This is a genomic window from Ferrovibrio sp. GW821-FHT12F09 (genome assembly GCF_058806775.1).
In genome coordinates this window covers 635,142-854,611 of record NZ_JBXAPZ010000002.1, presented here as the reverse complement: position 1 = coordinate 854,611, position 219,470 = coordinate 635,142, and the positions used below count along the sequence as shown (strand labels likewise).

The window sequence follows — 219,470 nt, the reverse complement described above, 5'->3', positions numbered from 1 at the left end:
ATCACGATCCAGTTGCTGCCCAGGCCGCTGCCCAGGCGGTCGGCCAGACCGGGGGCGTCTTTTACGCGCGCGAGCAGATCGCTGCCTCCATCGAACAGGCCGTAGATGACGAACAGGCCGACGGCGAGGAAGGCGGCGAGCTTGACCAGAGATTCGAAGGCAATCGCCAGCATCATGCCGCGATGCTGTTCGGTCGCCTGCACGTGGCGCACGCCGAACAGGATCGTGAAGAGTCCCATGATGCCGGCGACGAACATGGCGGTATCGCGCCAGGGCGGCGGCAGGCTGGCATTGAGCAGCTGCGCCATGTCGCTGCCGACCAGCACTTCGAAGGTGACGCTGACCGCCTGCATCTGCAGCGAGATATAGGGCAGCACGCCGATCACCGCGATCAGCGTGACCAGCACGGCGACGGCGCGGCTCTTGCCGTAGCGCGAGCCGATGAAGTCGGCGATCGAGGTGACGTTCTGCTTCTTGGCGATGCCGATCATCTTGGACATCGCCGGATAGGCCAACGTGATGGCCAGGATCGGGCCGACATAGATCAGGATGAAATCGGGGCCGGACAGGGCGGCGCGACCGACCGAGCCGTAGAAGGTCCAGGAGGTGCAGTAGATCGCCAGGGACAGGGCGTAAATGGTGGCTCCGCTGCGGCCGGCATACCAGCGCGGGCCGAGTCTGTCGCCAAGATGGGCAATGGCGAACAGCAGCCCCAGATAGCCCAGCGACAGCAGCAGGATGGCACTGCCTTGCAGCATGAAACGTTTTCTCCCCGTTCCGGCCAGTTAAGCCCGCGCCGGGCTGACTGTCCACCCGATTGAATATCCCGCCCAGGGGTTGTCATCGCCCCAAATCCCACGGTCTGCTTGCCCCATGAGAGTCCTGATCCGCCTGCTGTTATTCCTGCTGCTGGCCCTGGCCGTGTTCTGGGGTGGCGGCCTGCTGCTCTATCGGTTCGTCGACCCGCCGGTCACGCCGCTGATGCTGATCCGCAGCGCCGAGCGCGGGGCATGGGTCCGCTACCGCCCGGTGCCGCTGTCGGCCGTGGCGCCGGCGCTGGCCCGGGCGGTGATCGGTGCCGAGGACAGCCGCTTCTGCCTGCATAACGGCATCGATCTGGGCGCCGTGCAGGATGCCCTGGAGGATTACGAGGAGACCGGCCGGCTGCGCGGTGCCAGCACCATCCCGATGCAGGTGGCCCGCAACCTGTTCCTCTGGCCCGGTGGCGGCTTTGTCCGCAAGGCTCTGGAGGCGCCATTGGCTCTGGCGCTGGACGCATTCTGGCCGAAGCGGCGGATCATCGAGGTTTACCTCAATATTGCCGAAATGGGGCCGGGGCTGTTCGGGGTCGGAGTCGCGGCGGAGGCCCATTTCGGCCAGGCTCCGGCCCGGCTGAGCGACCAGCAGGCGGCCCGGCTGGCCGCCATCCTGCCCAGTCCGAACCGCTGGAATGCCGCATCGCCCGGTGCCTATGTCCAGCGCCGGACCGGCATCCTGCAGGCGCGCATGGCACAGCTTGGCCCGGCCCAGCTGGCCTGCATCAATTGACGCAGGCCCGATCTGGGGCCTGTACCGGCCAGCGCCCTGTGGGATAATCAGCCATGGTTTTCCCTCTGGCTGCCCTGACCGCTGCCGAAGCCCCCGCCAGGACGCGGGCGGGTCGGCTTGCGCTGCAGTCGGTGCTGGCCATGGCGCTGGTCATGCTGACGGCTCTGGTCGCCTATCTGCTGCATCAGGCCATCAGCTTCTCGGCATCGATCCTGTTTGTGCCGGCCATCCTGGCAGCCGCCATTTTCGGCGGCATTGTTCCGTCCCTGGTCGCGGCCCTGGCCGCCCTGATCGCCAGCTCCTACCTGTTCTATGAACCCTTCACCATTCCCGTCACCGACCCGCAGGAATATGCCGACCTCGCTGTGTTTGCCGGCGTCGCCGTGGTTTCAAGCCAACTGGCTGATTTCGCCCGCCGTGCCGCCAGCGCCTCGCGTGAGCGGGAGGCAACCATCAAATACCTTCTCGCCTTCAATCGCCGCATCGGCGCCGTCGTCGACCCGACCGAGACGCCGCGTGTTCTGGCGGAGGAACTGAGCACCGGCATCGGCAGTGCGCTGTCACTCTATGCCGAACAGCAGGGTGGACTGGTGCGGATCGCCGAAGCAGGCGCCTTTGGCGATACCAGCCCGGATGCCGGGGTGCAGGAAATCTGGCGACGGGTTCATTCCGGCGCCGAGGATGACGATCTGCATTACACCCTGCGCAGCGGCGGCGTGCCGCTGGGTCTGGTGCGGCTGGCCGCGGCGCCGACAACCAATCTGGATCCCCTGACGATTGCGGCGATGATGGAGCAGGCCGGTTCGGCGCTGGCGCGCATGCGGCTGGCCCTGTCGGTGGAAGAAACCCGGGTGCTGGCGAAAGCGGAAGACCTGCGCGAAGCCGTTCTGGGCTCGATCAGCCACGATCTGCACACGCCGCTGGCTTCCATCCTCGGCTCGGTGACGACACTGGAGAAATTCGGCCCGCTCTGCGACGACGCCACCCGCGCCGAACTGCAATCCACCATTCGCGAGGAGGCCGAACGCCTGGAGCGTTATATTCGCCGCATGCTCGACCTCACCCGTATCCGGGCCGGTCGGCTGACCCCGCATGTAGAGGCGGTGGATGTTGCCGACATCGCCAATGCGGCGCTCCGCCAGGCGCAGAAAGCCCTGGTGCGGCACAGCGTCGAGTCCAGCGGCCTGCTGGAATTGCCGATGGTCGAGACCGATCCTGTCCTGATCGAGCAGGCGCTGGTGAATATCCTCGAGAATGCGGCGAAATATTCCCGACCCGGCTCGCCGATCCATGTGCGCGGCGCCCTGCAGGGTGACCGGGTGGTGCTGAGCGTGCAGGATGCCGGCATCGGCCTGCAGCATCACGAGATCGAGCGCGTTTTCGCGCCGTTCTATCGCACCGATGCCGCATCGGGCCATGTTGCCGGCAACGGACTGGGGCTGATGGTCAGCCGCGCTTTCGTGGAAGCGGCGGGCTGCGAAATCTGGGCGGAAAGCCGGGGCGCCGATGAAGGCGCCATCTTCCATATTGGCATGCCGCCTGCCAAAACTCTGACGCTTGCCGATGAAGGGGAAGCCGCATGACGGATCCGCGCAGAATTCTTATTGTCGATGACGAAACCCAGATCCGGCGTTTTTTGCGCACGGCGCTGGCGCTGCATGATTTCGATGTGATCGAGGCCGCCAGCGGCGCCGAGGCGCTGGAACTGCTGGCCAAGACGGATGTCAGCCTGGTGGTGCTGGACATGCAACTGGGCGACCAGGACGGTCTGGACGTGCTGCGCCGCCTGCGCGAATGGAGCTGGCTGCCGGTCATTGTGCTGACCGTGCGCAACCGCGAGATGGACAAGGTGCGCGCCTTCGAATGCGGCGCCGACGACTACCTGACCAAGCCGTTCAGCATCGCCGAATTCCTCGCTCGCCTGAATGCCGTGTTGCGCCGTGCCCCGGCCACGGCCGACGAGCCGGTTCTGGAGGTCGGCGGCCTGGCCGTCGATCTGGCGCGTCGCCGCGTGGTGGTGGAGGGCGCCGAGGTCAAGCTGACGCCGAAGCAGTATGGCCTGTTGCAGCATCTGGCCCGCCATCCCGGCAAGGTGGTCACGCATGAGCAGCTGCTGCGCGAGGTCTGGGGCGACGAGCATGCCGAGGATGTGCACTATCTTCGCATTTTCATGCGCAAGCTGCGCCAGCGTATCGAGCGCGATCCGGCCCATCCAACCTACATCCAGACCGAGCTGGGTGTCGGTTACCGGCTGCTGGCCCCCGATCAACTGGAGACGGCGGTTTCCTGACCCGGATTAAAACGTATTGAACAGGCTGGCAGCGACCGGCCGGGGCTTGCGCGGACCGGGGTGAGGGCGATTTAGTACGGATAATCGTCCCACAGGAAACGCGCAAAAAAAGCCATGTCCGAGAATCTGTACAGCCTGATTCGTGCCCGGGTGACCGACCCGGCCAAGACCTTTATGGAAACCGGCGAGGGCCGGATCTTCAGCTATGCCGATACCTTTGCGCTGGCCGCAAGGATCGCCAACACGCTGACCGCGCTGGGTCTGCAGCCGGGCGACCGCGTGGCCGTGCAGGTCGACAAGTCGGCCGAAGCGCTGATCCTGTATCTGGGCGTGGTGGCGGCCGGTGGCGTCTATCTGCCGCTCAATGTCGGCTACACGCTGACCGAGCTGGAATACTTCATCGGCGATGCCGAGCCGCGCATCGTCGTCTGTCGTCCGTCCGCCGAAAAGGAACTGGCACCGCTGGCCTCGAGGCTCGGGGTCGCCCATTGCCTGACCCTGGGCGGCAAGGGCGACGGCAGCCTGATGGACAAGGCCAATGCCGCGTCGGCCGACTTCACGCCGGTGCCGCGCAAGGCCGACGACCTGGCGGCCATCCTCTACACCTCGGGCACCACCGGCCGTTCGAAAGGCGCGATGCTCAGCCATCGCAACCTGTTCTCCAATGCCGCGACGCTGGTGGACTACTGGCGCTTCACGGCGAAGGATGTGCTGCTGCATGCTCTGCCGATCTTCCATACGCACGGACTTTTTGTCGCCAGCAATGTGATCCTGCTGTCCGGCGCCTCGATGATCTTCCTGTCGAAGTTCGATGGTGACGAGGTGATCCGCCAGCTGCCGCGCGCCACCAGCATGATGGGGGTGCCGACCTTCTATGTGCGCCTGCTGCAGAGCCCGGCGCTGACGAAAGATCTGGTCCGGCATATCCGCCTGTTCGTCTCGGGCTCGGCGCCGCTGCTGGCCGATACGCATCGCGAATGGGAGGCCCGCACCGGCCACCGCATCCTCGAGCGCTACGGCATGACCGAGACCAACATGAACACCTCCAACCCCTACGATGGCGAACGCATCGCCGGCACGGTGGGTTTCCCGCTGCCCGGCGTGGAGGCGCGCATCGCCGATCCGGAAACTGGCAAGCTGCTCGGCCGCGACGAGATCGGCATGATCGAGGTGAAGGGTCCGAATGTGTTCCAGGGCTACTGGCGCATGCCGGAAAAGACCGCGGCCGAGTTCAAGGCCGACGGCTTCTTCATCACCGGCGATCTCGGCAAGATCGACGCGCGCGGTTATGTGCATATCGTTGGCCGCGGCAAGGACCTGATCATTTCCGGCGGCTACAATGTTTATCCGAAGGAAGTCGAAACCGAACTGGATGCCATGCCGGGCGTGATCGAATCGGCCGTGATCGGCTTGCAGCATCCCGATTTCGGCGAAGGCGTCACAGCGGTGATCGTGGCAGAAAAAGGCCACAAGCTGGACGAAGCCGGCGTGCTGAAGGCACTGGATGGCCGGCTGGCCAAGTTCAAGCTGCCCAAGCGCGTGTTTTTCGTCGACGACCTGCCGCGCAACACCATGGGCAAGGTGCAGAAGAACCTGCTGCGCGACCAGTATAAGGGTCTCTACGGCGCCTAAGGTGGTATGCGTTCTGCGTTGATTTAGGGCGCAAACCGGACGAAAATCAATTCCGGTGGCGGTTGGCCGCCGGAAAGCGGGCCTGTCGCCGTGCAGTTTCGGAAATTGCTTGACGGTATAACGATCCGGGCGCAGGTCGCGCTGGCGACGGCAACGCTTGCCCTGCTGCTTGTGCTGGGTGCGACGATCAGCGCGGCCTGGCTTGGTCGCGGCCTGGTTTCCACGATGGTGCGCAGCGAACTCACCGAACTGGCGGTGGTGCTGGCCGGACGGCTCGATCTCGGCATGGCCGAGCGGTATCGCGAGATCGGCACCATCGCCGATCTCGATGTTCTGCGAAATGTCTGGGAGAACGATCCCGCTGCCCTGCAGAACATCCTCGACCGCCTGCAGCAGAGTTTTCCCGATTATGCCTGGATCGGCTTCGCCCGCACGGATGGCACCGTGGTGGCGGCCACCAAGGATATGCTGGTCGGGCAATCCGTGGCCCAGCGCCCCTGGTTCACCAGTGGTCTCGTCAAGCCTTTCGTCGGCGATGTGCATGAAGCGTTGCTGCTGGCGAAGCTGCTGGGCCCGCGTACCGATGCCGAACCCTTCCGCTTTGTCGATGTCGCCTATCCGGTGCGTAACGCCACCGGTGACGTCATCGGCGTGCTGGGCGCGCATTTAAGCTGGGACTGGGCAACGGATGTGCGCCGCTCGCTGCTGACGGCGGAAAGTCAATTTGCCGCGGCCGATGTCAGCATCCTGGATGAGAGGGGCAAGGTTCTGCTCGGCCGGCAGCTCAATACAATGACGCTGACCCCCGAGCAGCTTGCCATGATCCGCACCACGCCGTCGGGCTCGGGGCTGGCCTATGGTTCGGATGCCGATCAATGGCTGACCGGCTACGCTGTTGGTCGTGGGTATCGCGATTATCCCGGCCTTGGCTGGCTGGTGGTGGCGCGACTGCCAACCGATGTGGCCAATGCTCCTGTTCGTAGCCTGGTGAGCTCGATCCTTGTTACGGGCATCGTCCTGAGCATTATCGGCCTGTTCTTCGCCTGGTGGATGGCTGGCCGTCTGACCCGGCCGATTCATGAAATCACCCGGGAGGCCGACAGGATCGGCCGCGATGCAGGCGTCCATACCCTGCCGCGCGTCGGCGGGGCGCTTGAAGTGGTGCATCTGTCGCAGGCGCTGCGTTCGCTGCTGCGCCGCGTGGGGCAGGCCGAGCAGCAGCGTGCAGCGGCCGAACGCGATGCCGAAAGCCATGCGGCCGAGACGCGCGAGCTGTCGCTCGATATCGAGCGCCTGCGCCTGCTGGCCGAGACCGACCCGCTGACCGGCCTGCTGAATCGCCGCGCCTTCCTGTCGGCTGCCGAGCGCCAGGTGGCCTTCGTCCGCCGTTACGGGCGCAACCTCGCCATCGTCGTGGCCGACATCGACCATTTCAAGAAAGTCAACGATACCTACGGGCATGCGGCCGGCGACGCAGCGATCCGCGAAGTTGCCACCAAGCTGCAGGCGGCAGCCCGCGACACCGATCTGGTTGCACGCTTCGGTGGCGAGGAATTTGTCATTCTGCTGATGGAGAGCGATGTGGCCGCGGCTGCGGCCTATGCCGAGCGCGCCCGCAGCATGATCGAGAGCACGCAGGTGCAGGTCGATGGGAACCAGTCGCTGTCGCTGACCATCAGTCTCGGCTGCACGGTGCTGCGCGAAGAAGACCGCGATGTGCAGGATGCGATTGACCGGGCCGATGGCGCGCTCTATGCCGCCAAGTCATCGGGCCGCAACCGCGTGCGGGTGTCGCTGGCTGCCCTGCCGTCTGCGGCCACCGGAGACTGAGCGTGGTTCTGCTCCTGCGTCTGGCGACCGGCTTTGTGGCGATGGCATTTGCCACCGCTGCGTTTGCCCAGCCGGCGCCCAAGAACTTTGACGGCATCGCACCCGAAGCCGCCACCGGCCGCACGGAAAAGCCGGCGGTGCGTGCCAGCCAGTATATGACGGCCGCTGCCAATCCTCATGCTGCCGAAGCGGGTGCGGCTATCCTGGCCAGGGGCGGCTCGGCGGTCGACGCCGCGATTGCCACGGCGCTGGTGCTCAATCTGGTCGAGCCGCAATCGGCGGGCATCGGCGGCGGCGGTTTCATGGTGATCTGGGATGCTGCGCAGAAAAAACTGCGCAGCTTCGATGGCCGCGAGACGGCGCCGGCAGGAGTCGACCGGCGGCTGTTTTACGATGCGGCCGGCGATCGCAAACGCTTTATGGATGTCGTGGTTGGCGGCGCCTCGGTAGGCGTGCCGGGCATGCTGCGGCTGTTTGAGCAGGTGCACGGCGAATACGGAAAGCTGCCCTGGGCCGATCTGTTCCAGCCGGCCATCGCGCTGGCGGAAGCCGGTTTTCCGGTTTCGCCAAGGCTCTACGAGCTGCTGCGGCAGAATACCAGTTTCCAGAACTCTCTCCAGGCGCGCGACCTGTTCTATCGGCCGGACGGCAATCCGAAGCCGGTCGGCAGCCTGCTGGTCAACCCGCCGCTGGCCGAAACCTTCCGGCGCATCGCCCGCGAGGGCGCACAGACTTTCTATACCGGCGAGATCGCCGCCGATATTGTGGCGGCCGTACGGACTGCTCCGGGCAATCCCGGCGGCATGACACTGGAGGATCTGTCCGGCTACCGCGCCAAGGAGCGCGACCCGGTCTGCGCGCCCTATCGGGTCTACCGGGTCTGCACCATGCCGCCGCCATCCTCCAGTGTGAACATGCTGCAGGCGCTGGGCATCCTTGGGCATTTCGACCTGTCGCAGCTGGCGCCGTTGTCACCCGACGCCGTGCATCTGGTGGCGCAGGCCGAACGGCTCGCCTATGCCGACCGCGACCTCTATGTGGGCGACCCGGATTTCGTGCAGATGCCACTCAGCGGGATGACCGAGCGCGGCTACATTGCCGGCCGTGCCCGGCTGCTGGATCCGCAGCGGGGCAGTGTCGATCCTGCCGCAGCGGGCAATCCGCCGACACGCCATGGCCTGCTGTTCGGTCGTGACAATGCCATCGAACTGCCGTCCACAACCCATGTCTCTACAGTGGATGCCCAGCGCAATGCTGTGGCGATGACGGTGACGATCGAGAATGTCTTCGGTTCACGCCAGATGGTGCGTGGTTTCATCCTCAACAATCAGCTGACCGATTTCTCCGCTGATGCGGAAGAGAATGGCCGCCCGGTCGCCAACCGCATCGAGCCGGGCAAGCGACCGCGCAGTTCGATGGCGCCAACCATCGTGTTCAATGCTGATGGTTCGCTGCGACTGGTGGTCGGCTCGCCGGGTGGCAGCCGCATCCTCGGCTATGTCGCGCAAACCGTGATCGGTGTGCTGGACTGGAATCTGGATATCCAGCAGGCGATCAGCCTGCCGCATTACCTGGACCGTAATGTCGGCCTGGAACTGGAAAAGGATACGGCGGCAGCCGGCCTTGCCGATGCCATGCGCCAACGGGGCCACAAGGTGACGCTGGGCGAGTTGAACAGTGGCCTGCAGGGAATCGAAGTGCGGCCCGATGGCCTGATCGGTGGCGCCGACCCGCGCCGCGAAGGAATCGCAGTCGGTCGTTAGATCAGATCATCGTCCGGTAGGCGCGCGGCGCCACGCCGAAGCGGTCGCGGAAGCTGCGGCTGAAATGCGTGGACGAATTGAAGCCCCAGGCAAAGGCAATGTCGGTGATCGAGCGATGCCGCAGCGCGCCGTTGGACAGGTCCTGGCGCACGCGTTCCAGCCGGCTGTTCCAGATATAGCTGTTCAGGGTTTCGTCTTCGCGGGCAAAGAGCTTGTGCAGGTTGCGCTTGCTGCAGCCCACGGCCTCGGCGATGCGTTCGATCGACAGCATCGGGTCCTGCAGGTTGGCGGCGACAAAGGCTTTCACCCGGTCGCGGGTGGTTTCCTGCAGCGCTTCTTCAGTGGGCCGGCCTTGCCGGTCCAGCATGGTGAGCCGCACGAGGTTCGACATCGTGTCGGCGAATTCCCAGCCGTTATTCGGTCCGGTGAGGGTGGGCAGTTCGGCAAAGGCCGAGGACAGCAGGTCGAAGACCAGGCGGCTGACGCCGCTGCGGCCGGAAAAGCGCTGAACCGACATCTCATCAAGATTGACGCCCACGCGGGTCAGGCGGTCCCGTGGCAGCAGCAGGGCCAGCTGGTTGATCGGTTCGGGGTTCGACACGATATAGGTCTTGGTCGTGTCATACATGCTCCACTCGCCGGGCGTCAGCACCAGCTTGCGGCCATTCTGCTCAAAGCGGCCGGCGCCTTCGATCTGGGCGACAATCTTTACGTAGCCGCGGTCATCATGGCGGATCAGGTTCGGCGTACGGACCACGCGATGGCGGCCGGCGACGATGCGGCACAGCTTCATGCCGCCGATATCGCCGAGTTCCAGTCGCCCGTCGAACGTCTGATCGCCAAAAGTATCGGATTGCAGGTGGCCGATATGCCGCCCGACGAAATCGCCCCACAGCGCCAGCCTGTCGGCCGGCGCGACCTGCGATGTGGAAACCACCGCGATGGCGCTCACTGTCCTCCCCTTCGTTGGACTTCCAACTTTCTGCCAGTTTAACCCTGAAGGCCGTGCGGCGTTAAGACGGAAAGCACGCGGATCGCAATAATCGCATGATCCGTTGATTCATTTGGGTGATCGGCAGTTTGCTGCATCGCAGCACGGAGCGTGGGCACCAGAGGCGGTTCACTCTGGGATAAAATCAGGTTCCTTCTCAGGCAAGATATGCGCCGGGGCCGCGCGTAGTCTCGCGGCACGGTCGGCATGCTGGTGTTCAGCATGACGGCACGACAGGTGACCGGGTGTCTGCCGCTGGCGACGCCGGACATCGCTAGGGAGGAATAAATGACCAAAAACAAAATCCGCCTGCTGGCGGCGACGATGGCTGTTGGCCTGCTCGGCGCGGTTTTCCAGCCGGCGCTTGCGCAGGACAAGATCAAGATCGGTTATGCGATTTCCAAGACCGGCCCGAATGCCGGCGGTGCGAATATCACGCAGATTCCGAACTATCAGCTCTGGGTCAAGGAACTGAATGACAAGGGCGGCCTGATGGTCGGCGGCAAGCGCGTGCCGGTGGAAGTGATCGAATACGACGATCGCTCCAATTCCGAAGAAGCCGTGCGCGCAGTCGAACGCCTGATCACCCAGGACAAGGTGGATCTGCTGTTGCCGCCCTGGGGTACCGGCCTGAACCTGGCGGTCGGCCCAGTCTTCAACAAATACGGCTATCCGCAGTTGACCTTCAGCGCCGTCACCGATCGCGCCGTCGAACTGGCCAAGCGCTGGCCGAACAGCTTCTGGTTCCTCGGCACCAGCGTGCAGTATATCGACGCCCTGGTCGAACTGCTGGCCAAGCAGCAGAAGGATGGCAAAATCAACAGCAACATCGCCATGCTGAGCGTGGCCGATGGTTTCGGCATCGACCTGTCGAAGGCGGCTCGTGACGGCTTCACCAAGGCCGGCTTCAAACTGGTGGTCGACAAGAGCTATCCGGTCGGCACCCAGGACATGTCGCCGCTGATCAGCGAAGCCCAGCGCTCGGGGGCCGATACCTTCATCGCCTTCAGCTATCCGCCGGATACGGTGGCGCTGAACGACCAGGCCAAGGTCGCCAGCTATGCGCCGAAGGTGATGTTCACCGGCGTGGGTACGGCTTTCCCGCTGTTCCCGCAGCGCTTTGGCGCCAATGCCGAAGGCATCATGACGCTGGGTGGCTGGGATCCGAAGAACCAGGGCACCATGGAGTATCGCAAGAAGCATGTCGCCATGCATAACCGCGATCCGGACTACTGGGGCAGCCAGCTCGGCTATGTGTCGCTGCAGATGCTGGAGCAGGCAGTCGAACGCGTCGGCAAGATCGACCGTGAGGCGATCATCAAGGAACTGCAGACCGGCACCTTCGACACCGTGCTGGGCAAGTTCAAGCTGGTCGACAACATGCCGCCGAAGGGGACTTTTGCCTATATAGGCCAGTGGCAGAACGGCGTCTTCACCGGCGTGGCGCCGGCGGGCCCGGGCACCAGCCCGATGGTCATGCCGAAAGCACCCTGGAAGTGATCTGAGCGGGCGCGGCGGTTCATGCCGCCGCGCCTGATTTTCTGCGTTTAAAGGTTACAGTCCATGTTTGTTGAGGCCCTGCTGACGGGTATTACGCTCGGCGGCATGTATGCGCTGGTGGCCATGGGGCTGACGCTCCAGTACGGCGTCGCGCGCATCATGAATCTGTCTTACGGCGAAATCCTGGTCGCCGCATCCTTTGCCGTCTTCTGGCTGTTCACGGCGGCCGGCCTCAATCCTCTACTCGGCCTGTTCATCATTGTGCCGCTGGCGCTGGGCGTCAGTTGGCTGATCTACCGTATCCTGCTGGTGCCGCTGGTGCGTCGGGCCAAGACCCGCGATGCGCTGGAGGTCGACAGTATCCTCGCCACCTTCGGCCTGCTGTTCGTGGTGCAGGGCGTCATGCTCGTACTCTTCGGCGGTGCCTATTACAGCTATTCCTTCCTGGCCATTCCAGTGAATGTCTTCGGCGTCACCATTGCCGCCAACCGTCTGCTGGCACTCGGCTTTGCTGCCGTGATCGGCCTCGCGCTCTATCTGGCGATGACCCGCACCCGGGCCGGTACGGCCCTGCGGGCCGTGGCGGTCGATCCGGTGGCCGCCCAGCTGGTTGCCATCGATGTCCGCATGGCTGCTGCCATCGCCTTTGCTGTGGGCGGTGCCCTGGTGGCGGCTGGTGGTGTGCTGGTTTCGATGTTCCTGACCTTCAATGCCAATATCGGCGTGGTCTTCACCATGAAAGCGCTGATCATCGTCATCATGGGTGGAGTAGGGAATATGCTGGGCGCATTGGTCGCCGGCCTGATCCTTGGTCTCACTGAAACTTTCGTCGCCACCTGGATCGATCCGGGACTGACGCTCGCCGCCACCTACGCGATCTTCCTGCTCGTCCTGCTGGTGCGCCCGCAGGGCCTGTTCGGCCGGAGCAACCGGTGATGCAGTCGCTGTCCGTCCGCATCATCGGGGCGATTGCCGTCATCGCTCTGCTGGCCTGCGTGCCGCTGGTGGCCGATGGCTACCGGCTGTCCCTGGCCATCAGCATTCTGAACTACACGGTGCTGGCCACCGCCTGGGCGCTGTTCTCGGGCCCCACACGCTATGTCTCGCTGGCCACGGTCGCCTTCTTCGGCATCGGGGCCTATACCGTGGCGGTTCTGGGCGAAGTTCTGGCCTGGCCGCTGGTGCTGCTGATCGCCCTGGCCATTGGTGTCTTGCTGGCCCTGGCCGTTGGTTTCGCCACGCTGCGGCTGTCCGGTGTCTATTTTGTCATCTTCACCTTCGGCCTAGCCGAACTGGTGCGCCAGCTGGTGACCTGGTTCGAGGTCAACAAGACCCGCACGCTTGGCCGCTATGTCTTTGTCGACATCACCACCAACCAGATTTATTGGCAGCTTCTGGCCCTGGCGGGGCTGGTTTTCCTGGCTGGAATCCTGATCCGGCGGTCGCGGCTGGGGCTTGCCCTGCGCGTGATCGGTGACGACGAAATGGTCGCCCGTCATGTCGGCATCAACACCACGATGGCGAAAGTCTCGCTCTTCGTGCTCAGCGCCGCGTTCATGACGCTGGCGGGGGCGGTGATGGCGCCGCGCTGGACCTATATCGATCCGGCCATCGCCTTCAATCCGGTGACGTCTTTCCAAGTGCTGATCATGGCGCTGCTGGGTGGTGTGCACCGGCTGTATGGCCCGCTGTTGGGTGTCATTCCGCTCAGCCTGCTGTTCGAATTCCTGCTGGCCAACTTCCCGAATCATTTCAGCATCCTGATCGGTCTGGCCTTCATGCTGATCGTCTATGCGATCCCGAACGGCATTGCCGGCCTGCTGGAACAGGGGCGAGCCGGCATCCGCGGTTTCGGCAGGGGGAAGCGGCCATGACGCATCCCATTCCGCTGCTGGCCGTGCAGGGTCTGACCCGGCGCTTCGGCGGCCTGGTTGCCGTCGACAATGTCGATCTCACCGTCGGGCCGGGCGAGATTGTCGGCCTGCTGGGGCCGAATGGCTCTGGCAAGACCACCGTGCTGAATCTGATTTCCGGTGCCCTCAAGCCTGATGACGGCAGTGTTACGCTGCACGGCCATGCCATTCAGGGCTTGGCGCCATACAAGATTGCCCGACGAGGCGTGGCGCGCACCTTCCAGCTGGTCCGCGTGCTGGGTTCGATGACCTGCCGCGAGAATGTGCTGGCCGGGCTGGCCTTCGGCACGCGCAGCGCCTGGGGCACCGAGGCCGCGCGGAGCGCTGACAGCCTGCTGGAACGCGTGGGCCTGAACGGTCGTGGCAACACCATGGTTTCGGAACTGACCTATATCGACCAGAAGCGGCTGGAGCTGGCGCGCGCTCTGGCCTTACAGCCCAAACTGCTGTTGCTCGACGAGTGGCTCGCCGGCCTCAACCCCACGGAACTGCTGCAGGGCATAGAACTGGTTCGCGCGTTGCGTGGCGACGGTATCGCCATCCTGATGGTCGAACATGTCATGGATGCGATCCGCTCGCTCTGCGACCGTTGCGTGGTCATGAATACCGGCCGCAAGATCGCCGAAGGGACGGCGGCCGGCGTGCTGGCCGAGCCCGAAGTCATCCGTGCCTATCTGGGGGACAGCGATGCTTGAGGTCGCCGATCTGTCCGTCTCCTATGGCAAGCATCGTGCCGTCGACAATGTCGCGCTCAGCGTCGCGACCTCCGAGATCGTCGTTATCCTGGGCGCCAATGGCAGTGGCAAGACCTCGCTGCTGAAGGCGATCGCCGCGATCCAGCCCGCTGCGCCGGGCGCCCGCGTCATGCTATCGGGTCGCGACCTGACCAGATTACCGGCCCATGACATCGTCGAGGCCGGCCTGGCGCTGGTGCCCGAAGGCCGGGGCATTTTCGGCGATCTGACCGTGCGCGAGAATCTCATGCTGGGTGCCTATGCCCGGCGCGCCCGGGCGGGTGAGGCGGCCAATCTGGAGCGCGTGCTGATGCTGTTTCCGCGTCTGGCCGAGCGTATGACGCAGGCGGCGCGGACCATGAGCGGCGGCGAACAGCAGATGGTGGCGATTGGCCGGGCCCTGATGTCGGCGCCCGATATTCTGTTGCTGGACGAGCCTTCGCTCGGTCTTTCTCCGCTGATGTGCGGCGAGTTGTTCAGCGCGCTGACCCGCATCCAGCAGGCCGGAATCGGTGTGCTGCTGGTCGAGCAGAATGCCAAACGCAGTTTGGCCATCGCTGATCGCGGCTACCTGATCGAGAACGGCCGCATTGTCGGCCAGGGCAGTGCGACGGCACTGCAGAACGATCCCGCAGTGCAGAACGCCTATCTGGGGGCTGCGCGGGCGGTTCCCTGATTGTACGCTTTTACGAAACGGAGATTGCAGCATGTTCCAGATCGATCTGCTGATTGACGGCAAGACAGTTCCAGCCGCCAAGGGGCGCACCTTCGAACGGCATAATCCTCTGAACGGCAGTGTGGCCAGCCGGGCCGCCGCCGCCGATGTTGCGGATGCGATTGCGGCTGCCGATGCCGCAGCAAAAGCCTTTCCGGCCTGGTCCGCGCTGGGGCCGAATGCGCGGCGCAGCCTGCTGCTGAAGGCCGCCGATGCGCTGGTGGCGCGGACGCCCGACTTCATCGCCTGCATGGCGGCCGAAATCGGCGCCACCGGGGGCTGGGCCGGGTTCAACGTGCATCTGGCGGCCGGCATGCTGCGCGAGGCCGCCGCCATGACCACCCAGATTGGCGGCGAAGTCATTCCGTCTGACAAGCCGGGCTGCATCGCGATGGCGACGCGGCAGGCGGCCGGTGTTGTACTCGGCATCGCGCCGTGGAATGCACCGGTGATCCTCGGTACGCGCGCCCTGGCCCTGCCACTGGCCTGCGGCAATACCGTCGTGCTGAAAGCGTCAGAAATCTGCCCGGGCACGCATCGCCTGATCGCCGAATGCCTGGTCGATGCCGGATTCCCGGCCGGCGTGATCAATGTGGTGACCAATGCGCCGGCCGATGCCGGCGCGATTGTCGAGGCGCTGATCGCTCATCCGGCGGTGCGTCGCGTCAATTTCACCGGCTCGACCAAGGTGGGCCGTATCATCGCCCAGACGGCGGCGCGCTACCTCAAGCCGGTGCTGCTGGAGTTGGGCGGCAAGGCGCCGATGCTGGTGCTCGACGATGCCGATCTCGACGAGGCGGTGAAGGCAGCCGCCTTCGGGGCCTTTATGAACCAGGGCCAGATCTGCATGTCGACCGAACGCCTGGTGGTCGATGAGAAGATTGCCGATGATTTTGTGGCCAAGTTCGCTGCCAAAGCCGCCACCCTGGTCGCCGGCGATCCACATAAGGGCAATACGCCGCTCGGCGCTGTAGTAAGCGTCGAAGCGGTGAAGCGCGTACAGGACCTGATCGCCGATGCCACGGCGAAAGGCGCCCGTATGGTGGCCGGTGGCCGCGCCGAAGGCGCGATCATGGATGCTGCCGTGCTGGATCACGTGACGCCCGACATGAGCATCTATCACGAGGAATCCTTCGGCCCGGTGGTCTGTGTGGTGCGCACCAGGGGCGACGACGCGGCTATCCAGGTTGCCAATGATACCGAATACGGCCTTGCCGCGGCTGTCTTCAGCCGCGACGTTGCCCGGGCGATGGGCGTGGCCAGGCGCATTCAAAGCGGTATCTGCCATGTCAACGGCCCCACCGTGCATGACGAGGCGCAGATGCCGTTCGGCGGCATGAAGGCCTCCGGCTATGGTCGCTTTGGTGGCAAGGCCGGGGTGGAGGAATTCACCGATCTGCGCTGGATCACCATCGAGACCCAGCCCGGCCATTATCCGATCTGAGGCCGGCAGCCATGGGCATGATGGACGGCAAGATCTGTATCGTAACCGGTGCGGCCGGCAGCATTGGCCTGGCCAGTGCAAAGGATTTTCTACGTGAAGGCGCCCGCGTCATGCTGGTCGACCGCGAGGCGGCGGCGCTGGACAAGGCGGTGGCTGCTCTGGGCGCGCCGGCGGATCGTGTGGCGACCTGTGCGGCCGATGTGGCTGACAGCGCAGCGACGCAGGGGTATATCGGCGCGACCGTGCAGCGCTGGGGGAAAATCGACGTGCTGTTCAGCAATGCCGGAATCAGCGGCGTGATCAGGCCGGTGACGGATTATCCGGAAGATGTGTTCGATGCGGTAATGGCCGTGAACGTACGGGCCTCGTTTCTGGCCTGCAAATACGGCTTGCCGCAGATGAATGACGGCGGCAGTATCCTGATCACCGCCAGCGTGGTCGGCGTGACCAGCGATCCCGGCATCTGTGCCTATGCCACATCCAAACATGCGGTGATCGGCTTGATGCGCACGGTGGCCAAGGAGGCCGCACCGCGCCGCATCCGGTGCAACGTGATTGCGCCGGGGCCGATTGACAACGGCTTCCAGCTCGATATCGAGAAGGGCATCACCGCAGCGACTGGTCGCGACGGCACCAAGCTGCTGGACAGCATCATTCCGCTTGGCCGCCACGGGCAGGCTGAAGAGATTGCTCGCGCCGTGATGTTCCTCGCCTCCGACCAGAGCAGCTTCACCACCGGCAGCGTGCTGATGGCGGATGGCGGAATGCATATCTGAATTTCAACCCCGCAAGACAGGATTGCCCCATGCCCGAACTTGCCACTACCGAATTCTGGAAAGACCTCAAGCCGATCGCCAAGGTGTTTCAACCCGATGCGTTGCCCGAGGTCTATACAAAGAACGCCCCGACCGATGACGAGCGCCTCTATGTGCCCTTCACCGATACCGTGTCGTCCCGGCCGCTATGGATTTCGCCATCGCAGAACAAGTGGTGCGACATCCTGATGGCGAAAAGCGCCGGCCTGGTGAACCGGCATTACCACCCGCATGAGGTCTTTGCCTATACGATCTCGGGCAAATGGGGCTACCTGGAGCATGACTGGACGGCGACGGCGGGCGATTTTGTCTACGAGACGCCGGGCGAGGGCCATACGCTGGTGGCCTATGAACACAAGGATCCGATGAAGGTTTTCTTCACCGTGACCGGACCGCTGATCTGGCTGGACGAGAACGGCGGCTCTGTCGGCCATTTCGATGTGCACGACTATATCGCGCTCTGTCGTGACCACTACGAAAAGGTGGGGATCGGTGCGGCCTTCGTGGACACACTGTTCCGCTGAGCGTCGCGGCGAAGACTAACGCCGGGACTAGTCGTGCTGACCGGAAACGCTGCGCAGGATAGCGTCGGCCGGCTGAATTTTGACATTGGGGTTGTCGTCAATCTCGGCCAGTGTCTGCATCATGAAGCGGATGAGCTCGATAGCCGCAGGGGTCAGGCTGCGCCCGCGACGCTTCACGATGTAAAGTTCGCGCTCGATCTTGGGGCGGGTGAGGGGGCGGAATACCAGGGTCTTTGAGACGATCGGGCGGGCGACCAGTTCGGGGATTGTCGCGATTCCCATGCCGTTCTCGATCAGCGCGCCGAGCGCGAAGATGCTGCTGACCTCGCAGACCGGCGGTTCGAGCTGGGCTGAAACGCTCTTGTGCTGGTCCATGATCTCGCGCGAGGAGGCGCCCTGCGCCATGCTGACCAGCGGTTGCTTGCGCAGATCGGCCCAGGAGAGCGGACCGGCGATCTTCATCAGCGGGTGCTTTGCCGGGCAGACGACGCCGAAGCGGTCTTCCAGCAGGGCATGCGATTCCAGCGACTGCACCGGCTTCCAGACATGGGCGATGCCGAAGTCGATTTCTTCCTCCAGCACGCGACGGGCCAGATTTTCCGGGGTGTTGAGCAGCTTGATGTGGATGCCGGGATATTTCCGAGTCAGCGCCGCCACCGTCGGCGCCAGGATGCAGCACAGGAAGGAAGCCGACGCTGCCACCACCACAGTGCCCTTCTGCCGCTCGGCGATGGCGCTGAGATCCTGCAGGGCGCGCGACAGGTTATCCAGCAGCCGCTCTGCTGTCGGCAGGAAGGCGTTGGCGTGGGTGGTGAGCTGCACCGAGCGCGTCGAGCGGTCAAACAGCTTCAGCCGGATTTCCTGCTCCAGCTGCCGCACCGCGATGGTCAGCGCCGACTGCGACAGGCCCAGCTGGCTCGCCGCCCGGGTGAAGTTCTTCTCGCGGGCGACGGTGATAAAGGCGCGGAGCTGTTTGATCGTGATATTTTTCATAAATAAACCTCATCAATACATTACAATAATATAATTGTTATATTTCAATCTGTGTACTAGCGTTTTGCCGGACGCCCATTTTGCTTCGAGGGAAATGCAGGATCATGGCAGGCCGGGACCCGCAGCCGGACGCAGCGCCGCGCACCCTGTTCGACAAGATCTGGGCGAGGCATGTCATCCATGAGCAGGAGGGCGGGCCATCGCTGCTGTATGTCGATCGCCATATCGTCCATGACGGTTCGTTCCACGCCTTCGAGATGCTGCGGAACAAGCAGCTGAGCGTATTGCGGCCACGCCAGACCTTCGCCACCCCGGACCATTACGTCTCGACCCGGGGTGCCGCCTCACCGATCCAGCCAACGCCGGAAGTTGCCCGCATGCTCGGGATTTTCGAGCAGAACATGAAGGACAGCGGCGTCCGGACTTTCCCGCTGGGTGACCCGCGGCAGGGTATCGTGCATGTCGTGGGGCCGGAGCAGGGCATCACCCTGCCAGGCCTGCTGCTGGTCTGCGGCGACAGCCATACCTCCACCCATGGCGGCCTGGGGGCCTTTTCCTTCGGTATCGGCCAGTCGGAAAATGCCCATGTGCTGGCGACCCAGACGCTCTGGCAGCAGCGACCGCAGCGCATGCGCATCACCATAGACGGTGCGCTGGCGCCGTGGATTGCCTCCAAGGACCTGATCCTGGCCATCATCGGCAAGATCGGCACCGCCGGCGCCGTCGGCTATGTCGTCGAATATGCGGGCTCGGCCATCCGCGGCCTGTCGGTTGAGCAGCGGCTGACGGTCTGCAACATGTCGATCGAGGCGGGCGCACGCGCTGGCATGATCGCACCCGACGATACCGTCTATGACTACCTGCATGGCCGGCCCTACAGCCCATCCGAGGCCCTGTGGGATCATGCGGTCGATTACTGGCGCACGCTGCCGACCGATGATGGCGCGGTGTTCGACCGCGAGGTCACGCTGGATGCGGCCTCGATCGCGCCGATGGTGACCTGGGGCACCACGCCCGAAGACGTACTGCCGATCGATGGCATTGTTCCTGATCCTGCTGCCGAAACCGATACGGCCCGGCGCGACCATATCAGGACGAGCCTCGACTATATGGGCCTGACGCCAGGAGAGAGATTGACGGATATCCCGATCGATGTGGTTTTCATTGGTTCCTGTACCAATGGCCGCATCGAGGATCTGCGCAGCGCGGCTCACATCCTGAAGGGCAGCAATGTCACCGTGCCGATGATCGTGGTGCCCGGCTCGGGTCTGGTGAAGGCACAGGCCGAGGCGGAGGGGCTGGACCAGGTCTTTCGCAATGCCGGCGCCGAATGGCGCGAACCGGGCTGTTCCATGTGCGTGGGCATGAATGGCGATACCGTCGGCAAGGGCAAGCGCAGCGCTTCCACGTCCAATCGTAACTTCGCCGGCCGCCAGGGCGTGGGCGCGCGTACGCATCTGGTCAGCCCCGCCATGGCCGCCGCTGCCGCAATCACCGGCAAGCTGACCGATATCCGCCGGTTGGGGAAATAGGCATGGACCCGTTCACAAAGCTCACGGCTGTTGCCGTTCCCTATGACCAGGACAATGTCGACACCGATCAGATCATCCCGGCACGGTTCCTGAAATATCCGCGATCCGGAGGCTACGGCCAGTTCCTGTTCCATGACCTGCGTTTCAGCGAGTCGGGCGAACAGAAGCCCGATTTCGTACTGAATCAGCCCGCTTACGCAGCGGGCCGGATCATGATCGGGGGCAGCAATTTCGGCAGCGGCTCCTCGCGCGAGGGCGCGGTCTACGCCCTTTACGATTATGGCTTTCGCGCGGTGATTGCGCCCAGTTTTGGCCAGATCTTCCACAATAACTGCTTCAAGAACGGCGTTCTGCCGGTCCGCCTGCCGGTTCCGGTGGTGCGAGAGATCATGCAGCATGTGGAGCAGACGCCCGACGGCAGTCTGACGGTCGACCTTGAGCGGAATACCATCGCGCTGTCCGATAGCCGCGAGATCGCCTTCAAGGTCGACGCCTTCTGGCGTGAAGCGCTGCTGAAGGGTGTGGATGAAATCGGCCTGACCAAGAGCTATGCCGAGAAGATCGCGACTTTCGAAGCACAATACTTTTTGGATTTTTCGTGGATCAAGTAAACGGGATTCTATCTTCGCCGTGCCTGTGAAGATAGCTTATCCGACATTGGCCGCAGTTGCTGAAGCATTTGGAGAGACACATGGAAACATCGAACAAGACGGCGCGCGAACTCTTCGAAGCGGCCAAAGCCAATCCGACCCGCCGCCGTTTCGGTTTCGGTCGCAAGCCCGCATTGATCAATGTCGACCTGCAGAATGCCTATACCCGCGTTGGTGAATTCGCGACAGCCTACGAGACCGATCCGCGTCAGATCGAGCATGTGAACAGCCTGGCGCGTCTGTTTCGCGAGAAGGGTTGCCCCGTTGTCTGGACCTACGTGGCCTATATGGAATCGGGCGAAGACTGCGGCATCTGGGGCACCAGAACCAACACGCCGGATTCGCTGCAGAATATCAAGGTCGACTCGCGCCGCTCGCAATTCGACGAGCGCTGCGAGATCGATCATGTGCGCGACATCATCGTGAACAAGCGCATGGCCTCGGCTTTCTTCGAGACCAACCTGGGTTCGCTGTTCACCTTCCATAAGGTGGATACCGTGGTAGTGACCGGGGGGTCGACCTCGGGCTGTGTCCGCGCCACCGTCGTGGACAGCCTGTCGCGCAGCTTCCGCACCGTAGTGCCGGAGGAATGCGTATCCGACAAACATGAGAGTCCGCATTTCGCCAACCTGTATGACATGTCGATCAAGTATGCGGATGTCATTCCGGTCGCCGAGGCCCTCGCCTTCATGCAGCAGTACAAGCCCGACGAGAAATAAGGCGCACCGCCATGCTCCGCGATCCCGGTCTCTATGACTATCTGCCCTACAGCGAGACGCGCCCGAAAATACGCTGGCCCAATGGCGCCCGCGTGGCCTTCTGGGTGGCGCCGAATATCGAGTTCTATGAAATCGATCCGCCGGTGAATCCGTCGCGGTCCGCCTGGGGGCGGCCGAAACCGGATGTCTCCGGCTATTCCTATCGCGACTACGGCAACCGCAGCGGCTTCTGGCGCATGCTGGAGGCGATGACCAAGCACAATATCCGTGGCAGCGTTTCGCTGAACGTGGCGATGTGCCAGCACTGCCCCGAGATCATCGAGGAATGCTCGAAAGCCGGCTGGGAATTCTACAGCCACGGCACCTACAACACGCGCTACCTGATGAATATGAGCGAGGAGCAGGAGCGGGCGGTCATCCAGGACTCGATCGACACGATCCGCACCTACACGAACCAGAAACTCGATGGCTGGCTGGCGCCGGCGCTGACCTATACCGACCGCACGATGGAACTGGTGGCGGAAATGGGCCTCAGCTACGTCTGCGACCTGTTTCATGACGATCAGCCCTGCCCGCTGAAGGTCCGGAACGGCAAGCTGATCGCTCTGCCGTATTCGCTCGAGATGAACGATGTGATTGCCTACAACGTCAACCTGGTGAGTCCGCGTCACTATGGTGAAATCATCAAGGCCCAGTTCGACCGGCTGTATCAGGAGGGTGAGCAGTCGGGCACCGTGATGTGCATCCCGCTGCATCCTTACCTGGTCGGCTGGCCGTACCGGATCAAGGCTTTCGAGGAAGCGCTGGCCTATATCGCTGGCCATGACAAGGTGTGGTTCGCCACCGGCCGCGAGATCGCGCAGCATTTCATCGCAAACCACTACGACGACTTTGCCCGAGCTTCGCAGCCGGTGGGAGACGCGCCATGACCCTGCCGCCGGATTACCTCAAATACGAAAATCGCCGCTATGGCATGGACCACGACCGCTACGACTGGTCGATCCTGCCGCGACGCAAGCCGGTGGAATGGCCGGGCGGGGCCAGGGTGGCGCTGTTCATCCTGCCGGCGCTGGAATGGTTTCCGCTGAACATGTCGAACAAGCCCTTCGCGCCTCCTGGCGCGATGGCGACGGCTTATCCGGACCTGCGCCACTATACGCTGCGCGACTACGGCAACCGCGTCGGCATTTACCGGCTGATGCAGGTGCTGGACCAGCGCAAGCTGAAAGCCACCGCCGCGATCAACGCGGCTGTAGCCGTACGCTATCCCCCGCTGGTCAAGGATATTCTGAAGCGGGACTGGGAAATCATCGCTCATGGTGTGGATATGGACCATCTGCATCATGGCGGCCTAGACCCGGCTGTAGAGGCCGGTCATGTCGACGCGGCGCTGAAGGTGATCGGCGAGGCGACGGGCAAGGCATCGCGCGGCTGGCTGTCGCCGGCCAAGTCCGAATCCTTTGCTACCCCCGATCTGCTGAGCGCCCGCAAGGTCGAGTATGTCTGCGACTGGGACAATGATGACATGCCCTATGCCATGAAGACGGCGTCGGGGCCGCTTTACTGCATGCCGCATTCCCCGGACGTGGATGATTTCAGTATTCTGATCAAGAACCACCACACCGAACGGGAATTCACCGAGCAGGTGATCGACCAGTTCGACGTCCTCTACGAGGAGGCGGTAAAGCAGGGTGGGCGCATCATGTCGATCGCCCTGCGCCCCTGGGTGATCGGCCAGCCATATCGCATCGCCGCCCTCGAAGCGGCACTGGACCACATCCTGAAACATAAAGGCGTGTGGGCGGCGACCGGTTCGGAAATCCTCGACGTCTGGAAAGCGCAGCAGTGATGCACGACGGGATCTGAGCCATGGACTTTACTGTCCCCTAGGCTCAGACCCTGATCCTGGAGACGGTCGACCGCTTCATGGCACGGAATTTTCTGCCGTCTGACAAATCTGCGGGATGAGATGGCGGAGAGGGTGACCGTAGAACGGATTAGGTTAAGTACTTGATATTTATGCGGCTGCCTGCCGCTCCGCTGCGTTGATACCCCCAGCCGTACCCCCATTATTTTTTACTTCATGCGGCATCTTCCGCTTGGGGGTATCGGACCCGACGCGCGGCAGGCTGCGCATATAGGCCATCACCTCGGACAGCCACCAGCCTACGGCGTGCTCGCCCAGATTGACAGCCTGCGGGAAGGGCAGAGGGGCGCCGGGAGCCTGCAGGGCGGGGCGGGGATCGTTGGCCATCTTGCGGTAGATGCTGGACCGGCCGAAGCTGGTAATGCGCATCAACTCCGGCAGCCGAATGATGCGGTCCACCTCATCGTCCTGGTCGGCCACGGCGGCTTTGTCGGTCTGCTGCTGCACTTCTAAGTCCCCATCATAGTATGCCGGCCTTCCACCAGCTGGGGCAGCTTTCGGCCGCCTCTGGATGGCCTCGGCGCGGGTGACGGTGGGTTACCGCGCTCTGCCATCCATCTCATTGCCCGCCGCGCGCGTTACCAAACGACAGCCGGCGGCGAGCCGGGTATTCACGCCCTGGCCGGGGTGCGGCCTCTGCTAGCTGGGTATCTAATCCAGCCACCGCACCCCTGAACCTTCTAGGCGGGATTTCTGGGAGCCTCGCGAGCCGTACCAGCCATACCGCAGGGCCGGGCCGGCCCTCACACTCGAAACTGAAAAACGCCTATGTACACATCGTTGATTAGGTGACGCGCTCACTACGCGGACTTCAGCATGACGGCCTCCCCTGTTCGGTTGGAACATCAGCGCCGCCAGCCTGCAGCGACCGCCGGAGAAAGTCAACGGCACAATTCACCTGTTGACGGCCGATGAGCCGCTGGGCCATAGTCAGCCCCGCGGCATGCTTCCGGGCCTGTTGCATGCCCTTCTCGGGCGTTTCCTCCCTAACTAGGGGTTCGGTACAAATCGGTGCCGGACCCCTGTTTTTTTCAGCATCCATGCGCTATAAACGCGCTGCCACGGTGTTCTAGACGCCGCGGCCGGGCGGTGATCCTTCGGGCACTTCCCATTGGTCGCAGGGACCCCATCCCCAAGACCACGAAAGGCCGGGCCTCGCGCTCGGCCTTTTTTCTTTCATCAACAGGTGAGAAATACCGTTGACAGGTACTATGTACCGGAATATGGATTGACACACCGGCGCGATGGGGCGCAGGCGCGAAGATGGGGAAACGAGATGACGAAGCCAGATAAAGTGAAGCTGCTTACCAAGGCCATCTTGGAAGAATGCGCCAACCTGCATATCGAGGCCGATAAAGCCACTGCGAAAAGGTTGGCTGAAATCTGCGTTATGATTTGGTCGCGGAAGGCCTGAGATGGCCACCACTCCCCGTGTTCTCATCGGCTGCGAATATAGCGGCGTGGTGCGCGACGCCTTCTTGGCCCGCGGCTTTGACGCATGGTCCTGCGACCTGCTTCCCAGCGAAACCCGCAGCAACCGCCACATCACCGGCGACGTGCGAACCATCCTGAATGACGGTTGGGACCTGCTGGTGGTGATGCACCCACCGTGCACGCGGCTGTGCCGATCTGGTCGGCGGTGGCTTTCTGGCAAAGGAGATATGACCCCGCCAAAGCAGCTGCCGCGCGGCCGTACATGGCAGAGCATGAAGGATGAATTCTATGACGGGTTAGACCTGTTCACAGCTTGCTGGCGGGCGCCAGTCGATCTGGTGGCAGTCGAAAACCCTGAAATGCATGACATTGCGCGCAGGCGCATGCCGGCCGATCTGCCAAAGCCGCACCTGGTGCATCCGTTTTGGTTCGGCCACCCAGAATACAAGACGACGGGTTGGTACCTGCGCGGCCTTCCGCAGCTGGTTGAAACCAACCGACTGCCGGAGCCGGTGCGCGGTAGCGACGAATGGAAGGCCTGGAACAAGGTCTGGCGCATGTCTCCCGGCAGCGATCGTGGAAAAGAACGCAGCCGATTTTTCCCGGCGATGGCAGAGGCCATGGCGCAACAGTGGGGTGACTATGCGCTGACCGAGCGGCGGGTTGCAGCATGACCGTGCCCACGCGCGACGAAGTAAAATCCGCCATCGGCGTCACCATCGGTCATGGCGGCGCCCTGGTGCGCACGGGCAGCGGCGGGTGGCGGTGCGGTCACTGCGGCCTGCCTTTCGCTGACGCGGACGATGACTTGGTGGCCGCCATGCTGGCCACCGGTAGCGCGGTGGCGGTCGGCCGCCTCCCCAGCGGCAAGCCCCATCACATCGAAATCGTCCAGGGAGGCCGGGCCTGATGCGCGCAATCACGCTGGCTGATGTGGTGCTGAATGGCCCCACGCTGGAAGACTACCAAGCCTTCCTCACCTTTGAATACGGCAAGCACCTTGCCACGAACAATCCGCGGGCCGCTGCGGATGCCGGCCGGCGCCATGCAGCGATCATGGCGCAGCTGTTCGGCGGCCTCACCCACGAATATGCCGACGCGGCCGTGGCCGCTTGGCGACGCCACAGCGGGGCGGCGACCAGCCCGGCAACCACCTCTCTTTCCAAAGTTGCATAGGAGCATCAGACGTGAGCGAAGCACCCTCTATCACCCAGACCGAGGCCGAACCGGCCGCCATCATGCAGCCGGCCGACCCGGCGCCGGCAGAGGGCGGCTGGAAGGCCCCGGAGTTTCAGGCCTGGAAAGACCGCATGGGCATCAAGACCAATGCGGAAGCCGCAGCCACGCTGCACGCCAGCGAGGAAAGTACCAAAGCATGGTCGAACGTGAACCGGAACCGCACCGTTCCGCCCTACATCGTGCTGCTGTGCGAGATGTTGGAACAGCAGAAAGAACAGGCTTCCCGCCGTCACGAGCCGGAACAGCCGCCGCCGGCGCCGCGCGTGGTGGTGCAGCACCCCGCCACGCCGCTGCCAGAGCCTGGTGAGCCCGTTCCGGTGTGGCAGGCGGCCGAGGTGCTGGCGGAGCGCTACACCAACCTGGTGCGCGTCAGGCGGCCCATCAGCGGCATGATGCTGAATGTGCCGGATATCACCGACGATATCCGCACGGCCATGGCCCAGTCCGGCCTGGTGTTCTCTGTCGCAAAAGGAAAAGACCCGGCCGTTTAAGCCGGGTCTGTACTGGTCGCCGCGCGGTGCCCCCGCGCGGCTATGCCACCGTCAGCAAGGCAATTGCAGCGCCGCCGCGCACCGCGCCGCTGACCAACTCCCCCAAGGAAGTATAGCCATCCACCGGCCCGAATACCGGGCCATCGGGGCCAGGGCGACCGCCCCAGCCAGGCACACGGCTGCCCGCGTAGTAGACCAGCGCGATGACGGGGCCGGTGGCCAGGTACAGCCACGCGGCCGAGCCGGCGCCGGCGACCGCCAGCAGGATGGCCACCGGCACGGCCATGGCGGTATAGAGCATCGCCATGCCGCTGAAATCGTACCCGGTAGTGCCGATGCCGCGGGGCCAAGGGAGCAGCTGCAGCAGGTGCCGCATCCATTCATCATCCACCTTGGGGCCGTTGCCCATATCCTGGTAACAGCCATGGCCGGGCGTCCAGATGAGCGCTGCCGACATGGCGACGGCCAGACAGGCTGGCAGACCCATCAGCCAGCATGCGGCGCCGGCGAGCGCGAAACCCACCGCCACGGCCGACCAGCGCGGGACAGAAAGCCAGCCGCCAAGAACGCGGCGCCAGACGGCCCAGACGACGGCGGCGGAGAGGATCAGCAGAGCGGACAGCATTATTCCCCCACCACGGTCACAACCTCACGCAGAGCCGCCAGCTTGCCGGCCAGTTCATCTGCGTGCAGGTCCAGGGTCAGAACATACAGCGCCACATCGCGCTGCGTGGCGCCGTCACCGGGCGGCAGCGGCTTCGCCGGCGCGTCCAGCATGCTGGCCGGAACCGGTTGGCGCTCCACCGCGATCTGTGGCGGGGCGGTGTACATCTCCGCGCAGCCCGTCAAGAGCACGGCGGAGCACAGGGGCAACAGGGCCATCATCAACTTGCGGCGCATTCATCACCTCACTTTTTCGGGTTTCGGTCTTGGCGGCCCTTTGCAACTGCTTTGCGGTTTCGCGCCGCTCGGCCGAAAGGGCGCGGCCGATATCGGTCTTGTAATTTTCGTGGGTCAACACCGCCATACGCGCGGCCTTGGCCGCATCGTCGCGCTGGATGGTCAGGCTTTCCGCCTCGGCCTGTAGCGCGCGAATGTAGAGGTAGCCACCTCCAATCACGCCGGCGATGAGAAGGCCACCAATGATGATTGGCAGCGCGCCACCACCGGTGAACATGCCGACTGCAGCAGAGAAGAATTTACGCATTATTGACCCTCTCGCATGATGACAGCGAAACCTGCACAGCACAGAAACCCGGACAGCCATGGCACGCCGGAACCGGACAGGCCGGCCAGGACCCAGAGCGTTATTGCTGTCCAGAGCCTCGCGCTGCCGCTCATCAACTGGCTTCCATCTTCGCCCACCAACGGCGGATGCCGGGCGCATAGCCAAGCGTCTCACGCGCATGGTGGCCGGTGATCTGCGGCAGGCAGGACATGATGGCGGTGTATCCCGCCGGATCACCGCACGCGCGCTGCGCGGACAAGATGTGACCGATGCCGGCGTTGTAGCTGGCCATGGCAAGGTCGTGACGGTCGGCCTCGGGGCGAGGCGCGCTCCACTGCCGGCGCAAACTGGCCATATAAAATGCGCCGGCATGGATTGAAGCGGCAGCATCGGTACGGCTGGCGCCGCCGAGTTCCATGGCCTTTGATACCTGCGCCCAGGTGGCCGGCATGAATTGCGCAAGGCCCTCAGCACCAACCGGACTGCGTGCGAATGGGTCAAGGCGGCTTTCCTGGTACAGCTGCGCTTTCCACAGCTTCCACGGCACGCCCGGCAGGTAGCGCTTGGATGCACCCATGATCTGGGCATCATACTTCCCAGTGAAAACCTGTGCGGTAGCGCTGCTGGTCGGAACGATGATGACCAGGCATAGGCAGGCGAAGGCCATCACGGCGGCAAAGTAGAGGCACGTCCCAAGGAAGCGGAAACCATAGTAGCCGTGCATCTCGGGGCGGCTGGTATCAACACTGCGGAACGGCACGCCGCGCAGCAGGTCGAAGATGCGCAACGCAAGCATGATTGCCAGCCAGCCCACCAGGGCATAGATGAGTTTCAGCGACTGGCTGACCATAAGGGTGCCGGCCGCAGCACCCCACGCATCAATGAAGAATAGCAGCAGGTCCATGGGTTGCCTCTCAGGTTACAGGACGACTTCCACCGCGAGGTCGCGGGTGGAACCGGTTCGGTTTTTAAAGGTGGTTTTGGTGTCAGCGTTCGCGCCGGCACCGTCATCGTAGCGGACGGCAACCAGGTTGCTTTCGGCGCCGTTGATGGTATCCGAGCCGAGTAGGCAAGGTTCCTGACGGGCCACCTGTTCTTCATAAAAGATGACTTCGCAAATCCCCATGTAACCTGTGGGGTTATTGCCAAGGTGAACCGCATGATACTGATAAGCGGTAGTCTGGTTGATGCCGCTGGTGATGCTTTTAACGCCAAGCGTTTCAACGAAACTCTCGGTGTATAGATCAACCCAGGTGCTGCCATCGTTGCTGCCCTGGATTTTCATGTTGATGGTGTCGCCCACGGCGGCGTTGTTGTTGAAGCCGTAATTGTTCGTCGGGTACATATCGACGCGGGAAATCTTTTTGGTGACGCCGCCGCCCCAGTTCTTGCCAATGTAACTGTCTGTCGCCAGAGCGCCGCGGGCGCAGGCGGAGTCCGGCTGGTTGGTATTGCCATCGAAAGCAGCAGCCATACCACCAAGCGCGGTCATATTACCGACGATGGTTCCGGTGCCTTGCGGGATGATAACCTGACCCACCGAAACATAGGCATGCGGTTCGCGCTCGCGCGCGCCGGCATCAGTGAAGTGTTCCACGGTGGTGGTGGAACCAACTGCAAGGTCATCGGCATACTTGGTGAAAATCGTGTCACCAACCGGGACGAAATCAACGTTGGTGGCGTCTGCCGCATAGCCGACCAGGCGCGAAGCAATCTGAGTGCCGGTGGCCGGGATGGCGGGCGGCGTCTGGGTCAGTGCGCCAGCGGTTGCAGATGCCCAGATGGGCGCGCCAGCGGTGAGGCCGCCGAAGCCACCAACGCGACCGGAGCGCACTTGCGCCAGACCGGTGGCGGCGCTGGCGATGGCGGCGGCGGCAATGCCGAGGCGAGGGGAGATGCGAACCGGGCCGACCGCATCCGCGTCAACCTTGTACCACTTGGTTGCGCCACCGCCGCGCTGGTTGAAAATGTCCTGATAGATCAGGTCCCGAATGGCGATATCTTCGCCGGCGGTGATAATCTCTTGGCCGTTCTGCATATTCGCAGCGATCATGGCCGCGATGGCATCATACAGCTGTTCGTTATCTTCATCGTCCAGCGTGATGCCGGCTTCTTCGACAACGTGGGCGATTTCTTCCTGGATGGAATTCAGGAATTTCCCGGTGACCACCGTGGCCGGGGTGCCGGTACCGGGGTTGCCCTCGGTAAACCCATCCTTGCCTACGCCATTTTCGTTCTCAGCTGCGGTGGGGTGGTCAATGCGATGCATCTGGTGTTTCCATCATCGGGACGCGGCGCCATCCGGCGCTGCAAAGCGGTGAAATATTACGGCACAAGTGCCGTTATGGCAACTCAGGGAGGCGAAATATACTGGTAAATGACGTTGGTGTGGCTGGGTTTGTACCGGTCAATGATGCATTCCAGCAGGTCATCACCGAAGACGGCCAGCGGTTCGCCCGCCGCACCAAGCCCCGACCTGAATGGAATGACCATTCCGGCTTCCGCGCGAACGGTCCACCAGTAGGTCCAGGACGATGGGTCATAAGGATCACCACCACCATCATTGTTGATGGCGTCGCCAGCGCACTCGCGGCCGACACGGAAGGGGCGGTATTCCACAATCTCAATGCTGTAGCCGAAGCTGGCCGCTAGCGCGGCGTAATAGGAGCGTCGCTGTCCGCCGGTTGCCGCGAGTTTCGCCACCACGGCCGCGCGACGCGCAGCAATACTGGTGGCACCAGACGGCAAGCATACATCTGGCCCTACCGTCTTCTCCCAGTCCGGCAACATCTCCACGGTGCTGCCAGGGTTCATTTCCCGCGCGAGCGTGCACCCGCGATTGTGGACGGTTGAAAACTCATCACCGATGCCGGCCTGCAACTTATCAAGGTCTGACCCGGCCGGAGCATCCCATGCGGGACCGGGCGGGAACAGCGCCTTTACGCGCTGCTGATATTCCTCAGTGCTGATATCGCAGGTCATGCATACGTCACAGTGCCGCGCACCGGCAATTCATTGGGTCCAAAAGTGATGTGGTTGGTTGGCGTGGTGATGCGGTGGTGGCGTTCGCCGGCCGCCAGAGCAACGGCCTCCCAGATGCGGCTAACATAAATCGTGCCGCCGGGTTCACCGTCACGTCGGAACATATCATCCAGTTCGGCCAGGACGGCCGCTCGAATTTCCGGCGTATCCGGTGTAAGGCCGGCGATGGTGATATCCAGCGGCGCAGCCTCCGGCGCAACCACATACATTTCATAAACCGTCGTCGGACGCTGCGTGTCGATATGAGCCGCAACAGCATCCACATCGGCGGGCTGCGGAATGCCGTCGTCATAAGCGGCATCCATGGTAAACCGAAGCGTCATGCTGCCCGGACCCATTGCCTGCGGGTCTTCCCACGCGCGCGTGACGCCGGGCACTTCCTTGGCCCAACGAACATAATCACCATCTGCACCGCCGTGCGGCGGCGTCTGAATGCGTTCCATGAGCCGTTCCAGCAACTCGGTGTCCGCTTCGATATCGGCGCCACCAGTAATGTCGCCATCAGCAATCAACGCCTCAGACTGTACAAGGGGCAGAGGGCTAACCAGAGACACCGCCACAGCGGCCAGCGCGTTGCCGGCAAGGCCGGGAACCGCCGCTGTAACCGCCACATCGGCGGTGGTGCCCGTCATGGTCACACCAACGTCAGTTGTGTACACGATGCCATCACCACGCTGCACGGCGGTGCCCTGCGGGATCACAGCGCCGTTGACGCCGGAGAATGTGACATTGCCCGCGGCCTGAGATGCCGGCTTGCGCTGGATACCCCAAACCTGACACCAAGCGTCAAGGTACTCATCCTCGCTATAAAGCGGGATGGCGGTCTTGGCGATGAAGTTCTGGTGACCATAAAGGCCGTGCGTCATACCAGCCATGACGGTGGCGATAACATTCAATACACTGCGACGAAGCCGTGCATCTGCGCCGGGCAAATATGCGTTAATGGCGGCCTCGGAGCGCTGCTTCAGCGTAACCAGGTCTGGGATTGCGAAGTTGGTATCAGCCATTTGAAACACCCTTTTGAATAGCCTGCCACACGCCTTGGAAGCGCAGCGGCAACGCGGTGCCGTCCACCTGGTAAATGGTCACAAGCAGTTCAAGCCTGTCGATATCGCGGACGGCGGACACGTCGATACGGGACGCAACCTTTTCTTCCAGCATCCAGGCCAGCGCTTCCCTGGTGTAATCCACCGCGCGGTTGACCACTTCGTTTGTCAGCTTCTCGCGGCGCAGCAGCCACAGTTTGCTGCCGATCTTGTCGCCCGGATCATTCAGGAACGTATCACCCCACCAACCCATCTTACCGGTTTGGTAATCAGGCAACTGGTCATCGTCCGCCGCGCGGCGCCAAGAGAAAAGGCTGATGATGACCGACGTTGCCAGGTCATCGCCACGCTTCAGGTCGGAACCAGCCAACATGATATCGGCGGCGATAACCTCGCCATTCCAGCCCAACATGATATCTGCTGCAGTCGCCATCTTCACATCGCCGCGTCAGGGGTTCCGGTTATCGTCCCGGTTTCGGAATGGCGGTGCGCGTTATAGGTGGCGCGCATCTCGTCCATTCGCTTACCACTGGCACCGATAAGGTCTTTGATGGTGCCAGTTGCCTCGGTCTTTGGCGCGTCAATGCTGAAGCCTTCGGGCGCGATCACCGACACAGTTTCCTCGGCCGCAAGAACGATGTTTTTCCCGACAATCTGGACAGTGCGGTTGTCCAGCAGAACGATGCGCAGGCCTTCGCCTTCCGCATTCCGGTGGGTGTACACCGCCGCCTCGCCCGGCTGCAGGCTGTTTAAACGGTGCCGACGATCCTCCACCACAATGGCCAGGCCGTGGTCACGGCCACCGCCGACGAACAGCACCACGGCCTCTGCGCCGGCCAGCGGCACGGCCGTAAAACCATAGTTCTGGAAGTGCTCCACGCCATCTTTGGTTTCGTCGGCCATAAGCCCCAGCTTGACGGCCTGCAGTTTCGCAGCGTCGTTCACAGCCAGGATCACGCCGCGCGCGATCATGTTGCGAATGCGGCCAACAGTAGGCGCCATCAAGCGGTCGATTTGAGCGCGAACGTCCATCAGCGCTGCACCTGACCTTGGCCTTGCTGGCGGAGGTCACCCCATTTTGATGTGTAACCCTTTTTCTCTATATCGCGCAGCACATCGAATGCCTCTGGCGGGCACACCTTAAGCGTGGTGGTGCTGCCGGACTTCCCGATTTCATAGGTGCAGGATGCAATCAGCAGCGTGCCTTGGATATGGTTCACAGTGTCATCCACTGCAACCAAGGTGTTTGGCATCCACAGCGCGCCGCCCTCTGACACGGTCCAGCCCTGGACCTTGTATTCCATCATGGTGGACTTGCCGCGGCGGGTGCTCATCTCCCATGCTGCGCGCTCTGTCGCGGACGCGCCACCAACCTGCGTTTCAGCAATCACCACCAGCGGGCGGTAGCGATTAATTTCAGGGTCAGTTACTTCCCCCTGGACGCCAGCAGCTTTTTCCCCAAACCAATTATCCGTGCCTGCGGATTGGCCTTTAACAACGTACCGGCTGAAGCGCTCGCGCCAACTGAAATGGCCTTTGCTGGATAGGACGTTATTGCGGGCTTGCTCGCTTCGGTCTGATTTAAACCGGATTTGGCCCGCACTGCGCTCATTGCCAGCGCGGGTAATGATGAGATTTCCCCCCGCATCGTCGCAGACCAAAAGCGCCTGCATGGCGCACACCCTTTCGATTGCGGCAAAGACAGTCTCCCCCTGCTGCAACTGGAAATCGCTGATGATGCTGTTTTTGTCGGAACGCATGTCTACGCTAATGCCGAATGGCTGCACCAACGCGCGCACCACTTCGGATAACGGGCGGCCGGACCATTGGCCGCTTTTGTGAAGGGCGCTGCAGTCCACCAGGTCTTGCGTCCGGCTGCGGCCGAGAAACGCCACCTCGTGGTTGGTGGCGTCGTGTTCCGGTTCGGCATCATCCACATACCCTGTGATGACGGGCTGGCCATTCACGGTAACCACACAGGCATCACCAGGGCGGATATCCATGGCACTGGCTTGGCCTGGATACTTCTCTGAAACAGTCAGGCTGAAATCACTGACCGCGCGGTCAAGGGCGCGCGTCACCTTGGCTTCTTTCCAGCCACCATGGATGCTACCGTTAAGCCGCAGTTCAATCATTTCTGCAGCACTTCCAGCGGCACACCGCCCGGAACCGCGCCGGGATCACGGAGGCGGTTGCGCGCCACAATATCGGCATCCTTGGTGGCGTCCTCGTATAACTCATAGGACACGGCCAAGGCCGGCCGGTTGTTCGGCAGTTCCAACTGCCGCAGCTGCGGCAGCACAGCGCTGCGCGTCGTGGTGTACTCCACCACGTCGGCCTGCACCTGCACCATGCCCTGATACACCTCATCCGACATGCCGCCAGGCATATTGTGGCTGGCCTCCATGCGGTCGGCATAATTCTGAGAGGCGCTGACGGCACCCTGGTAACTGTCAAATTCCCGATCAGCGAAAGTCCGGCCTTCCTCGATCAGGCCCACGCGCGTGATGAGGCTGCCCAGCGCATCCAGCATGGTCACCTGCTGCAGGCGGTTGGAAGTAGTGCGCGGGACGTTGGCACTGCGCTGGGCCGTGCTGTACTGGCTGAATGACCTGGTGGCGCCGGCAGTGCGATCAGGCCGGCCGGCGAAATCCAGGCTGAAGGCGCGGGACAACGCCAGCACGCGCTGGCCAACCAGCATGCTGTCACGCAGACCCGAAGGGCCAAGAGACATGATACCCTGAGACGCACGGGTGGTGTTGAAACCACCGCTGAGGCCGCTGCCGAGGCCGGCCACGTCGCTCAGAACATCAAGCGCATCGGTGCTGACATAATCGGGCAGGCCTGCCACATTGAAGCGCTTCGCAAAGTCAAACACAGCCAGGTTTCCGGCGCGATCAGCAGACCTGTTGATGCTGTAACCGTAGTCTCGGACGGCGCCGGGATAGATGTTCTCTCCGGCTTCAGCGAACGTCAGCTGGAACCGGCACATACGGCCTTCAGCATCCGTCTCCGTCAGCTTGCATTCAGTGCAGACGACTTCCAGAGAACCCAGATATGCATGCATCAGTGTGCCAGGGCCGACCTGCTGACACGCTTTGATAAGTGCGTCTCGGCCTTCCATGTACTTGTCGCCAATGATGTAGGCGTTGACGGAATACTCACCCGCACGCAGGCCCAAATCCTCGAAATAGGGCTTGTCGCGGTAAGGGTATTCATGCTGGTGACCACGGCGACCGGTCACGAAATCATGCAACGCCATCTCAAATTTGACATTGCGGAAACTGGCCGGGCGGAGGTTCTGGCGCCACGTCATCGGCCGCCCCACGCCAACTGCTGGCCGGTTTCAACGCCGAGGTCCAAGCCCCCGCCGGACTGCTTGGTTTCCACCGTGGCGCCGGTCGGCAGGTTGGCGAAGTTCACATCAATGGTGGCCTTGCCATTCTGCTGACCGCTGCCGGCCGCCATGTTGTCCATGAGAGGGCTGCGCTGGCCAGCGTTGGCGAATATGCTCTGCCGGCCGGCGTTGGCCTCGCGGATGGGCGCGAACATATCGGACAAGCCGGCGCCTATTGCCTGCACAGGCGATTGCATCAGATTGGCCAGCGCTTTGATGGGGCCGCTGATGAGTCCAGCAAGCGCCTGGACACGCTCAGTGATCCAAGCCACCGCGGAACCGAAAGTTTCCTTGATGCCGTCCCAAAGGTCGCTGAAAAACTGCGCTACCGGTTCCCAGTTGTCATACATCAGGTACGCGGCGGCGGCGAGGGCGGCAAAACCAGCAATCAGCAGGCCGATGGGGTTGGCGGTCATGACGGCTGACAGCGCTGCGAATGCCTTGATGGCCAGCGGCAGAATGGATACAGCGAGGTTCATCACGGACATGCCGACATTCAGAACGGCTGCAATGAGGCTGCCATTCATCAGGACGGCCAGGGCGATCAGCGCATTTTCCCAGCCGCCCAGGAAGTTGACCAACGAGGCGATGCCATCAACGGTGCTCTGCAGGCCTGCCCAGAAACTATCCCAGTCGAAGCGGTCGATTGCCTCCACGATCCGCAGTACCGCACCCTCCACCTTTTGTGCGATCAGTTCCCGGTTGGCAGCAATCCACTCGGTCAGGCGACCAACCAGGGGGATGATGGCCGGTGCAATCCGGTTTGCCACAGCGAATGCGGCGCCCTCCGCCGTCATCCGCAAAGTGTCGAAACTGTCCCCTAGGTCATCAGCGGTCTTGATGGCATCGCCATTCATCACGATACCGAGCCGGATGGCCTCCGCTTCCAGCTTGGCCAGGCCGGCTGCGCCTTCCTGTAGCATCGGGATCAGCTTGGCACCGCTCTTGCCGAACACCTCCATGGCCACGCGCGTGCGCATGGTGGGGTCATCAATCCGTTGCATGGCGTCCGCCAACTCGGGCAGAACGTCAGCCATCTGCCGGATATTGCCCTTGCCGTCACGCAAGTTGATATTGAGGCGCCGGAACATTTCCTGCGCAGATTTATCCACGCCGGCGGCTGCCTCACCGATGGTCTTATTGCCCTTTGTGACAGAGGCGGCCCAGTCTTCCATTTCAACGCCGTTCAACTTGGCGCCGTACCCAAGGGCCTGGAATTTCTCAGGCAGCATGCCGACCTGCTTTGACAGGTCATTCACCTTGCTGCCGGCGGTCACAAAGTGCCGCATCATGGCGGCCATGCCGGCAGCTGCACCGCCGCCGGCGATCAGGCCCAGCGGCGCAACGGCAGCATTCAGCGCGGTGCCCAGTCCCGCCGCGGCGCGACCGACGCCGGCCACGCCGCTGCCAACCGGTTTCATGCTGGACACAATGCGACGCATCGGGCCGCTGAATTGGTCAACGGCCCTGATGATGGCGTCTACATTAAGTTTTGCCGTCATCCTTCGGCCTCAACTGGTGCGAAATCCTGGTGGCCTGCGCATACCACCACTTCATCTTGGAGAGAGGCATTCTCATGGCCTCACTGGGCGGCCACTTGTAGAAGTACGCCAGTTCGGCGTACCTGCCGCCTACGTCTCCGCGATGCCCCCGAAAAAACCGGAAATAACGCTGAAGCACGACATGAAATCGCTGGCCGAGAGTTTCGACACGCTGGACGGCGGAATGTTGCCGAGGCGTGAGATATAGGCGCCGATAACACGCGCATCCATCTGGACGCGGCTCTTGGCGGGCGGCACTTCCTCACCATCCTTGGGCGGTTTTCCAGTGGCATCGGACACCACAGAAAACGGCATGCCGCATTCCATGATATCGTCGCCGTCCGGTTCCCGGATTTCCAGCACGGAGGTTTCGTTGCCGTGGGCCTTGATGGCCTTGGACAGCTTTACGGTTGTGGTTTTCGGTGCTTCGCTCATCGTTCGCTCCTAGTGGTCGTTTCGTCTCAGCCTTCGTCCAGTTCCTCGGGAAACTCGAACCGGATTTGCATGGTGCCTTCAGCGGCATTCAGTTCCTGCGCGCCGGCGGTCCAACCGTTGCGGCCCGTGTAGACCTGACCGTTGGCCAACTCCGCTGTCACGGTGGCGTCGGTGATTTCGCGCACCGTTTTCAGTGACAGTTCCTTGGGTACGTGAAATTCGCCCTCGATAAACGGAACCTTGGGCGTCTCGGCATAACCGGTGACACCGGACAAGCCGGCCTTGCCCTCGCGCTCGAATGCGGCGGCACTGACCGTCAACTGACCACCGAGGGGGTACTGTTTGCCGTTCACCAGCAAGAATGCAGTGCCGGCAATGCGCTTGTTCGCCATGGGATAGTCTCCTTAGTTCACGGCCTCGGGGTACTGCAGGCGGAATTGCGCCAGCACGGCGAAAATGCGCAGCTGGTTGACCAGGTCCGGCGGGTACAGCACGTTGATGCGGTTCGGGTCGTTCGGGTCGCGCTCCACGATGAGCGCCGCCTTGAAGGCCTCGCGGTTCTCCACCAGGCCGAGGCTTTCCAGTTCGGCATAGGCGGCGATCAGTTCCGAGCGAATGGCGCGCGGCGTGGTGATGGCCTGACCCAGGCCAAACCGGGTGCCATCGTTCGCCAGCTTGACGCGGGCGAATTTCTGCGTGATCCGGTTGCGCAGGAAGGTCAGCACGTAGGCCAGCGTGGTCAGCGTCTCCACGTCCAGGTAAGACCGGTCGGTCTGGCCCCAGGCATTCTGGCGGTAAGTGGTAACGGCGCGCTCGATGCAGACCACGCCGTTGTTGGTCATCGTGGTGGCGATGCCATTGGAAAGCAGGGTCTGCTTTTCGGTCAGGTCGAAACGGGCCGTGAGAGTGGGCGCGAGCACGCCGATCAGCGGCAGGGTCTGCAGCGGGCGCGCGGGGTCGATTGACAGGGAGCGGCAGGACTGCGCACCGAACGCGGCGGCGATTTCCCACGGCGGGGTGGGGCTGCCATTGATGCCCAGGATGCTGGTGTGCTGGTCGTTACGGCTGGAACCCAGCGTCTGCAGCGTGCCGGCCGTGCCGCGCGCCGCGCTGAAGCAATGGCCATACAGCTGCTTGCTGTAGGACCAACGGCCCGTGATATCACCCAGGAAATCGCGGATGGCGTCCAGGCTGGTGCTGTCCGTGTAGGGCAGAATGATATAATCAAACCGCTCATCACCCAGAGCCGCCAAGGCGGTGGCCAAGGCCGGCGCGGTGGTGCCCCCGGACATGGCGGTGACGGTCGCGCCCACGCCAGCCGGCAGGGCTTCGCCGCCGGCCGCGCCGCGGTAATTCAGACGCACGTCAATATCGTTGCCGGTCAAGCCCTTCCAGCGGGACGTAAGGGTGACAGTGCCGCTGCCGGCTGCGGCGGTAACGGGGAGAGTGGTCAGCGCGTTGATGGCTGCGGCCACGGCGGCGCCGATGGCGGTGGCGGTATCGCCGCTCACCACGCCCACCTGAATGCGCTGGCCGCCAATGTAGAGTTCCACGGTACCCGACGCAGCCGCCGGGCCGGTGAAGGCAACCGAGCCGGTCGCAGCGGCGCCGGCGCCGTTCTCGGCCAGGGGCACGCACCACACTTCGCTGAATTGGTCATTCAGGCGGAAACTCTCATACATGCGCGCCAGCAGGCTGCCGACACCGAACAGGGACTTGGCCTGGTCGGTGCGGGTGGTCAGCACAGGGGCATTTACGGTCGCGGTCCCGGCGGTAAATTTCTCACCCAGCATCAGCGCGCGGTACGTCTGCTGATTGGTGAATGCGGCGCTGTTGTCCACCTCGCCATAGAACAGCGGGACAAGGATATTTGACGGGATCACATTCATGCTGACGGGCATTGATTACGCCTCCGCTTTCGGCGCCATCGCGGCGCGGATATGCTCGATTTCAGCCGCCAGCAGCTTTTCGCGCTTGGACGGCTTCAGATTGTTCCAGTCCTCGGGGGTGAGGCCGCTGCGCTGGTGCGCGGCGGTCACGATTGCGCCCAGCTTCACTTCGGTGCCGTCGATATCCACGATGGCCCCCAGCTTGCTGCTGCCTTCCAGCATGGGCGGTTGCTCCACCGGTTTGCCCGGCATCACGTCCTGGTCGGCCAGGCGGCGGTACCAGTAGGTGGTTTCCGCAACCTCGCGTCCGGCAACCGGAAGGAAGTCCAGGCGCTGCGGGTCATAGACCTTCAGCGCTTCGCCGTTCACTTTTTTGCTGGGATTGGGATGAACAAACATGCGTGTCTCCGTCACGGCTGCGGCGGTTCGATGTAGTCGGATGAGCGGATATCCAGGACGCCTTCATTGCGGCCATCGGGACCGGGGCCACCGCCTTCAGTGCGGTTCCGGTCGGCCGGGTCGATAGCGTCCAGGCGCAGAGCGATGCGGCCCACCGTGTCTTCAGTGGTCGGTTCAATCGACGCGGTGTACTGCAAATCAAGCGCGATGACGGCGCGGCAGTGAGCCTTTTCACCGCCATCCTTCACACCAATGCTGGTGTTGTAGGTGGGGATGGCCTCAAATTCTTTCACGAAATCGCCGTTGGCCAGCAGCAGGGTTTCCACCTGCTCTGCCAATGCATCGGCCACATCATCCCACTGCTTCGTCTCCGCAACCTCGCACTCCACAATGAGTGTGGTGACCATGCGGAAAACGGGATTGCCACCAGCCTCAGAAATCAGTGCGCCACGGTCGGTGGTGGTGTACACATTGATGGCGGGCAGCTTCCGCGCGTCATTGGGCGTAACGCGCGCCGGGTACACACGCGAGCCTGCAGCGGTGTTGCCCCGCAGAAGTGCAACGACTTGATTACGGATGCGCTGACGCTCAAGCATCGTCGTCATCCTCATCAGGCGCGGCGATCATCAGCACCATGCGGTATTCCGCCTCGCCGTCCGGGTGGACTTCCTTTACCTGGAATTCCTCGGAGCCGATCACGAACACCGCGTCTTCCTCGGGCATGCCCAGGCCGAGCGCGTCCAGGTCCGACTTGCGAAGCGAGATGACCGGCTTGGTGGTGCTTACGGGGACTTCGCCGCTGTCATCCACAATGGTGTGAGCGCGATCAAAGATGCCCGGAATGGTGTGGGTGTCTTGACTGCCAGCCGGCTTGTAGACCACGTCCTGACCGAACACCGCCGTGCAGGCAGCCATATTCATGTCAGCGGCTAAAGCAAAGATGGACACTCAGGACCCCCAGAAGAAAATGGCCGGCGACGGATGAGCAACGCCGCCGGCCTGGTGCAGCGTTTCCGCTGCTTGGCGCCGGGATTACGGGTCCCGGTACCACCCCCCTCAGTTGCTGCTGTGGCCGCGCACCAGAAGACCGGGGCGCAGGCAGATCGGCAGCGGGTTGGATTGCGTATGGATTTTCACCCAGCGCTGGAATTCAGCATCCACCGCCATCTTGGCGTAGGTGCGCTGACCCATCGTGTTGACGGTTTCCATGAAGTCCGCCGGCGCGTAGTAGTTGCGGAACGTCTGGAACGTGCCGAGCGGGAAGAACCGCGCGTCGCCGGCGGGGATGAACGGCCGCACCGTGCCATCGGCATCAGTGGCAGTGCCGATATATTCCTCGAACACGATGCCCTGGTACTCGAACCGCTTGCGCAAATCGTTGCGCAGCAGCGTGGTGCCGTTCTGGAATTGGTAAGCCTCGCGCACCCGCGGGTGCTTGAACAGCTTGTCCATGAAACCACTGCTGCACAGCGCGTGAACGCTGGTCATGGTATCGCCCAGCAGGTTCACTTCCATATGCCGGCTGACTTCGCGGCACTTGGCCTCCACATCGGTGGTGTCCGTGCCCAGCACGAAATCCACCACCTTTTCGGTCACGCCGAATTCGGTGAAGGAATTCAGGATGACTTCGCCCTTGTCATCCATCATCTGGCCGCGGAGAGCGCCGCAGCGCAGCCATTCTAGGGTGATATCGTGCTTGCCGCGCATGGTGGCCAGCTTGTCGTTGACCACGTCCATGACAGCCATGGTTTCCGTGGCGCTGCCGAATGCGCGAATGCCCTGCACTTCACCGGCGGTCACGAAGTCTTCGTGCGGGAAATGCGGGATTTCAAACGACTTCATCTGCCGCTTGCCGCTGGTGCCCTGACTGGCCGGGCCGCCGCGCTGCATCGGGGGCAGCAGGTTCAGCACACCGTTCTTGATTTCGACGGCCACCGAGGTGGTGGTAACGCCACGATCGTTGAACAGGCCGAGTTCATTCAGGCGGCCGTAACGGTTGGGCACCACGCTGATGGCGTCGGTGAGTTCAATCACGCTGAAGGCGGGATTGTCGTGGAAGATATCAAGCGACGGCATGGCCTTAAGCCCCCTTCTGCGACTTGATGCCCAGCGCATTCAGGTGCGCGAGTGCATCGGATTTCTGGGCGTCGGTGGCACCGACAGGCCAGACCAGGCCGCGTTCCGACACGATGGCCGGGCCGCGGGCGAGGATGAGAGTGTTGGGTACGTCGGCGGACGCGGCCTTGGCCGGCTGCAGCAACACGCCGGCAGCAATGTTGCTGCCATCGGTGGCGGCGAAGTTGATCCGCTTCCACTTGATGCTGGCTTCAGCCACGGTGACCGGGATCGTGAAGGCATCGCCCACCACGAAATCGGCGCCCACATCGTTCACGGTCAGCTTCAGGTGGTCGCCCACCTCTGCCGTGCCGACCACGATGTTGCTGGCGACCACGTCGCCCTGCGGGTCACGCAGTTCAAACGTGCCGCTGTTGGACGCAGCCGCGATGCAGATCAGCTTGTAGACGCCTTCCTTGACCAGCGGGCCAAAGGCGGGGTCTGCGATGGTGACCGTGCCGCCGCCGGAGTTGGCGCCGCCGCCGACTTTGGCACCGACCGCGGCGCCGACCGTCACAGCACCGGTGAGGCTCTTGGCCAGGACAGTGCCCAGCAGCAGGTCAGCGCCCAGGGCGATCACGCCCACATCGCGGCAGAAATGCTGCGACTGTTCGGACTTCAGAACGTCGCTGATGTAGTTGCCTTCTGAGTAGGTGGTCATGATGGATCAGGCCCCCACGTTGATGGGCGCAGCCGGCGTGATGCCGCGCTGCTTCAGACCGGCTTCCATGCGCGCGCGCAGGCCGCCGGCGACGAAGTCACCACCGCCACCGCCAGGCGTGTTGCCGGGCTGATGGCCGGAGATATCGCGCTGTTCATCGGCGGCGGCGCGGGACGTCAGAAGTTCCTTGCGGATTTCCGCGGCCGGCTTGCCGGAGGCGATGAAGGCCTGTGCATCCGCAAGCGAGCGCTTGCTGAGGGTGCAGAGGTCCATGATTTCCGCCGTGCGCGTGTTGGCGGCGGTGGTCGCATCCGTCGCGGCAGCCGCGCGGATTGCGGCTTCGTCCAGCTGGGTGTTACCCCCAGCAGGCGTGTTGGGGTCACCCGGCATGTCAGTTGCTCCGTGGTTGGCAGGTTCTTCGCGGTCGATGATGCAAGCGGAGGTGTGGCCGCCGCTGCGGAAGCCCGCGCCAGCGTCCGCCGGAACGGGCACACCCGAGATTTCAACGGGGGTCCAGCGGATGGCGCGCATTACGCGCATGCCGTCACGCATGAAGTCTTGGTAGCGCTGGACGGTGTAACCAACGCTCACGAAATTGAGGAAGCGGCCTTTGACTTGGCGCCACATCTCGGCGCCGAGTTCGCTGCCAACGTCAAAGCGGATGAGCGCCTTGCCAACGCCGTTCTCAATCCACGAACGGACAACGGCGCCGGCGATGTGCTTGGAAGAGGACTGCTGGTGAGTGTCCAGGAATGCCGCGCCGGCATTCAGCCGGGTGAGGTCAATCGCATCGTTGGAGACTTCCAGTTCTTCGATGTAGTCGCCGGGGCCGCCCATATAGGCGTCCATCCAATCGAAGCGGCGCACCTCAGCACCGGTGGTAAAGACCACCTCTGCAGTGTGCTCCGCTTCGTTGATGGACTGGGCCAGCACTTGGGCTGACCGCGTCACCATCGGATGTGCAACAGACCGTTGCGGCATCGGTACTTCCATCTAAGGGATGCGCCGCTATCCAGCGGTGCTGACAGGTGGATACTGCTACACAGTCATTCTTCAATCAACGGCACAAAACACGATATTGTACAGCAACAGGTAATATGTACCGCTAATGGTATATTTTATTTCAACACGCCCGCCGCGGCGCCGGCCGCAATCGCGCTGATGAGTTCCGCCTTGAACAGCCAGGCGAAGATGCCCCAGGCCACCGATACACCGACCAGAAGGCCGGTGATTATGTACACCCACTTGCGGACTTCTTCTTTCACGCGGGTGATGCGTTCGTGCAGTTCCTGGTGATGTTCCGCGTTGGCCTTGGCCTCGCTCGCACAAGCCAACCGCAGCCGTTCCATTTCCTGGAAGGCCCGCTGCACCTCAGCGCTATGCGCCGTTTGCTGGCCCTGCAGCTGCACAATTGCCGTGCCGAGGGCCGCCAACTTGTCCACCTGCGCTGCGATATGATCCAGCACGGTTTCCACGCGCGTCAGCCGCTGACCATCGTCCGGTGCTTTTCCCACCGCTCGCCCCTTCGCAGTCATTCGGTCACGTCTGCGCCTTCGCGCGCAGCTTCTTTCTTCTTGTCGGCCGCATCCTGTTCGTCAGGGGACAAGCCGCCGGGCGGGCCGTTGTCATTCCTGCCCACAATGCGGTCGCTGGCCGGCACGGCGTTGCTGATATCGTAGGTAAGGCGGCCCGCGGTCGCGCGCTGTGCATCCTCTGCGTTCTGGCGGTCGATATCGACAACATCGCGCCCGCGTTCGGCAGCTGCTGCCTGACGGCTATTGAGGCCGCCTTTAATTTCCTCTTTGACGGCAGCGATTTCCTGTTGAGGATTGACATACTGCCAACCCGGCGGCTGCCACTTGTGCTTGGTGAACCGCTTCGGTTGCAGCGTGTAGTTTGGCGCGCTGAGTTCACCGGCAATCACAGCCGTTTCAATGAAGCGGTTCCAGATCGGCCGGCACAGCTGATGGATAAGGTGCGCTTGTTCCATGCGGAATTTCCGCTGGGCTTCATTCAGGCCGGCGCGAATGCTGCTGAAATTGACCTGCGAAAGGTCATTGGTCAGCTGTTCGTAGGTGAGGCCGAACACAGCGGCGATACACCGTAGCACCATCTTAGTGAACGGATCGTATGTCGCGCCCGCGTCCGCCGGCGCGCTGAATTCGATTTCTTCACCAGGCAACAATTTAACCAGGCTGCCCGGTTCCAACTTGGCGACGGCCTCGCCCAAATCGGCGTCGTCGTCGTCTTCGTCTTCATTCAGAGTGTTGTTCTCTGGGGAGGTGATAAAGCCTGCCATCAGGGCCGCGGTCTGGGCCTTCGTCAAAGTGGCATCATCAAAGATGTGCCAGTCACGGATTTTCAGCAGGGCGGGCGCGGTCACCGGAATGCCGCGCATCTGACCGCCGCGGACCTGCTTGAAGTAGTGAAGCATTTCACTCGCCGGTACGCGCACCGTGTCGCCGGCGGACCCCATCAGCGCGGCATCGCCCGGATGCTCCCGGTAGACATGATACGCGACGCGACGCTTCAGGCGGTCAATCTCGATACCAGCGATGATGCGGTTGCCGTTGGGCAAGACTTCGTTCTTGTCCAGCGGAACCATCTCCGCTTCCAGCAACTCGATTTGGTAGGGAACATCAAAGCCGTCCTCCGGTCGCCGCGCACGGTGACGGATAAAGACTTCGCCGGCCTCGAAACGGCCGCGCACGGCAAGAGAAAGCAGACCCTGGAAATCAGAATTTCCGCTGGCATCACAATAGGTGCACCAGTCATTGAACAGTTCTGCAGCCGTGTCGCGGTACGCTTCACTTTCATGCAGCGACTTAACCGTGAAACCAGTGCCAACGATGTTGGCCACGATGGTGTCATACGCACCGGCGATCAGCGGGACCTTGCGCGAAATATCACGGCTTCGATTGCGCAGCACCGCGAGGTTACCCAGCACAACACTGTTGGGACCGGTCAGCCCAGTGCCCCAGCTGCGCGTGCGACGACTTGGTTGCGCGGCGTCGTATGCCGGTTCCGCATTGCTGACACCAAACATGCTGCGGACTTTGGAGAAGAAGCCTTGCGGCGCCGCAGGTGCGCGACGCGGAACAGAGGGAACGGAACCGCGGCGCGCCATCAGCCCACTCCCCGCGATGCCCACACCTTGACGATGCGACTCCGCCGACGATCACCCAGGCACGCGGCCAACTCGGCCTCGGCCTCGCGCAGAGCCTCTTTCACATCGTCAACAGAATTGAACCGCGTTCGTTTGTCGCCGTGCTGCACCTCGCCCACGCCGCTATAGAGGATGTTTCGCAGGTCGCGGATGCGCTTTCGCAGTGCGGCTACTTCGTCAGGGGTGCAGGCCATAATCCACCAGATACGGGTTTCGGCGGGATACTAACCGCTAGATATTGTGGGATAAACGCCGCCGGGCCGTTATTCATAAAAAACAGGTGACAAATCACCTTATAAAGGTACTATGTACCGTAATCAGTCCGGCTATGGGGGTCGGGCTGATAGATGGGGACTTCCAGATGAACGCTTCCGTTAAGCGGGCCGCCGCCAAACTGTTCTTGCACAAACTCCGCGCACTAGGTCTCCCCGAGGCTCACGCCGTCATGTGTGTGCGAGAAAGTCTCGGCCTTGTCGAGGTGGCGGCATATCGAGACTTAGGGCTGAAGCTATTCAGCCTACGGCGTGCTGAATACTGCGTGAAGCGCTATAGCGCGCGCTGGGGCTTTGCTGTTGACCGCCGCCTCACGCGCATTCCGGCGGTGGCGTGACATGACCCACCACAAACAGGCCGCTATGCCAACAGAATGGCGCTTCAAGAAAGGCGCGTTCGTCCAGACATGGTTCGATACTGGCGCGATGGGCGCGAGCATCCTTTACGGCAAAGTCATGCAGGCTGGCCCAAAGACCGCAACCATTGAATGGGTCAGCGGCCTGCGTAATCGCATCGAACAGTGCCGCATGGAAGTGAAGCCGGCCGACAATCCCGACGTAGCGGCCGAATGTTGGAACCGCACGCACGGAGAAAAATGACCATGGCAAAATACAGTATCGACATTGTGGTGGACGTGAATGAAACGCTGCGCACCGCCGGAGAAATCCAGAAGCTGGCCGTTGCCGTCGCGGACACCATCGGGCAGCACTTCGATCACATCACCGAGGTGCATAAGGTCGCCGTCACTCCGCGTGGCATAGTCGCCATGGACTTCAAGAGGGTGTCGTGAGCACACACCGAACGCCGGACTATTGCCCGCGCAAGGCGCCACCCATCACAATGAAACCCGCAATGTTGGACAGCTTCATGCGGTCTGGCTGGTGGGTCTGCGACTATGCCAATAACCGCCGCCATCACCGCCACCGCTGCCGCCTCTGCAACCGCATCATTGATATTGACGAACAGGTGGTGATGATGCGCCAGCGCCGCGGTACTTGGGCGCTTCACATCGAATGCGCGCGGATGCCCCACCACGAGGCAATGACATGGGGCGAGGTGTTCGCCTATTGGTTTGCCGATGCCCGTGACGTAAACCCGATGCAGGCGGTGGAGTGGGCACGCCGTGCACTGGCGGCGGAGTCCACGTCTTGACCCGTCATGCCTCTGACTGCGCCCGCGCGGTCGCCGCCATGATCGCTGCCGATCCGAAGTTGCAGGCCTATGCGGCCAAGTGTGAAGTGGACATGCGCGAGATGGCAAAGCGCGCCATCGTTCTGCAGGTGAAGGGCGGCCGGTTCTTCTGTGGCTTCAGCAAGTCCGGGCGGGTGCAAACGTCCTGGTGCATCGCCGGCGCGCGCACGTTTGTTGACAGTCAGCAAATGCACCAAGATTTCTCCAAGGCCGAAGCGCGGCTGCGGGAAGCCGGGTATCGGCCGGTGCGGCGCATGGTTGTGCTGCAGCCGATGGAAGGGTGAGCAATGGCGAAGCTGACACAGAGCATGCAGGCCATGCTGGACCGCGCACCAGTGGACTGGGGTAAGTGGCAATGCGCAGGCAACGGTGATCCCGGAGCGACGCTGACCGCCCTGGAAACACGAGGCCTGGTGCAGGTCAAGATTGTTGGTAGCAGCAAGACCAGCATGGGCAGCATCCACTGGCGCCGTGCGCCACAGCCGGCTGGTGAGCGGCCGGCGCCGGAGTTTTGACAATGGGAATATTCCTCAAAGACCTGCCGGTTGGCACTGAGTTCTCCTACACCGACCGGCACCGCGAAGCGGACGGAAGCGGGTTTGATGATATCAGTTATGGTTGCGTCATCGGCCACACCACCGAGAAATATACTGCTGTGAAATACTGGGGAAAGCACCGCCAGCGCTATTTGGCTGGCGGAGAGACTGGCCCGCTTCTTGATTGGCCCGGTTATCGCCATGGACTCTGGCACCACCTAACGACCGTTGACGTTGCGTAGCATGCAGCTGCGCAGTAAACTTTAACCAGATGGGGAGACTACAAAATGACAATCCGTAACTTTATTCCGGCCGCCGAATTGAACCGCCAATGGTCTCACCTTGAACGGTGCTCTGATAAATCGCCAGATGGCCTTTACAACCACGCCAAGGCCGTTGCCGAGATTGTTGGCGACATGGCCAACGACCTGATGAAGCGCATGCGTGAAGCCGGACTGAAGGTCGATAACAACGATAAGCTGCGCGAGGTGGAGGCTGTTCTGTACGGCTACATCAAGAACGCCAACCCCGATTTGTCGGAGTTGATCGCGGCGGAAGGATTTGGTGAGCACGTTGATGGGCCGGCCGGCGACCGCGTCATGTCGCAGGCACGGCGTGACCTTGAATTCATTCGGGCTCACCAGGGGCGCACGCCGCTTGATGAGGCGCGGCGCATTGTTGGCTTGGATGGCTGACCATGGCTTACGAGGTGGACGAAGAATACGTGCGCGAAATCCTTGCCGCCGTGCGAAAGGGATTGACCCGCGAACAGTTCCGGCAGGAATGCGTGCGCGATGTTAATGGCGGCTATCCTGAAGAAGTTGCCGAGGCCGAGCGCCGCTATTTCAAGGATGCGAAGTGATGGGAAGGCGCAGGCAGTCCGTCGCCTACCGCGCAGCGCTGCGGCGCAAGAGAACATGCCCACCATGGAGATACTTTAGGGATGGCGAAGATATCGTTGTCCGGGTCGAGGCAAGGAACAGCCCGCATGAGCGGTGGCGGCCGGTAAGAGGCGCCGATCAGCAATTCTCACCAGACGGCGCGCGGTTCTACAGGGGGAGCGTGATCGGCAATTTGACTGGCGGCATTGGAATGGCCGCGGCCTTTGATGGTGAGTCGGAGAGGGCGAAGTCATGACAATAGAGATATCGCCCAAGGTGTATCCCATCATGGTCGACCTGACGGATGATAGTACGCCATATCTAAGCGTTGATGCCCTTGGCCGCCGGGTGGACCATACAGGCAAGCCAATCCCAAATAGCGAAGCCGGTATTACATATTTACGGCAGCTTGAGGAAATGGAAAGCCGGCGAGTGATGTCGCGACGCGCCAGAGGCTTGACAGAATGATCGTCACTACACGATGCCGGCAAGGCTCGCTCGGTGTTGATTTATCTCACAAAACTTGACCGCGAGACACTGCGGCGCGCTTTCTTCTTCGCCCGCGGCGGCGCGGCCTGCTGCACCACCTGTGCCGCTGCAACCTGCGTGGCCGTCGCCTGCTGATACGGCGCGGCGCCGTTGGTCTGGGTCGCGTTGTCGCCGGGGCGCTCAATAGCCTGCGGCGCGGTGATGGTCACCTTGTCGGTGGTGATGCCCTGCCGCCGCGCCAGCGCCTTCAGCGAAAGACCCATCATGCGCAGGCCTTCCAGTGCGGCATAGGCATACACGCGCATATCCAGAGCCTCGTTGCGTTTCTTGCCCGGCTTCAGTTCCCAGCTGCGCGTCGGCTGGCCGCGCTCATAGGTCACTTTGGCTTCTTCGGCCGTCAGCTGGTCGAAGTGCTCGGCATCGTAAGTCATGTTGAAATGCGCGAAGCCGGGACCCGGTGCGGTTACGCGCAGCGAGCCATAAACATCTTCCTTAGCGTTGTCCACGCCAACGTTGAAGAATGACAGTTTTTCAATGCGCAACTTACCTGGCCGCACTGGGAAGATTGGTTTCTTCGCACCCGCCACACCACGCATAGCCCACCACCGGTGTGCCCAGCGCGGCCGGCAGAACGTCGCCACTTTCTGCGTGAGATAGTTGCAGTCGATACCCACGGCCATCAGCTTCATTGGGCCGCCGCCTTCGCGCGGTATCGGTTCTTTCAGCACTTCATCCAGCGCATCCCATACATCTTGGCCGGTCGGGTCGCCGTGCAGCACCCACTTGCCAAGGCCCCAGCTTTCGCCGCCGAGGCCCCATCCGATCTTCTCCACCTCGATACGGTCGCCCTGGATATCCACGCCGGCAGTGCAGGCCAGCACGCCGCGCGGCGCTACCATATAGTTTTCGCGGCGGGCGAATAGAATGCCATCATCCACGCGCTCGCCGGTGTTTTCCCAAACCTCACCCAGCACGGTGTTGATGAACACCTGCAGTTCTTTCGGATCGCGGTAGACTTCCAGCCACTCTTTCGCCAGCTTACCCCACGCCGCGTTCGGGAACAGCGAGTAGGCGGCCCAGATGTGGAAGCCGGCATGGCCACTGAATGGCGCCGTTGCAACCCAGCCGAAGCGCGCATCTCCGGCCGCGGCCCGGCGCTGCGCTTCCTCGATCATCCATGCCTTATCATTTTCCTCAATGATGCAGCCGGCGCCGCTATCGCAAAGGAAGTATGCTTTCTCCGGTTCACCCTTGGGCCATTTCAGATTGCCCCACACCAGGACCTGCGGCTTATCGCACTGGGGGCAGGGGACATGGTATAGGCGCTTGTCTGATTTCTCGAATTCGGAATGGATGCGCGACGCACCCTTAACACCGGGCGTGCTGCCGATGATAATTTTTCGGTTCCAGAAAGTCTCTGTGCGCTTAATGCCCAGCTTGATCTGGTCGCCCTCGGCACCCGCGCCCTTGACCGGGTAGCCGTCCACCTCATCAAACGAGATGATACGGATGGTGACACGACGGAAGCCGCGCGGGCTGTTGGCACCGACCAGGCGCAGCGAGGCGCCGCCGGCGAACATCTTGTGGCGGATATTGTTCTTGCCATCCTTGCTGCCGCCGGCCGAGGACAGGGCGGCCACGGATGGGCAATCGCGCATCATCGGCGCGATGCTGTCTTTGCTGAATTCCTCCGCGTCTTCCACCGCGGGCTGCACGATCATGCAGGGCGCCGGGTCCTGCGCGATGTGGTAGGCGTTCGCCGCAGTCAGGATGGTGGTGTAGCCCACGCGGGCCGACTTCATCACCGTGACCTGTTCCACCGCGGGGTCGGTGATGGCATCCATTATGCCGATCTGGAAGGCCATGGGCGTGAAGCGGCCCGGCTCGCTGCTATTCTCCGGCGACAGGTAGAAGTGTTCCTGCGACCACTGAGACAGGCTTAAGCGCGGCGGTGGCCGCAGCCCTCGCTTGCGGGCGCGCTGCATCGCCTCGGCCAGCAGCGCCTTTGACCGCACCAGCGCCCGCTGTTCCAGCATGGTGATGGTGGACACTGGCGTGTCATCAATGATGCTGGCCAGCAGACCGGGCGGCGGCGGAGCCGGCCCGCGAGGATATGGGCGAACGTCAGGCACCGCCGGTGCCTTCCTCCGGGTGATCCACCTCGCCCTTGTCCGGGGAATACACCAGGCCTTCCAGCGCCTCGCGCACGCCACTGTCCAGCATGGCCCGCACATCTTGGACGGTGCGGCAGGCCTTCAGCTTCGCCGCCAGCTTGGAAGGCATGGCCAGCATCTTGGCGCGCACAGTGGCGTACTCGCCCTCCACCATGGCCACCGCCTCGGCCACCAGGACCATGGCGCCACGCTTCTGCAGGTAATCGGCCTCGGCCGTGTTGGCGCGCGCGATGGCCAGCCGGCGTTCCGCCTCGGCCTGGCTTTCAACGCCGCCCACCACGCCGGTATCGCGCACGGCTTTCCGGTTGCCGGCACCAGGCACCCGGCCCGTCTCGGCCGCTTGGGTACAAAGCCACCGCACCACCGCGGCGGTGTTGAAGCGGTACTCAGTTCCTGTACCGCCCTGCTGTTCCACCGGCATGCCGTCGCGCATCCACGCATCCATGGTCACATGGGTGGTACCGATGATTTCCAATAGTTCGGATTTACTTACCGTTTGGCCCTTGGCCGCGCTCATTACTTGCACACCCCATCACCGTGCAGCCGCGCCAAATATAGGCGGGCCGAAAACTCCTAGTATTACTTTACTTTTAGTTGCGAATACTTAGACATATCCCGCGAGGCCGCGTTACCCGCAAGGGGTGCCGGGGGGTGGAAGGACCCGTAAGCTGTTGATATAGAAGGCGATCGCTCTAGATTTGCCTGTTTTCCGCCCTTTAGCGTGCTGTCATCGAATACTTGACGCTGATAAGGCAATACTTGCGTTTTACTTTGCATGCGCTCACCGCTTCCGATTGTGTTTGGCAATGGTCTTGTTCGTGTACCAAGCCAGATTGGCTTTCATCTCGCGTTCAAGACGGTCTTGGCCGAATGTCTGCAGAGCGGTTGCCACGGCCGCATCGGCCATGGTCTTGGGCACGCTAGGTCCCCATAGCTCTTTCACGGGGAGGCGCTTCTTGCCGACGCGCTTAAACACACCGCGATGGCCGGATTTCATCTTGGTGATGAATACGCCCTCAGCGTTCTGGCGCTTTCCCCATGCGGTGTGGTTGACGCCCTTGCGTGTCTGGCGGGCGTTGAATTCGATCAGGGCTATAGGGCGACCGGATGCCGAGACGACGGCCACCAGGTCTTTCAGAGAGGCCCTGGTGCGGCTGTAGGCGGCCTTGACGGGCTTCCGTCTGATGCCCATGGCTTTGGACACCTTCGTGACGGCGTAGCCTTCCAGGGCAGCTGCTGTGCGGTTGACTGATTGCCTGGTCGCATAGGGGAAGGCCTCGCGCTGTAATTCGGTCAGGGCGAGGCGGAGCGGGTCCAGGTTCAACTTAACGTCTATCATGAGCGGCGACGCTTCCCAGCGTTGCAGAGGGCGCAGAATAGGTGAAATGTGCCGTAACCGCAATAGCGGCTGTTTTCACCCTCTCGGGTCAGATTTTCGGATGATCTGAACGATTGAACGTTTTTCCATATTTTCTCTCTTACGCGCGCACGTAAGGGAAAAACTGTATTTTATAGTCAATCGTCCGATATTGGCGGAAAACCGCAATCCAATCATTCGGCGATCATTCGGCGTCTGAATGATCTGAATGATTATCGCGGTAATATTGTTGCTTTGCCCCTACCGGAGGGCCGCAATTCTGCCGCAAAACGCAATTTGACTGCGAACCGGCGCCGCGTAGGATGGCGCGAGACGATAGGGGGCGAGCATGCGCAAGGGGATCACCACCACCACGGCCGTCCTGATGGCGCTGGGGGCGTTCGGCGCACAGGCGGCGCCCGACCAGGCGCGGGCGGACGGATGCCGCCAGCAACTCACCAGGGCGCAGCAGGCCGGCATCCTGCGCGACATGGGGGTGAAGCCAACCGGGGTGCAGTTAATCGTGGACGGGCCGACATGGCGCGGCATCGACTTCCAGACGAAAACCGGTTTCGTGAAGGCCGCCGAATGCCTGGTGACGCAGGGCGATGAGACGAAGCGCGCCAAGGTGGAGGTGCGCGATCACCGCGACGACAAGGTGGTGGGCCGCTATGACGGCAGCAAGCTGGTGGTGCCGTGATGGCGCCGGCGATCAGCCCCGGTCCCACTGACCGAAGCCCCAGGTTGGCTTCCCGCCTTTAGGCTCTGCCAGCACTACCGGGTCCAGCCACCGCGGCGATGACCGGCACGATGGGCACTTCGCCAGCTTAAACACCTGTTCCGGCGAAGCGCTGCCACCAAGCAGTGCAATGGCATCCGATATCACCACGTCCCACCTGGTGGCGCAGTTCTGGCGCCGCGCGTCGCTGCACACGGCTTCCAGGCCGATGCGCATGGTGCGGTACTGGCCGAGCGTGCGGAGGGTGGTGTTGCGGCTTGGGCGGTCCATCGGCCGGACTCATATCCGGGACCGATCAGGGAACGCAATAGGAATATTATCGGTCTGGATTGAAGACGATGGCGACTTTGTCTCCGTCGCGGCGAACCGCGAATTTAGGCAGCACTCGCCGCTGATAGAGATGGTCCCAACGATCCCAAGCCCTAGTCAGCATCAGCGCCATGTAGACGGCGGAGAAGCCGCGCGCGGGGCCAGCAGGCGGGTGGCGACGCAGGTACATGGCGAAGTATCGCTGCCAGTGCCGCTTCATATGGTCCGGGTCATTCAGGCGACGCAGCTGGCCGGGCCGGTGCAGCATGCCGCTGGCGCGCTCGATCCGGTCAACGATGCCAAGGCCTGTGTCTATCGGGTCCGCGCCCATCAGAATGTTGGCCCCTTCAGGCCATGGCGCTGCTGCGCCTCCACCCACCCTAAAATCTGAGACACCTTATCGCGCCACAGGTCACGCGGGAATGCGCGCGCATAGAGGAAGGCGATCAACTCGCCCTGTTCAAAGCCGCCGCGGGCCTGCAGGCGGGCCAGCGACAGGTCAGCACCATAGAGGTGGCAATACACCTCGTATGCCTGGTTGGCGATGGTGAGCGGGATCGGCGGCCCGCCCTGGACGGCCACCACCCCGATATGCGTCACGTTATCCGTCATGCTGCTGTGCGGCACATTTGCCCTGCGTCGGTGATTACTGCCGTCAGCTATACAGCCGAAAGCCCGGCCAGCATCAGTTTGTCCATGCACGCCTGCGCGATCAGCAGGGCGTTGCGGTTCTCCACCTCGGCGCCCGCCACGCCGTCGCGCTCATAGGCGCGGCGGAAGCTGGCCGAACCGAAGCGCAGCAGTTCCCGACGATCCAACTGCGCGACCAGCTGGGCTGCGTCATCGGCACTGATGGGTGCCGCTACCGGTTTCTCGCGGCCGGCGTGAGGCCGCAAATGCACCACGGATGCGTCGCCGGCGGATGGCGGAACCTGGTCTGTCAAAATACTCACCCTTACCCCCTTTGCCTGCACTTACTCACGTCAGCTTGTAATTCTCCGGCAGCTTAATAATGTCCGTCACCGCAACCAGGCGGGCGTCATCCACCGGCACAGCGGTGCGCAGGTATTCCACCTGACCGTCAGCAGAACGGATGCGCTGCAGCGACGGTTCTCCACGCTTCACCAGCGGCGGCACGGTTTCATGGATGAAAGCGCCATAGGCCTTATCCTGCAGGTCCCGCACGTCCATGGTGACAACCGAGGGATCAACCACCTTCATATGGTCACCGCAGTGCGTCACCTTCACGCCGGCATCGGTAGCGGTCATGATGTGCACGTCAGAAAGCAGGTCGCAGGCGGCCAACTCGGTGATGAGGCGCAGGCCGCCATTGCGCAGGTTGTTCTGCAACGACAGCAGCCGGCGCGCGGACGGCTTCAGCAGGTCAAGGTCAAACTTGATATCCTCGGCCAGCCAGGTGGCGGGGGCGGCGAGGTCAGCCAGCAGGCCCGGCGCGCCGCGCTCGGCAAAGAACGCATCCAGCGTCATGGCGTCCTGGTAGTAAAATCGGGTTTCGCCGCGGAGGTGGGCGTACAGGGCGGAAGTGTCGCGGCCGATGCCCTTGGCGACGATTTCCACACTCAGCTGAAGGATATTGCACCGGCGGTGGACGGCGGCGCCGAGGCGGAGGCCCAGGGCCTTAGTTTGCTCGCGGTATGACGGGTCTTTGGTCGGTCGCATTGGTTTATCCCCCAAGGTCTTTGGGTATAAACCCAAGGGCACAACCTGTCAATATCAGCCCTCGGAGGTTGTAACGGCGGTATTCAGGGGATTTTCCCGCCGCGAGGGGCGAGATTGTACCCCTTTTGCGCATTTATTCGGCGCAACAGCACGCTTCGCGGGACGGATACGAGGGCCAAATTCTCCGGGACGGGTGACCCAGACCAGTATGCGTTGGGCACCTCGGATGCTTCTGTGAAGCCGTAACCACCCTCCGCGAGTGCCAGAGGCAGATGGTTCGCGCGGATCAATGCAAACCCGTGGTCTATGGTGTGAAGACGCAGCGCATGGGCCAGGATCAGTTTCACCGCCAGCGACATGACGCCTCGGCCGCGCCATTCATCATGCACCCAACCACCGCCGAGATAGGCGAGCCGGCCAGCAATGTTCGCGTGCGGCAATGCGGATATCACAGGCAGCGCGTGTTGCTTCGTGGCGAACAATGATTGGTTGCGCAGCAGCCGATGCACACCGCCGCGCCACCATGGCGCTGAGACGATGCGCGCAGCCTCTATGCCGACCGTGAAGCCGGCAGGCGTGGTGAATTTCAGCCAGAGGAAGTTGCCGCGCGCCATCTCGCTGAATGCGATGTTAAGCGGGGTGCTGAGGTTGTATTCAAGCAAGGTTCCGACATGGACCCGATAGGCTTCCGGGTCATTATCGAGGGTCACCACTAGGCCACCGCGCGTGAAAGCGTGCGCCAGCGCAGCGATGTGGCGGTGTAAAATTTCCGTATCCATCAGGCCCCCGCGGCGCGAGTCGCACCGGCATTTTTTGCATACGTGATTTGCGGCTTTTCGTCCACCTCTGATGCCACTGTGAGTGGCACTCTGCGCACGAATAGGCGGCACGCGGCGCAGTCCGCAAAGCATGTAACAATGCGGGTCTTTCCAGAGCGTCCACAGAAGCCGACGTGCGATTTTGCCTTAACGCGGCACCATGCATTGCAGTTGCCGCAGATATCAGCGTTGGGTGGTCGCTTCGGCATCAGCGCCGGCCTCTCGCCATGGCCCGCCGCTCGCGTCGATTGCGCGGCACGCCCTCATGGTTGCCTCGGAAGATGATGCGCGGCGGGGTCACCACCACGTCATCTTCTGGCTTATTGATCGTGTAAATAGGCGACGCACGATCAATATCGCGCGGCGGCTTATCCTCCAGTATGAGGCGCGGGTGCATTGCGAGCTGCCTTTCAAGCAGCTGTAGGCGGTGCTCGCCTTCAATAACGGACGGGTTAATGAACAAAACCATTTCATCTTCCATCACAGCCCCCATGGTGGTTTTGCGCACGGCCATGCGAGCGTGAGCGATCGTGCGAATTCTCCGATGGCCAGAACGGCCCTCGCCTGAAGGGACACAGCTGCAATTGCCAGCGCCGGGCTGGCAGCTGCCTGCTGGAAATAGAAGCGGTCACCACGGTTATGGAACAGCTGCGCGCGGGCCTCACCATTCGGTTCTTTGGTCAGCACCAAGGTGAGGCCTGCAGGAATGAGACGGGTGGCGATATCGCTATTGCGGGTGTATGGGTCAACCCAACACCCGAATTGCTGCAGGCGGCCAACTTCGTGCGTAACAGCGATATCAAGGTTGCGGCTGCCATTCAGCGTGGTGGTGAGTTCCGCAACAAGGTCGCGCGCCTTCATACCGGCATGTCTCCCTGGTAATAACGGCCGCTGTTGTCATAGAGGTTGAAGCCATCACGCAGGACAAAGCCGACCAACCGGATTTGGCCGTGGCCGTCCCGATCAGTCTTAAGACCGCGTTCGCGCAGTTTTGAGGAAAGGCGCTTTTTCGACATGGCGCCGTGCCCGTTGTCGCCAATCCACTTGGTGTAAGCAGAATACAGTTCGCTGAAGGGCATCGCGCTGCCGGGCCGTGCGGACAGCGCCTCACCGATGAAGCTGCCCAGCACGTCCATTTCCGCGCGGTATTCCATCGTGGCGACCTGGACGCTCTGCGGCGGTTCCAGGCCGTGCTTTGCCCACATCATTGCGCCGCGCACAGCCCACGCGAGGATACCGGGCAGTTCGCCGCGCAGCTTCGCTGGCAGAACCTTATCCTTGAACGGGCCATTTAATGGCGCTTCAGGGTCTATGCGGTCATAGTATTTCGCATCAAAAGGTATCAGCCGCAGACGCCGCCAAATGCCATGATCCGTGCCGCGGATTTCAGGCTTGTGGTTGGACCCCAGCCAGATTTTAAACTGCGGCCGGAATGTAAATGGCGCCTGGTGTAGGTTGCGCACCGTGATGAAGGCGTCACCGGTAACTTCCTTCACCAACCCTTCATCTAGCCGCAAGCCTTCATTGGTTTCCGATGCAGTCACGAAGCGCGCGCCGCGTAGCGCCGCCACAGCGGGGTTGGGTGCGCCGGGCGCTTGTCGGTCTTTCGCTGCGAACGTCTCGGCCTGTGTCTTTGCCCAGTAAGGGCCGATGACGGCCTGCAGGGTTTCCAAGAATGTGGACTTGCCGTTGCTGCCATAGCCGTGCGCGATCATCATGCACTGTTCGCTGATATCGCCGGTAAGGCTGTAGCCCACGCTTCTCTGCACGAAAGGAATGATATCCGGGTGTGGCGCGAAGATTTCGCGCAAGAACCGATCCCATGTTGGGCACTTGGCTTCCGGGTGGAATTCCACCGGCGCCTGCTTGGTGATGTAGTGGAGAGGATTGTGCGGCTGCAGGATGCCCGTCCGCAGGTCCACTACGCCATTCAGGCAGTTGAACAGCCATTGGTCAGCGTCCAACGCGGCGGTGCCGCGGCTGACATGCGGCGCAGACAGCTTGATGGCGTACATAATCTGCCCGCCCATCTGCGATTTCAGACACCATTTGATGCGGTCGCGGTTCTCCGGCGGCGTGAGGAATGGTGCCTCTTGCTTGATATCCAGCGCTGTCACCTGCGCCATTTTGAGCACGCGCATGTCAGCCAGGCCGGCATCCCAGACGCCGCGGCCATAGATGTGCCAGCCAATGCCGGGCACATACATGAGGATGCTGCCCCAGCGCTTTATGATGCGTTGGGCGTTGCCGGTATCGGTGGGTGGAAACTCGCTGCATTCCTGGAATTCAGGCGGCGGCATCTCCACGATGCCTTCATGCTCATTCGCAGGCGGTGGCGGTGCGGGCCGAGTATCTTCCGGCAAAGGTGGATCGTGCCGCGCGTCGCGCACCGGCATGGCCGCATTGACCATTGCCACCACGGCGTCATCGCCGGAGACTTCCAGCAGCTTGTTGGCATCCTTCACACCATCCGGCGGCCTGGTCATCATCAGCTGCACGCCGGCGTCCAGCCACGACAACACGATTTTGGCCACGGACTTGTCGGCATCGCTGCCGACTTCGTCGTTATCGCGCACAAAGATGGTCGGCCGGTCTTTGGGCAGCGGCAGGCTCGCCATGGCGTTGATGCCAAAGCCCACCATTACGTCCAGGCCGGTGCATTGGCGCAGGGTCAGGCCGTCTTCCGGTCCCTCGGCGGCCAGCATCGGCCCCACGCCGGGGTTGGTTCCGGGCAGATACCAACCTGTGCCCCGCACAAGGCCATAGCTGCGCTTTATGACTTTCTTGGTGGTGTCTTTCTTTCCATCGGGCGTGAGGTGGATGCACTGCAGGGCAGCGGGAGAACCATCAGGTGCATAGGCCACGCAGACCAGCGCGCCGTAACCCGGCCTCGCGCGCTTCTTCAACTTGCCGTCTTTGACGTAATCCTGTTCCGGCCACCACTTGATGGTGCCCGGTGGCGCTCCACGCAGTCCACGCGAAAGCAGATAGGCCTGCGCGGGCGTGTCACGAACGCCGGTGACTACCGCCATGACGGCCGCAGCCTTCTCCAACTTCTCCGCATCTGTGTCGGGCGCTGGCAGTTCGGCCGGTACATCGTGCACTGGCCTGGTCGCAGGCAAGCTGGTGCCGTCGCCGCCTTCCAGGCCGTAGCGGGTGGCCAGCGCGCGGGCGGCGTCAATACGCTCCACCTTGAACACCAGGGCATAAATGCCGATTGGATCACCGGCCATACCGGACGCGCTGCTGAAGTCGCCGCCCTTGCCGGTTCGCATGTTGAATTTGGTGGACTTGCCCTTGCGGCCGTTTAAATCGCCCACCACGTATTCGTCGCCCTCGAAGCGACCGCCGGGCACCCAATCCTGGATGAGGCCGCGCAGGTCAGCCAGCGTGGCTTTGTTGACGGCATCGAAATCAATACGCGACACTGATAACCCTCACTCGCCAACCGGTGCGTGCTTATTCTCTGTGGCCAGCATGCTGCCAGCCATTTGATGGATATCCTGAAGGGCGCGAGTGAGACGCTGGCGCGCTGCGTCCACCGTCAGGGCCTCGCGCAAATTCCAGATAGTTTGCTGCACGCGGCGGATATTGGTTTCAGGCGGCAGGCCCAGCGCCTTGCACAATTCCGCTCGCGCCTGGTTGAAATCTGACATCTGCGCTGCGGCAGCTGCCTCACCCCTTGCCTGCGCCTCGGCCGCAACGCGGTCAGCCTCTCGGCGCACATCGCGCAACTTCACCTCTGCAGCGGCCTGCTGTTCCTTCAGGCGGTCCAGGTGATAGTGGCCCATATCAATGTCACGGATGACGTGGGCCGCAGCTTTTCCGTAACGCTTCATGATGGTTTCGTTTCCGCGCAGCAGAGCGGTATACGTTTCATCACGGCGCTGTGCCGGTACCCCGCCAATCCGCGGCAGGCCATCAATCAGCAGCTTCATCCATGCATCGGCCGGCATGTTCTCGAACGGCCGCATACGTGGGGCTACCACGGTACGCCAACCGTCAGCACCGCGAAGCATCAGGCCGGCGCCGGCCGGCAGGTCTTTTTTCTCGATCACACCGACAGGCGCGGCGAAGATGACCGCCGTGGAGAACGCCAGATAGGAGTGCCATTTGCCGGCGCCCACATCTTTCAGGAAATCGCTGCGGCTGATTTTAACTTCATAGGATATCGGCTTTGGGCTGGCGAAGCTGGATGCGATGGTGAACACGTCGGGCCGCGGGCTGCCGCTTGGCCCCATCTGCATGTTCGTCCACACCATGCGGCCATTGCCACGCAGCCGATTGGCAAGGTCATTGGCCAAGTCATCATGTTTCCAGGGGGATACTTCCTTGCTCACGGCCGCACCCCAAACTCAGTGATACCGGCTGCCACCAAGGCCTGCATGACCTGGTCAACGGCCTGGTCAGGGTCGCGCACCAGCACATAGATGCCGCCATGGCGCTCCACCATGGCCTGGAATTTCTGCTGCTGTTCCCGCTGTTCGCCGTCCTCGTATTTGCACTCCACCGAAAGGAACCGGCCGGCCGGCCCAACAAGGCCGATAATGTCGCCGCTGCCGGGGAGGCCAAAGCGCACCGGGCGCGCGCCGCGCACCACCACGTCACCAGGCTTCGCAGTGAACGTCTGACCGGGAGTGAGGTGGATCACCTTACCCATCCATGCCTGCCCGGTGTTATGCCGCCACAGACGCAGGGGAAGCCGGCCCAGCGCCAACAGGGTTTTCTGGACAACGGTGGTTTCACTCATCGCTGGCCTGCGCAGCTGGCTGGCGTCGCTGTTCGCGGCAGAACCGCTTCAGGGCGGAGACGATATAGCTGCATTCCTCCGCGATGCCCTCGGCCGCGTGGAGGTCGCCGCGCTCATATGCATCATCGAAATCCGCCATGCGCGTCTTGGCCTCGGAAATCGCGCGTCGGGCATCCGCATCGTTGGTGATCTTGGCTGCAGTCACTGGGCAACCCTCCACAGGTCTTTTCCCGTGGCCGGGCGAATGCTCATCACGCACTGGTTCGCCTGCAGGCCGAATTCACCCTGCAGCAGGTAGGTGATGACCTGCTTGGTGGCGCGGCCGGTATAGGCCTTGGCGGCTGGGTCCCATTCCTGCAGGTCCAGCACGTCGCCCACGCGGTAATCGCGGTCATTCCACCGCACCTCAAACTGCTTGCGGCCATCGTCCACAGGGTCGAATTGCGGCGGCCAAATCTTCAGCTGGTGCAGCACCGGCCCGCGCGGCGCCGGTTCCGGGCGGAGATTGTCAACCATTGCCGGCCGCCATGCTGCAACCGTGCAGCAGCACTGCGATACCGAACGCGATGCCCGTGCCGAGCCAGCCGCGGTACATGGCGAAGCACATCACGATGGCGAGGATTAGCAGCGCGCAAATCTGCGGGGTCATGTTATCCCTCTCGCTTGCATGTAGACTTGGATGAACGCCGTCGCGGCTTCGGCATTGAGTGCATTGCCGTAACCGCGCAATCGTCCCACGCGGGCGGCAGCCCCATGAGCCAGCGGGAATGTGCCGGGTCCAACAGGCCGCCACCGTCCATCCCGGCAGAGAAGCCAATCAGCATTTCGCCAGTAGCCGTGAACCGCGCTGGTTGGTCCACGTTCTTGACCAACTCCTGGTTCCCCAATTCGTCCGACCTGTCTCCGCCACGCTTCCTGAAGCCGTCCACGGTCGGCGTCTGCCACCCCGCCAGCATCGCCGCCATGCCAGTGTCCTGAGGCGAGCCTTTCCACTCCATCTCCGACAGCACGCCCTGCATGGTCCTGATATTCTTCTCGCCGTCCGCTGTTCGCGGTGTTGGCCAGCCCGATGCCAGCGACCAATCCACCTTGCTGACTGCGTTCGGAAGCTCGCTGTCCTTGTGCGCCGCCGCTCCCGCTCGCCCACGGCTGTCTGCCGCTATCGGTGTCGGCCACCCAGTAAAGGCGGTCGCGCACGTTCGGCGCACCGATGCCCGCAGCCGGAAACGGGACCGCCCCGATGGCGTACTCCATCGCTTCCAGGTCAGATTGTACAAGGTCGATCCACACGTCTGCGTCTTTGCTTGCAACCTGTTCACCAAAGACGACGAAAGGGCGATGCTGTTGGATGAGGTGGAACCATGAGGGCCATAGGTGCCGCTCATCAGCAAACCCAGCGCCTTTGCCTGCCGCGCTGAAAGGTTGGCAAGGGCAGGAACCGGTCCAGGCAGCGCGATCATCTCGCCAACCTGCCCTTCGGAGTGCGTAGGACCAGACGCCGACGCCAGCGAAGAAGTGGCATTGTGTAAACCCGGTAAGGTCATCTGGTGTAACATCTCGAATGTCTCGGTCATCCACGCATCCCGGTGCTATTTCTCCGGCCTTGATAAGTTCTCGGAGCCAAAAAACGTTGAACGGGTCTATCTCGTTGTAGTAGGCCCAATTCTTGCGGGGGGGGGGGGGGGGTATGCATGCCCGGTCAAGCCAGCGTCACTTTCCGACCCAGAGCGGCGGACAATACGCCCTCATACCGCTCCACCTCGGCTTCCATCGCATCGGCGTTTGCCTTTTCGTATTCCTCACGGGTGAACACACCCTTTTCAATCAGCAGGGTGGCCAGAGCGGCAATGCCGACCTGCGCGGAGTTGACGCCAACACGGAGGTGCTTTGGCGAGCCATCGGCACTGCCCATGTTCTGCTGCATGGCAACACCGGACTGCATGGCGTGCATGGCGGCCATGTACCGCGCAATATGATCGGTCATAACAGGCTTCCTTCCTCGGGGAGTGGGTTCGGGACAATCGGGCCGGGTCGGCCGGCGAGCACGTAGCGTGCCCACGCCTCGGGGTTGGCGTTGCCGTTGCGGCGGCCAAGTTCCACGAGTTCTTCATAAGTCTTCGCCATGCCCTGTGCCCGGCGGCGGTCACGGGCAGCGGCGCGCTGCTGCACCTCTACCAACTCGCCGTCGCGCACCTCGATCAGGCGCGGGGCTGCAACCGGGCTGTGGCCGCAATCCGGGCAGGCGCCATGGACGGCCGAGTACACGGCATAGCATTCCATGCAGCTGCGCACGGACATGCCGCCATCCGATTTCTTGCCGCGCTTAGCTCGGCCGTCCAGTGACCAGGCCCTGTCCTCATCCGGCAGGCCGTGGCGGTCGCTGTTGCCGACGTGGTCAAGAATGAATGCGCAGTCTTTTCCATCATAGCTGCGCAGCGCGCGGCCGACCTGCTGCAGGTACATTGCCTCTGACTTCGTCGGCCGCAACAGGATGGCGCCGCCAACCCGCGGCACGTCGGTTCCCTCGCTGATAATGTCGCAGCTGGTGAGGATATCCAGGTTGCCGTCACCCAGCGCTTTGATGCGGGCGCGGCGCACACCACCATCCGTGTTGCCGTCCACACTGGCTGCGCGCCACCCAGCTGCCTGGAATTGGGAAGCGACGTGTTCCGCGTGCTCTACGCTGGCGCAGAACGCGATGGAAGGCACACCAGGGCAGATGCGGGCATAGTGGCCGATCACGTCACCGGTGATGCTGGGTTTGTCCAATCGCTGTGCTGCGTCTTCACGGCGGAAGTCCGCACCAGCCGACCGCAGGCCAGTCAGGTCCAGTTGGATAGGGGGCGCGAAAACGCGCGGCCGAGCCAGGTAGCCGTTGCTGATGAGTTCGGCCACCGATGGGCCAAGGATGAGACTGGTGAACGGGCCGCCGGCATGTACGCCGAGGCCGCGGCCATCCAGACGCTGTGGCGTCGCGGTGACACCAAGGATGAAAGCAGCGGGATGAACCGCCAGTATCTTTTCCCAGAGGCCCGCAACCGCGTGGTGCGCCTCATCAACCAACAGGAAGTGGTAGGGGATGAAACCGACACCGATGCGGCGCGCCAGGGTCTGCACGCTGGCAATACCGGTGGGGGCCTCTGCGTTGTAGAAACTGCGGCCCGTCTCAGCCAGCATGGCTTCCACTGCGGCGCGGATGACCTTGCTAGGGCCGACGATATGGAACCATACGCCCATCTTGGCCAGCGCAACTGAGGTCTGGACAATCAGTTCCTGCCTGTGCACCAGCACGCAGCAGCGGTTGCCTTTGCGCGCGACGCCATCGGCCACATAGCTGATGCCAACAGTTTTTCCAAAGCCAGTAGGGGCCTGACCGCAAGGCGATTTACTGCCTTGGCTGAAATGACTCCGAATGGCTTCAATCCAAACGCGCTGGTCGGGGCGCAGAACGATATTGCGGATTTGCACGCGCGCCTCAGATACCAGGAATGGCCAGTTGGCGAGTGGCGGCGATCTGCGATGCCGTGGCGCGTGTCTCGCGCGCGTCGTTCCGCGGGGCATCCGGCTTGGTCCAGCCTTTGACCCAGCCCATGCTGCGCGCAATTCTCCGCGTCCACTCTGGCGTCACGATTTTGTCGTTGACCTTCAGGTGGGTGTTTCCAGAGCGATAGACCGTCACGCGGTGATATCGCAGGAAGTCGATTGCGTTCTGTGTAAGCGCCGTCACCTCAGTGGTGCGCGGCGGCTGCTGGGGCGCTGGGATTTCCGTTTGCAGTTTCTTGCGGCGCCGCATGAGGATCACAGCGGACGGTGTGGGAAGCCGGCGGCGGCGCGCATCTGATAGCGTGCGACGATGGGGCTGGCAGAACCATCGGCCTTGCCTGCGGTCAGCAGCGCCACCACACCAGTGGTTGCCACATCGGCTGGCCGCCAGACATGGCCGCACCCTTGGCACTGATGGCTGCGATGCGGCGGGTTGTTCCAGCCTTGCGACGGGTTCGGTTCGTCAACATGCTGCACATCACAGGCGGGGCAGTAGAGCACCATCGGAATTGGCGCTGCATTCTCGCTGGTGCGATTGTCGGTTTGATCCATCTCAGGCCCCATCTGACGCCGGCATTACCGGTGAGAAGTGACCTTAATAACGGCACAAGTACCGTAATTCAATATAGGGGAAGGGTACAAAGCCCCTCTGAGTGGCCATAGAATACCCTTGGTACCCTTGATAAGTGCCGCTAGGAGTGGCAATGTACCGTTACAACTTCGGTACAAACTGCCGGACGGATAAGGAGCGAGAGGCGTTTTATGGCTAGACCACGGGTCCCGGTAAATACCAAAAAAATAAGTGCGCTGGGGCGGAATATCGAAGCCGCCATGAAGAAGCAGGGCATAGAATTTATAAAAGACCTAGAAGACAGCGCCGGGGTAAAGCGCGATACAGTGCGGCGCCTGCTGTCCGGCCGCACCCATGACCCGAGGTTAAATAAAATTGAACCTATTGCCCGCGCGCTCGGCATGACGGTTCATGAGTTGCTTAATGAAAAGCCAGCTGCGCAGAACGAATTGCCCGCAGCCTTCCACGGCAAAGACACTGGCTGGTACGTGCCGACCGATGACGCCATGTCTCCCACTCTGCCTGCCGGCGAACCGGTGCTGGTGGATTGGAGCGTCCATCACGCGACCGGCGCCGGCGTATATATTCTGAAGATGAGCGACGCCTCATTGGTGGTGCGCCGCCTGGTGAAGAAAGTAGACGGCGACAAGGTCCGCGTAGCTGTAGACAATCCGGCATATCCGCCTGATGGCGATATAGCGCCCAGCAAACTGAAAGTTGCCGGTCGCGTTCTGGGGCTGCTGAAGCGCCTGTAAGTTTCAACACAAATCGCCGTCATATGTGCGCCGCCCAGAGCGGCGCATATTTTTTTAAGGTAACGGTACAAATCACCTTCACAAGGTAAAAGGTGCCTCTTATGGTGGCCATCAACGGATCACACCGTTGATGGGGATTACCGATGAGCACCACCAAACAACCCGCTGCGGCGGCTGTATCTGCCGTCAAGAGCGCTGTGGAAGAACAGGCCACCATCCGCCGCCGCCACGATGCGCTGCAGTCTGCGCTGGCGCCCATCCTTGCCGATATGTCCGGCCTGGCCGGCATGGCGGACAATCAGGTGGTCAAGATCAATGTCACCGCCGGTCAGTTGCGCGCCATCATGGATGCGGCGGTGCTGCAGTGAAGCGGCCTGCGCTGACATACGACCGGCAGGACGGCGGCGGCCACGTCTTCATCCTGCGTGGACGTGAATGCTGGTTTATCAGCATCAGTGCCGCGCAGTCATTCGCCGTGCAGAACGGTGCCACCATGGTGGGGGCACCTGTCTGATGCCTTACGAAGCCTATATCAACACAACGTTCACGCCGGCTATCCAGCGGATAATTGACCAGGCGAACGAAATCATTTCCGAGTATGAGGCCGAGGGCCTGGTGCTTACGCTGCGCTCGCTGTTCTATCAGTTTGTGTCGCGCGATTTGCTGCCCAACAGGCAGAACGAATACAAGCGTCTCGGGGAAATCATCAATAAGGCGCGTCTCGCCGGTCAGATTGACTGGGAGATGATGGAAGATCGCACGCGCGAGTTGATCGCCCTTCCGCATTGGGAAAAGCCGTCAGATATTCTGGTGGCTTCGGCGGACCAGTTCCGCATTGATTTGTGGGAAGACCAGCCATATCGCGTTGAAGTATGGGTGGAGAAAGAGGCGCTGGTAGGTGTGATTGAGCGCATCTGCGAACAGTATGCAGTGCCCTATTTCGCCTGCCGTGGCAACACCAGTCAGTCAGAGGCGTGGCGGGCTGGAAAGCGCTTTGAACAGTACAGCGTTGGTGGGCAGCGCCCGCTTATCCTGCACCTCGGTGACCACGATCCCAGTGGCATTGACATGACGCGGGATAACAAAGACCGCATGGATATGTTTGTGCGGGAAGGCGACTACCAGGTGGAAGTGCTGCGCATCGCCCTGAATATGGACCAGGTGCGCAAATACAACCCTCCGCCCAATCCGGCAAAACAGACGGATAGCCGGTTTGCGTCTTATGCCCGGCAGTTTGGAAACCAGTCGTGGGAATTGGATGCTCTTGACCCGCGCGTCATCCAGCAGCTGATTGAAAAGCACATCAAGGGTGTCCTGCACGTCGCACGGTGGGATGATGCCGTGCGCAAGCAGAAAGAGGGCCGCGAAGCCCTCCGGTACGTGGTCGAGAATTTCGAGAAGCTGACCAAGCCGGGCAAGCGCAAATGAGCATCCACGTAGACACCTCCACCTATCGCCGTGTGCATGGTCGCTACCCTGACGGCAAACGCATCTGGACTTTCGATATCCGCGCCACCCAGAACCATCCGGCGGAAAGCGAGCGTTACGAGTTCTTCGGGGATTACTTCAGGGCATCGGCTGCGGCGCAGTGGCACGCCGCCAGCGTCATGCGCCTCACCGCGGCTGTGTGCAAGGTGCTCGCCTGATGACCGGCAGCGTTATGGTCCGCTTCATGTCCACCCCAAAAGAGGGTGGATACTATCTCTATACTGTAGAGGTGCCGCCCGATATGCCGGAACGTGAGGCCGTTCCGTACATCATTGATAGCCTTCGCCTCGCGCGCGCTAAGCAGCGCGAGCGGGCCGAGGCGCGGCGGTTGTCCGGCCCGCTGGGGCGGTTGCCATGACCACCGCAGACAGACTGAAAGCCATCGCGGCATGCGCGCTTCTCATTCTCTCCCTGGGGGTGGTGTGGTGACGCACGTTTGCGAGACACCGGAGTATGACGCGCTGATTTTCTCCCTGCTGGGCGGGACTGTCGGCAGCAGGAAGGACGATGCCAAAGTGTGGTGCGCCCTGCACGGCCACCGCTTCATCGCCTGGGATGCGGCCACCCAGCTGCTGGAATACACCAGGCCGGATGGCACCAGAGGGCAGCACATCACCACCGATCTGATGCGCTACACCAGCAGCGAGGCGGATGCGTTCGCCGCTGTGCCGGCCAACCTGATGGTCAGTGTCTGGCGCCGACCGAAAATCAGCCTGCAGCGTCACGAACGCGCAGCCGGCGCGCGGATACATTCCGGGACGCACTCCGGCGCGATCTACAGCGACAAGGGCGCCAATACGGTGCCGTTGGCCATCGTCGCAGCGCTTCTGTCTTACCACCGAGAACAGCACCGGCGGGGTAACCGCTGATGGCCAAGCCAACCGTCATCCGTTGCAGCGGCATGCCGCAGTATAGCGACTGCAGCCGGCGCAGCGTCGCGCGCGGGTGGCCCGCCATCGTGGAGGCCGCTGGCTACACACTGCGCAAGACCCTGCCCAGCATCGGCGCCATCATCGGTACAGCCTCTCACACCTTGCTGGCGCATGGCCTTAAGAACCGCATGGCCGGCATGGACCCGGCCGGCACGGATTTCCGCGGCCTGGCCGGTGACACCATTAGCGCCGAAATGGCCGCTAGCGAAGGCGCCGTGGTCTGGGATGACACCACCCGGAACAAGGATGCTGCCATCCTGCAGGCCTGCAAACAGGCGCTGGTGGTGCTGGACAAGATGCCTGACCTGCGGCCGGTCGCCATGGAAGAATTTGGCGTGGCCGACCTGGGCGACGGCTTCCAGTTGGCTGGCACGCTGGACCTGCGCAGCGATCTGCCGGAGGAAGAAGCCGCGCCGGGTGTGATCCTGCCGGCCGGCGCCAGCATTGATGACCTGAAGACTGGCACGATGCACCGCGCCAACCAGGCGCAGTACGGTGGGTACTCGCTCTTGAACCGTGCAGCTGGTCGCGTCACGCGCCGCCTGCGGGAAATCTTCGTGCAGCGCGTTGGCGTGACCAAGCCTCAGCCTGACCCGGTCCTGGTGGAATACCCGGTGGCACAGGCGGAAACCATCGCATGGCACACAGCGCAACATGCCAAGCGTGAAATCCTCGCGTTCCAGAAAACGGGCAATCCATGGATTTGGTTGCCCAACCCGAATTCCATGATGTGCGGCCCGGACTATTGCTCTGCATGGGGCACCGAGTTTTGCACCAGCCACAAGCAAGAGAAAGGCCACTGACATGACCGCCACCGATACCGCACATAACACCGCCTTGGCGGTGATGCCGCCCCAGACAATGGGCCGCGTGGCCCCGGCGGGCGTCTTTGACTCCGTGGAGAATTTCGAGTTGGCCCAGCGCATGGTGCGCCCGCTGACCGAAAGCAACATGGTGCCGGCTGCATACCAAGGCAACACCGGCAACGCGCTCATCGCGCTGGATATCAGTCGTCGCGCCAATGCCAATATCCTGATGGTGATGCAGAACCTGCACATTATCGAGGGTCGGCCGTCGTGGGCCTCTCAGTACATCATCGCGGCCCTGAATAGCTGTGGTCGGTTCTCGCCGCTCCGCTTCATCGTGGAAGACCTTGGCGAAACCGAAGTGGAGGTGGACAAGTGGGAAGGCCCGAAGGGTTCCCGCACGAAGACCACCGTTAAGATGAAAGTCCGCAACAAGCGGTATGTGGCCTGGTGTTATGACAAGGCCACTGGCGAGCGCCTGGAAGGCCCCGAGGTCACCATTGAAATGGCGGTCAAGGAAGGCTGGTACACGAAGCCCGGCAGCAAATGGCTGACCATGCGGGACCTGATGGGCCATTACCGCTCCGCTGCCTTCCTGGGCCGCCTGTACGCCCCCGATATCCTGATGGGCATGCACACCGCCGATGAGGTGGAAGACATGGTGGATATCACGCCGGCCGCCCCGGTGGTGCCCAGCCCGACCGCCGAGAATGTTGCTGCTGGCGATGCCGCGCGCAAAGTTGCGGGCGAAGTCTTGCCGCCGGCGGCCACCGATAAAGCGCCGCGCAAACCGCGCACCACGAAGCCGGCCGCAGATGTCGGCCAGCAGCCTGCCGCTGCCACGCAGCAGACGACGGCCGCGGCCGAGACGCCCGCGCAGACCGGCATCCCGTTCGATATGACCGCCGATGAAGGCGAGGGCAGCACGGGCGGTGACACCCCGCCGCCCGTGCTGCAGCAGCCGGCCGGCGCGGATGCTGATTACGGTTTCCCCGAGTAAACGCTTGTCAGGGTAGCGGCATAGAAGCCGCTACAACGTAAACCTACCGAAACAGCGAGGCCGCTATGTCCGAGACTACTGCGATGATGCCTACCGATGGCGTCACCGGCATCAAGCGTAACTGCCATTTCGCGGCGCCTTATGCAGCGATGCTGCAGCCGTTCGTGAGCACCGAAGACGCGCGGTTTTACCTCAATGGTGTGCTGGTCGATAAGCACCCCGATGGCGGCGTGATCCTGGTGGCCACCGATGGCCACCGTCTCGTTGCGATCTGGGACAAGGAAGGCAGCACGAACGGCCGCTGGATTTGCCCTCTGCCGCGGCGCCTGGTCGGCTTCATAAAGCATGACGCCGCCAGCCCCGGCGAAATGGAGACGCGGCCGAAGCGCCTGCATTTCATTGGCGACACCGTCTATCTCGCCACCGGCGCGCAGTTGCTGGACGAAACATCTGATGTGGAGCGCGACTATATCGCTTTCGCCCACAAGGCACCGATCGCTCTGGATTACCCCATCTGGCAGCGCGTGGTGCCGCGCGATCCGCCGGCGCCGTCTTACTTCCAGGTCCGTGCCCAGTACATGGCTGATTTTTCAAGCGTCGCTCAGTACGCCGCCGGCCTGTACCGCTGCGAAGATGGCGACCCTCAGCACCTCACGATTTGGCAGTCCGACCCCAAGGCCCCGATGGTGGTTCTCATCAAGCATCTGCCTGAGTTCTTCGGCGTACTGATGCCGATGCGGGTGGAGTCGGAAGAAGCTGTCTACCCCGATTTCATCAAGACCATTCTCGGCGGCCAGTCCGGCCAGCCGGTCAATACCGGAGAAGAAACCAATGACGCACCCTGAAATCAACCCCGGCGCCGGCATGCCAGTTCCCAATCAGCCGTCGTGGCTGCGTCGGACCTGGAACAGCTTCAAGGCCTGGTGGTCGGAAGCGTGGAGCCTGCGCGGCGCATTCGACAACGCGGCCCGCTCGGAAATGCCGTGCCTGTATCCGCACGATGACCTGCATGGCGCGCCGTGCCCGGTGCAGAGCCGGAAAGAAGAGGCGGAAGCGTTGGCGCAAAGCTTCGTCCAGCGCGGCGGCGCCGGGCGTCTTGAAGGGCCTGACGGCTACATGATGGACGCGATAGTGATTTTCCTTGGTGAAGCTGGCTTTAAGGTCAGGGCATGCCATCGCCGTGGCTCTATGTTCACCCTGACCCTCACCGGGCCGCGCGCCTGCGGTAAGACCCACACCATTGCGCGACTTACCGCATGGCTGGAAAAATGTGGCTACCGGGTCGGCACTCCGCAGTTCCGTGACGGCCCTGATGGCAACCAGATTGAAACGGTGAATATCACCGAGGTTGCGAAGCGACTGCCGACCATCGCGGATATGCGCGAAGCCGACAAGGGCGACGCCGAATTCATCCGTAAACACTTTGCTGGCACCAAGCGTAAGACCGCCGCGAAGAAGAAGGCCGCAAACGCCCCTCGGAAACCTGCCGCGAAGAAGAAGGCTGCAGCCAAACCGAAGGCCGCCAAGCGCAAGGCCGCCACGAAGGGCCGCCGCTAATGCGCGTCATCGTGGAAGGCTTCCAGGGTTGCGCGTCTGCCGATATCGCCGCCACGCCGGGTGCGCTGCTGGCGGGCCGCAATGGTCAGGGCAAATCATCTGCCCTGCGCGCCATCGCGGCGGTGCTGTCCGGCCACGTCATGCCGCTCGGCCTGAAGAAAGGCGAAAGCGGCATGCTGGTGCGCACCGGTGCCGCAAAGGCCTCGGCCATGGCGACGGGCGCGAACGGCCATATGGCCACGGCGATCTGGCCCAAGGCAGAGCGCACCTCCGCCGGCGACGCCCCGCCGGAAGCCAGCCTGTATGCGGTTGGGCTGCTGCACTGGGTGGACCTGAAGGAAGCCGACCGTATCGAAGCGCTGCGCAAGGTGCTGAAGGCCGACCCGACCGAAACCGATCTGCGTTACAGCCTCTTTGGCATGTTCATGCCCGGTTACAACTGGACTGGCGAGCCGAAAGATGAGCGCGAGGCAAAGCAGGTCGAATATGTGACCGCCAAAGCGGCGGCCATCTTCAAGGAAGTGTCGCGCGATGGCTGGGATGCCACGCTGACACGATACACCAACCAGATGCGCGACAGTAAGGCCAACTGGGGCCACGTCACCGGCGCCGGCGAATGGGGCAGCAAGAAGGCCGAAAGCTGGCTGCCCAATGGTTGGGAAGAAACACTGACGCAGGCCAGCAAGGATGGTTTGGGCGCCATCGTGACGGCCGCCAAGGCCGCGCTGGAAGACGCGGTGAGCCGGCAGGCAGTTGACAGCAGTAAGCTGGGTGACCTGCAGGCTGAGGCGGCCAAGGTGGCCGATCTGGAAGCCAAGGTGACGGTGGCAAAAACCACCAGCGAGAGTAAGGCCAAGACCGCGGCCGATGCGTTGGTGGCGTTCAATGCATCCACCCCGCCGGCCGGTACGGACAGCACCCACTGCCCGGCATGCAATATTCGCCTCGCCGTCCGCGTTGAAGGCGCCGGCAAGTACAAGCTGGATGCGCTGCCGTCGATTGACCAGGCCAAGGAAGCCATGGTGGCCAAGGTCTATGGCGATGCGCAGACGGCATACGCCAACGCGAAATCCGAGGCCGACCGCGCCGCCGGCGACCTGGCCATGCTGGAAGTCCAGCTGAAGATTGCGCGCACCGCCGCTGGTGATTTCACCGCCGCGCGCCAGTCCACCGGGACCGTTACGGCGGAGGAAGTCAATAAGGCGCGCGAGGCCGTGCGCCTGGCCGAAGAACGGCTGCATGCCTGGGAGAAGTGGACCGAGGCGAACCGCCTGCAAAAGGTCATCACCTCCACGGCCAACATCGTGGACGCACTGGACGCCAAGAAAGGCGTCCGCCGCACCGTGATGGAACGCAAGCTGCAGGGCTTCAACACTCTGCTGCTGACATACAGCGCCGCATCGGGATGGCCCACGGTCACCGTCACGCCGGAGATGACCGCCGAGTTGCACGGCCGCCCGTATGTCCTGCTGGCGGACAGCGAACAATTCATGGTGCGCACCAGCATACAGCTTGCCTTCGCTGAAATGGATGGCAGCGCGGCGGTGGTAATCGACGCCATGGAAGTCCTGGAAAACAAGCGTGTCAGCGGCCTGCTGAAGCTGCTGGTGAAGCGCGGGCAGCCGTTCTTCGCCGGCATCAAGGCAGAGGGACCCGACAAGGTCCCCAATCTCGCGCGCCTCGGCGTCGGCAATTCATTTTGGTTTGATAACGGCACTTGTGCCGCCATCGCACAGGAGTAACGGAATATGGACAACAAACGCGAAGTGGTCATGGTCTTTGATGAGGCCAACACGCCCGCCATCACCGCCGAAGACAGGCGCCAGCGCCACCTGGCCGCCGTCAGCGCGAACAAGCGCCGCGCGCGTCAGCAGCAGAAAGCCCAGCAGTCCGCCGCGGGCCGCGTCAGCCGTGCCACCCGTCGCAACCACGCTTTCAGTCGGCCCGCGGTCGGCAACTGCGGTCCCGGCAACGGCTTCCGCTTCATTCGGGTGAAAGCCTGATGCCACGGCCGAGCACATTTGTTCGGTACTGCGACTGGCTGCACAACGGAGAAGTTGGCAGCAGCAGCAAGGTGCTCGGCGCTCGCATGCTGGGTCTGAAGATCACTGACCCGCATTTCGCCAAGGCGCACCCGCGTGATCCTGCTGACCTGCGCCGCTGTGTGCTGCTGTTGGACCGCTTCCCAATGTGGCGTTCGCAGCTGTTCAAGATGCTGACGGTGAGCCGGGATTGGTCGGCCATCGTCCGCAACTGGGCCGATCTGGAAGCCACGCTGCGCCGTGAGTTGGGTCCGTCGTTCCGTGGTGCAGCACCAGAAACCTACAAGAAAATGCAGCGCATCCTGCTGGGGGTGAACCATGCCGGTTGACCGGATCAACAAAGCCGTTGGCGGTGTGATCCGCCGTGAACGCGAGGCCCTGGAATTGCCGCAGGGTCAGATGGGCGCTGTGGTGGCTGTGAAGCGGTCGCAGGTCCAGAAATACGAGAATGGCGTTTCGCCCGTTCCGGCGCACAGCCTGTTGGCGCTGGCGCGCTATTTCGGCATCCCGGTGGCGGCATTCTTTGCTGACGTTGACAAACACGCCAAGGCTGAAGCGGCGGCGGCGATGAAGGCGCGCCGCGTCAATCGGAAGGGTGGCCGCTGATGCCGCAAGTTTACGTTCTCGCGGCGGTTGATGCCGAGGTGAAGCGCCTAGCCGATATCGCCGGAGTTGATTTCAGTTCCGTTTCCAGGTTCCAGGAAACAATGGATCGTTGGCGCAGAATTGCACGCCATACACTCGCCGTTATGGAGCATAAGGCTGATGTGGAGGCGATTGCCAACGATGCGGTGAACCGAGCAGCCTTGGCCGAAGCGGAGGTGAAGCGCCTCACCGCGCTGCTGAATACCCCAGAGGTTCACAAGTTTGTCTATGGCGTCGCCATCGAAGCCGTGCACCAGCGCGAGCGTTGGGGCAGCCAGCACGATGCCGGGAAGACGGACGCGGACTGGTACTGGCTGGTTGCCCACCTGTCCGGCAAGGCGCTGCACAACCCGCCGAATGATATGCCGCCGCATGAAGCGCAGCTGCACCGGATCATCGCCGCCGCTGCCGCTCTGTGCAATTGGCACGCAGCGCGGACTGGTGAGCACACCGCGATGCGGCCCGGCATTCAGCCGCCGGAGGGCATCGCATGAATGGCCGGCGACGCAATCACGATGGGTGGGTTATCAGGTCACGCACGGGCGCCCTACTGGTTGGCACCGCAGCCTGGACGCGCAGCCAGTGCATCAAAGAATGCCTGACAAGGTACAGCCCAAAGTGGACATGGAAGCGCCTCTATCGGAGCGGATTGCGCTGCGTGCGCATCCGCGTGGTGGAGGTGTGACCACGCGGCACCAGGACGGCCGCGGCTGGGCCATCGTCGCCGTGGTGGCGGCGCTCGGTATTCCACTGGTTTGGCACATCATTGCAAGGATGAGTTAGATGCATCTCGAAACCGAAAGCCTGATTAAGCGCCTGCAGGCGGGATTTATCCAGGATGCCACTGATGCCATGGATGAATTGAATGGCCTTTCAAAGGAGGTCGCCAAGGCGGTCGGCGTGCCGTTCTTTTTTGTTGAAAGCGTTGATGCCGCCCTGCTGGCCTTTCCTCCAGGCTGGGCTGGCGCCTGCGATAGCGACGGCTTCGGCTGGGCCTGGAACAAGACCACAGGCCAGCGCCTGGACGCCCACGTTTCGATGAGGCCGGCGCGCGCGCTCTGCATCTGCCTCATCATGGCCCACGGTATCGAGAACGGCACGATTGAGCCGCACAACGGCACCGTCCGCTGGGACGTGCGCGCCTTCCAGGCAGCGTTCGCCACCGCGTGCCGGAAGCATGATGCCAAGGCGATGTTCCTTGCGCTCATCCCGGCACCTGGTGGCGAGGAAGACAAGTTTTCCATCGTGCTCGGTGGCGACCACCATGCGCGGCAATTCGTTGAACAGCGCTTGCGCGCAACGGGAGTGAAAATCTGATGGCGAAGATTTCGCGCGACGCAGAAATCATATTGGTGTGTCTGTTCGCGTTCGGCGGACCAACCAACCTGTTTTTCAGGCGCCCTCACATCATGCACGAACAAGGCGGCGCTGGATGAGTTGGCCGCAGCCGGATTGGTTGTTGTGGCGCCAGCCAACCAGCTGCCGCCCGGTGCCGCCGGATGGAACGGAAACGAAAACACATTGGCGGCTGTGAAGGGATGCAAGCGGCCGGCGAATGGCGAAAGCTGGCCTCTCACAACGGAGTGAATGCTATGGCAGAGAACCTGAAAATCTGGCGCAACGGCGCATGGCATGCCGCAGCTGGCCTGAAGGACGTTAAGGCCGGCGATATCCACCGCGTCTTTCCCGGCGGCCCGCTGCTGGTGGCGCGCGAAGATGCTAAGTACGGCCCTTCACGCAGCAGGCCAGACCGCATGGTGTGGTCGGTCAGTACGCGGCGCCCGGCGCCTGGTGAAGTGCCTGCCGGCGCGGTGGTGGACTGATGGCAGACGCTATGATGAACCCTGTGGAAGCAGCGGAACAGCGCGTAAAATGGCTGAGGAATTATTCACCCGACACACTACCTGTCTTCCATGCGATAGCTGAGGAAATAGAGGCGCTTCTCCGCTCCCAGCCGCAGCAGGCTCCCTTGGTGACGGATGAGCGGATTGAGGCTGCCGCCAAGCAAATGTCTGAATGCGCGGCCCGTGACGACATGGACGGTGTCGATACGTGGGATGGGTTGCCGGACGAAATCAAACTGGCTTGGCGTCGTGACGCGAAGGAAGTTCTTGAGGCTGCATTTGGCACCAAATTATGCGAAGGCTGTCCCCCAGTCGGATACCCGACCGATAAGACCCGGTGCGATCCTTGCCCACGTCGATCACAAGCCGCCCTCTCCCAGCGCGGCGTGGTGCCGGAAAGGTGGAGGCTGGTGCCGGTTGAGCCAACAAGTGATATGTGCGAAGCGATGGACCCAGAAGGAAACTTTAGATGGCAGCGCTTCAAGAAGCAGTATGCCGCCATGCTCGCAGTCGCCCCACACCCCACCACCAGCGAGTAGGCGACAATGCGCCTAGTATACCGAACACTCATCAAGCACCGCGAGGGCGATAATCTCGCCTATGCCAAGTATTCCATATCGTGGTGGGAATGGTTCCGGCCGATCATCCTCCGGCACAAGGCGGCCCGCACACTGCAGCGCCATCGTGAGCGCGGGTTTGTGGTGTTGCTGCCAAAGGTTCGGCCGCGCCATTTCCTTCTTCAACCAGGTTGGTGGAAGAGGAAGCCATTATGACCACCGCAGACATGCTGACCACACGCGCCGCCATCTTCAGCAAGTGCAGGCGCTGGCGGTACCGGCTTTCCATCATCTGGGATACACGACTGCCGGTCATCGTTTTCATCATGCTCAATCCGAGCACGGCCGATGAATTGGCCAATGACCCCACCGTAGAGCGGTGCCAGCGCCGCGCGGTGATGTTGGGATTTGGCGGCGTCATCATCCTGAATGCCTATGGGTGGAGGGACACCGAGCCGGAAAACCTATACGGCCAGCCCGATCCCATTGGGCCTGAGAACAATGAATGGATTTCCGGCACAGTTAAGCGCATCGCCCGTGAAGGCGGCCTGGTGGTTTGCGGTTGGGGAAATCACTGCGACCGCGTAAAGCCGGGTCGCTCCGCTGAGGTGTTGCAGCTGGTGCGTGACGCCGGCGCAATCCCGCACGCATTGAAATTGAACGGCGACGGTTCACCGCAGCACCCGCTGTATGTGGGCTACGGCGTTAAACCCATCACGATGGTGGCATGATGTACCTGGAACAGCGCGCACTGCCGGATGGCGGCCGGCAAATCATCATCACGATGGATGCCAAAGAGATGCGACGCGCCACCATGATGCGCGGCACGGCGCCTGAATTCTTCCACGTCAGCAACCGCTATAAGCCGTCTGAGGTGCTTTGGGCGCTGCTGAAATTCGCCATGCAGCGCGAGGCCCAGCACGAAGCGGCGGAGATGCCACGGTTTACGGGGAGCGTATAGCGATGACCGCTGATACCATGAATGAGCGTGATGCCCTAGTGAGGGAATTAGAGGCATATGCGAAAAGTTGGGCAGAGCGTGCAGGGAATGTTTCACCTGTACTGCGCGCAATAGAGTTTCTTAAATCCATTCCAGACAGAGCCGCGGAAGTTGAGTGTGAAGTGCAAGCTATATCGCAAAAGATATGCGCAACGATTGAAACGCGCGCGCCGTGGTCACCTGCTGATGCCAAAATATTAAAAGCCCACAATCAAGCTACACAAGCGGCGGCGATCACTGCCGGAAAGTTTGTGCGCGCACTTGCCGCCCGTAATTTCTCTGTGGTGGCCGCCAAGGCGACGGAACGAGAGCCTGAGGCTATTGCGTTGGTCACCAAGATGATGAGCATTTCAGAAGAAATGGGTGCCATACGAAACTTCATTCAGGACCGCAAGACTGTCTGGAAATTCGACATGGTTCTGACAGAGCGCAACGCTATCATGTGGGATGCGTGGTATCAGGCAGCTTTGCATTGGAACAGTGGCGGTGTTCTTGGTGCAACCTATGAGGACGCAATCGCCCCGCACCGATCCGCACTTACTAACGGTTCTAAGCTGATGGATGGCCGTGCGCTACCTCACCGACGATAAGCGCCACCTCATCTGCGACCCGTACAGCGTCGCCGGCCTGCACGCCATGGCGGCCGATCTGGGCATAGCGCGCCATTGGTTCCACGGTGGTGACATGCCGCATTACGATATCCCGAAGCGCATGCAGGCGGCTGTGGCGGCGCGCTGCACTGTCGTGAGGCCTCGGGATATCGTCGCCATCATCCGGGCCGCGCAGGCCGCCAGCAGATTGCTCTAGCGGCGCTTCGGTCCAGTCAGCAGCGACCAGGCCGGCGCGGCATCCTTCAGCAGCAGGTCGGCCCACAACTGCGCCAGTTCACGCCGGCGCTCGATGTGGGCGGCGCGGTTATAGGCCGCCTCCACCTTATCCTTGGGGACGTGCGCCAGCATCAGGTCAATCACCGCGCGGTCGGCCGCAAACCGTTCGTTCATGCAGGTGCTGAATGTGGCGCGCCAGCCGTGCGGTACATGCCTCTGGTGATATCCGGCCCGGTTCAACATATAGCCGATTGCATTCTCGCTCATCGGCCGCGCCGGGAACCTGTCGTTGGGCAGCACCAGCTGGCCGGCGCCGGAGGCCTTGCGCAGCGCGGCGATCACTTCCAGCGCCTGGGTGGACAGCGGCACCCAGTGCTCGCGGGCCTCATCGGCCTTGGCCTCTTTCTTCAGCTTCATGCGGTCGGCCGGGATGATCCATACGGCCTTGGCCGGGTCGATATCTGAAAACTCTGACCACGGGGTGCCCAGCAGCGAGCCGACACGCACCGCCGTGAGGGCCAGCAGCCGGTGCCCCAGCTTGGTGACCGGATGCCCTGGCTGGGCCTCTACGGCGGCCAGCATGGCCCTTGCCTGGTCAAGGTCGGTGACACTGGGCTGGCGGCCTCTGATGACCTGCTTAAGCGCCCCCTTCACCACCGCCGCCGGGTCGGCCTTGGCCGTGCCGCTGGCGATGGCAAAAACGAACACCGCACTGATGCGCTGGCACACCCGGTGCGCCGTCTCGACGGCGCCGCGGCGCTCAATCGGCCGCAGCACCTGCTGCAGGATCAGGGGCGGTTCTATACTGGCTATCGGCAGCGTCCCGATGATCGGGAACACATCGGCCACCAGGCTATCCCAAACATCATTCGCGTGGCGCTCACCCCAGCCGGGCCGCTGCACCTCCCACCATTCCTTCGCGGTATCCTGGAACAGCGTGCCCGTGGCTTCCACCACGGCCGCCACCTGCCTGCGCTTCTCCACGCTGGGGTCGCGGCCCTCAATCAGTTGGCGCTTGGCGTCGTCGCGTTTCTCGCGCGCCTCGGCCAGCCCGATGGTGGGGTATGGGCCGAGCGCCAGCAGCTTTTCCTTGGGCTTTCCATCAGGCCCTGGATACCGGTATTTGAGACGCCACAGCTTGCTGCCATTCGGGTTGACCAGCAGGTGCAGGCCACCGCTATCTGACAGCTTGAATGGCTTCTCTTTCGGCTTGGCGCGGCGCGCTGCAACGTCAGTCAGCATGGCAAAAACCCGATACCCCCAAATTTTCGAGGCCGTACCCCCAACGCTACCCCGCGACACGCTGGAACGAGTGGGACGTAGTGGGACAACCGACGCTACGAAAATGCAGCAAGCATGCGGCTGAGCGCAAGGTACGATGGACGTTATGGGACGTGTTGAAAGTGGAGGCTGGCGGAGAGGGTGGGATTCGAACCCACGGTACGCTTGCACGCACAACGGTTTTCGAGACCGTCCCGATCGACCACTCTGGCACCTCTCCGCGAGGACCGGCTGGATGGTGAAGACCACGGCCGGAGGTCGAAAACGGCGCGGACCATAACCGATGCCACCCCCGCCCGCAAGGCTCCGACCGGGTGGGGAAGATAATGATCCATCAATAGCTTAAGGCAGGCCGAACGGTTCGGCCTTGTCATCCTTGCGGGCTTGACCGAGACTGGTGCCGAGACAGTGTCCGGGCTGCGGATTCACCGTATCCAGAAGACGCTGCGACGGGAGGCCGCCATGGGTTCTGGCTTCAGCACCCGACCATACTGCCGTCCCGGATTTGCCGGGTTCCGCAGCCTGAAGCACCCTGTTGTCGACATTCTGCCCAAGGACATCTAACGCATCCGAGAAACGACTGCGCCACCAGGCGCCAAGCCAAGGAGGAAACCAGCATGACCGTTGCGCATATCCTCAAGGACAAGACCGGCAGCGTGGTTCACGCCAAGCCCGGGGATACGATCGAATCGGTTTGCCAGATGCTGGCAGACAAAGGCATCGGTGCCGTGCTGGTGCTGCGACCCGATGGCGGCATTGCCGGAATTCTGTCGGAGCGCGATATCGTGCGCGGCCTGGCGATGATCGGCATCGATCTGTTGCAGCAGAGCGCCGATACGATCATGACCAAGAATGTCATGGTCTGCTCCAGCCGCGACACCATCGAAGATGTCATGCATCTGATGACCAAGCGGCGCATACGCCATCTGCCGGTGGTGGATAACGGCCGCCTGACCGGCATGATCTCCATCGGCGATGTGGTGAAACGGCGCATCGCCGCCACCCAGATGGAAGCCGAAGCCTTGCGGCAGTACATCGCCACCGGCTGAACTCTGCCCTATATAGGGAGCCATGACTCGCCAGCTGACAGACTTCCTGGTCGCCCCGGACCCGCAGAACCCCGCCCTGACCGAGACGGTGCAGGGTATCGACCATGACGGCCGGCCCGTCGAGACCAAGGTGCCGGTCGAACGCCCCCTGACGCTGTTCCTGAACGGGCAGGAGATCGTCACCATGATGACGATCGGCGACTACCCCGATTATCTGGCACTGGGCTATCTGATCAATCAGCGCATGCTTTTGCCCGATGATGAGGTCACCGGTATCGATTTTGATCCCGAGATCGAGACCATCGTGGTCCGTACGGCCCGGCGCACCGATTACGAGGAGCGTCTGAAGAAGAAGACCCAGACTTCGGGTTGCGCCCAGGGCACGGTCTTCGGCAACATGATGGATGCGGTGGAAAGCGTGAGGCTGGATCCGCAGGCGGAATTGCGCACATCCTGGATCTATGCCCTGTCGAAAAAGATCAACCTGCAGCCGTCGCTGTATCTCGAGGCCGGCGCCATTCATGGCTGCGTGCTTTGCGAGGGCGACCGGCCGTTGATCTATATGGAGGATGTCGGTCGGCATAATGCGATCGACAAGATCGCCGGCTACATGCGCGTGCATGGCGTTTCGGCGGCAGGCAAAAGCATGTACACCACCGGCCGGCTGACCTCGGAAATGGTGATCAAGACCGCGCAGATGGGCATTCCGATCCTCATCAGCCGTTCGGGCTTCACCGCCTGGGGCGTGCAGCTGGCGCGCCAGATCGGCATGACCCTGATTGGCCGTGCCAAGGGCAAACGCTTTGTGGCGCTGGCCGGTGCTGAACGCCTGCGTTTCGATGCCGATCCTGCCGCCGTTGCGGAAGAGGGGGCGCGGTCGCAGCGCAAGGGCGGCCGCGACGACGAGGCGGCATAATGGCAACCGTTCTGGGCGTTGTGCTGGCCGGCGGTCTCGCCCGCCGGATGGGCGGCGGTGACAAAAGCCTGCAGTCGCTGGCGGGGCGTCCGATCCTGTCTCATATCCTTGATCGCTTTGTGCCACAGGTCGATGGGGTGGTGCTGAATGCGAATGGTGACCCGGCGCGGTTTGCCAGCTTTGGCTTGCCGGTTGCCGGCGATGCGGTCGATGGCTTTGTCGGGCCGCTGGCCGGGGTGCTCTCGGGCCTGGCCTGGGCCAAGGCAAACCGTCCGGATATCGCCGATATCGTTACTGTGCCGGGCGACGGACCGTTCCTGCCGCGCGATCTGGTGGCGCGCCTGCTGGCGGCACGCGAAGAAGCCGGCGCCGATCTGGCCTGCGCGGCCTCCGATGGCCAGGCCTATCCGGTGATCGGCCTTTGGCCGGTGCGGCTGTTCGATGATCTGCATCATGCCGTGACGGTGGAGGATATCCGCAAGGTCGACCGCTGGACGGGACGCCACAAGCTGGTGCAGGTTGATTTTGCGGTGGATCTGGTCGATCCCTTTTTCAACGCCAATACACCGGAAGACCTGGCCGAAGCCGAACGGCTGCTGACGATACTGGGAGAGCGGGCATGACTCCGGCTGACTGGCCGAATGTTCCACCGGGCTACACGCTGCGCCTTTGCGCGGCCGATGCCTTTGCCACGGCCTGCAAGGCGGCCGACGATGGCGCCGAGGACGGCCTGCTGCTCTGGATCAACCGCACGGATCGCTGCGAGGCGGCGCTGTTGCTGCGTCCGCTCGATCCCGTGCAGCCGGCGCTGACCCTCGCCTATGTCGGGCTGCTCGGCCTGCATGACGGCCTGGCCGGACTGGCGCCGGCTGAAACGCCGGCCAGCATCGCCTGGCCCGACCGTCTGCTGGTCAACGAGGCCTGTGTCGGCGGCGTGCGTATCGGCCATGGCCCACTGGTGGAAAAGGAAGGCATGGCCGATGTGCCCGACTGGCTGGTCATCGGCATCACGGTGCAGATGGTGCCGCCCCGCGAAGAGGACGATGCGCCGGGTGTGGAGCTTGAATATACCAACCTGCATGAGGAGGGCTGCGGCGAGATCACTGTGCCCAGATTGATCGAATCCTTTACGCGCCATACGCTGCACTGGCTGGATCGCTGGCAGGAGGAAGGCTTCGAGCCGGTCCGCCGCGCGGTACTGCACGACCTGAACGACAAGGCGTTGCAGGTGGAAGCCAATGGCGACGTCTGGCAGCAGGATGGCGCGGCGAAAGCCTGGCGGACTCTGCGCGACGCGTTGCGCCAGCCCAGCTGGGCGTTGCCCGAACACCTGGTGCGGCCGTCATGAAGCTGCTGCGTGCGATCCGGTTCGATGACTCGGATCAGCGGGTCTTCACAGCCGCAGCCGAGCCCGGCGAATGGGCCGTGCCGGGCACCTTCGCCTTTGCCGATGCCGATCCGGAGAGTCTCAGTCGGCAGGAGCGCCAGGCTTTTGCCAATGGCTTTCTGGGTCTGGGCAGCTTCGGCTGGTCCACCCTGGTCACGGTATCGACGATCACCGCCGAGGAGTATGCCGCCGTCATCGAAGCCCTTGCGCAGCACCTGGTCGAAGAATACGGCGCGCCGAGCCATGCTGAGGCTCGGGCGGCGGCAAAGGAAGAGATCGACTATACCGCTTCGCTCAGCGAGCATCCGGTCAATACCCTGCTCAGCCTCAGCCGCTTCATGGATGGCGATGCCATCCGTGAGCAGTTCCGCATTGTATCGCCGCCGGGCGACAAACCGCATACCAAGATCTGGGAGATCGCACCGGATGCCTGATTTCTGGATCAGCAGTGGTTATGACCTGCTTGACCGCAATCCTGACGGTCGCCTGAGTATTGGCGAAGATTTCATCCGGGCCTATCTCAGCCGCCCGGAGATGCTGCCGCCTGACGAGGCCTGCGATGCCGAGCGTGCTCTGCATGCCGGATTGCTGGCAGCACCGTTGCGCACGGTCACGGCGACGGATCTTGGAACGCTGGCTGATGCGGATGCCCGGCAGAATTACGAAATCTTCCTGCGCTTCCGCGACCATCTGGTCCGCAGCGGCAGCGTCGAGGCCGCCTATATGGGGCTGTTCCGCAAGGAAGCGCCGGCCGTGCCGGCCATGTTCATGGATCATCTCGCCGCGGCGATCCTGCGCGATCTGCTGGATGGCAAGGAGGATGCCTTTCGCGCCCGTGCGGCAGAGCTGTTTTTCCGGGTGCAGAAAGTGACGCTGCGCGATGGCGCCATCCTGCTGGCCGATGAAGAGACGGTGGAAATGCTGGCGGCCAAGGACAGCTATGGTTCGCTTGGCGCCCTGGTCAGCCAAGCGGGTACGGCGCTGCGCAGCGTGGATATGGATATCCTGACCCGCGAAAATGCCGGGCAGTACTGGGCGCGCAGCGACCGCCATGATTTCGTCCTGGACTTCAGCTTCACCCGTCCGGGCCACGACGCCCTGGCACGGGTGATCGAGTTGTGGGTTGAGCGGTTGACCGGCGCCGCCGTGCAGGTCACGCCGGTGCAGACTATTCGCGACGAACGCTGGGTCTGGCATATCGGGCTGGATACGACAGCCAGCACGATTATGAACGCCCTGTATGAAGGGCAATCGGTCGATGAAGACCATCTCCGCCAGATTCTGGCCCTGTTTCGCCTGGAATTCCGCGATCCGTCGCTGATGCTGCCGCGGGTCGCCGGGCGCCCGGTCTATCTGGGCGTTGCCGTCGATCATCACGGCACGCTGCGGCTGAAGCCGCACAATCTTGTGGTAAACTTGCCGCTCAACACGGGAAGCTGAAGCATGACCGGTACTGTCAGACCGCCGGAAACCGAAAGCCTCCGGATCGGCGTGATCCTGGAGCGCCGCACGCTGGACAACCCCTGGATCGATCACAGCTGGCGTCCGGTACAGGTACTGCCTGGCGTACCGGGCTCTGAGCCCTGGACCAGGCTGGCCGAGGGTGAGGGCTGGGTGCAGTACTATGCCGGCGAGGCCGAACTGGTGCTGTATCGGCATGAATCCGAAACCTACGCCTATAATATCGAAAGCGCGCAGCCGGCTGTGTGGGTCTTCCTGCGCAGCAGCGATTCCGCGCCTGGCATTGAGCTGCACGGCGCCTCTGTCGATCCGGGCGAGGCGCATGCCCATAACGATACCGGCGACGACATCGTCGATTTTGTCGCCATGCCTGACGCCATCCTGGACTGGGTGACGGATTACGTGCAGCGCCATCCGCCGACTAAGGAGCATTACAAGCGCAAGCGGGATCGTGCCGATCCGGAAGCGCTGGCGCGCCGCACGCGCCTGTATGAATCCGATCCGTTGCGTCAGGTGCCGGAAGATGAGTAAACCGGACAAGCCGTCGCTTGATACCGCAGAAGAGGGTGGCTTCCTCTCGCGTTGGTCGCGCCGCAAAGCCGAGGCGCGCGAGGCAACGGTCGAGCCGAAGCCTGTCGCAGAACCAGTGGTCGATGAAGAGGCTGTATTCGATCCGGCCTCGCTGCCGCCGATCGAAAGCCTGACGGAACAAAGCGATTTCAGTGTTTTCCTGAAAAAAGGCGTGCCGACGGCCTTGCGCGCCGCTGCCCTGCGCAAGCTCTGGCTGATCGAGCCCAGCGTGGTGAATTACCAGCCGCTGGTCGAATACAACTGGGATTTTACGGCGCCCGGGTATGGCGACCTTTTGCCGACCGACGATGTGGCCAAGCTGGCGAAACAGATTTTCGCGGGCTACAGCCAGCAGCCAAAGACAGAACCGGTGGCAGAAAGTGCTGAAGAGCAGCCGCCGCCGAATGATAGCGCGCCGGAGCAACTGCCGGCTCTCGATGAGACACCGCTCGCGTCATTTGTGCCTGACGAGAAACCGCAGGCACAGGAGCAGGAGAGCTCTGCGCCGCAGCGTCGCCGTCATGGCGGCGCCTTGCCGAGCTGAACTGGACCTAAGGCTTGTCCTGATCCTTGGCGCCAAGCTTGCGCAGCAGGTCCGGGCGTTCGCGCAGCCAGACTTCCAGCGGCTCCAGGGCGCGAAACAGCAGAGGGTTGAGCGTGATCGACAGGAAGGCGCCAGCGAGTAGCAGGTCGCGTCCTTCCGGCGGCAGCAGGCCGAACGAAACGCCCAGACCGGCCAGGATGAACGAGAACTCACCGATCTGCGCCAGGCTGGCCGACACCGTGAGGGCCGTGGTCAGCGGGTGGCGGAAAGCCAGCACGATCAGAAAAGCCGCCAGCGATTTGCCCAAAACGATAATCAGCACGGTTGCCAGCAGGGCCAGCGGGGCTTCGAACACGATGCTGGGATCGAACAGCATGCCGACGGCGACGAAAAACAGCACGGCAAAGGCATCCTGAAACGGCAGGGAGCGCTGGGCTGCGTCGTGGCTCAGTTCGGATTCGTTCATGATCACGCCGGCAAAGAAAGCGCCAAGCGCGAAAGACACGTCGAACAGCAGCGCGGCGCCGAAGGCGATACCCAAAGCGCAGGCCAGCACAGACAGCGTGAAAAGCTCGCGTGAACCCGTGGCGGCAACATGCTGCAGCAGCCAGGGGATGACGCGCTTGCCCACCACCAGCGCCAGCGCCGCGAATAATGCGACCTTCACCACTGTCATCAGCAGTGTGAAGGCAAGACTGTCGCTGCTGCTGCTTGGCCGGCCGCCAAGAATATCTGCCAGCGGCGGCAGCAGCAGCAGGGCGGCAATCATGAAGATGTCTTCCACCAGCAGCCAGCCGACGGCAATCCGGCCGTGGTCGCTGTCGACCTCGTTGCGCGCTTCAAGCGCCCGTAGCAGCACCACGGTGCTGGCCACCGAAAGCGCCAGACCGAAGACGATGCCGCCGCCCAGGCCCCAGCCGAATGCCTGTGCCGTCAGCAGGCCAAGCAGGGTGGCGACCAGGATCTGGGCCAGCGCGCCGGGAATGGCGACCCAGCGCACGCGCATCAGGTCCTTGGGCGAGAAATGCAGGCCGACGCCGAACATCAGCAGGATGACGCCGATCTCGGCCAGTTGCTGCGCCAGGACGGTGTCGGCCACATAGCCCGGCGTATACGGACCGACCGCGATGCCGGCGAGCAGGTAACCGACCAGCGGCGAGAGACGGAATTTCTGCGCAATCATGCCGAAGGCAAACGCGATCACGAAAGCCAGCGCCAGCATGGTGATCAGGGGGGTGTCATGCGGCATGAAAACGCTGTTCCCTTTGCAGTCGTGCCCGACTGGCGCGAATCCAGTCTTTGCAATTGCTTGCGCCACCCCTAACACAGCCACGCGGGCAATTTAAGGCTGCGGCATTATCAAGACTGATAATCATTCCTAATGCGATTGAGAGTCGCTTTCAAAATTTCGCAGTTGCAATAAAACTCCTGACTTTTCAGTGAGTTATTCCGATTTTTATTGGCGCTCTACAAAACATTTTGTAGGGTGCCGGCAGGGAAGAGGAATCGTGACCGCAGCATTGGAAAACGCTATCGCCATCGTCGGCGGCCAAACCCAGTTGGCACGGTTGCTGGGGGTCAAGCAGGCCAATGTCTGGCATTGGCTGAAGAAAGCTGACCGCGTGCCGGGCGAGTTTGTGCTCGCCATCGAGAAGGCCACCGGCGGCGAGGTCACGCGCCAGCAGCTTCGCCCCGATCTCTACCCCGATGCCAAGGCGATCGGTGCCGCACCCGTTATTCCTGAAGAGGACCTGTGGCGCGCGCAGATTTATGCCCTTCTGGGGCGCAGCCTCGCGCGGTGTCCCGATACGGCGCTGCTGACGGCGCTGGGCCAGCTGAAAGGCGACGACACCGCAATGGGCTTGGCCCTGGCGCAATTGGCCGAACGGGCGCGGACAACTTCGCTGGAGCGCGCGCAGGATGAATATGACGCGCTGTTTGTCGGTTTGCCGCGCGGCGAGCTGGTACCCTACGCTTCCTTCTACCGCACCGGTTTCCTCTACGAGCGCCCGCTGGCCAAGCTGCGGGGCGACATGGCAAGGCTCGGCTATGCCCGTGCCGATGATGTGGCCGAACCCGAAGACCATATGGGTGCGCTGTGCGAGCTGATGACGATGCTGATTCAGGGTGGCGAAGGTCGCGGCCCGGCTGAACTGAGCACCCAGGAGCGCCTGTTCCGGCAGCATCTGGCGCCTTGGGGCGAGCGTTTCTTCACCGATCTGGAGCAGGCGTCGGGCGCCAGGCTCTATCAGCCGCTCGGCACGGCCGGCCGGCTGTTCATGTCCATTGAAACCCAGGCTTTTGCCCTGGCCGCGTGAGCGGCGGGCCGATATCGCGAATTGGAGAACCAGCCATGAGCAAGACCGACAAGAAAGACCAGATCGACCGCCGCAGCTTCCTGCGTACGGCTGGCGCCGGCGCTGGTGTCGCTGCCGCCGCTGCGGTGGGTACCGTGATTGCGACCAAAGCCGAGGCTGCGCCCGAGAATGCCGAGACCCGCAAGAAGCAGCGCTACAAGGAAACCGAGCACGTAAAACGCTACTACGACAGCAATCGCCTCTGAGTTTGCCACGACGCGCCAGCACGCGTTAGACGGAGATGTCCCAATGTTGATCAAGAAAAGCTCCACCGCCGGCGTTGCCCCTAAAGGCAAGCTCACCGGCCTTCTCGCCGGCGCCACGCTGCAGACCATGGATCGCCGCGGCTTCCTCAAGGCATCCGGCCTTGCAGCAGGCGGCCTGGCGGCGGTTTCCGCGCTGTCGCCCGCGATGGTTAAGCAGGCCAAGGCCGCTCCCTCGGCCTCCGGGAATATCGTGCGCAAGAAAAACATCTGCACGCATTGTTCGGTCGGCTGCACGGTGACGGCGGAAGTCGAGAACGGCGTCTGGGTCGGCCAGGAGCCGAGCTGGGACAGCCCGATCAATCTCGGCACCCATTGCGCCAAGGGCGCGGCGATCCGTGAACTGACCCATGGCGACCGTCGCCTGAAATATCCGATGAAGCTGGTGGACGGGAAATGGACTCGCATCAGCTGGGATGTGGCGGTCAACGAGATCGGCGACAAGCTGATGGAAATCCGCCAGAAGTCCGGCCCGGAATCGGTCTACTGGCTCGGCTCTGCCAAGTTCTCCAACGAAGGCGGCTATCTCTTCCGCAAGTTTGCGGCCTTCTGGGGCACCAACAATATCGACCACCAGGCCCGTATCTGCCATTCGACCACTGTCGCCGGCGTCGCCAATACCTGGGGCTACGGCGCGATGACGAATTCGTACAACGACATCCATAATTCGAAGTCGATTGTCATCATGGGCGGCAATCCGGCCGAAGCGCATCCGGTGTCGCTGCAGCACGTGCTGCGCGGCAAGGAGCGTAACCGCGCCCCGCTGATCGTGATCGATCCGCGCTTCACCCGCACGGCGGCGCATGCCACCGAATACATGCGCATCCGTCCCGGCACCGATATCCCGGTGATCTATGGCCTGCTCTGGCACATCTTCCAGAATGGCTGGGAAGACAAGGAATATATCCGCCAGCGCGTTTACGGCATGGATGACATCCGCGCCGAAGTCGCCAAGTGGGCGCCGGACGAAGTCGAGAAGGTCACCGGCGTTCCCGGCGAACAGATGAAGCGCGTCGCCGAGACGATGGCGAAGAACAAGCCGGCCACCCTGATCTGGTGCATGGGCGTGACCCAGCACACGGTCGGCACGGCCAACGTGCGTGCGTTGTCGATCCTGCAGCTGGCGCTCGGCAATATCGGCGTGGAAGGCGGCGGCGCCAACATCTTCCGCGGCCATTGCAACGTGCAGGGTTGCACGGATCTGGGCCTCGACGTCACCACTCTGCCGGCCTATTACGGCCTGGTCGAGGGCGCCTGGAAGCATTGGGCCCGCGTCTGGGACGTCGATTACAACTATCTGCTCGGTCGTTTCCAGGACAAGAAGATGATGGAGACCAAGGGCATTCCGTCGACCCGCTGGTTCGACGCCGTCCTGGTCGACAAGAAGGACCTGGAGCAACAGGATAACGTCAAGGCGATGTTCTTCTGGGGCCATGGCGGCAACACCGTGCCGCGCATGCCCGAGATGCGCACCGGCATGGAGAAGGTCGAGCTGATGGTCGTGGTCGATCCGCATCCGACCACGGCTGCGGCGCTGCCCGATCGCAAGAACGGCACCTATCTCTTGCCGGCCTGCACCCAGCTTGAGACCCGCGGTTCCCGCACGGCGTCCAACCGCTCCCTGCAGTGGGGCGAACAGATCGTGCCGCCGGTCTTCGAGTCGAAGCCGGATCACTGGATCCTCTACAAGTTCGCCAAGAAGCTCGGTTTTGAGCAGGAGCTGTTCAAGAACATCAAGATCGACGCCGGCGACGAGCCGAATGTCGAAGACATCCTGCGCGAAATCAACAAGGGCACGATCTCGATCGGCTATTCGGGTCAGTCGCCGGAGCGTCTGAAGGAGCATATGGCCAACCAGGGCGATTTCGACGTGATCTCGCTCCGCGCCACCAAGGGCCCGCTCAAGGGCGAATTCTACGGCCTGCCCTGGCCCTGTTGGGGCACGCCCGAGATGAAGCATCCGGGCACGCATGTGCTGTACAACACCAGCCTGCCCGTGAAGGACGGCGGTGGTGCCTTCCGTGCCCGCTTCGGCGTCGAACGCAATGGCGTCTCGCTGCTGGCCGACGGTTCCTTCCCCAAGGATTCGGAGATCCAGGACGGTCACCCCGAGTTCACCTACGGCCTGCTCAAGAAGATGGGCTGGGACAAGGAACTGACCGATGCCGAGCGCGCCACGATCGAAAAGATCGGCGGCAACAACCCGGATGCAGTTGGCTGGGCCATCGATCTGAGCTGCGGCATCATCCGTGTCACCATGGCGCATGGCGTGCAGGCGATGGGCAATGCCAAGGCCCGCGCCAATGCCTTCGGTCTGCCGGATCCGATCCCGGTGCATCGTGAGCCGATCTACAGCTCGCGGCGTGACCTGGTCGCCAAGTATCCCGCCATGGCCGACCGGCGCGACTATCGTCTGCCGCATCTGGGCAAGAGCCTGCAGGACAAGGATGTCAGCAAGGACTTCCCGATGATCCTGACCTCCGGTCGCCTGGTCGAATACGAAGGCGGCGGCGAGGAAACCCGTTCGAACAAGTGGCTGGCCGAGTTGCAGCAGAACATGTTCGTCGAGATCAACCCGGATGATGCGACCCGCCTTGGCATCAAGGAAGGCCAGAATGTCTGGGTCTACGGCCCCGAGAACAACGCCAAGGCCAAGGTCAAGGCGATGGTTACGCCGCGCGTCGGCAAGGGTGTGGTCTTCCTGCCGTTCCACTTCTCCGGCTTCTGGCAGGGTGTGGACCAGCGCAAGAACTATCCGCCGGGCGCCGATCCGATCGTGCTTGGCGAGTCCGTCAATGGCGTGACCACCTACGGCTACGATCCTGTCACCCACATGCATGAGAACAAGGCCACGCTCTGCCGCATTGAAGCGGCCTGAGCGACGGTTAGGGAGAACACACCATGGCCCGCATGAAATTCCTCTGCGACTCCGAGCGCTGCATCGAGTGCAACGCTTGCGTCACCGCCTGCAAGAACGAGAACGAGGTGCCTTGGGGCATCAACCGTCGCCGCGTCGTCACGCTGAATGACGGCGCCAAGGGTGAACGCTCGATCTCGATGGCCTGCATGCATTGCGAAGACGCGCCCTGCATGGCGGTCTGCCCGGTCGACTGCTTCTACAAGACCGACGAAGGCGTGGTCCTGCATTCCAAGGATCTCTGCATCGGCTGCGGCTATTGCTTCTATGCCTGCCCGTTCGGCGCCCCGCAGTATCCGCAGGTCGGCAACTTCGGCAGTCGCGGCAAGATGGACAAGTGCACCTTCTGCGCTGGCGGCCCGGAAGCCGACAACACCAAGGAAGAGTATGTCAAATACGGCGCCAACCGCCTGTCGGAAGGCAAACTGCCGATGTGCGCCGAGATGTGCTCCACCAAGGCGCTGCTGGCCGGCGATGGCGATGTGATCGCCAGCATTTACAAGGAGCGCGTCACGCGTCGTGGCTACGGTTCTGGCGCCTGGGGCTGGTCGACGGCCTACAAGACCGGCACTTCGGCCTGATCGCGTCAGATAGGAGAAACAAGATGCGCATTTTGCATTCCAAGCGCACCCTCTGGGCGGCTCTGGTTTTCGGCCTCATGGTCGCGGTCGCCGTACCGGTTTCGGCGCAGCAGACTGCGGCGCCGGCCGACGACGCCCTGCTGATGCAGCAGTTGAAGGGCCCGGTAGCCGGCCGCGTGTCGATTCCGGATGCGAAGTCCGGCGTGCTGATCCAGCCTGAGGGTCGCGACTGGCGCCAGGCCTCGCAGGGCCCGGTGAAGTCGATCGGCGGCTGGGTTCTGGCGATCACCGTGATCGCCCTCGCGGCGTTTCTGGCGCTGCGGGGCCGGATCAAGGTCGAGCACGGCATGTCGGGCCGTACGGTCGAGCGCTTCTCGGCGGTCGAGCGGTTCTCGCACTGGCTGACGGCGATCTGCTTTATCATTCTTGGCCTGAGCGGCCTCAACCTGTCCTTCGGCCGCAGTCTGCTTCTGCCGATGATGGGGCCGGAAGCCTTCACCAGCCTCTCGGCATTCGGCAAGCTGTCGCATAACTTCCTCAGCTTCCCGTTCGTGCTTGGCGTCTTCCTGATGGCGGTGATGTGGATTCGCCACAACATCTTCAATGCCATCGACATGGAATGGTTCAGGCAGGGCGGCGGCATCCTCAAGAAGGGTGTGCATCCGCCGGCTGGCAAGTTCAATGGCGGCCAGAAGATCATCTTCTGGTCGGTGGTGCTGGGTTCGGCAGCGCTGGCCGTCAGCGGCTATATCCTGATGTTCCCGTTCTATGTGACGGACATTGCGGGCATGCAGATTGCCCAGCTGGTGCACGCCATTGCCGGTATCCTGATGGTCGCGGTCATTCTTGCCCATATCTACATCGGCACCATCGGTATGGAAGGCGCCTTCGATGCCATGGGTAGCGGTCAGGTTGACACCAACTGGGCCAAGGAACATCACAGCCTCTGGGCCAAGGATGTTGCGCAGCCCCGAGTGGGCGGCGACGACTGACCGCATTCTCTTGTGAATGTAAAAAGGGCGGTGGATTTCCACCGCCCTTTTTCTTTGTATGCGTTTTTGATCAGCCGAGATTCTTTTCGGCGAACTCCCAGTTCAGCAGTTTGTCGATGGCGGCATTCAGGTGATCGGGCCGGCGATTCTGCCAGTCGAGATAGTAGGCATGCTCCCAGACATCGAGGGTGAGCAGCGGCGTCACGCCTTGCATGGTCAGCGGATTTTCCGCATTGCCGGTTTTCTTGAACACCAGCTTGCCGCCTTCCAGGCAGAGCCAGGCCCAGCCCGAACCGAATTGCGTCACGCCGGTATTGGCGAACTCGCTCTTGAATGTCTCATAGTCGCCGAAACTGTCCTTGATCAGGTCGCCAATCCGGCCTGAAGGTTTGCCGCCGCCTTTGGGCGAGAGGCTGTCCCAGTAGAAATCATGATTCCAGACCTGGGCGGCATTGTTGAAGATTGTGGCCTTGTCGGCCTTGCCATGGGTTGCCTTGATGATCTCGACCAGGCTCTTATCCTTCAGCGGATCATCGGCGAGCAGTTTGTTGAGGGTGTTGAGATAGGTCGTGTGGTGCTTGCCATAGTGAAAGCCGATGGTTTCGGCTTTGATCACCGGCGCCAGGGCGTCGTCGGCATAGGGCAGGGGTTTCATGGTGAAGGGGGCGCCCATCGTTTGCTCCTTGATCGTGATTGCTGGTCCGGGGGTTACGCAGCACCATCTAGGGCGCTGGCACGGTATGCGGCAAGATCATGGCCCTGACGGGAGGCCGGCCGGTGACGACAGTCATCGAATTTGTGCAAACGCACAGGGCCGGTCCGTGCTTGCAATGAGGCCGCACAGCGTCAAGATAAACGCAGCAGCGCACACAAAGTTGCAGGAACCTGGAATGAACAGAAAACGATATGCAGTTTTTATGTCGGCTTTCCTGATTGCGGCAACGCCTGTTGCGGTCCGTGCCGATATGGAGGGCCACGGCGCCATGGTGAATGGCGTGGCGGTTTCGACGGACGGTAAAACGCTGCTCTCGGCCAGCTGGGATTACACCATGCGGCTCTGGGACGTTGCCCGACAGAAGGAACTCAAGGTCTTCGATGGCCACACCGCCAGCGTCAACGCTGTTGCCTTTCTGCCCGATGGCAAGGATGCATTGTCCGTCAGCTGGGACCATACGGTGATCCGATGGAATCTCGCCAGCGGCAAGGAGACCGGCCGTCTGACCGGCCATGTCAACAACATCGCCGGCATGAGTCTCAGCCGTGACGGACGTTGGCTGGCGACGGCCAGCTGGGATCGCAGCGTGAAACTGTGGAACCTGGCGACGATGAAGCTGGAGCGCAGTTTTGAAGGCCACGAGGCCAATGTCATGCAGGTGGCCTTTGCCATGGATGACAAGCAGCTGGTGTCTGTCGCGTATGACCGGACCGCACGCCTGTGGGATGTTGCAACCGGCAAGGAACTGGCGGTACTGACCGGCCATGAGAGCAGCGTGAATGCCGTGGCCGTTTCGCCGGACGGCAAGTCCGCGCTCACGGGCAGCACCGATGGCGCAATCAAGCGCTGGGATCTGGTCAATCGTCGCGAAACCGGCAGCCTTGCCGGTCATGGCATGTTCATCACGTCGATTGCGATCTCGAAGGATGGTCGTTATGCGCTGTCCGGCGGTGGCGACAAGCTGATGCGGTTATGGGATCTGAAAGAAGGACGTCAGCTCAAACAGTTTGCCGGCCATGAAAAACCGGTCTGGTCGGTCGCGTTTCTGCCCGATGGCAAGCGCGCCGTATCCGGCGGCTACGACACCGTGATCAAGCTGTGGTCGCTGGAAACTGGGCAGTTGATTCCGGCGCCGAAGTCCTGAAGCGAAGCTTCAGTTCTGGTGCGTCTCGTGGGTGACGCGCGCGCCATCGGTGCTGAAGGCGACATCGGCCGGCTTGTTGACCATCTGCAGAATGAAAGCTGAGCCGATGGCGATGACGAGGGCGGCGATGATGCCAGCGATAAAGGGCTTCATGGGGCGGTCTCCAGCTGAAACTATCTTCCTGAATTATAAGGGATTTTCAGGGCAAAAGGGAAGGGGGTGCGACTATTTGGCCGCTTCCTGTTTCAGCCAGGCGATCAGGTCGACCCGGTCCTGTGCAATGGCCAGTCCGCCATACATCTTGTTGCCCGGCATGAAGTCCTGGGTGGCGGCCAGATAGGCGTCCATCGTCTGCTCGGTCCACACCACATCCGATTTTTTCATCACCTCGGAATAGCGGTAATCCGCAACGCTGCCGGCCTTGCGTCCGAACACACCGGCAAGCCGGGGGCCGACCAGATTGCGCCCCCCTGCGGCGACCGTATGGCAGGCGCGGCATTTGCCCCAGAGCTCGGCACCCCGTTCCAGGCTCGGCGGCTCCAGGTCGCCAGCCTGCGCCATGACACGATCCGAAAGCGCGGAAAGGCTCAGAATCAGCAGCAAAACGACAATACGCAAGCGGGGGCTCCGGCTGGTTTTCCTGTCCTCTCAACACTATAGTTGAGATGGTTGGTTTGCCAAATAATCGGGTGGGAAAACAGACGATGCGGCTGGACGGCAAACGCGTCCTCGTGTGCAACTGCGAAGGGACGATGCCGCTGGATGGTGCGGCCTTGGCGAAGGCTTGTGGCGCGACGCCTGGTGGCGATTCCGACGTTGCCACGCATCTGTGCCGCACCCAGTTGAAACTGTTCCAGGACGCGCTCAAGGCCGGCGAGCCGCTGACCGTCGCCTGCACCCAGGAAAGCCCGCTGTTCGACGAGCAGCGCGCGGAAGTCGGCAGCGCCACGCCGGTCTCCTACGTCAATATTCGTGAAACCGCCGGCTGGTCGTCAGAAGCCGCCTTCGCCACGCCGAAGATTGCCGCCCTGATCGCGGCCGCCGCAGTGCCCGTGCCGGCGGTGCCGGCGATCACCATGAATTCCCAGGGTGTGGCGCTGATCTATGGCCGTGACGAGCGTGCCATTGCGGCGGCCCGCCAGATCAGCGACCGCCTCGATGTCACCATCATGCTGGAACGGCCCAGGGACATTCCCGGCCAGGCCATCATGGATTTGCCGATCGTGCAGGGGCGGATTGCTGGTGCGCGCGGCTACCTCGGCAAGTTCGAGCTGGTGATCGACGATTACGCGCTGCCGCTGCCGTCCTCCCGCCGCAGCCTGCAATTCGGCTCTCCCCGCAACGGCGCCAGCTCGACCTGCGATATCATCATCGACCTGACCGGCGGCACCCCGCTGTTCTCGGCCCATGAAAAGCGCGACGGGTATTTCCGCGCCGATCCGAACGATGCAGCGGCCGTGCAGCGCCTGCTGTTTGAAGCCAGCGACATGACGGGCAGCTTCGAGAAGCCGCTCTATGTCGATTTCCATGCCGAACTTTGCGCCCATTCCCGCTCGAAAAAGACCGGCTGCACGCGTTGCCTGGATGTCTGTCCGACCGGTGCGATCACACCGGCCGGCGATCATGTGGCGATCGATCCCTATATCTGTGGCGGTTGCGGCAATTGCGGCGCCGTCTGCCCCACTGGCGCTGCCGATTATCGCCTGCCGCCGGCTGCCAATCTGACGGAACAGCTGCGGGCCCTGCTGCTCGCCTATCGCGAGGCTGGCGGCCGCCAGGCGGTGGTCCTGCTGTATGACGCCAAGCATGGCGCCCCGCTGATCGATGCCCTGGCCCGTTATGGCGATGGCTTGCCGGCCCGGGTTCTGCCCTTCGCCGTGCATGCGGTCAGCGAATGTAGCGTGGCCTTCTTTGCCTCGGCCTTTGCCTATGGCGCTGCCGATATCCGCGTTCTGGCGCCGATGAAGCAGCGCGAGGACCTTGGCGGCCTGGCCGGGCAGATGGCGCTCAGCGAAAGCGTGCTGGTCGGCCTGGGTTATGAAGGCGGCCGCGTCGGCCTGATCGAGACCGACGATCCGGATCAGCTGGCGACGGCCCTGACGGCATTACCGCAGCGTGAGGGCACCAGCGGCGCCAGTTACCTGCCGATGGGGCGTAGCCGCGATCTTGCCCGCCTGGCTTTCCGCCATCTGCATAAGGTGGCGCCGCAGCCAGCGGATACCGTGGCGCTGCCGCCCGGTGCGCCGTTTGGCAATCTGCAAATCAATGCTGATGGCTGCACGCTCTGCCTGGCCTGCGTCTCGGCCTGTCCGACCGGCGCGCTGAGCGACGATCCGGAGCGGCCGCGCCTGAGCTTCACCGAGGATGCCTGCGTGCAGTGCGGTCTGTGCAAGATCACCTGCCCGGAAAAGGTAATCAGCCTCGATCCGCGCGTGAACTTTACGCCGGCCGCGATGCAGCAGCGGCTGATCAAGGAAGAAGAGCCCTTCCATTGCGTCCGGTGCGCCAAGCCGTTCGGTACCAAATCGACGATCGAGCGCATTGTCGCCCAGCTTGAGGGCAAGCACTGGATGTACAATGCCGATACGATCAATCGCGTGCGCATGTGCGGCGATTGCCGCATCATCGTGCAGAGCGAGGTCAAGATCGACCCGTATGCCGGGGCGCCGCGACCGGATGTGCGCATGACCGATGATTATCTGGCCGAACGCGCCGCTGCCGAGTTCAAGGCGAGCGGGAAGAAGCCGTCATGAAGGTTCTGGGTATTTCCGGCTGGAGCGGCGCCGGGAAGACGACGCTGCTGGCCGAGCTTATTCCCCTGCTTGTGGCGCGTGGCATCAAGGTGTCCACCATCAAGCATGCCCATCATGAATTCGATGTCGATCAGCCGGGCAAGGACTCGTATCGCCACCGCCAGGCCGGCGCCAGCGAGGTTCTGATCAGTTCGGCCAACCGCTTTGCCCTGATGCATGAATTGCGGGGCGCGCCCGAGCCGACGCTTGAGGACCTTCTGGCCAGACTCAGTCCGGTCGATCTGGTGCTGGTGGAAGGCTTCAAGCAGTCTTCCCATGCCAAGATCGAAGTCTGGCGCGCATCCGTCGGCAAGCCGATGCTGCAGTCCGAGGATCCTCATGTCATTGCTGTCGCCAGCGATGGCCCGGTGCCCGATCTGCGGGTGCCGCAGCTGGATGCCAATCAGCCACAGCAGATCGCCGATTTCATTATCGGTTGGCTGTCGGCCGCAGCCGGCGAGGCGCGCCGTGGCGCAGCTGAGTAATGACTGTTTCGCCCATGGCGATGCCCTGATCCGACTGGACGATGCGCTGGCTGATCTGGCGCAGCGCCTGTCGCCGGTGACGGCAATCGAGACCCTGCCGGTGGCGCAATGCCGCGGCCGGGCCCTGGCGGCGCCGGTCATGGCCAGGGTATCGGTTCCGCCGCGCGACAACTCTGCAGTCGATGGCTATGCCGTTTATCATGGCGATCTGGCAAAAGATGCGGAAACCCGTCTGCCGGTGATCGGCCGTGCGGCTGCCGGTCATCCATTCCCGGCATCGCAGCCCCGCGGTACGGCCGTGCGGGTCCTCACCGGCGCTGTGATGCCGGAAGGTGAGGCGGGCGGCCCCGATACGGTGATGATGCAGGAAGACTGCCGGCTGGATGGTGACGCCGTTGTCATCAGGCCGGGCATCAAGCGTGGCGCCAACCGCCGTGAAGCCGGTGAAGATCTGCGGCAGGGCGAGGGGCTCCTGCCGGCCGGGCGATTGTTGAGCGCACCCGACCTGGCCCTGGCGGCCGCCGGCGGCCACGCGGCGCTGCAGGTATACAAGCCGTTGCGCGTGGCGCTGTTGTCCACCGGCGACGAGGTGCATGAAGCGGGTAGTGCGCTGCCGCCGGGCGGCATCTACGATGCGAACCGACCGTTGCTGGCGGCACTGCTGTCGGCGGCGGGCTTCGTTGTCAGCGATCTGGGCATCCAGCCCGATCGCCGCGATCATCTGGCTGGCATATTCGCCGATGCGGCGGCCGGCTATGATGCCGTGATCAGTTCGGGCGGCGTTTCCACCGGCGACGAAGATCACGTCAAGGCGGCGATCGAAGCGCATGGCAGCCTGCATTTCTGGCGTCTGGCGATCAAGCCGGGCCGTCCCGTTGCGCTGGGCCAGATCGCTGGCGTGCCGTTCTTCGGCCTGCCGGGCAATCCGGTTGCGGCGCTGCTGACCTTCTGCTTTTTCGCCCGGCCGCTGCTGCAGCGGCTTGGAGGCGGGCAGCCTGAGCCGCTGCGCAGCTTCCCGGTTACTGCGGGCTTTTCCTACAAGAAGAAAGCCGACCGGCGCGAATGGGTGCGGGTCTCCCTGAGCGATGATGGCAAGGGTGGCTGGCGTGCAGAGAAATACGCGGTCGATGGTGCCGGTGTCATCACCTCGCTGACCCGTACCGACGGGCTTCTGGAGCTGCCTGAAGACCAGTTGCGGCTGGAGCCGGGCGAGGCTGTGCGCTTTTACCCTTACGGATCCCTCGGGCTTTAAGAGGCCGGCGCGGTGCCGGGCTGACGCTGGATATGGTCGGTCCTGATCCCGTCCAGAAAGCCCGGCGTTTCGATCATCCCGGCAACGGCTTCGCCCGAGAAATAAGTGAAGCCTGCCGCAATGCCGGTCGACAGGGCATCGTGACTGGCGATGTCGGTCAGAATGCATTCCAGCCGGTGCAACGCGGCACGCTTGGCAAAGCCGGACAGCACATGAAACGGCTTGGCCATGTCGGGTCCATCTTCCGGAATCCAGGTGGCAAAGCCGTGGCAACCGGTATCGGCATAGAGTTCGATCAGACGCGGATCGGGCAGTATGCGCAGCAGGCGTGTATGACAGAACGGCTGGATATAGGAGATCAGCTCGGCAACCCGGCTGGCCATCGTTCCGGGCGGGATATCGCGGATGGTGATACCCAGAAACTTGGTCACGCCGCTGGGCACTTCCTTGAGACGGGCGAAATAGATTTCGCGCAGTTTGGCAACCGCCAGCGTATCGAAGCCAACCGATATCATCACGATGCCCTGCTTGCCGCCGGTCAGCATACGATGTGCGCCAAGCAGGCCGGCTGTGAGGATGAAACGGTCGAGCTGAAAGGACAGGTCTTCCGGCGTATCCAGAAACGGATCGCTCAGAGTACCGGCCGGTTTGCCGCTGGGCTCATGCAGGATTGCAGTCTGGTAGGATGAAAAGTTGCGACGTCTGAGACTGAAGGCCGGATAGAAGCCGGCGCGACATTCCTTCAGGTAGGCGGCAATGGTTTTTTTCTGGAACAGGCCGGCCAGCGGCTGATCGAGATCAGCCATATCCGGGCCAGCCCCCACCACGGCGGGACGGGTCGACGGCAGCTTGCCATCGCCATGATCGTTGAACAGGGTGACATTGCCGGACTCGGCCATCGACGTGGACCGCACATGGTCCAGCAGATCTTTGAGCGAGCCGATCTTTTCCAGGACAAGACCGCGGTCGATATCCGCGGTGGCGGAATAGACCGTCACCTCGTGCCCGGGCAGCAGCTCGCCGAAGACCAGTTTCTGGATTTCCTCGGAAATTACCCTGGCCTTGAATTCGGCCTCGCGACGGGCGAGGCGGGTGAACAGGATCAGGTAATTCTCGGTATCGACCTTGTAGAAGGCATCGGTCAGCTCCAGCCGGCGTCGCAGGATGGCATCGATCTTGCGGTAGATCTGCTCGGCCTGCGCCGGCCAGGCCTCGCCCAGAGCCTGCTGGATGCTGGTCAGGCCAATCAGCTGCATGCTGCCGGCCGGCACTCTTGTCGGCAGGTTCGGTGCCAGCGCAGCCCGGCGCGCATTGCCGGCCTCTGCAGCTTCTGCCGCCTTGGCGTCGTCACCGAACAGGTAGCTTCCGATCTTGCCGATGATCGATTTCGGGGTCATCCGGGTCTGTGTCGTTGCCGGGCATGCGACGTGAGGATGCGCGGGTTTGGTTGTATTATAAACCAACACCATAAACGATAGGTTTGCTGTCGCAGAAGCACAATCATGCTTCTGCGATTGCTAGTTGTTTTGGGCCGATGCTTCGTCGCCGACAGGCTCGGCGACCAGACTACAGAATGGTCGGGTTGGGCGCGTCGCCGTAGACCGCCTTTGGGTCGAAGACCTTTTCCTGCTCCTCGAAGGTCAGCTCCACAGGCTTGTCGCCTGCAGCGCCGGTCGGCACCGAACGGTAGAAGCAGGAGCGATAGCCGACGTGACAGGAGGCATCGCCGGGAATCTCCACCCGCAGCCAGACCGCATCCTGGTCGTCATCGATGCGCATCTCGACCACCTTCTGCACCAGCCCCGAAGTGGCGCCCTTGTGCCACAGCACCTTGCGGCTGCGGCTGTAGTAATGCGCCTCGCCGGTCTGGATGGTCTTCTGCAGTGCTTCGGCGTTCATGTAGCCGAGCATCAGGACCTCGCCGCTTTCGGCGGCGGTGGTCACGCAGGCGATCAGGCCGTCGGCGTCGAACTTGGGGGCCAGATCCTTGCCTTCTTCGACCTGCTCAATGGAGATGCGCTTGGCGAACACTGGTTTTGCTCCTGCCGGCTGGGTGGCGGCGGAGGCCGCGTCGATGCCGGATTGCTCTTGAAAGATGGGCCGTTATATATCGTCGGGTGGGCGGGGCTTCAAGCCGACCCGCCGGAGGAGTACCCTACGCGCCATGCTGAATGCCCTCTACAACGAAAAAATCCTTAATTTTGCGGCACATATCGGCCAGACCGCGCGGCTGGACGCCCCCGATGCGACCGTCACCCATCACAGCCCCCTCTGTGGCAGCCGGATTACCGTGGACCTGAGCCTGGCCCCGGACGGCCGGGTGGCCGCCTATGGCCAGCAGGTGCGGGCCTGCGCCCTGGGGCAGGCGGCCGCCAGCATCCTGGGCCGGCATATCATCGGCCAGGACGCCGCCACCCTGCGCAGCCTGGCGGGCATCATGCGCACCATGCTGAAGGATAACGGCCAGCCGCCGGGCGCGGATTTCGCTGCCGGGGTGTTCAACGATCTTGAGGTTCTGGTCCCGGTGCGCGAGCACAAGGCGCGTCACAATGCCGTGCTGCTGCCCTTCGAGGCGGTGGTGAAGGCGCTGGATCAGATCGAAGCGGGCCGGAAGAGCGCTTAAGCCGCTTTCAGCTCGGCCTTCGCCACCGACTGGATCAGCGCGATCATGCCGTTCAGGCCGTTGATGCGGTTGGACGTGATGTTTTCCCAGACGCCGATCTTCTGCAGAAAATCGGGCGGGTTGTCGACGATTTCCTGCGGCGTGCGGCCGGAATAGACCTTGAGCAGCAATGCGATCAGGCCGGCAACGATTTCGGATTCACTGCTGGCCTGATAATACACGCGGCCGTCACGGGCCTCGCCATGCAGCCAGGCGCGATTGATGCAGCCCTTCACCCGCCAGTCATCGGTGCGCAGGGCGTCCGGATAGGGCGGCAGGGCGCGGCCGAGATCGATCAGAAAGCGATAACGATCCATCCAGTCATCGAAGAGACCGAAATCCTCGATGATCTGCTGCTGAACCTGCTCTACCGACTCACTCATCGCCTGGATCCTTTACGCGGCCTTACGACGCCACGCGCCATGTCGTCTGCCCGGCCTTGTCTTCCAGCAGAATGCCGCGGGCCGCAAGCGTGTCGCGGATGCGATCGGACTCTGCCCAGTCCTTGCGGGCACGGGCCTCCTTGCGGGCGGCGATCAGCCCTTCGATCTCGCTCACATCCACATCGGCAGCGACATCGCCTTTCAGCCAGGCGGCCGGATCCTGCTGCAGCAGGCCGAGCAGTTGCCCGGCACCAAGCAGCTCGCCCTTGAGGCGCATCCGTTCGGCCGGATCGGTGGCCTTGTTCGCCGCATTGGCGATCTGATGCAACTCGGCCAGCGCTTTTGGCGTGTTGATATCGTCGGCCAGCGCGGCCATGAATCCGGCCGATGCGCCGCCGTTACTGCCCTGCACGTCTTTCAGGCTGTCCAGCGTGCGATACAGGCGGTCAAGCTGGGCCCTCGCGTCACGCAGGCCGGCTTCAGTCCAGTCCAGCGGCTGGCGGTAATGCGCCGACAGCAGCGCCAGACGGATGGCTTCGCCGGGCGCCTGCTTCAGCAGCTCATGGACCAGGCGCACATTGCCGATCGACTTCGACATCTTCTCGGATTCGATATTGACGAAGCCGTTATGCAGCCAGAAGCGGGCAAACTGCGTGCCGCCATTGGCGCAGGTGCTCTGCGCGAGTTCGTTCTCGTGATGCGGAAAAGTCAGGTCGATGCCGCCGCCATGGATGTCGATGGTCTCGCGTCCCAGATTCTGCTCGATCATGGCCGAGCATTCGATATGCCAGCCGGGCCGGCCGCGGCCCCAGGGGCTGTCCCAGCCGGGCAGGTCTGGCGATGACGGCTTCCACAGCACGAAATCGGCAGGATCGCGCTTGTAGGGCGCCACATCGACACGGGCGCCGGCGATCATTTCGTCGCGATTGCGACCGGAGAGCCGGCCGTAATCGGCATAGGACGGCACATTGAACAGCACATGACCCTCGGCCAGATAGGCATGGCCGTTGGCGATCAGGCGCTCGGCCATCGCGATGATGGCCGGGATATGCTTTGTCACCTTCGGTTCGATCACCGGCGGCAGGGCGCCCAGTGCCGCCATGTCTTCGCTGTAAATCCGGTGATAGCGCTCGGTGATGGTGCCGATCGGCACGCCCTCGGCCTTGGCGGCAGCGTTGATCTTGTCGTCCACGTCGGTGATGTTGCGGACATAGACGACCTTGGGATAGGCCGTCTGCAGCAGGCGGTACAGCGTGTCGAACACCACGACCGGACGGGCATTGCCGATATGGGCGAAGCTGTAAACCGTGGGGCCGCAGACATACATGGTCACCCGCTGCGGATCGCGCGGTGCAAAGGCTTCTTTCTGCCGGGTGAGCGTGTTGTAAAGCTGGATATCCATGGCCCGGACTATAGGCAATGGCGATGGAATCGCAACTGGCGAACCAGCCCGCCAGGCGTCGTTCAGGACCGGAAAATGCGGAAAAAGCGCTTAGCGCAGGTACTGCACCAGCGATAGCTGCAGGCTGTCGCGGGTGATGACGTAGCTGGCTTCCAGCGAGGTCTGCAGGTTCTTGATGTTGACCGAGACTTCACCGAGGTCGATATTTTCGATGGAGCCGACGCGGACCTTCAGGACGTCGAGCGAGCGGTCGTGGCGCTCCATCACTTCCTGCATCTGCTGCTGCTTGTAGCCGTTGCGCGAGGCAATCGACTTCAGCTGCGTGATGGCGCCGTTGAGCTGGGTGCGCGCATCATCGACGCGCTGCTGGTACATGTCGGGATTGGTCGTCAGGTCGGCGGTGGCGTCGCGGAAGCGGATAATCGAGTCGATCAGACTCTGGAAACCGTCTTCGGCAGCGGAGACGCCGTAGCTGATCTGCTCGTTATCATCCGAATAAAGCGTGGTGCCGGTCGTGTCGAAGAAATCGTCATAGACCGTCGGCGCAACCGGAGTCGAGTTGATGTAGAAGGTGGTGATGGCGCCGTAGTCGCCCGAGGGATAGACCTCGGTCGCCGTCTTCTGGGTATAGGCAGCCGGCACTGCGCCGGCCGGATAGACCAGGCCGGTAGCGCCATCCTGCATGCCGGACAGCGCGCCGCTGAGCGGGTTCTGGGTGTAGTTGGTGCCGGCGAAGATATAGCGGTCGCCGTCGCGGGTCTGCAGCAGGCCGCCGATGCGATCGAGCAGGGATTCGGCCTGGGTGCGGGGTGCGGCCGTCGAGGCGAAGAACGCATCGCGGTTCTTGATCATCGTATTCTGCGCCTCGGTGGCGATATCGATGATTTCCTCGATGGTCAGCGCGTAAAGCTCGACGCGGTTCTGCGCGGTCTGCACAGCGCTTTTGTAATTGTTCACCGAGCCCAGCTCGGTCTTCAGCTGGCCGAGTTCCAGCGCGCGGTCCGACACGCCGACCAGACCGTCGGCATAGCGGCCAGACGCCAGCTGCTGGTTCTGTTTGCCCAGCTGCAGGTTCAACAGACGGATGCTGCGGGTGATGTCCAGCTGGGTCGCGTATTGCGTATTTCCGATCAGAGCGACCATGCTTACCTCCCGATATTGACCAGCTGGTCAAACATCTGCGTGACGGTGTTCATGACATTCGCCAGCGCGGCATAATTGTTCTGCAGAACCTGCAATTGTGCAAGCTCGTCGTCGATATTAACGCCCACCAGGTTGCGGACCTTCTGGTCCAGGGTGTGCTCTACGCGTTCAGCCGTGTCCCGGTTGGCTTCGTTCAGCGAGGCCGCGCGGGCGGTATAGGCCATGATACCGTTGGCCAGACCGAAAATATTAACGTTTGAGATGGTCAGGCCGTTCGGGTCGGCGGTGACGGCATAAGAGGCCGGCGGACCGACCACGGCGCCGGCGGCGGCCGTCGTGGTGCGCTGGACTTCGTTGGTATAGAGCGAGCGGTTGCGCATCGCCTGCTGGACCGTGCCGGCAACCGTGGCATCCAGGGTTGAGGGGCTGGCCGTCAGGGTGGGTTCGACCTGAATGAAGCCGGCTTCCAGGCCCGGAGTGGCCGGAGCGATGAAGCTGAAGAACTGATTGACGCCCGTGGAATCGTAGGCCTCGTTGACCACGTTGGCCAGGTTCACGGCGAATGAGTCGAGCTGGTTGAAGAATTTCTGCAGCGTCGCGACATTCGGATCCTGGTTGGCCAGGCCGACCGCCGTGGTGTCGAGATAATCGACAGAGGCGCGAACCGAACCGTTCAGGAAGCCGCCGGTCACGTCCAGCGTGCTGTTGGCCATATAAATGCCGGGTGTGGCGGGCGCGACGGCGGTGGACTGGTACTGGAACTGCTGGGCCGTGGTGCCCACCAGCTGCACGCCGCCATCGGTATAGACGAAGACTTCGCCGCGGTCGTTCAGCAGGGTGCGGATGCCGACCTTGTCGGCCAGCTTGGCCACTTCCGCATCGCGCAGATCTTCCAGATCGCCGATCGGCGCACCGGATGCCTTCTGGGAGGCGATCTTGTTGTTCAGCTTGGCAATCTCGATGGTCGAGAGATTGATGGCGTTGACGTCTTCGCGCAGATCCTGCTGCGCGCGGGTCATCAGCTGCGACTGCAGGCCGTTCAGGCGACGGATTTCCGTCGTCATCTCGCTGGCGCGCAGCACAACCTGGCTCTTCAGATCGTTGTTTTCAGGCGTTGCTTCCAGCTGCTTCCAGGCATCTTCGAAGCGGGTCATCATCGCCAGCAGCGTGGGCTGGGCGCCGGTCGTGTTGGTGGCATCCAGCGTTTCGGCCAGTTCCTTGGCATACTGCAGCTGCTGGTCCAGGCGACCGAAATCGGCGGTTGCCTTCAGCACATCCTGGCGCAGCTCGGGAGCGGCGACGCGAGTGATGCTGGACACCAGCGAGGCGCCGGGGATGCCGCCGGCCGCGAAGGTGGTCAGTGCGGCGACCTTGCGGCTGTAGTCGGGATTCTGCGCGTTCGAGACGTTGCCCGACACCAGGCGCGTCTGGCTCTGCAGGGTCTGCAGGCCGATCACGGCAGTGTTGAGGGCGGCGCTCAGTGACATGACAGAAAATCCTTTGTGACTTTGCGGAGATGATGACCGCCGGGCGGAGGGCCCGTCCGGCGGTCAGGTCAGTTAGCGGCGGATATTGATGGTTTCCTGCAGCAGTTCGTCGGAGGCGGTGATCAGCCGGGCATTGGCCGAGTAAGTGCGCTGGGCGACGATCAGCTTGGAGAACTCTTCCGCGATATCCACGTTCGAGCCTTCGATGGCAGCCGAGATGAAGTCGCCGGCGCCGCTGGAGCCCGATTGCGACAGCACGGCCGCACCGGAACTCGGGGTTTCGACGAAGGCGTTACCGGCCACGCGGTCCAGTTCGGTCGGGTCGCGGAACTTCGCCACCGGGATCTGGTAGAACTGTTTCACGTTACCGTTGTCGAAGGTGACCGAGACGAAGCCGTCGTTATCGATGGCCAGGTTCTTGAAGTTGCCCTGCGGCACGCCGTTCTGCTGGAAATTGTTCAGCGTCAGGGTGTCGCCGGCATAGGAGGTCGTGCCGACCGAGTTGCCGTAGGAGCCGAGATCCAGGCGGATGGTCTGGTTGCCGGCGCCGTAGTTCACAACGAAGTCATAGGCGGCGTTGTCATTGACGTTGGCGACGGCCGTGGAGGTCAGGCCACCGGCGCTTTCCAGCGCCGAGATGGTGCCCGGATCGACCAGGGCACCGCCAGCGGCCGAACCCAGCGACCGGCCGAAGACGACCGTGGCGGGGCCGAAGGAAACCGTGGCGCCGGCGGCGGTATCCGCGCCCGGCGAGCCGACTTCCAGGGTCCAGATGCCGGTGCCGATACGGGTCCATTCCAGGTTCAGCGTGCGGGCGTTGCCCAGCGCGTCGAACACCTGGATCGAACTGATCGGCAGCGTCGCCGGCAGGGTGTCGGAGGTATTGAGAGCATTCGAGGGCAGGTTGGCGGCGTATTCCACCGTGCTGGTCGCGACAGGCGCGTCGAGCAGGTTGGACACGCGCACTTCCTCGGTGGCCGAACTGTCGACCACGCCGGTGACCGGATCGATCGGCCAGCCGCGCAGGAAGAAGCCCGAGGAGTTGACGAGGTAGCCGTCGTCGTTCTGGTTGAAGTCGCCGACGCGGGTGTAATAGCTGGTGGTTTCGAAGCTCGGCAGACCCGTGGTGGAGTCTTCGCCGTTTTTCTTCGAGACCGGCATGAAGCCGCCGCCAACCAGGGCGATCGAGGTGGTGGATGACACCTGCTGGATCGCGCCCTGTGCGTTGTTGGCGAAGAAGGGCTGGTTGATCACGCCGCCGGGCGAATGCGTATTCGCCTGGGCGCTGGACTGGGTTACCAGGGTCTGGAACCGCGATTCCACCTTCTTGTAACCGATGGTGCTCGCATTCGCGACGTTGTCCGAAATGAAGCTGATGGCAGTCGACTGACCGTTCAGGCCGGTAATCGCCGTCTGCAAGGAACCGCTAATGGACATAACACTGCCTCCTGGCTTGGAACCGATTTGCCATAGCATCAGCAAGCGGCGTGCCAGTTTCCCGGTTGGGACCTAAGGCATTATTATTTCAGGAAGTTTTACAATGTTGCCGGGTAAGGTAAACACGGCAGCTTCTGCCGTGTCACATCATTGCAGGGGGCGGGCCGGCAGAATTTGCCGGGCCGGAATGGCCGGTTCAGCCGCGATTGAGGCCCGGGACCCAGAGCACGTCGGTGGTGCCATCCTCATTCGCATGGCGGGCGGCGACGAACAGGTGATCGGACAGCCGGTTGATATAGCTGAGCGCGGCGGGGTTGATCCGCTCGGCATCCTGCAGGGCCGTCACCAGCCGCTCGGCGCGCCGGGCAATGGTGCGTGCCAGATGCAGATGGGCGGCGGCGGGGCTGCCGCCGGGCAGGATGAACGAGGTCAGCGGGCTGATATTGGCGTTCATGGCGTCGATCTCGGCCTCCAGGCGGTCGACCTGCACCTGGTCGACCCGCAGGGCCGGCCGGCGGCGGGGGTCTTGTTCCTCGTCCTCCGGGGTCGCCAGGTCGGCACCCAGATCGAACAGGTCGTTCTGGATGCGCGACAGCATGGCGTCCAGGTCCGAACCGCCGGTATGCAGCCGGGCCAGGCCGATGGCCGCGTTGGCCTCGTCGACGGCGCCATAGGCCTCGACCCGCAGATCGTGCTTGGGCACCCGTTCGCCGTTGCCCAGCGAGGTCATGCCCTTGTCGCCACCCCGGGTATAGATGCGGTCGAGCTTCACCATGGCGACAGAATCCCGGTCAGTTGCGGAAGGCGAAGCTGGCCACGCCGATCAGGATGATGGCGATGAACTGCAGCAGGATGCGCCAGCGCATCAGCAGGTTGGAATAGGAGCGGTTGAACCGTCCGCCGCGGAACAGCGCGAAAATGCCGACGCAGAGCACCAGGAAGGTGGCGACCGCAAAGGCGGGGATCAGCATATGGACAAAATTCTGCATGCCATGAGGATATAGCGCCGGCCCCGGCAATCCAACGGCTCCGGGTCATTCCGGGCGCGACGCAAGGCCGCAGGCCGGGCGGCTCCCGGGATGCTTTGCCGGCAGGGCGCTGCTATCCTGCCCCGGACTGGAGGCGTACCGGTGGCCGTCATACCGAAAAACAGGGTCCATTACTGGCAGGCGCGGCATATGCCAGGCCTGAGCCTGCTGCATGCCGATTTCACCCGGCATGACTATGCCCCGCACAGCCACGATGCCCTGGTGGTGGCGGTGACCGAAGCGGGCGGGGCCGAATTCACCAGCCGCGGCCATACCGAAGAGGCGCGCGAAGGGGTGCTGCTGGTTTTCAACCCCGACGAGCCCCATTCCGGCCGTATGGCGCGCAGCCGGCGCTGGCGCTACCGCTCCTTATATATGGAGCGGGAGGCGATCGCCGAGGCGGCCCGGCTCGCCGGCCTCGCCGGCCCGGCCTATTTCACCGCCAACCTGTTCCGCGACCCGGAGCTGATCGCCACCTTCTGCGCCCTGCACTGCGCCCTGGAACAGGCCGATGATGGCCTGCGCCAGCAGGAGCTGCTGGCGCAGGGCTTTGCCGCCCTGACCCACCGCTATGGCAGCGGCGCCCGGACGGAGGATGAACCGGCCGATGCCAGCCTGCTGCGCCGGATCACGCCGGTCATGGAGGAACGGCATACCGAGCGCCTCAGCCTCGATGACCTCAGCCTGCCGCTCAACCTCAGCCCCTTCCAGCTGATCCGCCTGTTCCGGCGGGCGACCGGACTGACGCCGCATGCCTATCTGACGCAGGTGCGCCTGCGGGCGGCGTTGCGGCATCTGCGCGCCGGCCTTTCGATTGCAGAAACCGCCGTTGCCGCCGGTTTCTTCGACCAGAGCGCGCTCAACCGGCATTTCCGCCGGGTCTATGGCATCACCCCGCGGCAGTTCGTCGCCGCGCAGATTCAATAGAAGACCGGCCGCGCAATTTTCGCCAAGAAGCCGGCCGCCCGGTTTCCCTATCGTCAGCACAACGACGATTGAGGACCCGATGTCGCGATACTTCTGTCATGTGAATCCCGAAACCTTCGTCCTGCGCAGCCCGGTGCTGGAAAGCCGGCCCGGTCTGGTGCGGCTGGCCGAGATGCCCTTCTACCCCGGCGGCGGCGGGCAATTGCCCGATCAGGGCCTGCTGCGCTGGAGCGGCGGCGAGGTGGCGGTCGAGGGCTTCGAGAGCATCGGCGGCAGGCTGTGGGTCAAGCTGCAGCAGCCGGTCGAGCTGTCGGGTGAGGTGGAAGCGGAAGTCGATGCCGCCTTCCGCCAGACCCAGCGCGAGCTGCATACCGATCTGCATATCGTGAATGCCCTGGTGTTTCAGGCTTTCGATGGCGCGCTGGTCACCGGCGTGCAGATGAATGCCGATGGCACGGCGCGGATCGATTTCGATCTGCCCGATGCCGACAACGATCGCCTGCGGGCGCTGGAGCCGGCGATCAACGATGTGATCCGGCAGGACCTGCCGGTACGGGAAAGCTATATCGCGCTTGATGATGCCTATGACGAAAAGGGATTGCTGCGATCCCGCTCGGTGACGCCGCCGCCAACCGAAGACGGCATGGTGCGCATCGTTGAAATCGCAGGACTCGACCGCCAGGCCTGCGGCGGGACCCATCTGGCGTCGACCGGCGCCTCGCGGCCGATCCAGATTCTGAAGATCGAGAACAAGGGGCGACATAACCGACGCATGCGCATCGGCCTCGGACCGGCCTGAGCCATGACCCGATGGCTGCAATCGGTCTGGCGGCATCCGACGATGCTGCTCTGGCTGCCGCCGGCCTTCTGGGCCGGCAATCTGGTGCTCGGCCGCGGTCTGGCCGAGACCATGCCGCCGGTAACCCTGGCGGTCGGGCGCTGGCTGGTGGCGCTGCTTCTGCTGCTACCTTTTGTCGCCGGCCGGATGTGGCGACAGCGTGATCTGCTGTGGCGGCAGCGCTGGCTGGTGCTGCTCTGCGGCGGCTTCGGCATCGCCGGCTATAACGCGCTGGCCTATGTGGCGCTGCGCAGCGTGCCGGCGGCCAATGTCGCCTTCCTCAACTCGACCCTGCCGCTGATGATCCCGCTGGCGGCTTTCATCCTCGGGCGCGAGACCGTGCCCCCGCGCACCCTGCTGGGCATTGTCGTGTCCTTTATCGGCATCTGCTGGATCCTGGCGCGTGGCGACCTGCAGAGCCTGCTGCGGTTGCGGTTCGAGCCGGCCGATCTGCTGGTGCTGCTGGCGATCCTGAATTACGCGCTCTATTCCGTGCTGCTGCGCCGTCGCGCGGTCACACTTGATCCACTGGTCTTTCTGGGCGCCACCATGATGACAGGCCTGCTGGTGCTGGCGCCGTTCTGGATCTGGGAACTGGCCTCCGGGGCCGTTATCCCCTTCGATCCGGCGTCCATCGCTGCCGTGCTCTATATCGGGCTTTTCGCTTCGCTGCTGGCTTTCATCCTGTGGAACCGCTGCGTCGCGGTGCTGGGGGCTGCCGTGACGGGCGTGTCCTTCCATCTGGTGGCGGTGTTCACGGCGCTGCTCGCTTTTCTGCTGCTGGGCGAGCCGGTGCGGATATTCCACCTGATCGGTATCGCCCTGATCCTGGCCGGTTTCGGACTGGCCATGCTGCCAGCTCCGATCCTGCGGAAGCTGTGATGGCGCGGCAGCGAAAGCCCGATGCTGTCGCCGCCGTGCGCAGCTTCAACCGGTTCTACACCCGCCGGATCGGCGTGCTGGAAGATGGCCTGCTGCGCAGCAGCTTCTCGCTGACCGAGGTGCGGGTGCTGTTCGAGCTGGCGCACGGGCCAGCGATGACGGCGGCGGCGCTCGGCCAGCATCTTGGCCTCGATCCCGGCTATCTCAGCCGCATCCTGCAGCGCTTCCGCGCACGAGGCCTGCTGCAGCGCGAGGCCAGCATGACCGACCGGCGCGAATATCATCTGCGCCTGACGGCGGCCGGTCGGGCGGCCTTCGCGCCGCTGGACCGTGCCGCCAGTCGCGACATCGCGCGCATGCTGCAGACCCTGGACGAACAGACCCGGGACCGCCTGCTGGGCGCCATGCAGACGATCATGACGCTGCTGGAAGATACGGGCGGCGATGGCGGCAGCGGCCGGCCTTGAGTATAAATCTGGCAGTATTCCCGAGGGCCAGACATGACTGCCGTTGCCATTGACCGCTCGACCATCGCTGAAACTGCCCGGCTGGTTGCACCCTATGTAAGGCGCACGCCGGTGATCGGGGTGGCCGGCGCCGATTTCGGCCTCGCGCTGCCGCAGGTGAAACTGAAGCTCGAACTGCTGCAGCATTCCGGCTCGTTCAAGGCGCGTGGCGCCTTTGCCAATCTGCTGCGCCGCGCGGTGCCGGCGGCCGGCGTGGTGGCGGCATCGGGTGGCAATCACGGTGCGGCGGTGGCCTATGCCGCCATGGTGCTGCAGAAGCCGGCCAAGATTTTCGTGCCCAGTATCGCAGCTCCGATGAAGATCGCCCGCATCCGCAGCTATGGCGCCGACCTGGTGGTGGGCGGCGACCGCTATGCCGATGCGCTGGCGGCATCGGAACAGTGGCTGGCCCAGAGCGGTGCGCTGGCCGTGCATGCCTATGACCAGCCGGAGACGCTGCTGGGGCAGGGCGGGGTCGGGCTGGAGCTGGAAGACCAGGAACCGGAAATCGATACGCTGCTGGTCGCCGTCGGCGGCGGCGGCCTGATCGGCGGGATTTCCGCCTGGTATGGCGGCAAGGTGAAGGTGGTGGCGGTCGAGCCGGAACTGGCGCCGACCCTGAACATGGCGCTCAAGGCCGGCCGGCCGGTGGACGCGCCGGCTGGCGGCATCGCGGCGGACTCACTGGCCCCGAAACAGATCGGCGGCCTGATGTTTCCGATCGCGCAGAAGAACGTGGCCGAATCCGTGCTGGTGCCCGACGAGGCGATCCGCGCGGCGCAGGTGGCGCTGTGGGACAAGCTGCGGCTGGTGGCCGAGCCGGGCGGTGCGGCGGCCTTCGCTGCGCTGCTGAGCGGTGCCTACAAACCGCAGCAGAGCGAGCGTGTTGCCGTGCTGGTCTGCGGCGCCAACCCGACGACGACGGATTTCATTTAGCCGTTGCGCTGTTCCAGCAGGCGGCGGGCGATCACCTGCGCCTGGATCTCGGCGGCGCCCTCGAAGATGTTGAGGATACGGGCGTCGCAGAGCACGCGGCTGATCGGATATTCCTCGGCATAGCCGTTGCCGCCATGCACCTGCAGGGCGTTGTCGGCATTGGCCCAGGCGATGCGCGCGGCCAGCAGCTTGGCCATGCCAGCCTCCAGGTCGCAACGGCGGCCCTGATCCTTTTCGCGCGCGGCGAAATAGCAGAGCTGGCGCGCCAGCATGGTTTCCACCGCCATCCAGGCGATCTTGCCATGCACACGCGGGAAACTGTAGATCGGTTTGCCGAACTGGATGCGGTCGTTGGCGTATTTCAGGCCCAGCTCCATGGCGCATTGCGCCACGCCGAGCGCACGCGCGCCGGTCTGGATGCGGGCGGACTCAAAGGTCTCCATCAACTGCTTGAAGCCCTGGCCCTCGCGCTGGCCCAGCAGGTTCTCGGCTTTCACCTCGAAGCCATCGAAGCCGATCTCGTATTCCTTCATGCCGCGATAGCCCAGCACCTCGATCTCGCCGCCGGTCATGCCTTCGGCGGGGAAGGGGTTGGCGTCGTCGCCGCGTGGCTTCTCGGCCAGGAACATCGAGAGGCCCTTGTAGCTTTTCTCGTTCGGATCGGTGCGCACCAGCAGGGTCATCAGATCGGTGCGGGCCGCATGGGTGATCCAGGTCTTGTTGCCGGTCACCTTGTAGACGTCGCCATCTTTCACGGCGCGGGTGCGCAAGGACCCGAGATCGGAACCGGTGTTCGGTTCGGTGAAGACGGCGGTGGGCAGCGTCTCGCCGGACGCCAGCTTGGGCAGCCACTGCTTCTTCTGCTCTTCGGTGCCGCCACGCAGGATCAGTTCGGCGGCGATCTCGGCGCGGGTGCCTAGGCTGCCGACGCCGATATAGCAGCGGCTGAGTTCTTCCGAGACCACGCACATGGCGGTCTTGCCCATGCCATGGCCGCCGTATTCCTCCGGGATGGTGAGGCCGAAGACGCCGAGCTCGGCCATCTCGTCGACCACGCTCATCGGAATGAACTCGTCCTTGCGGTGCCAGTCATGGGCGAAGGGAATGACCTTGTCCTCGCCGAAGCGGCGGAACTGCTCGCGCACCATGGCCATGGTCTCGTCCAGGCCCAGCTCGCCGAAATCGCCGGTGTCGAGACCGTCCTTGATCAGCTCGGCGATGCGGCTGCGCACCGCCGTGGTGTTGCCGCGTGCGACCAGCGTCGCGACGACATCTTTGGTGGCAAAGGCCTGCAGGGCCTCGGTGGTGACGCCGAGATTGGCCGGGCGGCAGATTTCCACCTGGCTCATGCTGATGCCGCCCTGCATCTGTGCCAGATATTCGCCAAAGCCGGCCTGTACGATCAGCTGCTCCAGCTCACGGAATTTGCCCTCGGCCTGCAGGCGCTGGGCCCAGTGCAGGGTCTCTTTCAGGGTCGCGGCATAGGTGGCAAACCAGGCGAGGCCATGGGCGGCGAACTGTTCGTCCTCCAGCCGCGCGGCATCGATATGGCCGTCGGCGCCGCGCACCAGCTGCGCCACCGCCGCCGTGGCATGGGCCACCAGCTGCTCGGCGGCTTGCAAGGCGTTGCCACAGACCTGCAGCAGCGAGTCGATCAGCAGGGCTTCGGCGGCAGGCAGTTTGGGGGCAGCAGACATGGTGCACTCGCAGTCAGTATGAATTGGTGCGGCTGGCGGAATCGCTTCCGCCAGCCGTGTCAGCATCGAGAGGGATTATGAATTCCCCGCTTCGATTGCATCCTCGAGGGTCCGCAGGCCCGGGACCTTGGCGCTGACCAGCACCGCCATGTTGCCGGGCTTGTGCTGGTTCTTCCACATCTTGGTATGGGCGCGCGGGATATCGGCCCAGCTGAAGACTTCCGACATGCAGGGATCGAGGCGGCGTTCGATCACCAGCTGGTTGGCCTGGCTGGCCTGCAGCAGGTTGGCGAAATGGCTGCCCTGGATGCGCTTCTGCCGCATCCACACGAAGCGTGCGTCGAAGGTAATGTTGAAACCGGTCGTGCCGGCGCAGAACACCACCATGCCGCCGCGCTTCACCACGAAGCAGGAGACCGGGAAGGTCTGCTCGCCCGGATGCTCGAACACGAAGTCGACGTCATTGCCCTTGCCGGTGATGTCCCAGATCGCCTTGCCGAAGGCACGGCACTTCTTCATGTATTCGGCGTATTTCTCGGTATCCATCACCGGGGGCAACTGGCCCCAGCAGTCGAAGTCGTTACGGTTGACCACACCCTTGGCGCCGAGGCTCATGACGAAGTCGCGCTTCGAGTCATCGGAGATCACGCCGATGGCGTTGGCGCCCGAGATGGCGATGAGCTGGATCGCCATCGAGCCGAGGCCGCCGGCGGCGCCCCAGACCAGCACGTTCTGGCCGGGCCGCAGGATATGCGGGCGATGGCCGAACAGCATGCGATAGGCGGTGGCGAGCGTCAGCGTGTAGCAGGCGCTTTCCTCCCAGGTCAGATGCTTGGGCCGCGGCATCAGCTGGCGCGACTGCACGCGGGCGAACTGCGCGAAGCTGCCATCCGGCGTCTCGTAGCCCCAGATGCGCTGAGTCGGCGAATTCATCGGGTCGCCGCCGTTGCACTCCTCGTCGTCGCCATCATCCTGGTTGCAGTGGACGATGACCTCGTCGCCAACCTTCCAGCGCTTCACGCGGCGGCCGACGGCATAGACGATGCCTGAGGCATCCGAGCCGGCGATGTGGAAGGGCGCCTTGTGCACGTCGAAGGGCGAGATCGGCACGCCGAGGCCGGCCCAGACGCCGTTGTAGTTGACGCCGGCCGCCATCACGAGGATCAGCACCTCGTCGGCATCAATCTCGGGCGTCGGCAGCACTTCCAGCTGCATCGACTGCTCCGGCGGTCCATGGCGCTCGCGCCGGATCGCCCAGCCATACATCTGCTTCGGCACATGGCCGACAGGCGGAATCTCGCCAACCTCGTAGAGGTCTTTCAGGACACCCTTGGCCGCCGTGGCCTGGGCTTGGGCTGGAGCGCCGTTGCTGGTCGCCAGCGCGACCACCGATCCACCCGCATTGGACATGGTGAAACTCCCTCGTTGTTTCCCTGTTACGCTTAACGCGTGATTTCTGGTCTTGTTGGGCCACAGCGGCCGGGATTAGCCTTGCTGCGGCGCCGCGAGACGGTACCTGACAAGACGATTGCTATCTTTTTGCAGTGGCGAAAAAATGGCAAGATCGTTTTGCAATGCAGCAGAGGTTATGATATTTCCCTGTTCTGACGCAACGAGAAACTAAATAACCTAACGTCAACTTGACACGGAATAAAATTATGTCCGCGACTCGTCCGACCGATGCCGGCAAGCCGGCCGCCCTTCGCAGCCGCGAAAAGGATAACCGGGAAAAGCCCTGGTTGTTCCGCACTTACTCGGGTCACAGCTCGGCGACGGCCTCCAACGCGTTGTACCGGACCAATCTGGGGCGCGGCCAGACCGGCCTGTCGGTGGCCTTCGACCTGCCGACCCAGACCGGCTACGACAGCGACCATATCCTGGCGCGCGGCGAGGTCGGCAAGGTCGGCGTGCCGGTCAGCCATCTGGGCGACATGCGGGTGCTGTTCGACCAGATCCCGCTGGCGCAGATGAACACTTCGATGACTATCAATGCCCCGGCCGCCTGGCTGCTGGCGCTCTATATCGCCGTCGCCGAGGAACAGGGCGCCAGCCGCGCCGACCTGAACGGCACGGTGCAGAACGACATCATCAAGGAATACCTGTCGCGCGGCACCTATATCTATCCGCCGGCGGCCTCGATGCGGCTGATCACCGATGTGATCGCCTTCACCTATCGCGAGCTGCCGAAGTGGAATCCCACCAATGTCTGCAGCTATCACCTGCAGGAGGCCGGCGCCACGCCGGTGCAGGAGCTGGCCTATGCGCTGGCCACGGCGATCGCCGTGCTCGATGCCGTGCGCGACAGCGGCCAGGTGCCGGAGGCGGATTTCGCCCAGGCCTTCGGCCGCATCAGCTTCTTCGTCAATGCCGGTATCCGGTTTGTGACCGAAATCTGCAAGATGCGGGCTTTCGTCGATCTCTGGGAGGAGATCGGCCGCGAGCGGTATGGCGTCACCGATCCCAAGGCGCTGATGTTCCGTTATGGCGTGCAGGTCAATTCGCTGGGCCTGACCGAGCCGCAGCCGGAAAACAACGTCTACCGTATCCTGCTCGAGATGCTGGCCGTGGTGCTGTCCAAGAAAGCGCGCGCCCGGGCCGTGCAGCTGCCGGCCTGGAACGAGGCGCTCGGCCTGCCGCGGCCGTGGGACCAGCAATGGTCGCTGCGCCTGCAGCAGATTGTCGCCTATGAAACCGACCTGCTGGAATACGGCGACCTGTTCGACGGCAATCCGGCCATCGAGGCCAAGGTCAACGAACTGAAGGATGCTGCGCGGGCCGAGCTGAAGCGCATCGGCGATATGGGCGGCGCGATCATGGCGGTGGAGAGCGGCTATCTGAAGCAGGCGCTGGTGGAAAGCAACACCGGCCGCGTGCGCGGCATCGAGACCGGCGAGATCACCGTGGTCGGCGTCAACAAATTCACCGAGAGCGCGCCGTCGCCGCTGGTCGGCACCGAGGGCGGCGCCATCATGGCGGCCGATCCGGAGGCCGAGTCCGACCAGATCGCGCGGCTGAAAGCGTGGCGCGACGCGCGCGACACGGCTGCCGTGGAGGCCGCGCTGGTCGAACTTGAAAAAGCTGCGCGTGATGGCCGCAACATCATGGAACCCAGCATCGCGGCGGCCAAGGCCGGCGTCACCACCGGCGAATGGGCGGCGACCCTGCGCAAGGTGTTTGGCGAATACCGCGCGCCGACCGGCGTCTCGGCGGCGAGCGGCGCGCTCAGCAACGACGGCATGGACGACCTGCGCGCCGAAGTGGCGGCGGTGGCCAAGCGTCTCGGTCGACCGCTGAAGCTGCTGGTCGGCAAGCCGGGCCTGGACGGTCATTCCAACGGCGCCGAGCAGATCGCGGTGAAGGCGCGCGACTGCGGCATGGAAGTGGTCTACGAGGGCATCCGCCTGACGCCGGAGCAGATCGTCGCCGCAGCGCTGGAAGAGGGCGTGCATCTGGTCGGGCTCTCCATTCTCTCGGGCAGCCATGTCGAACTCGCCACCGATGTGATGCAGCGCATGCGCGCGGAGGGTATCGGCGATGTGCCCGTCGTTGTCGGCGGCATCATTCCGCCCGAGGATGCGGCGCGGCTGACGGCGGCCGGCATCGCCGGCGTGTTCACGCCCAAGGATTACGACCTGACCGCTATCATGCGCGCCATCGTCGCGCTGGTTGACCGCACCTGGTCGAAGGCTGCATAACGCAGGCATGTCATCATCCCGCATGTTCTGGCTGCTCACCGTGCTGTGGGCCCTCGGCCTCGTCCTCAGCGGGCTTAATCCCTATGACCGCGTCACCTGGGCGATGGAAGTGGCGCCGGCGGTGATCGCCTGGCCGATCCTGTTTGCCACGCGGCAGAGCTTCCGCCTGACCGACCTGACGATGGCGCTGATCGCGCTGCATGGCCTGATCCTTATGCTGGGTGGCGCCTATACCTATGCCCGCACGCCGCTCGGTTTCTGGCTGCAGGAGTGGTTCAGCCTCGACCGCAACCCCTATGACAAGATCGGCCATTTCGCCCAAGGCTTCGTGCCTGCCATCATCGCGCGCGAGCTGCTGATCCGGGTCTTCCGTATCGACCGGCCGAAACTGACCATCTTCCTCGTCGTCTGCATCTGCCTGGCAATCAGCGCCACCTACGAACTGATCGAATGGCTGGCGGCGCTGGTGATGGGCGGCGGCGCGGAGGAATTCCTCGGCACCCAGGGCGACGAATGGGACACCCAGTCCGACATGGCGCTGGCATTGCTGGGCGCGCTGGCGGCGACCCTGGTCTTCTCCTGGCAAGATCGGCAGATTTCCGCCATTTCAAAGCCGAAAACACCTGCAAACCCTGACAACTCGCGCCAGATCTAGCCATCTGGAACCATTTGGAGCCATCTGGAGCCAGCGCGGCGCCAACATGAGCCAAACCTTGCCATCTTGAGCCATCCTGAGCCGTGTCTGTTGGCGCATCCTGTGTTTCCCCTAACCTCCTTCGTTGCTCGACTTCGGGGCCAGATTGGAACAATATAGGAACATAGAGCGGGACTTCAAGGTGGCATCTGCGGCCCGGCCCTGCTATCGAAACCCGGTCGTTTTCCCGGAGTCCGCTTTGCTGTCGCGTCTGTCTTCCCTGATCCGCCCCCGCACCCTGGCCGGCCGCCTGGCTGTCAGTCTGGGCGCCGGCTTCGGCCTGCCGGTTCTGCTGTTCGCCGTGCTGCTGCTGCGCACCAACGGCTACGAGCCGATGGGCCTGTGCAAGCCGGTGCCGGCGGCGCAGGGCCATATCCCCATCGACATGAGCCGCGGCAGCGGCACGCCAACCACCTGCGGCATCGACTGGGCCTTTGCCGCCAGCGACATCCTGCTGCCGGCGCTGGGCTTCAGCCTGCTGGCCTGGCTGCTGATGGCACTGCTGGCCCGCATCGAGCGTTGATCCAGGCGGACGCCTGACCGTCCGCGCAGCGATGCGAGGACGATGTGGCGGCCAGCCATAAAACCAAGACAGCGAAGACAAAACCCCCGCAGAAACTACTGCAGGGCGATAACGGCCGTGCGCCCGCGCATGTGGCCCTGCCGCATCACGGCGCCGCCGACCTGCCGGCCGTACGGGTCGACAGCTACAACCTGGAACTCCGCGATGCCGAAGGGTTTGTCGGCGACAAGGCCAGCGGCCGGGCCTTCCGCGCGCTGATCGACGCGCTGCGCAAGGAGGGCCGCGACCTGACCGAGCATGAGCTGCGCGACACCCGCGCCCGCGACATGTCGAAAACCGAATTCGATGCCATCCTGACCGGCGACGACCTCGGCGCCGCCGCCATCGTCCAGGGCGCCATCGAGGAATTCGCGCAGAACCTCTCCGCCGTGGTGCAGCGGTTCCTGAAACAGAAATCCTGGCAGGATGTCGAGCGCATCGTGGTCGGCGGCGGCCTGCGCCGCAGCCGCGTGGGCGAGATCGCCATCCTGCGCGCCGCCATGCTGCTGCGCGAGGCGGAGATCGCGGTCGATCTGCTGCCGCTCAGCCATCATCCGGACGAGGCCGGCCTGCTCGGCGGGCTGCAGTTGCTGGCGCCGGAGACCATGGCCGAGCATGACGGCTTTATCGCCATCGATATCGGCGGCACGAATCTCCGCTGCGGCATCGTCACCCTGAAGAAGACCGACCGGTTCGGCGACAGCGCCAGCGTGGTGCAGCTGCTGCACTGGCGGCACCGCGACCATCGGCCGGGACGCGAGGAGGCGCTGGATCATCTGGGCGGCATGCTGCGCGAACTGACGCACAAGGCCGGGCGGAAAAAGTGGCGGCTGGCGCCGGTGATCGCGGTGGGCTGTCCCGGCCTGATCGCGAAAGACGGCTGGATCAAGCGCGGCGCCCAGAACCTGCCCGGCAACTGGGAGGCCGAAGACTTCAACCTGACCGATGCCCTGCGCGAACGTCTGCCGCGCATCGACGGGCAGAGTATCGAGGTGGCGCTGCATAACGACGCCGTGGTGCAGGGTCTGAGCGAGGTCTGGCGCATGCGCGACGTGAAGCACTGGGCGGCGCTGACCATCGGCACTGGCCTGGGCAATGCCAGCTATACGACGGTGAAGGCGGAGAGGTAAGGACAGCGCCATATAACACGCCGTCACCCTCAGGCCGAAACCGAGACGCCGCTCTGCCGGGCGGGCGGGAGCGCCAGCCCGTTGAAGGCGCTGTTGATCCCTGTCATGGGGAAAAGGCGGCAGACCGCCAAGCGTTCACTTCCGGCCGGCGAAAACCTGACAGGTTTTGACAGGCAGGAGGATTTAAGCTCGGATAATGGCTGTCCTTTGTTCGAATCGTCGGAGTATGTCGTGTCCAAGACCACCATTCGTCCCTTCCTGATGTTCCAGGACGGCCAGGCCGAAGCGGCGATGACCTTCTACGTCTCGCTGTTTCCCGATGCGGCGGTCACGGCCATCCAGCGCTATGGTGCGGAAGGGCCGGGTCCCGAAGGCTCGGTGCTGCGCGCCGACTTCACGGTGGCCGGCCAGCCGGTGATCTGCATCGACAGTTATGTGAAGCATGCCTTCGGTTTCACGCCAGCGGTGTCGCTGTTCGTCGACTGCAAGGATGAGGCCGAACTACGCCGGCTGCATGCGGCGCTGTCCGCGGGCGGAGCGGAGCTGATGCCGCCGGACAATTACGGCTTCAGCAAACTGTTCGCCTGGGTCAATGACCGGTTCGGCGTGTCGTGGCAACTGAACCTGACCTGACGCCGGCGCCCGAGCCGGCATCTGAAGGCATGACTCCACGCATCCGCAAGATCATCCATGTCGACATGGATGCCTTCTATGCCTCGGTGGAACAGCGTGACAATCCAGATCTGCGCGGCAGGCCGGTGGCGGTGGGCGGCTCGCGCGAACGCGGCGTGGTGGCTGCGGCCTCTTACGAGGCGCGCAAGTTCGGCGTGCGCTCGGCCATGGCATCGGTCACGGCAAAACGAAAATGCCCGGAACTGATCTTCGTGCCGCACCGCTTCAGCGTCTATCGCGCCGTGTCGCAGCAGATCCGCGAGATCTTTGCCGAATACACGCCACTGATCGAGCCGCTGTCGCTGGACGAGGCCTATCTGGATGTCACAGAGAACCTGAAGGGTATCGACTCCGCCACCCAGATCGCCGAAGAGATCCGCGCCAGGATCAAAGCCGTGACGCAGCTCACAGCTTCAGCGGGCGTGTCCTATAACAAATTCCTGGCCAAGCTGGCGTCTGACCAGAACAAGCCCGATGGCCTGTTTGTGATCACGCCGAAGATGGGGCCGGGCTTTGTCGAGACGCTGCCGGTCGGCCGCTTCCACGGCATCGGGCCGGCCACCTCGGACAAGATGAACCGGCTCGGCATCCAGACCGGTCTGGACCTGCGCGCGCAGACGATGGAATTCCTGCAGCAGCAGTTCGGCAAGTCGGGGCGGTATTACTACTGGATTTCGCGCGGCATCGATGAACGCCAGGTGCGGCCCGACCGCATCCGCAAGTCGGTGGGCGCCGAGAACACGTTTTCGGACGACCTGTTCACCAGCGGCGAGGCCGAGATCGAGTTGCAGCCGATCATCGCCAAGGTCTGGCGCTATTGCGAGAAGGCCGACATCCGCGGCCGCACGGTGACGCTGAAAGTCAAATACGCCGACTTCCAGCAGATCACCCGCAGCCGCACCCTGCCGGCGCCGGTGTCGTCAGAGGCCGAGATCGCGCAGATCGTCGAGACGCTGATGCAGCCGCTGTTCCCGGTGCCCAAGGGCATCCGCCTGCTCGGCGTGACGCTGTCGACACTGGGAGAAGACGAGAGGGCGGAAGAGGGGACCGGGGCCTCGCCCCAGCTCAGCCTGACTCTGTAAGGCCTATTCGCCTTCGATGACGCCGTAGCTTTTCGACTTGGTCGTGCGATTGGCGAGGTCGAAGCCTTCAGATGCCAGGCCACGGCGCAGCAGTTCGCGCACGGCGGCGGCGCGGCTGGGCATCTGAATCTTGAAACGCCAGTCGTCCAAGGCCTTCAGTTCATCGGGGGTCAGCATGATTTGCAGGCGTTCGCCGCGGGCTTGGGAGTCGTTCATAGCCTTTCACCGGCAAGCAGGCCGGTGCTCATTTGATGTAGAATGAGTAAGAAACGACAAAGCCTCAAAAGGGGTTCCTTGAGTATATTAAGTCATTAATATAAATGGATATTTTGAAAAGCACGGTCTAGGGTCATTCCTGTTCCTGGTGGGGGAATCGGAGAGACGCTATGACCCTGCCTTCATCCCTGACCCGTCATCTTGACGCCCACAATCCTGACGCCACTGCCCCGCCCGGACTGAATGCGGCGGCCGGTCTGTCGGATATTCTGCGCAAGGAGGCCGATCACCGCATCGGCAACAGTCTGCAACTGGTCGGCAGCCTGCTCACCCTGACGCTGACGCGGATGAGCGATCCCGAAGCCCGACTGGAACTGGCGCGCGCCGCCCGCCGGCTGCAACTGATCGCCCGGCTGCACCAGCGCCTGTCGCAGGCCGGCGCGGACGAACTGGTGTCGCTGACCGATTACCTCGGCGGTCTGCGTGACGAGATTTTCGCAGCCCTGGTGGAGGATCATGGCCACGAGCTGCTGGTCAATGTCGATCCGATCCTGGTGCCGGCCCAGATCGCCAGTACGGCCGGAATGATCATCAACGAATTTGTCTTCAACACGCTCAAGCATGGCTATCCCAGCCAGGCCCGCGGCACCATCGAGATCGCCTGCGGCCGCGGCCTGGACGGTATGCTGCATCTGATCGTGCGCGACGACGGCATCGGCCTGCCGCCGGGTTTCGACCCGCAGGCGGCGACCGGCCTGGGCATGCGACTGACCTGCAGTCTGGTGTCGCAGCTTGGCGGCAGCTTCAGGATTCGCCAGGGCCAGCCCGGCACCTGCTACGAGATCATGCTGCCGCTGCCCGAAATGCCGGTGCAATCCCATGAGGCGCAGTCGTTTGCCGAGCGCATCGGTCGGATCGGATAAGCGCATCGTTCCAGCATAAGAAAACGCCCGGCCATTTCTGACCGGGCGTTTTTTACTTCGCCTCTGTCGCGGCCTTACTCCGCCGCTGCCTTGTCGGCCGGCGCGCCGTTGCTGCCCGGCTTCCAGCGCAGGACCGGACTCCGCGCGGCGCGGGTCTCGTCCAGACGCCGGCGCGGGGTGAGTTGCGGCGCCGCCTGGAACATCGCGACATTGTCGCCGCCGGCCTTGGCCTTCTCGGCCAGGCCGCGCAAGGTGTTCACGAAGGCATCGACGCTGTCCTTGCTCTCGCTTTCGGTCGGCTCGATCAGCATGGCGCCATGCACGACCAGCGGGAAGTAGACCGTCATCGGATGGTAGCCCTCGTCGATCATCGCCTTGGCGAAGTCCAGCGTGGTGACGCCGGTATCCTTTAAGAAGCGGTCGTCGAACAGCGCCTCATGCATGCAGGGGCCGTCGAAACTCGGGCTCATTACATCTTTCAGGCTGGCCATCACATAGTTGGCCGAGAGCACGCTGTCTTCCGCCACCCGCTTCAGGCCGTCGGCGCCATGGCTCATCATGTAGGCGAGCGCCCGGATGAACATGCCCATCTGGCCGTGGAAGGCTTTCATGCGGCCGAAGCTTTTCGCATCGCCGCTTTCGACCAGGGTCAGGCCATCCTTGCCATGCAGCACATAGGGCAGCGGCACGAAATCCTTCAGCGCATCCGACAAGACGACCGGTCCCGAGCCGGGGCCGCCGCCGCCATGGGGCGTGGAGAAGGTCTTGTGCAGGTTGATATGCATGGCGTCGATGCCGAGATCGCCCGGCCGCACCTTGCCGACGATGGCGTTGAAGTTGGCGCCGTCGCAATAGAAGAAGGCGCCCGCCTTGTGCACCATGTCGGCGACCTTGCGGATGTCGCGCTCGAACAGACCGCAGGTATTCGGATTGGTCAGCATGATCGCCGCTACATCCGGACCCAGCTTGGCCTGCAGGGCGTCGAGGTCGACGCGACCGTCGGCTGTCGCCGGGATCGGGTCGACGGTATAGCCGCAGAGCGCCGCCGTCGCCGGGTTGGTGCCATGCGCGGATTCCGGCGCGAGGATGCGCTTGCGCACATCGCCGCGCGCCTTCAGCGCCGCACGGATCGCCATCAGGCCGCAGAGCTCGCCATGGGCGCCGGCCGCCGGCGACATCGCCACCGCCGGCATGCCGGTCAGGGTCCTGAGCCAGCCGGCGAGTGTATCGATGACCTGCAGGGCGCCCTGAACAGTGGAGACCGGCTGCAGCGGATGCACGTCGCCCAGGCCCGGCAGGCGCGCCATCTTTTCATTGAGGCGCGGATTGTGCTTCATCGTGCAGGAGCCGAGCGGATAGAGCCCGGCATCGATGGAATAGTTCTTTTGCGACAGCCGCACGAAATGGCGGATCACCTGTGGCTCGGAGAGGCCCGGCAGGCCGATCTTGCCGGTGCGCTTCAGGCCGCCGAGGCGGGCTTTCACATTCGGGGCAGGCGGCAGATCGACGCCGGTGCGGCCGTCCTCACCCATTTCGAAGATCAGCGCTTCTTCCTGCTGCAGACCGCGATTGCCGGTGATGGTGCCGGTCGCGGCGCTGTTGGCAGCCGCATGCGGCGTGGTCGGACGTCCCTGACGGTTCAGCATCACAGCACCTCCTTCAGGGCAGCGACAAGTTTGTCCATGTCGCCGTCGGTATTGGTTTCGGTGGCGGTGAGCAGCAGGACATTGGCGAGCGACTTCTCGCCCGGGAAGAGCCGCGAGGCCGGCACGCCGCCAAGGATCTTTTTCTCGACGAGTTTCTCGACAACATCGGCTGCCGGCTTGGGCAGGGTGATGGCGAATTCGTTGTAGAAGGCCTGCGGAACGATGGCGACGCCCTTCAGTTCGCTGAGCCGTTCGGCCAGCTGCACGGCCTTGCCGTGGTTGATCGCCGCCAGCTGGGTGAAGCCGGCTTCGCCGAGCAGGCTCATATGGATGGTGAAGGCCAGCGCGCAGAGGCCGGAATTGGTGCAGATATTCGAGGTCGCCTTCTCGCGGCGGATATGCTGCTCGCGCGCCGACAATGTGAGCACGAAGCCGCGGCGGCCGTCCTGGTCGACGGTCTCGCCGCAGAGCCGGCCCGGCATCTGGCGCACATATTTCTCGCGCGTGGCGAACAGACCCACGTAAGGCCCGCCGAAGCTCAAGGGCACGCCGATGCTCTGGCCTTCCGCAACAACAATGTCGGCGCCCATGGCGCCCGGCGGGGTGACGAGGCCGAGCGAGGTGATCTCGGTGACGGCGACGATCAGCAGCGCGCCCTTGGCCTGGCAGGCCTTGGCCAGGTCGCTGAGATCGCGCAGATGGCCGAAGACGCTCGGGTTCTGCACGACGACGCAGGCGGTCTGGTCGTCGATCAGCTTGCCCAGGTCTTCGGTGCCGGCGAGATCGACCGGGGCGGCCACATGCGGCTGGTCGGTCTGATCCATCAGCGTCGCCACGGTGTCGCGGTAATGCGGATGCAGGCCGCCTGACAGCACGGCCTTCGACTTCTTGGTGATGCGCTGGGCCATCAGCACGGCTTCGGCCGCCGAGGTGGCGCCGTCATACATCGAGGCATTGGCCACTTCCATGCCGGTGATCATGCTCACCTGAGTCTGGAATTCGAACAGATACTGCAGCGTGCCCTGGCTGATCTCGGGCTGGTAGGGCGTGTAGGAGGTGAGGAATTCCGAGCGCTGGATCAGGTGATCCACGGCGGCTGGAATATGATGGCGATAGGCGCCGGCGCCGAGGAAGAAGGGCACGTCCATCGGCGAGACGCTCTTCTTCGCCATGGCGGCGAAGGCGCGTTCCACTTCCAGCTCGCCCTGATGCGGCGGCAGGTCGAGAGCGGGATTGAGCGCGCCGGCGGGCACATCCTTGAACAGGGCATCGATGCCGCCGACACCGATGGTGTCCAGCATGGCGCCGCGATCGGCTTCGGTCAGACCGAGATAGCGCATGGGGAGGCGCTCCTTCTTACAGAGTCTTGAGGAATGCGTCGTAGGCGGCCTGATCCATCAGGGCGTCGAGCTCGGCCTTATTGGCGAGCTTGAGCTTGACGAACCAGCCGTCGGTCTGGGCGGCGCGGTTGACCAGTGACGGATCGTCGACGATGGCCTGGTTGGCATCCACCACCTCGCCGCCGGCCGGCGCGTAGACTTCCGACGCGGCCTTCACCGATTCAACGACGGCGACTTCGGCACCGGCATCGACCTTTTTGCCCTTGGCCGGCAGGTCGACGAAGACGACGTCGCCGAGCTGGCTCTGGGCGTAGTCGGAAATGCCGACGGTGGCGACATCGCCATCAAGACGGATCCATTCATGGTCCTTGGTATAGCGGGCAGTCATGGATCGTCTCCTTACTTCGCGTAGCGTTTGGTGATGAAGGGAAGGGTGCAGGTTTTTGCAGGCAGCGCCTTGCCGCGCACCATCAGGCTGAGCGGCGTGCCGGGCTTGGCATACTGGGTCGCGACATAGCCCATGGCGACCGGGGCATCGACGCTGGGGCCGAAGCCGCCAGACGTAATGACGCCGATCTTCTCGCCTGTATCGCTGTTGAGGATTTCGGTGCCTTCGCGGGCCGGCGCGCGGCCCTCGGGCTGGACGCCGACGCGCTTGCGGCTGACGCCGTCTTTCAGTTGCTGCTGCACGACCTCCGCGCCCGGGAAGCCGCCCTCTTCGCGGCGGCGCTTGGAGATTGTCCAGTTCAGCCCGGCCTCGATGGGCGAGGTGGTGGTGTCGATGTCATGGCCGTAGAGGCAAAGGCCGGCCTCAAGGCGGAGGCTGTCGCGCGCGCCGAGGCCGATGGGTTTCACCTCGGACTGGCTCAGCAGCCAGCGGGCGAAGTCTTCCGCCTGGTCGGCGGGCAGCGAGATTTCAAAGCCGTCCTCGCCGGTGTAGCCGGAACGGGTGACGAAGGCCTCGTATTTGCCGAGCGCCAGTGTCGCGCCCATGCCGAAGCTCATCGCCGGCACCACGCTGTTCAGCCGCGCCAGCACCGCGACGGCGGCCGGGCCCTGCAGCGCCAGCAGGGCGCGGTCTTCCAGATATTCGACCTCGACGCCCTTCAGGCTGGCGCGCATATGCGCGATGTCCTGTTCCTTGCAGGCCGCGTTGACGATGACAAAGAGGTCGCGGTCGCGCCGGTTGACCATCAGGTCATCGAGGATGCCGGCGGCATCATTGGTGAAAACCGTGTAGCGCATCCGGCCGACCTCCAGCGCCACCAGATCGCCGGGGACCAGGGCTTCGAGCGCCTTGGCCGGATCGGCGCCGGTGAGGCGCACCTGGCCCATATGGGAGACGTCGAACAGGCCGGCCTGGCTGCGGGTATGCTTGTGTTCGGTGAGGATGCCAGCCGGATACTGCACCGGCATTTCATAGCCGGCGAAGGGGACCATGCGTCCGCCCAGCTCTTTATGCAGCGCGTTCAGCGGCGTGAAACGGAGATTTTCGGTATCGCCCAAGCGAGGTTCCCTTGTGGACAGAATCAGAGTCGAACCGGCGGATGGTTTCGCCGTTCGCCCCCTCTGTCCGGGAACCTGAGAGATTCGGAGGGGTTGGAAAACCACTCCTTACTCCTTCGGTGGGACCGGGGTTGGACTCCCGATCCGCTTTCCAGAGTGTCGCCAGTCCGGTCGGTCCGTTGGCCTGAGAGTTTCCGGGGCGGTTGCTCCTTCGGCGCGTCCTGCCCGTATGAAACCCGGGCCGGCCGGCTCTCCCGCCAGACTGCTTGCGACGCCGCGAGAATAGGCGGAGGCCTGTATGAGTTCAACGATATTCCCCGTGACCTTACGGAAGCTCGAAAACGCCACGATTGACAATGCTTTAGGGGTGTTTAGGGTTATCCACAGCAGAGGAGTTTTCCGGGCCGCGGCTGCGACTCGGAGGCTCGATAAAAAATGGAGGAAACCGCCATGAACCCGTTCTTCGTCGAACAGATGGCGATGTATTCGGCTTACCACCGCGACATGCGCAACCGCGCCACGCATTTCATCGGCATTCCGGCCATCGTGTTCGCCATCTTCATCCCCTTGAGTTGGGTGAAGCTGTTCACGCTCTGGGGCGGCGAGACCACGATCACGGCGGCCACCGTGCTGTGGTTCGCCACCGGCATCTTCTACATCTGGCTCGATCGCCGCATCGGCAGCGTGATGGCGCTATTCTCCTTCGTGCTGCTGCAACTGGCCGAGCAGGTGGCCATGCAGGGCAGCATGATCGGCTGGATCGCCTTCGTCGGCTTCTTCGTCGGCGGCTGGGTGTTCCAGCTGGTCGGCCACGGCTTCGAAGGCCGTCGTCCGGCGCTGGCCGACAATGCACTGCAGGCACTGATCGGCCCGGTCTTCCTGGTGGCGGAAGCCTTCTTCGCCCTGCACCAGTGCCAGGACCTGCATGAAGCGGTGGAAGCACGCTGGCCGCATTACTCGGTCGGTGCGATGCGGGAACGCGCTGCCGCCTGAGGCGATTGAAAACACGCGGGCAAGAGTAGTGTCATGGCCGGACTTGTTCCGGCCATCCACGTTTAAAAGGGTCTCTCCAAAATGACAGCACGCTGGAAGAACCGGCCCGACGGGTCGAACTGGGGCGAGTTCGGCGCCGATGACCGTATCGGCCGCGTCAACTGGATCACCGCCGAAAAAGTGAAGCAGGGCATCGCCGAGGTGCGGGAGGGCAAGACCTTCTGCCTGTCGCTGCCGCTGGAATATCCGGGCGGCAACCTGCTCAATCCGCGCCGCTTCCCGCCGCAGCTGTTTGCCGTCAACCGCGAGGGCCGGGCCAACATGGCGCTGCCGCTGTCGCTGTTCGATCCGAAGCTGACCGACGTTTCCAGCGACGATGCGGCGCTGTTGTACCTGCAGTATTCCACGCAATGGGACAGCTTTGCCCATATCGGATCGATGTTCGATGCCGATGGCGACGGCACGCCCGAACGCGTGTTCTACAACGGCTGGCGCGGCGGCAGCGATGTGCCCGATGTGGAAGATCGCAATGTGGGCGAGCCGCGGCTGGAACGCTTCCCCTCCAAGGGCACCGAGCCACTCGGTATCCACAATTTCGCCAGGCATGGCATGCAGGGCCGTGGTGTGCTGGTCAACCTGCATGACGAATGCGGCGATGCGCGCACCTGGGTCGGCTACGACCTGCTGATGACGGCCATGGAGAAGCAGAAGGTGAGTGTGGAGCAGGGCGACATGCTGTGCTTCTACACCGGCTTCGGCGACGTGCTGCTGTCGATGGGCCGCAAGCCCGACCATCACCGGCTGGAGAATTCCTGCGCCGTGATCGATGGCCGCGACGCCAAGCTGCGCAACTGGATCACCGACTCCAAGGTCAGCTGCCTGATCGCCGACAATTATGCGGTAGAAGGCCTGCCGGCGAAAGCCGTGGAAGGCAGCCATGCCATGCTGCCGCTGCATGAACACTGCCTGTTCAAGCTGGGCGTGCCGCTGGGCGAGCTGTGGTATCTCTCCGAACTTGCCGCGTATCTGAAGACCAGCAACCGCAGCCGCTTCCTGCTGACCGCACCGCCGCTGCGCCTCACCGGTGCGGTCGGTTCGCCATCCTCGCCCCTCGCCACCGTCTGAGCCTTTATTCCAGGAGTCCGCCATGAATGGCGCCGAAAGCCTCGTCCGCACCCTTGTCGCGTCCGGCGTCGATACCTGTTTCGCCAATCCCGGTACTTCCGAGATGCATTTCGTCGCGGCGCTGGATCGCGTGCCCGGCGTGCGCTGCGTGCTGGGCCTGTTCGAAGGTGTGGTGACCGGCGCGGCCGATGGCTACTGGCGCCTGTCGAGCCGCCCGTCGGCAACGCTGCTGCATCTGGGGCCCGGCCTCGCCAACGGCGTGGCCAACCTGCATAACGCGCGCAAGGCCAGTTCCGGCATCGTCAACGTGATCGGCGAACATGCGACGCATCATCTGCAGTATGACGCACCGCTGAAGGCCGATATCGAAGGCATCGCGCGGCCGGTATCGCACTGGATCGGGCGCGGCCATACGGCGGGTGACGTCGCCGGACTGGGCGCGGAAGCGGTGGCGGCGGCGAAAAGCCGTAACGGCCAGATCGCCAGCCTGATCCTGCCGGCCGACACCGCCTGGAACGACGCGCCGCAGGGCGAGGCCAAGCCCGTTGCCGTGCCGCCACGGGTGAAGGCCGATGACGCGCAGATCAAAGCTGCCGCGGCCGCGCTCAAAAAGGCCGGACCGAACGGCATGCTGATCCTGGGCGGCATCGCGTTGCAGCGGCAGGGCCTGCTGCTGGCCGCACGCATTGCCGCCGCCACCGGCTGCCGGCTGTCGAATAACGGTTTCAGCGCCCGCATCGAGCGCGGTGGCGGACTGCCCAGCGTGGGACGCATTCCCTTTGTGGTCGACCTGGCGCTGAAGTATCTCGCCGATGTGCGCGAGGCCGTGCTGGTCGGCACCAAGCAGCCGATTGCCTTTTTCGCCTATCCGGGCAAGCCCAGTGTGCTGACGTCCGATAGCTGCACCATCACGGCGGTGGCCGAGGTGGAAGACGACCTGATCGATGCGCTGGAGCGCCTGGCCGATGCCGTCGGCGCGCCGAAAACAGTCGAGGCCCAGCGCCAGCCGGAGAAACCCGGCCTGCCCGAGGGCGCGCCAAGCCTGGAGAAGATCGCCGCCGCCATTGCCGCGCTGCTGCCCGACAACGCCGTGGTGGTGGATGAGTCCGTCACCTCGGGCCGCGGTATCTTCGCCGCCGCCGAAGCCTCCGGCCCGCATGACTGGCTGAACAACATGGGCGGTTCGATCGGCTACAGTCTTCCTGTTGCCATAGGCGCTGCATTGGCATGCCCCGACCGCAAGATCGTCACGCTGACCGGCGATGGCAGCGCCTTCTACACGTTGCAGGCGCTGTGGACGATGGCGCGCGAGCAGCTCAACGTCACCATGGTGATCTTCGCCAACCGCTCCTACGCCATCCTGCGCAACGAGCTGGCCAATGTCGGCGCCGCCAATCCGGGACCGCGGGCCATCGACATGCTGACGCTGGACCGTCCCGATCCGGACTGGGTGGCGCTGGCCAAGGGCCATGGCGTGCCGGCCGTGCGGGTGGAGGAAATGCATGCCTTCAGCCGGGCTTTCGCCGCCGCACTGGAACATCACGGGCCACAACTCATAGAGCTGGTGCTGTAAGCGACCTACCACTCATTGTTGGCCCCGCCGGTGCGGCAGACCTAATTTCTTAGTCACCTGAACGGGTTAAGCGGCGAATTCCTTTGCAGGAAACCGCGAAGTTTGCCAATTTACGCCGCGTGGATGCCCTGAAGCTGCGCCCCGTGTCAGGTTCGCTGCCGGATGGATAACGAAGGGTATCTGCAGTCCCCCACCGGGCCTGCGTCGTCCTTGATACCGGGGCGGCGTCATGGCCGGCATAATGACCGAGTTCAGCGACCGTAGAAGTTCAGCCACAGCAGAAAGTGTGAGCGCCATGTCCACGCCCGCGACCGTTTCGACTTCCTCCGTTCCTGCCACTGCCGATGCCGCCAAGGGTGGCGCGCTGCAGGCCATGGAGCTGCGCGGCAGCCAGGAAGTGCTCACCTTCACCATCGGCGACCAGAATTACGGCCTCGATCTGCTCAGCGTGCGCGAAATCCGCGCCTGGACCGATGTGACGCCGCTGCCCAACACGCCGCCCTTCGTGCGCGGCGTCATCAACCTGCGCGGCGCCGTGGTGCCGATCTTCGACCTGCGCGTCCGCCTCGGCGGCGGCACCACCACGCCGACCAGCGCCAATGTCGTGATCGTTGTCGAAGTCGGCAGCGAGTCCGTCGGCCTGCTGGTCGATACGGTGTCGGATATTCTGGCCCTCGACTCTTCCGCGCTGCAGCCGGTGCCGGCCACCGCAGCCGATGTCGAGCAGACCTTCCTCAGCGCGCTGGCCACCCATGAAGACCGCATGGTGGCCCTGATCGATGTGAACCGCCTGTTTAACCGCGGTGTGCCGCAGATCGACGCCGCCGCGGCCTGAACCGCGGCGCCCAACCGTTTTCGCAAATCCAACAGCGGCCTGCCTAAAATCTGGGCAGGCCGTTTGTTTGCGCGAGTCCGGCACGGAAACCCCATGACAAAGGGAAACAGACCTTTTAGATAAACTTTGGGTGGTACCTACAGGGGGGCTTGTTCTGGCATTCATTCGGATGACAGACCGCCAAGTTTATTGAGCAGCAATCCGTCCATCCTGCGCATGCAGGCCTCCACCGTTCAATGGAATGCCAATCCGCGCGTCCTGACCGCGCAGTTCGCATTGCTCGCCGTCATCTGCGCCCTCGCGATCGGCGTCATCGCCTATCTCTACAACCGGGAACGCGCCACCCTGGTCCATGACGGCCTGTTGAACGCACGGCAGCAGGCCACCCAGCTCAATCAGCAGATGGTGCGGCATTTCGAGCCGCTGCTGCTGGCCGGCACCATGCTGCGCGACATCGTGCGGCAGATTCATGGCCGGGACGATCCGGTGTCCCTGTTCATTCCGATTGCCGGCGCGCTGCTGGAGCGCACGCCGATGCTCAGCCGAATCTACATCGGCTTTCCCAATGGCGCTTTTTACGCCGTGGAAAAAGTGCCCGCCCCGAATGCCGCAGGCGGCGCCGCGCCGACCATCCGGATTATCGATCGCGGTCCGGCCGGGCATATCGTGGACGCGCCTGCCGACGATCCGCGCCGGCAGCACTGGTTCCAGCGTGCCATGGAGCGCAACCAGCCGGTCTGGCTGCCGCCGCATCTGGGCGATGCGCAGGCGGACCCCCGTATCACCTATGCGGTGCCGCTGCATGACTATCTCGGCTGGATCGATGCCGTCGTTGGCTTCGATATTCCCTTCAGCACCGTAAGCGGCCTGATCCAGGTCGAGGCGGATCGCCTGCGCGGCAAGATCTTCATCGCCAACCGCGAGAGCGAGGTGCTGTGGCATCCGGCCCTGGTGGCGCGGGCGCGATCGGGCGCAGCCACGGGCACCCCGGATTACATCAGGGTCGCCGACCTGAATGACGGCGACGCGGCGGCCATGTATGGCGTGCTCACCGACAGCGCGCCGTCAGGCCGGGTCGAGCGCCAGCGCGGCGGCCCGCTGATCGCGGCGATGAGTCCGATCGCCGGGCAGAGCTGGCCGTTCAATACCTATGTCGGCCTGCCGGAGGCCACCGTGCTGGCGCCAGCCAATGAACAGCTGCAGCGCAATCTCGGCATCGCCTTTATGGTCACCCTCGTGCTGATCGTCGGCGTGATCTATACGGCGCGACTGCGCAGCGAAGTGGCGGCGCGGCGCGAGACCGAGGTGGAACTGCGTGTCGCCCGCGACCAGGCGGAGGCCGCCACCGAGGCCAAATCGACCTTCCTCGCCACCATGAGCCACGAGATCCGCACGCCGATGAACGGCGTGATGTCGATGGCCGAGATGCTGGAACTCACGCCGCTGGATGCCGACCAGCACCGCATGGCGAAGGTGATCCGCGATTCTACGGAATCGCTTCTGACCGTCATCAACGACATTCTCGATTTCTCCAAGATCGAGGCCGGGAAACTCGATATCGAACGCATTCCGTTCGGCCTGACGGATCTGATCGGCGGGGTCGGCGAGTTGCTGGCGCCCAAGGCCGATAATGGCGGCCTGGAATTCGTGCTCGACATCGATCCGTCGATCCCCGACCAGCGCATCGGCGATCCGACCCGCATCCGGCAGGTGCTGCTGAACCTCGGCTCGAATGCCGTCAAGTTCACCGAAGTCGGCCAGGTCACCATTCGCCTGCGCATGGGCGATGGGGGCAGGGATGCCCTGCGGTTCGAGATCGAGGATACCGGCATCGGCCTGACCCAGGCGCAAGTGGACAAGCTGTTCCAGCCCTTCGTCCAGGCGGATTCCTCCACGGCCCGCAAGTTCGGCGGCACCGGTCTCGGCCTGTCGATCTGCCACCGGCTCTGCGAGATCATGGAAGGCCGCATCGGCGCCTCCAGCACGCCCGGCAAGGGCACCGTCTTCTGGTTCGAGTTGCCGCTGCCGCCGGCCGAGACCGTGCCCGTCCGGCCGCAGCCGCAGGAACCCATTGCGCGAACGCGCGTGCTGCTGCTCGGCCTGCCGCCGGTGCAGGCCACGGTCGCGCGCCGTTACCTTGAGGCCGGCGACATCACCGACATTGCCATTGCCGAAAGCTACCAGGACGCCGCCGGGCTGGGCCGCAAGGATTTCGACCTGGTTCTGGTCGATCCGCGCTGCGCCGACCTGCCCAGCCTGCGGCTGGCGAACCAGTTCGGCCAGACGGCCTGCTATGCGGTGATCGCGCCGCGCAACCTGATCTCGACGCTGGATGCCGCGCAGCGCACGCATTTCCGCATCGCGCTGACCTATCCGATCCTGGGTCCGATCCTGTGGCGCGCCGCTGCCGTTGCGCTCGGCCTGGTACCGGCCACGCAGTTCCAGATTCAGAATATCGAACGGGACGATATGGCCTTCGCGCCGCCGCCGCTGGAAGAAGCCCGCGAGGCCGGCGCGCTCATCCTCGTTGCGGAGGACAACAAAACCAACCAGACCGTGATTGCCCAGATGCTCAGCCGCCTGGGGCTGGCCTGCGAGATCGCGGAGAACGGCACGGCGGCGCTGGAGCTTTACAAAAACTCGCCCTACGGCCTGCTGCTGACGGATTTCCACATGCCGGAAATGGACGGGTTCGAGCTGACCCATCATGTGCGTCAGATGGAGGCGTCGACCGGCGCCAAACGCATCCCGATCGTCGCGCTGACCGCCGACGCGCTGCCCGGCATCCGCCAGCGCTGCATCGACGCCGGCATGGACGAGTATCTGACCAAGCCGATCAATTCCCGTCACCTGGGAGAGACCCTGGCACGTTTCCTGCCCGAGGCGCTGCCCCTGCGCCGGCCGGCGGCCGGGGCGCGCCATGCAGCGCAGGCGGCCGCGCAGCCCGCCATCGGCTGGGATGTCGATATTTTCGATCCCCAGACCCTGCGCAGCAGCTTTGGCAGCTTCGATGCCAAGGTGAAGGATCTGCTGCAGGAGTTTGTCGCCGAAACGGCGGACAAGATCACGGCTATCGACCAGGCGGCGGCGACGGGGGATTATGCCGATATCCGCCGTGTCGCCCATGCCCTGAAGGGCGCGGCCTATTCCGTCGGCGCGCAGCGCCTGGGCCAGGTCGCGGCTGACCTGCAGGATGCCTGCGATGCCCAGGATGTGGCGATGGCGAAGGTTATGGCGCGGTTGCTGGCGCCGAGTTACGAAGAGCTGCACGGCTTGATGCCGGAAATTCTAGCATTATAGGGAACAGAATGCAGAGTGCGGTGGACAAGAAAACGGTTTACGCCAAGTCGCGGATTCTGGTCGTCGAGGACGAGAAGCATACGCGGCTGACCATCTGCGGCATGCTGCGCCAGCTCGGCTTCGACCGTGTCGACGAAGCGGAGAATGGCGAGGACGGTTTCAACGAGGTCCTGCGCACGCGCCCCACCGTGGTGGTGTGCGACATCCATATGGAGCCGATGGGCGGACTCGACTTCCTGGCCAAGCTGCGCGCGCTGGCCAACCCGTCGCTCTCGCAGACGCCGGTGATTTTCCTGACCGCCGACATCCAGCAGGAAACCGTGCTGGCGGCCAAGAAGACCGGTGCAGACGGTTATCTGGCCAAACCGGTCTCGCCCGTCCTGCTTCAGCAGCGCGTGGACAGTGTTCTGAAAAAAATCGGCGCGCTGTAGCGCGGGCTGGCTGACGCCGGCTGCACGATGGAGACCCTGTTCGGCCGGTTCCGGGCAGGGCCGATTTAAACTTATGCGAGCATACAGCGGTTGTACAAAGTGGTATGTATAATGAATATCGCAGGCGTGAGCCTGGGTGTGTGAAAATTAACCCCGCCAGATCAAAACCTTGTGGTACGCCAGAGCGTCACACAATCGGAATATTCGGTGGGGAAACTGCCATGTCGCTCGCATCCAATCTCAAAATCGGTCCGCGTGTACTCGCTGTCGTTGCGTTGCTGGCCATCGCAGCCGCTGCCGTGGGGACTATGGGGGTTGTTTCGCTCGATCGGTTCGAGCAGCAGACCAATGTGATGGAGAACATTGCCAAGCAGACCCAGTATGGCGAGCGGCTCAATGCGCTGGTCTATGCCGTGGTGATGGACTCGCGCGGCGTCTACATGTCGGATGCGGCGGCGGCGCGGCCCTATTCCGCCGGCATCGTGAAATTCACCGGCGAGATCGAGGCCCTGGTCAAGGACTGGACCGCGCTGATTGGCCCGCAGGCCGCCAGCAGCGACGAAGCCAAGCAGTTCCTGGCCGTGGTCGGCCAGTTCGTGCAGTTCCGCCGCGAGCTGGCGCGGCTCGGCATCGAAGGCGCCCCGGGCCAGGCGCGCGAATTCGGCGACAACGATGCCAACCGTGCCAACCGCCAGGCGCTCAACCGTGCCGTCGAGGCGATCACGCAGCGCAATGCCCAGCGCGTGATCGAGGTCAACAATAACCTAACGCAATTCTACAACACGCAGCGGCCGCTGCTGATTACCATCACGGTCGCCGCCATCGCGGTTTCCGTGCTGCTGGCGCTGTATATCGTCATCGCCACGCTGACCCGGCCGATCAGCCGCATCACCGGCGTGATGAACACCCTGGCTGAGGGCAACACCGGCGTCGCCGTCACCGGCAGCGAGCGCAAGGACGAGATCGGCGAAATGGCCAAGGCCGTGCAGGTGTTCAAGGACAACATGATCGCCCGCGAACAGGCCGAGGCCGATATCGCCGAGCAGCGCCGCATCGCCGAGGAGCAGCGCAGCCAGCGCGAGGCCCGCGAAAAGGCCGCCGGCGAGGAAATCGCCATCCTGGTGAACAAGGTGGCGGAAGGCGATCTGAACGGCCGCATCAGCGAAGCCGGCAAGGACGGCTTCTTCCTTTCCACCAGCCAGGAGCTGAACCGCCTGGCCGCGACGCTGCAGACCATGGCCGGCGAGATGGCCGATGTGATGGGCGCCATGTCCGGCGGCGACCTGACCAAATCGGTGAAGGGCGAATATCGCGGCGTTTTCGGCCAGCTGAAGGAAAGCGCCAATACCATGGCGTCGCGCCTGCGCGAGTTCGCCATGAACCTCTCGAAGACGGCGCAGTCGGTGAAGGGCGCCGCCAACGAGATTTCCAGCGGCAGCCAGGATCTGGCCAGCCGCACGGAAAGCCAGGCGGCCAGCATCGAAGAGACCGCCGCCTCGATGCACGAGATCACCACCACCGTGCGGCAGAACGCCGATAATGCCCAGGCCGCCAACCAGCTTGGCACCGCGGCGCGCGACACGGCAGAGCGTGGCGGCACCGTGGTGTCGAATGCGGTGACCGCGGTGACGCAGATCGAGGCGAGTGCGCAGAAGATCAGCGACATCATCGGCCTGATCGACGAGATCGCCTTCCAGACCAACCTGCTGGCGCTCAATGCCTCGGTGGAAGCCGCGCGTGCCGGCGAGGCCGGCAAGGGTTTTGCCGTGGTGGCGCAGGAAGTGCGTGCGCTGGCGCAACGCTCGGCCAATGCCAGCAAGGACATCAAGGGTCTGATCTCGGAATCGAACGCGCAGGTGAAGACCGGCGCCACTCTGGTGAACCAGACCGGCGGCTCGCTGACCGAGATCGTCGGCGCCATCAAGAAGGTGTCGGATATCGTGGCCGAGATTGCCGCCGCCAGCCGCGAGCAGGCCACCGGCCTCGACCAGATCAACACCGCCGTGGGCCAGATGGACGAGATCACCCAGCGCAACGCCGCCCTGGTGGAAGAGACCACCGCGGCGGCCCAGGCCCTGAACAACCTGGCGCATCAGCTGGCCGAACTGGTCAGCTTCTTCAAGACCGGCAGCGAGGCCCCGATCGTGGCCAGCCGGCCGGTGGTGGTGGCATCGGCCCCCGCCACGAAGCCGGCGGCAAAGCCTGTATCCAAGCCCGCGGCGAGTCCGGCCAGGCCGGCGCCGCAGGTCGTGGCCGCAGCGCCGGCGGCCAAGGCCGCCACGGACGAGGACTGGCAGGAATTCTAAGGGGTTAAGGGCCGGATTTTCCGGCGGGGTTTCCGGTTGACAGGTGGGGGACCCCCCGGTATGGTCCGGCCCACTTTTCCGCCGGGCGGGCAAAGCGCTGCGCCTGGTTTTTTGTTGGTTTTGAGGGTGTCATGAAAGTCGTCAATTCGCTCAAGTCGGCCAAGACTCGCCATCGCGATTGCCGCGTCATCCGCCGCAAGGGCCGGGTCTATGTGATCAACAAGACCAACCCGCGGTTTAAGGCGCGCCAGGGCTAAGCCCCTCGCATTGCTGATGTTTTAAAAGGCCCGGCTGGAAACAGCCGGGCCTTTTGCTTTGCGCCTGCCCCGTTCTTTGGACTTGACGGGGGCGGCGGTTCTGACAAGTTGTCAGCTTGTCAGACAAATTTGCGCCCCGAGTCCCCATGGCCTTGTCCAGCGATCCCGCCGTCTCCGACCTGCCCCGCAGCACCGGCCTCAGTGCCATGCTGGCCGGACGGCTGTCTGAGTCTATCCGTGCGGGGGATTTCCGGCCCGGCGACCGCCTGCCGACCGAGAAACAACTGGTCGAGCGCTTTGCCGTCAGCCGCGCCGTGGTGCGCGAGGCGATCGCCCGGCTGAAGACGGATGGCTTTGTCGAGACGCGTCAGGGCGCTGGTGCCTTTGTGGCGCTCAATCCGGGTCTGGCCAATTTTCGCATTGCGCCACCGGGCCTGCTGACGGCGCAGGACTTGCTGCATGTCTTCGAGCTGCGCAGCGTGATCGAGGCCGGCATGGCGGAATTTGCCGCCAGCCGCCGCAGCAGCCAGGACATCGCCGCCCTGCGCGCCGCCTATGCCGGCATGGAAGCGGCGCTGCAGGCCAACGACGAGTCCGGCGCCGCCAGCGATGACAGCTTCCATGCCGCCGTGGCGGCGGCGGCGCAAAATCCCTATCTGGCGCAGTTCGCCACCTTCCTGGCCCAGCATTTCTCGGCCACCCGCGCACTCACCTGGCGGCCGGCGGCCCGCACGGCCGGTGCGGCAGCGGCATCCCAGGCCGAACATCGCCGGCTGCTGGATGCCATCGTCGCTGGCGATGCGACGGCGGCGGGCGATGCCGCCCGCAGTCATATCGCCGCTGCGGCTGCGCGCTATGCGGCTGCCCGACCGACATCCTGACCGGAGGCGCCCCATGCTGATGCCGACACCGGAAACCGATATTCTCGCCCAGCGCCTGGCGCTGATCGCCGACCTGCGCCGCATCGTGCCGGGCGAGGGCGTGATCGTGGATGAAACATCGCTCCGCGCCTTCGAATGCGATGGCCTCACCGCCTATCGCCAGCTGCCGATGGTGGCCGTGTTGCCCAGCAACACGCAGCAGGTGGCCGAGGTGCTGAAGGTGTGCAATGCGCGCAATGTGAAGGTGGTGCCGCGCGGTGCCGGCACGTCGCTGTCGGGCGGCGCGCTGCCGCTGGCCGATGGTGTGCTGCTCGGCCTGGGCAAGTTCAACAAGGTGCTCGATATCGACTGGGACAACCGCTGTGCCGTCGTGCAGCCCGGCGTCACCAATCTGGGCATCACCCGTGCGGTCGAGCATCGCGGTTTCTATTATGCACCGGATCCCAGCAGCCAGATCGCCTGCACCATCGGCGGCAATGTGGCCGAGAATTCCGGCGGCGTGCATTGCCTGAAATACGGCCTGACCACCAACAACATCCTCGGCCTCGAGATGGTGCTGATGAACGGCGACATCATTCGCCTCGGCGGCAAGCATCTCGATTCCGAAGGCTATGATCTGATGGGCATCATCTGCGGTTCGGAAGGGCTGCTTGGCGTCATCACCGAAGTCATCGTGCGGATCCTGCCCAAGCCGACCACCCAGCGCGCCGTGCTGGCCGGTTTCCCGACATCGGAGTCCGCCGGCGACTGCGTGGCGAAGATCATCGCCAACGGCATCATCCCCGGCGGCATGGAGATGATGGACCGCCCGGCGATTCATGCGGCGGAGGATTTCGTGCATGCGGGCTATCCCCGGGACGTCGAGGCCCTGCTGATCATCGAGCTGGATGGTCCGCCCGCCGAGGTGGACGATCTTCTGGCCCGCGTGCGCGCGATTGCCGAAGCCTGCGGCTCGGTGAGCTGCCGCGTCTCGCAGAGCGAAGACGAGCGCGTCGCCTTCTGGGCCGGGCGCAAGGCGGCATTTCCTGCCGTCGGCCGCATCTCGCCGGATTACCTCTGCATGGACGGCACCATCCCGCGCAAGAAGCTGCCCGAGGTGCTGACCCGCATGGGCCTGTTGTCGGAGAAATATGGCCTGCGGGTGGCCAATGTGTTTCATGCCGGGGATGGCAACCTGCATCCGCTGATCCTCTACGATGCCAACAATCCCGGCGAGCTGCAGCGCGCCGAGGATTTCGGCGCCGATATCCTGCGGCTCTGCGTCGAGGTCGGCGGCGTGCTGACCGGCGAGCATGGCGTGGGTGTGGAAAAGCGCGACCTGATGCCGGCGATGTTCACCGAGGACGACCTGGCGCAGCAGATGCGGGTCAAATGCGCCTTCGATCCCAATCACCGCCTCAATCCGGGCAAGGTCTTCCCTGTGCTGCACCGCTGCGCCGAACTCGGCCGCATGCATGTGCATAAGGGCCAGCTTGCTTTCCCCGATCTGCCGAGATTCTAAGCCGATGCCTGAGACCTTCATTCCTGCCAGTACCACCGATGTGGTGGATGTGATCCGCTGGGCCGTTGCCGAGAGCAAGCCGCTGGAGCTGCAGGGCCATCGCAGCAAGCACGGCCTCGGTCGTCCGGCGCAGAGCGCCTATGCGCTCGACTTGAGCCGCCTGAGCGGCATCCTGGATTACGAACCGGCGGAGCTGGTGCTGACGCTCCGGCCCGGCACGCTGGTCAGCGATGTGGAAAAGCTGCTCGGCGCGCGCAACCAGATGCTCGCCTTCGAGCCGCCGGATCTCGGCCCGCTCTGGGGCGGCCCGGCCGGACGGGGCACCATCGGCGGCATGATCGGCTGCAATCTTGCCGGTCCGCGCCGCTTCAAGGCCGGTGCGGTGCGCGACCATCTGCTCGGTTTCGCGGCCGTTTCCGGTCGCGGCGAAATCTTCAAGGCCGGCGCCAAGGTGGTGAAGAACGTCACCGGCTACGACCTGCCGAAACTGGTCTGCGGCGCTTATGGCACCCTGGCGGCGCTCACGGAGGTGACCCTGAAGGTGCTGCCGGCGCCGGAGAAGACCCGCACCGTGCTGGTGCTGGGCCTGGACGACGCCAAAGCCGCACAGGTGATGGCGACGGCGGCGGCTTCGCCCCATGAAGTCTCCGGTCTGGCCCATCTGCCGGCCGGCATCGCCGCGCGGTCGGGCGTGGGCTATGTGGCGCAGGCCGGCCGGAGCGTGACGGCGATCCGCGTCGAAGGCACGGATATTTCGGTGACGGCGCGCTGCGCCGCCCTGCGCGAGCTGCTGCAGCCCTTCGGCGGCCTGGAAGAACTGCATTCGATGAACTCGGCCTGGCTGTGGCGCGAGCTTCGCGATGTGGCCTGCTTTGTGCTGCCGCAGGAACGCGTGCTGTGGCGGCTGTCGGTGGCGCCGCTGGACGGTGCAAGGGTAACGGCCGAGATCGCGGCGGCCGAACCGGCGGCGCAGTTCTTCTTCGACTGGGCCGGCGGCCTGGTCTGGCTCACCCTGCCGCCGGCAACGGATGCCCATGCGGCGCTGGTGCGCCGGATCGTCGCCCAGCATGGCGGCCATGCCACGCTGATCCGCGCCGAAGCCGGCGTGCGGGCGGCGCAGGACGTGTTCCAGCCGCAGGCCGAAGCGCTGGCCGCGCTCAATCGCCGGGTGAAGGACAGCTTCGACCCGAAAAACATTCTCAATCCCGGCCGCATGGTCGCGGGGGCCTGACGATGCAAACCTCCTTCTCCATCGCCCAGCTTGCCGATCCGGGCATTGCCGCGTCCAACGACATCCTGCGCAAATGCGTGCATTGCGGCTTCTGCACCGCCACCTGTCCCACCTATGTGCTGCTCGGCGACGAACGCGACAGCCCGCGCGGCCGCATCTATCTGATCAAACAAATGTTAGAGGGCGGGCAGGCGGCCACGGAAGAGACCGTGCGTCATGTCGACCGGTGCTTGAGCTGTCTGTCCTGCATGACCACCTGCCCGAGCAGCGTGCATTACATGCATCTGGTCGATCATGCCCGCGCCCATATCGAGCAGACCTACAAGCGGCCGTTCGTGGACCGGGTCCTGCGCGGCGTGCTGGCGCGCGTGCTGCCCAATCCGACCCTGTTCCGCCTGTCGCTGCGTCTGGCGCAGGTCGGGAAACTGTTCCGCTTCCTGCTGCCGGCCCGGCTGAAGGCGATGGTGGCGCTGGCGCCGAAGACGCTGCCGGTGCCGTCGGAGCGCGACAAGCCGCAGGTGTTCCAGGCGGAAGGCGAGCGCCGCATGCGGGTGGCGCTGCTGACCGGCTGTGCCCAGCGCGTGCTCGATCCCGCGATCAACGACGCCACCATCCGCCTGCTGACGCGGCATGGCTGCGAGGTGGTGGTCGCGGCCGGCGCAGGCTGCTGCGGCTCGCTGCCGCATCATATGGGCCGCGAGCATGATGCCCATGCCATGGCCAAGGCGAATATTGCCGCCTGGCACGACGAGGCCGAGGCGAATGGCCTGGATGCCATCGTGATCAATGCGTCCGGCTGCGGCACGACGATCAAGGATTACGGCTTCATGCTGCGCAGCGATGCGGTCTGGGCGGAGAAGGCTGCAAAGGTTGCGACGCTGGTCCAGGATGTGACCGAGGTGCTGACCACCCTGGGCATCAAGCCTGACGGCAGCGCGACGGCCCTGACCATCGCCTATCACAGCGCCTGTTCGCTGCAGCACGGGCAGAAGATCACCGGCCTGCCGAAACAGCTGCTGAGCCAGGCCGGTTTCACCGTGCGCGATGTGCCGGAAGCGCATCTGTGCTGCGGCTCGGCCGGCACCTACAACCTGCTGCAGCCCGAGATTGCGGGGCAGCTGCGGGATCGCAAGGTGAAGAATATCCGCAGCGTGTCGCCCGATGCGGTGGCGGCGGGGAATATCGGCTGTCTGGTACAGATATCGAGCGGCATCGATGTGCCGGTGCTGCACACGGTGCAACTGCTCGACTGGGCCACGGGCGGGCCCAGACCGGACGCCATAAAAGGCTGAGGTTTACTTCCGGGGCTGCGCCGCTTCGGCGCGGGCGCGGCACTGTTCCTCGGCGACCATGCGCTGCTGGTCGGTCAGTTTTTGACCGGCCTTGAGGCTGGCGCGAAGCTCGCGCATGCAGGCCTCCTGCGCCACGGCGACGGGATTGCTCTGTGCGAACACCGGAAGAACCGGCGTGGCGGCAAGCAGAAGAGCAAGACTCAAGACAACACGCATGGCGGCATTCCCTGGTATTCGATTGTAACGCCGGAGATATAAGGCAAAAGCCTGCAACTGAGAATGTTACTTTTCGATCATCAGCTTGCGGTGTTTCTTCCGGTATCGATCCGGGTGCGGATTTCCGCCAGTAACGCCGTGGTGACTGCCTCGCACATGCGCCATACCGTCTCGAAACCGTCGGGGCCGCCGTAATAGGGATCGGGCACGATGCGACCGAATTGCGGCGCATAGGAGAGGTAGAGTTTCACCTTGTCCCTGTATGGCGGCGGGCAGAGCCGGTGCAACTGGCTGTGGTGACCTTCATCCATAGCCAGGATCAGATCGAAGCCGGCGAAGTCATCGGCCGTCACCTGGCGGGCGCGCAGCAGGCTCAGGTCGATGCCATAGCCGCGCGCCGTGGCGGTGCTGCGCGGATCGGGCGGGTCGCCGATGTGGTAGTCATGGGTGCCGGCGCTGTCGACCAGCACGCGGTCGCCCAGGCCGGCATCGCGCAGCCGGTGGCGCAGCAGGCCGTCGGCGGTGGGCGAGCGGCAGATGTTGCCGGTACAGACCATCAGGATGGAAAAATCATGCGCCATGGCGGTTCCGGCTCGGGCGTTCAGGGGTGACGTCGGCGGGCAGGGAAGCATTCGGCAAGCCAGGCTGCAAGATACTGGCCGCAAGGGACACTACCGTCCGGGGGCGGCTCATTCTAAACTGGGTGGCAATGAGCAAGCCGCCCGATGACGAAACCGCGCTGCTGGAGGCCAATGCCGCCTTCTACCGCGCCTTTGCCAACCGCGACAACGACGCCATGGCCGGCCTGTGGGCCAAGGCGGCGCCGATCTGCTGCATCCATCCGGGCTGGCCGCCGCTGACCGGCCGCGACGCCGTGCTGGAAGGCTGGCGCCGCATCCTGGCCAATCCGTCGCAGCCGGCGCTGCAGATGATGGCGCCGCGCGTCACGCTGTGGGGCGATGTGGCGTTGGTGCTGTGCTTCGAGCGGGTGGAGGACCAGTATCTGATCGCCTCCAACATCTTCGTGCGCGAGGGCAAGGGCTGGAAGCTGAGTCATCACCAGGCCGGGCCGGTGGCGACGCCGCCGCCGGGTGGCGCCAGCAACGACGATCCCGATCCCGATGACGATATCGGCGACGAGGATGACGATCTGGACGAGGATGATGAGGACGACGACGATGATGATCCGTCGTCGGGGACCATCCACTAGTCCAGGGACTGCTAGTCGCCCTTCACCAGCGTCTGGATGCGGGCACCGCCGCCGGTTTCGCGGATCAGGCGGCTTTTCAGGAAATCCAGCATCGGCTGCAGGGTCTGCGCCAGTTGCCAGGGCGGATTGACGATGATGAGGCCGCTGCCGCTCATCTGGGCGGCGTCCTTGGCCGGGCGCACGGTCAGTTCGACGCAGACGGTTTCGCTTTTCAGCTCTTTGGCCAGGTCGGTCTTCCAGCGCTCGATGCTGCGCTGCTCCTTGATCGGATACCAGACGGCAAGCTGACCGGTGGTCCAGCGCTGATGCGTGTTCAGCACGGCCTTGGTCAGGATCTCGAATTCGTCCTTGCCCTCGAAGGCCGGATCGATCAGCGCCAGACCGCGGCGCGGCGTCGGCGGCGTCAGCGCCTTCAGCCCGGCGAAGCCGTCGCGATGCTGGATCTGGATGCGGCGGTCATGACCGAATTCATCGGCTATGGCGGCCTTCAGGATTTCGGCATCCTGCGGATGCAGTTCGCACAGCGTCAGCCGGTCGTCGTCGCGCAGGCTCTGCGCCAGCAGCCAGGGCGAACCGGGATAGATCCGCAGGCCGCTGCCGCCCGACTGCAGCTCGGGATTGAGGCGCTTCAGCGCGGCGCTGTAGCGCGGCAGCAGCTTGCCGGCGGCGGGATCGGACAGCACGGCGCCAATGCCGAAGCGATATTCGCCGCTGCGCTGGGCTTCCGAGGCGGCGAGGTCGTACAGGCCGATGCCGGCATGGCTGTCGAGCAGATGCACCGGGCTGGCCTTGCGGTGGAAGGCATCGAGCAGTTCCAGCAGCACGACATGCTTGAGCACGTCCCCGAAATTGCCGGCATGAAAGGCGTGGCGGTAGTTCATGGCGGCAGCTTTACGGCATATCTGCCGGTAAAAGAACCGTCAGACTTTCGCTTTCTGCAGCGCGGCTTCGATGGCCTTGGTCACCTTGGGGTCGGTCGGCTTGACCGGGGTGGGGAAGACTTCGGCCAGGCTGCCATCGGCGGCGATCAGGTATTTGTGGAAATTCCATTTCGGCAGGGCACCTTCGCCCAGTTCCTTGCCGATCCACTGATACAGCGGATGCGCGCCGGGGCCGATCACCGCCTGCTTGTCGGTCATCGGGAAATCGATGTCGAAATTCACCTCGCAGAAATCCTTGATCTGCGCCGCCGTGCCGGGCTCCTGGCCGCCGAAATCGTTCGACGGCACCCCCAGCACCACCAGGCCCCTGTCACGATAGGTTTTGTACAGCGTTTCGAGTTCGGCATATTGCGGGGTGAAGCCGCATTGCGAGGCGGTGTTGACCAGCAGCACCACCTTGCCCTTGAACTGCGTCATCGGCAGCGGCTTGCCGTCGATGCCGGTGAAAGTGAAATCATAGGCGCTCATGCCGGTGCTCCCTCGGGTTTTGCTTTGCGCCAGGACGCCGGGATCGGGCCACAGCAGGGTCAGGCCGGCGGCGATCCAGGGCAGCGACAGCAGGCCGCCGATCAGGCGGCGGCGCAGGGGCAGGCGGGCCGCCTGTCGTGCGGCAAGACCTTGATTCCCTTCGTCCCGGTCGGGGGCAGCCATGGATTCATCCTCCATTAACGCAACTCAGGCCTAACTATAGCGTTGATATATCGGCGGGCCAGAGCCAATTCGGCCCGTTCCGCTTTGCCCTCCGAGGCCCGAAGACATGTCGCTGACCGGACTGCTCACCTTCGCCGCGCTGTCGCTGACCGCCCTGGTTGGCGGCGTGTCGCTGACGCGTCTGGTGCCCGGCCTGAGCGGCGAGCATCCGGCCCTGGTGGCGCTGACGCTGCTGATGGGTTTCTGGGCGCTGCGCGAGATGTGGATGCGCCGCCGTATTCAGCAGCGCCTGATTGCCGAGATCGATGCCCTGTCGGAAGAGGTTGTGCGTCTGACCGATGCCGGCCTGCATCCGGCGGAAGCCATGCCGGCCGTTTCTCCCTCCCTCTCGGCTGCGCCGCCTGCCACGCCGATCAGTGTCGTTGTGCCGGCGGCGCCGGTGCTGCGGCCTGTCGCCAATGAAGGCGGCCGCGCCGAGCCGCGACTGACGATTGCGCCGCTGAGTATCCCCGAGCCGGCCGATGACGGCACGCTGCTGGATGCGGTGCGCGATGCCCTGAACAACAACCGCGTCGAACTGCATGTGCAGCCGATCGTCAGCCTGCCGCAGCGACGCATCCGCTTCTTCGAACTGCTGGCGCGCCCGCGCGATGCCGACGGCAAGGCCTATCAGGCCGCCGATTGCATTCCGGCGCTGGAAGCCGCCGGCCTGCGCGCCGAATTCGATGCCCTGATGCTGCTGCGCGGCGTGCAGATGGTGCGCAAGCTGGAACAGCGCGCCAAGGATGTCGGCTTTTTCCTCAACCTGTCGCCGGCGATGCTGGCGCAGATCGAGACCTTCAATCCGCTGTTCGAATTCCTGCAGCGCGAACGCGAACACGCCGCCAATATCGTGCTGGAATTCGCCTATGAGGGCGTCCGGGCGCTGGATCGCACCGGGCTTTACCGGCTGGGCCAGATTGCCGGGCTGGGCTTTGCGCTGTCGGTCGACGGCATCGACCGCTTCGACGTCGATTTCGCCCAGCTGGCGCGCCATGGCGTGCGCTTTCTGAAGTTCAATGCCGCCGTGTTCAGCGATATCGGCGCGATCTCGAAGTCGCCAGTCGATCTCGCCGACCTGCGCGAAATCTGCGAGCGCAGCAATATGCTGCCGGTGCTGTCGAAGGTGGAATCGGAAGCCGATCTGCTGAAGCTCAGCGACCTGGAATTCCCGCTCGGTCAGGGCCTGCTGTTCGGCGCGCCGAAACTGGCCAAGGCCGCCTAGGCGCCTTTCGCCGCGATCAGGGCGTCGGCCAGTTCGACAAAGCCGCTACCGCCTTCACCCTCCGTGACGAAAGCCGGCTTCGCCGCAATCCGGTCCAGAAACGGCCGCACATTGGCCACGCCGACGCTGTAGGGAAAATAGCCGAACATCGGCGCATCGTTCGGGCTGTCGCCGGCGAACACGATCTGGTCACGCACGGCGTCCAGCTGCAGGCCATAAGCTTCTTCGAACAGCACGCGCGTCATGGTGAGCTTGTCCCAATGACCGAACCAGCCGTTGACATGAATCGAACTGACCTTCGCGGTGGCGCCGGCCGTCTCGAACAGCGCAACGATACGGTCGACCTCGGCCATCGGCAGCGGGGCCACGTCCTCGCAGAAATCGATGGCGAGGTCGCATTCGCGATACTGCTGGTCGGAGGCCAGCGCCGTGCCCGGCACCTCGCGCAGAATCGTTTCGGCCAGCGCATCCAGCTTCAGCCGTGCCGCCCGGCGTTCGGTATCGGTCTGGAAGAAGCGGCGGTGCATCAGCTTCTTCGTCCGGTCGTAGCGCATGGTCAGCGCGCCGTTTTCGCCGACGATGGCATCCACCGGCCAGAAACGCGCGATCAGGTCGCACCAGCCGGCCGGCCGGCCGGTGATCGGAATAACCAGAAAGCCCGCCTCGCTCAGCCGCTCCAGCGCCGTATACGCTGCCGCCGTCAGCCGGCCATGGCTGGTCAGGGTGTCGTCGATATCGGTCAGCACATATTTGATGCCGCTGCGTTGGGCTGCGGAAAACGTGGTCAGCGGACGGATATCTACCATTGGTCTGATATACAAATGTCTATGCTGCAGGTGCGAACGGGCGGGTTGCCCGGCCTGCGAAGGGGCGGTTATAGTCGCCGCCACAAAAAAGTCCGTCAACCGCCCGCTCACGCGCCGATATTGGCGCCCATAAAGGACCCGCCATGACCTATCAGGCCTTGCACGGCTATTACCTAGAAGACCTGCAGGTCGGCATGACGGCAGAATTCACCAAGACGGTGAGCGAGGCCGACATCGTCGCTTTCGCCGATGTCTCGGGCGACACCAACCCGGTGCATATGGATGAGGTCTTCGCCGCCGCCACGCCGTTCAAGGGGCGGATTGCCCATGGCATGCTGGGCGCCAGCCTGATCAGCACGGTGCTGGGCACCAAGCTGCCAGGTCCGGGCTGCATCTATGTTTCGCAGGATCTGCGCTTCAAGGCGCCGGTGCGCATCGACGACACCGTGGTGGCCCGGGTGACGGTCAGCGAAATCATTCCTGAGAAGCGCCGTGTGACCTTTGCCTGCGAATGCCGGGTAGGCGATACTGTGGTGATCGACGGCGCCGCCACCATGATGGTCTCCCGCAAGGCCAGGTAACGGCGCCGGGACTTTCCCCGGGATTCACGGCCAGCATGCGTCTTCTTCGTTCCAGCGCCAGTTTCCCGCCCGCGCTTCATGGCGCCGTGGCGGCCATCGGCAATTTCGACGGCGTGCATCTGGGCCACCGTGCGCTGATTGCTGCGGCGAAGGCCGAGGCCGAGCGCACGCAAAAGCCGCTGGCGGTGATGACCTTCGAGCCGCATCCGCGCCGCTTCTTCGTGCCATCCTCGCCGCCCTTCCGGCTCGACGCCCTGGAGACCAAGGCGCGGATACTCAATGACCTCGGCGTCAAGGCGACGCTGGCGCTGCCGTTCACGGCCGAACTGGCCGGCCAGTCGCCGCAGGATTTCGTCGACCATATCCTGGCGCGCGATCTGCGCCTCAGCCATGTGGTGGTCGGCTACGATTTCACCTTCGGCAAGGCACGGGCCGGCAATACCGACATGCTGCGCGAACTCGGCGCCACGCATCATATCGGCGTCACGGTGGTATCCGCGCAGGGCGATGGCGAGACCTATTCTTCCACCCGCGTGCGTCGCCTGCTGGAAGCTGGCGATGTGGCTGGCGCCAACCGCATTCTCGGCCGGCCATGGGAAATCATCGGCACCGTGGAGCATGGCGACAAGCGGGGCCGCGAACTCGGCTATCCCACCGCCAATGTGGCCATGACCGATTTCCAGGTGCCGAAATTCGGCATCTATGCCGTGCGTGCGGTTGTTGCTGGCGAGACCCATAATGGCGTCGCCAGTCTCGGCATCCGTCCCACTTTCGATCAGACCGATGTGAAGCTGGAAGTCTATCTGTTCGATTTCAGTGGCGACCTTTACGGCCAGTCCATGCGGGTCGAATTCCACGACTTCCTGCGGCCCGAGATGAAATATGAAGGCCCGGAACCGCTGAAGCGCCAGATCGCCGCCGATGTGGCAGCGGCGAGGGCAATGTTGCGCTGACCATGCTGGATCATGTTTCGATCACGGTGCCAGATATCGCCGCCGTGGCCGGCTTCTACGATGCCGTGATGCAGGCGTTGGATTATCCGCTGGTCTACGCCCGGGCCGATGCACGCGGCTATGGCCTGCGTGCTGACGGGATGGTGCCCGAGCGCAGTTACATTTCGATTTATGAGTCTGCCGAGATGCGACCTGATCCGCGTCGGCACTGGTGTTTCAAGGCTGTGGACCGCGCCGCGGTCGAGGCGTTCCATGTGGCGGCCCTGCGGCATGGCGGCAGCGATGACGGTGCGCCCGGCCTGCGTCACCATTACCATCCAAGCTATTTTGCCGCCTTCGTGCGCGACCCTGCGGGCAACCGGATCGAGGCGGTGGTTCACCGCTGACCATCGGGCCGGCGTCGGGCGGCCATCTCGACAGTCCCCGGCCCAAATGCTAAACCATCGCCATGCTTGGGCAATTTGCCATATCCCGCGCGCTGCGGCGGCCGCGAATTAGCGGCCCGGTCCTTATCTAAGGCCCGGGATTCTCTCGACTTTTTCCTTAAAATTCGCGCCGGCCACCGCGCCCGCGGCGCGTTACCCGAGTTGAGCCATGACCACCGACTATCGCCCGACCGTATTCCTGCCCACCACCGATTTTCCGATGAAGGCCGGTCTGCCGGCCAAGGAACCGGAAATCCTCGCCCGCTGGGAAAAGCTCGGCCTCTACGAGCAGCTCCGCAAGGACTCGAAAGGCCGCGAGCAGTTCGTGCTGCATGACGGCCCGCCCTATGCCAACGGCAACCTGCATATCGGCCACGCGCTGAACAAGATCCTGAAAGACGTCATCAACCGCTCGCGGCAGATGATGGGCTTCGACGCCAATTACGTACCGGGCTGGGACTGCCACGGCCTGCCGATCGAATGGAAGATCGAGGAAAAGTACCGCAACGCCGGCAAGAACAAGGACGACGTGCCGATCGACGAGTTCCGCAAGGAATGCCGCGATTTCGCCGAACACTGGATCGGCATCCAGCGCGAGGAATTCAAGCGGCTGGGCGTGATCGGCGACTGGAAGAATCCCTACACGACCATGAGCTTCGCAGCCGAAGCCCAGATCGTGCGCGAGATCCAGAAATTCCTGATGAACGGCGGCCTGTTCAAGGGTTCGAAGCCGGTGATGTGGTCGATCGTCGAGCGCACGGCGCTGGCCGAGGCGGAAGTCGAGTATCACGAGCACACCTCGTCCACCATCTTCGTCAAGTTCCCGGTGGTGAAGGCTTCGACCAAGGCGGTCGAGGGCGCATCCATCGTGATCTGGACCACCACGCCCTGGACCATGCCCGGCAACCGCGCCATCGCCATGAGCAAGGACGCGGCCTATGTGCGGCTGCGCATCGATGCGATTGCAGAGAAGTCGCTGGCCAAGGTGGGCGACGAGGTGATCGTCGCAAAAGACCTGGTCGAAGGCATCGCCAAGGCCTGCGCCATTGAAGCGTTCACTGAACTGACCAGCCTGACCGGCGCCGACCTGCTCGGCACGATCTGCGCCCATCCGCTACGCGGCCAGGGCTATGAATTCAATGTGCCTGTCCTGCATGGCGATTTCGTCACCATGGATGCCGGCACCGGCTTTGTGCATATCGCGCCGGGTCATGGCGCCGACGACTACAATCTCGGCACCGCCAACGGCATTGAAGTGCCGCATACGGTGGATGCCGATGGCCGTTACTTCCATCACGTGCCGGTCTTCGGCGGCGATCATCCGGCCCGCGTGCTGGACGATACCGGCAAGGATGGCGACGCCAATGGCCGCGTCATCGCGGTGATGATCGAAGCCGGCGCGCTGCTGGGCAAGGGCCGTCTGCGCCACCAGTATCCGCATTCCTGGCGCTCGAAGGCGCCGCTGATCTTCCGCAACACGCCGCAGTGGTTCATCTCGATGACCACCAACGACCTGCGCAAGAAGGCGCTGGCCGCCATCGACGCGACCCAATTCTATCCGGCCGGCGGACGCAACCGTCTTTATGCCATGATCGAGCAGCGCCCGGACTGGGTGATCAGCCGTCAGCGCGCCTGGGGCGTGCCAATTGCCGTGTTCGAGAACCGGGAAACCGGCGAGCTGCTGAAGGACCCAGAGGTCAACGAGCGCATCGTGGAAGCCTGCCTGAAGGGCGGCGCCGATGCCTGGTTCACCGCCAAGCCGGCCGACTTCCTGGGCAACCAGTACAATCCGTCCGACTGGAAGATGGTGACCGACATTCTCGATGTCTGGTTCGATTCCGGCTCGACGCACAGCTTCGTGCTGGAACAGCGCCCCGACCTGAAATGGCCGGCCTCGCTGTATCTGGAAGGTTCGGACCAGCATCGCGGCTGGTTCCATTCCTCCCTGCTGGAAAGCTGCGGTACCCGTGGCCGCGCGCCCTACGATGCGGTTCTTACGCACGGCTTCACGCTGGACGAGAAGGGCCGCAAGATGTCCAAGTCGCTCGGCAACACGACCGAGCCGCAGGACGTCATCAAGCAGTCGGGCGCCGACATCCTGCGCCTGTGGGTGGTGTCGTCGGATTACTCCGACGATCTGAGCGTCGGCAAGACCATCATCCAGGCCCAGTCGGATGCCTATCGCCGCCTGCGCAACACGCTGCGCTATCTGCTCGGCAACCTGGCCGGTTTCGATGAATCCGAGCGGCTGCCGCATGCCCAGATGCCGGACCTGGAGCGCTGGGTGCTGCATCGCCTGGCCGAGCTGGACACGGTGGTGCGCGAAAGCTGCGAAGCTTACGATTTCCACCGCATGTATGTGGCGCTGTATAATTTCTGCGCAGTCGACCTGTCGGGCTTCTATTTCGACATCCGCAAGGATGCACTCTACTGCGACGCGACGACCAGCATCCGCCGTCGTGCCGCCCGCACCGTGCTGGACAGCATGTTCGACTGCCTGGTGAAATGGCTGGCGCCCTTCATCAGCTTCACCGCCGAAGAGGCCTGGCTGACGCGCTATCCGTCGGAAGACGGCAGCGTGCATCGCGAACTCTTCCCTGCGGTGCCGGCCGAATGGCTGAATGCCGATTTGGGCGCGAAGTGGGAGCGCGTGCGTCGGGTGCGCCGCGCTGTTACCGGCGCCATCGAGATCGAGCGTGCGGAAAAGCGTATCGGCGCCAGCCTACAGGCCCATCCGGTGGTCTATGCGACGGCCGAGGATATCGCGGCCCTCGATGGCCTCGACTTCGCCGAGATCTGTATCACCTCGGGCATCACATTGCGTGAGGGCGACGGTCCGGCCGAAGCCTTCCGCAGCGAGGATGTGAAGGGCGTTGCCGTGGTGCCGCAGCAGGCCTCGGGCCTGAAATGCGAGCGCTGCTGGCAGGTGCTGCCGGAAGTCGGTCATGTGCCGGGCCATGACGATCTGTGCAAGCGCTGCAGCGAGGCCCTGTCGTGATGAGCCGCCCGATGGCCGTGCGGCTTGGCCTGATCGCGGCTGTGCTGGTGCTGGTTTCCGACCAGCTCAGCAAGGTCTATTTCCTCGATCTGATGCAGCAGAATCCGGCCGGGATCAGGATGACGCCGTTCTTCAACCTGGTCATGGTCTGGAATACCGGCGTCAGCTTCGGCCTGTTTCGCGAAGACAGCGCCCTGCGCAGCTGGACCCTGATCGCCGTTGCGGTTGCCGTTCTGGTCTGGCTGGCGATCTGGCTGTGGCGGGCCGAGTACCGGCTGACGGCACTGGCACTCGGCGGCATCATCGGCGGCGCCATCGGCAACATTATCGACCGCATACGGTTCGGCGCGGTTTTCGATTTCCTCGATTTCCATGCCTTCGGCTGGCATTGGCCCGCCTTTAATGTCGCCGATTGCGCCATTGTGGTGGGCGTGGGGCTGCTGCTGCTCGATACGGTCCTGCCGCGGTCCGAAAGACCTCACGGCGAATAAGTCGCAGAACCGAAAACACTACCTTCAATATATGTTCCGGCGATTCGTTGCGCCGGTCAAAGAATGGTGGCAGCATTCACCCTTGGGGGCGAGTTCCACGAGAGGCAGGATGCTTCGGGCGCGGCGAGTATCCGAACGGAATAACCGGTTGGAAAAGCGGAACGACAGAGCGCGCCGTCTGGTTCAGCGACGTGCCGGCCGGCCGGCAGGCGCAGCATGACCTCATCCTCCCGGCGGCTGTCCGCTGTCCGTCATCAGCTTTCCGCCAAGCAGGTCAAGGCGACGGTGATCGCCACCCTGCTGCTTGGTTTCCTGTCCAGCCTGTTCCAGCTGGTGCTCGATATTCGCAACGAAGTCGAGCAGCGTGAGGCGACCGTCACCCAGGTGATGGACATGCTGAACGATGCCGCGTCCCAGGCCGCCTATGCGCTGGACGAGCAGCTGGCGGCCCGTGTGGTCAGCGGCCTGCTGCTCTACAAGCCGATCTGGCGGGCCGAAATCTACGACAACTACGGCCGCCGCATGGCGATGCAGGAGCGCGCTCACAGCGTCACCCCGCCCAGCGGCCTGGCCACCATGCTGCCCAGCACCGATGAAGTGGTGGTCCGCCCGCTGTACGGCCCGCGCGACCAGGACCTGGTGGGCGAGATGCGGGTGGCGGTCGATGGCACCCTGCTGGCGCGCAGCGTGCTGGAAAGAACCTGGGTGGTCGTGCTCACCGGTTTCGTACGCAACTTCGTGCTGGCGCTGATCCTGGCCGTGCTGTTCTATTTCACGCTGACGCGGCCGCTGCTCAATCTGGTGGCCCAGCTGGGCAAGGCCGATCCGCGCCGGCCCGACGAAACCCGCATCACCGTGCCGAAGAATCATGCGGATGACGAATTCGGCCTGCTGGCCGAGCGGGTGAACGAAATCCTGCGCGCCGGCGGCGAATACCTGGCCGAGGTGGAGCGCAGCCGCGAACTGTTGCGCACCGTGCTGGATGCCACGCCGGCGCCGATCAGCGTCAAGGATATCGATGGTCGGTATTTGCTGGTCAACCGCCAGGTCGCGGAGACCTTCGACCTGGAACCGGACGAGATCATCGGCAAGCGTATCGACGATCTGCCGCTGGGCGGCATTGCGGCGGAGGATCGCGAGGACTTCGTGAGCTTCGGCCGGGCGATGGAAGAGGCGGTGCTGTCCAGCGGACTCCCCGTGCTGAATCGCGAACGCAGCCTGCGGCTGGCCGATGGCCGGATCCTGACCATGCTGGAAAACAAGGTGCCGCTGCACAAGAGCAATGGCGAGCCCAGCGGCATTCTCTCCATCACGCTGGATATCAGCGAGCGCAAGCAGGCGGAAAAGGCCCTGGACGAGGCCAATGGCCGGCTGCGGGCCCAGGCCGAGGATCTGGAGCGGCTGGCGGCGTCCTATGCGCGCGAGCGCGAACATGCCATTGCCGCCAATCGCGCCAAGTCGGAATTCCTCGCCAATATGAGCCATGAGCTGCGCACGCCGCTCAATGCCATCATCGGCTTTGCGGAAGTCATCACGCTGCGCATGTGGGGCGCCAATTCGGACCGCTATTTCGACTATGCCGAAGACATCGTGATGAGCGCCCGGCATCTGCTGCATGTCATCAACGACATCCTGGATATGTCGAAGATCGAGGCCGGGCGCTACGAGCTGTCGCTGGAGACCAGCGCGCTGCCCAATGTGATCGGCGACTGCCTGACCATCGTGAAGGGGCGGGCCCAGGAGGCGGAGATCGATCTGCTCGATGTCTTCCCCGACGAGATGCCGGCGGTGCGGATCGACGCGCGCGCCATCAAGCAGGTGATGCTGAACCTGCTGTCGAATGCGATCAAGTTCACCCCCGCCGGCGGTCAGGTCGAGGTCGGCGGCGGACGGCTGCCCGATGGCGGCGTGGAGATCACCGTACGCGATACCGGCGTGGGTATCCGCGCCGAAGACCTGTCGCGGATTTTCGAGCCGTTCTGGCAGGGCGACCCCAATATCCGCCGCCGCAGCGAGGGCACCGGCCTGGGGCTGGCGATCAGCCGCAAATTCGTCGAACTGCATGGCGGCACCCTGCGGATCAACAGCCGCGAGGAAGCCGGTACGGTGGCCACGATTCGTCTGCCGCCGGATATGGTCATCGGCGGCTGACGCCCCGGTGTTTTTGCCGGTTTGCCAAGCTCCGGCCGCCCTTGTGCGGAGGGCTTGGGCAAGGGTAAAATCCCCCGCTCCGTTACTGAGAAGGATCGTTCCGCCATGCGTCGACCGAACAAGGCCGGCTGCCGCCCGTCGATGGGCCGCCCCGCGATGGGCCGTCCGTCGCTCGCCTGGGCCGTGCTGGCGCTCCCCTTCATCCTGGGGGGCTGCAGCGGTGCCCGCGATGCGCTGGGTCTGAACAAGAAAACCCCGGACGAATTTGTCGTGGTCACCAAGGCGCCTCTGGTCCTGCCGCCCGAATTCGGCCTGCGGCCGCCCGAGCCGGGCGCCCCGCGGCCCCAGGAAGTGCCGGCCCGCGATCGGGCTGCCGCCGCCCTGTCGGGCACCAGCACCGATGCTGCCGGTCAGTTGACGCCGATGAACCGCGTCGCCGTGGCGCAGCAGCCGCGCTCGGCCGGTGAGTCCGCCCTGCTGCAGCAGGCCAAGGCCAGCAATGCCGATCCCGATATCCGCCGCAAGGTGAATGACGAATTCACCCAGCTGGCCGAACGCGACCGCCGCTTGGTCGACCGCCTGATCTTCTGGCAGTCGGCCGAACAGCCGGGCACACCGCTGGATCCGGCCAAGGAAACCCAGCGCCTGCGCGAGAATGCCGCGACGGGCAAGCCGACCACAGCCGGTGACGTGCCGCTGATCAAGCGCCGTGAGCGCGGCCCGCTCGAGGGTATTTTCTGATACGGAGACCGCGTTGCTGCATCGCCTGATTGTTGCCCTGTCCGCCGCACTGATTGCAGGCGCAGCAGGATGGGGCGGCGACAGCCGAGCCCAGGTCTTTCGCCCCAGCCAGCTGGTGCTGGAAAATGGCATGCAGGTGATTCTGATCGAGGATCACCGCGCGCCCATCGTGCATCACATGGTCTGGTACAAGGTTGGCGCCGCCGACGAGCAGCCCGGCGTTTCCGGCGTGGCGCATTATCTCGAACACCTGATGTTCAAGGGCACGCCGAGCGTACCGCCGGCGGAGTTCTCCAAGATCGTGGCGCGCGAGGGCGGCCGCGACAACGCCTTCACCTCGTCGGACTATACCGGCTATTTCCAGACCATCGCCAAGGACCGCCTGGAACTGGTGATGCGCATGGAATCCGAGCGCATGAACCAGTTGCAGCCGCGCGCGGCCGACGCGAAACCTGAATTGCAGGTCGTGATGGAAGAGCGCCTGAGCCGCACCGACAACAATCCCGGCGCGCTGTTCGGCGAGCAGCTGGATGCCGCCCAGTATCTCAGCCATCCCTATGGCCGCCCGGTGATTGGCTGGCCGCAGGAAATCCAGCGCCTGACGCTGGAGGATGCGATGAGTTTCTATCGCACCTGGTATGCCCCCAATAACGCCATCCTGATCGTGGCCGGCGATGTGACGCTGCCGGAGCTGAAGCGCCTGGCCGAGAAATATTACGGCCTGATCCCGATGCGGCCGATCCCGGCGCGGTTCCGGCCGCAGGAGCCGCAGCAGCTGGCGGCGCGCCGCCTGAGCATGAGCGACGCACGCGTGTCGCAGCCATCCATGCGCCGCACCTATCTGGCGCCGACGCGCAGTGCCGGCGAAAAGCAGCATGCCCTGCCGCTGTCGGTGCTGTCGGAAATCCTGAATGCGGCGACCGGCCGGCTTTACAAGGCGATGGTGCAGGGCGAAGGGCCGGCGGTTTCGGCCGGCGCCTGGTATTCCTCGCTCTCGCTCGATCCCGCCACCTTCGGTTTCAGCGCCTCGCCCAAGCCGGGCCGCAAGCTGGAAGAGGTTGAGACCGCGCTGGATGAGGTAATTGCCGCCGTGCTGGCCCGGGGCGTCACGGCCGAAGAACTGCAGCTCGCCAAGACCGTGATGCAGGCGGAAACCGTTTTCGCCCGCGACAGCCTGTCGGGCGCGGCGCGCACCTTCGGCGCGGCGCTGACCAGCGGATTGACGGTAGAGGATGTCGAAGCCTGGCCGCGTCTGGTCGATGCGGTCACCGCCGAGCAGGTGCTGGCGGCTGCGCGCTATGTCTTCGATCTGCGCCGGTCGGTGACCGGCCATCTGCTACCCAAGCAAGGTTAGGAACCCGGAATGGCGATGCTGTCTTCCTTCCGTGGCTTCGCGCTCGGGCTTGCACTGGTCTGCGCCGCGACCGCCGCCTGGGCCGGCCCGAAGATCGAGCAGATCAAAACACCGCTGGGCATCTCGGTCTGGCTGGTACAGGAACCGGCAATCCCGATGCTGGGTCTGCAGGCGGCCTGGCGCGGCGGTTCGTCCAGCGATCCGGCCGGGCAGGAAGGGCTGGCCAGCCTTGCCACCGGCCTGCTCACCGAGGGCGCCGGCAATCTGGACACCGATGCGTTTCAGGAGGCCTTGCAGGAAAAGGCGATCAGCATCGATTTCAGTGCCGACCGCGACTACACCAGCGTCAGCCTGCGCACGCTCATCCAGCATCGCGAGCGTGCTTTTGAGCTGCTGAAGCTCAGCATGACCGCGCCGCGTTTCGACGACGAGCCGCTCAGCCGCAGCAAGGCCCAGGCGCGCGTCGCCTACGAACGCAGCCGGCAGAGCCCGAACGCGCTGGCCGGCGAGCGGTTTTCCCAGCTTGCTTATGGCGACCATCCCTATGGCCGCCGCTCATCGCCCTCCACCGAAAGCCTGACGCGGATCAACCGGCCGGAGCTGGCCGGCTTCGCCCGTAGCCTGCTGGCCCGCAGCAATCTGGTGATCGGCGCGGTCGGCGATATCACGCCGCAGGAGCTGGCGCGCCTGGTGGACCAGACCTTTGGCAGCCTGCCGGCGGAACCGCAGGTGGTGCTGCCGGCCACGGTGGTGCCGCAGACCGCGGCAACGCCCGTCGTGATTCCGTTCCCCAATCCGCAGAGCATTGTGCTGCTGGGTGCGCCCGGCATCGCGCGCGAAGATGCCGACTGGTACGCCGCCACCGTGCTGAATCAGGTGATCGGCGGCGGCGGCATGACGTCGCGGCTGTTCGAGGAGGTGCGCGAGAAGCGCGGCCTGGTCTATTCGGTCGGCACCCAGCTCACGCCCTACAAGGCCTCGGCGTTGCTGTCGGGGTCGCTGGCCACCAGCAATGCCCAGGTTGGCGATGCGCTCAGGCTGGTGCGCGCCGAACTGGCCAAGGTGGCCAAAGACGGCGTCAGCGATGCCGAACTGGCTTCGGCCAAATCCTTCATGACCGGATCTTTCCCGCTGCGGCTCAGCTCCAATGCCGCTATCGCCGGCATGCTGGTGGCGATGCAGAATACCGGCCTCGGCCCCGATTACATTGATGCCTATCCCAACCTGATCAAAGCCATCACCCAGGATGACGTCCGTCGCGTGGCGCAGCGCCTGTTCGCCCGCAATGAGTATCTGATCGTGGTGGTGGGACAGCCGGCTGGCCTGGAAACGCCAAAGCAGGGTGGCTGATATGGCCGTTCCCAATGGCATCCGGCGTCTGCCGGAAACCCTGGTCAACCGCATCGCCGCCGGCGAAGTGGTCGAGCGGCCGGCCAGTGCGGTCAAGGAACTGGTGGAAAATGCCATCGACGCCGGTGCGAAGCGCATCGATATCGCGATCGCCAATGGTGGCCGCAGTCTGATCAGCATCAGCGATGACGGCCGTGGCATGGCGCGCGACGATCTGCCGGTGGCGGTGGAGCGTCACGCCACCTCCAAGCTGCCGGGCGACGACCTGCTGGATATCCAGTGGCTGGGCTTCCGCGGCGAGGCGCTGCCGTCCATCGGCGCGGTCAGTCGCATGAGCATCGTCTCGCGGCAGCCAGCCAGCGACTCTGCCTGGGCGCTGGAGGTCGATGCCGGCAAGGTTGGCAGCGTTAAACCGGCCGCTGCCGGTCCCGGCACCCGCATCGAGGTGCGCGACCTGTTCTATGCCGTGCCGGCGCGCCTGAAATTCCTCAAGACCGACCGCGCCGAAGACCTGGCCGTGCAGGAGATCGTCAAGCGGTTGGCCATGGCGCATGCCGGCATCGCGTTTACATTACAACAGGACGGTCGCACCAGCTTCCGTGCCGATGCTGTGCAGGGCGAACTCTTTGCCCGCCGGCTCGGGCGCCTGGAACAGATTCTCGGCCGCGACTTTGCCGACAATGCCGTGCAGATCGAAGCCGAGCGCGAAGGCATCAAACTGACCGGCCATGCCGGGCTTCCCACATACAATCGCGGCAATGCCCAGCACCAGTATCTGTTCGTCAACGGTCGTCCGGTGCGCGACAAGCTGTTCGTCGGCGCCGTGAAGGGCGCCTATGCGGATTTCCTCAGCCATGACCGGCATCCGGTGGTGGCGCTGTTCCTCGAAGTGCCGGCCGAGCAGGTCGACGTCAACGTGCATCCGGCCAAGGCGGAAGTGCGCTTCCGCGATCCCGGCCTGGTGCGCGGCCTGATCGTGGGCGCGCTGCGCCATGCCTTGGCCGAGGCCGGCCATCGCGCCAGCAGCACGGTGGCGCAGGCCGCTTTGGGCGCGCTGCGTCCGCAGGGTGCGCCGAGCCTGGCGCTGCCATTTGGCAACGGCTCGCGCTGGCGCGGCTATGACAACCTGCGGCCCAGTTCGGTCCCCGGCCTGGCCGAGGCGGCCGCGCTGTATAACGCGCCGCAGGGCGATTTCTCCCGGGACGAGGCCGGGTTGCCTGATGATGACGGCCTGCTTCCTGGTGCACGTGCTGAGGAACAGGGTGTCTCGCCGGTGCAGTTGCAGGCCTATCCGCTGGGCGCGGCGCGCGCCCAGGTGCATGAGACCTATATCGTGGCGCAGACGGCGGACGGCATCGTGGTGGTTGACCAGCATGCCGCCCATGAGCGCCTGGTCTACGAGCGCATGAAGGTCAATCTGGAAGCCGGCAAGGTGCCGCGCCAGGCGTTGCTGCTGCCCGAGGTGGTGGAGCTGAACGAGGCGGAAGCCTCGCGGCTGACAGCGCGGGCCGCCGAGCTGGCTGAACTCGGCCTGGTGCTGGAAAGCTTTGGCGATGGCGCCGTGGTGGTGCGCGAGGTGCCGGCGCTGCTTGGCGATGTGGCCGTGCAGAATCTGGTGCGCGACCTCGCCGATGCGATTGCCGAATACGACAATGTGCTGCCGCTGAAAGAGAAACTGGAAGAGGTCTGCGGCACCATGGCCTGCCATGGCAGCGTGCGCGCCGGCCGCCGCCTGACGCTGGACGAGATGAACGCGCTGCTGCGCCAGATGGAAGCCACGCCGCATTCGGGCCAGTGCAATCACGGCCGGCCGACCTATGTGGAACTCAAGCTCGCCGATATCGAGAAGCTGTTCGGGCGGCGTTAACCCGGCAATGAATTATAGTGCCGGCATCCGCCGCGCAAAATGTCATCGAAAATCGTCGACCCTCATGGCGAAGATCGGTGGCGCTTTCTGAAAGCCCGTGGCAGAAAACGGCATCCGTCATCCCTCTCGCCACAGGATGCCTGCCATGACCATCATCAAAACCGTCGAAGAGCTGGAAACGCTCTACGGCCAGCCGGGGGAAACCTCGCTGGCCAAGGAAATCGACTATATTGCGCCGGCCTATCGCCGTTATATCGAAGCCTCGCCCTTCGTCTCGCTGGCCACCGCCGGACCGGAAGGGCTCGACTGTTCGCCGCGCGGAGATCTGGCCGGCTTCGTGCGCATCCATGACGAGAAGACGCTGATGATGCCCGACCGGCGCGGCAACAACCGCGTCGACAGTTTGCGCAACATCGTGCGCGATCCGCGCGTCGGCCTGCTGTTCGTCATTCCGGGTTCGGGCAATACGCTGCGCGTCAACGGGCGGGCGCATCTCGATACCGATCCTGCTTTGCTCGACAGTTTCAAAATGGAAGGCAAGGCACCGCGTTCGGTGATCGTGATCGCGGTCGACAGCATCTATTTCCAGTGTGCCCGTGCCATCGTGCGGGCCGATCTGTGGAATCCGGCGCTGCATGTCGATCCGAAATCGCTGCCGACCGCCGGCCAGATCCTGGCCGAACTCAGCAAGGGCCGCGTCGGCGGCGAGGTCTACGACCGCGAATGGCCGGAGCGCGCCAAAGCCTCGATGTGGTGAGCGGCAGCCTTAATCCTTAGTGCCGCTCCAGCAGCTGGCCCATGGCATCGGGCCGCAGACTGGCCAGCGATTCCTGGGTCACCGCCAGCTGGCGGGCCAGGGCGCTGGTTTCGGTCAGCACAACCTGCGTCGCCAGGTCGGCCTGGACCAGCGAGGCGAGGCTGCGGATGCCGTCGATATCGGCCGCGGAGGGCCGTATCACCAGGACTGAGGTTGCCGGGTTACGGTCGAGATCAAGCATTGCAGTCCTCCTTCCGGGTCTGTCCGCAGCGACCGCAGGTTGGGCGAATCGCTCACTGATTAGTTGAAAATACTATATTGGCAGTCGTAAAAGTTGTCTTAGCCAAAAAGCCGGTTTTTATTGGATGCGAACGCAGAGCGCAGGCAGCCGCTTGATTTTTCATCCATACGTTCCTATAATGTTCCTATATGACGTGCCGCAATCCGGGTATGATCGTGATCTCTGCTGATGGACATCGTGAATGGGTGCGGTTTTTGATTCTATAATAGAATCAATACTATAATTGGAATTTACGGGCCTCAACCGGCTTTGAGCGGGACAGAATTGGTTTGCAATCGGCCTGAATTCGCTCTGCGCTGGACCGAATAGGTCCTTAATCGGCCTTCACTTGGCTCTGAACGGGCCGCAATTGGCCCCGGTCTTAGCCCTGCCGGAGCAGGAAGGTCAGCCGCGCCGGACCCTGCTGGCGTTCCTCCAGCAGGCTGAAGCCGGGCGGAATGGCGAAGCTGCCTTTCGCGTCGGTTTCCACCATCACCAGGGCATCGGGCTTGAGCCAGCCCTCACGGTCCAGGGCGGTGAGCGCCTGGGTGCCGCTGCCGGAGCGGTAGGGCGGGTCCATCAGTACCAGGTCGGCGGGGGCGGGCGCCGGGCCGGGATGGGTGCAGTCGGCGCCCCGCAGCGTGATGCGGTCGGTGAAGCCCAGCTCACGGCCATTCTGCAGGATCACCCGGCGGGCCGCCGGATCGATCTCGAACAGGTAGGCATGATGGGCGCCGCGCGACAGCGCTTCGAAACTCAGGGCGCCGGAGCCGGCGAAGGGATCGAGCACGATACCGCCCTCCAGCCGGGATTTGCCGGCATCGGTCATCAGGCTGGGCGAATGCAGCAGCATGTTGAACAGCGATTCGCGCACGCGGTCAGTGGTCGGCCGCGTGGTGCGGTCGGGCGGCGCGGCAATCGCCCGGCCGCGATGGCTGCCACCGACAATGCGCATGTCAGGCTTTCTTGGCCGCCGCCTTTTTCGCGGGCGACTGCTGCGACTTGCCGATGCCGAGCTGCTCGTTCAGTACCTTGCCCGGCACTTCCTTCACCTTGCCGGGTTCGATGGTGCCAAGCTGGAAGGGGCCATAGGCGGTGCGGATCAGGCGGCTGACCTGGTGGCCCAGATGCTCCATCACGCGGCGCACCTCGCGGTTCTTGCCTTCGCGCAGGCCGACGACCAGCCAAGAGTTGTCGCCCTGGCTGCGCTCCACCGTGGCGGTGATCGGCCCATAGGCCACGCCCTCGATGGTGATCCCTTCGGCCAGTTCGGCCAGATGCTGCTTGTGCGGCAGGCCGTTGACGCGCACACGATACCGCCGCAGCCAGCCGGTGGCCGGCAGTTCCAGCCGCCGCGCCAGTTCGCCGTCATTGGTCAGCAGCAGCAGGCCTTCGGAATTGAAATCCAGCCGGCCCACCGAGATGACGCGCGGCAGGCCCGGCGGCAGGTTGTCGAAGACCGTCGGCCGGCCTTGCGGGTCCTTGTGCGTGGTCATCAGGCCGCGCGGCTTGTGATAGAGCCAAAGCTGGGTCTTGGCCGGCCCGGCCAGCGGCTTGCCGTCGACGCGGATGTCGTCGCCGTCCTTCACCAGGAAGGCCGGCGTATCCAGCTTCTTGCCGTTGACGATGACGCGGCCTTCGGCGATCCAGCGTTCGGCGTCGCGGCGCGAGCAGATGCCGGCGCGCGCCAGCCGTTTGGCGATGCGTTCGCCCTTTTCGGTCTCGTCGCTCATGTGGCGCAGGCTTCGATGAAGGCGCGGAACAGCTTGCGGTCGCCCTCGCTGATGAAGAATTCCGGATGCCACTGCACGCCGAGGCAGAAGCGATAGCCCGGATGCTCGATGCCCTCGATCACGCCGTCGGGCGCCACGGCATCGCAGACCGCGCCGGGTGCGACGGTTTCGACGGCCTGGTGATGGGCTGAATTGACCGGCAGTTCATCGGCACCGACGATCCGGCGCAGCAGGGTATCGGCGCTCACCTTCACCGGATGGCCGGCCTGGTCGCGCGGATTGGGCTGCTCGTGCGGCAGCGGCTCTTTCACGCTGTCGGGGATGTGCTGGATCAGCGTGCCGCCGAGCACGACATTCAGCAGCTGCTGGCCGCCGCAGATGCCGAAGACCGGCTTGTCGCGTTTCAGCATGCCCTGGGTGATCGCCCATTCGAACTGGGTACGGGCGCCTTTCAGCTTCACGGTTTCATGGCGCGTGGCGGCGCCGAACAGGGCCGGGTCGACGTCGAAATTGCCGCCGGTGACGATCAGGCCGTCCAAGAGGTCGAGATAGCGGTCCACCGCCGCCGGTTCATGCGGCAGCACCAACGGCACGCCGCCACTTTCGGTCACCGCCGAGCAGTAATTCTGCCGCAGGGCATACCAGGGGAATTTCGAATAGCCGCCGGGCTCTTCGGAATCGAGGGTGATGCCGATCAGGGGGCTGCGGGGTGATTTGGGCGTGGCCATAGGGTCTTATAGGCCGGCCCGGCTGGCTTGACGAGAGGGCCGGCTTGCTTGACGGCGGAAGACGGCTCCCGCAGGCTCGCCCCGATGACCCAGACACCCATGGATATCGCCCTCAACGAAGCCCGCGCCGCGCAAGACCGCGGCGAGGTGCCGATCGGCGCCGTGATCGTGGATGGGGTGACCGGCCAGGTGGTCGCCCGGGCCGGCAACGAGACGCGGGCGCTGAACGACCCCACCGCCCATGCCGAGGTGCTGGCGATCCGCCGTGCCGCCACCACCCTGGGGGCGGAGCGGTTAAGCGGTTGCGACCTCTACGTCACCCTGGAGCCCTGCACCATGTGCGCTGCAGCGATCAGCTTCGCGCGGTTACGCCGGCTTTATTACGGCGCTGAAGACCCCAAGGGCGGTGGCGTGGCGCATGGTGCGCGTGTCTTCGCACAGCCGACATGCCATCACCGGCCCGAGGTCTATGGCGGCATCGCCGAGACCAGTTCTGCTGCATTGTTGCGCGACTTTTTCGCGGCCAGGCGCTGAACCCCAAGATCATTTTGGGGCGCTGATCCACTGCCGATATTGGTCCAGTCCCTAGCCGAAGCCGGCGCGCGGGCCTAAACTCCCCCGCGTATCCGCTATCGGTTAACTAGAAACAGGGAAGAAACACATGGACTTCGAATTCTCCGACCGCGTCAGGGACCTGCAAGAAAAAGTCTCGCGCTTCATGGACGATCATGTCTATCCGAACGAGCATCGCTTCCACGAGGAAGTGGCCAAGGGCGATCGCTGGCAGCCGACGGCTGTCGTCGAGGAGCTGAAGGAAAAAGCCAAGGCGCAGGGACTGTGGAACCTGTTCCTGCCGGAAAGCCATCGCGGCGCCGGCCTCAAGAATCATGAATATGCCACGCTCTGCGAGATCATGGGCCGCGTGCACTGGGCACCGGAAGTGTTCAACTGCTCGGCGCCCGATACCGGCAACATGGAAGTGCTGGAGCGGTATGGCACCGACGAGCACAAGAAGGAGTGGCTGGAGCCGCTGCTGGCCGGCAAGATCCGTTCGGCCTTCGCCATGACCGAACCGGCGGTGGCTTCGTCAGACGCCACCAATATCGAGTCCTCCATCCGCAAGGACGGCGACTCCTATGTGATCAACGGTCGCAAATGGTGGACCTCGGGTATCGGCGATCCGCGCTGCAAGATTCTCATCTTCATGGGCAAGTCGGACGCCAACAATCCCAACAAATACCAGCAGCAGTCGATGATCCTGGTGCCGCGCGATGCCAAGGGCGTCAACGTCCTGCGCATGCTGCCGGTGTTCGGCTATGACGATGCGCCGCATGGCCATGGCGAGGTGGTGTTCGACAATGTGCGGGTGCCGGCCTCCAACATGCTGCTGGGAGAGGGCCGCGGTTTCGAGATCGCCCAGGGGCGCCTCGGTCCGGGCCGCATCCATCACTGCATGCGCCTGATCGGCCAGGCCGAGCGTGCGCTGGAAAAGATGTGCAAGCGCGCCAAGAGCCGCGTCGCCTTCGGCAAGCCGGTGGCGGAGCAGACCGTGACGCTGGAGCGCATCGCCGATGCCCGCATCATGATCGACCAGGCCCGTTTCCTGACGCTGCATGCAGCCTGGAAGATGGACACGGTCGGCAACAAGGCGGCCCGCAAGGAAATCGCCATGATCAAGGTGGCGGCGCCGCTGATGGCCTGCCAGGTGATCGACTGGGCCATGCAGGTGCATGGCGCGGCTGGCGTTTCGGAAGACTTCGGCTTGGCGGCGGCTTATGCGCAGGCGCGCACGCTGCGCTTCGCCGACGGTCCCGATGAAGTGCATCGCAACCAGATTGGCCGCCTTGAACTGGACCGCTGGAATTAAAGTTCGACCACAAAAAAGCAGAGCCTCCCCATGACTGTTGAAACCTACTTTTCCGCCACCTATGCCGAGGCGCGCGACAAGTTCCGTGCTGCGGCAAAGGAGGCGGGCGCCACGCTTACCGTTTACGAGAATCCCAAAGCCAAGGGACCGAACGGCGAGACCCTGACCACCGATGTGGCCTGCCTGGGCCCGCAGGATGCCGAGAGCGTCTACATGACGACCTCGGGCACCCATGGCGCCGAAGGTTTCTGCGGCTCCGGCGCGCAGATCGGCCATTTCAGGGACAAGCTGTTCAGCGCCATGTCGCCGAAGACCAAAGCGGTGATGATCCATGCGATCAATCCGCATGGCTTCGCCCATGTGCGCCGGGTGACGGAAGACAACGTCGACCTGAACCGCAACTTCCAGGACTTCTCCAAGCCGCTGCCCAAGAACGCGGCCTATGAGGAAGTGCATGACCTGCTGCTGCCGGCCCATTGGGAAGGCCAGGGCCGTGCGGCCGCCGACCAGGCGATCCTGGACTACCAGACGAAGCACGGCGCCTTCGCCTTCCAGTCGGCGATGTCGGGCGGCCAGTATTCGCGTCCGGACGGCCTGTTCTTCGGCGGCCAGAAGCCGACCTGGTCGAACGAGACCTTCCGCCGCATCCTGAAGGAGCATGTACCGGCCAGCGCAAAGAAGCTGGTCAGCATCGACTTCCATACCGGCCTTGGTCCCATGGGCTATGGCGAGCCGATCTATGTCGGTCCGGAAGACCCGGCCTATTACACCCGGGCCAAGACCATGTTCGGTCCGGAAGTGACCAATCCGAACGACGGCAGTTCCACCTCGGCACGCGTCACCGGCACGGTGCCGGAGGCTTTCCTCGACCTGCCGAAGTCTGTCGAAGTGACGGCCATTGCGCTTGAATACGGCACCCAGCATTGGCAGCAGGTGACCGAGGCGCTGCGTGGCGACCACTGGCTGTTCGCGCGCGGCGGTGGCGATCTGTCCTCGCCTCTGGCCAAGCAGATCAAGCAGAAGATCCGCGATGCCTTCTATACCGATACGACGCCCTGGAAGGCGGCGATCTACGGCCGCGCCGCCGATTTCGCGCTGCGCGCCTTCCGCGGCCTCGAAGGCTGAAGACGACGCCATAAAAAAGCAAATGGCGGCAGGATCGCTCCTGCCGCCATTTTTATGTCGGGATGGACGGCTGCTTAGTGATGCAGTTCGGCCAGGCGCTGGGCCCGGGTGATGTCGGGCAGACGCGCGGCATATTCTTCCTCGCCCACCATCATACGCTCCAGCTCCTGGCGGGCGCGGGCCAGACGGCTGCGGATGGTGCCAATGGGGCAGTTGCAGACCTTGGCGGCTTCCTCGTAGGACATGCCATGGCCGACGACCAGCACCAGCGTTTCGCGCTGGGCCTTGTTCAGCTTGCCGATGGCGGTCATCAGCTCACCCAGCACCAGGCTGTCTTCCTGCGGGGCCTTCACGGCCATCAGGTTCTCGATGGCAGAGTTGTCGCCAAATGTCGTGGCTTCGCGGCGGCGGCGGCGAGCCTGATCGATATGCTGATGGCGCATGATGGTGAAAACCCAGGCCTTGAAATTGGTGCCGGGCTGGAACTGGTCGGACTTGGCCAGGACGCGCATGGCGGTCTCCTGAGTCAGGTCTTCAGCCCAGCTGCGGTCGCGGGTGAGCATGATGGAAAAGGCTTTGAGGGAGGGGAGGGTTTCCAGCAGCAGGCCGTGAATATTGTCGGTCATGGGAGACGTCCTCTTATGTGTTTTTGACGTAATGACTGGATGAACAGTGCGTCGTCAGTGACACAGAGGATGGGCTTCGGACCGGCTCGCAGCCAGCGATAAGGCTGGGACATGCCGTGACAATGCTGCGACCGGGAAAGCCGGAAAACCGCTAAAATCTATAGCGTTTTCAGTGCTTTGGCCTGGCTTTGGCGGTTGTGATATTGCTGGTTCCGAGATCGGACAGCTGTTCCTGCAGCAGCGGCAGGGCGCGGTCGAGCCAGTCGTTGAAATGCTGGCTTTGCAGGGTTTTCGCGGTGAATTGCTCTGCTGGCTGAGCGGAGTCGGCAGTGAAATCCTGCGCAGGCATTTCAGCGCCGGTCCCGCTCATTTCCAAAGATGCCTTCTCACGCTTCGACATATTTCCCCGCGCGGCCGACCCGGCCATCACGCCCCAGACTGGCCTCGCTAGAGGCTGATTGCCTGCCGACAGTCTGTGCCGGCACCTGAACACCTGCAATCCCGAATGACGGAGCGGTTACAAGGTTCCCGAAATATGTGCGATCAGGCGGTGACCGAAGGGGTAGCTGTGTCAAGTGCAGCAAAGACCGCGATGGATCGGAACCCTCCGTATGCGACCCCGTTAGGTTTGCATGGGAGCGAGGCAGCTCCCTTGATCTTTCAATAACGGAGGAAACTACCATGGCTGACCGCCTGATCTCGGCCGATAAGGTCGAAGGCACCACCGTCTACAATCCCAGCGGCGACAAGCTCGGGTCGATCAACAACGTCATGATCGACAAGACCACCGGCAAGGTCGCCTATGCCGACATGTCTTTCGGCGGTTTTCTGGGGATCGGCGACCGCCACCACCCGCTGCCCTGGAGCATGCTGAAATACGATGCGAAGCAGGGCGGCTATGTCGTCAACCTGGACAAGAAGAAGCTGGAAGGCGCGCCGAATTACGGCAACGACGACCGGCTGAACTGGGAAGACGAGAGCTGGGGCCGCAAGGTGCATGACTATTACGGCGTACCGCCGTTCTGGATGTAAGCCTTCACGACGCAGTGAGGAAAGGGCGCCCCGGCATATCTGTCCGGGGCGCTTTTTATTCCTCGTCGCCGTCGACCAGGGTCCAGGCCTGATTGGCCACGGAGCGTCCGAGCGCGGCATAAGCCTTGATGGCCGGCGTGGCGGCGCCATTGGCCTGGCCGCGCTTGATAATGCCCTGTGCCGTGACAGCGACGCGTAACAGGGCAAAGGCCAGATAGAAATTCCAGTGCGGAATGTTGTCGCGGGCGCTGCAGCGGCAATAGGCGGCGATGTAATCGGGTTCGCCGGGAATGCCGGTGTCGAGGAAGTCGATACCCTGCAGGCTGCCCATGCCGGGAATGGTGACGCGCCAGGGCATGCAGTGAATGGCCAGATCGGCCAGCGGATGGCCCAGCAGCGCCAGATCCCAGTCCTGGATCGCCACCACACGCGGCTCGGTGGGATGAAAGGTCAGGCTGTCGAGCCGGAAGTTGCCATGCATCAGGCTGGTGACATTGTCGTCGGGAATGTGATCGGGCAGCCAGGCGAGCAGGCGCTCCATGGCGCTGATCTCTTCGGTCTGGTTGCTGCGGTACTGCTCGATCAGCGCCGTCACCTGCCGGTTCAGGTAATCCAGGCCGCTGCCGTTGGCGGGGAGGCCGGTCTGGCCGGGCAGCAGGCCATGCACGCGGGCCAGCGTGTCGGCCATCGCCTCGTAATGGGCCTGCCGCTGTTTGGCGTCCATGCCGGGCAGGTTGGGGTCGCGGAAATGCCGTCCTGAAACATAATCCAGCAGATAGAAGGGCGTACCGATCACCGTGTCATCGGTGCAGACATGCAGCGGCGTCCCGATCGGCATGCCGGCCGCATGCAGGGCGCGCAGCAGGGTGAAGTCACGGTCGATGGATTCGGCCAGAGACATGCCCTTGCGTGGCTGCAGGCGCTTGCGCAGTACGGCATTGCGGCCGGGGCTGTGCAGCATGAAGGCGGGATTGGCCACCGAACCCTTGAACTGCTGCACGTTCAGCGGTGGCTTGAATTCGGGCAGATGCTTGGCGATATATGCCGTTAACCTGGCCTCGTCGAACCGGTGTTGCGGTTGTACGGGGGTCAGGTCGGCCGCTGCCATGCCTTATTTGCTCCCCGTCATCCTCTGCACCAGCGCCCAGGCCTGCTCGGCGATCGGCTTGGCACGTTTGCCGGATTCGATCGCATGCTGACTGGCGGCGGTGCCGTCCTTCACCCGTCCCATGATGCCCTGCAGGATGCCGGCGATCCGGAACATGTTATAGGCCATGTAGAAGTCGAGATGCGGAATGCCGTCGCGGCCGGTGCGCTTGCAGTAGGTCGCGAGATAGTCCTGCTCGGTGGGAATCCCCAAGGCAGCGAAGTCGACACCGGCGACGCCACGGAAGGTTTCGGGCGCCAGCCGCCAGGACATCAGGTGATAGCTGAAATCGCCGAGCGGGTGGCCCAGCGTTGAAAGCTCCCAGTCCAGCACCGCGATTACGCGTGGCTCGGTCGGATGGAAGATCATGTTGTCCATGCGGTAATCGCCATGGACGATGCTGGTTTCCTCGCCTGGCGGAATATTGGCCGGCAGCCATTCGATCAGATGGTCCATGGCCGGAATCGATTCCGTCTCCGAGGCCTTGTACTGCTTGCTCCAGCGGGCGATCTGGCGGGCGAAGTAATCGCCGGGCTTGCCGTAATCGCCCAGGCCAATAGCGGCGTAATCCACTTTGTGAAGGGCAGCGATGGTGCGGTTCATCGCATCGAAGATGCCGGCGCGCTCTTCGGGATTCATGCCAGGCAGACGCTGGTCCCACAGAATGCGGCCTTCGACGCAGTCCATCACATAGAAGGCGGTGCCGATGACGCTGTCGTCCTCGCACAGGCCATAGGTGCGGGCGACAGGCACATCGGTCTGGCCCAGCGCGGTGATAACACGGTATTCGCGATCGACCGCATGGGCCGATGGCAGCAGCTTGCCCGGCGGCTTGCGACGCAGCACGTATCTCTTTGCCGGCGTCACCAGCATGAAGGTGGGATTGGACTGGCCGCCCTTGAACTGGTGCACCGTCAGCGGGCCGCGATAGTCAGCCAAATTGGCCTTCAGCCAGGCCTCCAGCGCACCTTCATCGAACTTGTGACGCTCCTGCACCGGCATGGTGCCGACGAAGCGGTCCTGATCGCTCATACCCTGTTTCCTCTTGTCGTTGGAGCGCCAATACGCGCCGCTCAAGGCCTACGATAGACAAGCGGGACAGGGGGACGCAACCGCCCTCTGAAAGACGGGCGGATGCTGTTGTTATTGTTGGTCTGCGGTCAGGTTTTCCGCTCGCGCTCAATGGCGCGCCAGCCAATGTCGCGGCGGCAGAAGCCTTCCGGCCAGCGGATGCGGTCGACGGCGGCATAGGCGCGCGCCTGCGCATCGCCGATGGTCCTGCCCAGGCCACAGACACCCAGCACCCGCCCGCCATTGGCGAGGATGGCTCCATCGGCTCGCGCGGCGGTGCCGGCATGGAAGATAACCGTGTCCGCTTCGGTCGCAGCGGCATCAAGGCCTTCGATGACCGTACCCTTGCGCGGTTCACCGGGATATCCTTCGCCGGCCATCACCACGCAGAGCGCGGCTTCATCGCGCCAGCGCAGATCGAAATCCTTCAGCACGCCGTCGCGCGACGCGATCAGCGCCGGCAGCAGGTCGGATTTCAACCGCAGCATCAGGGTCTGGCATTCCGGATCGCCGAAGCGGGTATTGTATTCGATCAGCTGCGGCCCGGTCCTGGTGATCATCAGGCCGGCGAACAGCACGCCCTTGAAGGGCGCGCCTTCTTGGATCATGGCATCCACCGTGGGGAGGATGATGCGCTGCATCACCTCCTGCTGCAGGGCCGGCGTCAGCACCGGCGCGGGGGAATAGGCGCCCATGCCGCCGGTATTCGGCCCGGTATCGCCATCGCCGACGCGTTTGTGATCCTGCGCCGAAGCCAGCGCCAGGGCATACTTGCCGTCAACCAGGGCGAAGAAGCTGACTTCCTCGCCTTCCAGGAATTCCTCGATCACCACTTCAGCACCGGGGACGGCGAACAGCGCCGTATTGGCCTCCAGCGCCTCGTCCAGGGTCATCGCCACGGTCACGCCCTTGCCGGCGGCCAGGCCATCGGCCTTCACCACGATGGGCGCGCCCTGCTGGCGGATGAAGGCTTCCGACGACGCTGCATCCTTGAAGCGGCCATAGGCTGCCGTCGGGATGCCGTATTTGGCGCAGATGTCTTTCGTGAAGCCTTTCGAACCTTCCAGCCGGGCCGCGGCGGCGGTCGGGCCGAAACAGGCAAAGCCGTTGGCCTCCAGATGATCGACAAGGCCGATCACCAGCGGCGCTTCCGGGCCGACCACGACGAAATCGATATGCTCGTCGCGGCAGAGCTGCAGCACGGCATCGCGGTTCAGCGGATCGACCGCGGCCAGCTTGGCCACCTGGCCGATTCCGGGGTTGCCCGGCGCGCAGACCAGCTTGTTGACCAGCGGCGAGGCGGAAAGGGCCCAGCACAGGGCATGTTCGCGCCCGCCCGATCCGATGACGAGAAGGTTCATGTCTGTCCCCTGGGATGATTGGGCGACTGGAGGAATGGCGGCAATGTTTGTATCATGGCCGAAGCAGACGCAAGGCTTCCCCGATGAGCGATTTTGAGCAGGATGTGGGCGCGCCCGCGGCCCCCGGAAATGTCCCGGAATATACGGTTACCGAGCTCTCCCTGCGGCTGAAACGCAGCATCGAGGAGGGGTTCGGCTGGGTCCGGGTCCGGGGCGAGATTTCCGGCTTCAAGCGGGCTGCCTCCGGCCATCTCTACTTTTCGCTGAAGGATGCCGATTCGGTCCTCGACGGCGTGTGCTGGAAGGGCAGTGCCGCCCGCCTCGGGGTGAAGCCCGAGGACGGGATGGAGGTGATCTGCTCGGGCAAGCTGACCAGCTATCCCGGCCGCTCCAAGTATCAGATGGTGGTCGAGCGCATGGAGCTGGCCGGTCTGGGCGCGCTGATGGCCCTGCTGGAGCAGCGCAAGCAGAAGCTGGCCGCCGAAGGGCTGTTCGCGCCCGAGCGCAAACGTCCCCTGCCGTATCTGCCGCGTGTGATCGGCGTGGTGACCTCGCCGACCGGCGCCGTGATCCGCGACATCCTGCATCGCCTGGCCGACCGTTTCCCCACCCATGTGCTGGTCTGGCCGGTGCTGGTGCAGGGCGAGGGTGCGGCGGCGCAGGTGGCGAATGCCATCCGCGGTTTCAATGCCCTGCCTGAAGGCGGCGTTGTGCCGCGGCCCGACCTGCTGATCGTGGCGCGCGGCGGCGGCAGTCTGGAAGATCTGATGGCCTTCAACGAGGAGGTCGTGGTGCGCGCCGCCGCCGCCTCGGATATCCCGCTGATCTCGGCCGTGGGCCACGAGACCGACACCACGCTGATCGATTTCGCCTCCGACCGTCGCGCGCCGACGCCCACGGCCGCGGCGGAAATGGCTGTGCCGGTGCGGATGGAACTGGTCTCCACCGTCGCTGGCTATGACGAGCGCATGCGCCGCGGCATGGCGCGTATGGCGCGCGAAAAGCGCCAGCATCTGGATGCGCTGGGTCGCGGTTTGCGCGGCCCGCGCGAGCAGCTCGACATGGCGCGGCAGCGCTTCGACGATCTGTCCGACCGCCTGCGTCATGCGCTGCGCGTCGGCGTGGCGGCGCAGCGGTCACGCATGGAGACCATGATGGCCAAGCTGCGGCCTGCGCTGCTCCGGCGCGAGGCGGCGGATTATCGCCGTCGTCTGGCCGAGGCCGATGCCCGGCTGCTGCGCGCCATTCGCCAGCGTCAGGCCGATGCCCTGCAGCGCCTGACCCAGCCGGCCAAACTGCTGGAAAGCCTGTCCTACAGAAACGTGCTGTCACGCGGCTTTGCCGTCGTCTATGGCGCCGATGGTCGGGCGCTGAAGGATGCCGCCGCCATGGTGTCGGGGGCGGCCGTCACCATCGAGATGCAGGACGGCCGCCGCGATGCGCAGATCGTCGGCGGTGGCGGAACTGCACCCCGGCGCAATCCGGCGCCGGTGACGAAACCAACCAAGCAGGAAAGCCTGTTCTGATGCAGAGCCCGCCTCTACCGCGTGAAACCGAAGCCCGGGTGCATTACCGCGATGGCACCTTCGACATCGTCTTTCCGGGGTCTTATGTCATCTGCGCGGTGACCGGCCAGCGTATTCCGCTGGAGCGTCTGCGCTACTGGAGCGTCGACCGCCAGGAGGCCTATGCCGATGGCGTGGTGGCGACCCGCGGCATGGTGACCGATCCGGTGAAGCGCGCATGATCCGCTGGCTGGCCGCACTGCTTCTGCTGCTGAACGGGCCGGCCATTCTTCATGAAGCATGGGCCAATAGCGCGCCGGCGGGTCTGTCCTGGCAGGGCGATTTCAGCCAGGGCGGCCTAGTGATCGGTACGGCGCAGCCGGGCATCCAGCTCATGCTGGGCGAACGCCCGGTGCCGGTGGCGAAGGACGGCCGCTTTGTCTTCGGCTTCGGGCGCGACGAACCGGCGCAGGCGAACCTGACGATCCGCCACGCCGGCGGGCAGAGTGAGACGGTTTCGCTCGCCATCGCGCCACGGCAATACGACATCCAGCGTATCGACGGCCTGCCGCCGGCGCAGGTGACGCCGCCGCCCGGTTTGCTGGAGCGGATCAAACGCGAGAATGCCAAGATCGCGGCGGCGCGCCAGCGCAATATGCCGGTGCAGGACTTCATGCAGGGCTGGATCTGGCCCGCGCAGGGACCGGTTTCCGGTGTCTACGGCAGTCAGCGCATTCTGAACGGCGAGCCGCGGCAGCCGCATTTCGGCCTCGATATCGCGGCGCCGGCCGGCAGCCCGGTGGTGGCGACGACGGACGGCGAGGTGACGCTGGCCGAGAAGGATATCTATTATACCGGCGGTACCGTGATCATCGATCATGGTATGGGCATCAACGGCGCCTATTCGCATCTGCAGACGGTGACCGTGAAGGTTGGGCAGCGCGTGAAGCAGGGCGAGCAGATCGGCACGGTGGGGGCGACTGGTCGTGCCACCGGCCCGCATCTGGACTGGCGGGTGAACTGGTTCGATGTGCGGATCGATCCGCAGCGGCTGTTGCCGCCGAAACCGTAACGGTCAGCGCTTCCAGCGCTTGTGAACCCAGAACCACTGTTCGGGATGGGCGCGGATCCAGCTTTCGATCCTGCCGTTCAGCAGCAGCATGGCGTTGTAGACATCGCGCTCGCGATTGCCGGTATTCTCCAGCCGCAGCGGCGCTTCCACCGTGACGCGGAACCGGGCGCCATCCAGGCGCTGCACATAAGCCGGCACCACCGGGCAGTCGGCGCGCAGCGCCAACTCGGCAATCGCCGGCGCGGTCATCGCTTCCTCACCGAAAAACGGCACGGGAATGCCGGTGCTGAGCTTCTGGTCGATCAGCATGGCTAGGCTTTCATTCTGCTTCAGCGCCTTCAGCAGTTCGCGCGCGGCCTGCATGCCCTTGGGCACCAGGCGGCCGCCCACGGCCTGGCGCTGTTTCTGCAGCAATTCTTCGGTCAGCGGATTGTTGGCGGCGCGGTAAACTTGCACCAGCGGCAGGCCGTAATGGGTCGCGGCCAGCCCCAGCAGTTCCCAGTTGCCGTAATGCGCCGAGAACAGGATCGTCGGCTTGCCGGTCTGGCGGATGGCATCGATATGTTCCAGGCCGATGATCTCAACCCGGCCGGTCCGGGCTGCGATTTCAGCACCGATATCGTCCAGATGGGCATATTCGGCCATCACGCGGCCGAGATTGTCCCACATGCCGCGAAGAATCTCCTGGTGCTGCTCCGGCGAAAGGTCGGGCATGGCGCGTTGCAGGTTGCCCAGCGCGTGTTTGCGTATGCCGAAGCGGGGACCCAGCTTGCGGCCGATCCAGCCGCCGAAGGCCGATGCGGCATCGAGCGGCAGCGCACCGAAGATCGCGAGTGCCGTACGGGCGCCCCAGTAGGCGACATATTCATGCGGCTCGGCGCGATCAAACACGGCTGAGCTTGTCCGTCAGGAAGGCGTCAATCCGTTCGGGTGCCGAGAAGGTCAGGTTGACGCGCAGCACATCCACCATGGCCCGCGCGGCAGGCGGCAGGCGCACCTGGTCCTTGGCCGTCGTCACCGGAATGGCGTTCAGGCGATGCGCGGCTTCCACCAGTCGCATGATGGTATCTTCAGTGTAGGGGGCGTGATCGGGGAAGGTTTCCATCCGGACGATTGTGGCGCCCAGCTGTTGCAGGGATGTGAAAAACTTTTCCGGCCGGGCGATGCCGGCAAAGGCCAGCACCCGGCGCTCGCGCAGACGCACGGCATCGGCCGGATTGGCATCCAGCGTGGCGGTAAAAACCGGGCGGGACCCGAAACCGGGTAACGGCACCGTCGGCTTGCCGATCAGCACCACCGCATCACTGCGCGCAATGCCGACCTCGGCAGGTTCGCGCAGGGGGCCGGCCGGCAGCAGCTGGCCATTGCCCAGTCCATACCCGCCATCGATCACCAGCAGGCTCAGCCGGCGTCCCAGCGCATAGGTCTGATGGGCATCGTCGGCCAGAATGCAGCTGGCACCGGCGGCCACGGCGGCACGGGCGGCAGCGGGGCGATCACGGCCAATCCAGGTGGGGGCGGCCACGGCCAGCAGCAGAGGTTCGTCGCCCACTTCCGCGGCCGTATGGCGGGCCAGATCGACCTGCAGGGGTCCGGTCAGGGTGCCGCCATAGCCACGGCTGATGATATGAGGCTGCTGGCCCAGGGCTTTCAGGCGGGCAGCCAGAGCGATTGTGGTGGGGGTCTTGCCGGCCCCGCCGGCGACGAGGTTGCCGATGGAAATGACCGGGCGTGCAGTCTCCTGCACGCCGGCGATGCGCTGGTGCAAACGGTTGCCAGCACCGTAGAGGGCCGAGATCGGACGCAGCAGGGTCGGCCAGCGCGAGCTGGTGCCGGATTGCCAGAAGCCCGGTGTGCGCCTAGCCATTGGGATCGGGTGCCGGCGCAGCCGGTTCGATCGGGACATGGCCGCAATAGCGGTCGGCCTCGGCGCACAGCGCGTTCAATGCCGCCTCGAGCCGCAAGGCGGCCTGCTCCAGTGTTTCCGTCTCGTCGCTATGCACGTCGATGGGTTCGCCCCAGAGGTAGATGCCGCGGTTGAACGGCCATGGCAGGATGAAGCGGTCCCAGGAGTTTATCACGCGCCGGCGAACAACGGCATAGGTCACCGGCAGGATCGGTGCCTTGGCCAGACGGGCGGCGGCCACGACTCCGGCGCCAGCGCGCATGCGCGGACCGCGCGGGCCGTCAGGTGTAAAGCCGGCATACTCGTTCAGCTTCAGCTGGCGCACCATGATGCGCAGGGCGGCGCGCCCGCCCTTGTCCTTGCCGCCCTCCTTGGCGCTTGAGCCACGCACGGTGCCGATGCCGAACGGATCCATGGCGCGTGCGATCAGTTCGCCATCGCGATGCTGGGAGGTCAGCATGTGCATGATGCGATCGCGACGCCAGACCGGCGGAATCATCAGCAGCCGGCCATGCCAGAAAGCGAGAACAAAGGGCTTGTTCTGGGTCCAGTAACCGGCCGGATGGTCAGTGCCGCGGGTCTCCCAGCGCGTGGTCCGGTGCACCAGGCGGACATAGAAGGCGATGGCATCGGCGGCAAGTCGCACAGCCGGCTTGCTTCGCTGAATGCGCTTCCACAACCCGGCCATAGTCAGGCGGTCGCCTCGACAGCGAACTGCGTCGCATAGAGGCGGGCATAGATGCCGTTGCGCGCCAGCAGTTCGGTATGGCTGCCCTGTTCGATCAGGCGGCCATGATCCAGCACGAAGATGACGTCGGCGTCGATCACCGTCGACAGGCGATGGGCGATCACCAGGGTGGTCCGGCCCCGCATCAGTTCGCTCAGGGCCGTCTGGATCAGGCGTTCGGATTCGGTGTCCAGCGCGCTGGTGGCTTCGTCCAGCAGCAGGATCGGGGCGTCGCGCAGCATGGCGCGGGCAATGGCGACGCGCTGGCGCTGGCCGCCCGAGAGTTTCACGCCGTTCTCGCCGACGATGGTGTCGTAGCCCTGCGGCAGGCTCGTGATGAAGTCATGGGCGGCGGCATGGCGGGCGGCAGTCTCGATATCCGCCTGGCTGGCATCGGGCCGGCCATAGGCGATATTGGCGCGGATGCTGTCGTCGAACAGGGTCAATTCCTGGCTGACGAGGGCGATATTGCGGCGAAGCGATGCAACCGTTACATCGCGCACATCCTGACCGTCGATCAGCACACGGCCTTCGGTGGCGTCATAGAAGCGCGGCACCAGATTGAGCAGCGTGGATTTGCCGGCGCCGGATGCGCCGACAAGGGCGGCTTTCCGGCCCGGCGGCACCAGCAGCGAAATCGACTGCAGGGCCGCCTTGTCCTCGGCATAGCGGAAGCTGACATTGTCCAGGCGGATTTCACCGGCCGGGACCTGCAGCGCCTTGGCATCAGGGCGCTCGGCGATCTTCGGCTGGATGTCCAGAATACCGAAGATGCGTTCGGCGGCGGCCAAGCCTTCCTGCATGGAGGTCTGCATCGTGGCCAGCGACTTCAGCGGCTGATAGGCGGTCAGGGCGGCATAGATGAAAGCGGTGAGCGTGCCGAGCGTCAGGGTTTCGCTGTTGCCCCCGATATAAATCACCACGGCAACCGCGATGCCGCCCAGTGCCTCGGTGGTGGGACTGGCGGCGGCGCGGGCCCGCACCACCTTCATGAAATGGCTGAGGCGGGTATCGACCGAGGCGCGGGCCCGCTCGATCTCGCGCTGCTCCATGCCATAGGCCTTGACCATCCGTGCGCCCTCGAAGGTCTCGCTAAGGATCGAGGTCAGTTTGCCGGTTTCCTGCTGGCCGCGCGCCGAATTCTTGCGTGCCTTCTTGCCCAGACGCCGCGTGGACAGGCCGACAAAGGGGAAGATGACGCAGACGATCAGCGCAAACTGCCAGTTCATGCTGAACATGACGCCGGTGAGGAAGATCAGGCTGAGTGCATCCTTGACCATACCGGTCATGGCTTTGGTGACGGCTTCGCGCAGCAGGCCGGCATCGTAGAGGAAGCTGGCGATCAGCTTGCCGGAATGCATCTCGTGCAGCCAGGCGAGATCGGCGCGGATGAAATGGCTGTAGAGCCGAATCTGTGTATCGGCGATGACCCGCTCGCCGAAGCTGGTCATCAGCGTGCCTTCGAAATAACTCGCCACGCCCTTGACCACCACCACGACGATCACGGCCAGCGGGACCATCGTGGTCCAGTAGGGATCGCGCTGGGTGAAGACCTGGTCGATGGCCGGTTTGAGCAGCCAGGCCGTGGCGGCGGTCATGGCCGCCACCACAATCATGCTCAACAGCGCCAGCGCCAGCGAACCCATATGCGGACGCACCTGCTCGACGAACAGTCGCCGCAGCAGACTGCTGCTGCTGGCTGCGGCCGCCGGGCGGCTGTCGGAGGAGGTGGGCGAGGTCACCGGAAATCCGTCCCAATCAATGAGTTACGCTGGCTGCTATAGCATGCAGCCGGGTTCCCGGCCACCCTGACTCGGAGACGGGACCGGAAAACGGGTTCGGTGCGGCAGGCGCGCGGCGCGGCCCTTACAGGCGCTGCCTGGCCGCCGCCGCCACGGCTTCCGCCGTGATGCCGAAATGCTTGTAGAGCTGGTCGATCGGGCCCGAGGCACCGAAGCTGCTCATGCCGACGAAACCGCCCTTGATGCCGAGATACTTGTCCCAGCCCTGACGCACACCGGCTTCGACGGCGACGCGCACGGTATTGGGGCCCAGCACCTGCTCCTGGTACGTGACATCCTGAGCGTCGAACAGCTCGAAGCTGGGCATCGAGACCACGCGGGTCGGGATGCCGTCCTTCTGCAGCAGATCGCGGGCGGTCATTGCGATAGCGACTTCCGAGCCGGTGGCCAGCAAGGTCACCTTGGCCGCGCCATCGGCGGCAGCCAGTTCGTAGCCGCCCCTGGCGACCAGATTGTCGGCCGTATGAGTGTTGCGCACGGTGGGCAGATCCTGGCGGGTGAGCGCCAGCACGGCCGGACGATCCTTGCTCTGCAGGGCAACCTGCCAGGCTTCGGCGGTTTCCACCGCATCGGCCGGACGCAGCACCAGCAGATTCGGCATGGCGCGCAGCGAGGCGATATGTTCCACCGGCTGGTGCGTCGGGCCGTCTTCGCCCAGGCCGATCGAGTCATGGGTCATCACGTAGACGACGCGCTGGTGCATCAGGGCCGAGAGGCGGATCGAGGGGCGGCAATAGTCGGTGAAGACCAGGAAGGTGCCACCATACGGGATGAAGCCGCCATGCAGGGCGATGCCATTCATCGCCGCCGCCATGCCATGCTCGCGCACGCCGTAATAGATGTAGCGACCGCTGAAGTCGTCGGGCTTGATAGGGGCCAGGCTTGCGGTCTTGGTGTTGTTCGAGCCGGTGAGATCGGCCGAACCGCCAAGCGTTTCCGGCACCACCGGATTGATCACTTCCAGCGCCATCTGCGAGGATTTGCGCGTCGCCCATTTCGGCTTCTCGGCGCTCAGCTTGGCCTTGTAGTCGATGATGGTCTGGTTGAACGTGGCGGGCAGGTCGCCCTTGAAGCGGCGCTCCCATTCGGCGCGCTGTTCGGCCGGCAGGGCGGCGAACTGCTTGCTCCAGGCGGCGAATTTCGCGGCTCCGGCGGCGCCGACACTGCGCCAGGCCTTCAGGATCGCCTCGGGAATCTCAAACGGCGCATGGGGCCAGCCCAGCTTCTCGCGGGCACCCTTGATCTCGTCGCCACCTAGGGGCGAACCGTGGGTCGCCGCCGTGCCGGCCTTGGTCGGCGCGCCGTAACCGATCACGGTGCGGCAGGCGATCATGCTCGGCTTGTCGCTGTTCTGGGCGGCGGCAATCGCTGCGGCGACGGCATCGGCGTCATGGCCATCGACGGCGATGGTGTTCCAGCCGCTGGCCTGGAAGCGCTTGATCTGGTCGTCGGAGACCGAGAGGCTGGTCGGGCCGTCGATGGAAATCTGGTTGTCGTCCCACAGTACGATCAGCTTGTTCAGCTTCAGATGGCCGGCCAGCGAAATGGCCTCGTGGCTGATGCCTTCCATCAGGCAGCCGTCGCCGGCGATCACATAGGTATAGTGATTGCTCAATGTGTCGCTGAACTGAGCTGCAAGCGCGCGTTCGGCCAGCGCCATGCCCACGGCAGTCGCGATGCCCTGGCCCAGCGGGCCGGTGGTGGTCTCGATGCCGGCGGCATGGCCGAATTCCGGATGGCCGGCGGTACGTGCGCCGATCTGACGGAAGTTCTTCAGCTCGTCCAGCGTCATGTCGGCATAGCCGGTCAGATGCAGCAGCGAATAGATCAGCATCGAACCATGGCCGGCCGACAGCACGAAGCGGTCGCGATCGGCCCAGGTCGGATTCTGCGGGTCGAATTTCAGGAAACGGCTGAACAGAACGGTCGCGACATCGGCCATGCCCATCGGCATGCCCGGATGGCCCGAATTGGCCTTTTGCACGGCATCCATCGACAGGGCGCGGATGGCATTGGCCATGTCGGCATGGCTGGCGGAAGCCGTGTGACGGGGGAAGGCGGTGGCGGCCTGCAGCATGTCGTCAAAATCCCGCATTGGAAGCAGCAAAATCGGGCGCGACCATGCCGGGCAAAGCCGCCCCCGTCAACCCATGCTCGCCCGGGGCGGAAAGCTGCTGGAATCGTGCTGAAATTCCCCGTTGGCCGGCGTTTTCCGGAGACGATTCTCCGGCGGGGTCTGCGGCCTCGCCGGAGTCGCTGCCGATCAGCCCCGCAGCTTGAAGAAACCGACCAGCTGGGCCAGTTCGGCGGCCTGGTTGGCCAGCGCCTGGGCCGAGGCCGAGGTTTCTTCGACCAAGGCACCGTTGCGCTGGGTCATTTCATCCATATTGCCCACCGCGGTGTTGACCTGATCCAGGCCGGTGGCCTGTTCGCGGCTGGCGGCGGCGATCTCGGCCACGATGTCCGATACCTTCTTGATGGCCGCAACGATTTCGGTCAGCGATGCGCCGGTCTGGTTCACCAGGGTCGCGCCGGTCTTCACCTGGGCATTCGATTCCGCGATCAATGCCTTGATGTCTTTCGACGCATTGGCCGAGCGTTGCGCCAGCGCACGCACTTCCTGCGCCACCACGGCAAAGCCCTTGCCGGCCTCGCCCGCACGCGCCGCTTCCACCGAAGCATTCAGCGCCAGCAGGTTGGTCTGGAAGGCGATCTCGTCGATCAGGCCGACAATGTCGCTGATCTTCTGCGCGCTGCTCTCAATCTGCGTCACGGCAGTGACGGCATTGGCCACCACGCTGCCGCCCTTTTCGGCGGTATCGCGCGCTGCTGTCGCCAGCTGGTTGGCGGCCTGAGCGTTGTCGGCATTCTGCTTCACCGTCGCGGTGATCTCGTGCATGGAGGCCGCCGTTTCTTCGATGCTGGCGGCCTGGCTTTCCGTACGGCTGGCCAGATCCTGGCTGCCGGTCGAGATTTCGGCTGCCGCTGCATTCACCGCTTCGGCATTCTCCGCCAGACGGCCGGCGAAATCGCGCAGGCGCTCGCCCATGCCGTTGACGCCGGTCTTGATCTGGCCGAACACGCCCTCGTAATTGCCCTGCACGGACTTGGTCAGGTCACCGCCGGCCATGGCGCCCATGGTGCCGGCCAATTCGCCGGTCATGGTCTGCAGGGTTGCGGCGAGCCTGTTCAGTTCCTGGCTGGTGCTCAGGAAAAAGCCGTCCTTGCCGGTTTCGTCGATGCGGCCACTAAGGTCGCCCTGGCCTACCTTGTTGACCAGCGCAGCGATCTCGTCGCCGGCCGCTTTCTCGCGGGCTTCGCGCTGGATGCGGCGCTGCTCGGACTCCTCGCGTTGCTGCGTAATGTCGGTTTCGGCCTGTTCGCGCGCGATCATGCTGTCCTTGAAGACCTGCACGGCCTTTGCCATCTGGCCTACTTCGGCACCGCGATCGACATAGGGAATCTCGGTCTGCAGATTGCCGCTGGCCAGGTCCTGCATGGCGCCGGTCATGCGCACGATCGGACCGCTGACGCGCCACTGCACGATCAGGAAGCCGAACACGGTGACCGCAATGGCTGCTGCGAGCAGCAGGCCGTTCAGGATCAGGCTCTGTTGCGTATCGGCCATCTGGGTATTCGCGCGCTTGATCAGCTCGTTCAGAGCCGTGTTGGCGATGGCGTTGAGCATATTGAGGCTTTCCGTCACCGTCGGCTGGTACTTCGCCTGCTCAACCGGTGAGGGCTGGCCGGCCGTGAACGCCTTGACGATGACTTCGCGCTCGCTGGCGATCTGGCCGGAGAAGAAGGTCTTTGCAGTATTTACCACCTCGCGCAGGCTGGCCGGCGTGTCACTGCGGGCGGCAATCGCGCTGACAACGCCCCAGGCGGTTGCGACGCGGCCGGCATCATCGGCATGAGCCGAGACATCGGTGATGGTCCAGGTTTGGCCGCCAGACATTGTCGTCAGGATGCGCAGCACCAGCGAACCCGCGTAGTTTCGGATCGTCCAGGCATTCTGCTTGGCGCTCAGCAGTTGATCGACCGTCGGATCAACCAGCTGCAGCGAGGATTCCAGAAATTCCGAAGCGGCTTCGACAGCATCGAGAAACGCCTGCGTGACACGCGTCCATTCCTGCGCAGCCTGCGGGTTGCGCTGGGCTCGCGGCTGGTTGATCGCGGCCATCATATTCGCCCGCAGGGCTTCCACGGCGTCATGCGTGGTTTTCAGTCTTGTCTGGATGGGGGCGGCGCCGGCCTGTGCGGGAAGCGCCGAGAGCATGGCATAGCCGGTGTTGTAGGCATTCCGCGCACCATCCCGGTAGGTGGTGATGTTGTCGACGGTCTCCTTCGGTGCCGGCGCTTCGGCGCGGTAGGAGATCAGGATGTTGCCGCGCTCAAGACGATGCTGCTGCAGGCTGGTGAAGAGCGCCTGGCTGATCGGCGCCAGTGTCGCCACCCGTTGCGCCGCGCGATTGCGGTCCAGCGCTGTGGATACGGCATTGATGCTGACGCCAATCAGCATCAAGCCGAGAACGCCGATGACAAGGCCCAGGGTGGTTCGGATCGATAAGGTCGGCATCAGGACGGTTCCCCTCAGGTGCGCCGCTGGGGCGCGGCGGCAATATCAGTGGGGAGACCCTAGCCGGTCTTTATGCGGTGTGCCGCTCCAAGAGGGCAGCGTTATCAATATTTAATCCCCGAATATGGAGATATTTGCGCATGCAACTATGGCGCCACCGGCCCCTGAGCCTGTTGGGCCGCGATTTGCTGCATCTGTGCGGCCGTGGCGGTATTGACCAGGCGGTCGAGGTCTAGGATGGAAACCATGCGGTCCTCGCGCGCCACCAGGGCACTGAGGAATTTGTAGTCGGCCTCCATCCCGGTCTCCGGCACCGTCTGCAGGTCGCGTTCGTTAATCGACAGGATGTCGGAAACGGAATCGACCAGCAGGCCGAAGGTACCGGTTGCGGCCACCACGACGATGACCACATGCATGCTGGTCGGCGTGGTGCGGCCGCCGCCAAAGCGGACGCGCAGGTCGTAGATCGGCACCACCGCGCCCCGCAGGTTGATGATGCCGCGCACGAAGTCTGGGGTATTGGGCAGATTGGTCACTTCGGTCCAGGCGCGGATTTCACGCACACTCAGGATGTCGATGCCGTAGTTCTGCGCGTCGATGGCGAAGGTGAGATACTCGTTGCTGCCCGAGTGTTCGGGGCCGCTGGTCGTGCCGCGCCCCTGAGTAGCGGTTGGCAGCTGCGCCATGGCGCCCTCCTGGATTGTCTTTTGCCCTGATACGGGCGTTTTTTAGCATAGATTCCTCTTGTATCGCGGTGATTAATTCATTGTTGTAGGACGGTCCGTCTAAAGATTTCAGGGAGGAAGGGCCAGTCATGCAACTGCCCGTCAATACATTCAAACGCGCCCTCAAAGAGCGCCGTCCCCAGATCGGCCTGTGGTGTTCGCTATGTAGCAATATCGTGGCTGAAATCCTTGCCACAGCCGGGTTCGACTGGGTGGTGCTGGATACCGAGCATTCGCCCAACGAGCTGCCGATGGTGCTGCAGCAGCTGCAGGCCATGCAGATCGACGCCAATACGGCCAGTCCGGTGGTGCGCCCGCCATGGAACGACACGGTGATGATCAAGCGCTTCCTGGATATCGGCTCGCCGAACCTGCTGCTGCCTTTTGTGCAGAATGTGGACGAGGCGAAAAAGGCGATCGCCGCCACCCGCTATCCGCCCAAGGGCGTGCGCGGCGTGTCGGGCAACCAGCGTGCCAACCGCTATGGCCTCGTGACCGACTATCATGCCAAGGCGGAAACCGAGCTGGGCGTCATCCTGCAGGTGGAGACCCAGGAAGCCGTCGGCCGGATTCCTGAAATCGCTGCGGTCGAAGGCGTGGACGGCATCTTCATCGGCCCGGCCGACCTGTCGGCCAGCCTGGGTCATCTGGGCAACGCCGCGCATCCGGAAGCGCAGGCCGAGATCATGCGGGCGCTGAAGCTGTGCAAGGAAGCCAACATGCCCGCCGGCATTCTGGCGCCCAACGAGGATGACGCGAAACGCTACCTCGATGCCGGCTTCACCTTCGTCGCCGTTGGCGTCGATCAGGGCCTGCTGACCAAGGCGACACGCGATCTAGCCAAGCGTTTCCGCGGCCATATCGGGCGCGCCTGAGCCTTACGTCTTGCGGCGAACCCAGAAGCGATAGCAATTGGCGAAAAGATCGGGATTCTCCGTCTCGATCTTTTCCCAGTTCGCCAGACTAGTGGCGGTGGGGTCGTCGGGGAACCGCGCGCGATAGCCGGTGAGCGGCTTGGGCGAATTGAACTCGAAGCCGAGAAATTCGAGGCCGGCGTCGTCGATCAGCATGCCCAGCTGCGGCAGGGTATAGCGATGCTCCTGCCGGTGGAAGATCAGGTCGCGCAGGTCGCTCAGCGTATAATAGGCGCTGGAAACGCCCAGCCGCCGCGACAGCTTGGGATGCAGCTGCGGCAGATCGGTGCGGAAGCGGCGGATATCGTCTGGCGTATCGCGATAGCCCCGTTCGGCCACCAGGGCGCGCGCCGTGACCACATCGCGGCGGCCAAGTTCGCTGTACAGGCCGAGCATCATATGGCCGCCGGGCTTGAGCAGCATGACCAGTTGCGCCAGGCCAGCGGCCGGATCGCGCAGATGGTGCAGCACGCCAAAGCTTTCGATCACGTCGAAGCGGCGTTCGATGCTGCCCAGTCGCAGGATATCGGCCTGGGCGAATTCGACATTGCCGATCTTCAGTTCGTCGGCCTTGCGTTTGGCATAGGCCAGGCTGGCACGGCTCAGGTCGATCGCCAGCACCTTGGCATTGAGATAGCTGGTCGCCGCAAGGATCGCATGCAGGCCGGTCCCGCAGCCCGCCACCAAAATATCCGGGCTGGCACCGGTCCCGCTGGGAATAGTCTGGAAGGGCAGGGCTGAACGCAGGCGCAGCGAAACGTTGACGCCGCTGCCAAGCACCGGCTGGTGCCAGCGCGGAAACGGACTTTCCTCGTACATTTCCTGCACGGCGCGGCTGGTCGCATCCTCGATTGGCATCAGGGCCGGCAGATCGGCGGCAAGGCGGCGCTCCAGCAGAGGCTCGTCCAGCTGACGTCGTTTCAGTGTGGCGAACTCCGCCGGCCATTCAGCAGCTGCCAGGCGCGCGGCATCGCTGCGCCGGTAAAGCGGCTCGTATAAGGCGTAGACCCCGAAAGCGACGGCTGCCTCGGCAGGGTCGGCGGCGGCGAGATGCCGGTCGAGCTTGTCCAGGCGGCTGCGCTCGCTGTCATGCACGGGGTCGAGATATTCGGCCTGGAAGGCCCGTGTGGCCATCAGTCCGATCAGCCGGGCGTAACGCGGCAGGATCGCCGGCTGTTCCAGCGCAAGGCTGAGCAGGCCGCGCCGCAACGCGATCAGCCTCTGCTCGATGCGGGGATCCGTCACCAGCCCATGCTCCAGCCATTCTGCCAGGCCTGGCGTCTGCAAGGGATCGGGACAGTGCGGCACCGCCAGCACAGCGGCCACCTTGATGGCGGGAAGGCTGTCGATGCTTTGCAGTCCCAGGAAGGTGGGGTCGAGGCAGATCGCGCTTTCGATCACCGGGGCCAGGTCGCGCGGCTCCACACCCGGCGTGCCGAGCAGCGGCAACGCGGCGGCCACCATCGCCGGATCGGGTTTTTTCATGCGCACATCGCGCAGGGCCCGGGCGAAACCGATCTTGTAGCGGGTGTTATCGGGCGCAAACTGGTAGGCACGGCCGAAGTAACCCAGGGCCTGCTTGGCATCGCCCTTGGCCATGAGCACATAGCCCAGCATGTAATTGGTTTCGGCATGCTTGGTTGTCTGGCTCAGGGCGCTGAACATCACGCCGACGGCGGTTTCCACCTCGCCATCGGCCAGAAAGGCATGGGCGAGACCGATATAGGCGTCGTTCATATTGGGATTCAGCACCATGGCGGCGCCGAAACTTTCCTTGGCGCCGGCGCGGTCGCCGGATGCCAGCAGGATATGACCCAGCGTCAGGTGATAGCTCTCGAAATGGAAGTCGATGGCGATCGCGCGTTCGACCAGCTGGCGGGCGGTGGCCAGATCGCCGCGCTGCAGGGCGATATAGCCCTGCAGGTGTATGGCATCAGCGAAGTCGGGTTCCTGAACCAGCAGGCTGTTCAGGAAGTCCTCAGCCTGCTGGTACAGCCCCGCATCGATAGCCCGCATGGCCGCGCGCAGGATTGGCAGCAGATGGGCTTTTTCAGCAATGACGGTGGGATCGGGAAGCGACATTTCGCTTTGCAGCAGGATGCGGAAGATGATTACTCTATTACTAAGGGGAACGCCCGTTTGGAGCAAACATAATGAAAACAACGCCTGTGGTTTCGGCCGACCTTGGCAAGTCGGTGTTCGCGGTGCCGCCATTGGCCCGTTATTCCGATCTGACGCTGAATGAAGACGCGAATCGGCAGCTGATCGCCCATATGGAGGTTGGCGGCATCCGCAGCCTGATGTATGGCGGCAATGCCAATGTCTACAATCTGCCGGTCAGCGAATATGCCGAGGTGCTGGAATTCCTGATCGATGCCGTGGGCGCCGATACCTGGCTGATTCCCTCTTTCGGGCCCGATTACGGCAAGCTGATCGACCAGGCGAAAATCCTGCGCGGATCCAAGGTGCCGACCGCCATGGCCCTGCCGATGACCTTTCCGGCCACATCGGATGGGATCGAGATCGGCCTGCGCCGTGCCGCCGTCACCATGGGCAAGCCGGTCATCCTTTATATCAAGTCGGATAACTACATCGCGCCGGAAGCCGCCGGTCGGCTGGTGAAAGAAGGGCTGGTCTGTGCGGTCAAGTACGGCACCGTGCGCGCCGATCCGCTGCAGGACGATTATCTGAAGCGCCTGCTCGACCATGTTGACCCCAAGCTGGTGATCAGCGGCATCGGCGAACGTCCGGCAATCCAGCATCTGCGCCATTTTGGCCTGGGCGGCTTCACGTCGGGTTCGGTCTGTATCGCGCCGCGGGGTTCGATGGCGATCCTGTCGGCGATCCAGCGCGGGGACTGGGCGCAGGCCGAACATCTGCGCGAAGCCTTCATGCCGGTGGAAGACCTGCGCGACGGCATCAGTCCGATCCGCACCCTGCACGATGCGGTCACGCTGGCCGGCATTGCCGATATGGGGCCGATGCTGCCGTTGCTCACCGGCCTGAACCCTGCGGAGCGCGCGCGGGTTCAGCCCGCGGCCCAGGCCTTGCGGGCCTGGGATGCAACGCTGGAGACCTCGGCGAGGGCTGCGGAGTAGCCATAAAAAAAGCCCCGGAGAAATCCGGGGCTTTTTCAGCAATGCTGCGGCTCAGGTGGCCGGTTTTGCAGCCTCGGCCTTCTTCTTCTCTTCCTCGACCAGTTCCTTCTTCGACAGTTTGCCGATCAGGGTCTTGGGCAGGGCCTCGCGGATTTCCATGCCGACGGGCATTTCGTGCTTGCCCAGCTTGTCTTTCAGGAAATCCTTCAGCTGCTCGAAGGTGAATGGCTGGGCATCGGGCTTCAGCTTGATGAAGGCCTTGGCCGACTGGCCGCGATACTGGTCCGGCACGCCGATCACGGTGCATTCCTCCACGCTCGGATGCTCGTAGATGGCTTCCTCGATATTGCGCGGATAGACGTTGAAACCGCCCGACAGGATCATGTCCTTCTTGCGGTCGACAATGAAGATATAGCCTTCCTCGTCCTGATAGCCGACGTCGCCGGTATGGAAACGGCCGCCGGCGAAGGCTTCCGCCGTGGCTTCAGGCTTGTTCCAGTAACCCTTCATCACATTCGGGCCGGTGATACAGATTTCGCCGGTTTCGTTGACGCCCTTGACCTTCAGCGGATCGTCGACGTCGACGATCTCGATGGTGATGCCGGGCAGCGGCAGGCCGCAGGAACCGCGCTTGCGCTTGCCGTAAACGGTCTGGGTACCGGCCGGCGAGGTCTCGGTCATGCCCCAGCCCTCGATCATCTTGTGGCCGGTGATCTGCTCGAACTTGTCCTGCACTTCCACCGGCAGCGGCGCGCCGCCCGAGGCGCAGAATTTGACCGTCGAGAGATCGTAATCCTTGATATTGGGCAGGTTGACGATGGCGGCATACATGGTCGGCACGCCCGGGAAGATCGTGATCTTCTTCTTGTGCAGATCCTCGACCACCGCCTTCAGCTCGAAACGCGGATGCAGGATGAATTCCGCGCCGATGGTCAGCATGCGCAGCAGCACCGCGCTCAGGCCGTAGATATGGAACATCGGCAGGACCATCAGCACACGCTCCTTGCCGTCATCAAGCGTCATGCCCTCCGCGGTCCAGCTTCCGTACATATGGACGGTGGAGGTGATGTTGCCGTGGGTCAGCATGGCGCCTTTGGGCTGGCCGGTGGTGCCGCCGGTATACTGCAGGATCGCCACTTCCTCGGCCGGATCCTTCACCGGATGCGGCGTGTAGCGGCCATCGTTGGCGACCAGATCGGCGAAGCGGACATGCTTGTCGTCCTTCGGGATCTGGGCGATCTCCTTGCCCTTGGCCAGCGGGAACAGGAAATTCTTGGGGAAGGGCAGCACGTCGGGCAGGCGGCCGACCACAACCTTCTTCAGGCGCGTGGTGCCGACCATCTTGCCGATATTGGTGTAGAGCGCCTTCAGGTCCAGCGTGACCATGATGTCGGTCTGGCTGTCTTCGATCTTGTAGCGCAGCTCACGCTCGGCATCGAGCGGGCTGTAGTTCACCACGCGGCCGCCAGCCTTGAGGATGGCGAAGAAGCAGATCACGTAATGTGGCGTGTTGGGCAGGAACAGGCCCACATGCACGCCCGGGCCGACGCCCAGCTGCTGGAAGCCCTTGGCGGCGCGGTCGACCAGGTCGGACACGGCGGCATAGGTGTAGGACTTGCCCATGAAATCGAGGAAGGGCTGCGGCGCGAAGCGCGCCACGGCGTCATCCAGCAGGGTCCAGATCGGGCGGGCCTGGAAATTCTGCGTCCAGGTGACGCCGGCCGGATAGGATTTTTCCCAGAACGGTGCGTTCATTGCTTTCTTTCTCCCCCTAGACATTGGGCCGGCCGCGTTTGAGGACCGGAAACTTGTGCCATTGTAGGAAGCGGGCGGGGCCAACGCAACGTGGCGCAACGTCAGGCCAATCTGCCTCATCCGGCCAAGGGTTTGCACCGGAGGCAGGGTTGCGCTGCATCGCGGCGGCTGGCACACTCGGCGGCGGATTTTCACCCTTCCCCAAGAGGCCAGTATGGGCGGCGCCGGCGCCAAGGATATGCGGGCGGAGCGCGATCGTTTCGTTGCTTTCGCCTTTTCCGCGGCCGACCTCATGCTGGAAGTGGGTGCGGAAGGCGAGATTACCTTTGCCTCAGGCGCGGCGCGGCTGATTGCCGGCTGCGAGGCCGAGGGCCTGATCGGCCGGAATTTCGCCAATATGGTCGCCGAGGCCGACCGGCATTTCATCATGAACCTGCTGGGCAGCCTGGCGGTCGGCGGCCGGATCGATCCGGTCACGGTACAGCTGCTACGCATCGACGGGGCGGTTGGTCCGATCTGCGTGCTGGGCGGCTGCTGCCTGCCGCGCCTGGAGGGGCGGTACTATCTCACGCTGTCCAATGCCCGCCTGCCGCTGGCCGAAACCGCGCTGGAAAACAAGCGCGACTACCAAGCCAGCCTGCTGGATGCCGAGGCCTTCGAGGCCCGCGCCGGTGACCGGCTGAAGCTGGCGCGCGAGCTGGGTTCGGAGGTCAAGCTCACCCTGATCGAAATCGTCGGCCTGCGCGAACTGGCTGAGAGCCTGGGCGATGACAGCCAGACTCTGATCGAGGATGTCGGCGCGCTGATCCGCGCCAAATCGATGGGCGGCGACACGGCCGGCCGGATCGACGACGAGAAATACGGCATCCTGCATGCCGCCAGCCTGGACCAAGATGCGGTTGCCGAACAGGTGCGCAGTCTGGTGAAGCAGAGCGCCGGAGCGGCCGTTGCCGTCGACAGGCTGGGCATCCATGGCGCCACCCTCGACCTGCATGCCAAGGGCATGAGCGACGACGATGCCGCCAGCGCCATGGCCTTTGCGGTCGAGCGCTTTGCCAGCGACGGAGCCTCGGGTTTCACGCTGCAATCCACCGAGGACAGCCTGAAGGCGCTGCTGCAGCGCACGGTGGCGCGCGTGCAGGCTCTGCGTTCCGCCGTTTCGGGCCGGCAGTTCCAGCTGGTGTTCCAGCCGATCGTAAGGCTGAACACCCGGACGCTGCATCATTACGAGGCGCTATCGCGGTTTGAAGACGGCGGTTCGCCATTCGAGACCATCCGGCTGGCCGAAGGCGTGCACATGATTGGCGAATTCGACCTCGCCGTCGTACAGCGCGTGTTCACCATGCTGGGCGACCGCCGGCGTCAGGGCGACACGCTGGATATCGCGGTCAACCTCTCCGGCCACAGCTTGGAAAGCGCAGTCTTCATGGCGGCTTTGCGCGAAATCACAGCGGCCGATCCGAGCCTGCGGCGGCAATTGATCTTCGAGATCACGGAATCGACCCAGATCACCAATCTGGTGCATGCCGCCAATGCGGTGCGGCAGCTGCGCGAGGATGGGCATTTCGTCTGTCTCGACGATTTTGGCGCCGGGGCGGCGTCTTTCCCGTATCTGCAGGCGCTGGAGATCGATTACGTCAAGATCGACGGTGCCTATGTTAAGGCGCTGCAGACGCAAGGGTCGCCGCGCGACCAGGCCATCCTCAAGGGCATGGTCTGGCTCTGCAAAGAACTGAAGATCGGCACGGTCGCCGAGATGGTGGAGACCGAGGACCAGGCGCGCCTGCTGCTCGATTTCGGCATCGACTATGGCCAGGGTTTCCTGTTCGGCCGGCCGGAAGCCGAACCGAAGCTGGAGCCGCTGCGTCTCGACGACCTGCCGGGCGAGCACAGCAATCCGACGGACTTCCGCTTCAAGCGCGGTTAACGGCCTTCTTTTTAGGCGCGCAGTTCCACCCGCCCGTGATCCAGCACCACCACGTCGCGCTCGGCCACCCGGGCACGGAAGGACACGATGTCGCCGTCACGCCAGATTTCCGTGTGAATGGTTTCGCCCGGGAAAACCGGCGCGGTGAAGCGCGCGTTGATGTCGGCGATGCGCGACGGGTCATGGTCGCAGGCCGCCTTCACCACAGCACGCACGGCGATGCCATAGGTGCACAGACCATGCAGGATCGGGCGCGGAAAGCCGGCGGCGCTGGCGAATGCCGGTTCGGCATGCAGCGGATTGCGGTCGCCGCATAAACGATAGAACAGCGCCTGGTTCTCCTGGGTCTTCAGCGTCACGCCGGCATCGGCCGGGCGGTCCGGGATCGTGTGTGGCTTGGGTGGCAGCTCTTCTGGCCTGCGCGCCGGACCGCCGAAGCCGCCATCGCCGCGGGCAAACGTCGTGGAGAGCAGCGTCACCAGCGTCTCGCCGCTCTGTGCATCGCACAGCACATTCTCCACTAGCATGATGGCGCCCTTGCCGGCGCCTTTGTCGAACACGTCTTTGATCCGGACCTTTGACGTCACCGCACCGGCGGCCTTGAGCGGCTTGTGGATGGTAATGCGCTGCTCGCCATGCACGACCATCACGTAGTTGATGCCGGTCTTCGGCGTCCAGCTGTCGTCCCAGGTGATCACGGTGGACAGGCTGGGCAGGGCGCGCAGGTCCTTCTCGAAGACGAAGGGCAGTTCGTCCAGGTCCATCGGATCCTGGCCCATGCCGACGGAGAGCGCATAGAGCATGGTCTCACGGTCGGTATAGCTGACCTCGCGGGCGGGAATGTCGAGCGCGACCAGTTCCTCATAGACAATCGGCATGGTTCCTCCCTTAAATCTTTCCCCGGAGACTAGCGGCGCAGACCGTGGCAAACCAGCTTGACGTTGCGTCAGGCCCTAGGGAGCAGACCATGACCTACAAGACCTTCGATTTCAGCCTGGCCGACCAGGTGGCGCAGATCGTCCTCAACCGCCCCGACAAGGCCAATGCCATGGTGCTACCCTTCTGGCAGGAGATGGTGGATGTCTTCGCCGAGATCGAGGACCGGCCGGAGGTGCGCGCCGTGGTGATTTCCTCCACCGGAAAAACCTTCACCGGCGGGCTGGACCTTTCCGCCTTCGCCGTCTTCGCCGGCGACATGCTGCAGGGCGACCGCGGCCGGGTCGGCGAGCAGATGCGTCGTGCGGTCGCCGAGATGCAGGAAACCTTCGCCGTCATCGACCGGTGCCGGGTCCCTGTTCTGGTGGCAGTTCAGGGCGGCTGCGTCGGTGGCGGCGTCGACATGATCTCGGCCTGCGACATGCGTTACTGCACGCAGGATGCCTGGTTCTGCATCCAGGAAATCAACATCGGCATGACCGCCGATGTCGGCACGCTGCAGCGCCTGCCGCATCTGATGCCGTCGGGACTGGTGCGCGAGCTGGCCTATACCGGGCGGCGCATGCCGGCGGAGGAGGCCTTCCGCGCCGGCCTGGTCAATGCGGTTTTCCCCGATCATGCCACGATGCTGCAGGCCGTGCTGCAGGTGGCCAAAACCGTGACCTCCAAGTCGCCGCTGGCCATCCACGGCACCAAGCAGATGCTGAACTACACCCGTGACCACAGCACGGCGGATGCGCTGGATTACATGCAGGTCTGGCAGGCCGGCATGTTCCTGACGCCCGATCTGATGGAGGCGGTCACGGCGACCCAGCAGAAGCGCGAACCGAAATTCGCCGACCTGCTGCCGGCCAAGAAGCTGGTGCAGCGACGCCGTTAGCCGACGCCCAGTACTTTCCAGATACCCTCGGACGTTAGCACGGTCTTGCCGGCCACGGTGGCGGTGCCCTGGATGAAGATCAGGCTGCGGGTCTGGCGCACGACATGGCTGCGCATCTCGACGAAGTCGCCAGGCTTCACGGCGGCGATGAACTGGTTGTTCAGCGACACGGTGGCGCAGGCCTTGCGCTCCACCAGGTCCCAGACCACCCAGCCCAAGGTATGGTCGGCAAAGGTCATCAGCATGCCGCCATGCATCACGCCGCGCGAATTGGTGTGGCGCTCTTCCGCCAGCAGGCCGTAGGCGGAACTGCCGTCTTCCTCACGCTTTACCCAGATCGGGCCGACCTCGATGGTGAACGGCCCCTGGCCGGAACGCTGCTTCCAGCCGGCAGCGGCGGGATCGAATGTCATGATTCTGTCCTTCTGTTCAGCCGGGACTTGAGCAAGTGAATCTTCGTATTGCAAGGGCTTCCCCAGCGTCACCCGCTTGCCTGCCGGAGCGGCTGGACTTAACCTTTCCCCGTTACAGGGAGAGAAATCGCCATGGATCTCGAATTCACGGCAGACGAGCGCGCCTTCCGCGACGAAGTGCGCGCCTTCATTCGCGACAATCTGCCGCCGGCGCTGACCGAGAAGACGCGGCGCATGATCCATATGGACAAGGCTGATTTCGTCGCCTGGCACAAGATCCTTGCCAGTCGCGGCTGGTCGGCGCCGCTCTGGCCGAAAGAGCATGGTGGCCCGGGTTGGACGCCGGTGCAGCGCTACATCTTCGATGAAGAATGCGCCGCCGCCGATGCGCCGCCGCTGGTGCCCTTCGGTCATGCCATGGTCGGGCCGGTGATCTACACCTTCGGCACCGACGCGCAGAAGAAGACATACCTGCCGCGCATCCTCAGCATGGACGACTGGTGGTGCCAGGGCTATTCCGAGCCGGGCTCGGGCTCCGACCTTGCCTCCTTGCGTACGAAAGCCGAGCTGCAGGGCGACCATTACGTCGTCAACGGCCACAAGATCTGGACCACCCAGGCGCAGCACGCGAACATGATGTTCTGCCTGGTGCGCACCGACTTCGAGGCCAAGGCGCAGGAGGGTATCTCCTTCCTGCTGATCGACATGCGCGATCCCGGCGTCACCGTGCGGCCGATCATTTCCATCGACGAGGGTCACAGCGTCAACGAAGTGTTCCTCGACAATGTGCGCGTGCCGAAGGCGAATCTCGTGGGCAAGGAAGGCAAGGGCTGGACCTATGCCAAGTTCCTGCTCGGTAACGAGCGTACGGGCATTGCCGAAGTGGCGACCTCGAAGCAGCGCCTGAAGCGCCTCAAGCAGATCGCCCGTGCCGAGCAGGCCTTTGGGGCGCCTTTGCTGCAGGACGACAGCTTCCGTAACAAGGTTGCCGCCATTGAGATCGATCTGCTGGCGCTGGAATACACCAACCTGCGGGTGCTGGCGGCCGAGAATGCCGGCAAGGGCGTGGGGCCGGAAGCCAGTATGCTGAAAATCCGCGGCTCGGAGATCCAGCAGGGCATCAGCGAACTGGCGGTCGAGGCGATGGGCTATTACGCCGCACCCTACGAGCATCGTCCCGATGGCTCGAACCAGCCGCCGGTGGGACCCGATTACGCGCAAGGGCGCATGGAAGCCTACCTCTACTATCGGGCCACCACGATCTATGGCGGCTCGAATGAAATTCAGCGCAACATCATCGCCAAGATGGTGCTGGGCCTGTAACCGCATCCATACATCAAGAGACCAGGAAAGAACGTCACATGGATTTCCAACTGTCCGAGGAACAGAATCTGCTGGCCGACAGCGTCGAGAGCTGGCTGCAGGACAAGTATGATTTCGAGCGCTGGCGCAAGCTGGTGAAGACCGATCTCGGCTACGACAACGCCAACTGGAAAACCATGGCCGAACTGGGCTGGCTGGCCATCCCGCTGCCCGAAGAGGCCGGCGGCATGGGCGGCGGCGCGGTGGATGTGGCTTTGCTGGCCGAGCGTTTCGGCCGCCATCTGGTGGCCGAGCCGTATTTCTCCACCGTCATCCTTGGCGGTGGCCTGATCCAGGCGGTGGGCGACACCCAGCAGAAAGAGGAATGGCTAGGCGCGATTGCCGAGGGCAAGGCGAAATGGGCCTTTGCCTTCGCCGAACATGGCGCGCGCTTTGCGCTCAACGAAGTGCAGACCACGGCCAAGAAAACTGCCGACGGCTGGGTGCTGGACGGCAAGAAGATCGTCGTCTGGGATGCGGCCTCGGCCGACAGCCTGATCGTACTGGCGCGCACGGCCGGCAAGCATGACGATGCCGAGGGTCTCGGCCTGTTCGTCGTCGATGCCTCGGGCGCCGGTGTGGCGCGGCAGGATTACCGCACCGTGGACAACAAGCGCGCCAGCGACATCCGTTTCGACCATGCGCCGGTGAAAGCCGTGCTGGGCGATCCGGACAAGGCGCTGCCGGCGGTGGAAGCGGTGGTGGACCAGGCGATCTCCTATCTGGCGGCGGAAGCCGTCGGCGCCATGGCTGCGGTGCATGAGACGACGCTGGCCTATGCCAAGCAGCGCAAACAGTTCGGCCGTGCCATCGGCGAGTTCCAGGTGATCCAGCATCGCCTGGTCGACATGATGATGCAGGTGGAGCAGGCGCGTTCGCTGGCACTGCTGGCCAGCCTGAAGGCCGATGCCGAGCCGAAGGAGCGCGCCAAGGCGGCGGCGGCGGCCAAGGTGCAGATCGGCCGTTCGGGCAAGTTCGTCGGGCAGCAGGCGGTGCAGGTGCATGGCGGCATGGGCATGACCGACGAGCTGAATGTCGGCCATTACTTCAAGCGCCTGATGATGATCGACACGACCTTCGGCAACGCCGATCACCACCAGCGCCGCTTTGCGGCATTAAGCGACTAAACAGCCGCATGCTTTTTGTAATAGTGAGGCCGGGCAGGGACCACCTGTCCGGCTTTTCATGGTGCTGGCAGTGATTGCACTGTCAGCAGTGTCGGCAACGCTGCGAATTGGTCTGTTCCGGGCTCATCTGGGGTCGTCCGGGTTCGTAACGGTTCCCGCCAGTTCCCGACGCTTCCCAATGCTTCCGGATGCTGCGGATTGTTCCGGCAGCGCCCATTTCATTCCATGAATCTGTAAAGCTTAAGAGCGCGCTCCGGGTACGGCGCAGGCATATCTCCGTATTCACGATTTCCAGGACCGGAAATGAGAACATAAAAAGTACGATCTCTGTCCTTAAAGTCAAGGGCAGCATTGGGAGACAGGGGACGTTTTACTGCGCCGCCAGTTTACGGTGTGACATCTGCCGGAAGGTCGCCGCCAGTGCTCATCGTCCCGTTTGTGGCCGGGATATGGGGCCGCATATCGTCGTGCTGTCCGGAGGCATCACCATCAAGACGGCGCAATCTGAAAATCCTCCAAAGACCTCCATTCACCATGCGGTGGCGACGGGACGGCAGAAACCCCTTGACCGTGTACGGATCGGGGGCGAGGGTTCAGGCAAGCGATTGCAGGATGCGTCAGCGCCGGAGGAAATCGCTACCATGATCGACCGCCCGCATGCACCGGCGAATGCAGATCGTCCCGTCGAGGATTCGGGTGTCGTCGCGGCCATCAATCAGCGCCTGTTCGAGACCTCGCTCGATCTGATTCTGGTCGTCGACCGTGCCGGCTGCTTTGTCCGCGTCAGCCCCAGTGCGAAGGCCATCCTGGGCCGCAATCCGGCCGACATGGTCGGGCAGAGCGCTGTCGGCTTCATCCATCCCGACGATCTCGACAGCACGCGCGCCGAAATGCGGCTGGCGCGGCGCGGGCATGAGATGCGCAATTTCCAGTGCCGCTACATGCACAGGGACGGGCGCGTTATCAACCTGTCCTGGACCGGGGTATGGTCAACGGAAACCGAGTTGCATTTCTTCATCGGCCGCGACGTGACCGAACAGCGGGTCGTCGAGGAAAAGCTGCGCCACCTGCAGCGTCTCGATGCGGTGGGGCAGCTGACCGGCGGCATCGCCCATGATTTCAATAATATTCTGGCTGTCATGGTCGGTAGCCTGGACCTGATCGTCGACCAGCCCGAACTGACACCGGAGAGCCGGCGCTATATCCACGATGCCCTGCATGCCGCAAAAAGCGGCGCCGACCTGACGCGGCGGCTTCTGGCCTTTGCGCGGCAGCAACCGCTGATCCCCCGCGTGGTAGATGTCAACGACCTGCTGCAGCGCTTCACGCCGCTGCTGCGACGGACACTGGGGCAGCATATCGAGATCGTTTTTTCACCGACGGGGGATCTCTGGCCGGTGTTCATCGACGCCGCCAATCTGGAATCGGCGATCGTCAATCTGGCCGTCAATGCGCGCGATGCGATGCCGGCCGGCGGCCGCCTGATTCTGGAAACCGCCAATGTCGCGCTCGACAGCATGTATGCCGAGATCAATCCCGGTGCCGAACCCGGCGATTATGTTTCCGTCGTCCTCACCGATACAGGGCTCGGTATGCCGCCTGCCGTTATCAACCGGATTTTCGAGCCCTTTTTCACCACCAAGGATGTCGGGCGCGGCAACGGCCTGGGCCTGAGCATGGTCTTCGGCTTCCTGTCGCAGTCAGGCGGGCATATCAAGGTTTACAGCGAGGTCGGACATGGCACGACCATCCGCCTCTACCTGCCGCGCGCCAAAGCGGCCGAGATGGCGGTCGTCGACAACCTGCCGGCATCCTCCGATACACCGGCAGAGGTCCGCAGACCGGTCAGCCGTAACCTGCAGACCATCCTAGTGGTCGAGGACAACGACGATATTCGCTCTGTCGTGCTGTTGCAGCTGGCCAAGCTCGGCTATCGGACCATCGAGGCATCAAATGCCGACGAGGCGCTGCGGCAGATCGATGACGGGATCGTCATCGATCTGCTGTTTACCGATATCGTCATGCCGGGCGGCATGAGCGGCTATGATCTGGCCCGTGCGGCGCGCCAGCGCCGGCCTGGCCTGAAGGTGTTGTTCACCTCGGGCTTCCCCGGCGCGGTTTTTCCCGACACCATCGATCATGATCCGGAAGCGATGCTGGGCAAACCCTATCGCGTCCAGGACCTGGCGACGCGCCTGGCCGCATTGCTTGGTTGAGACCGTTCCTGCAAATTCGCGCCTATTTTGGATTGACGATCGTCTTGAAGCCGCCGAAGCACATGCGCTTCATGTCGAAGACCGGCTTGGACTTGTCGGGCGCCATCGCGTGCAGGCGCGGATCGCTCATCACCTTCTTGTTCACCCGGTCGCGCTGGGCCTTCGACTTGTAGATGATGAAGGAGAAGAACGGCACTTCGCCTTTCTTCAGCTTCATGATCTTGGGGAAGGGCAGGCCGAAGGCCGGATTGATGTCATCGCCGACGCATTCGAAATACTGCAGCGCGCCATGCTCCATCCAGATCTTGCCGGCCTTGGCGGCGATCTTCTTGTAGGCGGCCACATTCTTCTTCGGCACCGGCAACAGGAACCCATCGACATAACTCATCACGTTTCTCCCTTGGTTGATCTCTTAGTGTAACACGGCACCGCAGGTCAGGTTCACCACCGATCCCGTCATCGCGCCGGCATGGCCGGAGGCGAGGAAGACGGCGGTTTCTCCGATCTGCTCCAGCGTCGGCAGCCGTTTGAGCAGCGTCGACTGCGCCGCACCCTGCAGCATCGTTTCCACCGGCAGGCCCGCGCGCTCGGCCACTTGGCCGAAGACCGCTTTGGCATGTGAGCCGGCGGCCAGGGTTTCCGGCGTGGCATGGACGCGCAGGCAAAGCGTGCGGATGCCCTGTGCGCCGAGTTCGCCGGCGAGATGCCGGTTCATCGCTTCGACTGCCGCGCAGGCGGCGCTGTGGCCCATGAAGCCCGGCCCTGCCATGGTACCGGCCGGCGTGGTGAGCATCAGGATCACGCCGTCGGCCGTCATATGCGGTGCCACGGCCTTGGCGGTGATAAAATTGGTGCGGGTATAAACGCTGACCGGATGGAAGAAGTCCTCCAGTGACAGTTCGGCCAGCGGCACGCCCTGCACATGCGCCACGCCCACGGCGTTCAGAGCGATATCGATGCGACCGGCCTGCCGCGCCACGCCTGCTGCATGCTGCGTCACGGCGGTTTCATCCAGAGCGTCGACCACGGCGGTTTCGGCCCGGCCACCGGCGGTACGGATGTCGCGTGCCACGGCCTCCAGTTTCGCCGCGCTGCGGCCGGCAAGGAAGAGGCGGGCGCCCTGGCGGGCCAGCGCCCGCGCCACGGCGCCGCCGATGGCCCCGCTGCCGCCGTGAATGACTGCCGTCCTGTCCCGCAGCAGCATGGCTGCTCCCGTTTCAGCGCTTGACTCAAATAGGTTGATATCAACATAATATAGGCATGTCAAAGAAACCTGCCCCCGCGACGGCCAAGCCTGACATCCGCAAGATGCCGGAATACCGCAATCCGATGGGCGCGCTGCCGCTGGAAATGACGCTGTTCGTGCGCGACACCTGCCTGTGCCTGCATGTGCAGCGTGCGGCGCGTGCCCTGGCGCGGCGCTTCGACGAGGCGTTGCGGCCGGTGGCGCTGACCAACGGGCAGTTTTCGCTGCTGATGTCGCTGAACCGGCCCGAGCCGGCGCCAATGGCCGAGGTGGCGGCACTGCTGGCGATGGACCGCACGACGCTGACCGCCAATCTCAAGCCGCTGGAACGTCGCGGTCTGCTGGCAATTCTGGTTGACGCCGAAGACCGGCGCAGCCGTCGCCTGGAACTTACTGCGGCCGGGCGCGCTTTGCTGGTGGCGGCCCTGCCGATCTGGACGCGCACCCATAAAGCCATCGACCGCCTGCTCGGCGTGTCCGACCCCGACCATCTGCGCGGCGACCTGCGCGCGCTTTCGTAATCACCCAGAGGAGGATACGGCCATGAAGATCAATCCCTATCTGATGTTCAACGGCAACTGCGCCGATGCCATGCGCTATTACGAGAAGCATCTCGGCGGCAAGCTGACGGCGCTGATGAAATACAGCGATGCGCCGCCGATGCCCGAGGGCCATACGCCGCCGGCAGAGGGCTGTGCCCCCGACATGACCGGCATGGGAAACCTCATCATGCATGCCTGCCTGGAAGTCGGCGGCGTGATGCTCATGGCGTCAGATTCACCGCCGGCGATGTTCGAGAAGCCGGCCGGCCTCTCGGTTACCCTCAATGTTGACAGCGTGGCCGAGGCCGAGCGCATCTACAAGGCGCTGGCCGACAAGGGCACGCCGACCATGCCGCTTACCGAGACCTTCTGGGCCGAACGTTTCGGCACGGTCACCGACCGCTTCGGCATCCCGTGGATGATCAACTGCGAAGGCCGCATGGCCCAGGCGGCTGAGTAGGCCGGTCCTGGCGCTGCAGGAGTTCCACCGGCATGGCGAAGCTCGTCTTCGGAATGAACCTGTCCCTGGACGGCTATGTCGACCATCAGGAGTTTGCGCCAGACCCCGTGCTCTTCCGTCACTGGATAGAGCTGGTGCGGGATCTGGCGGGCAGCGTGTACGGCCGCCGCATCTACGAGATCATGCACTACTGGGATGAAGACCATCCCGAGTGGACTGCGGCGGAACACGAATTTGCAGCCGTGTGGCGGCGCCAGCCGAAATGGGTGGTGTCGCGCTCGCTGAAGTCGGTCGGCCCCAATGCCACGCTTGTCGAGGGGGACCTCGGGGCAGCGGTGCGCGGGCTGAAGGATCAGCATGCCGGTGAGATCGCCGTCTCGGGACCGGTGCTGGCCCACAGCCTGAGCGGGCTCGGTCTTATCGATGAATACCGGCTGTACTACCACCCGGTCGTGCTGGGGCGTGGCGCGCCTTTCTTCGCCGGCCCGCGGCCGCGGCTTCGCCTTGTGGCCAGCGACCGCATCGGCGAGGAGACGATCAGGCTGACATACGTTCCGGCCTGATCCCGCAGCACACGAAAAAGCCCGGCAGGTTTTCCCTGCCGGGCTTTTTGCGGAAACCGGACCTTCGATTTGGCTCAGGCGGCGTTGATCGCCTTCACCGCCTCGACGGCGCTCTCCGGATTCCAGTTGGTATAGGCCGCGGCGCAATGGGCGGCGCAGTAGGGCTTGCTGGGCAGCGCCACGTGGCTGCAGAAATCGAATTCCGAGGTCTTCGGGTCGCCGATCGGCCACTTGCAGCGCGGGCCAGTGCTGGGCGTCAGCGCCGCCAGCATCGCCGCCGTCAGCGGGGCCTGCGGGCTGTGGCTGTGCGGGGCATGGGGTGTCGCCGCTTCGTCCTTCACCTGGACCGGCGCGCGGGCCGGGGCCGGGGCTCGGTGAACGTCGCCGCCGGACGCGGCACTGCCGCCGCCCGGGCTGGCCGCCGCACGGGGCTGGGCCGGCTTGTCAGCCCGCATGATCGGCGAGGCGCGCTTGGCCAGACCGATGCGATGGGCCTTGCCCACCACGGCGTTCCGGGTCATGCCGAGCTGCTTGCCGATCTGGGTGATGGATTGGCCAGCTTCCCAGTGTTGTACCAGAAGCTTCACCTTCTCGTCAGTCCACACCATATTTAGCCCCCATAGTTGGCGTTGGCCGCTAAATCAGGTAAAGGCGACAAAATCGGTTCGGGGTCAACCGGACTCTTTTATTATCCACAAGAATCTCTGGAAATGGCTTCGCTAAGCCCTTAAGTCTGCGAGGCCGACTCGCAGTTATCCACAGATGAACGCAGCCCTGGACCGTAAAATAATCCCCGAGGATCAGCCGACGGACCCTACCCAGCTTCGCTCGGTTTACGAGCGGGACGGCTATGCGGTGGTCCGCGGGCTGTTTTCCGCCGGCGAAGTGGCCGGGATCGCCGAGGCATTCGACCGGGTGCAGGCGCGCGGCCTCGCCCGGGGCCGCAGCTGGCGCCATGGCAACCTGATGTACCGGCTGGGCGAGGACCCCAATCTGGGCCGTATCCTGCGCATGGTGCAGTGGCCGAGCTGGGAAGAACCGGCTCTGGACGCCGTGCGGCTCGATCCGCGCTTCGCCGTCCTGCTGGCGCCGCTGCTGGGCGCCGATCTCAAGCAGATCATCAACCAGATGCACTGGAAGCCGCCGGGCGGGCTGCGCGTGGAATTCGCCTACCACCAGGACAGCCGTTTCCGCCGTCCGCCGAGCGCGTTTCGCAATCTGGCGCAGAGCTACATCCAGACCGGGCTCGCCATCGATCCCCATACGAAGCAGAGCGGCGCCATGCGGGTCATCCCCGGCAGCCATCGGCTGGGCGACCTGGCCCTGGGTGGCGACGGCCCGATCCTGCAGCAGAGAATGCAGGACGAGGCTCTGCGGATCGCGGGGCTCGATCCCGCCGCGGTGGTGGACCTGGAACTGGCGCCGGGCGATCTGGCCCTGTGGTCGCCCTATCTGGTGCATGGTTCGGGTCCGAATGTCTCGGCGCGGGACCGTCGCCTGTATATCAACGGCTATGTGACGGCACAGGATTGCGATCGCGGCGAATGGGCGTTTCGCGACGGCCGGCCGGTGCCACTGGGGCCTGCGCCGGCACTGGTGCATTTCGAGGCCCTGCATGACAGGCCCGAGCCGCATTTCCTTGAGGATTGATTAGGCGCGGCGAGAGTGCCACGCTCGCTGCATGACCAATCCGAGCGGCAGTTTTTCCTTCGATCTCGTCATCTTCGGCGCCACCGGTGACCTGGCGTTGCGCAAGCTGGTGCCGGCGCTCTATCACCGCGACGCCGCCGGGCAGCTCAATGACGATGCGCGGCTGTTTGCGGTCGCTCGCGGCGACATGTCTGACGCCGATTACCGCGACATGGCACGTGCTGCGCTGGCCCGGCATGTGGCGGCCGACGATTTCGACGCCGCGCGCGCCGAGCGATTCCTCCAGCGCTTTTGCTATCTATCGCTGGATGCGCAGAAGAGCGACGACTACCAGGGCCTCAAGGCCGCGCTGGATGGCGGCGACGACCGCATCGTCGTTTTCTACCTCGCCATGGCGCCGCGCTTTTTCGGCAGCATCTGCACCCAGCTGGCGAAAGCCGGGCTGAACCGCGCGCAGGCCCGCGTGGTGCTGGAAAAGCCGATCGGTCAGGATCTGGCCTCGGCGCAGGCGATCAACTCCGCCGTCGCCGCCGCCTTCCCGGAGGCGCGTGTCTTCCGCATCGACCATTATCTCGGCAAGGAGACGGTGCAGAATCTGATGGCGCTGCGCTTCGCCAATGCGCTGTTCGAACCGGTCTGGCATCGCGGCGTGGTCGATCATGTGCAGGTGACGGTGGCCGAGAAGATCGGCGTCGAGGGCCGGGCGGATTATTACGACCATGCCGGCGCGTTGCGCGACATGGTGCAGAACCATCTCTTGCAGCTTCTGTGTCTCGTCGCCATGGAGCCGCCGAACGAGTTCACCGCCGATGCGGTGCGCGACGAGAAGCTGAAGGTGCTGGAGGCGTTGCGGCCGATCACCGAGCGCGATATCGCCGACAAGACCGTGCGTGGCCAGTATGGTCATGGCACCGTCGATGGTGCGGCCGTGAAGGGCTATGCCGAGGAACTGGGCCAGGCCAGCGGCACCGAGACCTTCGCCGTGGTCAAGGCCGAAGTCGAAACCTGGCGCTGGGCGGGTGTGCCGTTTTACCTGCGCACGGGCAAGCGCCTGCCGGTACGCCATTCCGAGATCGTGGTGCAGTTCCGCCCCGTCCCGCATCTGATTTTCCCGGCGGCGGCGCGCGACGTGACGCCGAACCGGCTGGTGATCCGCCTTCAGCCAGACGAGGGCATTGCATTGCACATGATGAGCAAGGTGCCGGGGCCGGGCGGCATGCGCCTGCGCACCGCGCCCCTGAATCTCAGCTTCGCCGAAGCCTTTCGTGGCCGCCAGCCCGATGCCTATGAGCGCCTGCTGATGGATGTGGTGCGTGGCAACCCGATGTTGTTCATGCGTAGCGACGAGGTGGAGGCCGCCTGGCGCTGGGCCGAACCGATCCTCGCCGCCTGGAGCGCGCAGGACGATGCACCGAAACACTATGCCGCCGGCAGCTGGGGGCCCTCGGCCGCCATCGGCCTGATCGAACGCGACGGCCGCACCTGGCATGAGGATATGCGGTAACCATGGCCGCATTGCTGGAGACCCTGCGCGACCGTCTCGGCCCCCATGTGGGGCAGGCCGACGAACCGGCCGGCCGCGTGCGCCTGCAGACCCTGGTGCTTTTGCGCTGGATTGCCATCATCGGCCAGCTGCTGGCCATCCTGTTCGTGCATTTCGGCCTGAATTTCCGGCTGCCGCTGCTGCCGGCGCTGGGCGTCGTCGCCGTTTCGGCGCTGCTCAACATCGTGCTGTTCATCGTCTACCCGACGGCCAAGCGCCTGAGCGCCAACGGCGCCGCCGGCTATCTGGCCTTCGATCTGGTGCAGCTCTGCATCCTGCTGTTCTTCACCGGCGGCATCGATAATCCCTTCACCGTGCTGATCCTGGTGCCGGTCACCGTCTCGGCCACGATCCTGAATCTCCGGTCCACCGTGATTCTCGGCGTGCTGGCCTTTGCGCTCACCGTGCTGATGACGATCTGGCATTATCCGCTGCCCTGGCACGATCCGTCCGAGATCCTGCAGCCGCCGCTGCTGCAATGGGGCAACCTCATTGCATTGGTGCTGGGCACATTGTTCATCGCGGCCTATGCCTGGCAGGTGGCGGAGGAAGCCCGCCGCATGTCGGACGCACTCGCCGCCACCCAGATGGCGCTGGCGCGCGAGCAGCAGGTCTCTGCGCTGGGCGGACTGGCCGCCGCCGCCGCCCATGAACTGGGATCGCCGCTGGGCACCATTGCCGTCGTGGTCAAGGAAATGGCGCGCGAACTGCCGGCTGACAGCATGCTGACCGAAGACGTCGCCCTGCTTCAAAGTCAGGTTGAGCGCTGCCGCGAGATTCTGGCCCGGCTGTCGCGCCGGCCGTCCGACACCTCCGATCCCGAAGCCTTCTCCGATCTCGGCATCGCCAACCTGGTCGAGACGGCGGCGCAGCCCTGGCGGCGCGAGCCCATCCAGTTTGCGGTGACGCTGACCGGCGAAGGCAGTGCGCCCAATCTGCCGCGTCGGCCCGAGATCATCCATGGCCTGAGTAATCTGCTGCAGAATGCGATGGAATTCGCCCGCCAGCGTGTGGCGGTCGAGGTCGGCTGGGACGACAGGACAATCCGGCTGCGCATCCTCGACGATGGCCCGGGCATGAATGTCGATATCCTGTCGGCGCTGGGAGAACCCTATGTGACCAGCCGGCCCGACAGCGGCGGGATGGGCCTCGGCGTCTTCATCGCCATGAACCTGTTGCGCCGCAGCGGTGCTTCCGTGGCCTTTGCCAATCGCGCGGGCGGCGGCACGCAGGTGTCGGTCAGCTGGCCGCGGGATCTGGTGAAGCGGACATCCTGACGCTTTGCCTGATCCGCTGGCCGGGCTAGAGTGAGTCGCTATGACCGAGATGACGCTCCTGATTGTCGATGACGACGAACCGCTCCGGATGCGGCTGGCCCGCGCCATGGAAAAGCGTGGTTACCAGGTGCAGACGGCCGACTCTGTCGCCGCCGGTATCCAGATGGCCCGCGCCAAGCCACCGGCCTATGCCGTGGTCGACCTGAAGCTGGGCGACGGCAACGGCCTGGATGTGGTGAGCGCCATTCGTCTGGCGCGCCAGGATGCCCGCGTGGTGATGCTGACCGGCTATGGCAACATCGCCACGGCGGTTGCCGCCGTGAAGGCCGGCGCTGCCGATTACCTGCCCAAGCCGGCCGATGCCGACGATGTCGACCGCGCATTGCGCGTCGGCAACGCGGCCCATCCGGCGCCGCCGGACGAACCGATGTCGGCCGAGCGCGTGCGCTGGGAACATATCCAGCGCGTCTTCGAACTCTGCGACCGCAACGTTTCCGAGACTGCGCGCCGGCTGAAGATGCATCGCCGTACCCTGCAGCGCATTCTCGCCAAGCGCTCGCCGCAATAGGCACACCCGATGTTTATCGGGGAGGCAAGACTCCCGCCCGGCCAACGCGTCTACGCCATCGGCGATATCCATGGCCGCGTCGATCTGCTCGACCAGCTGCACGGCCTGATCGAAGCCGACCTCAGGACAGCGCCGGACAAGACCGCCATTGTCTATCTCGGCGATTATGTCGATCGTGGGCCGGACTCCGCCCAGGTGATCGAGCGTCTGTGCCGCGCGCGCTTCCCCGGTATCGAGAGCATTGCGCTGCTGGGCAATCACGAAGACATGCTGCTGCAGTTCCTCGATGCACCCTATGGCGCGTCGCTCTGGCTGACCAATGGCGGCGACGCCACGCTGCGCAGTTACAAGGTGAAGATCCCGGCGTCATTCGACGAGCTGCTGTTCGCCCAGCGCGGCCTGATGGGGGCAATGCCGCGGCATCACAAACAGTTCCTGATGGGCCTGGTCGAACAGGTGCAGTTCGGCGACTACCTGTTCGTTCATGCCGGGATCAAGCCGGGCCTGCCGCTGGACCGCCAGAGCCGCGAGCAGATGATCTGGATCCGCGACCTCTTCCTCGATTCGGAGGTCGATCACGGCCTGATCGTGGTACATGGTCATACCATCGTGCATGCGGTGGAATGGCGTGAAAACCGTATCGGTGTCGATACCGGGGCCTATACCACCGGACGGCTGACCGCCCTGGTGCTGGAGGGGGGCGACCGCCGGCTGCTGCAGACCTGAAGGCTGGAAATCGGCCTTTAGGCGGTGTATCGAAGGCCATGTCCGATTTTCCCGCCGATGCCGCCGATTTCACCGCCGCCCGGGTGCTGGTGGTGGGCGATGTGATGCTGGACCGCTTCGTCTATGGCGGGGTGGAGCGCATTTCGCCGGAAGCGCCGATCCCGGTGATGTTGGCCGAGCGCGAGATCGCCATGCCCGGCGGCGCCGGCAATGTTGCCCGTAATATTGCCGCCCTGGGGGCGAAGGTGGCGCTGTTCGGCCTGGTGGGCGACGACACAGCCGCCGATCACCTGAACGAAGCGCTGGCGCTGGAGCCGGGTATCGAGGCATTGCTGGTGGTGGACGAGACCCGCCGCACCATCGAGAAGACCCGCTTCATCGGCAGCCGGCAGCAGTTGCTGCGCGTCGATCATGAAAGCCGTGGTGCGCCATCGGACGAGGCGATTGCCGCGCTGATCGCGGCTGCCACCGAGGCGCTGGCCGATTGCGGCGTCGTGGTGCTGTCGGATTACGCCAAGGGCGCGGTCTCCGACAAACTGGTTGCCACGCTGGTCAAGGCAGCCGCCAAGGCTGGCAAGTCGGTACTGGTCGATCCCAAGGGCAGCGATTATCGCCGTTACAAGGGCGCCATGCTGGTGACGCCGAACCGTCAGGAAGCGGCGCTGGCCAGCGGCGAGCCCTGCGACAGCGACGCGAGCGCGGTGGCTGCCGGCCGCAAGCTGGCCGCAGAAGCCGGCATTGCCAATGTGCTGATAACCCGCGGCGCCAAGGGCATGACCCTGGTTCAGGAGAAAGACGCGCCCCTGCATCTGGCGGCTGAGGCGCGCGAGGTTTTCGATGTGTCGGGCGCCGGCGATACAGTGGTGGCAACCATGGCTGCGGCCCTCGCCGTCGGCCGCAGCCTGCCGCAGGCGGCGCGCCTGGCCAATGCCGCCGCCGGCATCGTCGTGGCCAAGATCGGCACCGCAGTGGTGCATCCCGAAGAACTGCGCGCAGCTCTGCATATGCCCGATCCGCATGGCATTGATGCCAAGGTGATGACGCGTCAGCAGGCCAAGGACCGCGCCGATCTGTGGCGCAGCCGCGGCGAGCGTATCGGTTTCACCAACGGCGTGTTCGACCTGTTGCATCCCGGTCATCTGGCGCTGCTGGGTGAAGTGCGTGGTCAGTGCGACCGCCTGATCGTTGCCATCAATGCCGACGCTTCCGTGAAGAAGCTGAAAGGCGACAGCCGCCCGGTGCAGGACGAGCGTCATCGCGCCCAGCTGCTGGCGGCGCTCGGCCTGGTCGACATGGTGCTGATTTTCAGCGAAGAGACGCCGATCCCTCTGCTGGAACTGCTGAAGCCCGACCTGCTGGTCAAGGGCGGCGACTACACGATCGATCAGGTGGTGGGCGGCGACCTTGTGCGTGCCTATGGCGGCGAGGTGAAGGTGTCGCGGCAGATTCCGGGCCAGAGCACCACGGCGACCATCGCCCGGCTGCGGTCGTAACGGTTTCCTCATGAGCAGGCCCGATGTCGACGTCGCGATCCTCGGCGGCGGCATTGCCGGCCTCTGGCTGCTGGCGCGCCTGCGCAAGGCGGGCTACAGCGCCCTGTTGCTGGAGCATAAGGCGCTCGGCGCCGGCCAGACGCTGGCCTCGCAGGGCATCATCCATGGCGGGCTGAAATACGCCCTCGACCTCAAGCTCAATGCCGATGCCGATGCGCTGGCCGATATGCCCGCGCGCTGGCGGGCCTGTCTGGCCGGCAGCGGCGAACTGGATCTCCGCGCCGCGAAGCTGAGTGCCGCCAATCATCTGTTCTGGGCACGCAGGACGCTGGCCAGCCGCATCGCCGGTTTCTTCGGCAGCAAGCTGCTGCGGGGCCGCGTCGATGCGCTGGCGCCCGGGCAATGGCCTGTCGCTTTGCAGGACCCGGATAATGTGGCTGCCGTCTATGCATTGGATGAATGCGTGCTGGATGTGCCCAGTCTGCTGACGGCCCTGGCCGGGCTTGGCAAGGGCTGCATCGTGCATGCGACCGATGCGCGGATCGAGCCGGCCGAGGATCATGTGGCGATCACCTCTCACGATGCGGAAGGCCGGCCACGCCGCATCACTGCCGGCACCGTGATGTCGACGGCAGGTGCCGGCAATGAGACGATCATCGCGCAGTTGGGGCTGCCGCCGCAGGTGGCACAGCGCCGGCCGTTGCAGATGCTGCTGGTCGACCATGTGCCAGCGCCGCTCTGGGCCCATTGCTTCGATGCCAGCGACAAGCCGCGCGTCACCATCACCACGCATCGGCGCCGCGACGGCACGCCGGTCTGGTATGTCGGCGGCCTGATCGCCGAGCAGGGCGTAGCGCAGACCGAGGCCGAACTGATCGCCGCGGCGCGTGAAGAATTCGCCATGCTGCTGCCGAAACTGGATTTCAGCCGTAGCCGTTTTGCCGGCTGGCGTGTCGACCGCGCCGAAGGGGCGATGGCCGACGGCCGCAAGCCGGAAGGCCCGGTGCTGAAGCGTGCCGGCCGCGTGCTTCTGGCTTGGCCAACCAAGCTGGCGCTGGCGCCGCAACTGGCTGACCTGCTGTTCGCCGAACTGCCGCCCCCATCGGGCGCGGCCGCTTTCGATGTGGCTGATTGGACCGTGCCGGCAATTGCGGCCGCGCCCTGGGAGGCTGTCGCATGGACATGAGACCTCTCGGCAGCACCGGGCTCTCTGTGAGCCTGCTCGGCCTCGGCACCGTGAAGATCGGGCGGAACGAAGGCGTGAAATATCCGCACGGCTTCGATCTGCCCGACGACGAGGCCGTGATCGCATTGCTGAATGTCGCACGCGACCTGGGGATCACGCTCATCGACACCGCACCGGCCTATGGCGTTGCGGAAGAGCGTCTGGGCGCGCTGCTGCCGCGCTGCGGCGGCCGCGATGCCTGGACCATCGTCACCAAGGCCGGCGAGAGCTTCGAGAACGGCGTGTCGGTTTTCGATTTTTCACCGACGGCGATCCGCGCCTCGGTCGAACGCAGCCTGAAGCGGCTGCGCACCGACGCTGTCGATGCGGTTCTGCTGCATTCCGATGGCGAAGGCGAAGATGCCGGGCGGTTCGATTCCGCCGCCGAGGAACTGGCCCGGCTGAAACAGCGCGGTCTGATCCGCGCCAGCGGGTTTTCCGGCAAGACCGTGGCCGGTGCGCTCCGCATGATGGAGCGCACGGATATCCTGATGCTGACCTATAATCCCGACCAGCAGGCCGAGGCGCCGGTGGCGGTGCGAGCATCGCAGCTTGGCAAGGGCGTGCTGATCAAGAAGGCCCTGGCCAGCGGCCATGCGGTTGATCCGGCTGCGGCGCTGGCAATGGTCGCGACTCTGCCCGGTGTTTCCAGTATCGTGGTCGGCACGTTGTCGGTGGCGAATCTGCGGGCCAATGCGGTGGCCGTCGACGGGGCAATGAGGAGGCAGGCGTGAGCGATCAGGACCAGCAGCAGGATGCGCTGCCGGCATCGGCCGGCGAGCAGGAATTCCTGTCCTTCGGCTGGACGCCGGCGCCGGTGAACGTGCCGGGTCAGGCCGAGGATGCGCCGCCGCAGCCGGGCTTTGCCAAGGGTGACTTTGCGGTGGTCAGCCAGGACGAAGCCTGGTTGGTGTTGGCCCTGCCGGCCGGCCTGGTGCTGGGCAGCCTGCCCAGTGCCTCGGCGGTGCGCCGTTTCGTCGCCAAGTGCGTTAGTTTCCCGGCCCAGCCCAACGGCGCCATCATTGGTGCGGCGCGGCAGGCCATGCTGCAGGCGGTGGAGGAAGAGCTGCATCTGGCGCGTCAGGCGGCCGATCTGCTGGAAGCCAAGATTGCCGACCTGATGGGCAGCATCGACGACATGCAGGCCAAGTCGATCCTGTTCAGCCGGGATGCCGACGAAGACTGAGCCGTTTGTTCAGGTGCGCGGTGCCGGCGGCTTGATCACCGGCACATCCTGCAGGGAGCGGATATAGACGCCAACCACCTGCGGCCCGGCGAGCGCACGGTTGATCTGGAACACCAGGCGGCGCTTCAGGCCTTCCAGGTCCTTGTCGTAGACCCGGCCCTCTTTGCCCAACGGTTCGCGATTCAGCTCCATGATCGCCGCGTTGTAGACTCGCGGCATCAGGTCGTCGACCTTGCGGGCATTCTCGATGCTGCCACAGTCGATGTTCAGCGTCATGATGACCCGGGCGCCGGGCGGGCCGTTGACCGGTGCGGTGACCGCGTCGACGATCAGCACCGAGGTGTTGACCAGCGGCTTTTCGACCGGCTTGTCGCTCTCTTTTTTCTTTTTCTCTTTTTCCTGCGCAATGGCAGAGGCCGGCAACAGCACCGCCGCGCCCAGGCCGATCAGCAGCCGGCGGCGGTCGAGGATATGGTTAAGAACGTTCCCGCGTTGCATGGAACCGAATCTTATCCCATTTTTTCTCGATATAGGAGAGCTCCCAGGCATTGCGGGCCAGGAAGACCGGGTTGTGGTCGCGGTCATCGGCCAGCGCGCCGCGATTCTGCTCGATGAACTCGTCCAGATCGCGCTTTTCCGCCGCATCTACCCAGCGGGCGGTGTCGTAAGGGGCGGTTTCGAAGCCAACCTCCAGGCTGTATTCCTCGGCCAGACGGGCTGCCAGCACGTCGAGCTGCAGGGGTCCGACCAGGCCGACGATCCAGTCGGCGCCGATCCGGGGGCGGAACACCTGGGTAACGCCTTCCTCGGCCAGGTCCTCCAGCGCGCGCTGCAGGTGCTTGGCCTTCATCGGGTCGCTGAGGCGCACGCGACGCAGGATTTCCGGCGCAAAATTCGGGATGCCGGTGAAGCGCAGGTCCTCGCTCTCGGTCAGCGTGTCGCCCACCCGGAGCGTGCCATGATTGGGAATGCCGATGATGTCGCCCGGCCATGCCTCGTCGGCCAGCGAGCGGTCCTGGGCGAAGAACAGCGTCGGGTTGCTCACGGTGATCGGCTTGCCGCTGCGCACCTGTTTCAGCTTCATGCCGCGCTTGAAGTGGCCCGAGCACAGCCGCAGGAAGGCGACGCGGTCGCGATGGTTCTTGTCCATGTTGGCCTGGACCTTGAACACGAAACCGGTGACGCCCTTGTCGGTCGGCTGCACGATCCGCTTGTCGGTTGGCTGCGGTCGCGGCGGCGGGGCGAACTCGCCCAGGCCCTTCAGCAATTCGTCAACGCCGAAATTCTTCAGCGCCGAACCGAAATAGACCGGCGTCATATGGCCCTGGCGATAGGCTTCGACATCGAAGGGCGCGCAGGCACCTTCGATTAATGCGATGTCTTCCAGCAGCTTGGCGCGCTGGGCCTCGGGGATGTAGTCGGCGGCGCGCGGGTCGTCGAGTCCCTTGTCGAGGATGATCACTTCCGGCTCGAGATTCTTATTGTCCTTGCCGACCAGCAGCAGGCGCTTACCGAACAGGTCGTAGCAGCCGCGGAAGTCGTGACCCATGCCGATCGGCCAGTTGGCCGGCACGCATTCCAGCGCCAGCGTGGAAGCCACTTCATCCAGCAGCGAGAAGGGATCCTGCGCCTCGCGGTCCACTTTGTTGACGAAGGTGGCGATCGGCACATCGCGCAGGCGACAGACCTCGAACAGCTTGCGGGTCTGGGTTTCGATACCCTTGGCGGCGTCGAGCACCATGACGGCACTGTCAACGGCAGTCAGCGTCCGATAGGTGTCCTCGCTGAAGTCTTCATGGCCCGGCGTATCTAGCAGGTTGAAGGTCCAGCCGCGAAACTCGAAATTCATCACCGAGGTGGAAACAGAGATGCCGCGCTGCTGCTCGATCTTCAGAAAGTCGGAGCGGGCGCGGCGGCTCTCGCCACGCGCCTTCACGGCGCCGGCCAGATGGATGGCGCCGCCGAACAGCAGCAGTTTTTCGGTCAGCGTGGTCTTGCCGGCATCCGGGTGTGCGATGATGGCAAAAGTGCGCCGGGCGCCGATAGGGTCGGCGGCGCCCGGAATGGATACAGCAGCTTCGGACATCGGACTGTTACGCACCTTCTGAATGATGCCAAAGCAGGCGGTGGCAACCTTAGCGGTCGGACCACCCCTTGCCGGCTTCGGCGCGTTCCACCAGCAGCTTGGCCGGTTCCCAGAACTTGCCGTGGGTCTTGTGGAAGCCGCGGATCGTGGCGAGCACCTTGTCGAGGCCGATCTGTTCGGCCCAGAACATCGGCCCGCCCCGATAGACGGGGAAGCCATAGCCGAAAAGGTAGGTGATGTCGATATCGCTGGACCGGATGGCGATGCCTTCCGCCAGGATTTTCGCGCCCTCGTTGACCAGCGGATACATGCAGCGCTGGACGATTTCCTCGTCGGAAATCGTCCGCCGTTCAATACCTTGCTCCTTCGAGGCGGCCAGGATGATGTCCTTGACCGCCGCATCGGGCACGGCATCGCGGCCTTCGTATTTGTAGAAGCCCGCGCCGGTCTTCTGGCCGAAGCGGCCCAGTTCGCAGAGCTGGTCGGCGATTTTCGAATAGCGCTCGTCCTTCGGGCGCAGATGGGCCTTGCCCTTGCGGATGCGCCAGCCGACATCCAGGCCGGCAAGATCGCCCATGCGGAATGGCCCCATGGCGAGGCCGAACTCCTCCAGCGCGGCATCGACCTGCTCAGGCATGGCGCCTTCTTCCAACAGGAAGTTGGCTTCCCGCAGATAGCCATGCAGCATGCGGTTGCCGATGAAGCCGTCGCAGTTGCCGGCCAGCACCGCCACTTTCTTCAGGGTCTTACCCAGGCCCATCACGGTGGCGATGGTTTCGGGCGAGGATTTGGCGCCGCGCACATTCTCCAGCAGCTTCATTACATTCGCCGGGCTGAAGAAATGCGTACCAATCACCGCTTCCGGCCGCTTGGTGCTGGCAGCGATCTCGTCGATATCCAGTGTCGAGGTGTTGGTGGCCAGCACCGCGCCGGGCTTCATGATCTTGTCGAGCTTGCCGAAGACGTCCTTCTTGACGCCCATCTCCTCGAACACGGCTTCCACCACGATATCGGCATCGCCGATATCCTCGAAATGCTGGGTGGCGGAGATCAGCTTCATCGCCCGATCCATCGCCTCCTGCTTCATGCTGCCGCGGGCCACCGAAGTGGCGTAGTTCTTCTCGATCACGCCCAGACCGCGGCTCAGCGCTTCCTGCGACATGTCCAGCAGCTTCACCGGGATACCGGCATTGGCGAAGTTCATGGCGATGCCGCCGCCCATGGTGCCCGAGCCGATCACGGCCGCCGACTTGATTTGCTTCGGCTTCACGTCCTCGGGCAGGCCGGGAATCTTGGCGGCTTCGCGTTCGGAGAAGAAGGCGTGGATCTGGCCCTTGCGCTGTGGGCTGTCCATGCATTCGAAGAAGTATTTGCGCTCCTTCAGTAGGCCTTCGTCAATCGGCAGTTTGGTGGAAGCCTCCACCGCATCGATGCAGCGCCAGGGCGCCAGGAAGCCCTTCGCCTTGCGGGCGATGCTCTTGCGATACTCTTCGAACACGGCCGGGTCGACACTGCTGACCTTGTCGTTCATGTCGCGCACCAGCCGCAGCGGACGCTTCTCGGCAACCACCGTTCTGGCGAAGGCGATGCCGCCGGCCAGCAGGTCAGGGCCAACGATCTGGTCGATCACGCCAAGATCGAGCGCCTTCTTCGCCGGGATCGGATTGCCCGGCACGATCATGTCGAGCGCCAGCTTCGGCCCGATCAGGCGCGGCAGGCGCTGGGTGCCGCCCGAGCCCGGGATGACGCCCAGCTTCACTTCCGGCAAACCGACCTGGGCCGTGTCGACAGCGACGCGCCAATGGCAGGTCAGCGCCACCTCGAAGCCGCCGCCCAGCGCCGTGCCATGCAGCGCGGCCACGACAGGCTTGGTCATGGCCTCGATGCGTTTCAATACGTCGGGCAGGTAGGGCTGCAGCGGCGGTTTGCCGAATTCCTTGATATCGGCGCCAGCGATGAAGGTGCGGCCGCCGCCGATGATCACGGCCGCCTGCACAGCGCCATCGGCATCAGCCTTGTCGAGCCCGGCGATGATACCGGCGCGCACGCCCTGGCTCAGCGCGTTGACGGGCGGATTTTCAATGGTGAGGACGGCGATGCCGTCCTGGACGGCATAGGAGACAGGATCGGTCACGTTTCTCTCCGGAAGCTTCTACATTGTCGGACAATCGGTTATAGCCGAGGCAGGCGAGCCGGGCAAAACCCTTGGCCTGCCGCTACGTCAGCGCTAAGTCTCTGCCATGGCCAGTTTTTCCGAATATCGCGCGCGCGACTGGGACGACCGCCGGCTGGCATTGGCGGCGCTGCTGTCGATTCTGCTGCATGGCCTGATTGTATTCTTGATGCTGCTTGAACCCTGGACCTGGCGCATCCAGCCGGAACCGCCGCCGGTGATCGCCGAATTCGTGATGCCGCCACCGCTCAGGCCGGCACCGGCGCCACCCCCGCAGCCTACGCCGCCGGCCGCCCAGGCGCCGCCAGCCCCGGCGCCGGAACTGCCAAGGCCGCCGGAAACGCCGCCACAGATTCCCAACCTGCAGCGCGGCGCTCCGGTCACCGACAGGTCGACAGCCCCGCCCAGCTCTGGCACGCGCGCCCGTACCCAGCAGCAGACGGCCGAGCAGCCCAAACCCGAACCGCCGACAGCGCAGATCGGCCCGCGGACGCCCGGGGCGGCGCCGTCACCGCAGCGGCAGGCGCAGACCCAGGCGGGCAATCGCCAGCAGGCACCAGCCACCGGCGCCGCCGGGGCGGCTGGCGAGACGATGACCCAGTCGGAAAGCGACTTTTTCCTCAGCCAGGTGGTGAATGCCTGGGTGATCGATTTCGATGCGCCGCAGTTTGCCGATATCCGCATCTACGGTCGCTATAGCGTGCTGCCGAACGGCATGATGGCGCCGCCGTTCGGCAAGAACGATCCCTGGGACATGCGGGCGATGGTCGAGAACTGGGACATCATCGTCCGTGATCGCAGACCTGAGGCCGCCGCTTATCGCACGGCGCTGGAAACCTTCCTGCGCGCCATGCGCCTGGCACAGCCGATGGTAATGCCGCCGAATGCCCAGGGGTATCCGAAGGTGCTGAACCTGGATTTCCGGATCGGCGATCTTTAGACGGCGGTGCCAGCCTGCATCTTATCCAGCATCGGCTGATATTTCTTCAGCGCGACACGGATTTCATCCAGCACCGGCAGGACAATGGGGTGGGTCTGGATCCGCTGCCAGTAGGCGGCGAGGGCCGGGCGTTTATCGAGCAGGCTTTGCCCCGTAGCCACGGGCAGTACATCGGCTGCATAGAGCAGCATCGGCGCCAGTGCGCAATCGGCCTGGCTGAAGCGCGCATCGGCGGCGCAGCCCGCCTGCGCCACGTAATGGTCGAGATATTTCAGGCCACGTGCCAGCCCCGGCATCAGCGCCGCCACGGCGGCCTTATTCGTGGGGTCGGTGAACAGCAGGATGAAAAAGTCGTGCATTGATGGTGCGACATAGAGATCGACCAGACGCACGATCAGGGCGACCTTGGCGCGCTCGGATGGTGTCTCGAGATACAGTGACGGGCCGGGCAGCTGGTTGTCGAGGTAGCTGCAGATCACTTCCGATTCCGGCAGGATGCTGCCGTCATCCAGCACCAGCGCCGGCACCTTGCCCATCGGCGTGATGGTGCGGTATTCGGCCGGCGCCGGCGGTTTCAGAAATTCAAGTGTCGCCTGCTTCGCCCGTAGCAGCATGCGCACACGGGCGGCAAAGGGTGAGGCGTCGAGATTGTAGAGCTTCACGGTTTTGCCGTTTCCCGCAGGGTCGCCCAGTCGCAGAGCTTGGCGCGCGGGCTGCCGCCTGGAACGACATTTGCGGTTTCCGCCGTTTCGATGCGTTTCCAGCCGGCCCAGTCGATGACATGGACGCCACGACTTTTCAGCCAGATATCCAGCGCTGCCGAGCCTTCCTTCGGCGGCGTGGTGTCATTGGCAAAATCGGCGATCAGCAGATCGGCCACGGCTTTTGAATCGGCACGGTTGGTCGGGATGGTGCCACTGGGGCCGCGCTTGGCCCAGCCCACCACATACAGGGCCGGCGCGATGCGGCCCTGGTCGTTGGCGATCACGCCGCGATCATCGCTCTGCGGCAGGTCGCCATCGGCGGCGGTGTAATAGCCGATGGCACGGATCAGCGTGCCGATCTCCAGCGGCTTGTCCTGACCGACCAGCTTCAGGCCCTCGACCCGGCTATTGCCCAACACGGCTTCCGAGCGCTGGTGGAACAGGAAATGCAGCCGGATCGGCTTGTCGTCGGTCCGATCGGCGAATTCATGCAGCAACTGAAGGTTCTTTTCCTTCACCTTCAGATCGGCGGGATCGATACCCGGCGGCAGCCCTTCGGGGAGGTCGGCCTTGTTCACCACCGGCCGCACGCGTTCCAGACGGCCGATCTCGGCCAGCTCGGCGCTGGTGAAGCTCGCCTCGATCGGGCCGCGGCGGCCCAACGCATAGAGATCGGTCAGCGGCGCGGCGCTGATCACCTCGGCCGCATGGGCGGTCAGGTCGCTGCTCGCCATCTCAGCCTTGCTCTTGCCCAGCACGCGCAGGATATCGACCGAGACGTTGCCCATACCGATCACGGCGACGGCGGGGCGGTCCAGCAGCGGTT

General features: G+C 63.8%; 241 protein-coding genes, 1 tRNA gene and 1 riboswitch (2 of these 243 cut by a window edge). Of the genes, 137 read left to right on the top strand and 105 right to left on the bottom strand.

The genetic code is table 11. From position 1 onward, the window contains the following. Nucleotides 1-758: the 5' portion of a hybrid sensor histidine kinase/response regulator gene (locus AC1ROB_RS17240; RefSeq protein WP_492969885.1), read on the bottom strand. Its footprint begins 3,067 nt before the window's first position; 758 of the gene's 3,825 nt are visible here — the first part of the coding sequence; its start codon is at nt 756-758; its stop codon lies beyond the left edge, outside the window. Nucleotides 759-873: 115 nt separating this feature from the next. On the opposite strand from AC1ROB_RS17240, the gene mtgA reads away from it, so the two are divergent. The 6 genes from mtgA (at nt 874) to ggt (ending at nt 9,063) form a co-directional block, all read left to right on the top strand. Then, nucleotides 874-1,548 carry a monofunctional biosynthetic peptidoglycan transglycosylase gene (gene mtgA, locus AC1ROB_RS17235; RefSeq protein ID WP_492969886.1) on the top strand — a complete coding sequence of 225 codons (675 nt, stop codon included), beginning with the start codon at nt 874-876 and terminating at the stop codon, nt 1,546-1,548. Between the two features lie 53 nt (nt 1,549-1,601). Beyond that, nucleotides 1,602-3,131 carry an ATP-binding protein gene (locus AC1ROB_RS17230; RefSeq protein WP_492969887.1) on the top strand — a complete coding sequence of 510 codons (1,530 nt, stop codon included), beginning with the start codon at nt 1,602-1,604 and terminating at the stop codon, nt 3,129-3,131. Continuing rightward, nucleotides 3,128-3,838, top strand: coding sequence for a response regulator transcription factor (locus AC1ROB_RS17225; protein WP_492969888.1), 711 nt, complete (start codon nt 3,128-3,130; stop codon nt 3,836-3,838). The genes AC1ROB_RS17230 and AC1ROB_RS17225 overlap by 4 nt, the downstream gene beginning before the upstream one ends. 114 nt (nt 3,839-3,952) lie before the next feature. Continuing rightward, complete coding sequence (locus tag AC1ROB_RS17220) at nt 3,953-5,470, top strand: malonate--CoA ligase (RefSeq protein ID WP_492969889.1); 1,518 nt, start codon at nt 3,953-3,955, stop codon at nt 5,468-5,470. Between the two features lie 105 nt (nt 5,471-5,575). After that, on the top strand, nt 5,576-7,300 hold the full coding sequence (locus tag AC1ROB_RS17215) for a sensor domain-containing diguanylate cyclase (RefSeq protein ID WP_492969890.1): 1,725 nt from the start codon (nt 5,576-5,578) through the stop codon (nt 7,298-7,300). Between the two features lie 2 nt (nt 7,301-7,302). Beyond that, complete coding sequence (gene ggt, locus AC1ROB_RS17210) at nt 7,303-9,063, top strand: gamma-glutamyltransferase (protein WP_492969891.1); 1,761 nt, start codon at nt 7,303-7,305, stop codon at nt 9,061-9,063. Between the two features lies 1 nt (nt 9,064). Here ggt and AC1ROB_RS17205 read toward each other — a convergent pair whose 3' ends face one another. Further along, complete coding sequence (locus AC1ROB_RS17205) at nt 9,065-10,015, bottom strand: AraC-like ligand-binding domain-containing protein (RefSeq protein ID WP_492969892.1); 951 nt, start codon at nt 10,013-10,015, stop codon at nt 9,065-9,067. A gap of 327 nt (nt 10,016-10,342) precedes the next feature. Between AC1ROB_RS17205 and AC1ROB_RS17200 the strand changes: the two genes are divergently transcribed. From AC1ROB_RS17200 to AC1ROB_RS17165, 8 genes are all read left to right on the top strand, one after another. Continuing rightward, nucleotides 10,343-11,554, top strand: coding sequence for an amino acid ABC transporter substrate-binding protein (locus tag AC1ROB_RS17200; RefSeq protein WP_492969893.1), 1,212 nt, complete (start codon nt 10,343-10,345; stop codon nt 11,552-11,554). Nucleotides 11,555-11,617: 63 nt separating this feature from the next. Then, entirely contained in the window at nt 11,618-12,490 is an 873-nt protein-coding gene (locus AC1ROB_RS17195; RefSeq protein ID WP_492969894.1) for a branched-chain amino acid ABC transporter permease, read from the top strand. After that, nucleotides 12,490-13,428 (top strand): branched-chain amino acid ABC transporter permease, encoded by a 939-nt coding sequence (locus AC1ROB_RS17190; protein ID WP_492969895.1) that lies wholly within the window; start codon nt 12,490-12,492, stop codon nt 13,426-13,428. Before AC1ROB_RS17195 ends, AC1ROB_RS17190 begins: the two co-directional genes overlap by 1 nt. Then, entirely contained in the window at nt 13,425-14,162 is a 738-nt protein-coding gene (locus AC1ROB_RS17185) for an ABC transporter ATP-binding protein (protein WP_492969896.1), read from the top strand. Before AC1ROB_RS17190 ends, AC1ROB_RS17185 begins: the two co-directional genes overlap by 4 nt. Continuing rightward, on the top strand, nt 14,155-14,877 hold the full coding sequence (locus tag AC1ROB_RS17180) for an ABC transporter ATP-binding protein (RefSeq protein WP_492969897.1): 723 nt from the start codon (nt 14,155-14,157) through the stop codon (nt 14,875-14,877). The genes AC1ROB_RS17185 and AC1ROB_RS17180 overlap by 8 nt, the downstream gene beginning before the upstream one ends. A 31-nt stretch (nt 14,878-14,908) precedes the next feature. Continuing rightward, the gene (locus AC1ROB_RS17175; protein WP_492969898.1) at nt 14,909-16,360 is read left to right on the top strand and encodes an aldehyde dehydrogenase; all 1,452 of its coding nucleotides are present in this window, start codon (nt 14,909-14,911) and stop codon (nt 16,358-16,360) included. 11 nt (nt 16,361-16,371) lie between these two features. Beyond that, complete coding sequence (locus AC1ROB_RS17170) at nt 16,372-17,136, top strand: SDR family NAD(P)-dependent oxidoreductase (RefSeq protein ID WP_492969899.1); 765 nt, start codon at nt 16,372-16,374, stop codon at nt 17,134-17,136. Between the two features lie 29 nt (nt 17,137-17,165). Beyond that, nucleotides 17,166-17,699 (top strand): 2,4'-dihydroxyacetophenone dioxygenase family protein, encoded by a 534-nt coding sequence (locus AC1ROB_RS17165; RefSeq protein ID WP_492969900.1) that lies wholly within the window; start codon nt 17,166-17,168, stop codon nt 17,697-17,699. A 27-nt stretch (nt 17,700-17,726) separates the two neighbouring features. Here the strand turns inward: AC1ROB_RS17165 and AC1ROB_RS17160 are convergent, their stop codons facing one another. After that, nucleotides 17,727-18,692, bottom strand: coding sequence for a LysR family transcriptional regulator (locus AC1ROB_RS17160; protein WP_492969901.1), 966 nt, complete (start codon nt 18,690-18,692; stop codon nt 17,727-17,729). A gap of 104 nt (nt 18,693-18,796) precedes the next feature. Between AC1ROB_RS17160 and leuC the strand changes: the two genes are divergently transcribed. The 5 genes from leuC to AC1ROB_RS17135 all read left to right on the top strand — a co-directional run bounded on the left by leuC (nt 18,797) and on the right by AC1ROB_RS17135 (nt 23,442). Next, entirely contained in the window at nt 18,797-20,224 is a 1,428-nt protein-coding gene (gene leuC / locus AC1ROB_RS17155) for a 3-isopropylmalate dehydratase large subunit (protein ID WP_492969902.1), read from the top strand. Between the two features lie 2 nt (nt 20,225-20,226). Beyond that, entirely contained in the window at nt 20,227-20,835 is a 609-nt protein-coding gene (gene leuD, locus AC1ROB_RS17150) for a 3-isopropylmalate dehydratase small subunit (protein ID WP_492969903.1), read from the top strand. 80 nt (nt 20,836-20,915) lie between these two features. After that, nucleotides 20,916-21,593 carry an isochorismatase family protein gene (locus tag AC1ROB_RS17145; protein ID WP_492969904.1) on the top strand — a complete coding sequence of 226 codons (678 nt, stop codon included), beginning with the start codon at nt 20,916-20,918 and terminating at the stop codon, nt 21,591-21,593. A gap of 11 nt (nt 21,594-21,604) precedes the next feature. Further along, nucleotides 21,605-22,522 carry a polysaccharide deacetylase family protein gene (locus AC1ROB_RS17140; RefSeq protein ID WP_492969905.1) on the top strand — a complete coding sequence of 306 codons (918 nt, stop codon included), beginning with the start codon at nt 21,605-21,607 and terminating at the stop codon, nt 22,520-22,522. After that, a complete protein-coding gene (locus AC1ROB_RS17135) occupies nt 22,519-23,442 on the top strand; it encodes a polysaccharide deacetylase family protein (RefSeq protein ID WP_492969906.1) in 924 nt (307 codons plus the stop codon). The genes AC1ROB_RS17140 and AC1ROB_RS17135 overlap by 4 nt, the downstream gene beginning before the upstream one ends. A gap of 168 nt (nt 23,443-23,610) precedes the next feature. On the opposite strand, the gene AC1ROB_RS17130 is transcribed toward AC1ROB_RS17135, so the two are convergent. Continuing rightward, the gene (locus AC1ROB_RS17130; RefSeq protein WP_492969907.1) at nt 23,611-23,967 is read right to left on the bottom strand and encodes an AlpA family phage regulatory protein; all 357 of its coding nucleotides are present in this window, start codon (nt 23,965-23,967) and stop codon (nt 23,611-23,613) included. Between the two features lie 968 nt (nt 23,968-24,935). Here AC1ROB_RS17130 and AC1ROB_RS17125 point away from each other — a divergent pair. Genes AC1ROB_RS17125 through AC1ROB_RS17110 form a run of 4 tightly spaced genes read left to right on the top strand, consistent with a single transcriptional unit; the run spans nt 24,936 to nt 26,684 of the window. After that, the gene (locus tag AC1ROB_RS17125) at nt 24,936-25,628 is read left to right on the top strand and encodes a hypothetical protein (RefSeq protein ID WP_492969908.1); all 693 of its coding nucleotides are present in this window, start codon (nt 24,936-24,938) and stop codon (nt 25,626-25,628) included. Beyond that, on the top strand, nt 25,625-25,864 hold the full coding sequence (locus AC1ROB_RS17120) for a hypothetical protein (RefSeq protein ID WP_492969909.1): 240 nt from the start codon (nt 25,625-25,627) through the stop codon (nt 25,862-25,864). The genes AC1ROB_RS17125 and AC1ROB_RS17120 overlap by 4 nt, the downstream gene beginning before the upstream one ends. Beyond that, complete coding sequence (locus tag AC1ROB_RS17115) at nt 25,864-26,130, top strand: hypothetical protein (protein ID WP_492969910.1); 267 nt, start codon at nt 25,864-25,866, stop codon at nt 26,128-26,130. Before AC1ROB_RS17120 ends, AC1ROB_RS17115 begins: the two co-directional genes overlap by 1 nt. 11 nt (nt 26,131-26,141) lie before the next feature. Further along, nucleotides 26,142-26,684, top strand: coding sequence for a hypothetical protein (locus AC1ROB_RS17110; RefSeq protein ID WP_492969911.1), 543 nt, complete (start codon nt 26,142-26,144; stop codon nt 26,682-26,684). 40 nt (nt 26,685-26,724) lie between these two features. Here the strand turns inward: AC1ROB_RS17110 and AC1ROB_RS17105 are convergent, their stop codons facing one another. The 24 genes from AC1ROB_RS17105 to AC1ROB_RS16990 form a co-directional block, all read right to left on the bottom strand. Then, nucleotides 26,725-27,309, bottom strand: a complete 585-nt coding sequence (locus tag AC1ROB_RS17105) for a hypothetical protein (protein ID WP_492969912.1) — start codon at nt 27,307-27,309, stop codon at nt 26,725-26,727. Continuing rightward, entirely contained in the window at nt 27,309-27,515 is a 207-nt protein-coding gene (locus AC1ROB_RS17100) for a hypothetical protein (RefSeq protein ID WP_492969913.1), read from the bottom strand. Before AC1ROB_RS17100 ends, AC1ROB_RS17105 begins: the two co-directional genes overlap by 1 nt. Beyond that, nucleotides 27,424-27,891 (bottom strand): hypothetical protein, encoded by a 468-nt coding sequence (locus tag AC1ROB_RS17095; protein WP_492969914.1) that lies wholly within the window; start codon nt 27,889-27,891, stop codon nt 27,424-27,426. Before AC1ROB_RS17095 ends, AC1ROB_RS17100 begins: the two co-directional genes overlap by 92 nt. Nucleotides 27,892-28,024: 133 nt before the next feature. Then, nucleotides 28,025-28,816 (bottom strand): transglycosylase SLT domain-containing protein, encoded by a 792-nt coding sequence (locus AC1ROB_RS17090; protein ID WP_492969915.1) that lies wholly within the window; start codon nt 28,814-28,816, stop codon nt 28,025-28,027. A 15-nt stretch (nt 28,817-28,831) separates the two neighbouring features. Continuing rightward, nucleotides 28,832-30,181 (bottom strand): hypothetical protein, encoded by a 1,350-nt coding sequence (locus tag AC1ROB_RS17085; RefSeq protein WP_492969916.1) that lies wholly within the window; start codon nt 30,179-30,181, stop codon nt 28,832-28,834. A gap of 83 nt (nt 30,182-30,264) precedes the next feature. Then, nucleotides 30,265-30,894 carry a YmfQ family protein gene (locus tag AC1ROB_RS17080; RefSeq protein ID WP_492969917.1) on the bottom strand — a complete coding sequence of 210 codons (630 nt, stop codon included), beginning with the start codon at nt 30,892-30,894 and terminating at the stop codon, nt 30,265-30,267. Continuing rightward, nucleotides 30,891-31,961: a baseplate J/gp47 family protein gene (locus AC1ROB_RS17075; protein ID WP_492969918.1), complete on the bottom strand. Its 1,071-nt coding sequence runs from the start codon at nt 31,959-31,961 to the stop codon at nt 30,891-30,893. Before AC1ROB_RS17075 ends, AC1ROB_RS17080 begins: the two co-directional genes overlap by 4 nt. Next, entirely contained in the window at nt 31,954-32,433 is a 480-nt protein-coding gene (locus tag AC1ROB_RS17070; protein WP_492969919.1) for a phage GP46 family protein, read from the bottom strand. Before AC1ROB_RS17070 ends, AC1ROB_RS17075 begins: the two co-directional genes overlap by 8 nt. Before the next feature lie 2 nt (nt 32,434-32,435). Continuing rightward, on the bottom strand, nt 32,436-33,032 hold the full coding sequence (locus AC1ROB_RS17065; RefSeq protein WP_492969920.1) for a phage baseplate assembly protein V: 597 nt from the start codon (nt 33,030-33,032) through the stop codon (nt 32,436-32,438). Then, nucleotides 33,032-34,135, bottom strand: a complete 1,104-nt coding sequence (locus AC1ROB_RS17060) for a phage baseplate assembly protein (protein WP_492969921.1) — start codon at nt 34,133-34,135, stop codon at nt 33,032-33,034. Before AC1ROB_RS17060 ends, AC1ROB_RS17065 begins: the two co-directional genes overlap by 1 nt. Next, the gene (locus AC1ROB_RS17055; RefSeq protein ID WP_492969922.1) at nt 34,132-35,316 is read right to left on the bottom strand and encodes a DNA circularization protein; all 1,185 of its coding nucleotides are present in this window, start codon (nt 35,314-35,316) and stop codon (nt 34,132-34,134) included. Before AC1ROB_RS17055 ends, AC1ROB_RS17060 begins: the two co-directional genes overlap by 4 nt. Further along, nucleotides 35,313-36,899, bottom strand: coding sequence for a phage tail tape measure protein (locus AC1ROB_RS17050; RefSeq protein ID WP_492969923.1), 1,587 nt, complete (start codon nt 36,897-36,899; stop codon nt 35,313-35,315). Before AC1ROB_RS17050 ends, AC1ROB_RS17055 begins: the two co-directional genes overlap by 4 nt. A 129-nt stretch (nt 36,900-37,028) precedes the next feature. Next, entirely contained in the window at nt 37,029-37,373 is a 345-nt protein-coding gene (locus AC1ROB_RS17045) for a phage tail assembly protein (protein WP_492969924.1), read from the bottom strand. A 26-nt stretch (nt 37,374-37,399) separates the two neighbouring features. Then, nucleotides 37,400-37,765: a phage tail tube protein gene (locus AC1ROB_RS17040; protein ID WP_492969925.1), complete on the bottom strand. Its 366-nt coding sequence runs from the start codon at nt 37,763-37,765 to the stop codon at nt 37,400-37,402. 12 nt (nt 37,766-37,777) lie between these two features. Continuing rightward, a complete protein-coding gene (locus AC1ROB_RS17035) occupies nt 37,778-39,274 on the bottom strand; it encodes a phage tail sheath subtilisin-like domain-containing protein (protein WP_492969926.1) in 1,497 nt (498 codons plus the stop codon). A gap of 3 nt (nt 39,275-39,277) precedes the next feature. After that, nucleotides 39,278-39,661, bottom strand: a complete 384-nt coding sequence (locus AC1ROB_RS17030; RefSeq protein WP_492969927.1) for a DUF2635 domain-containing protein — start codon at nt 39,659-39,661, stop codon at nt 39,278-39,280. A gap of 11 nt (nt 39,662-39,672) precedes the next feature. Continuing rightward, nucleotides 39,673-40,257 carry a hypothetical protein gene (locus AC1ROB_RS17025; RefSeq protein ID WP_492969928.1) on the bottom strand — a complete coding sequence of 195 codons (585 nt, stop codon included), beginning with the start codon at nt 40,255-40,257 and terminating at the stop codon, nt 39,673-39,675. Then, the gene (locus AC1ROB_RS17020) at nt 40,250-40,609 is read right to left on the bottom strand and encodes a head-tail joining protein (RefSeq protein ID WP_492969929.1); all 360 of its coding nucleotides are present in this window, start codon (nt 40,607-40,609) and stop codon (nt 40,250-40,252) included. Before AC1ROB_RS17020 ends, AC1ROB_RS17025 begins: the two co-directional genes overlap by 8 nt. A gap of 108 nt (nt 40,610-40,717) precedes the next feature. Continuing rightward, nucleotides 40,718-41,737 (bottom strand): major capsid protein, encoded by a 1,020-nt coding sequence (locus AC1ROB_RS17015; RefSeq protein WP_492969930.1) that lies wholly within the window; start codon nt 41,735-41,737, stop codon nt 40,718-40,720. A gap of 4 nt (nt 41,738-41,741) precedes the next feature. Beyond that, nucleotides 41,742-42,437 (bottom strand): head decoration protein, encoded by a 696-nt coding sequence (locus AC1ROB_RS17010; protein ID WP_492969931.1) that lies wholly within the window; start codon nt 42,435-42,437, stop codon nt 41,742-41,744. 6 nt (nt 42,438-42,443) lie between these two features. Beyond that, the gene (locus AC1ROB_RS17005) at nt 42,444-43,430 is read right to left on the bottom strand and encodes a hypothetical protein (RefSeq protein WP_492969932.1); all 987 of its coding nucleotides are present in this window, start codon (nt 43,428-43,430) and stop codon (nt 42,444-42,446) included. A 125-nt stretch (nt 43,431-43,555) separates the two neighbouring features. Beyond that, nucleotides 43,556-43,951 carry a hypothetical protein gene (locus AC1ROB_RS17000; RefSeq protein ID WP_492969933.1) on the bottom strand — a complete coding sequence of 132 codons (396 nt, stop codon included), beginning with the start codon at nt 43,949-43,951 and terminating at the stop codon, nt 43,556-43,558. 17 nt (nt 43,952-43,968) lie between these two features. Continuing rightward, nucleotides 43,969-45,564, bottom strand: coding sequence for a phage portal protein (locus tag AC1ROB_RS16995; protein WP_492969934.1), 1,596 nt, complete (start codon nt 45,562-45,564; stop codon nt 43,969-43,971). After that, nucleotides 45,564-45,797: a phage head-tail joining protein gene (locus tag AC1ROB_RS16990; protein WP_492969935.1), complete on the bottom strand. Its 234-nt coding sequence runs from the start codon at nt 45,795-45,797 to the stop codon at nt 45,564-45,566. Before AC1ROB_RS16990 ends, AC1ROB_RS16995 begins: the two co-directional genes overlap by 1 nt. Before the next feature lie 417 nt (nt 45,798-46,214). Between AC1ROB_RS16990 and AC1ROB_RS16985 the strand changes: the two genes are divergently transcribed. The 8 genes from AC1ROB_RS16985 (at nt 46,215) to AC1ROB_RS16950 (ending at nt 48,465) form a co-directional block, all read left to right on the top strand. Next, a complete protein-coding gene (locus AC1ROB_RS16985; protein ID WP_492969936.1) occupies nt 46,215-46,475 on the top strand; it encodes a hypothetical protein in 261 nt (86 codons plus the stop codon). Nucleotides 46,476-46,477: 2 nt separating this feature from the next. Beyond that, on the top strand, nt 46,478-46,666 hold the full coding sequence (locus tag AC1ROB_RS16980; protein WP_492969937.1) for a hypothetical protein: 189 nt from the start codon (nt 46,478-46,480) through the stop codon (nt 46,664-46,666). A gap of 62 nt (nt 46,667-46,728) precedes the next feature. Then, on the top strand, nt 46,729-47,028 hold the full coding sequence (locus AC1ROB_RS16975) for a hypothetical protein (protein ID WP_492969938.1): 300 nt from the start codon (nt 46,729-46,731) through the stop codon (nt 47,026-47,028). Continuing rightward, nucleotides 47,025-47,351 carry a hypothetical protein gene (locus tag AC1ROB_RS16970; protein WP_492969939.1) on the top strand — a complete coding sequence of 109 codons (327 nt, stop codon included), beginning with the start codon at nt 47,025-47,027 and terminating at the stop codon, nt 47,349-47,351. The genes AC1ROB_RS16975 and AC1ROB_RS16970 overlap by 4 nt, the downstream gene beginning before the upstream one ends. Before the next feature lie 3 nt (nt 47,352-47,354). Further along, complete coding sequence (locus AC1ROB_RS16965; RefSeq protein ID WP_492969940.1) at nt 47,355-47,582, top strand: hypothetical protein; 228 nt, start codon at nt 47,355-47,357, stop codon at nt 47,580-47,582. 2 nt (nt 47,583-47,584) lie between these two features. Beyond that, complete coding sequence (locus AC1ROB_RS16960) at nt 47,585-47,845, top strand: hypothetical protein (protein ID WP_492969941.1); 261 nt, start codon at nt 47,585-47,587, stop codon at nt 47,843-47,845. Nucleotides 47,846-47,890: 45 nt separating this feature from the next. After that, nucleotides 47,891-48,298 carry a hypothetical protein gene (locus AC1ROB_RS16955; protein ID WP_492969942.1) on the top strand — a complete coding sequence of 136 codons (408 nt, stop codon included), beginning with the start codon at nt 47,891-47,893 and terminating at the stop codon, nt 48,296-48,298. A gap of 2 nt (nt 48,299-48,300) precedes the next feature. Then, nucleotides 48,301-48,465 (top strand): hypothetical protein, encoded by a 165-nt coding sequence (locus AC1ROB_RS16950; protein WP_492969943.1) that lies wholly within the window; start codon nt 48,301-48,303, stop codon nt 48,463-48,465. A 528-nt stretch (nt 48,466-48,993) separates the two neighbouring features. On the opposite strand, the gene AC1ROB_RS16945 is transcribed toward AC1ROB_RS16950, so the two are convergent. The 3 genes from AC1ROB_RS16945 to AC1ROB_RS16935 all read right to left on the bottom strand — a co-directional run bounded on the left by AC1ROB_RS16945 (nt 48,994) and on the right by AC1ROB_RS16935 (nt 52,486). After that, a complete protein-coding gene (locus AC1ROB_RS16945) occupies nt 48,994-51,024 on the bottom strand; it encodes a phage terminase large subunit family protein (protein WP_492969944.1) in 2,031 nt (676 codons plus the stop codon). A 73-nt stretch (nt 51,025-51,097) separates the two neighbouring features. Continuing rightward, complete coding sequence (locus AC1ROB_RS16940; RefSeq protein ID WP_492970760.1) at nt 51,098-51,664, bottom strand: terminase small subunit; 567 nt, start codon at nt 51,662-51,664, stop codon at nt 51,098-51,100. Nucleotides 51,665-51,928: 264 nt separating this feature from the next. Further along, on the bottom strand, nt 51,929-52,486 hold the full coding sequence (locus AC1ROB_RS16935; RefSeq protein ID WP_492969945.1) for a phage tail protein: 558 nt from the start codon (nt 52,484-52,486) through the stop codon (nt 51,929-51,931). A 367-nt stretch (nt 52,487-52,853) separates the two neighbouring features. On the opposite strand from AC1ROB_RS16935, the gene AC1ROB_RS16930 reads away from it, so the two are divergent. Further along, on the top strand, nt 52,854-53,204 hold the full coding sequence (locus AC1ROB_RS16930) for a hypothetical protein (protein ID WP_492969946.1): 351 nt from the start codon (nt 52,854-52,856) through the stop codon (nt 53,202-53,204). 12 nt (nt 53,205-53,216) lie between these two features. Here the strand turns inward: AC1ROB_RS16930 and AC1ROB_RS16925 are convergent, their stop codons facing one another. The 19 genes from AC1ROB_RS16925 to AC1ROB_RS16835 form a co-directional block, all read right to left on the bottom strand. Next, nucleotides 53,217-53,513 carry a hypothetical protein gene (locus tag AC1ROB_RS16925; protein WP_492969947.1) on the bottom strand — a complete coding sequence of 99 codons (297 nt, stop codon included), beginning with the start codon at nt 53,511-53,513 and terminating at the stop codon, nt 53,217-53,219. 46 nt (nt 53,514-53,559) lie between these two features. Further along, complete coding sequence (locus AC1ROB_RS16920) at nt 53,560-53,883, bottom strand: hypothetical protein (RefSeq protein ID WP_492969948.1); 324 nt, start codon at nt 53,881-53,883, stop codon at nt 53,560-53,562. Then, nucleotides 53,883-54,164, bottom strand: a complete 282-nt coding sequence (locus AC1ROB_RS16915) for a hypothetical protein (protein WP_492969949.1) — start codon at nt 54,162-54,164, stop codon at nt 53,883-53,885. The genes AC1ROB_RS16920 and AC1ROB_RS16915 overlap by 1 nt, the downstream gene beginning before the upstream one ends. Nucleotides 54,165-54,211: 47 nt before the next feature. Next, on the bottom strand, nt 54,212-54,505 hold the full coding sequence (locus tag AC1ROB_RS16910) for a hypothetical protein (protein ID WP_492969950.1): 294 nt from the start codon (nt 54,503-54,505) through the stop codon (nt 54,212-54,214). Between the two features lie 25 nt (nt 54,506-54,530). Then, entirely contained in the window at nt 54,531-55,232 is a 702-nt protein-coding gene (locus tag AC1ROB_RS16905) for a hypothetical protein (protein ID WP_492969951.1), read from the bottom strand. A gap of 83 nt (nt 55,233-55,315) precedes the next feature. Beyond that, nucleotides 55,316-56,011 carry a hypothetical protein gene (locus AC1ROB_RS16900; RefSeq protein WP_492969952.1) on the bottom strand — a complete coding sequence of 232 codons (696 nt, stop codon included), beginning with the start codon at nt 56,009-56,011 and terminating at the stop codon, nt 55,316-55,318. Nucleotides 56,012-56,258: 247 nt separating this feature from the next. Beyond that, nucleotides 56,259-56,564, bottom strand: a complete 306-nt coding sequence (locus AC1ROB_RS16895) for a hypothetical protein (protein WP_492969953.1) — start codon at nt 56,562-56,564, stop codon at nt 56,259-56,261. Then, the gene (locus AC1ROB_RS16890) at nt 56,531-56,911 is read right to left on the bottom strand and encodes a hypothetical protein (protein WP_492969954.1); all 381 of its coding nucleotides are present in this window, start codon (nt 56,909-56,911) and stop codon (nt 56,531-56,533) included. Before AC1ROB_RS16890 ends, AC1ROB_RS16895 begins: the two co-directional genes overlap by 34 nt. Next, on the bottom strand, nt 56,908-59,478 hold the full coding sequence (locus AC1ROB_RS16885) for a phage/plasmid primase, P4 family (protein ID WP_492969955.1): 2,571 nt from the start codon (nt 59,476-59,478) through the stop codon (nt 56,908-56,910). The genes AC1ROB_RS16890 and AC1ROB_RS16885 overlap by 4 nt, the downstream gene beginning before the upstream one ends. Before the next feature lie 9 nt (nt 59,479-59,487). Continuing rightward, nucleotides 59,488-60,390: a hypothetical protein gene (locus AC1ROB_RS16880; protein WP_492969956.1), complete on the bottom strand. Its 903-nt coding sequence runs from the start codon at nt 60,388-60,390 to the stop codon at nt 59,488-59,490. Further along, entirely contained in the window at nt 60,387-60,800 is a 414-nt protein-coding gene (locus tag AC1ROB_RS16875) for a hypothetical protein (protein ID WP_492969957.1), read from the bottom strand. Before AC1ROB_RS16875 ends, AC1ROB_RS16880 begins: the two co-directional genes overlap by 4 nt. Continuing rightward, entirely contained in the window at nt 60,793-61,005 is a 213-nt protein-coding gene (locus AC1ROB_RS16870; protein WP_492969958.1) for a hypothetical protein, read from the bottom strand. Before AC1ROB_RS16870 ends, AC1ROB_RS16875 begins: the two co-directional genes overlap by 8 nt. Beyond that, a complete protein-coding gene (locus AC1ROB_RS16865) occupies nt 61,002-61,316 on the bottom strand; it encodes an ASCH/PUA domain-containing protein (protein WP_492969959.1) in 315 nt (104 codons plus the stop codon). Before AC1ROB_RS16865 ends, AC1ROB_RS16870 begins: the two co-directional genes overlap by 4 nt. After that, nucleotides 61,309-61,449, bottom strand: coding sequence for a hypothetical protein (locus tag AC1ROB_RS16860; RefSeq protein WP_492969960.1), 141 nt, complete (start codon nt 61,447-61,449; stop codon nt 61,309-61,311). Before AC1ROB_RS16860 ends, AC1ROB_RS16865 begins: the two co-directional genes overlap by 8 nt. Beyond that, the gene (locus tag AC1ROB_RS16855) at nt 61,446-62,378 is read right to left on the bottom strand and encodes a DNA cytosine methyltransferase (RefSeq protein WP_492969961.1); all 933 of its coding nucleotides are present in this window, start codon (nt 62,376-62,378) and stop codon (nt 61,446-61,448) included. The genes AC1ROB_RS16860 and AC1ROB_RS16855 overlap by 4 nt, the downstream gene beginning before the upstream one ends. A 121-nt stretch (nt 62,379-62,499) precedes the next feature. After that, nucleotides 62,500-62,784, bottom strand: coding sequence for a hypothetical protein (locus AC1ROB_RS16850; protein WP_492969962.1), 285 nt, complete (start codon nt 62,782-62,784; stop codon nt 62,500-62,502). Continuing rightward, a complete protein-coding gene (locus AC1ROB_RS16845; RefSeq protein ID WP_492969963.1) occupies nt 62,781-64,268 on the bottom strand; it encodes a DEAD/DEAH box helicase in 1,488 nt (495 codons plus the stop codon). Before AC1ROB_RS16845 ends, AC1ROB_RS16850 begins: the two co-directional genes overlap by 4 nt. Nucleotides 64,269-64,275: 7 nt before the next feature. Beyond that, on the bottom strand, nt 64,276-64,593 hold the full coding sequence (locus AC1ROB_RS16840; protein WP_492969964.1) for a hypothetical protein: 318 nt from the start codon (nt 64,591-64,593) through the stop codon (nt 64,276-64,278). Nucleotides 64,594-64,598: 5 nt separating this feature from the next. Beyond that, nucleotides 64,599-64,895 carry a hypothetical protein gene (locus AC1ROB_RS16835; RefSeq protein ID WP_492969965.1) on the bottom strand — a complete coding sequence of 99 codons (297 nt, stop codon included), beginning with the start codon at nt 64,893-64,895 and terminating at the stop codon, nt 64,599-64,601. A gap of 279 nt (nt 64,896-65,174) precedes the next feature. Between AC1ROB_RS16835 and AC1ROB_RS16830 the strand changes: the two genes are divergently transcribed. The 23 genes from AC1ROB_RS16830 to AC1ROB_RS16720 all read left to right on the top strand — a co-directional run bounded on the left by AC1ROB_RS16830 (nt 65,175) and on the right by AC1ROB_RS16720 (nt 78,347). After that, the gene (locus AC1ROB_RS16830) at nt 65,175-65,669 is read left to right on the top strand and encodes a LexA family transcriptional regulator (RefSeq protein WP_492969966.1); all 495 of its coding nucleotides are present in this window, start codon (nt 65,175-65,177) and stop codon (nt 65,667-65,669) included. Between the two features lie 143 nt (nt 65,670-65,812). Beyond that, nucleotides 65,813-66,037, top strand: a complete 225-nt coding sequence (locus AC1ROB_RS16825; protein ID WP_492969967.1) for a hypothetical protein — start codon at nt 65,813-65,815, stop codon at nt 66,035-66,037. Between the two features lie 145 nt (nt 66,038-66,182). Then, entirely contained in the window at nt 66,183-67,097 is a 915-nt protein-coding gene (locus AC1ROB_RS16820) for a hypothetical protein (RefSeq protein ID WP_492969968.1), read from the top strand. Further along, on the top strand, nt 67,094-67,315 hold the full coding sequence (locus AC1ROB_RS16815) for a hypothetical protein (protein WP_492969969.1): 222 nt from the start codon (nt 67,094-67,096) through the stop codon (nt 67,313-67,315). The genes AC1ROB_RS16820 and AC1ROB_RS16815 overlap by 4 nt, the downstream gene beginning before the upstream one ends. Then, nucleotides 67,315-67,515: a hypothetical protein gene (locus AC1ROB_RS16810; protein ID WP_492969970.1), complete on the top strand. Its 201-nt coding sequence runs from the start codon at nt 67,315-67,317 to the stop codon at nt 67,513-67,515. Before AC1ROB_RS16815 ends, AC1ROB_RS16810 begins: the two co-directional genes overlap by 1 nt. Before the next feature lie 64 nt (nt 67,516-67,579). Further along, nucleotides 67,580-68,026, top strand: coding sequence for a hypothetical protein (locus tag AC1ROB_RS16805; RefSeq protein WP_493031517.1), 447 nt, complete (start codon nt 67,580-67,582; stop codon nt 68,024-68,026). Nucleotides 68,027-68,115: 89 nt separating this feature from the next. After that, on the top strand, nt 68,116-68,892 hold the full coding sequence (locus AC1ROB_RS16800; protein ID WP_493031515.1) for a hypothetical protein: 777 nt from the start codon (nt 68,116-68,118) through the stop codon (nt 68,890-68,892). Nucleotide 68,893: 1 nt separating this feature from the next. Beyond that, nucleotides 68,894-69,895, top strand: coding sequence for a hypothetical protein (locus AC1ROB_RS16795; protein ID WP_492969973.1), 1,002 nt, complete (start codon nt 68,894-68,896; stop codon nt 69,893-69,895). A gap of 65 nt (nt 69,896-69,960) precedes the next feature. Next, nucleotides 69,961-70,740: a hypothetical protein gene (locus tag AC1ROB_RS16790; RefSeq protein ID WP_493031513.1), complete on the top strand. Its 780-nt coding sequence runs from the start codon at nt 69,961-69,963 to the stop codon at nt 70,738-70,740. Further along, entirely contained in the window at nt 70,727-71,452 is a 726-nt protein-coding gene (locus AC1ROB_RS16785) for a hypothetical protein (protein ID WP_492969975.1), read from the top strand. The genes AC1ROB_RS16790 and AC1ROB_RS16785 overlap by 14 nt, the downstream gene beginning before the upstream one ends. Beyond that, nucleotides 71,452-73,194, top strand: a complete 1,743-nt coding sequence (locus AC1ROB_RS16780; protein ID WP_492969976.1) for a hypothetical protein — start codon at nt 71,452-71,454, stop codon at nt 73,192-73,194. Before AC1ROB_RS16785 ends, AC1ROB_RS16780 begins: the two co-directional genes overlap by 1 nt. A gap of 6 nt (nt 73,195-73,200) precedes the next feature. Continuing rightward, the gene (locus AC1ROB_RS16775; RefSeq protein ID WP_492969977.1) at nt 73,201-73,455 is read left to right on the top strand and encodes a hypothetical protein; all 255 of its coding nucleotides are present in this window, start codon (nt 73,201-73,203) and stop codon (nt 73,453-73,455) included. 86 nt (nt 73,456-73,541) lie between these two features. Further along, nucleotides 73,542-73,823, top strand: a complete 282-nt coding sequence (locus AC1ROB_RS16770; RefSeq protein ID WP_492969978.1) for a hypothetical protein — start codon at nt 73,542-73,544, stop codon at nt 73,821-73,823. Continuing rightward, nucleotides 73,813-74,100, top strand: a complete 288-nt coding sequence (locus AC1ROB_RS16765) for a helix-turn-helix domain-containing protein (protein WP_492969979.1) — start codon at nt 73,813-73,815, stop codon at nt 74,098-74,100. The genes AC1ROB_RS16770 and AC1ROB_RS16765 overlap by 11 nt, the downstream gene beginning before the upstream one ends. Beyond that, on the top strand, nt 74,100-74,633 hold the full coding sequence (locus AC1ROB_RS16760; protein WP_492969980.1) for a hypothetical protein: 534 nt from the start codon (nt 74,100-74,102) through the stop codon (nt 74,631-74,633). Before AC1ROB_RS16765 ends, AC1ROB_RS16760 begins: the two co-directional genes overlap by 1 nt. A gap of 130 nt (nt 74,634-74,763) precedes the next feature. Then, nucleotides 74,764-74,922 (top strand): hypothetical protein, encoded by a 159-nt coding sequence (locus tag AC1ROB_RS16755; RefSeq protein ID WP_492969981.1) that lies wholly within the window; start codon nt 74,764-74,766, stop codon nt 74,920-74,922. Then, nucleotides 74,923-75,456 (top strand): hypothetical protein, encoded by a 534-nt coding sequence (locus AC1ROB_RS16750; RefSeq protein WP_492969982.1) that lies wholly within the window; start codon nt 74,923-74,925, stop codon nt 75,454-75,456. A gap of 275 nt (nt 75,457-75,731) precedes the next feature. Further along, nucleotides 75,732-75,962, top strand: a complete 231-nt coding sequence (locus AC1ROB_RS16745; protein ID WP_492969983.1) for a hypothetical protein — start codon at nt 75,732-75,734, stop codon at nt 75,960-75,962. Between the two features lie 11 nt (nt 75,963-75,973). Continuing rightward, nucleotides 75,974-76,522, top strand: a complete 549-nt coding sequence (locus tag AC1ROB_RS16740; RefSeq protein WP_493031511.1) for a hypothetical protein — start codon at nt 75,974-75,976, stop codon at nt 76,520-76,522. A gap of 230 nt (nt 76,523-76,752) precedes the next feature. Beyond that, nucleotides 76,753-77,271 carry a DUF1643 domain-containing protein gene (locus tag AC1ROB_RS16735; RefSeq protein ID WP_492969985.1) on the top strand — a complete coding sequence of 173 codons (519 nt, stop codon included), beginning with the start codon at nt 76,753-76,755 and terminating at the stop codon, nt 77,269-77,271. Then, entirely contained in the window at nt 77,268-77,501 is a 234-nt protein-coding gene (locus tag AC1ROB_RS16730; RefSeq protein WP_492969986.1) for a hypothetical protein, read from the top strand. Before AC1ROB_RS16735 ends, AC1ROB_RS16730 begins: the two co-directional genes overlap by 4 nt. Before the next feature lie 2 nt (nt 77,502-77,503). Further along, entirely contained in the window at nt 77,504-78,130 is a 627-nt protein-coding gene (locus AC1ROB_RS16725) for a hypothetical protein (RefSeq protein WP_492969987.1), read from the top strand. Continuing rightward, a complete protein-coding gene (locus AC1ROB_RS16720; RefSeq protein ID WP_492969988.1) occupies nt 78,108-78,347 on the top strand; it encodes a DUF4031 domain-containing protein in 240 nt (79 codons plus the stop codon). Before AC1ROB_RS16725 ends, AC1ROB_RS16720 begins: the two co-directional genes overlap by 23 nt. Here the strand turns inward: AC1ROB_RS16720 and AC1ROB_RS16715 are convergent. Together AC1ROB_RS16715 and AC1ROB_RS16710 are read right to left on the bottom strand one after the other, a co-directional pair. Beyond that, the gene (locus AC1ROB_RS16715; protein ID WP_492969989.1) at nt 78,344-79,609 is read right to left on the bottom strand and encodes a tyrosine-type recombinase/integrase; all 1,266 of its coding nucleotides are present in this window, start codon (nt 79,607-79,609) and stop codon (nt 78,344-78,346) included. The two genes, AC1ROB_RS16720 and AC1ROB_RS16715, sit on opposite strands and share 4 nt — an antisense overlap. A gap of 169 nt (nt 79,610-79,778) precedes the next feature. Continuing rightward, nucleotides 79,779-79,868: transfer RNA gene (locus AC1ROB_RS16710), tRNA-Ser, on the bottom strand. Nucleotides 79,869-80,265: 397 nt separating this feature from the next. Between AC1ROB_RS16710 and AC1ROB_RS16705 the strand changes: the two genes are divergently transcribed. The 8 genes from AC1ROB_RS16705 to AC1ROB_RS16670 are packed head-to-tail and all read left to right on the top strand — an operon-like array spanning nt 80,266 to nt 85,575. Beyond that, a complete protein-coding gene (locus AC1ROB_RS16705) occupies nt 80,266-80,697 on the top strand; it encodes a CBS domain-containing protein (RefSeq protein WP_492969990.1) in 432 nt (143 codons plus the stop codon). A 22-nt stretch (nt 80,698-80,719) separates the two neighbouring features. Next, on the top strand, nt 80,720-81,613 hold the full coding sequence (locus AC1ROB_RS16700; protein WP_492969991.1) for a formate dehydrogenase accessory sulfurtransferase FdhD: 894 nt from the start codon (nt 80,720-80,722) through the stop codon (nt 81,611-81,613). Next, on the top strand, nt 81,613-82,236 hold the full coding sequence (gene mobA / locus AC1ROB_RS16695; RefSeq protein ID WP_492969992.1) for a molybdenum cofactor guanylyltransferase MobA: 624 nt from the start codon (nt 81,613-81,615) through the stop codon (nt 82,234-82,236). The genes AC1ROB_RS16700 and mobA overlap by 1 nt, the downstream gene beginning before the upstream one ends. Next, nucleotides 82,233-82,961, top strand: coding sequence for a biotin/lipoate--protein ligase family protein (locus AC1ROB_RS16690; protein ID WP_492969993.1), 729 nt, complete (start codon nt 82,233-82,235; stop codon nt 82,959-82,961). Before mobA ends, AC1ROB_RS16690 begins: the two co-directional genes overlap by 4 nt. After that, nucleotides 82,958-83,434 (top strand): DUF6505 family protein, encoded by a 477-nt coding sequence (locus AC1ROB_RS16685; RefSeq protein ID WP_492969994.1) that lies wholly within the window; start codon nt 82,958-82,960, stop codon nt 83,432-83,434. Before AC1ROB_RS16690 ends, AC1ROB_RS16685 begins: the two co-directional genes overlap by 4 nt. After that, nucleotides 83,427-84,440, top strand: coding sequence for a DUF6352 family protein (locus AC1ROB_RS16680; protein ID WP_492969995.1), 1,014 nt, complete (start codon nt 83,427-83,429; stop codon nt 84,438-84,440). Before AC1ROB_RS16685 ends, AC1ROB_RS16680 begins: the two co-directional genes overlap by 8 nt. 3 nt (nt 84,441-84,443) lie before the next feature. Then, nucleotides 84,444-84,992 (top strand): DUF3305 domain-containing protein, encoded by a 549-nt coding sequence (locus tag AC1ROB_RS16675; protein ID WP_492969997.1) that lies wholly within the window; start codon nt 84,444-84,446, stop codon nt 84,990-84,992. Beyond that, nucleotides 84,952-85,575, top strand: coding sequence for a DUF3306 domain-containing protein (locus AC1ROB_RS16670; RefSeq protein WP_492969998.1), 624 nt, complete (start codon nt 84,952-84,954; stop codon nt 85,573-85,575). The genes AC1ROB_RS16675 and AC1ROB_RS16670 overlap by 41 nt, the downstream gene beginning before the upstream one ends. Before the next feature lie 7 nt (nt 85,576-85,582). Here AC1ROB_RS16670 and AC1ROB_RS16665 read toward each other — a convergent pair whose 3' ends face one another. Next, on the bottom strand, nt 85,583-86,824 hold the full coding sequence (locus AC1ROB_RS16665) for a cation:proton antiporter domain-containing protein (protein WP_492969999.1): 1,242 nt from the start codon (nt 86,822-86,824) through the stop codon (nt 85,583-85,585). A gap of 259 nt (nt 86,825-87,083) precedes the next feature. On the opposite strand from AC1ROB_RS16665, the gene AC1ROB_RS16660 reads away from it, so the two are divergent. From AC1ROB_RS16660 to AC1ROB_RS16640, 5 genes are read left to right on the top strand one after another with little or no spacing between them, the layout of a single operon-like run. Next, nucleotides 87,084-87,893, top strand: a complete 810-nt coding sequence (locus tag AC1ROB_RS16660) for a molecular chaperone TorD family protein (RefSeq protein ID WP_492970000.1) — start codon at nt 87,084-87,086, stop codon at nt 87,891-87,893. A 35-nt stretch (nt 87,894-87,928) separates the two neighbouring features. After that, nucleotides 87,929-88,138 carry a twin-arginine translocation signal domain-containing protein gene (locus tag AC1ROB_RS16655; RefSeq protein WP_492970001.1) on the top strand — a complete coding sequence of 70 codons (210 nt, stop codon included), beginning with the start codon at nt 87,929-87,931 and terminating at the stop codon, nt 88,136-88,138. Between the two features lie 43 nt (nt 88,139-88,181). After that, the gene (locus AC1ROB_RS16650) at nt 88,182-91,073 is read left to right on the top strand and encodes a formate dehydrogenase subunit alpha (RefSeq protein ID WP_492970002.1); all 2,892 of its coding nucleotides are present in this window, start codon (nt 88,182-88,184) and stop codon (nt 91,071-91,073) included. A 23-nt stretch (nt 91,074-91,096) separates the two neighbouring features. Then, nucleotides 91,097-91,693: a formate dehydrogenase FDH3 subunit beta gene (gene fdh3B / locus AC1ROB_RS16645; protein ID WP_492970003.1), complete on the top strand. Its 597-nt coding sequence runs from the start codon at nt 91,097-91,099 to the stop codon at nt 91,691-91,693. A 23-nt stretch (nt 91,694-91,716) separates the two neighbouring features. After that, nucleotides 91,717-92,685 carry a formate dehydrogenase subunit gamma gene (locus AC1ROB_RS16640; protein ID WP_492970004.1) on the top strand — a complete coding sequence of 323 codons (969 nt, stop codon included), beginning with the start codon at nt 91,717-91,719 and terminating at the stop codon, nt 92,683-92,685. Nucleotides 92,686-92,755: 70 nt separating this feature from the next. Here the strand turns inward: AC1ROB_RS16640 and AC1ROB_RS16635 are convergent, their stop codons facing one another. Continuing rightward, a complete protein-coding gene (locus tag AC1ROB_RS16635) occupies nt 92,756-93,358 on the bottom strand; it encodes a superoxide dismutase (RefSeq protein ID WP_492970005.1) in 603 nt (200 codons plus the stop codon). 244 nt (nt 93,359-93,602) lie between these two features. On the opposite strand from AC1ROB_RS16635, the gene AC1ROB_RS16630 reads away from it, so the two are divergent. After that, nucleotides 93,603-94,544, top strand: coding sequence for a WD40 repeat domain-containing protein (locus AC1ROB_RS16630; protein ID WP_492970006.1), 942 nt, complete (start codon nt 93,603-93,605; stop codon nt 94,542-94,544). A gap of 9 nt (nt 94,545-94,553) precedes the next feature. On the opposite strand, the gene AC1ROB_RS16625 is transcribed toward AC1ROB_RS16630, so the two are convergent. Together AC1ROB_RS16625 and AC1ROB_RS16620 are read right to left on the bottom strand one after the other, a co-directional pair. Further along, on the bottom strand, nt 94,554-94,697 hold the full coding sequence (locus AC1ROB_RS16625; protein ID WP_492970007.1) for a hypothetical protein: 144 nt from the start codon (nt 94,695-94,697) through the stop codon (nt 94,554-94,556). 72 nt (nt 94,698-94,769) lie between these two features. Beyond that, complete coding sequence (locus tag AC1ROB_RS16620) at nt 94,770-95,162, bottom strand: c-type cytochrome (protein WP_492970008.1); 393 nt, start codon at nt 95,160-95,162, stop codon at nt 94,770-94,772. An 86-nt stretch (nt 95,163-95,248) separates the two neighbouring features. Between AC1ROB_RS16620 and AC1ROB_RS16615 the strand changes: the two genes are divergently transcribed. Genes AC1ROB_RS16615 through AC1ROB_RS16605 form a run of 3 tightly spaced genes read left to right on the top strand, consistent with a single transcriptional unit; the run spans nt 95,249 to nt 99,073 of the window. Next, a complete protein-coding gene (locus AC1ROB_RS16615) occupies nt 95,249-97,297 on the top strand; it encodes a 4Fe-4S binding protein (protein ID WP_492970009.1) in 2,049 nt (682 codons plus the stop codon). Next, nucleotides 97,294-97,821: a molybdopterin-guanine dinucleotide biosynthesis protein B gene (mobB, locus tag AC1ROB_RS16610; RefSeq protein ID WP_492970010.1), complete on the top strand. Its 528-nt coding sequence runs from the start codon at nt 97,294-97,296 to the stop codon at nt 97,819-97,821. The genes AC1ROB_RS16615 and mobB overlap by 4 nt, the downstream gene beginning before the upstream one ends. After that, nucleotides 97,805-99,073 carry a molybdopterin molybdotransferase MoeA gene (locus tag AC1ROB_RS16605; protein WP_492970011.1) on the top strand — a complete coding sequence of 423 codons (1,269 nt, stop codon included), beginning with the start codon at nt 97,805-97,807 and terminating at the stop codon, nt 99,071-99,073. The genes mobB and AC1ROB_RS16605 overlap by 17 nt, the downstream gene beginning before the upstream one ends. Here AC1ROB_RS16605 and AC1ROB_RS16600 read toward each other — a convergent pair. Together AC1ROB_RS16600 and hisI are read right to left on the bottom strand one after the other, a co-directional pair. Continuing rightward, on the bottom strand, nt 99,070-100,470 hold the full coding sequence (locus tag AC1ROB_RS16600) for a hypothetical protein (protein ID WP_492970012.1): 1,401 nt from the start codon (nt 100,468-100,470) through the stop codon (nt 99,070-99,072). The two genes, AC1ROB_RS16605 and AC1ROB_RS16600, sit on opposite strands and share 4 nt — an antisense overlap. Nucleotides 100,471-100,639: 169 nt before the next feature. Then, nucleotides 100,640-101,104, bottom strand: coding sequence for a phosphoribosyl-AMP cyclohydrolase (hisI, locus tag AC1ROB_RS16595; RefSeq protein WP_492970013.1), 465 nt, complete (start codon nt 101,102-101,104; stop codon nt 100,640-100,642). A 133-nt stretch (nt 101,105-101,237) separates the two neighbouring features. Here hisI and AC1ROB_RS16590 point away from each other — a divergent pair, with 133 nt between their 5' ends. Further along, the gene (locus tag AC1ROB_RS16590) at nt 101,238-101,696 is read left to right on the top strand and encodes an iron-sulfur cluster assembly scaffold protein (protein WP_492970014.1); all 459 of its coding nucleotides are present in this window, start codon (nt 101,238-101,240) and stop codon (nt 101,694-101,696) included. On the opposite strand, the gene AC1ROB_RS16585 is transcribed toward AC1ROB_RS16590, so the two are convergent. From AC1ROB_RS16585 to AC1ROB_RS16555, 7 genes are all read right to left on the bottom strand, one after another. After that, nucleotides 101,693-102,118 carry a SufE family protein gene (locus tag AC1ROB_RS16585; protein ID WP_492970015.1) on the bottom strand — a complete coding sequence of 142 codons (426 nt, stop codon included), beginning with the start codon at nt 102,116-102,118 and terminating at the stop codon, nt 101,693-101,695. The two genes, AC1ROB_RS16590 and AC1ROB_RS16585, sit on opposite strands and share 4 nt — an antisense overlap. A 22-nt stretch (nt 102,119-102,140) precedes the next feature. Beyond that, entirely contained in the window at nt 102,141-103,520 is a 1,380-nt protein-coding gene (cysS, locus tag AC1ROB_RS16580; RefSeq protein WP_492970016.1) for a cysteine--tRNA ligase, read from the bottom strand. 90 nt (nt 103,521-103,610) lie between these two features. Continuing rightward, on the bottom strand, nt 103,611-104,663 hold the full coding sequence (locus AC1ROB_RS16575; protein ID WP_492970017.1) for a flagellin: 1,053 nt from the start codon (nt 104,661-104,663) through the stop codon (nt 103,611-103,613). Between the two features lie 2 nt (nt 104,664-104,665). Continuing rightward, entirely contained in the window at nt 104,666-106,150 is a 1,485-nt protein-coding gene (gene flgK, locus AC1ROB_RS16570) for a flagellar hook-associated protein FlgK (RefSeq protein ID WP_492970018.1), read from the bottom strand. 72 nt (nt 106,151-106,222) lie between these two features. Next, complete coding sequence (locus AC1ROB_RS16565; protein ID WP_492970019.1) at nt 106,223-107,587, bottom strand: flagellar hook protein FlgE; 1,365 nt, start codon at nt 107,585-107,587, stop codon at nt 106,223-106,225. Between the two features lie 196 nt (nt 107,588-107,783). Then, complete coding sequence (locus tag AC1ROB_RS16560; RefSeq protein ID WP_492970020.1) at nt 107,784-108,362, bottom strand: cob(I)yrinic acid a,c-diamide adenosyltransferase; 579 nt, start codon at nt 108,360-108,362, stop codon at nt 107,784-107,786. A 16-nt stretch (nt 108,363-108,378) separates the two neighbouring features. Further along, complete coding sequence (locus AC1ROB_RS16555) at nt 108,379-108,576, bottom strand: twin transmembrane helix small protein (RefSeq protein ID WP_492970021.1); 198 nt, start codon at nt 108,574-108,576, stop codon at nt 108,379-108,381. 189 nt (nt 108,577-108,765) lie between these two features. Between AC1ROB_RS16555 and AC1ROB_RS16550 the strand changes: the two genes are divergently transcribed. The 5 genes from AC1ROB_RS16550 to AC1ROB_RS16530 all read left to right on the top strand — a co-directional run bounded on the left by AC1ROB_RS16550 (nt 108,766) and on the right by AC1ROB_RS16530 (nt 112,704). Continuing rightward, nucleotides 108,766-109,542 (top strand): AraC family transcriptional regulator, encoded by a 777-nt coding sequence (locus AC1ROB_RS16550; RefSeq protein ID WP_492970022.1) that lies wholly within the window; start codon nt 108,766-108,768, stop codon nt 109,540-109,542. A 79-nt stretch (nt 109,543-109,621) separates the two neighbouring features. Then, nucleotides 109,622-110,341, top strand: a complete 720-nt coding sequence (locus AC1ROB_RS16545; protein ID WP_492970023.1) for an alanyl-tRNA editing protein — start codon at nt 109,622-109,624, stop codon at nt 110,339-110,341. 3 nt (nt 110,342-110,344) lie between these two features. Next, nucleotides 110,345-111,262, top strand: coding sequence for a DMT family transporter (locus AC1ROB_RS16540; RefSeq protein ID WP_492970024.1), 918 nt, complete (start codon nt 110,345-110,347; stop codon nt 111,260-111,262). Continuing rightward, nucleotides 111,262-111,729 (top strand): MarR family winged helix-turn-helix transcriptional regulator, encoded by a 468-nt coding sequence (locus tag AC1ROB_RS16535; RefSeq protein ID WP_492970025.1) that lies wholly within the window; start codon nt 111,262-111,264, stop codon nt 111,727-111,729. The genes AC1ROB_RS16540 and AC1ROB_RS16535 overlap by 1 nt, the downstream gene beginning before the upstream one ends. A gap of 33 nt (nt 111,730-111,762) precedes the next feature. After that, a complete protein-coding gene (locus tag AC1ROB_RS16530) occupies nt 111,763-112,704 on the top strand; it encodes a threonine/serine dehydratase (RefSeq protein WP_492970026.1) in 942 nt (313 codons plus the stop codon). Here AC1ROB_RS16530 and AC1ROB_RS16525 read toward each other — a convergent pair. Together AC1ROB_RS16525 and ccrA are read right to left on the bottom strand one after the other, a co-directional pair. Continuing rightward, on the bottom strand, nt 112,701-114,401 hold the full coding sequence (locus AC1ROB_RS16525; protein ID WP_492970027.1) for an acyl-CoA dehydrogenase family protein: 1,701 nt from the start codon (nt 114,399-114,401) through the stop codon (nt 112,701-112,703). The genes AC1ROB_RS16530 and AC1ROB_RS16525 overlap by 4 nt on opposite strands. 75 nt (nt 114,402-114,476) lie before the next feature. Next, entirely contained in the window at nt 114,477-115,811 is a 1,335-nt protein-coding gene (gene ccrA / locus AC1ROB_RS16520) for a crotonyl-CoA carboxylase/reductase (RefSeq protein WP_492970028.1), read from the bottom strand. 248 nt (nt 115,812-116,059) lie between these two features. On the opposite strand from ccrA, the gene AC1ROB_RS16515 reads away from it, so the two are divergent. From AC1ROB_RS16515 to dinB, 6 genes are all read left to right on the top strand, one after another. Further along, nucleotides 116,060-118,096: a methylmalonyl-CoA mutase family protein gene (locus AC1ROB_RS16515; RefSeq protein WP_492970029.1), complete on the top strand. Its 2,037-nt coding sequence runs from the start codon at nt 116,060-116,062 to the stop codon at nt 118,094-118,096. 7 nt (nt 118,097-118,103) lie between these two features. Beyond that, nucleotides 118,104-118,751 carry a DUF2238 domain-containing protein gene (locus tag AC1ROB_RS16510; protein WP_492970030.1) on the top strand — a complete coding sequence of 216 codons (648 nt, stop codon included), beginning with the start codon at nt 118,104-118,106 and terminating at the stop codon, nt 118,749-118,751. A 238-nt stretch (nt 118,752-118,989) separates the two neighbouring features. Continuing rightward, a complete protein-coding gene (locus tag AC1ROB_RS16505) occupies nt 118,990-119,313 on the top strand; it encodes a hypothetical protein (RefSeq protein WP_492970031.1) in 324 nt (107 codons plus the stop codon). Between the two features lie 44 nt (nt 119,314-119,357). Then, complete coding sequence (locus tag AC1ROB_RS16500) at nt 119,358-120,482, top strand: ROK family protein (protein ID WP_492970032.1); 1,125 nt, start codon at nt 119,358-119,360, stop codon at nt 120,480-120,482. 231 nt (nt 120,483-120,713) lie between these two features. Next, nucleotides 120,714-121,115, top strand: coding sequence for a VOC family protein (locus AC1ROB_RS16495; protein WP_492970033.1), 402 nt, complete (start codon nt 120,714-120,716; stop codon nt 121,113-121,115). Nucleotides 121,116-121,144: 29 nt separating this feature from the next. Beyond that, nucleotides 121,145-122,236 (top strand): DNA polymerase IV, encoded by a 1,092-nt coding sequence (dinB, locus tag AC1ROB_RS16490; RefSeq protein ID WP_493031508.1) that lies wholly within the window; start codon nt 121,145-121,147, stop codon nt 122,234-122,236. Nucleotides 122,237-122,239: 3 nt separating this feature from the next. On the opposite strand, the gene AC1ROB_RS16485 is transcribed toward dinB, so the two are convergent. After that, nucleotides 122,240-122,452 carry a hypothetical protein gene (locus AC1ROB_RS16485; RefSeq protein WP_492970035.1) on the bottom strand — a complete coding sequence of 71 codons (213 nt, stop codon included), beginning with the start codon at nt 122,450-122,452 and terminating at the stop codon, nt 122,240-122,242. 170 nt (nt 122,453-122,622) lie between these two features. Here AC1ROB_RS16485 and AC1ROB_RS16480 point away from each other — a divergent pair, with 170 nt between their 5' ends. Then, a complete protein-coding gene (locus tag AC1ROB_RS16480) occupies nt 122,623-123,375 on the top strand; it encodes a sensor histidine kinase (RefSeq protein WP_492970036.1) in 753 nt (250 codons plus the stop codon). Between the two features lie 74 nt (nt 123,376-123,449). On the opposite strand, the gene gcvPB is transcribed toward AC1ROB_RS16480, so the two are convergent. The 4 genes from gcvPB to gcvT are packed head-to-tail and all read right to left on the bottom strand — an operon-like array spanning nt 123,450 to nt 127,867. After that, entirely contained in the window at nt 123,450-125,024 is a 1,575-nt protein-coding gene (gene gcvPB / locus AC1ROB_RS16475; protein ID WP_492970037.1) for an aminomethyl-transferring glycine dehydrogenase subunit GcvPB, read from the bottom strand. Next, a complete protein-coding gene (gene gcvPA / locus AC1ROB_RS16470; protein ID WP_492970038.1) occupies nt 125,021-126,361 on the bottom strand; it encodes an aminomethyl-transferring glycine dehydrogenase subunit GcvPA in 1,341 nt (446 codons plus the stop codon). Before gcvPA ends, gcvPB begins: the two co-directional genes overlap by 4 nt. Before the next feature lie 16 nt (nt 126,362-126,377). After that, nucleotides 126,378-126,749: a glycine cleavage system protein GcvH gene (gcvH, locus tag AC1ROB_RS16465; protein ID WP_492970039.1), complete on the bottom strand. Its 372-nt coding sequence runs from the start codon at nt 126,747-126,749 to the stop codon at nt 126,378-126,380. Between the two features lie 11 nt (nt 126,750-126,760). Beyond that, a complete protein-coding gene (gene gcvT, locus AC1ROB_RS16460; protein ID WP_492970040.1) occupies nt 126,761-127,867 on the bottom strand; it encodes a glycine cleavage system aminomethyltransferase GcvT in 1,107 nt (368 codons plus the stop codon). Between the two features lie 53 nt (nt 127,868-127,920). Further along, a riboswitch (glycine riboswitch) is annotated at nt 127,921-128,032 on the bottom strand. Nucleotides 128,033-128,317: 285 nt separating this feature from the next. On the opposite strand from gcvT, the gene AC1ROB_RS16455 reads away from it, so the two are divergent. The 12 genes from AC1ROB_RS16455 (at nt 128,318) to glcF (ending at nt 143,592) form a co-directional block, all read left to right on the top strand. Further along, nucleotides 128,318-128,860 carry an Mpo1 family 2-hydroxy fatty acid dioxygenase gene (locus AC1ROB_RS16455; protein WP_492970041.1) on the top strand — a complete coding sequence of 181 codons (543 nt, stop codon included), beginning with the start codon at nt 128,318-128,320 and terminating at the stop codon, nt 128,858-128,860. Between the two features lie 81 nt (nt 128,861-128,941). Then, on the top strand, nt 128,942-129,985 hold the full coding sequence (locus AC1ROB_RS16450) for a cyclase family protein (RefSeq protein ID WP_492970042.1): 1,044 nt from the start codon (nt 128,942-128,944) through the stop codon (nt 129,983-129,985). A 22-nt stretch (nt 129,986-130,007) separates the two neighbouring features. After that, on the top strand, nt 130,008-131,558 hold the full coding sequence (locus AC1ROB_RS16445) for an acetolactate synthase large subunit (RefSeq protein WP_492970043.1): 1,551 nt from the start codon (nt 130,008-130,010) through the stop codon (nt 131,556-131,558). Between the two features lie 295 nt (nt 131,559-131,853). Next, nucleotides 131,854-132,393: a chemotaxis protein CheW gene (locus AC1ROB_RS16440; protein ID WP_492970044.1), complete on the top strand. Its 540-nt coding sequence runs from the start codon at nt 131,854-131,856 to the stop codon at nt 132,391-132,393. A 189-nt stretch (nt 132,394-132,582) separates the two neighbouring features. Next, nucleotides 132,583-135,693, top strand: a complete 3,111-nt coding sequence (locus AC1ROB_RS16435) for a hybrid sensor histidine kinase/response regulator (protein ID WP_492970045.1) — start codon at nt 132,583-132,585, stop codon at nt 135,691-135,693. A gap of 20 nt (nt 135,694-135,713) precedes the next feature. Then, entirely contained in the window at nt 135,714-136,124 is a 411-nt protein-coding gene (locus AC1ROB_RS16430) for a response regulator (protein ID WP_492970046.1), read from the top strand. 221 nt (nt 136,125-136,345) lie between these two features. Beyond that, nucleotides 136,346-138,430: a methyl-accepting chemotaxis protein gene (locus AC1ROB_RS16425; RefSeq protein ID WP_492970047.1), complete on the top strand. Its 2,085-nt coding sequence runs from the start codon at nt 136,346-136,348 to the stop codon at nt 138,428-138,430. 131 nt (nt 138,431-138,561) lie between these two features. Then, the gene (ykgO, locus tag AC1ROB_RS16420) at nt 138,562-138,687 is read left to right on the top strand and encodes a type B 50S ribosomal protein L36 (RefSeq protein ID WP_324220155.1); all 126 of its coding nucleotides are present in this window, start codon (nt 138,562-138,564) and stop codon (nt 138,685-138,687) included. A 146-nt stretch (nt 138,688-138,833) separates the two neighbouring features. Further along, nucleotides 138,834-139,568: a FadR/GntR family transcriptional regulator gene (locus AC1ROB_RS16415; protein WP_492970048.1), complete on the top strand. Its 735-nt coding sequence runs from the start codon at nt 138,834-138,836 to the stop codon at nt 139,566-139,568. A gap of 13 nt (nt 139,569-139,581) precedes the next feature. After that, nucleotides 139,582-141,069, top strand: coding sequence for an FAD-linked oxidase C-terminal domain-containing protein (locus AC1ROB_RS16410; RefSeq protein WP_492970049.1), 1,488 nt, complete (start codon nt 139,582-139,584; stop codon nt 141,067-141,069). 4 nt (nt 141,070-141,073) lie between these two features. Further along, the gene (gene glcE / locus AC1ROB_RS16405; RefSeq protein ID WP_492970050.1) at nt 141,074-142,300 is read left to right on the top strand and encodes a glycolate oxidase subunit GlcE; all 1,227 of its coding nucleotides are present in this window, start codon (nt 141,074-141,076) and stop codon (nt 142,298-142,300) included. A gap of 2 nt (nt 142,301-142,302) precedes the next feature. Further along, nucleotides 142,303-143,592: a glycolate oxidase subunit GlcF gene (gene glcF / locus AC1ROB_RS16400; protein ID WP_492970051.1), complete on the top strand. Its 1,290-nt coding sequence runs from the start codon at nt 142,303-142,305 to the stop codon at nt 143,590-143,592. A gap of 3 nt (nt 143,593-143,595) precedes the next feature. Here the strand turns inward: glcF and AC1ROB_RS16395 are convergent, their stop codons facing one another. Further along, complete coding sequence (locus AC1ROB_RS16395) at nt 143,596-143,808, bottom strand: hypothetical protein (RefSeq protein WP_492970052.1); 213 nt, start codon at nt 143,806-143,808, stop codon at nt 143,596-143,598. Nucleotides 143,809-143,888: 80 nt separating this feature from the next. Continuing rightward, entirely contained in the window at nt 143,889-144,389 is a 501-nt protein-coding gene (locus AC1ROB_RS16390) for a low molecular weight protein-tyrosine-phosphatase (protein ID WP_492970053.1), read from the bottom strand. 128 nt (nt 144,390-144,517) lie between these two features. Here AC1ROB_RS16390 and AC1ROB_RS16385 point away from each other — a divergent pair, with 128 nt between their 5' ends. Then, nucleotides 144,518-145,018 (top strand): nuclear transport factor 2 family protein, encoded by a 501-nt coding sequence (locus AC1ROB_RS16385; protein ID WP_492970054.1) that lies wholly within the window; start codon nt 144,518-144,520, stop codon nt 145,016-145,018. An 11-nt stretch (nt 145,019-145,029) separates the two neighbouring features. Here AC1ROB_RS16385 and AC1ROB_RS16380 read toward each other — a convergent pair whose 3' ends face one another. Then, nucleotides 145,030-145,899, bottom strand: coding sequence for a 23S rRNA (adenine(2030)-N(6))-methyltransferase RlmJ (locus tag AC1ROB_RS16380; RefSeq protein ID WP_492970055.1), 870 nt, complete (start codon nt 145,897-145,899; stop codon nt 145,030-145,032). 39 nt (nt 145,900-145,938) lie between these two features. Beyond that, entirely contained in the window at nt 145,939-146,610 is a 672-nt protein-coding gene (locus AC1ROB_RS16375; RefSeq protein WP_492970056.1) for a glutathione peroxidase, read from the bottom strand. A 106-nt stretch (nt 146,611-146,716) separates the two neighbouring features. On the opposite strand from AC1ROB_RS16375, the gene AC1ROB_RS16370 reads away from it, so the two are divergent. Then, nucleotides 146,717-147,874, top strand: a complete 1,158-nt coding sequence (locus AC1ROB_RS16370; RefSeq protein ID WP_492970057.1) for an EAL domain-containing protein — start codon at nt 146,717-146,719, stop codon at nt 147,872-147,874. Here AC1ROB_RS16370 and AC1ROB_RS16365 read toward each other — a convergent pair. Further along, nucleotides 147,871-148,680, bottom strand: a complete 810-nt coding sequence (locus AC1ROB_RS16365; RefSeq protein ID WP_492970058.1) for an HAD-IIB family hydrolase — start codon at nt 148,678-148,680, stop codon at nt 147,871-147,873. The two genes, AC1ROB_RS16370 and AC1ROB_RS16365, sit on opposite strands and share 4 nt — an antisense overlap. Nucleotides 148,681-148,823: 143 nt before the next feature. Here AC1ROB_RS16365 and AC1ROB_RS16360 point away from each other — a divergent pair, with 143 nt between their 5' ends. The 11 genes from AC1ROB_RS16360 (at nt 148,824) to AC1ROB_RS16310 (ending at nt 162,348) form a co-directional block, all read left to right on the top strand. Continuing rightward, complete coding sequence (locus AC1ROB_RS16360) at nt 148,824-149,261, top strand: MaoC family dehydratase (protein WP_492970059.1); 438 nt, start codon at nt 148,824-148,826, stop codon at nt 149,259-149,261. A gap of 35 nt (nt 149,262-149,296) precedes the next feature. Further along, nucleotides 149,297-150,214, top strand: coding sequence for a bifunctional riboflavin kinase/FAD synthetase (locus tag AC1ROB_RS16355; protein WP_492970060.1), 918 nt, complete (start codon nt 149,297-149,299; stop codon nt 150,212-150,214). Nucleotides 150,215-150,216: 2 nt separating this feature from the next. After that, a complete protein-coding gene (locus tag AC1ROB_RS16350; protein WP_492970061.1) occupies nt 150,217-150,600 on the top strand; it encodes a VOC family protein in 384 nt (127 codons plus the stop codon). Between the two features lie 208 nt (nt 150,601-150,808). After that, nucleotides 150,809-153,637, top strand: a complete 2,829-nt coding sequence (gene ileS, locus AC1ROB_RS16345) for an isoleucine--tRNA ligase (RefSeq protein WP_492970062.1) — start codon at nt 150,809-150,811, stop codon at nt 153,635-153,637. Next, complete coding sequence (gene lspA / locus AC1ROB_RS16340) at nt 153,637-154,128, top strand: signal peptidase II (protein ID WP_492970063.1); 492 nt, start codon at nt 153,637-153,639, stop codon at nt 154,126-154,128. Before ileS ends, lspA begins: the two co-directional genes overlap by 1 nt. A 216-nt stretch (nt 154,129-154,344) precedes the next feature. Further along, nucleotides 154,345-156,279 (top strand): PAS domain-containing sensor histidine kinase, encoded by a 1,935-nt coding sequence (locus AC1ROB_RS16335; RefSeq protein WP_492970064.1) that lies wholly within the window; start codon nt 154,345-154,347, stop codon nt 156,277-156,279. A gap of 105 nt (nt 156,280-156,384) precedes the next feature. Continuing rightward, complete coding sequence (locus AC1ROB_RS16330) at nt 156,385-157,020, top strand: DUF3035 domain-containing protein (RefSeq protein WP_492970065.1); 636 nt, start codon at nt 156,385-156,387, stop codon at nt 157,018-157,020. A 13-nt stretch (nt 157,021-157,033) separates the two neighbouring features. After that, nucleotides 157,034-158,374: a M16 family metallopeptidase gene (locus AC1ROB_RS16325; protein ID WP_492970066.1), complete on the top strand. Its 1,341-nt coding sequence runs from the start codon at nt 157,034-157,036 to the stop codon at nt 158,372-158,374. Between the two features lie 9 nt (nt 158,375-158,383). After that, nucleotides 158,384-159,724: a M16 family metallopeptidase gene (locus tag AC1ROB_RS16320; RefSeq protein ID WP_492970067.1), complete on the top strand. Its 1,341-nt coding sequence runs from the start codon at nt 158,384-158,386 to the stop codon at nt 159,722-159,724. A 1-nt stretch (nt 159,725) separates the two neighbouring features. Next, a complete protein-coding gene (gene mutL / locus AC1ROB_RS16315) occupies nt 159,726-161,591 on the top strand; it encodes a DNA mismatch repair endonuclease MutL (protein ID WP_492970068.1) in 1,866 nt (621 codons plus the stop codon). 145 nt (nt 161,592-161,736) lie between these two features. Continuing rightward, nucleotides 161,737-162,348 (top strand): pyridoxamine 5'-phosphate oxidase family protein, encoded by a 612-nt coding sequence (locus tag AC1ROB_RS16310; protein WP_492970069.1) that lies wholly within the window; start codon nt 161,737-161,739, stop codon nt 162,346-162,348. Nucleotides 162,349-162,364: 16 nt separating this feature from the next. Here AC1ROB_RS16310 and AC1ROB_RS16305 read toward each other — a convergent pair whose 3' ends face one another. The 4 genes from AC1ROB_RS16305 to AC1ROB_RS16290 all read right to left on the bottom strand — a co-directional run bounded on the left by AC1ROB_RS16305 (nt 162,365) and on the right by AC1ROB_RS16290 (nt 165,089). Then, nucleotides 162,365-162,589: a hypothetical protein gene (locus AC1ROB_RS16305; protein WP_492970070.1), complete on the bottom strand. Its 225-nt coding sequence runs from the start codon at nt 162,587-162,589 to the stop codon at nt 162,365-162,367. Between the two features lie 421 nt (nt 162,590-163,010). Then, nucleotides 163,011-163,583, bottom strand: coding sequence for a 16S rRNA (guanine(966)-N(2))-methyltransferase RsmD (gene rsmD / locus AC1ROB_RS16300; protein ID WP_492970071.1), 573 nt, complete (start codon nt 163,581-163,583; stop codon nt 163,011-163,013). Between the two features lies 1 nt (nt 163,584). Then, complete coding sequence (locus AC1ROB_RS16295; RefSeq protein ID WP_492970072.1) at nt 163,585-164,361, bottom strand: pseudouridine synthase; 777 nt, start codon at nt 164,359-164,361, stop codon at nt 163,585-163,587. Beyond that, nucleotides 164,358-165,089: a gamma-glutamyl-gamma-aminobutyrate hydrolase family protein gene (locus AC1ROB_RS16290; RefSeq protein WP_492970073.1), complete on the bottom strand. Its 732-nt coding sequence runs from the start codon at nt 165,087-165,089 to the stop codon at nt 164,358-164,360. The genes AC1ROB_RS16295 and AC1ROB_RS16290 overlap by 4 nt, the downstream gene beginning before the upstream one ends. A gap of 84 nt (nt 165,090-165,173) precedes the next feature. On the opposite strand from AC1ROB_RS16290, the gene AC1ROB_RS16285 reads away from it, so the two are divergent. The 3 genes from AC1ROB_RS16285 to AC1ROB_RS16275 all read left to right on the top strand — a co-directional run bounded on the left by AC1ROB_RS16285 (nt 165,174) and on the right by AC1ROB_RS16275 (nt 168,081). Beyond that, complete coding sequence (locus tag AC1ROB_RS16285) at nt 165,174-165,623, top strand: nucleoside deaminase (RefSeq protein WP_492970074.1); 450 nt, start codon at nt 165,174-165,176, stop codon at nt 165,621-165,623. A 127-nt stretch (nt 165,624-165,750) separates the two neighbouring features. After that, entirely contained in the window at nt 165,751-166,956 is a 1,206-nt protein-coding gene (locus AC1ROB_RS16280) for an acyl-CoA dehydrogenase family protein (RefSeq protein WP_492970075.1), read from the top strand. A 30-nt stretch (nt 166,957-166,986) separates the two neighbouring features. After that, on the top strand, nt 166,987-168,081 hold the full coding sequence (locus tag AC1ROB_RS16275; protein ID WP_492970076.1) for a M14 family metallopeptidase: 1,095 nt from the start codon (nt 166,987-166,989) through the stop codon (nt 168,079-168,081). 74 nt (nt 168,082-168,155) lie between these two features. On the opposite strand, the gene AC1ROB_RS16270 is transcribed toward AC1ROB_RS16275, so the two are convergent. Further along, on the bottom strand, nt 168,156-168,707 hold the full coding sequence (locus AC1ROB_RS16270) for a sigma-70 family RNA polymerase sigma factor (RefSeq protein ID WP_492970077.1): 552 nt from the start codon (nt 168,705-168,707) through the stop codon (nt 168,156-168,158). Between the two features lie 169 nt (nt 168,708-168,876). Next, nucleotides 168,877-169,107, bottom strand: a complete 231-nt coding sequence (locus AC1ROB_RS16265; protein ID WP_492970078.1) for a hypothetical protein — start codon at nt 169,105-169,107, stop codon at nt 168,877-168,879. A 281-nt stretch (nt 169,108-169,388) separates the two neighbouring features. Between AC1ROB_RS16265 and AC1ROB_RS16260 the strand changes: the two genes are divergently transcribed. Then, nucleotides 169,389-169,739, top strand: coding sequence for a PRC-barrel domain-containing protein (locus AC1ROB_RS16260; protein ID WP_492970079.1), 351 nt, complete (start codon nt 169,389-169,391; stop codon nt 169,737-169,739). A 55-nt stretch (nt 169,740-169,794) separates the two neighbouring features. Here the strand turns inward: AC1ROB_RS16260 and AC1ROB_RS16255 are convergent, their stop codons facing one another. The 3 genes from AC1ROB_RS16255 to purD all read right to left on the bottom strand — a co-directional run bounded on the left by AC1ROB_RS16255 (nt 169,795) and on the right by purD (nt 173,318). Beyond that, entirely contained in the window at nt 169,795-170,847 is a 1,053-nt protein-coding gene (locus AC1ROB_RS16255; protein ID WP_492970080.1) for a phosphotransferase, read from the bottom strand. 3 nt (nt 170,848-170,850) lie between these two features. Next, a complete protein-coding gene (locus AC1ROB_RS16250; RefSeq protein ID WP_492970081.1) occupies nt 170,851-171,918 on the bottom strand; it encodes a phosphotransferase in 1,068 nt (355 codons plus the stop codon). Between the two features lie 128 nt (nt 171,919-172,046). Further along, nucleotides 172,047-173,318, bottom strand: a complete 1,272-nt coding sequence (gene purD, locus AC1ROB_RS16245; protein WP_492970082.1) for a phosphoribosylamine--glycine ligase — start codon at nt 173,316-173,318, stop codon at nt 172,047-172,049. A gap of 83 nt (nt 173,319-173,401) precedes the next feature. Between purD and xseA the strand changes: the two genes are divergently transcribed. The 3 genes from xseA to AC1ROB_RS16230 are packed head-to-tail and all read left to right on the top strand — an operon-like array spanning nt 173,402 to nt 175,895. Beyond that, entirely contained in the window at nt 173,402-174,844 is a 1,443-nt protein-coding gene (gene xseA, locus AC1ROB_RS16240) for an exodeoxyribonuclease VII large subunit (protein ID WP_492970083.1), read from the top strand. Further along, nucleotides 174,844-175,065 carry a DUF2093 domain-containing protein gene (locus AC1ROB_RS16235; RefSeq protein ID WP_492970084.1) on the top strand — a complete coding sequence of 74 codons (222 nt, stop codon included), beginning with the start codon at nt 174,844-174,846 and terminating at the stop codon, nt 175,063-175,065. The genes xseA and AC1ROB_RS16235 overlap by 1 nt, the downstream gene beginning before the upstream one ends. Further along, complete coding sequence (locus AC1ROB_RS16230) at nt 175,062-175,895, top strand: M23 family metallopeptidase (RefSeq protein WP_492970085.1); 834 nt, start codon at nt 175,062-175,064, stop codon at nt 175,893-175,895. The genes AC1ROB_RS16235 and AC1ROB_RS16230 overlap by 4 nt, the downstream gene beginning before the upstream one ends. A 3-nt stretch (nt 175,896-175,898) precedes the next feature. On the opposite strand, the gene AC1ROB_RS16225 is transcribed toward AC1ROB_RS16230, so the two are convergent. The 7 genes from AC1ROB_RS16225 to AC1ROB_RS16195 form a co-directional block, all read right to left on the bottom strand. Further along, nucleotides 175,899-176,786 carry a lipid A biosynthesis lauroyl acyltransferase gene (locus AC1ROB_RS16225; RefSeq protein WP_492970086.1) on the bottom strand — a complete coding sequence of 296 codons (888 nt, stop codon included), beginning with the start codon at nt 176,784-176,786 and terminating at the stop codon, nt 175,899-175,901. Beyond that, nucleotides 176,779-177,762 (bottom strand): tetraacyldisaccharide 4'-kinase, encoded by a 984-nt coding sequence (gene lpxK, locus AC1ROB_RS16220; RefSeq protein WP_492970087.1) that lies wholly within the window; start codon nt 177,760-177,762, stop codon nt 176,779-176,781. The genes AC1ROB_RS16225 and lpxK overlap by 8 nt, the downstream gene beginning before the upstream one ends. Next, a complete protein-coding gene (locus AC1ROB_RS16215) occupies nt 177,755-178,447 on the bottom strand; it encodes a lysophospholipid acyltransferase family protein (RefSeq protein ID WP_492970088.1) in 693 nt (230 codons plus the stop codon). The genes lpxK and AC1ROB_RS16215 overlap by 8 nt, the downstream gene beginning before the upstream one ends. 44 nt (nt 178,448-178,491) lie before the next feature. Beyond that, complete coding sequence (locus AC1ROB_RS16210; protein ID WP_492970089.1) at nt 178,492-180,270, bottom strand: ABC transporter ATP-binding protein; 1,779 nt, start codon at nt 180,268-180,270, stop codon at nt 178,492-178,494. Between the two features lie 124 nt (nt 180,271-180,394). Next, nucleotides 180,395-182,407, bottom strand: coding sequence for a transketolase (gene tkt / locus AC1ROB_RS16205; RefSeq protein WP_492970090.1), 2,013 nt, complete (start codon nt 182,405-182,407; stop codon nt 180,395-180,397). Between the two features lie 186 nt (nt 182,408-182,593). Beyond that, nucleotides 182,594-184,909, bottom strand: coding sequence for a methyl-accepting chemotaxis protein (locus AC1ROB_RS16200; protein ID WP_492970091.1), 2,316 nt, complete (start codon nt 184,907-184,909; stop codon nt 182,594-182,596). A gap of 146 nt (nt 184,910-185,055) precedes the next feature. Continuing rightward, nucleotides 185,056-185,595, bottom strand: a complete 540-nt coding sequence (locus AC1ROB_RS16195; RefSeq protein WP_492970092.1) for a chemotaxis protein CheW — start codon at nt 185,593-185,595, stop codon at nt 185,056-185,058. Nucleotides 185,596-185,723: 128 nt separating this feature from the next. Between AC1ROB_RS16195 and AC1ROB_RS16190 the strand changes: the two genes are divergently transcribed. Continuing rightward, entirely contained in the window at nt 185,724-186,509 is a 786-nt protein-coding gene (locus tag AC1ROB_RS16190) for an HpcH/HpaI aldolase family protein (protein WP_492970093.1), read from the top strand. A 3-nt stretch (nt 186,510-186,512) separates the two neighbouring features. Here AC1ROB_RS16190 and AC1ROB_RS16185 read toward each other — a convergent pair whose 3' ends face one another. Continuing rightward, nucleotides 186,513-188,630, bottom strand: a complete 2,118-nt coding sequence (locus AC1ROB_RS16185; RefSeq protein WP_492970095.1) for a methyltransferase domain-containing protein — start codon at nt 188,628-188,630, stop codon at nt 186,513-186,515. A 71-nt stretch (nt 188,631-188,701) separates the two neighbouring features. Here AC1ROB_RS16185 and AC1ROB_RS16180 point away from each other — a divergent pair, with 71 nt between their 5' ends. Beyond that, complete coding sequence (locus AC1ROB_RS16180; protein ID WP_492970096.1) at nt 188,702-189,646, top strand: dihydrodipicolinate synthase family protein; 945 nt, start codon at nt 188,702-188,704, stop codon at nt 189,644-189,646. 51 nt (nt 189,647-189,697) lie between these two features. Here AC1ROB_RS16180 and AC1ROB_RS16175 read toward each other — a convergent pair whose 3' ends face one another. After that, entirely contained in the window at nt 189,698-191,401 is a 1,704-nt protein-coding gene (locus AC1ROB_RS16175) for a long-chain-fatty-acid--CoA ligase (protein WP_492970097.1), read from the bottom strand. Between the two features lie 214 nt (nt 191,402-191,615). On the opposite strand from AC1ROB_RS16175, the gene AC1ROB_RS16170 reads away from it, so the two are divergent. Next, a complete protein-coding gene (locus AC1ROB_RS16170) occupies nt 191,616-193,328 on the top strand; it encodes an EAL domain-containing protein (RefSeq protein WP_492970098.1) in 1,713 nt (570 codons plus the stop codon). An 11-nt stretch (nt 193,329-193,339) separates the two neighbouring features. Here the strand turns inward: AC1ROB_RS16170 and AC1ROB_RS16165 are convergent, their stop codons facing one another. Beyond that, a complete protein-coding gene (locus AC1ROB_RS16165) occupies nt 193,340-194,206 on the bottom strand; it encodes a MaoC/PaaZ C-terminal domain-containing protein (protein WP_492970099.1) in 867 nt (288 codons plus the stop codon). An 89-nt stretch (nt 194,207-194,295) separates the two neighbouring features. Between AC1ROB_RS16165 and AC1ROB_RS16160 the strand changes: the two genes are divergently transcribed. Then, complete coding sequence (locus AC1ROB_RS16160; RefSeq protein ID WP_492970100.1) at nt 194,296-195,144, top strand: crotonase/enoyl-CoA hydratase family protein; 849 nt, start codon at nt 194,296-194,298, stop codon at nt 195,142-195,144. Here AC1ROB_RS16160 and AC1ROB_RS16155 read toward each other — a convergent pair. Next, nucleotides 195,141-195,557, bottom strand: a complete 417-nt coding sequence (locus tag AC1ROB_RS16155) for a PaaI family thioesterase (protein WP_492970101.1) — start codon at nt 195,555-195,557, stop codon at nt 195,141-195,143. The genes AC1ROB_RS16160 and AC1ROB_RS16155 overlap by 4 nt on opposite strands. A gap of 132 nt (nt 195,558-195,689) precedes the next feature. Here AC1ROB_RS16155 and AC1ROB_RS16150 point away from each other — a divergent pair, with 132 nt between their 5' ends. The 3 genes from AC1ROB_RS16150 to AC1ROB_RS16140 all read left to right on the top strand — a co-directional run bounded on the left by AC1ROB_RS16150 (nt 195,690) and on the right by AC1ROB_RS16140 (nt 200,262). After that, nucleotides 195,690-196,880: an acyl-CoA dehydrogenase family protein gene (locus AC1ROB_RS16150; protein WP_492970102.1), complete on the top strand. Its 1,191-nt coding sequence runs from the start codon at nt 195,690-195,692 to the stop codon at nt 196,878-196,880. A 38-nt stretch (nt 196,881-196,918) separates the two neighbouring features. After that, nucleotides 196,919-198,046, top strand: a complete 1,128-nt coding sequence (locus AC1ROB_RS16145) for an acyl-CoA dehydrogenase family protein (RefSeq protein ID WP_492970103.1) — start codon at nt 196,919-196,921, stop codon at nt 198,044-198,046. A 641-nt stretch (nt 198,047-198,687) separates the two neighbouring features. Next, nucleotides 198,688-200,262: a hybrid sensor histidine kinase/response regulator gene (locus tag AC1ROB_RS16140; RefSeq protein ID WP_492970104.1), complete on the top strand. Its 1,575-nt coding sequence runs from the start codon at nt 198,688-198,690 to the stop codon at nt 200,260-200,262. 22 nt (nt 200,263-200,284) lie between these two features. Here the strand turns inward: AC1ROB_RS16140 and AC1ROB_RS16135 are convergent, their stop codons facing one another. Beyond that, the gene (locus tag AC1ROB_RS16135; RefSeq protein WP_492970105.1) at nt 200,285-200,650 is read right to left on the bottom strand and encodes a DUF1428 domain-containing protein; all 366 of its coding nucleotides are present in this window, start codon (nt 200,648-200,650) and stop codon (nt 200,285-200,287) included. 24 nt (nt 200,651-200,674) lie between these two features. Then, nucleotides 200,675-201,466: an SDR family NAD(P)-dependent oxidoreductase gene (locus tag AC1ROB_RS16130; RefSeq protein ID WP_492970106.1), complete on the bottom strand. Its 792-nt coding sequence runs from the start codon at nt 201,464-201,466 to the stop codon at nt 200,675-200,677. A gap of 56 nt (nt 201,467-201,522) precedes the next feature. Here AC1ROB_RS16130 and AC1ROB_RS16125 point away from each other — a divergent pair, with 56 nt between their 5' ends. Genes AC1ROB_RS16125 through AC1ROB_RS16115 form a run of 3 tightly spaced genes read left to right on the top strand, consistent with a single transcriptional unit; the run spans nt 201,523 to nt 203,073 of the window. Next, complete coding sequence (locus AC1ROB_RS16125; RefSeq protein ID WP_492970107.1) at nt 201,523-202,029, top strand: MarR family winged helix-turn-helix transcriptional regulator; 507 nt, start codon at nt 201,523-201,525, stop codon at nt 202,027-202,029. Nucleotides 202,030-202,051: 22 nt separating this feature from the next. Continuing rightward, nucleotides 202,052-202,510: a VOC family protein gene (locus AC1ROB_RS16120; RefSeq protein WP_492970108.1), complete on the top strand. Its 459-nt coding sequence runs from the start codon at nt 202,052-202,054 to the stop codon at nt 202,508-202,510. A 32-nt stretch (nt 202,511-202,542) separates the two neighbouring features. Continuing rightward, a complete protein-coding gene (locus tag AC1ROB_RS16115; RefSeq protein WP_492970109.1) occupies nt 202,543-203,073 on the top strand; it encodes a dihydrofolate reductase family protein in 531 nt (176 codons plus the stop codon). A gap of 74 nt (nt 203,074-203,147) precedes the next feature. Here AC1ROB_RS16115 and AC1ROB_RS16110 read toward each other — a convergent pair whose 3' ends face one another. Further along, on the bottom strand, nt 203,148-203,681 hold the full coding sequence (locus AC1ROB_RS16110) for a GcrA family cell cycle regulator (RefSeq protein WP_492970110.1): 534 nt from the start codon (nt 203,679-203,681) through the stop codon (nt 203,148-203,150). Between the two features lie 154 nt (nt 203,682-203,835). Here AC1ROB_RS16110 and AC1ROB_RS16105 point away from each other — a divergent pair, with 154 nt between their 5' ends. The 9 genes from AC1ROB_RS16105 to AC1ROB_RS16065 are packed head-to-tail and all read left to right on the top strand — an operon-like array spanning nt 203,836 to nt 212,741. Beyond that, nucleotides 203,836-204,723 carry a phytanoyl-CoA dioxygenase family protein gene (locus AC1ROB_RS16105; RefSeq protein WP_492970111.1) on the top strand — a complete coding sequence of 296 codons (888 nt, stop codon included), beginning with the start codon at nt 203,836-203,838 and terminating at the stop codon, nt 204,721-204,723. A 31-nt stretch (nt 204,724-204,754) separates the two neighbouring features. Beyond that, nucleotides 204,755-206,227 carry a glucose-6-phosphate dehydrogenase gene (zwf, locus tag AC1ROB_RS16100; protein ID WP_492970112.1) on the top strand — a complete coding sequence of 491 codons (1,473 nt, stop codon included), beginning with the start codon at nt 204,755-204,757 and terminating at the stop codon, nt 206,225-206,227. Between the two features lie 2 nt (nt 206,228-206,229). Further along, nucleotides 206,230-207,543: an ActS/PrrB/RegB family redox-sensitive histidine kinase gene (locus AC1ROB_RS16095; protein WP_492970113.1), complete on the top strand. Its 1,314-nt coding sequence runs from the start codon at nt 206,230-206,232 to the stop codon at nt 207,541-207,543. 40 nt (nt 207,544-207,583) lie between these two features. Beyond that, a complete protein-coding gene (locus tag AC1ROB_RS16090) occupies nt 207,584-208,111 on the top strand; it encodes an ActR/PrrA/RegA family redox response regulator transcription factor (RefSeq protein WP_492970114.1) in 528 nt (175 codons plus the stop codon). A 9-nt stretch (nt 208,112-208,120) separates the two neighbouring features. Next, complete coding sequence (locus tag AC1ROB_RS16085; protein ID WP_492970115.1) at nt 208,121-208,837, top strand: metallophosphoesterase family protein; 717 nt, start codon at nt 208,121-208,123, stop codon at nt 208,835-208,837. A gap of 38 nt (nt 208,838-208,875) precedes the next feature. Further along, nucleotides 208,876-210,330, top strand: coding sequence for a bifunctional D-glycero-beta-D-manno-heptose-7-phosphate kinase/D-glycero-beta-D-manno-heptose 1-phosphate adenylyltransferase HldE (gene hldE, locus AC1ROB_RS16080; protein WP_492970116.1), 1,455 nt, complete (start codon nt 208,876-208,878; stop codon nt 210,328-210,330). A gap of 10 nt (nt 210,331-210,340) precedes the next feature. Next, complete coding sequence (locus tag AC1ROB_RS16075; protein ID WP_492970117.1) at nt 210,341-211,516, top strand: FAD-dependent oxidoreductase; 1,176 nt, start codon at nt 210,341-210,343, stop codon at nt 211,514-211,516. Continuing rightward, nucleotides 211,507-212,289: an aldo/keto reductase gene (locus AC1ROB_RS16070; protein ID WP_492970118.1), complete on the top strand. Its 783-nt coding sequence runs from the start codon at nt 211,507-211,509 to the stop codon at nt 212,287-212,289. Before AC1ROB_RS16075 ends, AC1ROB_RS16070 begins: the two co-directional genes overlap by 10 nt. Beyond that, nucleotides 212,286-212,741, top strand: a complete 456-nt coding sequence (locus AC1ROB_RS16065; RefSeq protein ID WP_492970119.1) for a hypothetical protein — start codon at nt 212,286-212,288, stop codon at nt 212,739-212,741. The genes AC1ROB_RS16070 and AC1ROB_RS16065 overlap by 4 nt, the downstream gene beginning before the upstream one ends. 9 nt (nt 212,742-212,750) lie before the next feature. Here AC1ROB_RS16065 and AC1ROB_RS16060 read toward each other — a convergent pair whose 3' ends face one another. The 3 genes from AC1ROB_RS16060 to AC1ROB_RS16050 are packed head-to-tail and all read right to left on the bottom strand — an operon-like array spanning nt 212,751 to nt 216,961. Further along, the gene (locus AC1ROB_RS16060; RefSeq protein ID WP_492970120.1) at nt 212,751-213,239 is read right to left on the bottom strand and encodes a hypothetical protein; all 489 of its coding nucleotides are present in this window, start codon (nt 213,237-213,239) and stop codon (nt 212,751-212,753) included. Beyond that, nucleotides 213,217-214,827 carry a peptide chain release factor 3 gene (locus AC1ROB_RS16055; RefSeq protein WP_492970121.1) on the bottom strand — a complete coding sequence of 537 codons (1,611 nt, stop codon included), beginning with the start codon at nt 214,825-214,827 and terminating at the stop codon, nt 213,217-213,219. Before AC1ROB_RS16055 ends, AC1ROB_RS16060 begins: the two co-directional genes overlap by 23 nt. Nucleotides 214,828-214,876: 49 nt before the next feature. Beyond that, on the bottom strand, nt 214,877-216,961 hold the full coding sequence (locus tag AC1ROB_RS16050) for a 3-hydroxyacyl-CoA dehydrogenase NAD-binding domain-containing protein (protein ID WP_492970122.1): 2,085 nt from the start codon (nt 216,959-216,961) through the stop codon (nt 214,877-214,879). A 106-nt stretch (nt 216,962-217,067) separates the two neighbouring features. Here AC1ROB_RS16050 and AC1ROB_RS16045 point away from each other — a divergent pair, with 106 nt between their 5' ends. Further along, complete coding sequence (locus tag AC1ROB_RS16045; protein ID WP_492970123.1) at nt 217,068-217,940, top strand: hypothetical protein; 873 nt, start codon at nt 217,068-217,070, stop codon at nt 217,938-217,940. On the opposite strand, the gene AC1ROB_RS16040 is transcribed toward AC1ROB_RS16045, so the two are convergent. Together AC1ROB_RS16040 and AC1ROB_RS16035 are read right to left on the bottom strand one after the other, a co-directional pair. Beyond that, nucleotides 217,937-218,602, bottom strand: coding sequence for a glutathione S-transferase family protein (locus tag AC1ROB_RS16040; protein WP_492970124.1), 666 nt, complete (start codon nt 218,600-218,602; stop codon nt 217,937-217,939). The two genes, AC1ROB_RS16045 and AC1ROB_RS16040, sit on opposite strands and share 4 nt — an antisense overlap. Next, on the bottom strand, nt 218,599-219,470 hold the 3' portion of the coding sequence (locus AC1ROB_RS16035) for a ferredoxin--NADP reductase domain-containing protein (RefSeq protein ID WP_492970125.1). It continues 406 nt past the right edge of the window; 872 of the gene's 1,278 nt are visible here — the last part of the coding sequence; its start codon lies off the right edge, out of view; its stop codon occupies nt 218,599-218,601. Before AC1ROB_RS16035 ends, AC1ROB_RS16040 begins: the two co-directional genes overlap by 4 nt.

Excerpts from the sequence above, each read along its gene's own strand:
- ykgO (WP_324220155.1), top strand. The coding sequence starts at position 138,562 with ATGAAAGTCGTCAATTCGCTCAAGTCGGCCAAGACTCGCCATCGCGAT.
- AC1ROB_RS17030 (WP_492969927.1), bottom strand. The coding sequence starts at position 39,661 with ATGTTTGTTCATCCCAATCCCAGCAAAAAAGTGAACGGCGAAGCGCTG.
- AC1ROB_RS16905 (WP_492969951.1), bottom strand. The coding sequence starts at position 55,232 with ATGCGACCGACCAAAGACCCGTCATACCGCGAGCAAACTAAGGCCCTG.
- AC1ROB_RS16850 (WP_492969962.1), bottom strand. The coding sequence starts at position 62,784 with ATGACCGATCATATTGCGCGGTACATGGCCGCCATGCACGCCATGCAG.
- AC1ROB_RS16530 (WP_492970026.1), top strand. The coding sequence starts at position 111,763 with ATGACTGCCGTTGCCATTGACCGCTCGACCATCGCTGAAACTGCCCGG.
- AC1ROB_RS16355 (WP_492970060.1), top strand. The coding sequence starts at position 149,297 with ATGCGTCTTCTTCGTTCCAGCGCCAGTTTCCCGCCCGCGCTTCATGGC.
- AC1ROB_RS17175 (WP_492969898.1), top strand. The coding sequence starts at position 14,909 with ATGTTCCAGATCGATCTGCTGATTGACGGCAAGACAGTTCCAGCCGCC.
- AC1ROB_RS16860 (WP_492969960.1), bottom strand. The coding sequence starts at position 61,449 with ATGACCCCGCAGATTTGCGCGCTGCTAATCCTCGCCATCGTGATGTGC.
- AC1ROB_RS16525 (WP_492970027.1), bottom strand. The coding sequence starts at position 114,401 with ATGTCTGCTGCCCCCAAACTGCCTGCCGCCGAAGCCCTGCTGATCGAC.
- AC1ROB_RS16950 (WP_492969943.1), top strand. The coding sequence starts at position 48,301 with ATGGCTTACGAGGTGGACGAAGAATACGTGCGCGAAATCCTTGCCGCC.
- AC1ROB_RS16900 (WP_492969952.1), bottom strand. The coding sequence starts at position 56,011 with ATGGATACGGAAATTTTACACCGCCACATCGCTGCGCTGGCGCACGCT.
- xseA (WP_492970083.1), top strand. The coding sequence starts at position 173,402 with ATGAGCGATTTTGAGCAGGATGTGGGCGCGCCCGCGGCCCCCGGAAAT.
- AC1ROB_RS16665 (WP_492969999.1), bottom strand. The coding sequence starts at position 86,824 with ATGCCGCATGACACCCCCCTGATCACCATGCTGGCGCTGGCTTTCGTG.
- ileS (WP_492970062.1), top strand. The coding sequence starts at position 150,809 with ATGACCACCGACTATCGCCCGACCGTATTCCTGCCCACCACCGATTTT.
- AC1ROB_RS16835 (WP_492969965.1), bottom strand. The coding sequence starts at position 64,895 with ATGGATCAAACCGACAATCGCACCAGCGAGAATGCAGCGCCAATTCCG.
- AC1ROB_RS16085 (WP_492970115.1), top strand. The coding sequence starts at position 208,121 with ATGTTTATCGGGGAGGCAAGACTCCCGCCCGGCCAACGCGTCTACGCC.
- AC1ROB_RS16670 (WP_492969998.1), top strand. The coding sequence starts at position 84,952 with ATGAATCCGATCCGTTGCGTCAGGTGCCGGAAGATGAGTAAACCGGAC.
- AC1ROB_RS16330 (WP_492970065.1), top strand. The coding sequence starts at position 156,385 with ATGCGTCGACCGAACAAGGCCGGCTGCCGCCCGTCGATGGGCCGCCCC.
- AC1ROB_RS16755 (WP_492969981.1), top strand. The coding sequence starts at position 74,764 with ATGGAAGCGCCTCTATCGGAGCGGATTGCGCTGCGTGCGCATCCGCGT.
- AC1ROB_RS16425 (WP_492970047.1), top strand. The coding sequence starts at position 136,346 with ATGTCGCTCGCATCCAATCTCAAAATCGGTCCGCGTGTACTCGCTGTC.
- mtgA (WP_492969886.1), top strand. The coding sequence starts at position 874 with ATGAGAGTCCTGATCCGCCTGCTGTTATTCCTGCTGCTGGCCCTGGCC.
- AC1ROB_RS17180 (WP_492969897.1), top strand. The coding sequence starts at position 14,155 with ATGCTTGAGGTCGCCGATCTGTCCGTCTCCTATGGCAAGCATCGTGCC.
- fdh3B (WP_492970003.1), top strand. The coding sequence starts at position 91,097 with ATGGCCCGCATGAAATTCCTCTGCGACTCCGAGCGCTGCATCGAGTGC.
- AC1ROB_RS17095 (WP_492969914.1), bottom strand. The coding sequence starts at position 27,891 with ATGCGTAAATTCTTCTCTGCTGCAGTCGGCATGTTCACCGGTGGTGGC.
- AC1ROB_RS17065 (WP_492969920.1), bottom strand. The coding sequence starts at position 33,032 with ATGGACGTTCGCGCTCAAATCGACCGCTTGATGGCGCCTACTGTTGGC.
- AC1ROB_RS17170 (WP_492969899.1), top strand. The coding sequence starts at position 16,372 with ATGGGCATGATGGACGGCAAGATCTGTATCGTAACCGGTGCGGCCGGC.
- AC1ROB_RS16060 (WP_492970120.1), bottom strand. The coding sequence starts at position 213,239 with ATGCAACGCGGGAACGTTCTTAACCATATCCTCGACCGCCGCCGGCTG.
- AC1ROB_RS16790 (WP_493031513.1), top strand. The coding sequence starts at position 69,961 with ATGTCCGAGACTACTGCGATGATGCCTACCGATGGCGTCACCGGCATC.
- AC1ROB_RS16775 (WP_492969977.1), top strand. The coding sequence starts at position 73,201 with ATGGACAACAAACGCGAAGTGGTCATGGTCTTTGATGAGGCCAACACG.
- AC1ROB_RS16650 (WP_492970002.1), top strand. The coding sequence starts at position 88,182 with ATGTTGATCAAGAAAAGCTCCACCGCCGGCGTTGCCCCTAAAGGCAAG.
- AC1ROB_RS16990 (WP_492969935.1), bottom strand. The coding sequence starts at position 45,797 with ATGGCCTGCACCCCTGACGAAGTAGCCGCACTGCGAAAGCGCATCCGC.
- AC1ROB_RS17145 (WP_492969904.1), top strand. The coding sequence starts at position 20,916 with ATGGAAACATCGAACAAGACGGCGCGCGAACTCTTCGAAGCGGCCAAA.
- AC1ROB_RS16480 (WP_492970036.1), top strand. The coding sequence starts at position 122,623 with ATGACCCTGCCTTCATCCCTGACCCGTCATCTTGACGCCCACAATCCT.
- AC1ROB_RS16555 (WP_492970021.1), bottom strand. The coding sequence starts at position 108,576 with ATGCAGAATTTTGTCCATATGCTGATCCCCGCCTTTGCGGTCGCCACC.
- mobA (WP_492969992.1), top strand. The coding sequence starts at position 81,613 with ATGGCAACCGTTCTGGGCGTTGTGCTGGCCGGCGGTCTCGCCCGCCGG.
- AC1ROB_RS16150 (WP_492970102.1), top strand. The coding sequence starts at position 195,690 with ATGGATCTCGAATTCACGGCAGACGAGCGCGCCTTCCGCGACGAAGTG.
- AC1ROB_RS16770 (WP_492969978.1), top strand. The coding sequence starts at position 73,542 with ATGCTGGGTCTGAAGATCACTGACCCGCATTTCGCCAAGGCGCACCCG.
- AC1ROB_RS16915 (WP_492969949.1), bottom strand. The coding sequence starts at position 54,164 with ATGACGGATAACGTGACGCATATCGGGGTGGTGGCCGTCCAGGGCGGG.
- AC1ROB_RS16760 (WP_492969980.1), top strand. The coding sequence starts at position 74,100 with ATGCCGCAAGTTTACGTTCTCGCGGCGGTTGATGCCGAGGTGAAGCGC.
- AC1ROB_RS17225 (WP_492969888.1), top strand. The coding sequence starts at position 3,128 with ATGACGGATCCGCGCAGAATTCTTATTGTCGATGACGAAACCCAGATC.
- cysS (WP_492970016.1), bottom strand. The coding sequence starts at position 103,520 with ATGGATATCCAGCTTTACAACACGCTCACCCGGCAGAAAGAAGCCTTT.
- AC1ROB_RS16230 (WP_492970085.1), top strand. The coding sequence starts at position 175,062 with ATGATCCGCTGGCTGGCCGCACTGCTTCTGCTGCTGAACGGGCCGGCC.
- AC1ROB_RS16935 (WP_492969945.1), bottom strand. The coding sequence starts at position 52,486 with ATGATAGACGTTAAGTTGAACCTGGACCCGCTCCGCCTCGCCCTGACC.
- AC1ROB_RS16170 (WP_492970098.1), top strand. The coding sequence starts at position 191,616 with ATGGGCGGCGCCGGCGCCAAGGATATGCGGGCGGAGCGCGATCGTTTC.
- AC1ROB_RS16685 (WP_492969994.1), top strand. The coding sequence starts at position 82,958 with ATGAAGCTGCTGCGTGCGATCCGGTTCGATGACTCGGATCAGCGGGTC.
- AC1ROB_RS16410 (WP_492970049.1), top strand. The coding sequence starts at position 139,582 with ATGCTGATGCCGACACCGGAAACCGATATTCTCGCCCAGCGCCTGGCG.
- AC1ROB_RS16535 (WP_492970025.1), top strand. The coding sequence starts at position 111,262 with ATGGCGCGGCAGCGAAAGCCCGATGCTGTCGCCGCCGTGCGCAGCTTC.
- AC1ROB_RS16190 (WP_492970093.1), top strand. The coding sequence starts at position 185,724 with ATGCAACTGCCCGTCAATACATTCAAACGCGCCCTCAAAGAGCGCCGT.
- AC1ROB_RS16700 (WP_492969991.1), top strand. The coding sequence starts at position 80,720 with ATGACTCGCCAGCTGACAGACTTCCTGGTCGCCCCGGACCCGCAGAAC.
- AC1ROB_RS16335 (WP_492970064.1), top strand. The coding sequence starts at position 154,345 with ATGACCTCATCCTCCCGGCGGCTGTCCGCTGTCCGTCATCAGCTTTCC.
- AC1ROB_RS16055 (WP_492970121.1), bottom strand. The coding sequence starts at position 214,827 with ATGTCCGAAGCTGCTGTATCCATTCCGGGCGCCGCCGACCCTATCGGC.
- AC1ROB_RS17185 (WP_492969896.1), top strand. The coding sequence starts at position 13,425 with ATGACGCATCCCATTCCGCTGCTGGCCGTGCAGGGTCTGACCCGGCGC.
- AC1ROB_RS17050 (WP_492969923.1), bottom strand. The coding sequence starts at position 36,899 with ATGACGGCAAAACTTAATGTAGACGCCATCATCAGGGCCGTTGACCAA.
- AC1ROB_RS16070 (WP_492970118.1), top strand. The coding sequence starts at position 211,507 with ATGGACATGAGACCTCTCGGCAGCACCGGGCTCTCTGTGAGCCTGCTC.
- AC1ROB_RS16795 (WP_492969973.1), top strand. The coding sequence starts at position 68,894 with ATGACCGCCACCGATACCGCACATAACACCGCCTTGGCGGTGATGCCG.
- lspA (WP_492970063.1), top strand. The coding sequence starts at position 153,637 with ATGAGCCGCCCGATGGCCGTGCGGCTTGGCCTGATCGCGGCTGTGCTG.
- AC1ROB_RS16125 (WP_492970107.1), top strand. The coding sequence starts at position 201,523 with ATGTCAAAGAAACCTGCCCCCGCGACGGCCAAGCCTGACATCCGCAAG.
- AC1ROB_RS17085 (WP_492969916.1), bottom strand. The coding sequence starts at position 30,181 with ATGCATCGCATTGACCACCCCACCGCAGCTGAGAACGAAAATGGCGTA.
- AC1ROB_RS16155 (WP_492970101.1), bottom strand. The coding sequence starts at position 195,557 with ATGACATTCGATCCCGCCGCTGCCGGCTGGAAGCAGCGTTCCGGCCAG.
- AC1ROB_RS16295 (WP_492970072.1), bottom strand. The coding sequence starts at position 164,361 with ATGAGCGACGAGACCGAAAAGGGCGAACGCATCGCCAAACGGCTGGCG.
- AC1ROB_RS17060 (WP_492969921.1), bottom strand. The coding sequence starts at position 34,135 with ATGATTGAACTGCGGCTTAACGGTAGCATCCATGGTGGCTGGAAAGAA.
- AC1ROB_RS17005 (WP_492969932.1), bottom strand. The coding sequence starts at position 43,430 with ATGGAAGTACCGATGCCGCAACGGTCTGTTGCACATCCGATGGTGACG.
- AC1ROB_RS17035 (WP_492969926.1), bottom strand. The coding sequence starts at position 39,274 with ATGCCCGTCAGCATGAATGTGATCCCGTCAAATATCCTTGTCCCGCTG.
- AC1ROB_RS16920 (WP_492969948.1), bottom strand. The coding sequence starts at position 53,883 with ATGGGCGCGGACCCGATAGACACAGGCCTTGGCATCGTTGACCGGATC.
- AC1ROB_RS17230 (WP_492969887.1), top strand. The coding sequence starts at position 1,602 with ATGGTTTTCCCTCTGGCTGCCCTGACCGCTGCCGAAGCCCCCGCCAGG.
- AC1ROB_RS16875 (WP_492969957.1), bottom strand. The coding sequence starts at position 60,800 with ATGAGTGAAACCACCGTTGTCCAGAAAACCCTGTTGGCGCTGGGCCGG.
- AC1ROB_RS16985 (WP_492969936.1), top strand. The coding sequence starts at position 46,215 with ATGACCCACCACAAACAGGCCGCTATGCCAACAGAATGGCGCTTCAAG.
- AC1ROB_RS17190 (WP_492969895.1), top strand. The coding sequence starts at position 12,490 with ATGCAGTCGCTGTCCGTCCGCATCATCGGGGCGATTGCCGTCATCGCT.
- AC1ROB_RS16275 (WP_492970076.1), top strand. The coding sequence starts at position 166,987 with ATGACTGTTGAAACCTACTTTTCCGCCACCTATGCCGAGGCGCGCGAC.
- AC1ROB_RS16445 (WP_492970043.1), top strand. The coding sequence starts at position 130,008 with ATGAATGGCGCCGAAAGCCTCGTCCGCACCCTTGTCGCGTCCGGCGTC.
- AC1ROB_RS16820 (WP_492969968.1), top strand. The coding sequence starts at position 66,183 with ATGCCTTACGAAGCCTATATCAACACAACGTTCACGCCGGCTATCCAG.
- gcvH (WP_492970039.1), bottom strand. The coding sequence starts at position 126,749 with ATGACTGCCCGCTATACCAAGGACCATGAATGGATCCGTCTTGATGGC.
- AC1ROB_RS16780 (WP_492969976.1), top strand. The coding sequence starts at position 71,452 with ATGCGCGTCATCGTGGAAGGCTTCCAGGGTTGCGCGTCTGCCGATATC.
- AC1ROB_RS16680 (WP_492969995.1), top strand. The coding sequence starts at position 83,427 with ATGCCTGATTTCTGGATCAGCAGTGGTTATGACCTGCTTGACCGCAAT.
- AC1ROB_RS16195 (WP_492970092.1), bottom strand. The coding sequence starts at position 185,595 with ATGGCGCAGCTGCCAACCGCTACTCAGGGGCGCGGCACGACCAGCGGC.
- AC1ROB_RS16960 (WP_492969941.1), top strand. The coding sequence starts at position 47,585 with ATGGGAATATTCCTCAAAGACCTGCCGGTTGGCACTGAGTTCTCCTAC.
- AC1ROB_RS17195 (WP_492969894.1), top strand. The coding sequence starts at position 11,618 with ATGTTTGTTGAGGCCCTGCTGACGGGTATTACGCTCGGCGGCATGTAT.
- AC1ROB_RS16045 (WP_492970123.1), top strand. The coding sequence starts at position 217,068 with ATGGCCAGTTTTTCCGAATATCGCGCGCGCGACTGGGACGACCGCCGG.
- AC1ROB_RS16145 (WP_492970103.1), top strand. The coding sequence starts at position 196,919 with ATGGATTTCCAACTGTCCGAGGAACAGAATCTGCTGGCCGACAGCGTC.
- AC1ROB_RS17075 (WP_492969918.1), bottom strand. The coding sequence starts at position 31,961 with ATGGCTGATACCAACTTCGCAATCCCAGACCTGGTTACGCTGAAGCAG.
- AC1ROB_RS16745 (WP_492969983.1), top strand. The coding sequence starts at position 75,732 with ATGGCAGAGAACCTGAAAATCTGGCGCAACGGCGCATGGCATGCCGCA.
- AC1ROB_RS17010 (WP_492969931.1), bottom strand. The coding sequence starts at position 42,437 with ATGACCACCTACTCAGAAGGCAACTACATCAGCGACGTTCTGAAGTCC.
- AC1ROB_RS16750 (WP_492969982.1), top strand. The coding sequence starts at position 74,923 with ATGCATCTCGAAACCGAAAGCCTGATTAAGCGCCTGCAGGCGGGATTT.
- AC1ROB_RS16250 (WP_492970081.1), bottom strand. The coding sequence starts at position 171,918 with ATGAGCGATCAGGACCGCTTCGTCGGCACCATGCCGGTGCAGGAGCGT.
- AC1ROB_RS16390 (WP_492970053.1), bottom strand. The coding sequence starts at position 144,389 with ATGGCGCATGATTTTTCCATCCTGATGGTCTGTACCGGCAACATCTGC.
- AC1ROB_RS16290 (WP_492970073.1), bottom strand. The coding sequence starts at position 165,089 with ATGGCCACGCCCAAATCACCCCGCAGCCCCCTGATCGGCATCACCCTC.
- AC1ROB_RS17105 (WP_492969912.1), bottom strand. The coding sequence starts at position 27,309 with ATGCTGTCCGCTCTGCTGATCCTCTCCGCCGCCGTCGTCTGGGCCGTC.
- AC1ROB_RS16730 (WP_492969986.1), top strand. The coding sequence starts at position 77,268 with ATGATGTACCTGGAACAGCGCGCACTGCCGGATGGCGGCCGGCAAATC.
- AC1ROB_RS16380 (WP_492970055.1), bottom strand. The coding sequence starts at position 145,899 with ATGAACTACCGCCACGCCTTTCATGCCGGCAATTTCGGGGACGTGCTC.
- AC1ROB_RS16450 (WP_492970042.1), top strand. The coding sequence starts at position 128,942 with ATGACAGCACGCTGGAAGAACCGGCCCGACGGGTCGAACTGGGGCGAG.
- AC1ROB_RS16115 (WP_492970109.1), top strand. The coding sequence starts at position 202,543 with ATGGCGAAGCTCGTCTTCGGAATGAACCTGTCCCTGGACGGCTATGTC.
- rsmD (WP_492970071.1), bottom strand. The coding sequence starts at position 163,583 with ATGCGCATTGTCGGTGGCAGCCATCGCGGCCGGGCGATTGCCGCGCCG.
- AC1ROB_RS16635 (WP_492970005.1), bottom strand. The coding sequence starts at position 93,358 with ATGGGCGCCCCCTTCACCATGAAACCCCTGCCCTATGCCGACGACGCC.
- AC1ROB_RS16565 (WP_492970019.1), bottom strand. The coding sequence starts at position 107,587 with ATGTCCATTAGCGGTTCCTTGCAGACGGCGATTACCGGCCTGAACGGT.
- AC1ROB_RS16440 (WP_492970044.1), top strand. The coding sequence starts at position 131,854 with ATGTCCACGCCCGCGACCGTTTCGACTTCCTCCGTTCCTGCCACTGCC.
- AC1ROB_RS17070 (WP_492969919.1), bottom strand. The coding sequence starts at position 32,433 with ATGGCGACTGCAGCAGATATCATGTTGGGCTGGAATGGCGAGGTTATC.
- AC1ROB_RS16735 (WP_492969985.1), top strand. The coding sequence starts at position 76,753 with ATGACCACCGCAGACATGCTGACCACACGCGCCGCCATCTTCAGCAAG.
- AC1ROB_RS16365 (WP_492970058.1), bottom strand. The coding sequence starts at position 148,680 with ATGGTAGATATCCGTCCGCTGACCACGTTTTCCGCAGCCCAACGCAGC.
- glcF (WP_492970051.1), top strand. The coding sequence starts at position 142,303 with ATGCAAACCTCCTTCTCCATCGCCCAGCTTGCCGATCCGGGCATTGCC.
- AC1ROB_RS17025 (WP_492969928.1), bottom strand. The coding sequence starts at position 40,257 with ATGCTTGAGCGTCAGCGCATCCGTAATCAAGTCGTTGCACTTCTGCGG.
- AC1ROB_RS16810 (WP_492969970.1), top strand. The coding sequence starts at position 67,315 with ATGACCGGCAGCGTTATGGTCCGCTTCATGTCCACCCCAAAAGAGGGT.
- AC1ROB_RS16925 (WP_492969947.1), bottom strand. The coding sequence starts at position 53,513 with ATGGACCGCCCAAGCCGCAACACCACCCTCCGCACGCTCGGCCAGTAC.
- AC1ROB_RS16740 (WP_493031511.1), top strand. The coding sequence starts at position 75,974 with ATGATGAACCCTGTGGAAGCAGCGGAACAGCGCGTAAAATGGCTGAGG.
- AC1ROB_RS16540 (WP_492970024.1), top strand. The coding sequence starts at position 110,345 with ATGACCCGATGGCTGCAATCGGTCTGGCGGCATCCGACGATGCTGCTC.
- AC1ROB_RS17135 (WP_492969906.1), top strand. The coding sequence starts at position 22,519 with ATGACCCTGCCGCCGGATTACCTCAAATACGAAAATCGCCGCTATGGC.
- AC1ROB_RS16590 (WP_492970014.1), top strand. The coding sequence starts at position 101,238 with ATGCTGAATGCCCTCTACAACGAAAAAATCCTTAATTTTGCGGCACAT.
- AC1ROB_RS16095 (WP_492970113.1), top strand. The coding sequence starts at position 206,230 with ATGGCCGCATTGCTGGAGACCCTGCGCGACCGTCTCGGCCCCCATGTG.
- AC1ROB_RS16655 (WP_492970001.1), top strand. The coding sequence starts at position 87,929 with ATGAGCAAGACCGACAAGAAAGACCAGATCGACCGCCGCAGCTTCCTG.
- ccrA (WP_492970028.1), bottom strand. The coding sequence starts at position 115,811 with ATGTCCAATGCGGGTGGATCGGTGGTCGCGCTGGCGACCAGCAACGGC.
- AC1ROB_RS16975 (WP_492969938.1), top strand. The coding sequence starts at position 46,729 with ATGTTGGACAGCTTCATGCGGTCTGGCTGGTGGGTCTGCGACTATGCC.
- AC1ROB_RS17165 (WP_492969900.1), top strand. The coding sequence starts at position 17,166 with ATGCCCGAACTTGCCACTACCGAATTCTGGAAAGACCTCAAGCCGATC.
- AC1ROB_RS16830 (WP_492969966.1), top strand. The coding sequence starts at position 65,175 with ATGAAGAAGCAGGGCATAGAATTTATAAAAGACCTAGAAGACAGCGCC.
- AC1ROB_RS16560 (WP_492970020.1), bottom strand. The coding sequence starts at position 108,362 with ATGGTGAAGCTCGACCGCATCTATACCCGGGGTGGCGACAAGGGCATG.
- AC1ROB_RS16075 (WP_492970117.1), top strand. The coding sequence starts at position 210,341 with ATGAGCAGGCCCGATGTCGACGTCGCGATCCTCGGCGGCGGCATTGCC.
- AC1ROB_RS17200 (WP_492969893.1), top strand. The coding sequence starts at position 10,343 with ATGACCAAAAACAAAATCCGCCTGCTGGCGGCGACGATGGCTGTTGGC.
- AC1ROB_RS16360 (WP_492970059.1), top strand. The coding sequence starts at position 148,824 with ATGACCTATCAGGCCTTGCACGGCTATTACCTAGAAGACCTGCAGGTC.
- AC1ROB_RS17055 (WP_492969922.1), bottom strand. The coding sequence starts at position 35,316 with ATGACGTGGCGCCAGAACCTCCGCCCGGCCAGTTTCCGCAATGTCAAA.
- AC1ROB_RS16980 (WP_492969937.1), top strand. The coding sequence starts at position 46,478 with ATGGCAAAATACAGTATCGACATTGTGGTGGACGTGAATGAAACGCTG.
- AC1ROB_RS16140 (WP_492970104.1), top strand. The coding sequence starts at position 198,688 with ATGATCGACCGCCCGCATGCACCGGCGAATGCAGATCGTCCCGTCGAG.
- AC1ROB_RS17015 (WP_492969930.1), bottom strand. The coding sequence starts at position 41,737 with ATGCCGTCGCTTGATATCTTCCACGACAATCCCGCCTTCAGCGTGATT.
- AC1ROB_RS16625 (WP_492970007.1), bottom strand. The coding sequence starts at position 94,697 with ATGAAGCCCTTTATCGCTGGCATCATCGCCGCCCTCGTCATCGCCATC.
- AC1ROB_RS17045 (WP_492969924.1), bottom strand. The coding sequence starts at position 37,373 with ATGAGCGAAGCACCGAAAACCACAACCGTAAAGCTGTCCAAGGCCATC.
- AC1ROB_RS16675 (WP_492969997.1), top strand. The coding sequence starts at position 84,444 with ATGACCGGTACTGTCAGACCGCCGGAAACCGAAAGCCTCCGGATCGGC.
- AC1ROB_RS16930 (WP_492969946.1), top strand. The coding sequence starts at position 52,854 with ATGCGCAAGGGGATCACCACCACCACGGCCGTCCTGATGGCGCTGGGG.
- AC1ROB_RS16385 (WP_492970054.1), top strand. The coding sequence starts at position 144,518 with ATGAGCAAGCCGCCCGATGACGAAACCGCGCTGCTGGAGGCCAATGCC.
- AC1ROB_RS16120 (WP_492970108.1), top strand. The coding sequence starts at position 202,052 with ATGAAGATCAATCCCTATCTGATGTTCAACGGCAACTGCGCCGATGCC.
- AC1ROB_RS16350 (WP_492970061.1), top strand. The coding sequence starts at position 150,217 with ATGCTGGATCATGTTTCGATCACGGTGCCAGATATCGCCGCCGTGGCC.
- dinB (WP_493031508.1), top strand. The coding sequence starts at position 121,145 with ATGACTCCACGCATCCGCAAGATCATCCATGTCGACATGGATGCCTTC.
- AC1ROB_RS17080 (WP_492969917.1), bottom strand. The coding sequence starts at position 30,894 with ATGACCTGCGATATCAGCACTGAGGAATATCAGCAGCGCGTAAAGGCG.
- AC1ROB_RS16895 (WP_492969953.1), bottom strand. The coding sequence starts at position 56,564 with ATGGCCGTGCGCAAAACCACCATGGGGGCTGTGATGGAAGATGAAATG.
- AC1ROB_RS16825 (WP_492969967.1), top strand. The coding sequence starts at position 65,813 with ATGAGCACCACCAAACAACCCGCTGCGGCGGCTGTATCTGCCGTCAAG.
- AC1ROB_RS16260 (WP_492970079.1), top strand. The coding sequence starts at position 169,389 with ATGGCTGACCGCCTGATCTCGGCCGATAAGGTCGAAGGCACCACCGTC.
- mutL (WP_492970068.1), top strand. The coding sequence starts at position 159,726 with ATGGCCGTTCCCAATGGCATCCGGCGTCTGCCGGAAACCCTGGTCAAC.
- AC1ROB_RS16370 (WP_492970057.1), top strand. The coding sequence starts at position 146,717 with ATGTCGCTGACCGGACTGCTCACCTTCGCCGCGCTGTCGCTGACCGCC.
- glcE (WP_492970050.1), top strand. The coding sequence starts at position 141,074 with ATGCCTGAGACCTTCATTCCTGCCAGTACCACCGATGTGGTGGATGTG.
- gcvPA (WP_492970038.1), bottom strand. The coding sequence starts at position 126,361 with ATGCGCTATCTCGGTCTGACCGAAGCCGATCGCGGCGCCATGCTGGAC.
- AC1ROB_RS17120 (WP_492969909.1), top strand. The coding sequence starts at position 25,625 with ATGACCGTGCCCACGCGCGACGAAGTAAAATCCGCCATCGGCGTCACC.
- AC1ROB_RS16785 (WP_492969975.1), top strand. The coding sequence starts at position 70,727 with ATGACGCACCCTGAAATCAACCCCGGCGCCGGCATGCCAGTTCCCAAT.
- AC1ROB_RS17040 (WP_492969925.1), bottom strand. The coding sequence starts at position 37,765 with ATGGCGAACAAGCGCATTGCCGGCACTGCATTCTTGCTGGTGAACGGC.
- AC1ROB_RS16165 (WP_492970099.1), bottom strand. The coding sequence starts at position 194,206 with ATGCCGATTGTCTATGAGGAACTGGTCGCGCTCGACATTCCCGCCCGC.
- AC1ROB_RS16705 (WP_492969990.1), top strand. The coding sequence starts at position 80,266 with ATGACCGTTGCGCATATCCTCAAGGACAAGACCGGCAGCGTGGTTCAC.
- tkt (WP_492970090.1), bottom strand. The coding sequence starts at position 182,407 with ATGCTGCAGGCCGCCACCGCCTTCCCCCGTCACACGGCTTCCGCCAGC.
- AC1ROB_RS16940 (WP_492970760.1), bottom strand. The coding sequence starts at position 51,664 with ATGAGCGCGGCCAAGGGCCAAACGGTAAGTAAATCCGAACTATTGGAA.
- AC1ROB_RS16265 (WP_492970078.1), bottom strand. The coding sequence starts at position 169,107 with ATGTCGAAGCGTGAGAAGGCATCTTTGGAAATGAGCGGGACCGGCGCT.
- AC1ROB_RS17160 (WP_492969901.1), bottom strand. The coding sequence starts at position 18,692 with ATGAAAAATATCACGATCAAACAGCTCCGCGCCTTTATCACCGTCGCC.
- AC1ROB_RS16485 (WP_492970035.1), bottom strand. The coding sequence starts at position 122,452 with ATGAACGACTCCCAAGCCCGCGGCGAACGCCTGCAAATCATGCTGACC.
- AC1ROB_RS16600 (WP_492970012.1), bottom strand. The coding sequence starts at position 100,470 with ATGACCCCGAAATCGATCATCGGCAAGATCGGAAGCTACCTGTTCGGT.
- lpxK (WP_492970087.1), bottom strand. The coding sequence starts at position 177,762 with ATGGCTAGGCGCACACCGGGCTTCTGGCAATCCGGCACCAGCTCGCGC.
- AC1ROB_RS16815 (WP_492969969.1), top strand. The coding sequence starts at position 67,094 with ATGAGCATCCACGTAGACACCTCCACCTATCGCCGTGTGCATGGTCGC.
- AC1ROB_RS16515 (WP_492970029.1), top strand. The coding sequence starts at position 116,060 with ATGTCCGCGACTCGTCCGACCGATGCCGGCAAGCCGGCCGCCCTTCGC.
- leuC (WP_492969902.1), top strand. The coding sequence starts at position 18,797 with ATGGCAGGCCGGGACCCGCAGCCGGACGCAGCGCCGCGCACCCTGTTC.
- AC1ROB_RS16160 (WP_492970100.1), top strand. The coding sequence starts at position 194,296 with ATGACCTACAAGACCTTCGATTTCAGCCTGGCCGACCAGGTGGCGCAG.
- AC1ROB_RS16995 (WP_492969934.1), bottom strand. The coding sequence starts at position 45,564 with ATGGCGCGCCGCGGTTCCGTTCCCTCTGTTCCGCGTCGCGCACCTGCG.
- AC1ROB_RS16715 (WP_492969989.1), bottom strand. The coding sequence starts at position 79,609 with ATGCTGACTGACGTTGCAGCGCGCCGCGCCAAGCCGAAAGAGAAGCCA.
- hldE (WP_492970116.1), top strand. The coding sequence starts at position 208,876 with ATGTCCGATTTTCCCGCCGATGCCGCCGATTTCACCGCCGCCCGGGTG.
- AC1ROB_RS16110 (WP_492970110.1), bottom strand. The coding sequence starts at position 203,681 with ATGGTGTGGACTGACGAGAAGGTGAAGCTTCTGGTACAACACTGGGAA.
- AC1ROB_RS16130 (WP_492970106.1), bottom strand. The coding sequence starts at position 201,466 with ATGCTGCTGCGGGACAGGACGGCAGTCATTCACGGCGGCAGCGGGGCC.
- AC1ROB_RS16280 (WP_492970075.1), top strand. The coding sequence starts at position 165,751 with ATGGACTTCGAATTCTCCGACCGCGTCAGGGACCTGCAAGAAAAAGTC.
- purD (WP_492970082.1), bottom strand. The coding sequence starts at position 173,318 with ATGAACCTTCTCGTCATCGGATCGGGCGGGCGCGAACATGCCCTGTGC.
- AC1ROB_RS16765 (WP_492969979.1), top strand. The coding sequence starts at position 73,813 with ATGCCGGTTGACCGGATCAACAAAGCCGTTGGCGGTGTGATCCGCCGT.
- AC1ROB_RS16395 (WP_492970052.1), bottom strand. The coding sequence starts at position 143,808 with ATGCGTGTTGTCTTGAGTCTTGCTCTTCTGCTTGCCGCCACGCCGGTT.
- zwf (WP_492970112.1), top strand. The coding sequence starts at position 204,755 with ATGACCAATCCGAGCGGCAGTTTTTCCTTCGATCTCGTCATCTTCGGC.
- flgK (WP_492970018.1), bottom strand. The coding sequence starts at position 106,150 with ATGTCACTGAGCGCCGCCCTCAACACTGCCGTGATCGGCCTGCAGACC.
- AC1ROB_RS17090 (WP_492969915.1), bottom strand. The coding sequence starts at position 28,816 with ATGGACCTGCTGCTATTCTTCATTGATGCGTGGGGTGCTGCGGCCGGC.
- AC1ROB_RS17115 (WP_492969910.1), top strand. The coding sequence starts at position 25,864 with ATGCGCGCAATCACGCTGGCTGATGTGGTGCTGAATGGCCCCACGCTG.
- AC1ROB_RS16550 (WP_492970022.1), top strand. The coding sequence starts at position 108,766 with ATGCCAGGCCTGAGCCTGCTGCATGCCGATTTCACCCGGCATGACTAT.
- AC1ROB_RS16865 (WP_492969959.1), bottom strand. The coding sequence starts at position 61,316 with ATGGTTGACAATCTCCGCCCGGAACCGGCGCCGCGCGGGCCGGTGCTG.
- AC1ROB_RS16615 (WP_492970009.1), top strand. The coding sequence starts at position 95,249 with ATGCGGCTGGACGGCAAACGCGTCCTCGTGTGCAACTGCGAAGGGACG.
- AC1ROB_RS16185 (WP_492970095.1), bottom strand. The coding sequence starts at position 188,630 with ATGTCGCTTCCCGATCCCACCGTCATTGCTGAAAAAGCCCATCTGCTG.
- AC1ROB_RS16575 (WP_492970017.1), bottom strand. The coding sequence starts at position 104,663 with ATGGTCGCTCTGATCGGAAATACGCAATACGCGACCCAGCTGGACATC.
- AC1ROB_RS16510 (WP_492970030.1), top strand. The coding sequence starts at position 118,104 with ATGTCATCATCCCGCATGTTCTGGCTGCTCACCGTGCTGTGGGCCCTC.
- AC1ROB_RS16200 (WP_492970091.1), bottom strand. The coding sequence starts at position 184,909 with ATGCCGACCTTATCGATCCGAACCACCCTGGGCCTTGTCATCGGCGTT.
- AC1ROB_RS16415 (WP_492970048.1), top strand. The coding sequence starts at position 138,834 with ATGGCCTTGTCCAGCGATCCCGCCGTCTCCGACCTGCCCCGCAGCACC.
- AC1ROB_RS17100 (WP_492969913.1), bottom strand. The coding sequence starts at position 27,515 with ATGTACACCGCCCCGCCACAGATCGCGGTGGAGCGCCAACCGGTTCCG.
- AC1ROB_RS16255 (WP_492970080.1), bottom strand. The coding sequence starts at position 170,847 with ATGGCAGCGGCCGACCTGACCCCCGTACAACCGCAACACCGGTTCGAC.
- AC1ROB_RS16135 (WP_492970105.1), bottom strand. The coding sequence starts at position 200,650 with ATGAGTTATGTCGATGGGTTCCTGTTGCCGGTGCCGAAGAAGAATGTG.
- AC1ROB_RS16310 (WP_492970069.1), top strand. The coding sequence starts at position 161,737 with ATGACCATCATCAAAACCGTCGAAGAGCTGGAAACGCTCTACGGCCAG.
- AC1ROB_RS16305 (WP_492970070.1), bottom strand. The coding sequence starts at position 162,589 with ATGCTTGATCTCGACCGTAACCCGGCAACCTCAGTCCTGGTGATACGG.
- AC1ROB_RS16180 (WP_492970096.1), top strand. The coding sequence starts at position 188,702 with ATGAAAACAACGCCTGTGGTTTCGGCCGACCTTGGCAAGTCGGTGTTC.
- AC1ROB_RS16105 (WP_492970111.1), top strand. The coding sequence starts at position 203,836 with ATGAACGCAGCCCTGGACCGTAAAATAATCCCCGAGGATCAGCCGACG.
- AC1ROB_RS17125 (WP_492969908.1), top strand. The coding sequence starts at position 24,936 with ATGGCCACCACTCCCCGTGTTCTCATCGGCTGCGAATATAGCGGCGTG.
- AC1ROB_RS17140 (WP_492969905.1), top strand. The coding sequence starts at position 21,605 with ATGCTCCGCGATCCCGGTCTCTATGACTATCTGCCCTACAGCGAGACG.
- AC1ROB_RS16955 (WP_492969942.1), top strand. The coding sequence starts at position 47,891 with ATGACAATCCGTAACTTTATTCCGGCCGCCGAATTGAACCGCCAATGG.
- AC1ROB_RS16285 (WP_492970074.1), top strand. The coding sequence starts at position 165,174 with ATGACCCAGACACCCATGGATATCGCCCTCAACGAAGCCCGCGCCGCG.
- AC1ROB_RS16320 (WP_492970067.1), top strand. The coding sequence starts at position 158,384 with ATGGCGATGCTGTCTTCCTTCCGTGGCTTCGCGCTCGGGCTTGCACTG.
- AC1ROB_RS16235 (WP_492970084.1), top strand. The coding sequence starts at position 174,844 with ATGCAGAGCCCGCCTCTACCGCGTGAAACCGAAGCCCGGGTGCATTAC.
- AC1ROB_RS16585 (WP_492970015.1), bottom strand. The coding sequence starts at position 102,118 with ATGAGTGAGTCGGTAGAGCAGGTTCAGCAGCAGATCATCGAGGATTTC.
- AC1ROB_RS16725 (WP_492969987.1), top strand. The coding sequence starts at position 77,504 with ATGACCGCTGATACCATGAATGAGCGTGATGCCCTAGTGAGGGAATTA.
- AC1ROB_RS16375 (WP_492970056.1), bottom strand. The coding sequence starts at position 146,610 with ATGGCTGCCCCCGACCGGGACGAAGGGAATCAAGGTCTTGCCGCACGA.
- AC1ROB_RS17220 (WP_492969889.1), top strand. The coding sequence starts at position 3,953 with ATGTCCGAGAATCTGTACAGCCTGATTCGTGCCCGGGTGACCGACCCG.
- AC1ROB_RS16640 (WP_492970004.1), top strand. The coding sequence starts at position 91,717 with ATGCGCATTTTGCATTCCAAGCGCACCCTCTGGGCGGCTCTGGTTTTC.
- AC1ROB_RS16965 (WP_492969940.1), top strand. The coding sequence starts at position 47,355 with ATGGCGAAGCTGACACAGAGCATGCAGGCCATGCTGGACCGCGCACCA.
- AC1ROB_RS16455 (WP_492970041.1), top strand. The coding sequence starts at position 128,318 with ATGAACCCGTTCTTCGTCGAACAGATGGCGATGTATTCGGCTTACCAC.
- AC1ROB_RS16175 (WP_492970097.1), bottom strand. The coding sequence starts at position 191,401 with ATGAACGCACCGTTCTGGGAAAAATCCTATCCGGCCGGCGTCACCTGG.
- AC1ROB_RS16090 (WP_492970114.1), top strand. The coding sequence starts at position 207,584 with ATGACCGAGATGACGCTCCTGATTGTCGATGACGACGAACCGCTCCGG.
- AC1ROB_RS16690 (WP_492969993.1), top strand. The coding sequence starts at position 82,233 with ATGACTCCGGCTGACTGGCCGAATGTTCCACCGGGCTACACGCTGCGC.
- AC1ROB_RS16545 (WP_492970023.1), top strand. The coding sequence starts at position 109,622 with ATGTCGCGATACTTCTGTCATGTGAATCCCGAAACCTTCGTCCTGCGC.
- leuD (WP_492969903.1), top strand. The coding sequence starts at position 20,227 with ATGGACCCGTTCACAAAGCTCACGGCTGTTGCCGTTCCCTATGACCAG.
- AC1ROB_RS16840 (WP_492969964.1), bottom strand. The coding sequence starts at position 64,593 with ATGCGGCGCCGCAAGAAACTGCAAACGGAAATCCCAGCGCCCCAGCAG.
- AC1ROB_RS16630 (WP_492970006.1), top strand. The coding sequence starts at position 93,603 with ATGTCGGCTTTCCTGATTGCGGCAACGCCTGTTGCGGTCCGTGCCGAT.
- AC1ROB_RS16270 (WP_492970077.1), bottom strand. The coding sequence starts at position 168,707 with ATGACCGACAATATTCACGGCCTGCTGCTGGAAACCCTCCCCTCCCTC.
- mobB (WP_492970010.1), top strand. The coding sequence starts at position 97,294 with ATGAAGGTTCTGGGTATTTCCGGCTGGAGCGGCGCCGGGAAGACGACG.
- AC1ROB_RS16890 (WP_492969954.1), bottom strand. The coding sequence starts at position 56,911 with ATGAAGGCGCGCGACCTTGTTGCGGAACTCACCACCACGCTGAATGGC.